The sequence below is a fragment of the Sorangium sp. So ce119 genome, assembly GCF_051524405.1.
Lineage (GTDB): Bacteria > Myxococcota_A > Polyangia > Polyangiales > Polyangiaceae > Sorangium > Sorangium cellulosum_G.
The window spans coordinates 9,673,864-9,904,549 of sequence record NZ_CP150310.1 but is presented as its reverse complement, the minus strand read 5'-3'; the positions used below and the strand labels follow the sequence as shown (position 1 = coordinate 9,904,549).

Here is a 230,686-nt window from a genome sequence, read left to right as displayed (position 1 = left end):
ATCGATCGGCTTCGAGAGGTCGACCTTCGTGGGGCGCGGGCTGAACCCGGGATCCCCCGAGACGTAGGCGTCGCCGACCGGCCACGCCGAGAGCTGCACGTACCAGCCGAGCCCCTTCACCTGCCCGAGCCGCTCGGTGTTGGTGAGCTGATAGCCCTCCACGGCCTCGCGGGTGTTGTTCGCGACGTAGTACGCTTCCGCCCGCAGCTCGACCATCTTGATGGGCAGCCGGAGCTCGCCGCCGATCGCGTTCTGCGCGCCCGACGGGATGACGTGGATGTTCCGGCGCAGCGAGTCGCGGTAGCCGCCGCCCCACAGCGTGTAGCCCTGCCCCGTCCTGATGGGCGCGTAGTCGTAGCCCACGTACGCCTGATCGCGCTCGCCGTGGCGCGCGCTGATGCCGATCTGCGCCTTGGCGAGCAGCGCCTTCTTGTCGCCGCCGAACGGCCGGGCGAACACGCGGGCGACGAGATCGGGCGAGGCGTCGACGCCCGGCCGGTTCTGCCCGTCGCCGCTGATCACGCCGACGCCGTAGCCGAGCTGCCTGTCGCCGATGTCGCCCCAGATCGTCAGGCCGATGTCCTTGCCCTCGGGGAGCGCGAAGCCCCGGATCGCGATGTTGCGCTCCATGAACGTGGTGCTGATGTCGCTCGTCTGGTTCTCCAGCGAGAACGCCGGCGAGTACTGCCCGAACATGAAGTTCAGCGCCGGCATGACCGAGTAGTTGATCCAGACGTCGACGAGCGCGGCGGTCGGCGCCGCGGCCTCGATCGGGGCGAAGCGCGCGCTATCAGCCGTCGGCGCCTGGCCCACCGGCGCCGCGGCGTTCTGCGTCCGGCCGTTCGTGTTCGAGAGCCCCTGGCCGCCGAACTCGAGGTCCATATCGAACGACCACTTCTTCAGGAACTCGCCGGCCAGCTCGAACCGCGCGCGGCGGATGAAGAAGCGCGGCTTCAGCGCGCCGCCGTTGTCCGTCGCCGGCACGTCCGACGCCCCGCTGCCGAAGGTGCTGTAGAAGTCGAGGCCCATCCGCCCCTTCGGGTAGAGCCGGAAGGTGTCGTTGGCGTCGCGGAGGAAGAAGCCGCCGTGCCATCCCGCGAGCGGCTGCTGCTCCGTGACGACGGCTGCATCGGCCGTTGGCGCGAACACCGGCGGCGGCGGCGGCGGGGGTGCCGGGGCCGCCGCCGCTCCAGGAGGAGGCGGCGGCGGGACCTGGACCGCGGGCGGCTGCGCCAGCTCCGGCGCTTGAGGCGCAGCGGTGGCGGGCGGCGCCGGCGGCACCGCGCCTGCGGGCGGGGCCGCGGCCGGGGGCGGCGTCGGGGCGGCCGGGGGCGGCGTCGGGGCCGCGGCGGGGGGCGGCGTCGGGGCCGGTTGCGCCGGGCCCTGGGGCGCAGGCTGTGCTAGCGCCGAAAGGCCCGACAGCGTAACGGTCATGCCCAGCAGCGCCGATGTAGCTAACCTCATGCAGTTCTCCCTTGTGCGGCTCGCCCGCACGCCTGAATCGACCATGGACCCCGCAGCAGGATTATGACCTGGACGTTACGATTCTGTGTAGTCCAGAAGACGCGCGGGCATGACAATCACGTAGAGGGTGGGTGGGTCAAGAGCCCGCTCCGGCGGGACGGTCGCGTCGGCGAAGGAGCGCCGGGGCAATTTCCGGGAAGGATCACGCGATGACGACGAGCGTGCGGATTACGGCGGATGTCGAGGTGCTCGACAGCAGCACCTTGGTGGCCCTCGCGGGGCCGGGAAACGAGAACCTGAAGCTCATCGCGCGCACTCTCGGCATCGAGTCGGGCGTTCGAGGCAACACGATCCGGCTCGCCGGGGACGCCGACAAGGTCGCGCTCGCGGAGCGCTGCCTGGCGGAGGCCGCGCAGATGCTGAGGAGCGGCGTGGTGCTCGATCCGCAGGACTATGTGCGCGGGGTGCAGGCCCTCCGGGACGATCCGGCGATGACGCTGCGCGAGCTGTTCGAGGACGTCGTCCTGATCTCGGCGCGTCGCCGGCCGATCTCGGCGAAGGGGCTGGCGCAGAAGCGGTACATCCAGGCGATCCGATCGAACGACATGACGTTCGGCATCGGGCCGGCGGGGACGGGCAAGACCTACCTCGCGATGGCGATGGCGGTTCACGCGCTCCTCGAGCGCCGTGTCAAGCGGATCATCCTGACCCGCCCGGCCGTCGAGGCGGGAGAGCGGCTCGGCTTCCTGCCCGGCGATCTCGCCGAGAAGGTGAATCCCTACCTGCGTCCGTTATATGACGCTCTCCATGACATGATGGACGCGGACAAGGCGCAAGGCCTCGTGACGCGCGGCCAGATCGAGGTCGCCCCGCTGGCCTTCATGCGCGGCCGCACGCTCAACGATTGCTTCGTCATCCTCGACGAGGCGCAGAACGCGACGAGCGACCAGATGCGCATGTTCCTCACCCGCCTCGGCTACGCGTCTCGCGCCGTGGTGACGGGCGACGTCACGCAGGTCGATCTCCCGCACGGCGCGCGCAGCGGCCTGGCCGAGGCGCGCGAGCTGCTCGCGGGGATCGAGGGCATCGCGATCTGCTCGTTCACCGAGGTCGACGTCGTGCGCCACCCGCTCGTGCAGCGGATCATCGTGGCGTACGAGCAGCGCGACGCCGAGGTGGCGCGCCAGCGCGAGGAGCGGCGCGAGGCGGCGCGAGGCGGCCTGCGCGGTGGCGCGCCGGCGGGAGAGACCGGGGCTGCGCCGCAGGGTCGACCGCCGACGGACGAGCCGGGCGGAGCCGGCGCCGCGGGCTGACGCGAGGCGCCGCTGGGCGAGGCGCCGGCGTCGGCGCGCTCGTCCAGCGGTGCGCCTCATTTCTTCTTCAGCTCCACGGGGGACTCGCGCACCAGCATCGCGTCGGGCCCGGTCACGCGCATCTCCGCGTCGATCGCGTTTTCCTTCAGCTTCCCGACCAGGATGCCGGTCATCGCGTTCGGAGCGCGCGGATCGTCGGGGAAGACCGAGGCGCGGACCATGCCGTCCTCGACCTTGCCGACGAGGGTCGCGTCGCCGAGCGCTCCCTTCGCGGTGCCCTTCAGCTCTCCGCTCGGCTCGATGGTCACGGTCACCGTCCCCGCGCCCGTCGCCACCTTCCCGTCGTCCTTCTGGCGCACGGCATCCTTGACCTTGGGGGGCAGCACGACGCTCCCTTTCTTGGCGTCGTAGCGCCCTTCCCACGTGCCCTGCCACGCCGGTGTGCCCTGGGGCTCGCCCGCGTCTGCCGGCGCGCCCGCGCTGGGCTGTTCCGTGGCCGCCGGGCTGGCCGCCGGCGGTGCGGCCGACGCGCTCGGCTGGGATGATGGGGGCGCGGGCCGCTCCGGTTCGCTCGGGCGCGGCGGGCTCTCCTCGCAGGCCGCGAGGAGGGTGAGGGTCAGGAGGAGCGCGCGGGCGACGCCGCGCGCCCGGCGAGCTCGTGTTCCGGTGGGATTCACGCGGACGCTTTTATTACGTGCCGGGCTGGCCGTCGCGCTGATTTGACGGGCCGGCGCGCCGTCCGCGGTCGGCCGCGCGTCACGGCGCCTTGCGAAACGCCAGGGTCCAGTGCCGGTCGCTGGTCATCTGCGCGCATTCCGGGGGAATCTGGAGCGAGCGCAGCATCTCCCGCAGCTCGTCGAGCGAGAGCGCCGCGCGCAGGGACGCGTCGAAGAGGGCTCGCTGGTACGCGGTGTCGTTCGCTGCATACGTGGCGACGAGGGCGGCGAGCGACGCCTCCGTATCCGGACGGACCAGGTCGCGCACGAACAGGAGACCGCCGGGCTGGAGAACGCGGAGCATCTCGCGCAGCACCGCCATCGGCTCGGGGATGTGGTGGACGATGCTGTTCGAGAGGACGGCTGAAAACGTCTCGTCCGGCTCGGGCAGCTCCTTCGCGTCCACCACCGCGAGCGTGATGGCCGCGGTGAGCCCGGCCTGCTCCACGTGGCTGCGCCCGAGCGCGAGCATCGACGTCGAGAGATCGATCGCCTTGAGCCGCGCCGTCGGAACGCGCTTGCAAAGCTCGATGGGCAACAGGCAGGTCCCTGTGCCGACGTCGAGGGCGTAGGCGAGATCGGGACCGTGGGAGAGGAGGGCGTCGCAGAACGCCGTGTTGACGGCGGCGTGGTCCATGCTGTCATAGGCCCGCGCGTCCTCGTCGGTATCCATGACCTCCGGCTCGAGCACACGGACCAGCGACATGCGCGCATCCTTCTCGCGATGGGGGCGCATGTCAACGAGGGGCGGCGGCTGGCCAATCTCGGCCGCCTCCGGGGGGGCGCAGACGCTGGGATCGTCATGGAGGATGCGCGGTCAGCGCTCGAGGATGCCGGATCGGCGCAGATATGGACAGGAAGGCGTTTGAAGAAGCCGAGGTGGAGCGGGCCGGCGCCTCGGCCGTCGTCCTTGCATTGGAGCAGACGACAATGTCGTAGAGGACGTGCGCCCCGGGAGCGGCCCGCGCGCTCGCGAGCGCCGCATCAGGCGCCGAGCTCTCCAGGGAGCGCCGAGCAGGAGACCTGACAATGGCGATGAGCCCGCTTCGGCGCTCTGTTATGTAACGAGAGCAAGCCCTTGCCGTATGGACCACGCGTGCGCGGCCGGTCCGCCGGGCGCGGCCCGCCCCAAATGCGTCCCCCTGCGCCGCCCGCGGCGGCTGCGCGCGTGGATCTCGAGACCGGCGCTGCGCTGTACTGCGCTGTACGAGGAGAGCGCGCCTCGAGCGGGGGCCGGCGGACGCCGGCGCGGGGTCGGCATTCCGAAGAGCCCGGCGGGTCCCTCGTTGAACGGGCGAGGTGGCCGAAGACACGGACGCGCGCGTTCCCGTCCCTCCCAGTCCGATGAGCGGATGTCGCGCGAAGAGCTCGACCAGCGGCTTGCGATGAGCCTGCTGGCGACTTACCTCGTCGTGGTTGTCGCTCGAAGCGGGCGCGCGGCTGTCGCGACGCGGGCGGACGGGGAGGCATGCTCCCAGCGCGAGGCCCTGGCCTGTGCTGGTGGACGAGGCGCCCTCGTCTCGGCGGTGATTGCCGCCCCTCGGCGCGCGTCGTGAAGAGCCCTGCGGCGTCGCTCCGCCGGGCGGCATCGTATCAGGATCCATCACGGGTCAGTCGTGTGCCCGGGGCGTGCAATGTAGCCATGCGCTGGTCGCCTGTGTGGCGTCGCCAGGCGCTCGCACCCTGCGCGGGGCGCTTCAATGGTTGGGGAAGGCGCCAGGCCGGAGGTGGATGCGCCTCTGCGTTGTGCGCGCGCCCGCATTGCCGCCCGCGACGGGCTTGATCCAGGGAGCGGGCCGCCCGGTCTCATACAGCGGTGACCTGACCGGCCGCTAACCCGAGACACGCAATGCCGCAGTGCATCGTGAGCAGGTCTGAGAGGGATTTGGCGCGGCCCGGGCCGTCCTGCGCGGGGGAGGGGTCTCGGCTATCAATTGGCGCTCGCGGCGCGGGCGATGCTCGCGGGGCGCTCATCGCTCGGCGCCTGTCGAGCAAAGCAGCCCAGCCGTTCGTGGCCGTCCAATGAGCTCTCCGATTGAGCCCGCCCGCAGCGCCTAATGAAAGAAAAGACACCCCTGTGTCCTCAATTCGCTTGACCAGGCAAGTGGCAACGGCATAGTCGTATCCAACCGCCGAGCTGGATTCGGCGACGAGGGAGAGCACATGGCAACGGATGCCTTTTCACAGCAGATTGTAAACCTCGTGCGGAAGATGCCGGACGAGGCGATCCTCGCGCTCGTCAAGAATCAGCTGGGCGCCGTGACCGGGGAAGCGCCGTTGGTTCCTCCGCCGGCGCCTCGCCGCAGCCGCGCGCGTGCCCGCGCTGGAGCGGTCCAGTCCAAGACGTCTTCCGTCGCGGCCAAGCGTGGCGCCGCGCCGAAGCGCCGGCCTGGTCGCCCGCGCAACTCACCCGCCGCCTCAGCGGAGCGTCAGGAGACGCTCGATGCGGTCGAGCGCGTCGTCAAAGCGAGCTCTGGCGTCAGCGCGAGCGAGGTCGCGAAGCAGGCGGGGATCCCGCAGACGCGCGCCGCCGCAGCGCTGAAGGAGCTCAAGCTGGAAAAGCGGATCTTCCAGGGGGGCGATCGCCGATTCGCTCGCTATGCAGGCGATGCGAAGACCGCCGAGCAGGCGAGCGCGAACGCAAGAAAGACCGCGGCGGGGCCTGCGCCTGTGAAGAAGCCGAGCGTCAAGGGCCGCAAGCGTGTCGCCCAGGCTGCCGCGCCGGCGAAGTAGGTCGGGCGACCACCGCGCACGCCAACGTCAGAGGGGGATGAAGCTATGCTGACGCGCTGCGTTCAGAATGGCTGTCCCGTTCGAGACGGAGCTCAGGGCGGGCTCCAGGTGAGCCCGCTGTCTTCAGAGGCCGCGACGTACCAGCCGCGTCGCGATGTCCCGGTGACGTCGGCCTGGAGGAGCATCACGAGTCGATTCCCGAAGGAGAGGAGTGCTCCGAGCTCGATACGGCCGCGCTCGCCCGTGCCTTCTCCGATGATCCTCGGGACGTCGTAGATCTTACCTGCTTCCGGCGATTGCGCGATGTAGAGCCCCCATCGCGCTGCGGCGCGGGAGGTCAGGACCGCCGCGACGCCCTCGCGTGTGGGCGCCAGGGCGACAGAGCGTTCATGCGGCTCCAGCCAGGGGCGAAAGGGCGGTTTCTCGGCGAGGATGCAGGCGCCTTCGAGCGTGCACGTCGCGATCGTGAGCTCCTTGGTCGCGGGCGCGACGACCTCGACCATGATGCGATTGGCGGCGCAGCCAACCGCGGCTCCGGGGGCGGCTTTCGCGGGCAGCTTCAGGACGGCTGTCTGCGTCGCGGAGATGGCGACGACGGCGGTCGTGTCGGGCGGCTGAGGCACGAGCTGGATCGACCACCCCGCGAAATCGCACGCGGGTGTCGCGGAGAGCGCGGACGTCGCCGCTGGGCTCATCACGACCCCATCGACGCTCCGGGGCGCGTCGAGCGGAGCCCCCGGCGCAGGGACGGGTCGCACGAGGAGGTTGCGACCGCGCAGGGACAGGAGCGCTGGCGGGCGGCCATACGGCACGGGCAGCGCTTGTTCCTGCGCGGGCAGCGCCACCGGCGCCACCGACGGAGCGCCGGGCGGCCCCGCATAGACGAGCGTCGCGCGCCGGGGCTTCGGCTCGATGAGCAGCGCGGCGATCTCGGCGGAGAGCACCGCAGGCACGGCGTTCACCGGCGACCGCGCTCCGCGGCTCAGCTCGGGCAGCGTGACCGGCGACGGCGCCGACAGATCGGCCGCCTCGAACGGCGCAAAGAAGAGGTTCGGCGGCTCCACCGCGGGCGGCGCCCCGGCACCGCGCGCCTGCTTCGAGAGATCCTGGCTGCGCGGACCGACGGTGAGCACGGTGGCGCCGTCCTCGCCGACGGACCAGGTCGACCACCCCTCGCGCAGGCGCCGCAGAGAGCGCCACGTCCTGCCTGCGTTGTCGGTCACGAGCGCGATCGCCTCGTTCTCGACCTCGCCTGTCACCACGGCGCGCTTGTCGTCCAGCACGAATGCCCGCCGCCAGCGCGTCGACGACGGCGCGAGCGCCGAGTGGATTCCTCGCGCCTGGCCGATGGCCGTGGTGAGCTCGTCCGAGGATGCCGCGCCCGGGGGCGGGACGGTGATCGGCTCTGCCTTTTCCTTCTTCCTGCACCCGAGCGCCAGGAGGGCGGTCACGGCGGCCAGCGCCACCGCCAGTCTTCTCGAGCCGCCGCCCCGGACTCTGCGCCCGCGTCGCGGCCGCTCGGCGTCGGCCGCACCTCGTGCGGCCCGCACTAGTCGACCTGCTCCGGATCCATGCAGCACCGGAAGCCCGTCGAGTAATCGTGGTACCCGAACGAGTGCGCGGTCGTCGAGTACTTGCAGCCCTCGCCGTTGCGCGTGGTGTCCATGAAGTAGCCGCCGCGGAAGGTGCCGTTCGGGTCGTCAACCCACTCGTGCAGGTTGCCGACCATGTCGAACACGCCGTAGGCGTTGGTGCACGCGGAGCGCTCGCCCGTCGAGAGCAGCGCGTGGGAGAGCTGGTTGATGAGCGGGTTGTTCATCGCCGTCGTCCAGAGCTCCTCGGACTTGATCTCGAGGAGCGCCGCGATCTCGGCGACGGGGTGCACCGGGCGCTCGTCGTCGTTGCACACGCCGTGCTGCCGTTGCGCGCCGTAGGGGAAGGTCGTGTCCTCCGGCCCGCGGCAGGCGCTCACCCACTCATCGGAGGTGCACAGGCGCTTGCCCGACGCCGCGCACGCCATCTTGGCTTGCCGCCCGCTGATGTACCCCTGCGGGATGACCCCCGGCCAGGACACGGCGCGTACGCGGCGCTCGTTCCCGTCGACCGGATCGAACGGCGACCAGGGGCGCTCTCCGCTGGGCGTCAGCTCCACGAGGGAGCTTTCCCACCGATCGACGCACACGCGATCTTCGACGAGGGCCATCTCGGCGGGGCAGCGCGTGCTGCCGGTGGAGGAGAACACCTGACCGGCGCCGCTCTCGGGCGCGATCGTGGACTCGAGCGCGGCACCGTCCTTGACGGTGGTGGTCGCGCTCTCCTTCGCCTTCATGGGCCGTTCCGCGAGGACGGCGGCGCTCGCGTCGAGCGAGGCGCGCATCATCACGCGCGGCGTGATCTGCTCCGCTGTCGTCGATCCCGGCGCGCAGCCGGCTGACGCGACCAGCAGACCTAGCAGGGCACCGCCGCGGAATGGACGCGCCCCCGACGAACGGGAAGGGGAGGTCGCTTGGCGCGGTCGGGAGGAGTCCTTGGCCACGGAGGAGCCGAGGATCCCTTCCCGCCATCTTTTTTGCAACCGAATACCGCGCTCAGGGATCGCCCGAAGGCCCGTACATGAGAGGCTGCGTACGTCGCGGCGCTAAGGTGGGCGTGAGCTGGTGAGAGGCTCGAAGGTCACCGGATGTGCGTCGCGTGTCGGGGGAAAAGAACCGCGAGAGCAGAGAGGGCGCCGGTGGCGCTGTGACCTTGGCTCCCCGACGGCGACCTGTTCAGCCCTCGAAGTACAGGGCCTCCATGTAGCACTCGTCGTACGCCTCCTGGCAGGTGACATCGAGGTTGTTGTTCATGCACTCCACGATGGCTTCCTTTGTCGCCGTGTTGAACGGGTTCAGTTGAGCCGAGCACGTCGCGCGGTCGAACGTGTTGGCGTCGCAGGCGTCGAAGATGGTGTCGCAGATCTCCGCCGCCTGGTTGGGGCACGCGTTCGCGTACACGCGGTCCATGCAGTCCTCGACGGGCGACTGATCGCACGCCTCCTGCACGGGGATGTCGCTCAGACAGTCCACGAGGTCCGCGGCGTGCCCTCGGGCGAAGATGACGAAGCCGTGCTTGCACAGCCCGTAGCCGATCGGCGGCTCGTCGCGGCCATCGCCGCACTGGCTCGTCGCGCCCTGCGCCGGCGAGATGTTCAGCTCGTCGCACGCCGCGACCGTGAGGTTGCCGTCCGAGTCGTCGACGCACGCGCCACCCCCCTCGCCGCCGCCACCTCCCTGGCCGCCCTCGCCGCCGTCACCTCCCCAGCCGCCGTCACCTCCCCAGCCGCCGTCACCTCCCCAGCCACCTTCGCCGTCGTCGCCGCCGTCGCCCCCGCCGGTCGACGAGCTGCTGGTGACGCCGGCGCCGGTCGCTTGCTCCACGTCGTTGTCGGTGTCCTCCGACGTCACGACGCAGCCGTAGACGGCGGGCAAGATCAAGGTAAGCGCGAGGAAAGAATGGCGATGACGAGCAAGCATGGTCACGTTGCCTCCTACAGTGTCAGGGAAAAGCTCCTGGGCCTGGTACGTTCGACTGAACCTGGGGCTCTCCTATTCCCCTCGCAATCCTGTTCTTCGCCCTTGCCGCGCCGGACGAGCATGCGCCCGGGGTGGGCGCAGCCGGTCCGTGCGGGCCGGAGCGCCGCTCAGATCGCCTGGTCCGCCTGTTTCCGTCGTGTTTCGTGATTGTCAAGGCCGAGCTCAGGGGGTATGACCGGTCCGTGCGCCGGCCCTGCTTCAGGACGACGCCCCCCGGATCCTCCGGACGCCCGTTCAGGAAAGCCTGAGAATCTGCTCAGGGGGAACCGGCCCGAGCAACGCCCGAGCAACAAACTGAAGGATCGCGCTTGCGTACCGCGCGCCCCGCTGGTAATCACCGCGCTCCGTTTTCCCGGGCGATCGGGTGTCCTCCCGGTCTCCCAGTAGAAGAGCCGTAACGGCGCTTCGATCTCAGCTCCGCCCCTTCGGCCGCCGCGGGCCTCCCCCCGGTGACGCGAAGGGGGTTCGCGTCGGTGGACGTCGGGCTGCGACCGGAAGCGTACGACGGTGCAACCGGTTCGAAGTGAACCGAAACCCGGTACGGAGTCTCTCCGCCCGCCGGTGTCGCGAGGTGTCTCGAATGGTAAGCAAAGCCAGTGCGATGTTTTCGCGGATCGCCCCGCGCAAGGCACGCATGATCGCCGATCTCGTCCGGGGTCGCGACGCGGACGAGGCGATCCAGCTGCTCTCGTTCACGCAGAAGAGCGGCGCCCCTGTGCTGCGGAAGATCATCGAGAGCGCGGTCGCGAACGCCCAGCAGGCGGGCGCCGACATCGACGCGCTCTTCATCAGCAAGGCGACCGTTGACAAGGGGCCGAACAAGTTCAACCGCCGCTGGCGGCCGCGCGCGATGGGCCGTGCGACCCGGATCACCAAGGGCGTGTCGCACATCGTCATCGAAGTCGACGAGAGAAAGTAAGTAGAGGACCTGCCGATATGGGACAGAAGACCCATCCGTATGGCTTCCGCGTCGGTGTCATCAAGACGTGGAGCAGCAAGTGGTACGAGGACGGCGCCGCGTATCAGAAGTGGCTCCACCAGGACATCCGCATCAAGCGCGCGATCAAGCAGTACCTCTACAACGCGAACATCGCCGGCGTTGAGATCGAGCGCGCCGCGAACCGCGCGAAGGTGATCGTCTTCACCGCCCGCCCCGGCATGGTGATCGGCAAGGGCGGCAAGGGGATCGAGACGCTCAAGAGCGGCAATGTCGGCACGGCGTCCAAGGGCGAGACCCTCTTCCCGGGCGTGTCGTCGTTCACGGACAACGAGGTCTTCATCGACGTGCAGGAGGTCCGGAAGGCCGAGACCAACGCGCAGCTCGTCGCCGAGAACATCGCGACGCAGCTCGAGCGCCGGATCGCGTTCCGCCGGGCGATGAAGAAGGCCGTGTCCACCGCCATGAAGTTCGGCGCGAAGGGCATCCGCGTGCGCTGCGCCGGCAGGCTCGGCGGCAGCGAGATGAGCCGCGTCGAGACCTACCGCGAGGGCCGGGTGCCGCTGCACACGCTCCGCGCCGACATCGAGTTCGGCCTCGCCGAGGCGAAGACGAAGGTCGGCATCATCGGCGTGAAGGTCTGGATGTTCAAGGGCGAGGTCCTGCAGCGTAAGGCGCGCCGGATCCAGTAGAGGGATTGCAGAATGCTGTCTCCGAAGCGAACCAAGTTCCGCAAGATGCAGAAGGGGAACAACCGTGGCCTCGCCCTCACGGGCAGCGACGTCTCCTTCGGCGACTTTGCGCTCCAGTGCGTCGAGCCTGCCCGCGTGACCTCGCGGCAGATCGAGGCGGCCCGTATGGCGATCCAGCGGCACGTGAAGCGCGCGGGCAAGCTCTGGATCCGCATCTTCCCGGATCGTCCGGTGACGAAGAAGCCGCTCGAGGTCCGCATGGGTGGGGGCAAGGGCGCGCCCGAGGAGTGGTGCGCGCTCGTGCTGCCCGGCCGCGTGATGTACGAGATCAGCGGCGTGAGCGAGGAGATTGCGAAGGAGGCGTTCCGCCTCGCGTCGCACAAGCTCCCGATGCAGTGCAAGTTCCTCGCCCGCGGGCTGACGTGAGGTAGGCGATGAAGGCGAAGGATTTGCGTGAACGCACCACCGATCACCTGCGCGAGCTCGAGAAGTCGCTTGCGGCGGGCCTGTTCGAGGCGCGCTTCAAGAATTTCACGAACCGGCTGAACGACACGGCGACGATCCGCAAGGCGAAGCGGGATCTCGCGCGGGTGAAGACGATCCTCACGCAGCGCGCGCGTGCCGAGGAGAAGGCGTAGCCATGGCGAAGAAGAAGGCAGAGAACCAGCAGCCGGTCGCTGCGGCGCCCGAGCTGGCAGCCGCCGCGCCTGCGCAGGCCGAGACCGAGGCGAAGGCGCACGGCTTCCGGCGCAAGCTGGTCGGCAAGGTGACCAGCGACAAGATGAACAAGACGGTCACCGTCGAGGTCATCCGGAACGCGCTCGATCCCGTCTACAAGAAGTACGTCCGTCAGCGGGAGCGCTACAAGGCGCACGACGAGACGAACCAGTACAAGGTGGGCGACCGCGTCGAGATCACGGAGCACAGGCCGATCTCCCGCGACAAGCGGTGGCTCGTGACCAAGCTCGTTGCCCGGCCGGTGGAGGAGTAGCGCCATGATCCAGGTGTCGACGCATCTCGAGGTCGCGGACAACTCCGGCGCCCGTGTCGTGAAGTGCATCAAGGTGCTCGGCGGCTCGCGCCGCAAGTACGCCGCGCTCGGCGACGTCATCGTCGTGTCGATCAAGGAGGCGTTGCCGGGGACGAAGGTGAAGAAGGGTGACACGGCGCGCGCCGTCGTCGTCCGCACCGCCCGCGAGTACCAGCGCTCGGACGGCAGCTACATCAAGTTCGACGGCAACAGCGCGGTCCTGATCAACAAGGAGAAGGAGCCGATCGGCACCCGTATCTTCGGGCCGGTCGCTCGCGAGCTCCGCGCGAAGAAGTTCATGAAGATCATCTCGCTCGCCCCGGAGGTCCTCTGATGAAGCGCCTCAAGGTCGGTGACCTGGTGCAGGTCATCAGCGGCAAGGAGCAGGGGAAGCAGGGCCGCATCACCAAGATCCTCGCCGACACGGACCGCGTGGTCGTCGAGGGCCTGAACACGGTGACCCGCCACCAGCGGCCCACGCCGCGCAATCAGGAGGGCGGGAAGATCACCAAGGAGGCGCCGATTCACGCCTCGAATGTCATGCCGGTCGATCCGGCGACGGGCAAGCCGACGCGCGTGAAGATCCGCGTCGGTGAGGACGGCAAGAAGACGCGCGTCGGCAAGAGCGGCAGCGCGATCGGTGTGGGCTAGCCATGGCGGACAAGAAGGACAAGGACAAGGCGGCCAAGGACGGCGGCAAGGGCAAGGACAAGCCCAAGTCGCAGCAGGCCAAGCCGCAGGCGCCCGCCAAGAGCAAGGAAGCCAGGGGCGCGAAGGCCAAGGGCGCCGAGCCCGAGGCCACCGGGCCCGCCGAGGTACGCCCGCGCGACCCGAACTACACCCCGCGGCTGCGCGCGCACTACCAGAAGAGCGTGACGGCCGCGCTGTCGAAGCGGTTCGGCTACAAGAACCCGATGATGGTGCCCCGCCTGCAGAAGGTGGTGATCAACATGGGGCTCGGCGCCGCGGTGCAGAACCCGAAGATCATCGACTCCGCGGTCGAGGACATGCGGGCGATCTCTGGCCAGAAGCCGGTGGTGACCCGCGCCCGGAAGTCGATCGCGACGTTCAAGCTGCGCGAGAACCTGCCCATCGGCGTGATGGTGACCCTGCGTGCCGAGCGGATGTGGGAGTTCGTCGATCGTCTGATCGCCTTCTCCCTGCCGCGCGTCCGTGACTTCAAGGGCGTCAGCCCGAAGGGGTTCGACGGCAAGGGCAACTTCACGATGGGCCTGCGCGAGCAGATCATCTTCCCCGAGATCGACTACGACAAGATCGACGTCGTGAAGGGGCTCAACATCTCGTTCGTGACCACGGCGAAGACGGACGAAGAAGGACGCGCGCTCCTGACCGAGCTTGGCATCCCGTTCCGGCATTGAGGGATTTTCGATGGCCCGTGCAAAAGAGTTTGCGAAGCTGAACCGTCCGCCGAAGTTTTCTGTGCGGCACAAGAACCGTTGCAAGGTGTGCGGGCGCTCGCGCGCTTACTACCGCGACTTCGAGCTCTGCCGTGTCTGCCTTCGGTTGTTCGCGCTCCGTGGTGAGCTCCCTGGTGTGATCAAGGCCAGCTGGTGATTCTATGATGACCGATCCCATCGCCGACATGCTGACCCGCATTCGCAACGCGGCGCTCGCGCGGCACGACCGGACCGAGATTCCTGCCAGCCGCATCAAGGTTGCGGTTGCGGAGATCCTCAAATCCGAGGGCTTCATCGCCGACGTGCGCGAGACCGAGGGCGAGGGTCCCAAGAAGCTCACCATCGTGCTCAAGTACGGGCGCGATCGGCAGAGCGCGATCGACGGCGTGCGCCGCGTCTCCCGCCCGGGGCGCCGCGTGTACGTGCGTCACGACAGGATCCCGCGCGTGTTCAGCGGGCTCGGGATCTCGATCCTGAGCACGTCCCGCGGGCTCATGAGCGACAGGGATGCGCGCCGTCTGAAGGTGGGCGGCGAGCTGCTCTGCGAGGTGTGGTGATGGAAGCTCAGGCGAACGCAGCCCAGCCCGCGAAGGGCAACGCGAACGGTGACAGCCGGCTCGCGCCGAAGACGTCGCGCGTCGGCAAGCGGCCGATCGACCTGCCGAAGGGTGTCACCGCGACCGTCAACGGCCGCCGGATCGACATCAAGGGTCCGAAGGGGCAGCTCTCCCGCGCGATCACCGAGCGGGTGGACATCAAGCTCGACGGCGGCAAGCTCCACGTGAGCTCGCTCGCGCCTGGTCGCGATGGGTCGCGCCTCCAGGGGCTCACCCGGGCGCTCGTCGCCTCGATGGTGAAGGGCGTCGCCGAGGGCTACGAGCGGACGCTCGAGCTCAAGGGCACCGGTTATCGCGTCGAGCTCAAGGGCACGACGCTGAACTTCGCCCTCGGCTTCTCCCATCCGGTGACGTTCGCGGTCCCGGCGGGCCTCACCGCGACGATCCCGGCGGACTCGAAGGGCACTGTCCTCGTCCTGACGGGCGCGGACAAGGAGCTCATCGGGCAGACGGCCGCGACGATCCGCGGCTTCAGGCCGCCGGAGCCGTACGGCGGCAAGGGCGTCCGCTACCGCGGCGAGCGCGTGCGGGAGAAGGCCGGTAAGGCCGGCAAGGGCGGCAAGAAGTAAGGGCGAGCGGCGGCGGGTACGCCGCTGCACCGAGGTACGAGACGGTCATGGGCATGAAAATCGTCGGTCGGGAGCGCCGGAAGCTCCGCATCCGCAAGAAGGTCGAGGGGACGCCGGAGCGCCCGCGCCTCAGCGTCTTCCGCAGCACCAAGCACATCTACGCGCAGGTCATCGACGACGTGAGCGGCAAGACCCTCGCCCACGCCTCGACGCTGTCGAAGGACCTCAAGGGCTCGCTCGACGAGGACAACAAGGTCGAGGCGGCGAAGAAGGTCGGGGCGCTGATCGCGAGGATCTGCAAGGAGAAGCAGATCGACAAGGTCGTCTTCGACCGCAACGGCTATCTGTACCACGGGCGCGTCAGCGCCCTCGCCCAGGCGGCGCGCGAGGCAGGTCTCGATTTCTGACTCCCACAGCCGCTGCCCTGCAGGTGAGGGCGGCGGGCGCGGTCAACTGCCGCGGCGGAGAACGTGATAGAGGACGGATATGGCGTTCGATCATGTCGACGAAGAGAAGCTGAAAGAGCGAGTCATCCACATCAACCGCGTCGCCAAGGTCGTCAAGGGCGGCCGGCGTTTCAGCTTCTCGGCGCTGGTCGTGGTGGGCGACGAAGCGGGGCACGTGGGCGTCGGCCTGGGCAAGGCCAACGAGGTGCCGGAGGCGATTCGCAAGGGGAACGACCAGGCTCGCAAGAACCTGTTCCGCATCCCGCTGGACGGCGTGACCATCCCGCACGACTCGTTCGGGCACGTCGGGGCGGGCAAGGTCCTGCTGAAGCCGGCGAGCCCCGGGACCGGCGTCATCGCCGGCGGCGCGGTGCGCGCCGTCGTCGAGTCCGCGGGGATCCACGACGTGCTGTCGAAGTCGCTCGGCACGAGCAACCCGCACAACGTCGTGCACGCGACGGTCGCGGCGCTCCGTGGGCTCAAGAGCCCGGAGAGCGTCGCCGGGAAGCGGTCGATGCAGCTCGACTCGCTCGACTACCAGCGCCGCGGCGGCACGAACACCGCGGCCCGCCGGCGCGCGAGCGTCGCGCCCCCCGCGCCCGGCGGCGCGCCGCAGGGCGGTGGCGGGGGTGAAGGAGGCTCGCAGTGAAGCTCCGCGTACGTCAGAAGGCCAGCAACATCGGCCAGGTCGAGCACACCCGCAAGGTCATCAAGGGGCTCGGCCTGCGTGGGCCGGGGTCCGAGGTGGTCGTCGCGAACACGCCCTCGTTCCGTGGCATGGTCAAGAAGATCCTCCACCTGGTCGAGGTGGAGGAGGTCGCCGACGAGGCAACCTCCCCGAAGTCCTGAGAAGCGAGATCGTCATTCCAGCGGGTTTGCCGCGTACGGAAGTGTGAAACATGGACATCCTTTCTAAGCTCCAAGCCCCTGAAGGCGCCGTAACCAAGAGGCTCCGCGTCGGCCGCGGCGTGGGATCCGGCGTCGGCAAGACGGCTGGCCGAGGACAAAAAGGGCAGAAGGCTCGGGCGGGCGGCAACATCAACAAGAAGCACTTCCAGGGTGGCCAGACGCCGATCCAGCGTCGCCTCCCGAAGCGCGGCTTCCGCAACCCGCTCGCGGACATCGTGGCCAACGTCAACGTCGGCGCCCTCGAGGCGTTCGACGACGGCGCGCAGGTCGACGTGGTCGCGCTCCACGCGAGCCGCCTGGTGCAGGGCCGGTTCGACGTCCTGAAGATCCTCGGCGGCGGTGAGCTCACGAAGAAGCTCACCGTGACGGCGCATCGCTTCTCCAAGGGAGCGATCGAGAAGATCGAGAAGGCAGGGGGCAAGGCCGTCGTGCTCGAGGCGCCCGCTGCTCAGGGCAACTCGACGGACTCCTCGTCCTCCTAGCCAGCGCGCAGGCGCACCCCCTCAAGCCGGAGTCCAGGAACGCCCATGGCCAGCCTCGCGGGAATCACCAACTTCCACAAGATCCCCGAGCTCCGGCGGCGCGTGATCTTCACGCTGGTGATGCTCGCGGTCTACCGGGTCGGCGTCTTCGTGACGACGCCCGGCGTCGACCGGAACGCGATGCGACAGTACGTCGCGAAGCAGTCGGGCGGGCTCCTGGGCTTCTTCAACATGTTCTCCGGCGGAGCGCTGGAGAACCTGTCGATCTTCGCGCTCGGGATCATGCCGTACATCTCGGCATCGATCATCATGCAGCTCATGGGCATGGTCTACAAGCCCATCGACGAGCTGCGAAAAGAGGGCGAGCAGGGGCGTCGCCGGCTCGATCAGTACACTCGGTACGGTACGGTCGCGCTCTCGCTCTTCCAGGCCTTCTCGATCGCGAAGATGCTCGAGGGCCTGTCGAGCAGCGAGACCGGGGCCGGGATCGTGAACCACCCCGGCATCGGCTTCCAGCTCATGACGGTGATCACGCTGACCACCGGGACCGCGTTCCTGATGTGGATCGGCGAGCAGATCACCGAGCGCGGCGTGTCGAACGGCGTCTCGCTCCTGATCTTCGCGAGCATCATCACGAGGATCCCGGAGGAGATCGGCAACTACTTCGCGCAGAACTCGGGCGATCTCCAGCCGCTGTCGATGGCCGCGATCGCTGCGTTCATCGTGTTCGTCATCGCCGTCATCGCGTTCTTCGAGAACGGCAGGCGGCAGATCCCGATCGTGTACTCGCGCCGGCAGGTCGGGCGGCGCGTCTACGGCGGTCAGACGGCGCACCTGCCGCTCAAGGTGAACACCGCCGGCACCATCCCGCCCATCTTCGCGTCGTCGCTGCTGATGTTCCCGCAGACGCTCGCGAACATGAACGTCCCCGGGGCCGACCAGCTCCAGGCGATCATCAACCGGGGGGACTGGGTCTTCAACACCGGCTACGCGCTGCTCATCATCTTCTTCTGCTTCTTCTACACGAACGTCACGTTTCAGCCGGTGGACGTCGCCGAGAACCTGAAGAAGCAGCAGGCAAACATCCCCGGGATCCGGCCGGGCAAGCAGACGGCGGACTACATCCACCGGGTGATCCAGCGGATCACCGTCGGCGGCGCGCTCTACGTCGCCGCGGTGTGCGTGGTCCCGTCGATCGTCGGCAACCTTCTGCGCATCCCCTTCGGCTTCGGAGGGACGTCGCTCATGATCGTCGTCGGCGTCGCGCTCGACACCGTGAACCAGCTTGAGGCGCACCTGATCACGCGGAGCTACGAGGGCCTTACCGGCCCCGGCGCCAGCCGCATCCGGGGCCGAAGGCTCCCGGAAGCGTGATGGAGGTCAAATGATCTTGGTTCTGGTGGGACCACCTGGCGCTGGGAAGGGTACGCAGGCGAAGCTGCTGTGCGTGCGCTTCGGCATCCCGCAGATCTCGACGGGCGACATGCTGCGCGAGGCGAAGCGGTCAGGCACGCTGGAGAAGCGCTATCTGGACATCATGGACTCGGGCGGTCTCCTGCCGGATGAGGCCGTCATTGGCCTCATCGACCGCAGGACCGCCGAGCCCGACTGCCTTGGCGGCTTCCTTCTGGACGGATTTCCCAGGACGGTGCCCCAGGCGGACGCCCTCGACGGGCTCCTCGCCGGCCAGGGGAGCGGCATCGATGCGGTGATCCAGCTGGACGTTCCGCGCTCCCTGCTCGAGGAACGGTTGATCCATCGCCGCACCGACAAACGCAGTGGACAGATATACCATCTCGTTTATAATCCGCCGCCCCCCGGTGCGGAGCTGGAGCATCGGGCCGACGACCGGCCCGAAGCTGTCGGCAAGCGTCTCGACGCCTACGAGGCGATGACGGCCGCCCTTCTTCCGTTCTACGAACAGAAGGGACTGCTGCGTCGCGTTGACGGAGTCGGGACGCCGGAAGAAGTCACGCAGAGGGTGATGTCGGCCCTCGGCCGACCGGGCTCGGGTGGAGAATGAGGCGATCAAAACAAGCCAGAGCGCCGAAAGAACCGAAGGGCGACAAGCTCGAGTTCGACGGCGTGGTTCAAGAGGCCCTGCCGAACGCCATGTTTCGCGTGAAGGCGGACAACGGCTTGGGTGTCCTCGCCACCATCAGCGGCCGGATGCGGCAGTACTACATCAAGATTCTGCCGGGCGACCGCGTGACCGTCGAGGTCTCGCCGTATGACCCGAGCCGAGGCCGGATCACGTACCGGCACAAGTAACGTATTTTTTGAGGAATCTGGAGGCTCCCCGTGAAGGTGCGCCCGAGCGTCAAGAAGATCTGCGACAAGTGCAAGGTGGTGCGGCGGCGTGGTGTCGTTCGGATCATCTGCGAGAACCCCCGCCACAAGCAGCGCCAGGGGAACTAGCTCTTTCGGCGGAAGCCCGCCCTCGTTTTCGGTTTGGAGTAACCATGGCTCGTATCGCTGGTGTCGATCTCCCGCGTCGGAAGCATGTCGCCTACGCCCTACCGTACCTCTACGGCATCGGGCGGACTCTCGCCTTGCAAATCTGCGAGAGGACCAACATCCCGCAGGACAGGCGGATCGAGGAGCTCAGCGACGCTGAGGTAAAGGCGATCCGCGACCTCCTGGACGCCGAGTACAAGGTCGAGGGCGACCTGCGGCGCGAGGTGCAGCTCAACATCAAGCGGCTCATGGACCTCGGCTGCTACCGGGGGCTCCGCCACCGGCGCGGCCTCCCGGCGAACGGGCAGAGGACGCACACGAACGCGCGCACCCGGAAGGGTCCGCGCAAGGGCATGTTGCAGCGGCGTCCGGCCGCGACGAAGTGACGAGCGGGGATTAGGACGCCATGGCGCAAGCGAAGACGGCTGCCACCACCAGCAAGACGAAGCAGAAGAAGAAGGTCAAGAAGAATGTGTCCGCGGGCATCGCGCACATTCAGTCGACCTTCAACAACACGGTCGTGACGATCACGGACATCAACGGCAACGCGATCGCGTGGTCGTCCGCTGGCGCTCGCGGCTTCAAGGGATCGCGCAAGTCGACGCCGTTCGCCGCGCAGCTCGCGGCGGAAGAGGCCGCGCGGCGCGCGCAGGAGCACGGCATGCGATCGGTCGCCGTGTTCGTGAAGGGGCCGGGGGCCGGGCGCGAGAGCGCGCTCCGCGCGCTCCAGACCGCTGGCTTCAAGGTGACGCTGATCAGGGACGTCACGCCGATCCCCCACAACGGTTGCCGGCCGCCGAAGCGGCGCAGGGTTTGAGGTAATTCACGATGGCTCGCTACATTGGTCCGGTCTGCAAGCTCTGCCGCCGCGAGGGGATGAAGCTCTACCTCAAGGGAGAGCGGTGCTACTCCGAGAAGTGCGCGTACACGCGGCGCCCGTATCCGCCCGGCCAGCACGGCCAGGGGCGCATCAAGCTGAGCGAGTACGCGGTGCGTCTGCGCGAGAAGCAAAAGGTGCGTCGCATCTACGGCGTTCTCGAGCGGCAGTTCAGCGGGTACTTCCAAGAGGCCAACCGGCGCAAGGGCCGGACGGGCGAGGAGATGCTCGCGCTCCTGGAGCGCCGGCTCGACAACGTGGTGCACCGGATGGGCTTCGGCTCGTCCCGCGCCGAGGCGCGCCAGCTCGTCCGGCACGGTCACGTCCACGTGAACGGCAAGCGGCTGGACATCCCGAGCTACGTGGTGCGGACCGGTGACCGGATCGATCTCACCGAGGGGGCGCGGAAGTTCAAGAGCGTCCTCGCGTCCGTTGGCGGCGCGGACAAGCGCCCGATCGCGAGCTGGATCGACGTGGATCGCGCGGCGTTCACCGGCGCGGTCAAGGGCGCTCCGATCCGCGAGGATCTGAACGAGCCGGAGATCCGCGAGCAGCTGGTCGTCGAGTACTACTCGCGCTGATCGCGCGAGGCGGCGCCGAGGAGGCAGCGTCGTGAGCGCACCCAGCGGGGTGCGCTCCGGCGCTGCGGGCTCCCCTCGGCGTCGTTGTCCTGCGCGCAGCGCGCGCAGGCGTATGGAGCCACGAATGCGGGCAGGAGGCGGCGCCGGACCGGTCGAGTGCGGCCGCGGCGTGAGACCTCCGCGCAGACCCATGAAGGAAGGAGAACGTCATGACGATGAACAACCCGAACCTCACGATGATCGCCCGGAACTGGCGCGATCTGATCCGGCCCAAGGGCATCTCGATCGACGCGGAGAGCGGGACCCAGTTCTACGCCAAGTTCACGTGTGAGCCCCTGGAGCGCGGCTTCGGGATCACGATCGGCAACTCGCTGCGGCGGGTGCTGCTCTCCTCCCTCCAGGGCGCGGCCGCGACGGCCATCCGCATCGAGGGGGCGCTCCACGAGTTCACCACGGTGCCGGACGTTGTCGAGGATGTCAGCGACATCATCCTCAACGTGAAGGAGGTCGTCTTCAAGGCGGCGACCCCGAAGACGTACTCGGTGCGGATCGACCGCGAGGGCCCCGGGCCCGTCTACGCGCGCGACATCCAGCTCGTCGAGGGGCTGTCGGTGCTCAACCCCGACCACCTCATCGCCGTGCTCGACAAGAAGGGGCCGCTCTCGATGGAGCTCACGGTCAACGTGGGCCGCGGCTACGTGCCCGCCGAGCGTAACAAGACGCCGACCATGCCCATCGGGACGATCCCGATCGACGCGCTGTTCTCGCCGATCCGCAAGGTGAACTACACCGTGCAGAACGCCCGCGTCGGGCAGGTGACGGATTACGACAAGCTGACGCTCGAGGTCTGGACCAACGGATCCGTCTCGCCGGCGGATGCGGTCGCGTTCGCCGCGAAGATCCTGAAGGAGCAGCTCTCCATCTGGGTGAACTTCGAGGAGAGCGAGGAGACGAGCTACCAGGCGGTGATGAGCGACGACGAGCCGCTCAACGAGAACCTGTTCCGCTCCGTCGAGGAGCTCGAGCTGAGCGTCCGCTCCGCGAACTGCCTGCAGAACGCGAACATCACGCTCATCGGCGAGCTCGTGCAGCGGACCGAGCAGGACATGCTCAAGACCAAGAACTTCGGTCGCAAGTCGCTGAAGGAAATCAAAGAGATCCTCGCGAACATGGGGCTCTCGCTCGGGATGAAGATCGACAACTGGCCGCAGCTCCTCGAGCGCTGGAAGGCGCAGCAGGCGCAGGCGTGAGTCGGTACTGAGGGAACGTCATGCGTCACAAGAAAGCGGGCAGGCAGTTTGGTCGGGATACCTCCAGCCGCAGGGCGATGCTTCGCAACCTGACGGCGAACCTGATCACCCACGAGCGGATCGAGACGACCGACGCCAAGGCGAAGGAGCTGCGCCGGGTGGCCGAGCGGCTCATCACCAAGGCGACGCGGCTCGGCAAGGTCGCGTACACCGCGCACACGGAGCTCAGCCCTGGCGACAGGGCGCGCCGGCTCCACGCCGAGCGGCTCGTCGGCAGCTACATCCCTCGCTGGGGCGTCGCGACCGACGGCAAGAAGATCGACATCATCGCGAAGGTGATGATCGATCTCTCGAAGCGGTTCGAGGGTCGGCCGGGTGGTTACACGCGCATCATCAAGTTGGGACCGCGTCGCGGCGACAACGCGCCGATGAGCCTCATCGAGTTCATCGACGCGCCTGCAGTCGAGGACGCACCCGCGCAGGCGGCTGAGCCGGTTGCGGCGGCGGAGCCGGCCACGCCGGCGACCACCGCGGGCTGAATCGGACCAGGCCGGCGCCCCGCGGGGCCGGCGCAGTCACAGAGGCGCCGGGAGAGCGACGAGCTCACCCGGCGTCTTTGCTTTGTGGGTCCGGCTCCGGGCCGGCCGACGTCGGCTCCTGGTCCGCCTGCGACGGCGGGGGCGCGGCGCTGGCCGGCGGTGCCGTGGGCGACTGCGGGGGAGCGGCGCTGGGCTGTGGCGGAGACGGCGGCTCCGAGGCCGCGTGCGACTGCGGGGGCGCGGCGCTGGGCTGTGGCGGAGGCGGCGGCTCCGGGGCCGCGTGCGGCTGCGGGGGAGCGGCGCTGGCCTGCCGCGGCGCGGGCGCCGGGTCGCTCCGACGGCGGGCGATGAAGAACATCGCCAGCATCGCCACGATGCCCACGGCTCCCGCGGCGATGTAGCGATTTTTCTGGCTCTTTCGCTCGGCGACCTTGTCCCCGAGCGACGCGAGCGCCGCCTTTGCGCCGGCGTGGGCGGGATCGAGCTCCAGCGCCCGCTCGAGCACGAACTTGTCCGGCGTGCTGCGATCGATGAGGAGCGCGCCTTCCAGGTAGGCGATCTCGGCGTCGATCTTCTTCGCGTGCTCGCCGGTCGGATCGAGGCGGAGCGCCTTGCGCAGCATCGCGAGGGCGTCCTCGCGACGTTCGTCGGCGAGCGACCTAGCCCGCTCCACGTAGGCCCCCACCATCTCCTTGCGCCGCTCGAAGAGCGGCGCGCGGGCGAGGACCTTGTCGAACGCGTCGGTCGCCTCGGCCAGCTTGCCCGCGCTCGCCGCGGCGACGCCCCCGTCCATCAGCTTGTACACCTCGGCGAGGCGCGCGCGATCGTACGTCGCGAAGAGCTCGCGCGCGATGCGGTCCCACGACCACTCGCGCGGCGGCTTCTCGCCCGTGAGGTTCAGGTACGCGTCGCGGAGCTGCCAGATGCCCGGCTCGCCGATCGCGGAGATGGCCTCCCGGGCAGCGTCGCGCAGCCGCGCGCGATCGCTGTTGCAGAAGCTCAGGACGGCGCGCATGGCGTCCACGTCGCGGACACGGCCGTACGCGCGCAGGACGTCGGCCAGGATCTGCGTGTCGTTCGACGCGATCGCCTCGCCAGGGATCGCTCGGCCGAGCAGGTCGAGCTGCTTGTTGGCCCACCGCTGGACGATCTTCGCGTCGTGCTGGCGCGCCTCGATCAGCGCGGGGACGGCCTTGTCGCGCAGCTTCGCGATCTGCCGCTGCAGGTCGATGCGGAGCAGCTCGCCGAAGTAGGCGTGGAGCGCGATGAGCTCGCGCACCGCCGGCGTCGTGCCCGCGGCGACGAGCATCCGCTCCATCGCGAGCAGCTTCACGACATCGCGCCACGCGCTGTCGCGCGGCCGCGGCGTGGCCAGCATGAAATCCAGCCAGTCGCCCTCGCTCTCGTCCTTCTCGTCGTCGGCGCCCTTCTTCGCGCCCTGATCGGCCCTGGCGTCCTTCCTGGTGTCGCCCGCGCCCTTCTTCTCGTCGGCAGCGCCCTTCTTCGCGTCCTTCTTGGCGTCGCCCGCGCCCTTCTTGGCGTCGCCGGCGCCCTTCTTCGCGCCCTTGTCGGACTTCCCGTCCTTCGCGTCCGCGCCCTTCTTCTTGGCGTCGCGCCCGTCGTCGTCCTTCTCGGACTTCAGCGCCTTGCGCCCCTCCCGGCGCGCCTCGGCGAGCACGCGCGGCGCCGCGTCCCGATCGAGCGAGCCGCGGATGTCCTGCACGCGCAGCCGCACCGCGTCGACGATGCCCGGGATCGGCTCATCCAGGCCCGCGCGGGCGCTCTCGCGCGAGCGCGGGTCCTGCGACGTGAGCTGGTCGAGCACGCGATCGAGCTCGCGGATCGCGGCGATGTCGGGCTCCGGACGCGCGATCGGCGCGAGGCGCGGGAGCTCCGGTAACGTGGACGAGGCCGCCGCCGCGACGCCCGCGTCGCGGTCCAGCGCGGCGTGCGCCGAACGCAACGCGAGCGGCGCACCCGCGAGCAGGCTGAGCAGCACGAGCCACGCGCCCGCCGGCCTGTAGCGCCGCGACGGCCGCGCACCCGTGTTTCCCAGGTCAGACAGACCGCGTGCCAAGTCCCTCAATCCGTGATGCGGAAGTCGAAGAAGTCGCCCGAGAAGCCGCGCCACCGGACGTCGACGCGCTCGACGCGCGCCGCGCTCGGGCCGCGGTTGGCCCAGGCGATGAGCTCCTTGAGCTCGTCCTCCTCACCCTCGGCGAGGACCTCGACGCTGCCGTCGGCGCGGTTCTTCACCCAGCCGGTGAGACCGAGCCGCTTGGCCTCGCGCTGCGTGGAGGCACGAAAAAAGACGCCCTGGACGCGACCGCGGACGAACAGTTGAACCTGTTTGAGCCCCATGGAACCAGCTTGACTTAGCCGCGCATCCGGAGGGAGGCAACTTCAGGCAGCGCCAGGGCGCTCCGGGCAGCTCGCGGCGGTTCGCCCCCGCCGTTCCGCGCGAGCGTGGCGCGGACGACCCCCATGTCCACGGCCGCCGGCGCGCATTGACAGAGCAAACGCGCTTGATAGAGTCGCCGCCCGATCGGCAAGCGCAGCCCGCCGATCGAGCGACATGAACGTGAGGGGCGCCGGTGACGAGGCGAGCCCTCTTCCCCCTGGCGACCCGCCGACATCGACGACATGCTCGGCCCCGCCTCGGGCCCGACCCGCTAGACCCCCCCAACCAGAAACCATCGACCGACGGCCTCCACGCCCTTGACAGGGAGAGCGCCGTCGCATCCTGGAGCTTTCCGACTCATGCACCTCAGGGAACTGAAGCAGAAACCGATGGCCGAGCTCGTCCAGATGGCGAAGGGGCTCAACATCGAGGGCGCTGCCGGGCTGCGCAAGCAGGAGGTCATCTTCGCGCTCCTGCAGGCCCACGCCGCGCAGGACCAGCCGGTCTACGGCGAGGGCGTCCTCGAATGCCTGCCCGACGGCTTCGGCTTCCTGCGGGCGCCGGACTACAACTACCTGCCGGGCCCGGACGACATCTACGTCTCGCCGTCCCAGATCCGGCGCTTCAACCTCCGCACCGGCGACAGCGTGAGCGGCTCGATCCGGCCGCCCAAGGAGCGCGAGGCGTACTTCGCGCTGCTCAAGGTCGACAAGATCAACGGCGAGCCCCCGGAGGTCGCCCGCGACAAGATCCTCTTCGACAACCTGACGCCGCTCTACCCGCAGCAGAAGTTCAACATCGAGAACGGGACGAAGAGCTTCTCGACCCGCATCATCGACATGCTCTGCCCCATCGGCAAAGGGCAGCGCTGCCTCATCGTCTCGCCGCCCCGCGCCGGCAAGACGGTCCTGCTCCAGCAGATCGCCAACGCGATCTCCGCGAACCACCCGGACACGACCCTCATCGTGCTGCTCATCGACGAGCGCCCGGAAGAGGTCACCGACATGCAGCGCACCGTGAAGGGCGAGGTGATCAGCTCGACCTTCGACGAGCCGCCGACGCGCCACGTGCAGGTCGCCGAGATGGTGATCGAGAAGGCCAAGCGCCTCGTCGAGCACAAGCACGACGTCGTGATCCTCCTCGACTCGATCACCCGCCTGGCGCGCGCCTACAACACCGTCGTCCCGCCGAGCGGGAAGATCCTGTCCGGCGGCGTCGACTCGAACGCGCTCCACAAGCCGAAGCGGTTCTTCGGCGCCGCGCGCAACGTCGAGGAGGGCGGATCGCTGACGATCGTCGCGACCGCGCTCGTCGACACCGGCTCGCGCATGGACGAGGTCATCTTCGAGGAGTTCAAGGGGACGGGTAACAGCGAGATCCACCTCGATCGCAAGCTGATGGAGAAGCGGATCTTCCCCTGCCTCGACATCAACAAGAGCGCGACCCGCAAGGAAGAGCTGCTGCTCCCGGAGTGGATCCTCCAGCGCGTGTGGCTGCTCCGCCAGCTCCTCCATCCCCTCAACGTCATCGACTCGATGGAATTCCTCCTGGACAAGGTGAGCCGCACCGAGACCAATCAGGAGTTCCTCGAGAGCATGAACCAGTAGCCGCTCGTCTCGGGGGCGCTCCCGGCGGACGTCGGGGGCGCTCTCTGCCGAACGGACGCGTCGCGCAGGGCCCGCGCGCGCGCTTCCCCGGGCGAAGTCGTGTTAGCGTCTCCCGGTGACCGCGAAGGCGGAACAACGCACGAAGGCGCTACAAGCTCGTATTCAGGAGCTGGAGGCGCGGCTCGCCCAGGCCGAGAAGACCGTGCAGGCGCTCCGGGACGTCGGGCTCGCGCTCGGCAGCACCCTGGATCTCGATCAGCTCCTCGCGCTCATCCTGAACAAGATCACCGAGCTGCTCGACGCGGACAGGGCGACCCTCTACCTGCTCGACGAGCAGCGCCAGCGGCTGTTCTCGCGGATCGTCATCGGCGAGGAGGCGCGCGCGATCGAGCTGCCCGTCGGCGCCGGGATCGCCGGCCACGTCGCCAAGGTCGGGCGCACCGTCCGCGTGAAGGACGCCTACCGGGATCGCCGGTTCTCGCGCGACTGGGATGACGTGACGGGGTACCGCACCCGCTCGATCCTCGCCGCGCCCATGAAGAACCACGTCGGCCGGACGATCGGGGTCATCCAGGTCCTGAACAAGCACGGCGAAGGGGAGTTCTCGGTCCACGACGAGGAGCTCCTGAGCGCGCTGGCGACGCAGGCGGCCGTCTCGATCGACAACTCGCGGCTGTTCCTGTCGGTCATCCAGAAGAACACGCAGCTCGTCGAGACCAAGGAGCAGCTCGAGCACCGCGTGAGCGACCTCAAGCTGCTCTTCGAGCTCGAGAGCGCGATGGGCCGCGCGACCACGATGGAGGACCTCGCGCGCGCGGTGATCACGTCGGCCGGCAGGGCGTGCGAGGCGCGCGCGGGGGCGATGCTCGTCGACGAGATCGAGGGCGGCCTCGTCCTTTACTTCTTCGACCTCGCCGCCTTCGAGGAGGGCAACCCGCCGCCGCGCTCGCCCGCGTCGGGCGACGAGCCCGAGGGGGTGGTGGACGCGTCTCCGCCGAGGCTCGAGGTCAAGCGCATCGCCATGCGCCGCGGCGAAGGGATCGTCGGCCGCGCCATGGTGCACAACGAGGCCGTGTGGTTCTCGAGCGCGGGCGGCGACGAGGGCGACATGCCGGTGTCGCCCCGGCTCGCCCAGCTCCTCGGCGCGGAGCTGAAGACGGCGATCGCCGTGCCGCTCGAGGGCGAGGACGCGGTGCCGATCGGCGCCATGGCGCTCTACAACTCCAGGAAACCGCACGGTTTTTCGAAGGACGATCGCGCGCTCCTGCGGCTCGTGTCGGCGAACGCGTCGACCGCGCTGCGGCTGTTCCGCTCGCGCCTCGAGCGGGAGCAGAGCGAGCGGCTCACCACGATCGGGCGCCTGCTCTCGGGGGTGATGCACGACGTGCGCACCCCGCTCACGGTGATCAGCGGCTACGTCCAGCTCATGGCCGGCGCGCCGGACGCGGCGACGCGGGAGGATCACGCGAGGCTGATCCTCAAGCAGTTCGACGTGATCAGCGCGATGCAGCGCGAGGTGCTGGAGTTCGCGCGCGGCGAGCGGAGCATCCTCGTCCGCAAGGTGTACCTGACCAAGTTCTTCGGCGACATCGAGAAGCAGCTCGAGCAGGAGCTCGCCGGGACCGGCGTGACGCTGTCGCTCGTGCTCGAGGACCGTGGGACGGCGCGGTTCGACGAGGCGAAGATGACGCGGCTCCTGCACAACCTGGTCCGCAACGCGGTCGACGCGATGCGGCCGGGCGGCGGCAGGGTGACGATCCGCGCTTACCGCGACGGGGGCGACCTCGCGATCAGCGTCGCCGATACGGGCAAGGGGATCCCGAAGGAGATCCAGGGACGGCTCTTCCAGTCGTTCGTCACCGCGGGCAAGCGGGGCGGTACCGGGCTCGGGCTCGCGATCGTGAAGAAGATCGTCGACGAGCACGCCGGGACGATCGAGGTCGAGTCGTCCGACAAGGGCGCGAAGTTCACGATCCGCCTGCCCCAGGAGAGCCCGCCGTCGCGGTCCTCGACGGCCGCGGCCGCGGAGGGCGCGGCGGAGGCGCCGTCGCGGCTGGCATCGACGGACGGCGAGCCAGCGACCCGGCCGAGCGCGGAGGCCGCGCCCGTCGTCCACGAGGGGTCGCCGCGCCGCAGGCCGGCGGGCTCATCATCCCCAGCGAACGAGCGAGGCAGGCGCTCGTCGAGCAGCGGGTCGGACGCGTGACGCGCCCCCGCCGCTTGCACGAGGCGCGTCCGATGGAGAGACTCGAACGGTGCCCCAGCTCCGCCTGAAGCTCCTCGAGCCGCACCGGACGTCGCTCGAGAAGTGCGTCTACTGCCCCAAGCTCTCCCGCGCCGCGTGCCCCGTGTCGAACGTCGAGGCGAACGAGACGGTCACGCCGTGGGGGAAGATGTCGATGGCGTACTTCGCCGGGCGCGGCGACGTGCCGCTCGACGCGCGCCACGCGGACCCGGCCTGGGCGTGCTCGGGCTGTTACGCGTGCCGCGAGCGCTGCGACCACAAGAACGAGGTGGCCACGGTGCTGACCGACGCGCGCGCGGAGTTCTTCGCGCGCGGCCTCGCGCCGGAGGGGGCCAGGCGCGCGGCGGAGCGCTTCTGGGCCCGCGAGGAGCGCGGTGACGGCGAGCCGGACGCGCGCGCCCGCGCGGCCGCGGGCGCGCCGGGGGCGGTCCGCGTGCTGGTCGGCTGCGGCTACGTCCGCCACGCGCCGGACGTCGCAGAGGACGCGCTCGACGCGACCGAGGCGCTGATCGGCGCGCCCGTCCGCCAGGTGCGCGCCTGCTGCGGGTTGCCGCTCCTCTACGCCGGCGATCGGCCGGGCTTCGAGGCCGCGGCGCGGCGGCTCGCCGCCGAGGTGGCGGAGGGAGAGCGGTTCGTCGCTGTCGACCCCGGGTGCGCGCGCGCCGTGCGCGTCGAGTACGCGCGCGTCGGCGTGGACGTGAAGGCGCCGGAGCTGTTCGTCGACCTCGCGGTCGCCTCGCTGGACCGGCTGCAGCGGTCGGCGTCGGAGCGGCGGGTGCGCTACCACGACCCTTGCCAGCTCGGGCGCGGCCTCGATCGCTACGACGCGCCGCGGGAGATCCTCGCCCGCATCACGGGGCGGCCGCCGGAGGAGTTCATCCACCGCCGCGAGCACGCCGACTGCAGCGGGGGCGGCGGCCTCGTGCCCGCCACGCGCCCCGCCTCGTCCGCCGCCATCGCCGACGGGAGGATCGCGGAGCACCGCGCGCTCGGCGGCGGGCTGCTCGTGACCCACTGCGCGCAGAGCCTCCGGCGGTTCAGGTCGCGGGGCGAGCCCGCGGAGGACCTCGCGAGCCTGATCGCGCGGGCCGTCGCGCCGCGATGACCGCGCCGGCGCCGGCCGTGGACGGCGCGCGCGGCGGCGCCGCGGGCCCGGAGGGGCGCGCGCCGCACAAGCGGCGCACGGTCGCGGGCAGGCTCCTCGCGAGCTACCTCGTGGTGCTGGCCGCCTTCGCGCTGACCGTCGGCTGGAGCGTCCAGGCGCTCCGGGCCGCGTCGCGAGACGCCCAGCTCCTGCGCGCCGGGTACGTCCCGCTGCTGCTCCACATCGGCGAGGTGCTGGCGGAGCAGAACGTCTTCAACGCCCAGCTCAACCACATCACCGCCGCGAAGAACCCGGGCGACGTGCGCGAGTGGATCGAGACCGCCCGGCGGACCCGGCCGCTCGCCTTCTCGATCGTCAAGGACGCCGCCCGCGCGCTCGCCGGAGCCGACGAGAAGGCGGCCGGCGGGGACGCGGGCGTCGGGCAGGCGGCCGCCTCGTCGGGCGTGCGGCGGTTCAGCGAGGAGATCGCGGCCGAGGTGGCGGCGATCGAGCGGCTCGTGGGGGCGAGCCCCGAGCGGTTCTCCCAGCTCTTCCAGGCGCTCGCCGTTGGCAACCGCGAGCTCGCCGAGCGCACGCGCGACGAGCTGGTCAAGCGCGAGGTCGAGGGGGCGCAGCGGCTGCGGGCGATCAAGAGCCGCGTCGAGGAGCAGATGGAGACCCTCACCGTCGAGGCGCGGCGGCGCGAGGAGCGCTCGATGCACCTGCTCCTCGGGCTGGGCGTGCTGACGCTGCTCGTCGGCGTGATGATGTCGCTGTACGCGCGGCGCGTGCTCGCCCCGCTCACCGCGGTCACGGAGCGGGCGAACGCGGTCGCGCGCGGCGACCTCACGCCGAAGCAGGTGCTCGCGACAAACGACGAGATCGGCGAGCTCGCGACGACGTTCGAGGACATGGTCGCCGCGATCCGCCGCGCGCGCGCCGAGCTCGTGAACGCCGAGCGGCTGGCGGCGATCGGGAAGATGGCGGCGCACGTCACGCACGAGATCAGGAACCCGCTGTCGTCGATCGGGCTCAACCTCGAGCTGCTCGAGGAAGAGGTGGCGCGCGCCTCCGCCGAGGGCACGCCCGACGCGGAGCTCAGGCCCGTGATGAAGGAGTCGGCCCAGCTCGTCACGGCGATCCGCGCCGAGGTGGATCGCCTGTCGCGCATCGCGGAGCAGTACCTCAGCGTCGCCCGGCGCCCCCGCCCGCGGCTCGTGCCCGAGCGCGTCGACGACCTGGTGCAGGAGCTCGTTGCGTTCGTGCGGCCCGAGCTCGATCGCGCCGGCGTCGCGGTCCGCGTCGAGGTGGACGAGGTGGGGCCGGAGATCCTCCTCGACGAGTCGCAGCTCCGTCAGGCGCTCCTGAACCTGCTCCGCAACGCGCGCGAGGCGATGCCCAAGGGCGGCGAGATCGTGGTGAGCGTCAGCTTCTCGAGCGGCGTCGCGACCATCGCGGTCGACGACACGGGCCCCGGTGTGCCGGAGGAGCTGCGGGCGTCCATCTTCGACCCGTTCTTCACGACCAAGCAGCGCGGGACGGGGCTCGGGCTCGCCGTGACGCGCGACATCATCGAGGCGCACGGCGGCACGATCTCGTGCGAGGCGCGCGCGACGGGGGGCACGCGCTTCCGGATCACGCTGCCCGCCGGCGGCGCGCCGGCCCAGGGCCGCGCCGCGGAGGAGCTCGAGGCGCTCTGAGCCGTGCCGGCTACCTCGGCCCGTCCAGGTACTCGAGGGCGATCCCCATGAGAAGGAAGCCCACGACGGCGAACAGGATCGCCGCCAGCACGTAAACGATGGTCCGGAACGTCCGCGCCGGCGGCTGCGCAGGAGGCCGCTGCTCGATCGGCTCCGGACCGCCGGGGCCAGCCAGCCCCGAGCTCACCGAGCCCATGCTGGGCCGCGTGGGCTTGTAGATGAGCGTGGGCCCCTGGCTGGTCGACCCGGCCGAGCTGTCCTCGGAGAGGTCCAGGATCCTCGGCGGCCCCGCGGGTGGGGGCGCGATCGGGACCGCGAGCTCGCTGGCCGCGTTGTTCAGCACCATGGTGCCGTTCGGGCCGGTCCACTGCATGGGCGGCGCGGTCAGCTGTCCGCCGGCCGCGTTGCCCGCGTGCGACGGGCGCTGGTCCTCGGTCTGCGCGAGCGGCGGCTCCCCGAAGCCGTGGGCCGCCAGATCATGCCCGCTGGCCGGGCGCGCCACGGCCCCGACCGGCGCCTGCGCCCCTGGATCGGTCTGTGTGCGGATCAGGACGTGGTCGACCGGCGGCTGCAGGTTCTTGAGCGCGCCGGAGGACGGGGGCTTGACGGTGTGCGGGGGGAGGGGCGTGACGAGCGCGTTGCCGGCCACGTTGCCGCCGGCCAGGGACGCGCGCGAGCCGCTGATCGGGTGGCTGGAGGGCCTCGCCGGCCGCAGCTCCCGCCACGCGGTGAGCCCCTCGAGCGCGCTCTGGAAGCGGTCGGCAGGCTCGCGCGCCAGGCCCTTCGCGAGGAACGCCTCGAGCCGCGGATCGACCGGGCCGTCCATCGCCTCGGCGAGCTTCCGCGCGTCGGTCTTCTGCTTCATCTCGACCATGATGAGCAGGTTGCGCGCCTGGTAAGGGAGCTGGCCGCTCATCGACTGGTAGATCATCGTGGCGCAGGCGTAGATGTCCGCGCGGTGGTCGACCGTCTTGGCCTTCCCGATCTGCTCGGGCGGCATGAACGAGAAGGTGCCGAGGCTCTGCCCCATCTCGGTGAGCGTCTCCCCGCCCATCTCCTTCGGCAGCTTGGAGATGCCGAAGTCGAGGATCTTGACCCGCGTCGACCCGTCGGGGCGCGCCTCCAGGTACACGTTCGACGGCTTCAGATCGCGGTGGATGATGCCGGCGCGGTGCGCGTCGGCGAGGCCCATCCAGACCTGCTCGATGATCGGGTGCAGCTCATCGAAGGCGATCGGCCCCGTCCGCTTCAGCCGATCGATCAGCGACTCGCCTTCGAGCAGCTCGAACACGAGCACGATGCCGTGCTCGGGGTCCTCCTCGACGTCGAGGATCTCGGTGACGTGGTCGCTGTTGATCGAGCCGGCCGCGCGCGCCTCGCGCCGGAACCGCTCGGCGGCGGACGACTTGGCCTTCGAGTCGGCGCGCAGGAGCTTGATCGCCACCTGGCGGCCGGTGCGGATGTTCTCCGCAGCGAACACCTCACCCATGCCGCCACGGCCGAGCTGGCGGATGATGCGATAGCGGTTCGCAACGACGGTTCCAGCTTCGAGCTCCAAAAGCGCCTCGCCCCAGATTATCCCCCGCGCCGACGCGGCGGATCAAATTCTCCGGCGCGAACGAGGAGATCCGACCGTCGACAGCAGGCCGCCGGCCGTGAGCCGCCGCCGTCCTGCGCTGGTCGGGGACGGCGAAAGAGCCATGGTGCCGAGCTCTTCCATGATTTCTCCGCCCTCTCGCTGGCGATCCAGCGCCTCCCCCATCCCGCGCGATGCCGTCTCGTCGGCCGCAGGGGCACGACCGTGCCCCTGCGCCGAGGCGAGGGTCACTCGTCTTCCTGCTGCTGGAGCTTCGCCACGACGCTCAGATCCTCCAGCGTCGAGGTGTCGCCGGTCATCGCCCGGCCCGCGGCGACGTCCTTCAGCAGCCGGCGCATGATCTTGCCGCTGCGGGTCTTCGGCAGCGCGTCCGCGAAGCGGATCGCGTCGGGGCGCGCGAACTTGCCGATCTCCTTGGCCACGTGCTCGGCGAGCTTGCCCTGGAGCTCCGGCCCGGCCGCGAACCCCGGCCGGAGCGAGACGAAGACCACGAGCGCCTGCCCCTTGAGATCGTCCGGGCGGCCGACCGCGGCCGCCTCCGCGACCGCGGGGTGAGAGACGAGCGCGCTCTCGATCTCGGCCGTGCCGATGCGGTGGCCGGCCACGTTCAGCACGTCGTCGATGCGCCCGACGACCCAGTAATAGCCGTCCTCGTCGCGGCGCGCGCCGTCGCCCGTGAAGTAGCAGCCCTCGATGTCGCTGAAGTACTGCCTGCGGAAGCGATCGTCGTCGCCCCACACGGTGCGCAGCATCGACGGCCACGGCTTCTTCAGGACGAGCAGCCCGCCCTCGCCGGCGGCCACCGGCTTGCCGTCCTTCGTCACGACCTCGGGCACGACGCCGAATATCGGCAGCCCGGTCGACCCCGGCTTCGCGTGGACCGCGCCGGGCAGCGTGGTCATCATGATCGCCCCGGTCTCGGTCTGCCACCAGGTGTCCACGATCGGGCAGCGGCCGCCGCCGATGGTCCGGTGGTACCAGATCCACGCCTCGGGGTTGATCGGCTCGCCGACCGAGCCGAGGAGCCGCAGGCTCGAGAGATCGCTCTTCGCGGGCCACTCGTCCCCCTGCCGCATGAAGGCGCGGATGGCCGTGGGGGCGGTGTAGAGGATGGTCACCCCGTGCTTCTCGATCAGCCGCCAGAAGCGACCCCAGTCGGGGAAGTTCGGCGCGCCCTCGTACATGAGGCACGTCGCGCCGTTCGAGAGCGGGCCGTAGACGATGTAGCTGTGGCCCGTCACCCAGCCGACGTCGGCGGTGCACCAGTAGACGTCGTCGTCGCGCAGGTCGAAGACGTACTTCGTCGTGACGTGCACGTTGACCAGGTAGCCCGCGGTCGTGTGGAGCACCCCCTTGGGTTTCCCCGTCGAGCCACTCGTGTAGAGGATGAACAGCGGGTGCTCGGCGTCGACGACGGTCGGCTCGCAGGAGGGCGAGGCCTGGGCGAGCAGGTCGTGCCAGAAGACGTCGCGACCCTCCGACATCTGCACCTCGCAGCGCTCGCTGCCGATGTGCTGGTACACGATGACGCGCGTCGCGCTCTTCGCCTCCGGCTGCGCGAGCGCCTTGTCGACGGTCGCCTTGAGCGGCACGACCTGCCCGCGCCGGTACGCGCCGTCCTGCGTGATGACGAGCTTGGCCTGGCTGTCGTGGATGCGGTCGCGGAGCGCGTCCGCGGCGAATCCGCCGAAGACCACGGTGTGGACCGCGCCGAGCCGGGCACAGGCGAGCATCGCGACGGCGACCTCGGGGACCATGCCCATGTAGATCGCGACCCGGTCGCCCTTCTCGATGCCGAGCCGCTTGAGCGCGTTCGCGAGCAGCAGCGTCTCGCGGTGGAGCTGGGCGTAGGTGAGCGTGCGCGTGGCGCCGTGCTCCCCCTCCCAGATGATCGCGGCCTTGTTCCTGGTGGCCGTCGTCAGGTGTCGATCGAGGCAGCTCTCGGTGACGTTGAGCGTCGCGCCGAGGAACCACTTCACGTGCGGCAGGGACCAGTCGCTGGTCGTGGTCCACGGCGTGCGGAACACGAGGTCGCCCACCTCGCGGCGCCAGAACGCGTCCGGCTGCTCGATGCTCTCGCGGTAGAGCGCCTCGTAGGTCTCCCGCGCGCCGACGCGCGCACGACGCGAGAACTCGGCCGGCGGCTCGAACCGGCGCGTCTCCTTGAGCAACGACGTGATGGCATCTTGCGACATGGTCACCCCTTGAGGGGACGGCGAAGTCCGATCCCCGGCCTACGTTGGAGGGGACGGCGAAGGCCGATCCCCGACCCATGTTGAAGAGGACGGCGAAGTCCGATCCCCGACCTACGTTGAAGGGGACGGCGAAGTCCGATCCCCGACCTACGTTGAAGGGGACGGCAAAAGCCGATCCCCGGCCCATGTTCCCCGCTGGAAAGCTCGGCGAACCATCTCCGACTCCCCGCGAGGGCGTGCGAGAATACATCCGCCGAGCGGCAGAACAAGGATGGAACGAGCGATCCGCCGGGCTCGGCGCGGCCCGATCACCAGAACGCGTAGCCGGCGTGCAGGCTGCCGCCCAGATGCAGCAGCACGGAGGAGTAGAGCGGAGGGCCGTCCTCGCCCTCCTCGTAGTCGATGCCGCGCGACGACTGGAAGTAGCTGTCCAGCGAGAACCCGAGGAGCACCCCGTCGAGGTCGAGCTCGACCCCTGCCTCGGAGAAGACGAACGCGTTCACCCCCGAGGCGGGGCGGCACCGGCCGCCGCAGATGTCCCCGTCCGTCGTTCCGACGTTGTGGAACCGCACCTCGTCATAGGTGAGGCCGCCGCCGATGGAGCCCACGAACCTCCAGGTCTGCCCGGGGGTCATCAACCGGACATTCAGCCCGAGGCGCGTCGAGCCGAGCGTGTAGCTCGCGTTCTGGTAGGCCGTGTCGTCCGATTCGATGTTGATGTTCGCGTACTGGAGCATCAGGTCGAACGCCGCGGGGGTGTTCACCCGGTAGCCCACCCGGATCGAGCCGGCGCCGCCGCTGTTCGCCTCCGGCTCCGGGAAGGCCCGAGGATGGCCGAGCGGCCAGAGCAGCGACGCCGCGCCGATCACGTAGTAGCCCTGCGGCGCCAGCGAGAGGGGCACCGGCCGCGGCGCTGGCGGGGGCGGCGGCGGCGTGAACGGCTCCGCCTCCGGGGGCGCGGTGGGACGCTCCCGTGCCAGCGACAGCTTCACCCGCTTGCCGCGCTCGCCGCTCACCACCGTGATGCTCTGCTCGGCGCTCACGTGGCCGTCGGCGCGCGCGCCGATGCGGTGCACCCCGGGCCCGAGCTCCACGACCCGCGTCCCGGACGACGAGGGGGGGTGCTCCTGGCCGTCGATGAACAGCGTCGCGCCCTGCGGGCTGAGCTCGATCGTGACCTGGGCGAGCAGCGCGCGCATCTCCTCGATGGCGCTGCGCGCGGTCTTCTCGTCGCTCTCGTCCATCGTGTCGCGGTGCTGCGCGAGCGCGCGCTCGAGCGCCGCGATCGCCCGCGGGTAGTTGAAGAGGGCCTTCTCGGCGAGCGCGATGTTGAACAGCGGGCTGGCCTTCGGCTTCTCCTTGTAGGCCGCCTCGAACTCGACGATCGCCGCCGGGTAGTTCCGGTCCTGGAACAGCTTGATGCCGTTCTCCATGTGCTGCCGGTACGGCTCGACCTGCGCGAGCGCCGGCGAGAGCTGCAGGGCCAGCCCGAGCGTGGCGGCGCAGAGCGCGATCGGGAGTCGTCCGTGCGATCGGCCCAAGCCCGCCTCAGTCCACCTTGAGCTGCAGACCCGCCGCGACCCCCGCCGGCTTCGACGTCACGACCGCCGGGGTGGCCTGGCTCGACGCGGCGGGCTTCGCGCCGGTGCCCGCGCCCCTCGGGCGCGCCGCGAAGGGGAGCGTCGCCGTCTTCTTCGCGCTCGGCGCGGCCCTGGGGGGCGGGGCGGGCGCGGTGGGCGCCGGCTCCGCGGTCGTCTCGATCGCCGCAGGCACCGGCGTGACGGCCAGCGGCAGCGGCTGGAGCAGGACCTCGATCGGGGTGCTGCCGGCCTGGAGCGTCACTTCCTTGTCCACGGGCGTGTAGCCGGAGGCCTCGACCCGGACCCGCTTCATCTCGCCCGTGCGCCCGCGCAGCGTGCGGTCGACCAGGGCCACGCCGTCGACGGTGAAGCGCGCGCCCTCGGCGTTCGTCCGGAGCTCGATCGAGACGTGGGCGGCAGGCGCCGGCGCGATGGCCGCCGTCCCTTCCGCCGGCGAGCGGCGCGCGTGGAGGACCGCGCCGGCGAGCCCGCCGATCAGCGAGAGCAGCGCGATCGCGACGAGCACGAGCCGCCGCGGTCCTCGCGCGCCGGTGCGCCCGTTGCTCACCCAGCCCACCTTCGAGCCGCTGCCGGGCACCTCGAGCGTCGGATCCAGCCCGATGCCCGGGTCGGCCGGCGTCTGCTTCGCCGGCGTGTGCCCGGGCACGCCAGGCGCGATCGCCGCGGGCACGGTCAGCTCGTCGCTCGAGCTGCGCCGCGGCCCGAGGAGCCCGCCGGCCGCCCCGATCAGCGCGTCCAGGAAATCCCTTGCGGAGGAGAACCGCTGGTCCCGGTCCCGCGTGAGCGCCTTCGCGATGACGCGCGCGATCGGCTCGGGGACGGCCGGGTTGCTCATCCGCACGTCCTGCGCGTCCTTCATGCAGATGTTGACGATCACCTGCTCGTACGAGTTGCCGCTGTGCGGCGGGTGCCCGGTGAGGCACTCGTAGAGGATCGCGCCGACGGCCCAGAGGTCCGTCCTGCCGTCCACGTCGGGCAGCGCCTGCGCCTGCTCGGGCGACATGTAGAACGGCGTGCCGAGGACCGTGCCCTCCCGCGTCAGCGTGTGGGCCGGCGCGCCGTCGACGCGGCGCACCTTCGAGATGCCGAAGTCCAGGATCTTGGCGAAGTTCGGGTCGTCGTCGCGGTCGACCAGGAAGATGTTGTCCGGCTTGAGGTCGCGGTGGACGATGCCCGCCTCGTGGGCGCGGTGCAGGCCGCGGAGGATCTGCGCGGTCACGTGGAGCGCCTCGCCGAGCTCGATCCTGCCGCAGCGCCGGATGCGGTGGCCGAGGTCCTCGCCGCGGAGCAGCTCCATGACGAGGAAGGGGATGTCGTCGGCGAAGCCGGCGTCGAAGATCTCGACGATGTGCGCGCTCTCGACGGCGCTCGCCGCCTGCGCCTCGCGGTGGAACCGCGCGACCGAGTCCTTGTTCTGCGCGAGGTCGGCGTCGACGAACTTCATCGCGACGCGCTTGCCGATGGCGGTGTTGACCGCCTCGTAGACCATGCCCATGCCGCCACGGCCGATCACCCGTACGATTTCGTACTTCTGCACCCGCTTTCCGACGAACGACCCCTCGACCGGCTGAGTCGCTGCGGCAGTGGTGTCGGTGCTGCTAGGCATGGCGGTTGCGACTCGGAGGGGGCGGGGTGGGCGGAGCCGATGAAGCCCTATGGACGAACGGTATCAAAGAAAGCTGCGCCCCGTCCCCGCGCGGCAGCTTATCACCTACCCACGCCGGGGTGCACCTTCGCCGGCGGCAGCCCAGGGGCGCCCGGCCGGGGTCTCCGTCGCACCTCGCCTGCCTGCGCCGCTCAGCGCGGCATGGCGGGTGCGTCCGCGCGCGGCGCCTCGGCGAGCCGCGCATCGAGCGCGCCCTGCTTCTCCAGGGCCGAGAGCTCGCTGAATCCGCCGACGCTGTCCCCGTTGATGAAGATCTGCGGGACGGTCCGCTGCCCGGAGGCCTTGACCAGCCAGGCGCGGAGGTCGTCGCGGTCCTCCACGTTGATCTGCGTGAAGCGCACCTGCTTCTGGGTCAGCAGGCGCTTCGCCATGGTGCAGTATCCGCAGTATTCGGTGACGTAGATGGTGACTTCGGCTGCTTGCATGGGCATCTCGTCCTCTTTCCTTTCCCGGGACGGCCAAAGATGCAAGCGCACAGGGCCCTTCCTTGGGGTAGGCTGCGCGCATGGCCGAGAAAGAGGGGACGATTCACCTCGATCGCTATACCGGCGACGCGAAGCAAGTCGTCGCCGGCGCCCAGCAGATCGCGGACGAGCGCCAGCACACCGAGGTCACGCCGCTGCACCTGCTGACGAGGCTGCTGGAGCGTGACCGGGGGGTATCCGAGGTGTTTCGGCGGGCCGGAGCCGACCCGAACGAGGTGCTCCAGCTCGCCGAGAACGCGCTGAAGAAGCTGCCCAGGGCGGGCGGCGGGGTGGCGTACGTGAGCCCGCGCCTGCTCGACCTGCTCGGGCGCGCCGAGCGGGAGGCGACCCGCGACAAGTCGGCGAACGTGGGCATCGAGCACCTGCTCCACGCGCTCGCCCAGGAGATCCGCGGGCCCGCGGGGGAGATCCTGTCCTCCTTCGGCGTCGGCCCCGGGGCGTTCCGGCCGCACCTCGGCGCGCTGGAGGTGGCCTCGCGGGAGCCGTCGCCCACGCCGGCGAGCGCGTCGGAGCCGGGCCAGCCCGCGCCCTACACCCGGGACCTCGTCGCCGACGCCCGCGAGGGGCGGTTCGATCCGGTCATCGGGCGGGACGTCGAGGCGCGTCGCCTGCTGCAGATCCTCGAGCGGCGGTTCAAGAACCACCCGCTCATCGTCGGCGAGCCCGGCGTGGGCAAGACCGCGCTCATCCGGGGCCTCGCCGACCGGATCGCCCACGGGGACGTGCCAACGAACCTGGCCGGGGCCCACCTCTACGAGCTCGACACCGGCGCGCTGGTCGCCGGGGCGAAGCTGCGCGGCGAGATCGAGCAGCGCCTCAAGGTGCTTGTCGATCGCCTGCGCGGCGAGCAGGACGCCGAGAGCATCCTCGTCGTCGAGGACCTCGACGCGCTCTTCGGCCAGGGGGTGCAGGGCGCCGGCGTCGGCGAGCTCCTGAAGCCGCTGCTGTCGCGCGGCGAGATCCGGATCATCGCCACCACGACGCCGGAAGGCGTGCGCAAGATCAACGAGCGCGACCCCGGGATCATCCGCCGGTTCTCGACGATCACGCTGGAGGCGCCGAGCATCGATCAGGCGACGGAGATCCTGCGGGGGATCGCGACGAAGTACGAGGCCCACCACCGCGTCCGCGTGGGGGAGAGCGCCATCGCCTCGGCGGTCGCGCTGGCCAAGCGGTACATCTCGGACCGCGCGCTCCCCGACACGGCGGTGGACCTGCTCGACGAGACGTCCGCCCGCAAGCGGGTGGAGGTCGACGGGGTGCCGGCCGAGCTCGACGCGCTCAGCCGGCGCGTCGACGCGCTGCGCGCCCAGATCGCCGCGCTCGCCGACGACGACGACAAGCTGAGCGTCCAGACCCGCACGCGGCTGGAGGCGGAGCTCGCCGAGATCGAGCCGAAAGCGTCGTCGATGCGGACCCGCAACGCGTCGCGGCGCGGCGTCATCGCGGCGTGCCAGTCCATCCGCCGGGAGCTCGTCGCCGCGACGGACGCCTTGAAGGCGGCCCAGCGCGACAAGGCGTTCGCGAAGATCGGCGAGCTCGAGCACGTCACGATCCCGGAGATCAAGCGGCGGCTGCAGGCGGCCGAGGAGGCGGCGCAGCGGGAGGGGGTCGCGCCGACGTCGAACGTCGTCAGCGAGTCGGACGTGGCGGCGACGCTCAACGACTGGACCGGCATCCCGGTGGCGAAGATGCTCGAGGGCGAGGCCGAGAAGCTCCTCAAGATGGAGGAGCGGCTCGCGCAGCGCGTGGTGGGCCAGGACGAGGCGGTGCGCGCGATCGCGAAGGCGGTGCGGCGCGGGCGCGTGGGGCTGCGCGACCCGGGCAAGCCGATCGGCTCGTTCCTGTTCCTCGGGCCGAGCGGCGTCGGCAAGACGGAGCTCGCGAAGGCGCTCGCCGAGTTCCTGTTCGATGACGAGCAGGCGCTGACGCGCATGGACATGAGCGAGTTCATGGAGCGCCACATGGCCCAGCGCCTGATCGGCGCACCGCCGGGCTACGCGGACAGCGAGCAGGGCGGCTTCCTCACCGAGGCCGCCCGGCGCCGGCCGTACAGCGTGCTCCTGTTCGACGAGGTCGAGAAGGCCCACGCGGACGTGTTCAACCTGCTGCTCCAGATCCTCGACGACGGCCGGCTGACCGACGGCCGCGGGCGGCTCGCCGACTTCTCGAACACGGTCGTGATCATGACCTCGAACATCGGGTCGAAGCGCGTGCTCGACACCGACGCGAAGCTCTGGTCGACGGAGGACGGGCGCGAGGCGATCCGCGACGTGCTGCTCGAGGAGCTGCGCGGGTTCTTCCGCCCCGAGTTCCTGAACCGCATCGACGACATCGTCGTTTTCAAGGCGCTCAGCAAGGAGGACCTCCGGGGCATCGTGGACATCCAGCTCCGCCGCCTCGAGCAGCTCCTCACGGACAAGGACATCCGCCTGGCGCTCACGGACGCCGCGAAGGCGCGGCTCGTCGAGCTCGGCTACGAGCCGAGCCTCGGCGCGCGCCCGCTGAAGCGGGCCATCCTGCGCGAGCTCCAGAACCCGCTCGCCGAGACGATCCTGGCCGGCGGGTACCAGGCCGGCCAGAAGATGCTGGTCGACGTGGTCGACGAGAAGTTCGTCTTCACCAAGGCCGAGGGGTAGCGAGCCGGGCCGTGGTCCGGGTCGCGTCGGACGCGGGGGCTACGCCTGGGGGCCGTCTGCGGGGCCGCCAGCGCGCAGGCGGCGCTGGCAGCGCGCGGGCGGCCGCGGGCTGTTTCCCCGAGCGAAGAACCTGGGCGAGGGCGCTGCGAACCTCTTGCCAAGCCGGAGAAGGTCCGTATACTGCCGCTCCCTCGCTCACCGGGCCCTCCGATCGAGGGCAATTGCGTGACGTAAGGTGAGGGATCGCGGTCCCCAGGTTGAGGAAGACGCACCATGTACGCGGTCATCAAGACGGGCGGCAAGCAGTATCGGGTCGCCGAAGGTCAGAAGCTCCGGGTCGAGAAGCTTGCCGGCAATGCCGGTGACAAGGTCACGTTCAGCGAGGTGCTCCTCGTCGGCGGTGACTCCCCCAAGATTGGCAAGCCCCTCGTGAGCGGCGCCTCCGTCGCGGCCGAGATCACCGGGCAGGACCGCGGCAAGAAGATCGTGGTCTTCAAGTTCAAGCGCCGGAAGAACTTCCGCCGCAAGAACGGCCACCGGCAGCCGTACACCGAGCTCAAGATCACCGGCATCACCGCCTAGCAGGAGAGGTAGACATGGCTCACAAAAAAGGCGGCGGCTCCTCCAGGAACGGCCGCGACTCGAACGCGCAGCGCCGCGGGGTGAAGATCTACGCCGGGGAGCCCGTTCGCGCGGGCAGCATCCTGGTCCGGCAGGTCGGCTCCTCGATCCACGCCGGCCACAACGTCGGCACCGGCCGCGATTTCACGCTCTTCGCCCTCGTCGACGGCGTCGTGAAGTACGAGTGGAAGTCCAACACCAAGAAGCAGGTGTCGGTCTACCCGGGCTCCTGAGCCCGCCTTCCGGATACCGCGCCGAGCGCGGTGCCATCCAGTCCAGCTAGCTCCGCCTGCACACCCCGCGTGTGCGCTCGATCTGCTCAAGGCGCTGCTTGATGAACGTCGCGAGCGGCCCGAGACCGGCAAGAGCAAGCTCGGAAACCTGCGGTACTTCGAGCGAGCTCGACCGCTCAGTCCGAGCGGCGCAGCGGCTCGTCGGACAGAGCGTAGCGCGGTGACCACCTACAAGCTCCTCGCCCTCGATGTCGACGGGACCCTCGTCCGTCGTGATGGATCCATTCACGAGGACGACCTCCTCGCCATCCAGCGGCTCCAGGCGGCCGGCGTCCCGGTCTCGATCGCGACGGGGCGTCTGTACTCGGGGACGCGCGAGGTCGCGCGGCGGGTCGGCATCGTCGGCCCGATCGCGTGCGTCGACGGCAGCCACATCGTGCACACCGAGGGCGACGCGCACCTGTACTCGCGCACGATCTCGGGCGCCGAGGCGGCGCTCCTGCGCTCGATCACCGAGCGGCACGCGACGGCGTCGTTCCTCTTCGCGCAGGACAGCATCGTCCACGACGCGACCGGCGCGCCGCACGTCCACTATGTCCGGGGGTGGTCGACCGCCATCGCCGAGGTCGAGCGGGTCACGTCGCACCCGTACTGGGAGCACGAGCACGGCCTGCTCGGGCTGGTGGCGATCGGGACCGAGTCCCAGGTCACGGCCGCCGTCGAGGAGGTCCGGTCCGAGCTCGGCCAGGCGGCGTTCGTCGTCTCGTTCCCCCTCCTGCACGACGTCTTCGCGATGCTGGTCCGCGCCGCCGGGCCCACCAAGGGGACGGCGATCGCGTGGCTCGCAGAGCACTACCAGTGCTCGCCGTCGGACGTGGTCGTGGTCGGCGACTGGCTCAACGACCTGCCGATGTTCGAGGTCGCCGGGCGCTCCTTCGCGATGGGGCAGGCGCCCGAGAACGTGAAGCAGGCCGCGACGGACCGCCTGGACGCCGACGGCCTGCTGGGCGGTGGCATCGCCGAAGCGATCCGCCGCGCCTTCGGTCGCTGAGCGCCGGTCAGGCTGCTGCGGTCAGCCTCTTCTGCTGGTCGCTGAGCTGAGCGAGGGCGATGGCCCCGCCAGGGCGAGCGGCTGCTGCTCGTTGCTGAGCTGCTGAGCGCCGCTGAGCCGCGGGGAGCGCCGCCTTGGACGCTCCCCGCGCGGGTCTTGCGTGCTCGTCAGGTCTTGCGCTGCGCCGGCTGGGCGGCCGCGGCGAGCTGCTGCTGCTGCTGCTGCAGGTACTGCGCGACGGCGCGCGAGCGCTCGATGGCGAACTGCTTGACCTCCTTGTTCGGAGATCCGGCGAGCGCGTTCAGCAGCTTGGTCACCTTCTCGAGCTGGCGGGACTGGAAGAGCGCCTCGAAGTAGTTGTTGGCCAGGCGCACGTCGCGGCTCATCTTCGCCTCGTGCGGCTGGAGCAGGCGGACCACGGCCTCGAGGTCGTTCTTCTGCCCGTACAGCGCCGACAGGCAGAGCAGCGCCAGCGGGTCGTCCGGGTTCAGCGCGACCGCCTTCTTGGCGTACTCGACGGCCTTGTCCCGCGTCTCCTCGTTGCTCGCGTAGAAGCCCTGGATCGCGATGTACGGCGCGGCCGTCTTCTTGTCCGCCGAGATCTTCTCCATCTCGGCGACCGCGCTCTCCTCGTCCCCGCGCTGCTTCAGGTACTGGAAGAGGTAGGCCCACGCGTCGATACATCCGGCGTCGATCGCGATCGCCTTCTCGATGTACTCGCGCTCCTTCGCGTCCTCCTTGCGCGCCTGGTAGAGCTTCGCGAGGTGCAGCGAGGGGTAGGGGTTGTCCTTCAGCAGGTTCTGCGCCCCCTTGAGCGTCCCCTCGGCCTTGTCGTGCTTGTCCTGCGAGAGCTGCGCGATGCCGAGCGCGAGCCAGTCGTCGCCCGTGCCGCCCTTCGCCACCACCTTCGAGAGCACCTGCTCGGCGCGCTGCAGCCGGTTGTGCTTGAGGAGCTCCTGCGCGTAGATGCGCCCGCGGTTCAGATCGTCGGGCTGCTCGGTCCAGTGCTTCTCGAGGCCGGCGAGGAGGTCCTCCAGGCCGATCGCGATGGGGCGCCCCTGGTCGTCCTGCACCTGCACCGCCGGCCCGTTGAAGCCGAGGAGCTGCCACATCTGATCGAGGGTCACCGCCGTGGGGCCCTGCTCGAGGAGCCCCTTCAGCTCATCGGTCGGCTTGTTCATCGGGATGACGATGAGCGCGTTCCCCGGCACGCCGTTCGGAAACGCGCTCACGGGCGCGACGATCGCCGCCCCCCCGCTGATGTTGAGCCCAGCCGCCTGCTGCTGTCCGTTGGTCGTCATCGTCGATGCTCCGAGATCTCTCCCCCACGCGCGCCGAGGGGCAGGAATCGCCCAGCCTCGCCCCGGTACCCTGCGCGCTGAAGTGATGGGGATCGTAGTTCGTGTAGAGGGGGCGCGAACGCTAGCAGGGAGGGCCGAGCCGGGCAACGGGGGAGCTCCGAGCACGCGGGCCCTGGCCGCGGCGGCTCCGCCGCGGCTTCCACCCGTGATTCCGCTCGTGAATCTCGTCGCGCCCCCCGCGCTCCAGGCCAGCCGCGCTGGGCCCTGCTGCGCCGTCGCCCTGGCCGGTTCGCGCGTCTCGCGCTCGCTCGAGTGATCGTTGTCGTGGTCGCTGTCGCCGTCACGGACGCTCATGTCGCTCGCCCTCTCGGCCGACGTCCTAGTCGAGTCGCGGCCCGGCGGCGAGAGCCGGCTTGGGCTCGAGCGCCGGCCCGGAGCGCGCCGGCGCCGCGCTGCGCAACCGCTCCGCGAGGTGGGTGCGGCGCTCCTCCTTGCGCGTCTCCGCCAGCGCCAGCGACACGGCCCGCGGATCGGCGACGAGCACCACGAGCCGCTTGCCCCGGGTCACCGCCGTGTAGATGAGGTTCCGCGACAGCATGACGAAATGCTGGGTGAGGATCGGCACGATCACGGCCGGATACTCGCTCCCCTGGCTCTTGTGGATGCTCGTCGCGTAAGCGAGCGTCAGCTCGTCGATCTCCCCCTCTTCGTAGTCGACCTCGCGATCGTCGAAGCGGACCTGGAGCTTCCGCTCTTCGGCGTTCACTTCCGTGATGAACCCGACGTCGCCGTTGTAGACCTCGCGGTCGTAGTCGTTGCGGAGCTGCATCACCTTGTCGCCGAGCCGCAGCGTGCGCGCGCCTCGCGTGACGCTCGGGCCCTCGGGGTTCAGCGCCGCCTGGAGCCGCGCGTTCAGGGCGATCGCGCCGGCCTCGCCCTTGTGCATCGGGGTGAGGACCTGCACGTCCCGCCGCGCGTCCAGCCCGAACCCCTTGGCGATGCGCTCCGTGACGAGGTGCAGGATCAGCTCCGCCGCGGCCTCGGCCTCGGTCCGCTCGATCACGTAGAACTCGCCGCCGGGGCCGCGCGCGCCCTCCGGCGGCTCGCCGTCGTGGATGCGGTGCGCGTTGCGGACGATGAGGCTGCCCTCGGCCTGCCGGAAGATCTGCGTGAGGCGCACCGTGGGCACCTCGCCGGAGGCGATCACGTCCCGCAGCACCGCGCCGGGGCCGACCGACGGGAGCTGGTCGACGTCGCCCACCAGGACGAGCCGCGCCGCGTCCGCCGTGGCCTGCAGGAGCGCGTCGGCGAGCGCCAGGTCGAGCATCGACGCCTCGTCGACCACGATCGCCGCCGCCTCGATCGGCCGGCCCCGCTGGCGCCCGAACTTGCGCTGCTTCGGGTCGAACTCGAGCAGCCGGTGGAGGGTGACGGCCTCGCGCCCGGTCGCCTCGCTCATCCGCTTGGCCGCGCGCCCCGTCGGCGCGGCGAGCCGCACCGGGAGCCGGGCGCGATCGAACAGCGCCAGGATCGCCCGGACGATCGTCGTCTTGCCCACGCCGGGACCGCCGGTGATGACCAGCACCTTGTTCCGCGCGGCCTGCTCCACCGCGGCGCGCTGCGCGGCCGCCAGCGAGACCTTCGTCTTCTCCTCGAACGCCGCGATGGCCGCGTCGACGCCCTCCGCGAGGCGCGCGTCGCTCGCCGCGTCGTCCTCGTCGCCCCCCAGCAGGGAGCGCATCCGGCGCGCGAGCCGCACCTCGGCCTCGTAGAGGTCCTTCGGGTAGACGGCGACCTCGCCGGTCGACAGCGCCTCGACGCGGACGTGGCCGCTCGCCACGAGCGCGTCGATCGCGCTGTCGACCTCGGCGGCGTCGCGCTCGAGCATCGTCGCGGCGAGCTCCGCGAGCTCCGGCCGCTCCGCGAGCGTGTGCCCGCGCGTCGACAGGTCGACCAGCGTTTGCAGCACGCCCGCCTGCGCCCGCTCCGGCGAGTCGGCCCGGACGCCGATCGAGCGCGCGATCCGGTCGGCGGTCTTGAAGCCGATGCCCCACACGTCGAGCGCGAGCCGGTACGGGGAGCGGGAGACGATGTCGATCGCGTGGGGGCCGAACCGCTTGTAGATGCGGCTCGCCAGCGCCGGGGACGCGCCGTGCGCCTGGAGGAAGATCATGATGGCCCCGATCGCCCGCTGCGCCGCCCACGCCTTCGCGACGGCCTGCGCCCGCCGCTGGCCGAGCCCGGGGACCTCGGCGAGCCGCTCCGGCGACCGGTCGAGGATCTCGAGCGTCTCGGCGCCGAACGCCTCGACGATCCGCTTCGCGTACGCGGGGCCGATGCCCTGCACCATGCCGGAGCCGAGGTAGCGCTCGAGCCCGTCCAGCGTGGCGGGGGCGATCGGCAGCAGGGTCTCGACCTTGAGCTGCTCGCCGTGCTTCGGATCGCGCTGGTAGCGCCCCGTCGCGCGCACGCGCGTGCCCGGGCCGACCGGCGGGAACACCCCGACCCAGACCTCCGGCGCGGCGCCCGGGGTGACCTCCACCCGCAGCACCCGGAAGCCGCTCGACTCGCTCTCGTAGGTGACGCGGACGACCTCTCCCTCGACCGTCGCGGACCCGTCGCCCGCCACCTCCCTGGCCGAGAAGAGCTTCTGCTGGCCCCCGCCGCCCGGCTGCCGCTCACCCGCCGCGGCCGGTCGCTCACCGGCCCCGGCCGGTCGCTCGCCGCGCTCGTGCGGGCGCGCGCCGTCGGGCGCCGCGGCCGGCCCCGGACGGCGCGCCGTCGCGGCCGCCCCCTGGGCTGCCGGATCGGGGCGGCCGCTCCGCTGGAACCCTTGCACGAGGGCAGCATGTAGCCGCCGCCCAGCCGGCGGCAACGCCCTCGTGCGCCGCGGCGCGTGATAGTCCTCGCGGGTGCCGGAGCTCCCGGAGGTCGAGCACGCCGCCGCCTCGCTGCGCCGCTTCCTCGCGGGCGACCGGATCGTGTCCGCCGAGGGCGATCCGACCCGCGTGTTCCGCCGATCGAGCCGCGACGCTTTCGAGCGCGAGCTCCCGGGCCGCGCGCTCGAGCGCGTCACGCGCTTCGGCAAGTACCTCGTCCTGGAGCTCGAGGGGGGCGTGGTGCTGCTCAGCCACCTCGGGATGTCGGGCAAGTGGGTGCGCCGCGCGCCGGGCGAGCCCGCGCCGGGGCACAGCCGCGCGCGGCTGCGGCTCACCTCGGGGAGCGTGCTCCACTACAACGACCCGCGGCTCCTCGGCCGGCTCGCCGTCCTGCGCGGCGTCTCGCCGCGCGAGATCCCCGAGATCGCCGCGCTCGGCGCCGATCCGCTGCGCGACGGGATCGACGTGGACGCCCTGCTGGAGCGCGCCAGGGCGAGCGCGCGCGCCGTGAAGGTGATCCTGATGGACCAGGCGGTGATCGCCGGCCTCGGCAACATCCAGGCGACCGAGGCGCTCTTCCGGGCTGGCGTGCACCCGGCACGGCCGGGCCGCTCCCTGTCGCGCGAGGAGGTGGTCGCCATCGCCGCGGGCATCGAGGCCTCGCTCGCGCACACGATCACGGCGATCGGCGCCGGGGAGATCGCGTACCTGTCCGAGTCCGGCGCGGCGCCGAACCCGTTCCAGGTCTACGCGCGCGCCGGCGAGCCGTGCCCTCGCTGCGGCGCGGCGCTGGAGACGCGCGCGATCGGCGGGCGCTCCAGCGCCTTCTGCGCCCGGTGCCAGCCCGAGCGCAGCCGCGCGCGGCCGCGCAAGGCGCCCGGGCGCTGAACACGCGTCGCGTGAAGGGCGCTGTGCGACCGCCGGGCCGCGGTTGGCGTGTCTTCCTCGTGCCGGTATAGTGGCGCCGCGATGGGCCGCAGCACCTTGGTTTCCGTCCTCTGCGCCCTCGGCATCGCGGGCTGCGCCGGGAGATCGCCGGAGGCGGCGCGGTCGAAGGACAGCCTGCAGCGCGTCGTCGCCGCCGCCTCGGCGGAGCACGGCGCGGGCACGCAAGGGGCCGCGCCCGGGACAGCGGCGGACCACGCCGCGCTCGCGGCCGCCCACGACCACGACCACGACGACGAGGTGGACGAGGACGGCGGGGAGGTCGACGACGACCTCGAGCTGCCGGCGGAGCCGGGCACCGGCACGCCGGCGCGCTCGCCGCTCGCGGCCATGACCGACGCGCAGATCGAGGAGCTGCTGTCGAAGGACCCGGCGGCGCTCGGGCCGATGTCGGTGGGCGCCACCAACGCGGGCGCGCTGTTCAACGGCCTCCGGATGCCCGAGAGCGACCGGTGGGAGCTCGTCGACCCGGGCCACGCCTGGGGGACGCGCGAGACGGTCGACGCGCTCGACCGGGCGATCGCGGAGGTGCACCGGCAGTTCCCGGGGAGCCCGAAGCTCTACATCGGGCACATCAGCGCGCGGGACGGCGGCCGCCTCTCGCCGCACAAGAGCCACCAGGCCGGGCGCGACGTCGACATCAGCTACTTCCTCGACGCGCGGCACCGCTGGTACCAGCGGGCCACGGCGGCGAACCTCGACCGGGAGCGCACCTGGGCCTTCGTCCGGGCGCTGATCACCGAGACCGACGTGGAGCTCATCCTCATCGACACCAGCGTGCAGAAGCTGCTCAAGGAGCACGCGCTGAAGATCGGGGAGGACAGGGACTGGCTCGACGACGTCTTCCAGTTCGGATCGAGGAAGCCGCGGCCGCTGATCCGTCACGCCCGGGGGCACGCGAACCACATCCACATCAGGTTCTACAGCCCGATCGCGCAGGAGTCGGCCGTGCGCGCGTACCCCATGCTCGTGAAGCGCGGGGCGATCAGGCCGACGGCGCAGTACGTGCGCCACACCGCGAAGAAGGGGCAGACCCTGGGCTCGCTGGCGCGGCGATACGGCACCACCGTGGAGGCGATCAAGCGGGCCAACGGCCTGCGATCCACGGCGATCCAGGCGAAGCGCGTCTACAACATCCCGCGGCCGTCCGGCGGCCCCGCCGCCCCGCCGAAGCACGTCACGGTGCCGCCGCGCCGGCTGCCGCCGCCGCGGGCGGCGGACGCGTCCGCGCCGGCGCGCCACGACGAGCCCGGGCCCGCGCTGGGCGGCTGAGCCGGCGCGCGCGGCCTCAGTGCTTCACGTCGACGACGAGCCGCGCCGGCTTCGTCAGCTCGAGGACGCGGTACCGGTTCGGCGACGAGACCCCGAGCACCCAGGTCACCTCGGCCTCGAAGTCGCACGTGCGCTCGAGCTCCACGGCCACGCCGAGCGCGAGCTTCCGCTCGCGGAACGGGATCGTGGCCTTCCCCGCCTCCGTGTGCGCCGCGGCGGGGGTCATGCGCACGGCGAGCCACCCGTCGCCGGCGATCTCCGTGGCCTCGCCCGAGCCGCACTGCCGCACCGGCTTGTCGATGTAGTCGATGTGGTAGCCCGGCACCGTGTCCCCCTCGAACTCGAACACGATGCGGTCGTAGTGCTCGTGCCGGGCCGCGCGCACGTCGCGCAGGACCGCGACCTTCGCGCCGGCGCGCGGCTTGTCGGTGGCGCCCGCGGTGCCCTCGAACGTGTCCGTGCTCGTGGGGTCAGCCTCCTTCGGGGGCCGCGGCGTGGGCGGCTCGTCGTCCGCTGCCGGATCGGTGGGGGGGCGCGTGTCGATCGGCGTGACGTGCGGGACGGGCTGAGCAGGCTCGCTGCCGCCGCCGCGGCAACCCGCGGCGAGCGTCACGAGCGCGGCTGCGAGCAGCAGGTTCGCGGTCCTCATGGAGGTCCATCCATGGCTCCGCCGCCGCCGCCCGTCCACCGCGACGCGGGCGGCGCGCACGCGGTCACCGGCGCGGGCGGCGCGCGCTCCGCGGATCACCGCGCCGCCGCGCGCGCCCGGGCCAGGATCGCCTCGAGCCGGGGGACGATCTCGTCGACAGCGCGGTCGCCCTTCACCGACCCCTCGACGCGGAGGGGCGTTCCCCGGCCGTCCGCGCCCGGCACGACGAAGAGCGGGATCATCTCGGACGCATAGCCGGCCTCGGCGAGCCGGTCGCGGTCGCGATCGAGGTCGAACTCGAGCAGGCGCAGCGCCGGGAAGCTCACGTCGAGCTGGCCCGCCTTCACGGCGTCGTGGAACCTCGTGCACGGCTCGCACCACGACGCGCCCACGTACACGACGAGCTCGCGCCCCTCCCGCCGGGCGCGGTCCCGCGCATCCTGCACCAGCGCGGGGATCTCGCCGCCCTCCGGCGCCGGCACGACCTCGGCTTTGAGCGCAGCCGGGCGCGCGGCGCCGCTCCCTGCGCCTGGCTGGGAGGTCTCTTCCCGCGAGCAGCCGAGGAGCGCCGCAAAACAGAGGATCAGCCCGGCTCGCGCCGCCCGGTTTCGGCCATGACCGCTCATGTCGTCTTCCTCCCGGCCACCGTCATGCTCGCCCTGTGATGGGGAAGAATTTGAACCACAGAGGACACAGAGGGCACAGAGGGAAGAGAGAGTTTTTTATTCTCTCTTCTCCCCTCTGTGCCCTCTGTGCCTCTGTGGTTCCTTTTCTCATGAACCAGGGATGAGCCCTGACGGCGTGGGACTGGCGTCAGGGCAGCACGAGCTTGATCGAGAACACGTAGTCGACGTTGACGGGCCGTCCCTGGTACGTGACCGGCCTGTAGCGGCTCGCCGCGAGCGCCGAGAGGACCGCGCCGTTCATGTGGGGGACACCCTTGACGATGCGGCAACCGGTGAGATTCCCGGCCGTCGTCACCACGCACCGCGCGAGGACCGTCCCCTCGACGCGGGCCTGCCGCGCTTCCCGCGTGTAGACCACCGCGGGCGCCTCGATCGGCACGGGGCGCGTCATCCCGTCCTGGAAGCGCAGGATCTCGGGGGCGGTCGCCATCGGTGCCGGCGCGGCCGGCACCGCGGCGGGCACGGCCTCTGGAGCCGCCGGCAGGGCGGCCGCGCTGGGCTGGGCGGCGCCGGCCTCGGTCGCAGCGGGCTCGGCCGCGGCGCCCTCCTCGCGCAGCGCCTCGTCGTAGGGAGCCGCCTCCGGGAGCGCGCTCGCCGCGACCTGCAAGACTGGCGGCGGGGGAGGCGCCGGCGCCGCGGCCAGCGCCTCGAGATCGGCCGAGGCGGTCTCGTCCTCGGGGCGCACGACCAGCACGGCCGGCTTGTAACCGGGCCTGGTGAGCCGGAGTCGGTACTCGGCCCGGGTCCCGGCGCCCTCCAGGACGAGCCGGCACGGCGTCGCCAGGCACACCTCCGTCCCGCGGTCGGACACGCGCGCGCCGGGCGGCGCGCTCTCGATCCGCACGATCCTGAAGCCGGCCGCCGCGCCGGGCGCTCTGTCCGCCGAGGCCTCGGCGGGGACGGCGATCGGCACGAAGACGGACTGGACGGCCGCCGGGGTGCTCGCGGCCTGCGGCCCGCGCGCGTGCCCGCCGATCGCCATCACGAGGCCGCCGCCGACGAGCGCCGCGATCGGCGCCACGAGATAGAGAGACAGCGGCCGGTGTCGGGGCGGCGCGACAGAGCCGCTGAACGTCGGGGAGACCTGGGGAGGAGACAGCGAGTCGAGCTGGATCGAGCGAGGCGACGCGCCCGAGTCGGCCGGCGGCGGCGAGATCTCCGAGATGAGCGGCCCCGAGCCCGACGGCGCGGACGGCAGCGCGCCGCCGGGTTGCGACACGGGCACGCGGTCCGGCGTCGAGGCCCGCGCGACGTCGACCGGCTCGCCCGCCGCGCCCTTCAGCGCGAGGAGGCACTCCTTCATCGACTGGAAGCGCCTGTCCGGGCTCTTCTCGAGACACCGCATCACGATCGCCTCCATCCCCGGCGACACGGGCGCGCCCGGCGCGTCGCCGGAGGCGCGCGCGAGCGGCGGCGGCGGCTCGCTGACGTGGGCCATCAGCGTCGCCGTCGGCACCTTCTTGTCGAACGGCGCCTTGCCGCAGAGCATCTCGTAGAGCAGCACGCCGAGCGAGTAGATGTCTGCGCGCGGCGAGAGCTCGTTGCCCAGCGCCTGCTCCGGCGCGGTGTACCGGGGAGAGCCGATGAACAGGCCCTTCTGCGTCAGATCGTCGAGCTGCCCCGAGACGTCCTTCACGAGGCCGAAGTCGAGCACCTTGACGAAATCCTTCTCGTCCCCCTGGTCGACGAGGAGCACATTGCTCGGCTTGAGGTCCCGGTGCACGAGCCCGAGCCCGTGCGCCTCCGCCAGCGCGCGGCAGATCTGCCGCGCGATCCGGCTGGCGCGCGCCTCGGGGAACGGGCCCTCGTCGTGGAGCACGCGGTGGAGCGTGCGCCCGGCGATGTACTCCATGGCGATGAAATAGATCCCGCGCGGATCGTCCTTGCCGTAATCGAAGACGGTGACCGAGTTCGGGTGGGTGAGCCTCGCCGCGGTCGCGGCCTCGCGCGAGAAGCGCCGGAAGAACTCCGGATCTTGCTCGCGCCGCTCATCCGGGACGAGGAGCTTGAGGGCGCAGATCCGACCGAGCGCGAACTGCTCTGCCCTGTAGACCTTGCCCATACCCCCGCGGGCGATGAGCGAGATGATCCGATATCGACCCGCGATCGTCGCGCCGATGAGCGGGTCTTGACCGCTGCTCCTGGCCGCACCCATGGCGTTCATCATACGCACGAGGACGAGCGTCCGGCTACCCCAACGCCCGTGTCATTCTGGTTGCGTGAGCCCCGATCGTCCCTGCGGTTCCGGGTCGACCGTCGGTGTGTCGCGCCCGATACCATGGTGCGATGAAGGGGGTTTTCTGGTCGACGTCTCGGCCGGTGCGTGACGGTGAACCGGAGAGCACCGGAAGGTTGCGCTCCGGTTTCGTGGCGACTCCGCGGCGCGCCGCCGTCCGGACGCGCGGACCGGCGGTCTGGATTTTATTCAACGGCCGAGGCGCGAGGTCGCCGCTGAAAATTGCGTTGCGGGTCCGGAACCTGGGGCAGGGGCCGCTGTCGATCTCGGGCGTGAACGCGGTGCTCCGCGGCGCACGCAGAGCGCGGTGAAGCTCGCCGCGCGCGCGCCGGGAGCGCCGCTCTGGCGGGCTCTCGCGGGCTCGCTCCATTCAGACCGCTCGCTGCGCGGCTCACGCCGCGCGCGCGGGCAGGAAAGGGCTGTCTCCGATGGACACGTTCAAGGTGGCTCCGAGCATGGCATCGTCGAACCCGTTTCTTGGTAATCTGCCCTTCAGCCCGGCTCCGGCCTGCGATGCCGAGGTGCCCGCGGACGCGCCGGAGGGCTCGTATACCTACGCGCTGGTCAAGAGCGCGCCCGAGGTGCCCGCGGACGAGTGCGAGACCGAGGCGCTGTCCGTCGAGGTGGTCATCCGGTGGGGGGACAGCCTGCTTCACATGGCGCACCTGACGCCGCCGCGCGCCTTTCACGTCGGGGAGCAGGACGGCGCCGAGGGCGGGTGCGACTTCTTCGTACCCGCGGCGCGGCTCGGCGCGGTGAGGGCGCCGCTCGTGCTCGTCGGAGACGGCGGCGAGGTGAGCGCCGTGATCCCGCCGGGCGCCACGGGCATGATCGAGCTCGGGAGCTGCACGATGACGGTCGCGCAGGCGATCGCGTCGGGCCGCGCCGTGCCGTGCGCGGCGCTCGACGGCGCGCGGCAGATCGCGCTGCCGCTCGGCGGCCGGGCGAAGCTCGATCTCGGCGACTTCGGGGTCGAGGTCGCGGTGGGCAGGGCGGGCCGCCGCGTGGCGGGCAAGGTGAGCCTCGACCGCCGGAGCCTGCCGTTCACCGCGCTCTCGACGCTGATCCACGTCGGCCTGCTCTCGGCCATGGCCGCGTTCATGCCGCCGCTGGCCATGGCCGACGACGGCGGCGTCAGCGCGGAGCAGGCGTACCTCCTGGCGCAGGCGCTCGCGGCGACCGCCGAGCGGGAGCTTCCCGAGGCGCACGAGAGCGCGGAGGCGAGCCGCCCGAACGAGACGGAAGGCGGCACGGGCGCGGCCGCGATCGGCGAGTCGGGCAAGGCCGGGAGCGCGACGAGCCGGAAGACGAACGGGCGCTTCGACATCGAGGGGCCGAAGGACAACCTCGACGTGCGGATCTCGCGGGCGCAGGCGCTCGACGATGCGGCGCGCTTCGGCATGATCGGCGTGCTCCAGGCGGGCCTCGGCGGCGATCCGAACGCGCTCTCGGCGCCCTGGGGCGGCGTGGACTCGCTCGGGAACGGCGCGCGGAGCGTGATCGCCAACCTGTGGGGCGAGACGATCGACGAGTCGGCAGGCGTGGGCGGCCTCGGGCTCCTCGGCGTCGGCGAGGCCGGCGGCGGGCGCTTCACCGGCATCGGGATGGGGCCCCTCGGCACCATCGGCCACGGCAACGGGCTCGGCGACGGGCAGGGCTTCGGCCCTGGCCACGGCGCGTCGCGCTTCGCCGGCGCCCGCGGTCACAAGCCGGACGCGCCGCGCATGCGGGTCGGGTCGCCCTCGGTGTCGGGCCGGATCCCGCCCGAGGTCATCCAGCGGATCGTGCGGCAGAACTTCGGCCGGTTCCGGCTCTGCTACGAGAACGGGCTGCGCAACAGCCCGAGCCTGGCCGGGCGCGTGTCGGTCGGCTTCACGATCGGCCGCGACGGCGCGGTCTCCAGCGTGCAGAACGGCGGCTCCGATCTGCCGGACGCCGGCGTGGTCGCCTGCGTGGTGCGCTCGTTCTACGGGCTGTCGTTCCCGCCGCCGGACGCGGGCATCGTGACCGTCACCTATCCCCTCCTCTTCAGCCCCTCCGGCGGCTGACTCACCCACTGACCTGGCCGACGGCGCGCTCGGCCTCGGCGATCTCCCGCTCTCGCTGCTGGATCATCACCCCTTGCGGCGGACCCTGGAAGCGGCGGCGCTCCAGCGCGAACCAGATGATGGCCGTCAGCGCGAACACGATGAGCATGATGACAAGGGCCTTGTCGTTCGGCGGCTGGACGCTCACCACGATCAGCATCAGGCACGCGAGGACGCTGATGATCGCGAGCGGCCGGTAGAGGGGGCCGAGGTCCCACGGCCCCATCGTCACCCAGGTGCGGCCGTAGGCGCGCACGCCCATGATCGTGGGCATGACATAGGAGATGTAGAGGAAGATCACGCAGACGGCCGTGATCGTCGAGTAGACCGGCGTGTACACCGTGAAGGCGATCGTCAACCCGCTGACGACCCAGATGGCGGTGGCCGGGGTGCGGAACCTCGGGCTCACCTTGCGGAGCTGCTCCGAGAGCGGGAGGCCCCCGTCGCGGGCGAACGCGAAGGTCATGCGCGAGGCGGACGTCACCGTCGCCAGCCCGCAGAGGTACTGGGCGATCGAGATGCCGGCGTAGAGCGCGATCCGGAGCCTCTCCGGGATGACGCTCTCCATGATCCAGAAGAAGACGCCGCCGCCCTTCGACGCGGCCTCGTCCATGTCCGGGATCGCGAGCACGATCGCGCTCAGCATGAGCCACCCGAAGACGCCGGAGACGAGCACCGCCCGGACGATGCCCCGCGGGACCGTCTGCGCCGCGCCGATCGTCTCCTCCGACGTGTGCGCCGACGCGTCGTAGCCGGTGATCGTGTACGCGGGCAGGAGGAAGCTCAGGAGGAACAGCATCGTCATGCTGTCCGTCTTCGGCCACACGTCGCCGCCCTTCGGACCGCTGTAGTTCGTGAACGTGACGAGCCGCCCGAGATCGATGTGGGGCGCGTGGAAGAGCATGGCGAGCGTGAGGACCACCGAGACGACGAGGATGAGGTATCCGCTGAAGTCGGTGAGCAGGGTGGTGACGCGGATCCCGAGGTGGTTGAAGAGCGCCTGTGTCCCGGTGATGAGCGTGACCCCGACGATCTGCGTCCAGAGGGCCTGATCCGGCGCCATGGTCGCGATGTCGACGCCGAACAGCGGGCCGAGCGAGCTCATGATGAACAGGTAGGCGCCGACGTTGATGGCCGCGAGGACGGTGACGAGGCCGATCAGGTTGAACCACGCGGTGGCCCAGCCGAAGCCCCGGCCGCCGAGGATCGAGGCCCAGTGGTACAGGCCGCCCGCGGTCGGGAACGCGGACGCGACCTGGCCCATCGTGAGCGCGGTGCAGAGCGAGAGCGCGCTGCAGACAGGCCAGCCGATGCCGATCCCGGCCCCGCCGATGCTGCAAAGGCCCATCTGGAACGAGGTGATGCCGCCCGCGATGATGCAGATGATCGAGAACGAGATCGCGAAATTGGAGAAGCCCCCCATCCGGCGCAGGAGCTCCTGCGCGTAGCCCATGCTGTGGAGCGTCTTCACGTCCTCGGCGATCACGCCCTCCACGCTGCGCGGCCGGTCGCCGGCGAGCGGCCCGACGTCCCCCTTCGTCTCACGGCTCATGAGCGATCCCTTTCATCACGGGTCTGGAGCTCGGGACCGACGGAGCCCGTCAAGGCCCCGTCAGGATCGGCGTCATCGCCGATGAGCGCCCCTCCCGGGGATCTCGCCCGTGCAACGCGAGCCTACATGGGGGCACGTGGTACTGCATAGGGCGACAGGACGAGAGATTTGAACCTCCAAGGGCGCCAAGGGCGAGAGAGAATCTCCTCTCTCCTGGCGCTCCTGGCGCTCCTGGCGTCTTGGCGGTTGTTCTCACGATCAGCCCGCTGCGCTGGAGTTCGCCGCGCGCACGGCGGCGGCGTGGACGGCCGTCGAAACCTGCCTGTCGCGAGCGGGATACAGGACCAGCCCGCGCGCCGCCGCCGGCACCCCTCGCTGCTACCCTCGCCGCCGATGGCCGCCACGAAGCTCCCCCCGCTCTCGCGAAGGCGCGCGCTCCTCGGCCTCGCCGCGCTCGCCTCGACCTCGTGCCGTCGCAGCAGCAGCTCGCCGCCGGAGCCGGCCCCGGCGCCCGCGTCGTCCGGAGCGGCCCCTTCAGGCTGGAAGGACCTCGCGTTCGAGCCGGCCGGCGACGAGGGCCCGCAGCGCGCGCTGCTCCTCGCGCCCGGAGGCGCGGCGGCGCTGCCGCTGCTCGTGGCCCTGCACGGGCGCGGCGAGGCGGTGCGGGGCGTCGAGGTCGGCGCGCGCGGGTGGCGCGATGACTACGGCCTCGACGCGACGCTCGAGCGGCTCCGCGCGCCGCCGCTCGAGCCGGAAGATCTCGGGCACATGGCGACGCGCGAGCGGCTCGCGCAGCTCAACGCCTCGCTCGGCGCCCACCCCTACCGCGGGATGTCGATCGCGACGCCGTTCACGCCCGACCTCCGCGATCGCTCCGTCGAGGGGGCCGCGGGCTTCGGGCGGTTCGTCGTCGAGCGGCTCCTGCCGCGGGCGCGCGCCGAGGGCGGCTGCCAGGCCGCCCGGGAGGCGACCGGCATCGACGGCGTGAGCCTCGGCGGCCGCCTCGCGCTGCTCGTCGGCCTGTCGCACCCCGACGTCTTCGGCGCGGTCGGCGCCCTGCAGCCCGCGGTGCGGGCGGGCGAGGCGGAGATGTTCTCGATGCTCGCGCGACGGGCCATGGAGCGCCGCAAGGTCGCGCTGCGGCTCGTGTCGAGCGAGGCCGACCCCTTCCTGCCCGCCATCCAGGCGATCAGCGATCGGCTGCGCCAGGACGGCGTCGCCCACGAGCTGCTCATTGTGCCCGGACCGCACGACTACGCCTGGAATCGCGGGCCCGGCGGCGTGGAAATGGTGCTCTGGCACGAGCGCGTCCTGCGCGGGTTGAGCCCGCCGTGACCGGGCCGGTCCTGGCGTCACAAGCCCCTGACCAGGCCGCCGAACCGTGTTACTTCCTCGGCAACGACGTGGCCGACCCGACACGCATCGCCCGCGCCGACAGCGCGACCGACCCGCCCTCCGTGCGCGAGTGGCTGAAGCCGCTCGAGAGCGCCGGCCAGCGCCGCCACACGAGCGCGAAGCGCGTCGGCGGCAAGGCGGCGTCGCTCGGGCGCCTGCTCCGCGACGGCCTCCCGGTGCCGCGCGGCTGGGTCCTCGACGCGCGGTGCTTCACGGAGCTCGTCGACCGGCAGCTCCCGCCGGGGCACGACCTCGCGACGCTGATCCGGCTCTCGGGCACGAAGGCGGGCGTCGACCGGGCCGCCCGGGCGCGCGACCGCATCCTGAGCGAGCCGCTGCCCGAGGCGCTCTCGACGGCGCTGCGGGCGCTCTGGCAGGCCGTCGAGCCCGACGCGCCCTGGGGGCTCGCCGTGCGATCGAGCGCCACGTGCGAGGACAGCGACGAGACGTCGATGGCGGGGCTCGCCACCACCGTGCTCGGCGCGCGCGGCGAGGCCGAGCTCGACGCGGCGATCCGGCAGGTCTGGGCGAGCGCCTTCCTGCCGCGCGCGCTCGCCTACCTCGCGCACACGGGCGTCCGCGACCTCGCGATGGGGGTGGTCCTGCAGGTCATGGTGCGCGCCGAGGCCGCGGGCGTGCTCTTCACCGCGCCGCCGCCGGGGCTCGAGGGCGAGCACTGGCGCGCGGGCGAGCGGCTCGTGAACGTCACGCTCGGGCTCGGCGCCCCGGTCGTCGACGGCGCCGTGGCGGCCGACACCATCCGGATCGCGCGCGACGGCGGCCGGGTCGTCGCGTCGGCCGTGGCGCAGAAGCGGCGCGCGCTCGTCGTGGGCCTGGCGGGGATCGAGGAGGTCCCGGTGCCCGAGGAGCGCGCCGAGCGCCCGGCGCTCGACGAGGCCGCGCTGCAGCAGCTCGCCGAGCTCGCCGCGCGGCTCGAGCAGGGCGGCAAGGGCCCGTTCGACGTGGAGTTCGCGGTCGAGGGCGGCGACCCCGGCCGCCCGCCGGAGCCGGAGGCGCCCGAGCCGCCGGACGGCGCCGCGCCCGCCGGCGCGCCGCCGCCGGCCGAGCGGCGCGTCTGGCTGCTCCAGGTGCGTCCGGTGAGCGGCGGCGGCTTCCCCGAGGGGGGCGGCCCCGACACGATCTGGTCGCGCGCCAACGTGAGCGAGGCGCTGCCGGGGGCGGCGACGCCGCTCACCTGGTCGGTGGCCCGGGCGTTCTCCGATCGGGGCTTCCGCGAGGCGTTCGCCGCGCTCGGCTGCCGCGTCCCGCGCGGCGCGCGCCTCGTGACGAACGTCTACGGGCGCTTCTACCTGAACCTCACCGCCTTCATGCAGATCGCGGCGCAGGTCCCGGGGCTCTCGCCGCGGGCGCTGCTCGGCATGAGCGGCGGGGCGAGCGAGCAGCTCATCGCGCGGCTCGGCGAGCAGAGCGCGGGCGTCTCGCGGCGCCGCTTCTACGCGCGGCTGCCGCTCACCGGCCCGCGGCTCCTCCTCCGGCAGGCGCGGCTCGAGCGCGAGGTGGCGGCGTACGAGGGCGAGGCGCAGTGGGCGCAGCGCGCGCTCTCCGAGCTCGACATGACGCTGCTTCCGGACGACGCGATCGGCACGACGCTGCGGAGCGTCTTCCTGCTGCTCGAGCGGACCGGCACGCTGATGCTGCACTGCGCGTCGGCGTCGCTCGCGAGCCACCTCGCGCTCTGCAAGGCGCTCGAGCGGGTCACGCGCCGCCGCGCGTCCGCGCGCTCGGCCTCCGGGGAGGCGCCGCTCGACGAGCCGGCCGGCCGCGCGGAGACGAACATCGAGCACCTGGCGCAGGTGCTCGCGGGCGGCGTGCGCGAGCTCGACAGCGCGGGGCCTGGCATCGAGCTCGCCCGGGTGGCCGAGCTCGTCATGCTGGATCGGGTCGCGCGCGAGCGGCTCCTCGCCGGCGAGGTGAGGTGGCCGCGCGATCTGCCCGAGGGCCCGGCGCGCGACGCGCTCGCGCGCTTCCTCGACGCGTACGGCGATCGCGCCGTGCGCGAGGCGGAGCTCGCGACGCCGCGCTGGCGGGAGGACCCGTCGCCGGTCATCGCGATGCTGATGGCGTCGCTGCGCGGCGCGCCCGGCGATCCGGAGCGCGCGCTGGCGCGGGCGCGCGCGCTCGCCGACCGGGAGATGGCGATGCTCGAGACGCGCCTGCCGCGGGTGGAGCTCGCGCTGCTCCGCGCGCTCGTCGGCCGCGCGCAGCGCTACGTGCGCCTGCGCGAGCGCATGCGCACCTGGGTGACGCGGGTGCTCGGCATGCTGCGGAAGGTGGCGCTCGACATCGACCGGCGGCTCCGGCGCATCGAGCCCTCGCTGCTGCCCGGGAGCGTCTTCTTCTGCACCTACGAGGAGCTCGCGACGGCGCTCTCCAGCGGCCGCGCCGACGTGGGCCACGTCGTCCGGCTGCGCCGCGCCGAGCACCTGCGCGACGCCGCGCGCCCCGATCCGCCGCCCACGTTCATCGGCCGGCCGCCGCCGGTCGTGCTGCCGCCGGCGCCCGGGGTCCGCCTCCTCGGGCTGCCCGCGAGCCCCGGGGTCGTCGAGGGTCGGGCGCGCGTGCTCGATCCTGGCACGTCGGCGCTCGACGCTGTCGAGCCGGGCGAGGTGCTCGTCGCGCGGACGACGGACATCGGCCTCTCGCCGCTGTTCCTGGTGGCCGCCGCGGTCGTGACCGAGCTCGGCGGCCCCATGTCGCACGCCTCGATCGTCGCGCGCGAGTACGGCATCCCTGCCGTGGTGAACGTCCCCGGCGTGACGCTGGCGATCAAGACGGGCGATCGGCTGCGGATCGACGGCGATCGCGGCGTGGTCGAGCGCCTGGACGAGCGCGCCGCGCCGCCGTCGCTGGGCGGCGCGCCGCCGTCGCTGGGCGGCGCCGTCGGCGAGGGCGCGGCGCCGCTCGCCGCGCCGGCCGGATGACCGCGGCGCGCTGGCGCGTCGGGCCGGCGGATGGCCCCACGGTGGCCGACGTCCTCGAGCGCATGGGCGGGGCGTCGCGCGGGTTTGCGGGCGCGGCGGCGGAGGGGCGCGCCTTCCTGAACGCGCGGCGCGCGCGGCCTGACGACGCGGTGGCGGTCGGCGACGAGCTCGCCGTGTGGCCGGCGCGGCGCGATGCGCCGGGCGGGCCGCCGGTCGAGGTGCTGGCGCGCTGGGGGGAGATCCTCGTCGCGTCGAAGCCGGCGGCGCTGCCGACGACGCCGGAGCGCCGCGGCACGCGGTCGCTGGTCACGGAGGTCGCGGAGCTGCTCGGCCTGCGCGCGCCGCCGCACGCGGCCTCGCGGCTCGACGTCGGCGTGAGCGGCGCGGTGCTGTGCGCGACGGGCGTGCGGGGCCAGCGCCACCTCGCGGCGGTGCGCGAGGCGGGGCGCGTCGCGCGGGTGTACGTCGGCGTCGCGGCGGGGCGCGTCGAGGGGGCGGGCACGTGGGATGCGCCCATCGGCGCGGCGAGGGCGCGGGGCGGGCGCAGCCTGCCGGCGGTGGGCGGCGCCGGGGCGCGGGACGCGGCGACGCGGTACCGGGCGGTCGCCTGGGCCGGCGGCGGATCGGCCGTGGCCACGCTGCTCCGACTAGATCCGGTGACGGGCCGCATGCATCAGCTCCGGGTGCACGCCGCGCATGCGGGCGCGCCGCTCCTCGGCGATCGCGATCATGGCGGTGCGCGGTCCGTGACCACGGCGCGGGGCCGCGTGCTTGCGCTGCCGCGCATCGCGCTGCACGCCTTGCGCGTCACGGTGCCGGACGAGCGCGGCGACGAGCGCACGGCGCTGGCCCCTGTCCCTGACGAGCTGCGGGATCTCTGGACGGCGCTCGACGGCGACGGCTCCGCGTGGGAAGAGGTGCTGTCTGCGACGCCCGAGGCGGCTCTGCTGCTCGGGGCTCCTTCCGGTACCTGATGACCTCGCCTCGTCCTCTCGTTCGTGTTGCCCTGGCGACCCTCGCTGGCCTCGCGCTCGCCGCTGCTGGCGTGGTCGCGGTCGCCGAGCCTGGCGCTCCGCCGTCCCGCGCCGGGTATGCGCCGGACCCGGCGGTGCGTCCGAGCGACAGGCAGTGGGTCTTCGAGGTGCAGTACGCGAGGGGCAGGGGCTCGATCGCGGGGGTGCGCCCGGTGAAGCTCGACAGGGCCGTGTCGACGGCGCGCGTGATGGGCCGTTTCGCGATCGAGCTCTACGTCGGCCAGGAGCTGCTCGACCGGGTCCGGTTCGACGTGCCGCTGACGGGTGACGCGCCCGAGCGGCAGCCGGACGTCCTGTTCCGCCGGCCGACGTTCGACGAGGGCGTGACGACGCGGCTGCGCGTGCAGATGGCGGACAACCCGCGCGCGAGCTGGGCCAAGCTTGTCGATCGGAAGACGGGCGCGGAGCAGCGTTTCCTGTGGCCTCCGGGGCCGGACGGCCGGCTGGTGTCGCTGGACGCGCAGGGTGCGGCGGCGCTCGACGGCGGCGTGCTGCCGGATGGTGGCAGGCTGCCGGTGGACGGCGGCGTGCCGGTGGATGGTGGCAGGCTGCCGGTGGACGCGGGGCGTCCGGATGCGGGCTGGCCGCCGGTGGATGCGGGGCAGCCGGACGGGGGTTGGCCGCCGGTGGACGCGGGGCGTCCGGACGGGGGTTGGCCGCCGGACGACGCTGGGGTGCCCGATGCGGGCTGGCCGCCGGTGGATGCGGGGCGGCCGCCGGACGCTGGGGTGCCGTCGGACCCGTTCAGGCCGCGGCGAAAGTAGCTCGCCGCGCAGCGTGCCGCGCCACGCCGCGCCGGGGTCGACGGCCACGGCGACGGGGCCCGTCAGGGTTGCCTGGCGTTGTCGGCCTGTGCAGCAAGGTTTCCCCATCGAGGCGTGGCTGCGGTACCTTGGTGGGCATGCAGGACCGCTCGCTTGCTGTCATCGCCTCGTTCGCTTTCGCTGTCGCCGTTGCGGTGCCGGCCGCTGCCCAGCAGACGGCTACGGACTCCGCGGCGCCGCCTGCTGCTGCGGCCACGTCGCCGAAGGATCCCGAGGGGCGGAGCGGCATCAGCCCGTACACGGAGCAGATCCTGAAGGGTCAGGGGTCGTTCGTGGCGCGCGACATCCCCGGCGCGATCGCGGCTTTCCAGGAGGCGATCAAGCTGGATCCCACGAAGATGCTCGGCTTCTACCGTCTCGGCGAGGCGATGCTCGAGTCGGGCAACCAGGCGGAGGCCGAGGCGGCCTGGACGACGGCGCTCGGCAAGAAGGGCACGGACGCGCTGCACGCCAAGGTGCTCTTCTGCCTCGCGGATCTGCGCGAGCGTCAGAAGAACTGGCAGGGGGCGCGGGATGCGTGGGGCGCTTACGGCGCGTTCCTGACCAGCAACCCCAAGGCGGGGGGCTACCCGGCGACCGTGACGGAGCGTCAGAAGCAGATCGACCGGCGGGTGAAGGACGAGAAGGACTACGCCGCGGTCAAGGAGCGCATCGTCCAGCGCGAGGCCGAGCGTCAGAAAGAGGCCGAAGAGAACGCCAAGAAGGACAAGCTGAACCGCTAGCGGCGTGTGCCGGAGCGCGATCGCGCCCTGAACCGCGGGCCTCCTCGGTCGTCGACTCTCCCGCTGCCCGCTGATGCCCGCTGCCTCCTTGACGGCCCCCCTTTCTTCAGGAGCTGGCGTAGGGGGTAGAGAGCGCTCTGCACGCGCGCGGGGACGGGCCGATGTCTGAGCGCCTCTTGCCCGTGCTTGTCCCTCGCGCAGCGAGGGGCAAGCACGGGCCCGCGCGAGTTCGGCGGGCCCCCGCGCGCGTGCAGAGCGCTCTCTACCCCCTACGCCAGCCGTCGCCCTCGCTGGGTTGGGCCCCCGACTCGGTCCACCGGTAGAACCCCTCCCCGGTCTTCTTCCCGAGCCTCCCCGCCCTCACCATCTGCCGCAGGATCACCGGCGGCCTGAACTGCTCCCCGACCTCCCGGTGCAGGTGCTCCAGGATCGCGAGCCGCACGTCGAGCCCCACGAGGTCCGTCAGCTTGAGCGGCCCCATCGGGTGCCGGTACCCGAGCTCCATCGCGCGATCGATGTCGACCGCCGACGCCACCCCGGCCTCCAGCATCCGCATCGCCTCCGCGCCGAGCGCCACCCCGAGCCGGCTCGTCGCGAAGCCGGGCGTGTCGTTCACCACGATCGGCGTCTTGCCGAGGCGCCTCGCCACCGAGAGCGCCGCCGTCACCGTCGCCTCGTGGGTCTCCAGGCCCCGCACCACCTCGAGCAGCTCCATCACCGGCGGCGGGTTGAAGAAGTGCAGGCCCACCGTGCGCGCGCCCGCCCCGAGCCGGCGGCCGAGCTCCGTGATGCTCAGGCTCGACGTGTTCGAGCCGAACAGCGCCCGCTCCGGCGCCGCCGCCTTCACCCGGCCGAGCACCTCGACCTTCAGGTCCATCCGCTCGGGCACCGCCTCGATCACGAGATCGACGTCCGCCGCCGCGCGCTCGAGATCCGGCGACGCGACCAGCATCCCGATCATCTCGCTGCGCGCCTCGTTGAGCATCTTGCCCTTCTGCACGAGGCGATCGGTCGCGCGCTTGATGTCCTCGATCGCAGCGCCGATCCGCGCCGCGTCGACGTCGTGGAGGCGCGTCACGTAGCCGGCGACCGCCGTGACCTGCGCGATCCCCTGGCCCATCGTGCCCGCGCCGAGCACGAGCACCGCGCGCACGCGGGCGCCGGCGGAGACCTCCACCGGCTCGCTCACTTCTTCGGCGCGGCCGGCGGCTGCTGCGCGCCGCTCTTCTGCCGCGCCTCCTGCATCTGCTTGCGCACCCGCTCCACCTCCTCGGGCGTCAGCTTGCGCAGGTTCGCCGAGCCGGGCGCGGCGGGGGCGCCCAGGGCCTCGGCCGCGCGCAGGGTCTCCGCGGCCGCGCCCGCGGTGGGCCCGGTGGGCGCGGCGGGGCGCGCGCCAGGCTGCGCCAGCCGGCGCCCGGAGGGCTGGTCACCCTGAGCCGCCGGGCGGGCGCCGTCCGCGGCCGCCGGACGCGCGCCGGCCGCGCCCGCAGGGCGGGCGTCCGCCGCGGCCGCCGGACGCGCGTCGGCCGGCGCGGCCTGCCCGCTCCCGGCGGCGTCGTCGCCGCTGCCCATCGCGAGGAACGTGACGCCCGCGACAACGAAGATCGCGAGCCCCAGCGCAGGGACCCAGTTCGGGGTGGGCGGCTCGTCGGCCGGCAGCGCGCGGGCGGGCTCGCCGTCGAAGCCGTGGTGGTCGCTCGCGTCGTGCGCCGCGGCCGCGTGAGTTTCTTGATGGGCCGTGCTCATGCGCGCGACAGTTGCCGCACTTCCACAGCGGCGTCGAGGGGGTACCACGCCCCGCCGCGCGAGCGGCCCGGCCCCGCGGCCGGGCGCGCTCAGCCCGCGAGCTTCCGGTGGCTGTCGAGCGCCGCGCGCTGATCCTCGAGGTCGTCGCCGTAGACGGCCTCGAGCGCCTCGGCCGCGAGGCGGTGCTGCCGCTCGGCCGCCGGCTTCGGCTGCATCCCGTACGCGGCGTCGCGGATCAGCACCGTGCAGAACTCGAAGCGGTGCTCTCCCATCCGCGACCAGATCCGCTGCGCCTCCCCGAAGCGCAGGTGATCCACGAGCACCGACGCGTCCGGGATCATCCGCGCGAGCACGCGCGTGTCGAACTCGCGCCCCAGCACCGCCGCGGAGACGACCGTCTGCCGCGTCCGCGGCTCGAGCCGCTCGAGCCGGGCGACGAGCAGGCTGTTCACGGTGCGCGGCGGCATGAACCGGCTCGAGCGCGCGCCCTCGTGGGTCGACCCGTACCGGCCGTCCTCCAGCCAGTACGCGAGGATCTCCTGCGCGAAGAACGGGTTGCCGCCCGCGGTCTGGCCGAGCAGCGACTCGAGCATCGTCGGGAGCGGGCCGCCGAAGAACGGCTCCGCGAGCGCGAGCAGCCGCTCCTTCGGCAGCGGCGCGAGCTCGATCACCTGCGACGGGATGCCGTCGTCGAGCGGGATGCGCACCGCGCCCTCGTCACCTCCGGGCGCCGGCGGCCGCGCCGAGCAGATCACCGCGAGCGGCAGATCCCGGCACGCGGCCGTGATCGCGCGCACCACCTCGAGCGACGTCGGGTCGGCCCACTGCGCGTCGTCGAGGTGCACCACCACCGGCTGGAGCGAGCTCTCCGCGACGAGCAGCGCCGAGAGCGCGGCGAGCGCCTCCTCGCGCCGCTCGGCCTCGGCCTCCGGCGTCGCCGGCTCCTCGCTCCGCAGCCGGAGCAGCCGCGCGAGCGCCTCGCGCGACCGGTCGATCCCCGACCGCACCTCGGTCCAGCTCTCGGGCAGCCGCTCGAGGAGGAGCTGGAGCGCGAGATCGAGCCCGGCCTGCTTCGCGTGCTGGCCGATCTCCGAGGAGATCCCGAGGTACTCCTTCAGCGCGAACTCGAACGCGTAGAGCGGCGTCTTCAGCGTCTGGTCGCAGCGGGCCTCGATCCAGAGGAGCGGGCGCATGTCCATGAGCTGCGCGCGCTGGTGGCGGTAGCTGTGCACGAGGTAGCTCTTGCCGATGCCCGCCTCGCCGAGGATGTACACGACCCCCGCGGAGCGCCCGGCGAAGATCGGCTCGAGCGCGCGCGTGAGCCGCTCGAGCTCGGCCTCGCGGCCGATGGGGCCGAGGTCGTAGAACTCCTCCTGCACGGCGATGCGCCGCCGCTCGAGCGAGTAGACGAGGATCGGCAGGTCGAACCCGTCGAACCGGAAGATGTTCTCGGTCGACCACTGGTGGCTCGCCTCGCCCGCGAGGAACGCCCGCTCGTCCGCCCAGATCGACGACGGCGCGGCCTTGCGCGCGATCTGCGCGGCGAGGTGGACGGCGCGGCCGAGGCAGGCGAACTCGCGGCGGCCCGCGCCGCCGAAGAAGCCGATGAGGCAGCGCGCGCGGGTGATGCCCACCGCGAGCCGCTGCACGCCGAGGCCGTTGCTCTTCAGCTCGAGCGCGAAGTCGAGGGCGCGATCGTGGTCGCTCTCGTGCGAGACCGGCGCGCCGAAGTAGAACAGCGCGCCGTAGCCGCGCTCGGTCACGTTCATGCCGGCGAACGTGGCGCCGTACATCGCCGCGATCTCGTGGAGCTGCTGGATGAGCTCCGTCGGGCTCGCCACCCGGTCGAGCGAGAGCGAGACCGTCGTCACCTCCCGGATCTCGCCCTCCGGCGCGAGATCGCCCGCGCCCGGCGGCAGGAACGCCTCGGCGTCCGCGTCGGCCCGGGTCTCCGCGACGGTCAGCGAGGGAGGCGCGCTCAGGAGATCGGCGTCGTCGAACTCCACCGCGCTCTCGCGCGCGCCGGCGGCGGGGAGCCGCTCGCGGAAGCTGCGATCGAGGTGGAGCTCGCTGTCGTCGCCCCCGCGGTCGGTCGCCTGGCAGGCCTCGAGCGCGGGGCCGTAGAGCAGGAAGTACGCCCGATCCTCGGCGATGCGCACGATCGTCCAGTGGACCGAGCCCCACGCGAGCCCGATCCGGAACGGCATCTGCGCGCCCCCGGCGCCGAGCGCGCGGCGCGCGGCGAGCTCGAGGAGGCTGCGCCGCATCGCGAGGGCCGCGCTGCGGGCGTGCCGGGTGACGTTGCGCCCCGGCCGATCGGGGAAGAGCGCCGTGAACCCGCCGCCCGGCGAGAACGCCGCCACGAACCCGCCCGACTGGTGCACGGCCTCGAAGAGCGGATCGAACAGCGAGCGCAGCGCGTCCGGATCGATCGCCTGACGCGCGATCATCTGCTCGGCGAGTTCGACGACGGCCGGGAGCGAGACGTGCAGGACGGCGGCGTCGACCGCTCCCGCGTACTGCCCTTCGGCATCCTGTTCGAGGATGAAGTCCGGGACGAGCGGATTCATGTCGAAACTGTATCGGGGATCTCCTCCCGACACGAGCGCGGCGGGGGGGCTCTGACGACTCCCCGGGTGAGCGCCCGGAGATGCGCCGGAAAGGCGCTCTCCGGACGAGGGCGCGGCGCGCGCGCCGGCGTCACCACGTCACCAGGGGCGCGCCGGGAGCTCGTCGACGGGCACCAGGCGGGAGGTGAAGAAGACGCGCACCGCGCCGATCTCGCGCCGCGCGCCCTCGAGCGTGAAGGGAATCTTCCGCGTCTCTCCTGCGAGGCGCAGGGTCAGCTCGCCGCGCACGACGCCGGCCGCGCCGGGAGGGGCGGACGGAGAGCCGTCCTCCCCGGCGGAGGCGCGCGCGATCTCGACGATGTAGCTGCCCTTGGGGAGGCCGCGCAGCGCGAGGGACTCGGCGCGTGTGCTGGTCGCGTCGCGCGAGCGCACACCGACCGACCCGAGGGTGGAGCCCATCCAGGAGAGGCGCCGGCCCTGCGCGTCGATGAGCGCGAGGTCGAGATCGGCGCCGCCGCTCCACTCGGCGCTGAGCTGCACGTCGCCCGAGAGGCCGGCGGGCGGCGCGGCGTCCGGCTGAGCGAGGCGCCGGTCGACCTCCGCCCGGATGGCGGAGGTCACGTCGAGGCGGAGCTGGCTCGCGAGCTCGCCCATGCCGCTCTCGCCGGCGCACCGGATCGCCGCGGCGACGAGCCGCGCGTCGGCGGGCGCGAGATCGGCGAGCGCCACCCGGTGCTGGCACGCGAACGCGGGCCGTCCCGCGGCGTCCCAGAGCTCGACGAGGCGCATCTGGACGGCCCTGTCGCCGGGGCGCACATCGGCGAGGCCGCCGAGGATGCGCGCCGCGCGGTCGCGATCGCCCTGGCGGGCCGCGAGATCGGCGCGGGCGATCAGCGCGTCGGGGTCGAGCGCGTCGCGGCCGCTCCAGCGCGCGGTCAGCTCCTGGGCCTCGCCGAGCCGGCCGGTCGTGGCGTAGAGCGCGTAGAGCCCCATCGTCCGGTCGCGGCTGTCGGGGGACGCCGCGAGCGCCGCCTCGGCGGCCGCCGTCTTCGCGGCGCCCTCGGGCGCGAGCGTGTTCGTCGCGTCGAAGCTCACGTGGCGATCGAAGACCCGGCGCATCGGGATCATCCGCCGCGGCGCCGGCAGTTGCCAGGCGGGCTCGGACGGGCGGGCGCTGGTGGCCGCTGGCCTCGGCGCGTCTTGCTCGGCGATCTCCGCCGGCATGTCCCTGTCGAGGGACGGCGATCCAGGCGCGCTCGGGCGCGGGGGGGACATCGGCGCCGGCGGCGGTGCCGGCCTCGCCCGCCGGGGGAGCGCGTCCAGGCTGGACCGGCCGCCTCCGCCGAAGCCCGTGCCCGACACCCCGAGGTCCCCCGCGGCCTGGGACCGCTCCCCCTTCGCCTCCGCCCTCGCCTCCGGCGCGTCGGCCCCGAGGTCGTCGTTGAACGCGTTCCCGCTCTCCGCCGCGTCGTCCGGCTGCTCGCCCGCGGCGCTCGCGCTCACGCGCTCGGCCTGCTCCTCGCCGGTGAAGGCCGAGGCGAGGCCGTCCCGCTCGAGGCCGAACGCCTTGAACATCGCCTCGCTCTCCAGGACGAGCAGCGACGTGAACCGGCTCGCCACGGAGAAGCGCCGCGACAGCTCGATGATCGCGGGCTTCTGCGCGTCGCCGCCCGTCTCCTCGAGCTCCGCGATCTTCGCCGCCGCGTAGAGGCGGGGGACGAAGGCGTTGCCCGCGCCCGTGCCGGCGGCGATGGCGACGGGGTAGGTCTGCTCGAACCGCTCGCCCGAGACGCGGCCGCGGAGGCGGATCTCGCCGGTGACGTCGGCGCCGGAGCTCATCCGCGCCAGGACGAACGCCTCGCCGCCGGCGCGGATCGGGTCGAGCCGCGCCGGCGTGACCTGGGTGAGGCCGGGGGGCAGCTCGATCTCGGGATCGCGCAGCACGAGGCCGTAGGCCGCGCCGAGCACCGACTGCGCCGCGCTCGCGACCCGCTGGCCGGGCACGTAGGGGACCATCACCCCGCCGCCGCCGCGCGCGAGCGCCCGGAGCGACGTCGTGTCCGCGTCGCTCCCGAGCGCGACCGCGACCACGGCGGCGCCGTCCGCGGGGACGGCGCCGCGCACAGCGGCCTCGATGTGCGAGGGGCGCGTCGGCCCGACCGACGGCGTGCCGTCGCCGAGGTAGAGGATCCGCAGCTCCTTGCCCTGGAGCGGGCCGGCGGCCGCGCGCGCCGCGATCATCGCGGCGGCGAGATCGCTGCCGCCATCGGGCTCGATGCGGCCGAGGAACCGCTCGACCTCGTCGGCCGACGCGGCGCCGGGCGCCATGGGCCGCGCGGCGCCGGCCTGGCCGCCCTCGCCGAGCGAGCGGCAGAGCGTGTCGCACGCGAGCACGACGACCTCGTCGCGCCTGTCCATCTCGCGGACGATCGACGAGGCGAGCCGCGTCGCGCGGGCGAAGCGCTCGCCGATCATGGAGCGGCTCGAGTCGACGACGATCGCGTGGAGCCGCGACGTCGACTGTTCCCAGCGGGGGAGCCGCGGCCGGAGCGCGATCGCGACGTAGGGCGAGGTGTCGCCCGCGATGGCGCGCGCCGCGGCGAGCGACGCCTCGTGCTCCGCGCCGCCGCTCCCCGGCGCGCCGGCCGGCCTGCGCGGGGCCGGCGGCGCCGCGGCCGCCTTCGGCTCGAGCGCCGGCGCCGCGGCGGGGGGCATCCGGTAGGCCCACGCCGTGACCGGGCGATCGCGATCGGGGAGCGCGTACTCGACCGTGAGGTCGCCGGCCGGCGTGAACCCCTGCGTGTGCAGCGTGCGCCGGTCGGCGGTGCCCTCGGCGGGCGCCGCGGCGAGCTCGTAGCCGCGCGTCTCGACGCCGAACTCCCGGTCGTGGCCGAGCACCTGGAGGTCGAGCGAGAAGTCGCCGATGGTCGTCGTGCCGCTCTGGTCGTGCGCGAGCGGGTAGGTGAAGCGCCGGACGCCGGCGGCCTGCTCGACGATCTGCGTGTAGGTGAGCACGACGCGGCGCGCGCCGCGCTTCGGGATGGGGAAGATGCGCAGCTCGAACCGGCCGCCGCGCTGCCACTCGAGCAGCGCGGGGTCGCGCCACGGGCCGGGGACCCAGATGATCTCCTCGCGCGGCTTCGGGGCCTTGGGGGCGGCGTTCTGGAGGACGCCGCGCCAGATCGCGGCCCCGCGATCGCGGTCGACGAACGCGCCCTCGATGAGCTTGCCGTCGACCTCGAGCGCGAGCCGCTCGATCTGCGCGCCCGGCGGGAGCGGGAAGCGGAAGATGCCCTCGAGCTCCTCGTCGGTGTCGTTGGCGAAGGTCTCGTCGATCTCGGTCCTGGCGACGACGTCGACGATCCGCACCTTGACCGCGTGCTTCGCGAGCCGCACGGCCCGCTCCTTCTCCTGCGTGGCGCCCGGCTTGCGCGCGCGGAGCTCGCCGAGGCCGCGGAGCGCCGGGGCGTCGGCCTCCTCGGCGGACCTGTCGCTCCACGAGAGCGAGTCGGCGAGCGACGTCGAGCTCGCGACCCGCGGCGCGGCGCCCCTCTCGAGCGTGGCCTCCTCGCCGGCGCGCACCTCGACGGGCTCGCCCTGCTCGCCGGTGACGCGCACGGCGCCGCGCGCGACCTCGACGGAGGCGCGCTCCGCGCTCGCGGTGACCGCGAGCTTCGTCCCGAGCACCTCGATCTCGCCGTGGGGCACCTTGATGCGCGCGGGCGGCGCTCCGGCGGACGGGACGACATCGAGGACGACGGCGCCCTCGTCCACCCGCGCGGCCCGGGCGTCGCCGGCGCCGAGCCACACGCGCGAGCCGCGGTCGATCGCGAGCGCGGAGCCGTCCTTGAGCGCGACGTGCGCGCGCGTCCGCGCGTCGGTGCGCAGGGTCGCGCCCTCGGGGAGCTCGGCGCCCGGGGCGAGCGGCGCGCAGGCGCCGGCGGCGTCGCACGCCTCGAGGCCGCCGGAACGGTCGGCCGAGGCGCGCGACACGGAGGCGACCTTGCCGGACCAGGGCGAGCTGACCGCCGCCGCGCCGGCCGGGACGTCCTTGTCGTCGCGCATCAGGACGACCCCGGCCACCATGGCCGCCGCGGCGGTGAGGGCGGCGGCGGCGATCGCCGGGCGCCGCCCGAAGAGCGCGCCGCGCGGGCGGCGCGGCGCCGGCGCGGCGCGCCCGGCGCTGGAGGAGCGTGGCGCGCCGGTGTGCGCGTCGGCCAGGGCGCCGCCGGTGCGGGCGTCGGCCGTCGCCTCACCGGCGCGCGCCTCGCTGTCGCGCGCGCCGCTCAGGTCGCCGGTGCGGGCGTCTGCCCTCCCTTCACCGGTGCGCGCCTCGCTGGTGCTGGCGTCGGCGAGATCGCCGCCGGTGCGGGCGTCGTCCGTCGCCTCACCAGCGCGCACGTCGCTGCTGCGCGCCTCGTCCGTCGCCTCACCGGCGCGCACGTCGCTGCTGCGCGCGTCGTGCATGGCGTCACCAGCGCGCACGTCGCTGTCGCGCGCGCCGCTCAGATGGCCGCCCTCGCTCGCGTCGGCCCTCGCCTCGCCGTCGCGCGCCTCGCCGTCGCGCGCCCCCGGCACCGCCCTGAGCACGGCGCCGCTCGTCGCGCCCTCCGAGGGGCGCGCCGCCTCGATCCGCCGGAGCAGCGCCTCGGCGAAGTCGTCCGCCGGCCGGAAATCCGCGCCCGCCGCCGCCGCGGCCTCCGCGGCCCGCGCCGCGTCGTGCCGGAGGTCGCGGCACGCGTCGCAGCCGGCGATGTGCTCGTACAGCGACGGCCGCGCCGTCCCGTCGATCACCTCCGCGAGCTGCTCCTCGACCTCGCCGCACAGCCCAGTCGAACCCGTTCCTGTCGCGCTCATCGCCCTCACTCCTCGCCCAGCTCGGCCCTGAGCCGCCCGAGCGCGCGGCTGACCCGCTTCCGCGCCGTCGCCTCGTCGATCCCGCACGCGATGGCCACCTCCTTGAAGGAGAGCCCCGCCTCGAACCGCAGCACCACCGCCTCGCGCTCGCTCGGCTTGAGCCGCGCGAGCGCCGCGCGGGCGCGCTCGGCCCGCTCCCGCTCCAGCGCGATGTCGCTCGCGTCGGGCCGCGGCCGGGTGTCGTGCACCAGGCGCAGCCGCGCCTCCCGCCGCGCCTTGAGCTCCGTGTGACGCCCGCACAGGCGCCGCGCGATCCCGAAGAGCCAGGCCCGCACGCTCCCCTCGGCGCGGTACTGGGGGAACGCGTCGAACGCCGCGAGCAGCGTCTCCTGCACCAGCTCCTCGCTCTCGGCCTGCGATCCCGTGAACGCCATGCACAGCCGGCCCAGCGGCATCGCGTACGCCCTGGCGCACCGCGACAGCGCTTCCCGGAAGTCGCCTGCCCCGATCAGCCCCTCGATCGCCCGCGCCTCGTCGGCCCGCGCGTCTTCCCCCGACCCCACGAGCGCTAACCCAGCTGCCATCGCTGCCTCATCGCCGGCCATGTGTCCGCGTCCCCCGGGTTCGTGACCGGATTTCTTCTTCGCCCCCGCCCCCCGGCGGCATCCGGTGCCCGATCCCACAGTACAGGCGGGTCCGGCCTTTGCCTTTTGCAATACGATCCCAGCCGCAGCAGAATCGGCAGTCGCCTCAGGAGCCGCGCTTATGAATGAGACAAGCCCGTCTGAGCTCGCGAAGGCACTCGCGCCCGGAGATGCCGGACCGAGCGCGCCCGTTGACACCTCGCCTGTGAAGCGATGGAGACGGTCCCTCGCGTTCGCCCTTGCCCTGTCCGTCGCGGGCGCGCTCTCGTCGTCCGCGGCGCGCGCGCAGGAAGCGGGGGAACCGGACGAGGAGGCGCAGGAGGCCGAGGCCGAGGCCCCGCCGCCCGCCCCGAAGGCGCGCAGGAAGGTGATCCCGGCGCGTGCCGACGTGGGCGGGAAGGACCGCAAGGCGGCCCCCCCGGACGCCGAACAGAAGAGGGGCCCGGCCGAGAAGGACAAGGCGGAGCGCCCCGTCGAGGAGCGCGCCGCGCGCGGCGTGGCGATCATCGAGCGAGGCGGGCAGGTGCTCGGCCTCGGCGCGGTGCTCGCGGGCGACGGGCGCATCCTCACGGCGCTCTCGCCGCTCGGCGCGGGCAACGATCTGTCGGCGCGCCTCGCCGACGGGACCACCGTGCGGGTGAAGCTCGGTCACCACGACCGGGTGTGGGACCTCGCGCTGCTCGTGCCGCAGACCGGCCGGTGGACCGAGGGGCTCACCGCCTCGTCGCGCGATCCGGTGCGCGCGGACGCGCAGATCCGCTCGTTCTCGGCCGCCCGCGGCAAGGTCGCGGCCGTCCCGCTCGTGCTGCGATCGCGCAAGACGCTGATCGGCGGCGACGACCGGCAGCTCGACAGCGCGATCGAGCTCGGGTCGCGCGTCTCGCCGATGGATCTCGGCGCGCCGATCGTCGACGAGGACGGCCGGGTCGTCGCGATCCTCGGCCGCGGCTGCGCCCCGAACGAGGGCAAGCCCTGCACGCCGGTCGCTTACGGCGCGCCGATCAGCGCGATCCGGGGCTTCCTTCGCGCGGTGCCGGCGACGGCGGTCCAGCCCGCGGCGTGGCTCGGGATCCAGGGGGTGAGCGAGGCCTCGCCGGTCGCGAAGGGGGTCCGGGTCACCGTCGTCCACCCCGAGAGCCCCGCGGACGAGGCCCGCTTGCAGGGCGGCGATCGCGCCGCGAGCGACATGATCCTCGCCGTCGACGGCGTGCCCGTCACCAGCCCCGAGGCGCTCTCCGACGCGATCCGCACGCACGCGGTCGGCGAGAAGGTGCCGCTGCTGCTGCTCAGCCGCGGCAAGTACCGGCAGGTCACGGTCCTGCTCCGCGCCGCGCCGGATCCGAAGGCCGCCGCGGCGAAGAAGCCCGCGCCCGAGGCCGAGCTCCCGCCGCCGAGCTCGAGCGGCAAAGCCACCGAAGAGTACCGCAAGTAAGCGAAAAATGATGGGGGCCCGCGCGCGGATTCTATAAGCTCGGCCCTCGGGCGCGATCCGGTTGACACTCCGTCAACCAAACCTCCAGGATCGGGCTTGAGCGGCTCGGTCTGGCGCGCTCGCGGTTCTCATTCAGCCTCGCGCCTCGCGCGGGGCCTTCGATCGGGTGATCCGTGTCCCAAACGTTTCGAATCGAGGTGGCCGGCGAGACGAACGTCGGGCGCAAGCGCAACCACAACGAGGACAACTTCGGCATCATGGTGGAGTACGGCCTCTTCATGGTCGCCGATGGGATGGGCGGGCATGCGTCCGGCGAGGTCGCGTCGAAGATGGCTGTCGACGCGATGCAGGATTTCTTCGCGCAGACGCAGGACGACCCCGAGCGCACCTGGCCCTACAAGATGGACCGGTCCAAGGGCTACGAGGAAAACCGCCTGATCACCGGCATCAAGCTCGCGAACCTGCGTATCTACGAGACGGCGCAGCGCGAGGCGAAGAAGCGGGGAATGGGGACGACGTTCGTCGGCATCTTCACGGCGAACGACGGCGTCTACGTCGCCCACGTCGGCGACAGCCGGGTCTACCGCTTCCGCGAGGGCCGGCTCGAGATGCTCACCGAGGACCACTCGCTGCTCAACGACTACATCAAGATGAAGCGGCTCACGCCGGAGGAGATCGCGAACTTCCCGCACAAGAACGTGATTGTGCGCGCGCTCGGCATGAAGGATACGGTCAAGGTCGACACCCGCTTCGAGGTGCCGCAGCTCAACGACCTTTACGTCCTCTGCTCCGACGGCCTCTCCGGCCCGGTGAGCGACCACGAGATGGCCCAGATCCTGTCGGACCACCAGGACATCCAGGTCGCGACCTCGAAGCTCATCGAGCGCGCGAACGAGAACGGCGGCCCCGACAACGTCACGTGCGTCCTCGTCCGCTGGACGCAGTGAGCGACGGGCACCCGCACAGGAGACGGGCCCACCTCGACGTTTTCGGTGCTCGGCGTACCGGAGTACGCCTGCGCGCCGAAAACGCCGATCTGGGCCCGTCTCCTGTGCGGGTGACCGCCGCTCGGCGACCGCCGCTCCGGGGGGAGCGCCGGTCAGGGTAGTGCGCCGCCGCTCCAGGGGACGAGGACGAGGAAGACGAAGGCGATGAGGGCGAGCATGAACAGGCTCGTCATCAGGTAGGTCGAGCGCGGCGAACGCGCGGTGCTCCAGCCGTCGCCGTAGAACTTCCCGCGAGAGCGCGTGCGGATGCGCTGCTGCACGCCGCGGAGCAGGCTCGGCGGGGCCGCGGGGGGCGCGCGCATGGCGCCGCGGACCAGCTCGCGCAGATCGACCTCGTCGACGAGCGGCAGATCGCCGTCGTCGGGCAGATCGCCGTCATCGGGGAGGTCGCCGTCGTCGGGCAGGTCACCGTCGTCGGGCAGGTCGCGCGGCGGAGCAGCGGCGTGCGGCGCGGCGTCGCGCGATCGCTCCAGGGGCGGCGTCGTGGGACGGCTGCCGCTCTCCACGCCGGGAGCGGCCGGATCATCGGCTTGCCCCGTGCGCCTGGGGTCGTCCGATCCGCTCATTTGCCGCCCCTCATCTTCTCGCCCATCACCTTCTCGACCAGCGCGCGGAGCTGCCCGCGCGCGCGATGGATCCGGCTCTTCACCGTCCCGTCCGGCAGCCCCGTCACCGAGGCGATCTCCTCGTAGGACATGTCCTCGACGTCGCGAAGGATGAGCGCCTCCCGGAACTCGGGATCGAGCTGCCCGATGGCGCGCTTCACGACCGCCTCGAGCTGCATCCCCTCCACGAGCTCGTCGGGGCGGCTCACGTCGCCGACGCTCACGCCCTTGGCGGCCGACAGCGGCACCCGCTCGACCATGGCGTCGACGTCGTCCTGGGCGCCCGCGTGGCGCCGCGAGAGGTACTTCGTCCGGTTCTTACAGAGGTTCACGGCGATGCGGTAGATCCAGGTCGAGAGCTTCGACTCGCCGCGGAACTGGTCGATCGCCTTGAAGACCTGCACGAAGACCTCCTGGGACAGGTCCTCGGCCTCGTCACGCCGGCCGAGCATGCGGTAGACGAGCGCGAACACGCGGCGCTCGTACAGGACCACGAGCTCGTTGAACGCGCTCTCGTCGCGCGCGACGAGCCGCGCGATGAACTGGGACTCGGTCGCGTCGAGCGGCGCCGCGAGCTCCCGCTCGGGCTCCACGGCCGCATGGATCGGCGCGCCGCGCCCGCGGTCCACGTCCGCGCGGGCCGGAGCGACGCGCCCGCGGTCCCCGTCTGCGCGGGCCGGTACCGCTCGCCCGCGCTCCACGTCCGCGCGGGCCGGGGCGCCGCGCCGGCGGTCCGCATCTGCATGGGCCGGTACGCCGCGCTCGCGGTCGTCCCCTTCATCGCTCGCCACGCCGTCCGGTCCTCCAGGATGCAGGGCCTCGCCCCCGCCGCGCGGCAGGCGCGGAGCCCTCGGTGAGACCACGGTAAACAACCCCGGCGCGGCCGCGCCAGACAATAGCGAGCAGGCAACGGCGCCCGTGACGCCCGCGACGCGGCGCGACCGCGCCGGAGGCGCTCCCGTGCGCTCGATGGAGACCACCCGCCACGATCCCCCTCAGAGAGCGCGGGCGCTCATTGGTTCCGGCGCGTGGATTCGAACCACGATTAGGGGATTCAAAGTCCCCCGTCCTGCCCTTGAACGACGCCGGAGTGCCGCGGGATCGGAGCTGACCGCCGCGCGGCGCGCACCTTAGCGCGAGTCGCGCTCGATCGCACCCGTCCCGACCCATGAGCCGGGGCCGCGACCCGGATAGCTGATGCCGCGCGCGGTGTCCGCCTCGGATCGACCTCGCCGCAGGCGGACCTGCCCGCGCTCGCGGCGACCCACGGGCGCCGGCTTCGCGCCGGCCGCCGCCGGAGCCTTCCCCGCGCGGTGGACCGGCGGCGCGGGCGCGCCGGGATCCTCGGCCGAGGCTGCGCCCTCGAGCACGGAGGTCGCCTGGGCCGCGGCGGGGAGGGCGGCGGCGGCGGGATGACCCGCAGCGCCGGCCGTCCCGGCGAGCTCCGGGACGGGGAGGACGACCTGGGCGGCGGCCGCCGCGACGCCGTGCGCGACGCCGAGGTGCGCCGCCGGCGGGGCCGCGGCCTTGGCGGGCGCGCGCGCGGGGCCGAGCGCGCTCAGCACGGAGAGGCCCAGCGCGAGCACGACGGCCGCGCTGCCCGCGGCGAGCGAGACCGCGCTGCGGGAAGCGCGGGCCCGCCGCGCGAGCCGCGACCAGGTGCCCGACGCCCGCCCGCGCGCCGCCTGGGCCGCGTCGCGCGCGCCGCGCGCCGGACCGAGGTTCGCGGCGCTGAGCCGCGGGCCCACGGCGCTCGGGAGCGTGTCGGGCGCGGACGAGGGGATCGCCGGAAAGCAGGACGGGATCTCGAGGGAGATCGGCGGCGAGGGCATCTCGCGCTCCGCCGTGGGCTCGGCCAGCGGGAACGGGCCGAGCACGAAGGAGTCCGCGCGCTCGTCGCGGGCCCCGGCGGGGCCGCCCTGGTGGAAGCGGGGCGCGACGGACCTGAGGTCGTCGGGCGTCAGCGCGAAGCTGAGCGGGCCGGTGGACTCGGGGCCGTCGCCCGCGGCGGAGACGGCGGGCGCCTCGTCGCGCGGGGGCGGCCGCGAGATCGTCCAGCCGAGCGCCTTCACCTCGCCGGCGGGCGTCCAGCACTCGAGGCCCTCGCGCCACACGCGCGTGCTGTGCGGGAGCTCTCCCTCCTCGAGCGCGCGCCACAGCGCGACCGTGGTCATCGCCTCGAGGTGGTCGCCGTGGTCGACGCACCAGGGCCTCGACTCCGGCGGTCCCTCCACGCTGCCCGTGTCCGAGCTGAACGGCATCGTGGGGGCGCTGCAGAGGCTGAGCTGCCCCTGCTTGCGCGCCTCCACGCCGCTCGGCGCCGGCACCCCGTCGCAAAGCCCCTCCACCTTGTACGCCGCGCTCGGGCCCATCGGTGTCTCCCTAGCGAGCCGCGGCGACCCATCCGAAACTTCCGGGTGCACCACCGCTGCTCTCGTGCGTCGGTAGCGGATGCTGGCGCGGTGGGCCAAGAAAGTGCGGGACAGCGCCAGGCGCCCGCGCCCGCCGAGCCCGGCCGGCGGTCGATGCGGCGGTGTTTGCTGCGGCGGGAGGCGCGCGCGGCGCGGTGGGCCGCGCCGCTGCGCCTGCGGTGGGCGGCTTCGCTGCGTGTGCAGCGCGGTCGTCCGCGCCTGTCGGCGCCGGCGGTCAGAGGTCCGTGTAGTTGTCGGAGAACATCGCGCGCTGGCCGAGGAAGCTGATCTCGAGCATGCCGCCGACGTCCGTCTCGCCGGTCGAGCGCCGGATCACGCTGAGCGCCGGCATCAGCCGGATGAGCCCGCGGTACTTGGTCCCTTCCGGCGCGCGCGCCAGCGTCACGTAGACCGGGGCGCGCACGTTGACGCCGACGTCGGCGGGCGCCTCGTCGTTGAGCGCGACGGCGACGCGCGCGCCGATCGCCGCGCGGAACGTGGCGTTCGCCACCTTGTCGACGAGGCCGGCGTGCGCCGTGATCGTGAGCTCCTGGCTCCGGGCCGGCGCGCCGAGCACCTCGCGCCGGCAGCGGTTCGCCGGGGCGTACTCGGTGGACTGGGTGACCGGATCGACGCCGCGGACGACGTCGCCCACGGGCTCGCACCAGTCGAGCGTGTCCGTCGACGCGGTCCAGCGCGAGTCGAACGCGATCTGCCCCTCGAGCGTCGGCGCGAGCTTCTTCCCGCCCTGGCCGACGTAGACCGCCGCCGCGCCGACGCTCCAGGGCACGGCGACGAGCTCGCGCGGCACGAAGGTGGGCGGCAGGCTCTCGTCGCGCCGCTCGGGGCCGGGGCCGAGATAGCTGAACCGCGTGCGGCCGACCTTGCCGCCGACGTAGAGGATCAGCGGCGGATACGCCGAGCTGCCCTCGCCCTCGAAGTCGAGGCGCGCGAACGACGCGGACAGGCGCAGGCTGCCGACGGGCGCCTGGGCCGTCTCGCCGGCGCTCGAGAGGCCGATCAGCGTGGCCAGCCCGCTGTCGGTCGCCACCTCGGCCTGGAGGACGGTGCTCACGTCCCACGCCGTCGGATCCGTCACCTCGCCGAACCCGGCCAGCACACCGAAGCCGACGCGCGCGAGCGCCGTGCCGTCGGAGGCGCCCGTTATCTCGGCAGGGACGAGATAGACCAGCTCGCGGCCCGTGGCCGCCGGCGAGATGGGCGCGCCGGCGACGGGGGCGATCGGGGCGATCGGCGCGTTCGAGGCGCCCGGCGCGACCGGCGAGATGGCGCGGCCCGGCTGCGCGGGCGCCGCGGCCGCGCCGGCGTCCGGCGCCGGGGCCACGGGCTGGAGGGGCGCGGCGCCGGGCGGCACGGGCGCCGCCGGGGAGGCGGGCGCGACGGGCGCTGCGGGCGGGGCGGGCGGCGCGCCCGGCGGCGCCGGATCCGACGGCGGCGGCGCGCTCTGGGCGAGGGCGGGCGAGGTCAGCGAGAGCGAGAGCAGCGCCGCGGTGGGCAGGAGCAGCAGCGATCGTTTCATGGCGTCACCGTGAACTTGAACGTGAGGTGCTCGGCGCCGCTCGACGTGTCGTATTCCGCGCGCGTGCTCTGGTTCGTCTTGGGGTCGAAGGCGAAGACCTGGAACTTCCCGCTGCCGTTCCGGACCCTGAAGCGGAATACGTAGTTGCCGGGCTCCAGATCGAACTCGGGAAAGACCGTGTTGCGGATCGAGAACGGCCGCACGCCAGCCGGATCCATGTCCGGTGGGGGGTCCTCGAACAGGTAGCCGACCGCGCTGAGGTGGTACTCGTCGCTGTGGAGCTTGAGCTTGATCCTCTTCATGGGCGATCGCGATCCTCTCACACGCGCGCGGCACGGTACAGCGGCTGAACGGCGCGCGACGTCCTCACCAGGGGATCGGCTGTCGCTGCTGGAACGACCCGCCGGGCCGCCGTGCCGGCGCGCTCGGCCGGCGCCTCGGGGCGGGCGCCGCGCGCGACGTTGACGCCTCCTCCCGCCGCGCGGCGGCCGACTGGGCCGGGCCCGGACCGTGGGGGGCAGAAGGGACGGCGACGTCCCGTCGCGCCCTGCTGATGCAGCGCGGCAGCGCCGGGACGCCGAGGTGCGGGGTTCCTCGAGCTTGTCAGGCGCCGCCGCGGAGCGCCGCGTCCCCGGAGCTCGTCCCTAGCTCCGGGATGGGATGGGAAGAGAAGAGTTTGAACCACAGAGGCACAGAGGGCACAGAGGGGAGAGTGAAGAGAGATTTTTGTTCTCTCTCCTCTGTGCCCTCTGTGCCCTCTGTGCCCTCTGTGGTTCGTTCTCTCATGAACCGGGGACGCGCCTGGGCGAGGCGGTGGTCGCGCCCTTCTACGATGCGAACACCAGAGCGGGGGCGCGAGGTGCGGCGTGTGCGGGATGCCGGTCGTCAGCAGCGGCCGCAGGTCCTGTTGCAGTGCCCTTGCATCCAGGGTTCGTTGCACTTGCCCCAGCTTGCCTGTTGAGCACAGGTGTACTGGCTGTCAGGCGGCGTATCATTGCACGTCCCGCCGCCGGTGGTGGTCGTGGTCCCGCCGCCGGTGGTTGTGCTGCTGCTTCCGCCGCCGAGCTCGCCGTAACCCGCCGAGTCGTCGGTCTCGCACGCGTGCCGCGCCGCGCGCCCAGGTCGCAGTTGCCTTCAACATAAGTGCATGTCCTCCAAGCGAGCATAGCCACCCGACACGGCTGGCTGGTGCTGCCAGCGAGCACGCGGTGGACCATTGCGCTGCGGCGCTCGGTTGGTTGACGAAGTTTGATGAGATTACCGGCGGTTACACGACGACTGGAACCATCTTCGAGGATCTTTGCCCCTGTCGCTGAGCTTAATCGGTTCATCTTGGGGAACGTTGATCCACCAGCCTGCGTTCGCGTTTCGCGCGCAGGACCCGACCTCGGCCGCCGAGCGCATGCAGGAGCGCTCACACGAATCCACGGCAAGCCTCTTGCCCCCTGGCGCGGCGGCCGCCACGCTCGCCGCATGAGCCGCCGCTTCAATACGGCCGGTCCCTGCCGCCCGGACCTGCACTACATGGCGCCTGCGGCGCAGCGCCTGCCCCGCTTCGAGGAGGTGCTCACCCCGTCAGGCCGCCGGGTCACGGTCCTCCGCGCCTGACAAGGCCTGACGGAAAGACGCTTCCAGCCGCGTTGCCAGCCGCCAAGGGCGGCGCAACGCGCGCGCCGTCACCGCCGCACGACGAACATCGCGGCGAAATACCCGTCCGTGCCGTGCACGTGCGGCAGCAGCCGGAACGCGTCGCCGCCGGCCGCGAGCTCCCGCGCGATCTCCGCGTCGAACGGCGCCGGCTCCAGGCGGACGCCGAGGTCGTCCTCCGCCGGGGCCGCGAGCCGCGCGGCCACCGCCTCGCACTCCTCGCGCAGCACGCTGCACACGGCGAACACGAGCCGGCCGCCGTCCCGGGCGCGCGTCGCGGCGCGGCGCGCGATCGCGACCTGCAGGTCGGCGAGGCGCGGGAGGTCGTCCGCCTCGCGCCGGAGCGCGATCTCGGGGCGCCGCCGCAGCGTGCCGACCCCGGAGCAGGGGGCGTCGACGAGCACGCGGTCGTAGCCCTCGGGGACGTCGCCCGCGCCCACCGTCCAGTCCACGGCGTACGTCTCGCGGACGAACGCCGCGGCCCGCGCCAGCCCGCCGCCGCCCGCGCCGGCCAGCGCGTCGCCGCCCTCCGCGCCCGCGCCCTCCGAGCTCGCCGGCGGCGCGCTCAGCGCCGCGCGGAGCTGCGAGAGCTTCGCGGGGTACAGGTCCGCCGCGTCCACCGCGCCGCCGGGGAGCACCGCGCGCGACAGGAGCCACGACTTGTTGCCCCGGCCGGCGCACGCGTCGAGCACCCGCTCGCCGGGCCGCGCGCCGAGCGCGAACGCGAGCGCCTGCGCGCCCTCCTCCTGGCCGATCCACGCGGCGCCGAAGCCGGGCAGCCGCCGGAGATCGCCCGCGCCGCGCGCGACGATCGCGCGCGGCGAGACGCGACCCGCCTCGAAGGACGCGGACGGCGCGGCGGCCCGCAGCGCGTCGAGCCACGCGTCGCGGTCCTCGCCGGGCGCGAGGCACAGGCCGGTCGGCGGCGGCACCGGGCCGGCCGACAGGAAGGCCTCGGCCGCAGCCCGGCCGAGCGAGCGGCGCAGGGCGCCCCGGAGCCACCCCGGCGCGGACGCCACCACCGCGCCCGCGAGCGGCGGGCGACCACCGGCCTCCACCGCGGCCGCAACCTTCCGCAGCACCGCGTTCGCGAACGCGCCGACGCGAGGACCGCCGGCCGCCTGCGCGCCGTCCACCGCCTCCGAGACGGCCGCGAACGGCGGGACCCGATCGAGGAAGCACAGCGAGTACGCGCCCATCAGCACGTGCGCGCGCACCAGCGGATCGGCGGTCCAGCGACCCTTCGCGGCGAGCTCGGCGATGCGCGCCTCGAGCGCCCCCTGCGCGCGCAGGACGCCGTAGACGAGCTCCGTCGCCAGGCCGACGTCCCGCGGGTCCAGCGCCGGCGCCCGGCGCAGCTCGGCGTCGAGGGCCGCCGAGGCGAAGGCGTCCGAGCCCCACACCCGCGCGAGCACCCGCGCCGCCACCGCGCGCGGCGCGCTCTCCCGCTGCCGCGGCGGAGCGCCCGCGTCGGGCCTCGCAGTGCCCGCGTCGCCCCCGGCACCGCCCGCGTCGCCGCCGGCGCCGCCCCTGCCGCCCTTCGCCCGGTCAGCCAACGAGCTCCTTGAATTGCCCCTGGATCACATCCCAGCGGCGCTCGACGTCGTTCTTGAAGGCGATGCCCATCAGGCCGATGAGCACCACCAGCCCGACCAGGCTCGCGATCTCGCGGACGCGCAGCGGCAGCGGGCGCCGCAGCACGGCCTCGAACGTGAAGAACAGGAGGTGACCGCCGTCGAGCACAGGGATGGGCAGCAGGTTGATGAGCCCAAGGTTGATCGAGATCACCGCCATCGCCCAGACGAAATAGCTGACCCCCTTCGCGCCCTCCTCGCCGATCACGTCGTACACCGTGATGGGGCCGCCCAGCGTGGAGATGCTGACCTTGCCCTCCATGATGCGGACGATCCCGACCACGATGAACCGGATGACGTCGTACGTCTCGTCGACCGCGCTCTCCAGGGCGAACTGGAAGGCGGACGGGCTGTCGACGTAAGGCTCGGCCACCATCGGCGACCAGTTCGAGGCGCGCAGGTAGAAGCGCGGGCGGTGCTGGCCGTACTCGTCGATCCAGTCCTCGCGGCGGAGCTCGATCGTGCCGCTCTTGCGCTGGCCCGATCGCTGCCAGGTGATGACGTGCGGCCGGTCGGGCGCCGCGAACAGCCGCTCGACGAACGTCGACCAGGCGGTGACCTCGACGCCATCGACCTCGGTGATGCGATCGCCCGGCCGCAGCTCGGCGTCCCACTCGGCCGAGCCCTCGGGCACCTCCGCCACGTAGAGATCGGCCGGCTCGATGCCGGTCCGCGCGAGCAGGTCGCCGTTGCCCGTCTCCGGGGTCAGCGCGGCGACGCCCGACTCGTAGACCGCCATCTCGGCCAGCCCGCCGAGCGCGCGCGACACAGGGACCGGCCGCAGGTACGTGACCGGCACCGTGGCGCCGCGGCTCTCCTCGAGCGCGATCTCCAGGTCGGCGAAGGTCTTCACGGGCGTGCCGCGCACCTCCGTCACCACGTCGAACGTGCGCAACCCCGCGCGGAACGCGGGCGAGTCGGGCCGCGAGACGCCGACAACGGCGGCAGGGCGGCTCGGCTTGATGCCGATCTCGCCCACCCGGTCGACGATCTCCAGCGGCTTCTGGACGAGCTTCTCCTCCGGGACGACCGTGACCTCGACGTGCTCCTTGTTGCGGAACACCTTGAGCCGGAGCTCCTGGTTGGGGCTCTTGGTCACGATGCGGTGGAGCTCGGCGAAGGTGCTGACCCGCTCGCCGTCCACCTCGAGGATGCGATCGCCCGGGACGAGCCGGCCCTCGGCCGGGTGCCCCGGCAGGACCACGCCGACCGTGGGCGGGACGAAGCGGGTCTCGCCGATGAAGACCGCGAAGTAGAGCAGCACCGGGAAGAGCACGTTCATCGCCGGGCCGGACATGACGATGATCACGCGCTTCCAGAGCGCCTGGGACTCGAAGGTGCGCTTGCGATCCTCGGGGAGCACGGCCTCCTGCCGGTTCTCCTCGAGCATCTTCACGAAGCCGCCGAGGGGCAGGAGGGCGATGCAGTACTCCGTCTCACGGCCCCGAAGGCGCAGCACCCGGGGACCGAAGCCGATCGAGAAGGTGAGGACCTTCACGCCGAAGATCTTCGCGCACACGAAGTGGCCGAGCTCGTGCACGAAGATGAGCACGGAGCAGAGCAGCGCGAAATACAGGAGGTCCACGGCGGGGCCTGTCTTTACGCGAGGCCGGGCGCGGTGGCCACTGGCACGGCGCGGAGGCGCGACGGTCCCGGGCCGGCGGCGCGCTCAGGTGAGCGGCGGCGTCGGCTGGCCGCCGTCCACGCCGCCCGCGCCGTTCGCGCCGCTCGCGCGGGCGCGGGCCCGGATGACCTTGCTCCGGGCGCGGCGGAGCTCCAGCTCGGCGTCCTCCTCGGCGTGGAGGCGGTCCTCGAGCGCCGCCAGGAGATCGTCCGACCAGGGCTTGCCCTCGGACGCCTCCAGCGCCGAAAGGAGCAGGCGCGCCCGCGCGCGCCGCTCGATCTCCGCGCGGTACCGCTTCCGCTGCGCGAGCAGCGTCGTGACCCAGACCGCGAGCGCGACGGCGATCGCGGCGAGGATCCACGGGAGCGCGCTGACGAGCTGCGCCCCCTCGTCCGCCAGGTCGCCGACCCGCGAGAGCATCGACTCGCCCTGCGGCCCGCCGCTCCGCTGCTGGACCTCCGTCAGCGCGTCGTTCGCGCCGGCCACCATCTCGCGGCCGATGACCCGCGCCGTGGCGCCCAGCGCGCGCTGGAAATCCTCGCTGCCGAGCAGCGCGGTCATCCCCGGGCCCAGGTTCTCCGCGATCACCACCTGGAGCGCCGGGCCGAGCTGCTCCCGCAGCGCGGACGACATCGCCGGGCCGAGGTCGGCCTCGTCCAGGCTGTCCCGGAGCTGCCTGACGCTCGCCTCCACCAGCGATCCCGTCATGCGCTGGAGATCGCGCCGGCTGTCCTCGCTCAGCGCGCCGTCCATCGCGCCATCCATCGCGCTCCGCACGACGCCGCGCATGTACTCCGCGGTGAGCTCGTTGACGCGCGCGGCGCGGTCCGCCTCGCCCAGCGAGGCGAGCGTCCCGTCGATCAGCCCGGCGATGAGCTGCCGCTGCGCGGCCCGCACCTCCGGGCTCGCCATCAGGCGCGCGACGCGCCGCTGGGTCTCCGCCTCCTCCAGCTTCCCGAGCCCCTCGTCGATCGCCGCCGGCGTCTGGACCCGGGCCACCTCCTCGTCCACCGAGGTGATCCGGGTCGGCAGGGCGCACCCCACGGCGCCGAGCAGCAGGACCGCTGCGGCCGTGAGCCCCAGGAGATCTCCAGATCGAGCGCCGCGCACACGCATGCGAGGGCGCTTTGCATCCGCGGTGCCTCCCGCCGAGCCCATCGCGCCTCGCCGCGGTCGACCCGGCGCGCCGTGCGGAAGAGCCCACAAAAGGCCGCCATTCCGCCTCGTGGCGAAATGCCACAGAGCGCAGAAGTGGGTCAGTGGCCGTCCCGGGCCGCGTGCTCGGCGTATCCGTGTTATCTCATCGATGGAAATCGGCCTGGCGCCGCGCGCACGTCTCCGGCGTGGACGGTCCTCCGGCCGGTTCTCGCGATGTGCCCTGATACGAACTGCGAGGTCCCATCATGAAGCACACGATTGAGCACGACCTGAACGACGGCGAGGCGAAGCTGGCGACCGAGCGAGCGATCGCGCAGTACCGGGAGCGTTACGCGGAGTACGAGCCATTCCTCGTCTGGCGCGACGAGAAGCGCGCGGAGCTCGGCTTCTCGGTGAAGGGGGTCAAGCTGAAAGGCAGCATGGAGCTCCGCCCCGGCGCCGTGGACGTCGATCTCGACGTGCCGTTCCTCATGCGCCCTTTCAAGGGGATCGCGCTCGCGGCCATCGAGAAGGAGGTTCGCCACTTCATCGAGGAGGCGCACAAGGAGCGGGGCCAGGGCGCGGGCAAAGCCACCTGACGAGCGGGCTGTTCCGGCGTGGACACCTGCGCCGCACCGCGCTATGTTGCTGCAACACAGATTCAACTTCGCCGGCCGAAGCGCGCCCCGCGATACGACTCACCCCAGCGCTCGGCCGGCAGGGGGCTGCCTCCTCGCCGCGCATTGACGTCATCGACGTCATCGACGTCATCGACGTCATCGACGTCATCGACGTCATCGACGTCATCGACGTCATCGACGTTGAGCATCGTTGATGCGTCGTCGACGACCGTCACGGGGCGAGCGGCCTCACGGCCGTCAGCTTCTGCGAGGCGAGCACGGTGTGGATCTCCGTGATGCGCCCGCGCGCGTCGACGTCGCAGCGCAGGACGTACCGCGGCGCCGCGCCGGGCAGGCCGGGCACGCGCTCGATGACGATCGCGGGGAGGCCGTTGATGAGGCGGATCTCGTGGCGGAATTCGCCGTTGCCCTCCCATCTCAGCAGGCCGATGAAGAGCCGCGCGACCCGGTTCGGGCCGACGACGATCCGGCGCGCCGCCTTGTACTCGCCGTTCGCGTCGTTGACGACGCGGACGCCCTCGCCGAGGAGCGCCTCGATCGCGGCGACGTCCTGCGTCGCCAGCGTCTGCAGGAAGCGCATGAGCGCCGCGCCCGAGCGCTCGACGAGCTCGGGCGAGGGGCGGCAACGCTCGCGGTCGTACGGCTCGAGGGCGCGGCGGGCGCGGTGGTGCGTCGTCTTCACGCTGGCCTCGGACAGGCCGAGCGCGTCGGCGGTCTCCTGCACCGAGTAGTCGAAGACGTCGCGGAGCAGGAGCACCGCGCGCTGCTGCGGGGTGAGCGCCTCGAGCGCGATGAGGAAGGCGAACGACGCGCTCTCGAGGAGATCGTAGCGGCCTTCGGTGCCGTCCTTGCCCGGGATCTCGAACGACGGCGGCTCGGGCTCGGCCTCGATGGGCGAGGGGAGCCATGGGCCGTCGTAGGCGCGGCGCTTGCGGCGCCGGAGCGCGTCGCGGCCGAGGTTCATCGCGACGCGGGTGAGCCACGGGCGGACGGGCTCGTCCGTGCGCGCTGGCGGGTGCTCCAGCGCGCGCACGAACGTCTCCTGCACGATGTCGTCCGCGTCGGCGGCGCTGCCGGTGAGCCGGTACGAGACGGCCCAGAGGAAGCGCTCGTGCTCGCGATAGCTCGCGGCGAGGAAGCCGTGCGTCGACGCCGGCGAGGCGGGCGCCGCGCGCGGGGCGGGCGCCGCGCGCGAGGCGGGCGCCGCGCGCGGGGCGGGGGAGGCCGTCGAGCTGCTCATGGAACGCCCGGGTAACCCCGTCACGCCGCGCGGTCGAGCGCCCGGCGCGCGCTTCGCGCGAGGAGGGCGCCGGCGGCGTCGCGCGCGCTGGCGAGGCTCGCGTCGGCCAGCATGCCCGTCGGTCCGACCCAGTCGCCGGCGAGGAAGAGCCCGTCGATCTCCGGGACGCTGACGCCGGGGCGCGCCGCAGTGCCGCCCCCCTCCGCCGTGACCACGGCGTTCGAGACGACGAGCGAGGGCAGGAAGCGGCGCTCGACGATCCCGGCGCGGTATCCGGGCTGCGCGCGGTCGAGCAGGTCCTCGAGCTCGCGCTCGGCGTCGCGGCCGGCGAGCTCGGGGCCGTACTGGACCGCGTGGAGCAAGGCGCCGCCCTCGGGGGCGAGGCGCGCGGACGCCGAGTGGAGCGCCAGGTAGAGGGGGCGGTCGATGCCGAGCACGACGCGGACGCGCGGGCGGGGGAGGCTCGACAGCGCGAGGTCGAGGCACGCGGCGCGGACCGGGACGGCGCGCTCGGCGTGCGCGGCGAGCGCCGGGCTCCCGGGCACGAGCGAGGCCGCGGCGCGCGGGCTCGCGGCGACGACGACGGCGCCGGCGCCGAGGCGGTCGCCGTTCGCGAGCTCGACGGAGGAGACGGCGCCGCCCTCGACGGCGACCTGCGTCGCCCGCACGCCGGTGAGGATCTCGACGCCGGCCGCCGCGGCGGCGTCGCGCAGGCCGTCGACGAGCGTCTGCCAGCCGCCGTCGAGGTAGAGCACGCCCTGGCTGAAGGCGAGCTGCAGCTGGGCGAGCGCCGCGCCGGCGCTCTGGCGGTCGGCATCGGCGCAGTAGGTCGTCAGCCGGACGAGCATGCCGACGAGGCGGCGCACCTCGGGGGTCCGGAACGTGTCGCGGAGCCAGGTCGAGACAGGGACCGACGCGAGCGGCGCGGGGCTCATCGCGGCGAGGCCGCCGAGGACGCGGGCCATCTCGAGCTTGGCGGCGACGCCGAAGAGGCCCGTCGTGAGGAGCGAGAGGGCGCCGGAGGGCAGCGTGTGGAAGGCGCCGCGGTCGAACGCGAGCGCGCCCGACGCGGGCGGCGGGGCGCCGGTGTAGCGGACGCCGAGCTCGCGCAGCACCTCCTCGGCGGCGCTCCCGCGGTAGAGCGCGTGGGCGCCGAGGTTCAGCGAGAAGCCGTGGCTCTGCTGCGTGACGGCGCGGCCGCCCGGCGCGTGCGCCTTCTCGATGAGCGCGACGGACCGCCCCGCCCGGCCGAGGTACGTCGCCGCGGCGAGGCCCGCGAGGCCGCCGCCGATCACCACCGCATCTTTTGTAGTGCGCATTACATGTTCCCTTTCCTGGCGGTACCACGATCGGGGGCCCGGAAAGGTTACGCGTGCCGTGTCGATTGTTCGGGGCGGGCCCGGAGGACCGGACGGGGAAGGGGGGGAGCGGCGCGCGGGCGCTCAGGTGGCGCGGACGAGCGGCGTGTCGACGAGGTGCTCGGACAGGAACCACACCTGCATCTCGTTCGTGCGGAGGACGTCGCTCATGAGCAGGTCGGCGGTGCCGTCGTCGCGGTTCTCGGTCGCGAGCGCCACCGCCTCGCGCGTCTCGGCGAGGATGACCTCGTGCGCGTCGAGCAGGCGCGAGAGCTGGGCGGGCACCTGCTCGCGGCCGCGGGGCGGCCGCTCGATCTTCGTCGCCTCCGCGACGTCGTGGGCCATGGCGATCGCGACGCCGCCCAGCATCTGGATGCGCTCGCCGAGCATGTCGATGAGGGCGGTCTGCTCCTTGAAGTGCTTGTCGAAGAGCAGATGGAGCTGGAAGAACGTCGGACCAGACACCTGCCAGTGGTGCTTCTTGTACATGTCGCGCAGGACGAGCGTGTCCGACAGGATCTGATTGAGCGCCTTGACGCTCTCCGCGCGCGGCTTCGCGGCGAGCGCCAGCGGATATTCCACGAGCGTCCCGAAAGGCTGGATCTCCCTGCCTCGCTGGCGGAGGACGGGCTGGGCCTCCAGCGCCCGCGCTTCTCCGCCCTTGCCACGCCGCTGCTGCTGGCCCCTTGCTGCCATGGTCCCCTCCACGTCGATCGGTTCACTACGTATCTAGAGCCTGAGCCCGCTCCGTCCATGGCCGCAGTGTCCGCGGGCCGCTCTGGGGCGCGCGTCGCTGGAGGGCGCGGCGCCATCGGCCGCTCGCCTCCGGCCGGGATTTCGTGCAAAGTCCAGCCCAGCATGAAACGGCTCCTGCTCACCAGCGCGCTGCCCTACGCCAACGGGCACATCCACATCGGACACCTCGTCGAGTACACGCAGACCGACATCTTCGCCCGTTACTGGCGGATGACCGGGCGGAGGTGCGTTTACCTGTGCGCCGACGACACCCACGGCACGGCGATCATGATCCGCGCGCGGCAGGAGGGGCGGAGCGAGGCCGACGTCATCGCCGACATGAGCGCGGCGCACCAGCGCGATTTCGCGGCGTTCCAGATCCGGTTCGACCACTACGGCAGCACGAACTCCCCCGCGAACCGCGCGCTGTGCGAGGAGATCTGGGCGTCGCTGCGCGAGCGCGGCAGGGTGACCACGAAGGAGGTCACGCAGCTCTTCGATCCGAAGGAGGGGATGTTCCTGGCGGATCGCTTCGTCAAGGGCACCTGCCCGAAGTGCGCCGCGCCGGACCAGTACGGCGACAGCTGCGATCGGTGCGGCTCGACCTACGCCGCGACCGATCTCGTCGAGCCGAGGAGCGCGCTGACGGGCGCGCGGCCCGAGGTGCGGAGCGCGCAGCACCTCATGGTGGCCATCGAGCCGGAGCGGCCGTTCCTGGCGACCTGGACGCAGGGCGAGGGGCGGATGCCGAAGGAGATCGCGAACTACCTCGCGGGCCACTTCCTGTCGGAGCCGCTGCGCGACTGGGACGTGTCGCGCCCTGCGCCCTATTTCGGGTTCGAGATCCCCGACGCGCCCGGGAACTACTGGTATGTCTGGTTCGACGCGCCGATCGGGTACATGGCCGCAAGCAAGGAGTGGTGCGACCGGGAGGGCGAGGCGTTCGACGACTGGTGGCGATCCGAGGAGACCGAGATCGTCCACGTCATCGGCAAGGACATCGTGTATTTCCACACGCTCTTCTGGCCGGCGATGCTGCGGAGCGCGCGGTTCACGCTGCCGTCGCGCGTGCAGGTGCACGGGTTCCTCACGGTGAACGGGGAGAAGATGTCGAAGAGCAAGGGCACGTTCGTGCTCGCCTCGACGTACCTGAAGCACCTCGACCCGGCGTACCTTCGTTATTACTACGCGAGCAAATTGAGCTCGAAGGTCGACGACATCGATCTGAACCTGGAAGAGCTCGTGAACAAGGTGAACGCCGAGCTCGTGAACAAGGTCGTGAACCTGGCGAGCCGGTCGTCGCGCTTCGTGGCGCAGGCGGGGCTGTCGGCGGCCTACCCGGACGACGGGGGGCTGTTCGCGGCGGCGGCGGCGGAGGGGGAGGCGATCGGGGCGGCGTACGCGGCGTTCGATTATGCGCGGGCGACGAGGAGCATCGTGTCGCTGGCGGACCGGGCGAACGAGTATGTCGACCGGATGCAGCCGTGGGCGCTGGCGAAGCAGCCGGAGAAGAAGGCGGAGGTGCAGGCCGTGTGCACGGTGGCGCTCAACCTGTTCCGGCAGCTCGTGATCTACCTGGCGCCGGTGCTGCCGAAGCTGGCCGAGGACGTCGGGCGGCTGCTCGGGTGCGCGATGGACCGGTGGGAGCTCGCGAAGACGCCGCTTGTGGGGACGAAGGTGGCCGCGTATGAGCACCTCATGAAGCGGGTCGATCCGGGAGCGGTGGAGAAGATGGTCGCGGAGAGCCGCCCTGCCGACGAGGCGGCGGTGCAGGGCGGGGCGGCGGCGGCGCCGGGGGCCGCCGCGGGGGCGGCGACCGAGGGCGCGGGGGCGCAAGGGGCGGGGAGCCCCGCGGCGGGCGGGGGCGCGGCCGCCGAGGACGACGGCGCGGCGCTCGCGAAGGAGCCGCTCGCGCCGGAGTGCACGATCGACGACTTCGGCAAGGTCGACCTGCGCGTGGCGCGCATCGTCGCGGCGGAGCACGTGCCCGAGGCGAAGAAGCTGCTCAAGCTGACCGTGTCGCTCGGCGGGGAGGCGCGGAGGACGGTGTTCGCCGGGATCAAGGCGCATTACAAGCCGGAGGACCTCATCGGGAGGCTCGTCATCGTGTGCGCGAACCTGGCGCCGCGGAAGATGAAGTTCGGGCTGAGCGAGGGGATGGTGCTCGCGGCGGGGGATGAGACGGTGCACATCCTGTCGCCGGACTCGGGGGCGAAGCCGGGGATGCGGGTGCACTGAGCCGAGCTTCTCGGGGGCCTTCGGGGGCGGCCGCGCGCCGCCCGGGGGGGGCGCCTCCTGCCCATCAGTCGAGGTCGTCGCGCTGCTCGAGCGACGGGAGCGCCTCGCCCTCGCGGGCGAGGTACATGACGACGACCGTGTTCCCGCGCTCGTCCACGCGCGGCGGCGTCGAGAACACGTCCGCGTTCCAGCCCTTCGACGCCGGGTTCTTGAACGCATCGTCGAAGAGCCTCCCTCCGTCCGTGGGATCGCGATGAGCCGCCTCGACCCGGCAGAGCGACGCGCGGCACTCGACGGCGTGGATGGCCGACGAGCGAGGCAGCGCGGCGGCGAGCCTCTCTTCCAGCGCGCGCTCGGCCTCCCGCGCCCAGCCCGGGTCGGGGGCCTCCCCGAGAAACACACGCTCGACGCGGTCCTGCGCGTCCTCCAGGTTGAGCGGCCTTCGGTGCTCCGCGACGAGCCCCGCGTCGGCGCGCGTCGGCGGCGCGGTCGCGTCCTGCGCCCCGGCGCCGTCGCCGTCGGGCGGCGCCGCGCCGCGGGTGCGCCCCGCGTCGCGGGGGCGCGCCGCGGAGACGGCCGCGACGCGCGCCTGCGCGCACCGCGCGTCGGTCTGCTCGATCGACTCGGCCAGCGCGGAGACGCGCGCGCCGAGGCCGTCGATCTGGTGCTGCTGCGCCCGCACCTTGGCGACGCACAGGCCGAAGCCCGCGGTGACCATGGCCGCGGCGCCGAGTACGTACACGATTCGCATGCGCTCCTCCGGGATGACGGCGGCGCCGCGGCTCGCGCGCGCGGGCTGTGCCCGGCGCGCGAGCCGCGGAGGTGGACCAGCGGACGAGGGCCGCGTCGCGCCGCCGCCGGCGCGCGGCGCGGCCCCCTCTTCCGTGCTCGGACTCGAGTCGTTGACGACGTGGCCCTGGCTGCCTGAAAGGGCAGGCTCAGGGCGCGCGGCAGGTGATCACGGCGTCGTTGCCGCCGCCGTCGGCGCAGTAGGCGGACAACGCATCGCCGCGGGCCGCCGTTCCATACGACGTGCACGTGGCGCCGCCGCCGCAGATCGCTGCCGTACCCGAGCCCGGCGAGGCGGTGTCGTCGCACGCGACCGCGACGGGGATGGATCCCACCACGAACCTGTCGCAGATCTGCCCCAGGTTGACCAAGGTGCAGTCGCCCCAGCACTCGACCTTCACGGCGCCATACGACTCCGCGAGCGCGGGGAGCGAGGCGAGGCCCACGCTGGAGCTGATCATCATCCCCACGGCCCAGCGGTTCAGCACGGAAAAGCGATTCCTCAACATAGGTGTCTCCTTCATGATACGGCTCCTCCGCGCGACGGCCTCCAGTCGACACGATGTCTCCTGTTCTCGTCCGCCGCGCTGCTGGTGAGCCGCGCGCTGAGCTTGATGGCAACGGCCGGGCCAGCCGCGAGGCAGCGCGGTCGCGCGGTCATGCGCCCGCGCCAGGGCCATGTCCCCCAGCCCGAGCACGGGGGCGCGCGCAGCGGGCGGCGCGCGCGCCCGCGGGCGGTCCCATGGGACGCGCCGCGCCCGGCGCGATCGGACCCGGATATCCCGTCCTGCGCGGCGGCACATGGGTTGCTCACCGGTGGAGGAGTCCCGCCGCGGTCGCGAGATGGTCTCGCGAAGGAATGCGGACGCAAACCTCGCCGTCGCGCCGCGGCGGCGAGCGGGATGTGACGAGGAGGAGAACATGGGATTCGGTGTTGGTTCGCGGGGCCCCGGGGTCGCGGTGCTGCAGCGCAAGCTCGACGCGTGGATCAAGAACGCCAACGCGCTCGGCCAGGAGACCGGCCTGATTGGCCTCATCCCCGACGGCGCGTTCGGCCAGAACACCCAGGCGGCCGTGGCTGCATACCAGAAGTTCATCGGCAGCTCGCCCTCGGGCTTCGCCGACGACGATACGCTGAGCTCGCTCCAGCTCGACGGCCTCACCCCGGATATCGAGGTCGTCGACAGCACCGGCGCCGGCGTCTGACTCGGGTTCCGCTCTTGCTGTTTCCCGTCGCCGGGGCGCGCGCGGGCGGCCCGCGGGCGGGGGTGGGACGTCCCGCGGGCCGCCCGCGCGCGGGGCGCACCGGACCCCCTCCGAGGTCCTCCGCGCACCAGGCGAGCCGACAGGGCGCCTGGTGCGCGGATTGCTCTCCATCGCGCGTTCATGAACCCGGAGACGCACCTCTGGAACGGCGGCTTCTTCGCGACCCTGCTCGGCGAGCCCGTGGAGGGCAGGGTGACGACGGTGGCCTACCTGGCCCGTGAGGGAGAGGCGCTGCCCTCGATCCCGGACGCGCCCTGAGCCAGAGACCATGTCTCCTTGACAGCACTCGAGAACTTGAGACACGACTAGATTATGGACCTGCACGACGGCGGCGAACGCCAGAACCACCCCCGCCTCCTCGCCCGTGATGACGTCCTCAGCGAAATCGACGACCTGATCCAGGGAGGCGCGACCAGCGTCCTGGTCACGGGCGTCCCCGGCGTGGGCAAGAGCGCGATCCTCGCCAGCTATGTTCAGCGGGTCTCCTCGACCTCGGACGTGGACCGCGTGCGCGGCAAGATCGCCGGCGCGAGCCGCCACCTCGCCCGCTGGGCCGAGGTGGTCGAGCGCAAGGTCCGGACGAAGGAGCGCTGGGCCGTCGCCTGCCACTTCCTCCGGACCAGCGCGCTCGATGACCCCGAGACGGTCGTGCGCTCCCTCGTGAAGCAGATCGAGGACCGCTTCATCGACGTGCGCGACAAGGACGCGGGCGACGATCGCCGCCTTGGCGAGCTCCTCGCGCGCGTCTCGACGCGCGTGCTCGAGCCCGAGTCCATGCGCCTCCTGCTCGTGATCGACGACCTCGACGAGGCCGAGGACGAGCAGGGCTTCACCGAGCTCGCCCGCATGCTGCCCGTCCCGCTGCCGCCGCGGGTCGTCTTGCTCGCCTCCTCGCGGCCCATCGTCGACCTCTCCGTGATGACGCGGTACTCCCCCGCTCGTATCGACCTCGACTCCCCTCGATGGAGCGCCTCGAACCACGCTGCCTGCCGCGCCTTCTGGGACGGCGTCGCCAGGGAGCTACAGGTCCCGGGCGACGTGGCCGAGAAGGCCGCGGAGCGCGCTCAGGGCAACATGCTGTACTCCGTCGAGCTCGCCGAGTGGCTGAAGCGGCTACCTCCCGAGCGCCGCGCCGCCGAGCCGTTCCCCCGCACCCTGCGCGACGTCTTCGCCAGGCTGTGGCGCCAGGTCACCCACCTTCCTTCCGAGCAGGAGGCGTTGGTCAGGCGCAGCCTCGCCGTCCTCTGCTCCTCCCCGTCGCCCCTGCCGCTCTCGGCCATCGCCGAGCACGCCGGCTGGAGCGACCGCCTCGACGCGACCACCTTCCTGCGCGTCGCCCGCCCTTTCCTTCAGTGCTTCTCGACCAAGGGCGCCGAGGACACCTTCTATCCCTTTCACGACGAGCTCCGGACGCTGATCTCGGAGCAGCTCGCCGGCGAGTCCGCCTCGCCCGCGCCGGGCCCGCACGACGCTGGCGCGGCGACGGCCGCACCCCACCGGGATGCCGCGGCGCCGGCCGCGTCCTCCGGCGCCGCGGCGGCGCCGGCCCCTCAGGCGGCCGCCGGCGGCCTCAGCGCCCAGGAGCAGCTCCTCGCCGCCATCGCCGCGGCGAAGGAGAAGGCGATCGGCCCGGTCGCCGGCCGTTACGCGTTCCTCGTGGGCGTCCGTCGTTACGACGACAAAGACATCGGAAACCTGAACTTCTGCGTCGACGACGTCGTCGCGCTCCGCGCTGCCCTCGAGGAGAAGCTGGGGTATCGCAACGTGATGTCGATGCACGACGACGTCGAGGACGAGAGCCTCCTGCCCATGCGCAACCTCGTCAAGAACAACCTGATCCGCTTCTCTCGCGGGCTCAGGCCGAATGACATGCTCCTTGTTCACTTTTCCTGTCATGGCACCTTGCTCGATGGCAAACCGGTGCTCCTCTTTCGCGACACCGGCCTGGAGGCCCTCGCGGAGTCCTCTCTCTCGGTCGAGGAGGTGAAGAAGATCCTCCTCGAGTCCCCCGCTCGCCGGAAGGTCCTTTTCCTGGACGCCTGCCACGCGGGGGTCGAGCTCGGCCGCGACCTGGGAGGCGCGGCCCTCGATCCTGCCTTCGTCCATAACGTCTTCGAGCTCGCCGAGGGGCTCGCCGTCCTCTCGGGCAGCACGGCCCAGCAGAGGGCGCGGGAGCGCCCCGAAGCCAAGCTCGGCGTCTTCACGTCGTTCGTCATCGAAGGCCTCCTCGGCAAGGCGGACCGCTCCAGCCCCCCCAAGGGGTTCGTCACCGTCGATGACCTGAGCTACTACGTGACCGATGGAGTCCAGCAATGGACCCGCGCAAAATCCATGTCGCTCCAGCTCCCCACCGCGAGGATCGAGGGGACAGGGAGCATGATCCTCGCCGATTTCCGGGATCAGAAGGCCTGACGCGCCGCTCCCCGGCGGGCGAGGCGCTCGCGTCGCCGCGCCTGCGCCGACGAGCCGAGAGGCGGGCCGCGCGCGCCGCATTCGCGCCGCGCGCGGCTCGTGAGCCGGGGCCGGCTCTTCAGTCGGTGGCTGGATACTCCTCCTCGTCTTCCCAGGCGGTCAGGTCATCGGTCATCCTTGTCTCATCCGTCGAGACCTTCACCGGCGGCGCGCGCCCGTCGAGCGCCTCGGCGATCTCGTCGCGGCTGAGGGGGCGCAGCGCGCTGATCACGCGGACCTTTCCGGCCGCCGGTACGGTGAACCATCCCTCGGACGGGACGCGCGTGGTCACGCCGGCCTCGACCCGGAGGGGCTCGCCGCCCTCCGCGTAGACGAAGACCTCCAGGCTGGGCTCGGCCACCACGACGAGGTACACGTAGGCGTCCCGGTCGCTGGCGCCCAGCGCGGCGATCCTCGTGCCTTCCGGCGCCACGAAGTCCTCCGTCGCCTCGCTGGGGAGCGTCGCCACCGCGTCGCCCGACAGGTCGACGGCGATCAGCAGATCCCAGGGCAGGCGGCGGAACCCGCTGTCCGGGGTGGGCTCGGCGCCCTCGTCCACCTCCGCGGAGGCCGTCTCTTCCGGCGCTTCGCTCGGCGGCGCAGCGCTCATGTCCGTCGTGTCAGGACCGTCGGTCGTCATGGAACTTGTCTCCTGGATCGTTGGTGATGAAACGGCGATTATCAGACAGGCACCGCCGGAGAGGCGCGAGCGGGAGCGCCGGGGCCCAGGCGCTCATCGCCTCCGCGCCCCGGCCGGCGGCGGCCGCGTCCGCGGCGATCTCCTGGTCTCCCGCGCGCCCAGGCCTCGAGCGCTTCAGCGAGAGGCGCAGCGAAACCCGACGCCGGCGAGCACGTCGCCTCGCTTCCAGCGGGCCCGCGCCGCGCCGCGAGACGTCGTGTCGGACGACGGCCACGAGCCGCCGCGGCGGACGCGCACGTCGTCCACAAGCGATGTCACGGGACCTTCCACGACGGGATCGAGGCAATCGCCACATGCAGGATAATAGGGTAGCAAGAACCGATCCTGCACCCACTCCTCCACGTTGCCTCCCAGGTCCCAGACGCCTTCCGGTGTCCTGTCCTGCGGGGCAGTGCCCACGTCTCGATCCCTCTCCGGGAGGTCCGGGAGGCCGTGGCACGCGCCCTTGTCGTAACGGCCAAAGACGACCCCGTCACAGCGGGGCGGGGCCTCACCCCAGGGATGCTTGCGCGACGTCGCTCCTCGAGCGGCGAACTCCCACTCGGCCTCGGTGGGGAGGCGCTTGCCTCGCGCCTTGCAGTAGAGCGAGGCGGCGTCCCACGTCACCTGGGCCACGGGCTTGCGCTCGGCACCGGGGCGCGGCGCGAAGTGATTGCCGGGCCGGTAAAGCAGACCCGAGTACTCGGGGAAGAGATCGACCAGCAGGAGGTCCGGCGCAGCGGCGCTCTCGGCGGGATGGTACACGTAACGCACGATGCCGTGCTCCGGGTCCTCCTTCACCTTGAGGGTCGGCCCGAGCAGCTCGAGCCAGGCGGCGAACTCGGCGTTCGTGGTCTCGTGAGCGTCGAGGTAGAAGGGGGACACGGTGACCTGTCGGGTCGGCTGCTCTCGCTCGAGCAGATCCCGCCGGCACCTCGGTCCGAGGCGCTCGCACTCGGCGTCGATCTCGGCGGGCGTGCTCCCCATCCGGAACGGGCCGCCCGCGAGCCGTACCATGTCGGACAGCGTCACGGGCGCGGCGGCGGTGTCGGCGCGGCGCGCGCGGAGCAGGCCATAGGAGCCGCTCGCGAGCAGCGCGATGGCCGCGAGCGCGGAGGCGCTGCGGAGCCGCCGCCGCGCGGGCCGCGCGGCGCGCGAGGGCCCGCCGGCCGGGGCGGCGCGGACGTCCTCCGGCGATGCCGGCGCCCCGGCCTCGGGGGCGACCGACTTTGCGGCCTCGAACGGAGCGACGTCGGCCTCCTCGGCGGCCGGCGCGCCCGCCGGCGGGGGCACCTCGACGCGGGTGGTCCATGCCCGGGCGGCGATCTTCTGCTCGGTCGTCCTGCCGGCGGGCTCCGCCGCCAGCGACGCCCCGGGAGGAGCGGACGCCGCGGCCCGCGTCGCCGGCGCCGCGCCGTCGCGGCGTATGGCGTCGTTCACCTCGGCGATGTCCGGCCGCCGGGACGGCTCCTTCGCCAGCATGCGCTCGATGAGGCGCGCGATCTCGCGCGGGACCTCGGGGGCCACCGACTCCAGCGGCCGCGGATCCCGGAACAGGTGCATGCGCAGGACCTCGACGGGCTCCCCCTTGAACGGCGGCTCCCCGGCGAGCAGCTCGTAGAGGACGACGCCGAGGGAGTAGACGTCCGATCGGCCGTCCACCGACGATTGACCGGCGCATTGCTCGGGCGACATGTACACCGCCGTCCCGAGCACCGAGCCCGGCGCGGTGAGATCGGCCCCGTCGCCGGCGAACCGGGCGATGCCGAAATCGAGCAGCTTCAGCCGCTCGCCGCCGGGCGCCTCGTCGTCGGCGACGAGCATCATGTTCGAGGGCTTCAGGTCGCGGTGGACGATCCCGTGCCTGTGAACCGCCGAGAGCGCGGACGCGCCCTGACGGGCGATGTGGAGCACCTCCGGCAGATCGAGCCGCTCGCGCCGCGCGATGCGGGTCCGGAGCAGCTCGCCCCGGAGGTACTCCATGAGGATGTACGGCTCGCCCCGGGGCGTCTCGCCGAAATCGAAGATCTTCACGAGCCCCGGGTGATCGACGAGGCTCAGCGCCCGCGCCTCGTTGGTGAACCGGCGATGGGAGCTCGCGTCCTGGGCGAGCTGGCTGGAGAGCACCTTGACCGCCGCGACCCGCCCGACACCGCGGTGGACCGCCCGGTAGACGACCCCCATCCCCCCGCGCCCGATCTCCTCGGCGATGAGGTACTGGCCGATGCTCGATCCCACGAGCGACGCCGCGCGGCGCCCCGGCTCGCTCTCGCTGGGCTCCTCGTGCATCGATCGAACTTTACCGCAGCGCATCGCTCCGGAGAACGTCGCGGTCGAGCGGGGCAACGCGCAGTGAAGCGGCCGCGATCACGAGCTGCCGCCCCGGCTGTAGCGCCTCGCTCGCGCCGGGGATGCCGCGGGCGCGGCGCTACAGCCGGGGCGGCACCTCAGCCGCGGAAGCGCTGCACATCGAGGCCGTGATGGGAGATCCAGCGGTAGATCTGCTTGCGCGACCGGCGCACCGCCCGCGCGATGTCCGCCACCACGCCGCGGTGCGCGCGGAGCAGCGCCTCGAGCTGCTCCCGGTCGGGCGGGGGTTCCCGCTCGTCGGTCTCGCCGCGTTCCTCTTCGTCCTCGGCGGGCGCCCTGCGGTCCGGTGGTGGAGCAGGCGGGCCGCTGGACGTCCCTCGCGGCGCCGCGGCCGCTCCGGCGGGCGGCGAGGGCGAGAGCCGGTCGGCCACGAGCTCGAGATCCAGCACGTCTGCCTCGCCGCCGCGGATGCGGAGCTGGGCGGCCAGGGCGAGCAGCTCGCGCACGTTGAACGGCCACGGATGCAGGAGCAGCGCCTCCGCGAGCGGGGCGCTGATCCGCGGGCGCGGCGCGCCGAGCGCGTGCTCGAGCAAGGGCAGGATGTCCTCGCGCCGCGCGCGGAGCGGGGCGATCCCGAGCGGGAACTCCGAGAGGCGCGCGAAGAGGTCGCCGCGAAAGCGGTGCGCCGCGATGTCCGCCGTGAGGTCGCGGTTCGTCGCCGCGACGATGCGCACGTCGCAGGCGACCGGGGCCGTCGCGCCGACGGGGAGCACCATCCGGTCCTGCAGCACGCGGAGGAGCTTCGGCTGCACCGCCTGCGGCAGGTCGCCGACCTCGTCGAGGAAGAGCGTGCCGCCGTCGGCGGCGCGGAACAGCCCCGGGCGGGCCACGGCCCCGCTGAACGCGTTGGCCAGGTGGCCGAAGAGCTGGCTCTCGGCGAGGCCCTCGGGGATGGCGCTGCAGTTCACGGCCACGAACGGCCCTCGCCGCCCGCTGGCGTCGTGCACGGCGCGGGCCACCACCTCCTTGCCGCAGCCGCTCTCGGCGAGGAGCAGCACCGTGACCGCGGCGGGGCCGACGCGGTGGATGGCGGCGCGCAGCGCGCGCATCGACGGGGCGTCGCCGAGGAGCGACGGCACCGGAGCGTCGGGCTGGCGCTCCGGCTCGGCGCGGACCACGAAGTGCGAGTCGCCGATCGAGAGCACGTCGCCGTCCTCCAGCAGCGCCTCGTCGACGCGCTGCCCGTTCACGTGGGTGCCGTTGCGGCTCTTCTCGTCGACGACGCGGAGCCGGCCGAGCGCGTCGCTGTGGAGCGTCGCGTGGAGCCGCGACGCGCGGCCGTCGCGGGGCACGCGGATGCCGCTCTGCACGTCGCGCCCCACGGGCGTCGCGCCGCGCGACGGGGTGAAGAGGGCCGGCGGGCTCAGGATGTCGTCGCTGGAGTAAACCAGCCGCAGGCGGAACACCTGCGCCGGGCCGCGCCGGATCACAGGCGCCCTCTCCTCGGTCGTCGCGTCGACCGCGACGCCGCCTGGCCTGCCGCTCTTGGGGACATCCTGGGGCATGCACAGGACAAATAGCGCATCGGGGAGGTCGCCAGGAACGCGGACGGCTTCGTCGGCGCCGCGCGCCCCGCGGCGGCGCCTGCGGCCACTTTCGTGGCGCTGGAATCGTCGCGCCGGTCCAGGCCTCGGTTCCCTGCGGTGGTCGCGGGCGCGCTCCGCTCCGCTCAGCGAAACGGCCCCGCTGCCGGCGCGCCCGGCAGCTTGCAGGATCCGCCCGCGCACGATGGGTGTCCGAACCAGCCCGCGATCCATTTCCTGTTGCCCGAGAGCGCGTGGAAGAAGCCTTCCGCCACCTTCGAGAGCGTGTCGCCGCTCAGCCGGTACGACCACTCGCGGTAGGGCTCGAGGGCCCATAGAGCGACGATGAAGGCCGCCGGGCCGGCCCAGACCTCGCCGCGGTCGCTGACCACCACGAGGTCCTCGCCGAGCCATGGCACGGCCCCGAACCGCGCCGCCGCCTCGCCCGACCCCGCGGGCAGGAACTCGATCTCGACGAGCGCTGCCTGGCGCTCCATCCACTGGCGGCATCGCACGCACAGCGCGCAGTCCGCGTCATAGAGGACGGTGATCCGCTTGATCATGGCTCTTCTCCTCTGAACGGGGAGCAGGCTCCCGTCTCCCCTCTTCCTTCTCTCCTCTTCGGTCTCTCATCTTCCGTCTTTCGTGCTCGTGCTCGTGCTCGTGTGCGCTCTCTCCGTAACCGCCTCTTCCTCTTCGTGCGCGTGCGCGCTCCCTCCGTGACCCCCCCTCGTCTCCTCCCCGCCTCCCGCCCTCCGCGCTCGCGCACTCCCTCCCTACGCGCGCGCCTCCATCCGCATCTGCGGCGCGACCGGCGGCGGCAGCACCGCGAGCTTCGCGCGCCGGCGAATGCGGTGGAACACGTAGAGGTTCCCGAAGTGCATGACCGCGAGCGAGAGCAGCAAGAGCCCGAGCTTCGACGACAGCACCTCGATCCCGCCCGCCACCGTCGTCGAGGGGTCGGCCTTCAGGATGAGCGACGCATATCCCAGGTTCACCAGGTAGAAGCCCACCACGAGCAGCCGGTTCACCGCCTCTGCCATCCTCGGGTTGTCCGCGAACACGTCCTCCAGGAACACCGCTCCGTTCTTGAACAGCGTCCGCGCGATCCAGATCGTCAGTCCGACGCTGATGATCGCATAGGCCCCGTACACCGCGACGATATAGCCCTCGAAGGCGCCTGCCATTTCCATTTCCATGCTCCGTCTCCTCGACACCCCCCTCAGCAGCCCTCGTGCCACCCCAGGATCCACGCGCAAACGAGGCTCCGGCGCGCCCCGTCGAACCCTCGCGCCCGCCTCGCGCCCGCCCCGGCGCCCAGCGCGTGGACAACCCCCTGTCCACGCCGTGGATACCTCGCACCCCCGCGTCCTCCGGCGCTATCGTGCCGCCTCCCACCCCGCCGACCCACCCCGCCGAGGCCCCGTGAGACCCCTTGTCGCCCTCGCCTATTATCCGCTCTGGGCCGTCGTCGTGACCGTCGCGGTCACCGCGCTGCGCCTCGGCCGCAACGTGGGCCGCGGCCTCGTCGCCCTCTGCTTCTTCCTCGCCTTCTGGATCACGGGGCTCATCCTCCTCGAGACCGACAGCACGCTCCGCCTCGCCGAGCACGTCCTCCCGAGCGGGATGATCCTCGCCGCCGGCCTCGCGCACGCGTACGCCGACGTCGCCGGCACCTCGCGCCGCCCCGTCGCCGTGGCCTACGCCGTGAGCGCCGCGGTCGCGCTGCTCGGGGCCGTCTCCCCGCGCCTTCTCTACGGCCCCGCGGCGCGCTCGCCCGGCCCGCTGTTCTTCCCGCTCGCCGTCGTCATGGGCGTCACCGCGATCGCGATCGGCGTCCGCCTCGGGCGCGCGGTGCTCGGCGCCCGGCGGCTACAGCAGCGGCGCCTCGCCGCGCTCTTCTTCGGCAGCGTGCTCGCGACGCTCGGGGGCGGCTTCGTCGTGATCCTGCGCGTGACCGGCCTCGGCGACGTGATCGTCGCCGCGCCGCTCCTCCTGGCCGCGATCCTGCTTGTCGCCTACGCCGTGCTGAGCAGCGAGCTCGGGCGATCCCGCCGCGTCGTCCTGCAGGGGCTCGCCTACGCCGCCCTCACGGCGCTGCTGTCCACGTTCGGGCTCGCCGCCTTCTTCAAGCTGCTGCCGCACCTCTCGCCCGGCGGCGGCGCGTCGCTCCCCTGGCTCGCCTTCGTCATCTTCCTGGCCGCGCTCCCGCTCGACCCGCTGCGCATGCTCGTCGTCGAGCACCTCGGGCGCCGGCTCTTCGACAGGCCGATCGGCGTCCGCGACCTCGCCGACGAGGTCGAGCGCGTCGAGGTCCGCGCCGACCAGGCCGAGCGCCTCGCCGAGCTCGGGCGGCTCGCGAGCGCCGTGGCCCACGAGATCCGCAATCCGCTCGGCGTCATCGCCGCCCAGGCGAAGCTCCTCGAGCGGCAGGGCGCGAAGGCCGAGACCGTGGCCGCGCTGCGCGCCCAGGTCGACAGGGCGCGGCGCTTCCTCGACGATCTGCTCCGCTACAGCCGCCCGAGGCCGCTCGAGGTGAGCGAGGTCGACGTGCTCTCCACGCTGCGGCTCGCGGCGAGCCACGTGCGGCAGATCGTCGGCGAGGGCGCGCCGACCATCGAGATCGCGTCCGAGGCCGGCGAGGCCGTCTTCGTCGAGGCCGACCGCGGGGCGTTCCTCGACGTCGCCACGGCGCTCCTGCAGAACGCGGCCATCGCGCTCGACGGGAGCCCCGAGGGGCGGATCCGCGTCCGCGTCGCGCGCGGCGAGGGCGGCTCCGTGGTCGTGCGCGTGGAGGACAACGGCCCGGGGGTGCCGGAGGAGATCGAGGCGAGGCTGTTCGAGCCGTTCGTGACGGGGCGCGGGCGCGACGCGAAGCACCCGGGCACCGGCCTCGGGCTGGCCGTCGCGGCGCGCTGGCTGGAGCGGCACGGGGGCGCGCTGCGCCACGAGCGCGCGCCGGCAGGCGGCGCGCGCTTCGAGGCCCGGTGGCCCGGGCGGGGGGCCGAGGCGGGGTGAGGTCGCTCAGCCGGGGGGCATGCTCGCCGGATCCGCCGGATCCGTCCCGGCGTCCTCCTCGTCCCCGTCGAGCGCCCCATCACCGTCGCGGTCGAGCGCCATCCGCACCCCCGCGCCCGGCGGCGCGCAGGTGTAGGTCAGCGCGTGCCCCTCGGCCGCGCGCTGGCGCAGCGCCGCGTCGCCGATCGCGGCGCTCCCCGCCCTGTTCCTGCGGAACTTGCCATCGCTCGGCTGGTAGAGGAACCCCCTCTCCTCGCCGCCCATGCGGCCCTTCACCACGAGATCGCACTCGCCCGCGCTGGCGCGCGCGATCATGAGGTCCACCCGCTGCTCGGCCGCCACATCGCTCGCGCCGGCGAGCGTGGCCTGCTGGCCGACGATCGGCGCGAGGTTGTTGTCGAAGGCGTGCAGATACGAAGTCACCTGCCGGCGCAGCACGTCGCCCGCCTCGCCCGGCGGGAAGCCGGCGATCCCCGGGGCCTCGTTGAAGCCGCGCTGATCGTGGAAGCGGAAGACCGTGTCCACCGTCCCGTCGTGGGCGAAGCCGAACCCGCGGATCTGATCGCCCTGGAACTGGTTGTCTCGATCGTTGAAGCGGGGGTTCTGCACCATGCCGAACATGCCCACCTTCTGATAGAGGCCGCGGAGCTGGGCGACCTTGAAGCTCTGGAAGATGAAGTCGAACGTGTAGCGCCCGTCGGTCCCGAAGAAGCCCGGGAACTGGACCCCGTGCTCGGCGTTGGCCGTTGGATCGAGCACGTGGCATGAAGCGCAGGGGCCGCCCTCGCTGGGCGGCAGGGTGAAGAAGGCCTTGCCCGCCGCCTGATCGGCGGTGAGCGTGTTGTCCAGCCGCCGGATCGGGTTGGGCGGGTACATCACCTGGAGGACGAAGTCGGTGAACGCCTGCATGTCCGTCGCGGGGATGGGCGCGTCGCGCCCGAGCAGGCCGACGAAGGCGACGTTGAACTTCTTGAACGCGGCGTCCTCGTCGAAGGTGCCGCTGTCCGGCTGCGCGCTCGGCGCGTCGTTGCCGCCGGTGCGGTCTCCCCGCCAGTGCATCGGACCGTGGTTGGCCATCCCGCGCAGGGGCTGCGTCGTCATCGGCCCCTTGAGCGCGGCGAACTCGGCGGGCTGGCCGAAGATCGTCGGATCGAGCGCGAAGGGGCCTGGCATCGGCGTGGTCAGCGCGTCCGGGTCGCCGAGGTCCCACGCCAGGCTGTCGCCGTCGCCGAAGACATGGCAGCTCGCGCAGGCCGAGTCGCCGTGGCTGGACGAGAACGAGGCGTCGTAGAGGAAGCGGCGGCCGCGGACCACGCTCTCCGGCTCGGGGCTGTACATGGGCACGTGCGCGACCTCGGCCCGGACGTCGGTGTCGATGACCGCGATGGAGTTGTCGAAGCGCGTGAGGGCGTAGAGCTGGCCGCGCGCCTCGTCGAGCACCACGCCGGTCGGCCCGCCGCCGGAGACGGGGATCTGGCGCGCGAGCCTGGGCACGAAGGTGTCGGCCTCGAGCGCCGCGGTCTGGAAGACGCCGATCTTGTCCGAGCCGAGCGCGGCGACGTAAAGCCTCTTTCCATTCGCCGAGACGGCCATGCCCTGAGGCAGCGCGAGGCTCTTGCGGTTCTCGGCGTTGGGGACCGGCGCGCAGCACGCGCTGTAATCGATGTGCTTGTTCAGGTGCCGCGGGACCACGGCGCCCGTCGCCGGATCGAGCACGGTGATGCGGTTGTGGTTGAAGCGGCCGCGCACGGTGTGGCCCGCGAAGACGCCGGCGCCCTCGAAGCGCTGCTCGTTGAACGCCTCCGTGTTGGCCACGTAGACGCGCCCGCTCACCGGGTTGACCGCCATGTTGTAGAGGATCGTGCCGACGCCCCCGAAGGCGCCCGCGGCGCCCGCGACCGGCGCGGGCGGGTCGGCCAGGGCGTCGAGGACGAAGACGTCCTTGTCCGGCAGCGCGAAGTTCACCTTGTCGTCCCAGGAGCGATTCAGCTCGTCCACCCAGTGCTGGCCGTTGAATCGGACGATGAGCGGCGCCGAGGGCTGCGCGACGCCGGCGATGTTGGTGGTCGGCGGCGGCAGGCCGAGGCCCAGGTTCACCACGTTGGTCTCCACCACCGTGGTGCGGTTGCCCGAGTGGAAGGCCGCCGCGTAGACGCGCGCGCCGTCGGGCGTCGCAGCGAGCGCCCGCGGCGTGTCGCTGAAGAGGGTGATGATGGTCAGCGGCGCCGCGCTCGGGCTCGACGCGGAGAAGACCCAGACGTCGGCGCGGCCCACGCCCGGCGTGGTGAGCGCCGGGTCCACAGGGCTGTTCTGGCCGCGGTGCGCGGTGGTGATGAAGGCGCGGTCCTTGCCGGCGCCCGCGAAGACGATATCGCGAGGCTCGTCGCCGACGAGCAGGGTGCGCACGACGCGGGGCCTCCTGGGCTGCGAGACGTCGACCACGCTCACGCTGTCGGAGAGGTGGTTGACGACCCAGACCTCGTCGTCGCTGCGGGCCGCGACGGCGACGGGCTCCAGGCCGACGGCGACCGAGGCGCGGTGCTCGAGCGTTCCCCTCCTGACGCTGAAGATCTCCAGCCGGTTATCCGGCGTGTTGACGGCGAAGAGCGTCGACCCGTCGGGCGAGAGGGCGAGAGGGCGGACCTGGCCGCTCTCGAAGAGGGTGTAGGACGGGACGGCGGCGAGCGCGCTCGGGGCGCTCCCGGCAGCGCGGGGTTCGTCGAAAGGCGTGCCGGTGTCGCCGCAGGCGGCCAGGGCGAGCGCCGGGAGCGACAGGAGAACGAGCTTCATCATTGGGCACCTCGGAGGCTGGAGGAACATACAATGATGACATAAGAGTATAGTCGCCTGGCAAGAGAGAAGATTCAAATCATGATAGGGTTGTTTGGTAAGACACTTTTCCAGGGCGAGATGCCCTCGTAAGGAGCGCTCTACACTGTGTTACAGGTCTTCCGTCGTGGGCTCCTGGCCCACAACGAGCGCCGCGGCCGGGCGGCGCATCCAGGTGAGCGCCGTATAGACGACGAACGAGATCGAGAAGCCCGAGAACCAGGCGTAATGGTAGAAGTCCATCCACGCGCTGGACACCTCCACGACCTTGAGGGTGCCGAGGAAGCCAGGCAAGTTGGGCAGGACGCCGGCGACGAGGGCGACGATCGCGATCGGATTCCACCCGTTCGCGTACCAGTAGGTGCCTTCCCGCTTGTAGAGCTGGACGAGATCGAGCCTGGTCCTCCGGATCAGGTAGTACTCCGCGATCAGGATCGCGCCCACGGGGCCTAGAAGCGCGGAGTAGCCGACGAGCCAGGTGAAGATGTACCCCGTGGGGTCGCTGACCAGCCGCCAGGGCTGCATCAGGATCCCGAGGATGCCGGTGATGAGGCCGCCGGTCCGGAAGGAGATCCGTGACGGCCAGAGGTTCGAGAAGTCGTTGGCCGGGCTCACCACGTTCGCGGCGATGTTCGTCGCCAGGTTGGCGATGCTGAGCGCCGCGAGCGAGACGATCAGGACGACAGGGCTCTCGAAGCGCGCGAGCAGGACGACGGGATCCCAGATCGTCTCGCCGTAGATGACGACCGTGGCGGAGGTGACGGCGACGCCGATGAACGAGAAGAACGCCATGGTGGGCGGCAGGCCGACGGCCTGGCCGAGGACCTGATCGCGCTGCGAGCGCGCGTAGCGCGTGAAATCAGGGATGTTGAGCGCGAGGGTGGACCAGAAGCCGACCATCCCTGTCAGCGCGGGGAAGAAGAAGCTCCAGAACTGGCCTTCCCGGGGTTGCCCCGGCGCGAACGACGAGGGCTTCTCGAGCATGGGGCCGAACCCGCCGGCGCGGTTGTACGCCCACAGGAGCAGCAGGAGGCCGAGGGCGACCAGGAGGGGCGCCTTGATGTTGAGCAGGATCCGGATCGACTCGATGCCCATGTAGATGATCCAGACGTTGATGCCCCAGAACAGCAGAAAGCAGGCGAGCTGGGGGGCGTTGACGCCGAGCGGCGTCACCGGCATCTGCTCTATCGACGGCATGAAGACAGCGACGATCTTGTAGATGGCCCACCCGCCGAGCCATGTCCCGATCCCGAACCAGCCACAGGCCACGAGGGCTCGCAGCACCGCGGGCACGTTGGCCCCTCGGACGCCGAAGGCGCTCCGGCAGTAGACGGGAAACGGAATGCCGTACTTCGTGCCCGCGTGCGCGTTGAGGATCATGGGGAGCAGCACGATGACGTTGCCGAGGAGTATCGTGAGCTCGGCCTGCACCCAGCTCATGCCCTCGGCGATCAGACCCGAGGCGAGCATGTACGTGGGGGTGCAGGCGCACATGGCGATCCACAGTGCGGCGATGTCTTTCATCCCCCATTTGCGCTGGCTCGAGCGCACGGGCGCGATGTCTTCGTTGATGGTGCGGGGGTCGAACTCGCCTTCTAGCCCGTGGAAGCCGTCGCTGGTTCTGGCGCCTTGATCTGCGGGTTGCACGTCGGGTCGGGCAGTCGTGTCCATGTGCGCCATGATCGATCAGGCTACACGACAGCGCGTGAGATCCAATAGAGGATAGACGCCTCGGCGCGACCCGTCAGCGGGCCGGCGGCCCCGCGCCGGCGGGGCCGCGCCGCAGGGCGAACGCGATACCCTCCTTCAGCGTCCGCAGCGTCACGACGCCGCCTACACCGACGCCCTGGTCGACGAGCGTCTGCGCTATGCGCGGCTGGATGCCGGTGAGCACCACCTGGGCGCCGAGGAGCCTCACCGCCTTGGCCAGCCGGCTCATCGCGTCAGCGGCCTGGGCGTCGATGACGCCGACGCCGGTGATGTCCAGGACCACCGTCGCGGCGTTGTGCGCGATCACCCCGTGGAGGAGGGTCTCGAGCGCCGCCGCGGCGCGGGCGCTGTCGAGAATGCCGATCAGCGGCATCGCGATGACCTGATCCGCCACCGGCATGAGCGGGGCGGACAGCTCGCGGACCATCTGCTCGAGCCTCATCGTCTTCTCCGCGACGCGCAGCTCGAGCTCGGCGTTGAGGCGCCTCACCTCGTCCTCCGCCTGCCGGCGATCGGTGACGTCGACGCCGATCGCCTGGAACTCGGCGTCCGGCCCCCCCTCGCCGAGCGGGGCGCGGTTGGTCCAGTGCATCCAGCGGGTCGATCCGTCCGGGCGCACGACCCGGTGCTCGGTGTGCACGATGGGGTTGTCGGGGCCGAGCTTCGCGAACTGCTGGTCGAGGAGCAGCCGGTCCTCGTCAGGGACGAGCGGCGTGAAGCGGTGACCGACCAGCTCCTCCTGCGTCTTGTCGAAGTAGCGGCAGTACACCTCGTTGACGAAGGTCAGCGTGCCATCCATCCGGAAGCGGCAAATGAGCTCGGTCTGGTCCTCGACGATGCCCCGGTAGCGGGCCTCACTCTCCCGCAGGGCGATCTCCACGCGCCGCTTCTCGGCGAGCTCCCGCTCGAGCTCGGCATTCCGCCGACGGAGCATCTCCAGCTCCGTCTCTGCAGCAGCACCGGTTCTCGCACCGACCTCGTTCATGATCCCGTGGTCCCTCGAAGCGCAGATGGAAGGCGGCGCCCTTCCCAGCCACCGTACCAAAAGCAAGGCTGCCCCGGGCGAACTTCGGACGTCCGCTCGCCGCGCGCAGCGCCTCCGACACCGCACGACCTTCACGTTCGGTCGACGTACGCGAGCGCACCGTCGCCGATCGTGCGCTCCGATACCGTGCGAAGCTCCGGTGAGGATACGCTGCCCGGATGACCCCTCGGACCATCGATATCCTCGATCCAGACCTCTACCTGGCGGGCGCGCCGCACGATCGCTTCGAGATCCTGCGCCGGGAGGCGCCCGTCTACTGGCACCCCGAGCCCGCGGGCAGGGGGTTCTGGGCGATCACGCGGCACGCCGACGTCGCCCGCATCTCGCGCGACCCGGCCGCGTTCTGCTCGGGGCGCGGCCTCTTCATCGAGGATTTCCAGCCGGGGGACATGCGCGACAACCCCGATGTCATGATCATGATGGACCCGCCCCGGCACGCCCGCTTCCGCGCGCTGGTCAACAAGGGGTTCGCGCCCCGTGTCATCCAGCGGCTCGAGCAGCACGTGCGGGAGCTCGTGACGGGGCTCATCGACGAGGCGTGCGCGCGCGGCGGGTGCGACTTCGCCAGCGACATCGCGGGCAAGCTCCCCCTGGCCGTGATCCTCGAGATGCTCGGCGTGCCCCGCGAGGATCAGGAGCAGATGCTCACCTGGACGACGCAGTTCTTCGGGGCCAGCGACCCGGACCACGGCGTCACGCCAGAGGAGCTGAACGCGGCGCTCCACAACATGAACGCCTATGCCCACAGGCTCGCCGAGGAGCGGCGGAGGGCGCCCAGGGACGATATGCTCAGCCTGCTCATGACCGCCGAGGTGGACGGCGAGAAGCTCTCCTACACGGAGTTCGGCGGCTTCTTCAACCTGCTGCTGACGGCCGGCCACGACACCACGAAGAACCTCATCTCCAGCGGGATGCTCGCGCTGATCGAGCACCCCGACCAGCGCCGGCGCCTGCTCGCGGATCCCTCGCTCCTCCCGACCGCCATCGAGGAGATGCTGCGCTTCTCGCCGCCTGTCTATTACTTCCGGCGCTCGGCGGTGCGGGACACCGAGGTGGGCGGGCAGCGGATCGCGGCCGGGGACAAGGTGGTCCTCTGGTACGTCTCGGCGAACCGCGACGAGGCGGTCTTCAGGGATCCGCATCGATTCGATGTCGGCCGGACGCCCAACGAGCACCTCTCCTTCGGCGTCGGCCCCCACGTGTGCCTGGGCCTCGCGCTCGCGCGCCTGGAGGCGCGGGTCGCGTTCGAGGAGCTCCTGCGCAGGCTCCCCGATCTCGAGCTCGCCGGGCCGACCGTGCGGCTCCGCTCGAACTGGGTGAGCGGCGTGAAGTCGATGCCGGTCCGGTGCGCGCGCCCCGCCAGGTAGCGCGCGGAGGCCCCGGACAGGCCTGGATCCGCGCCCCGGCGGCGCGGTACGGTCACCCGTGACCGAGACTGTCCTGCTCATCGACGACGACCCCGGGTTCCGCGACGCCTACCGCGAGCTGCTCGCGCAGGAGGGCTACGCGGTGGCCGAGGCCGGGGTCGCCCCGAAGGCGCTCGCGGAGCTCCGCCGGACGAGCGCGCGCCTCGTCGTGCTCGACCTCATGCTGCCGCCGTCGGGCCGCCCGGAGGAGGGCGCGGCGCTCGCGGAGAAGATCCTCGCCGAGCGGCCCGCGGCCAAGGTGATCGTCGTCTCCGGCGCGGGCGAGACGCCGCTCGCGCTGCACCTCGTCCAGCGCGGCGTGTACGACTTCCTGGCCAAGCCCGTCGACCCCGACGTGCTGCTCGCCGTTGTCGCGCGCGCGGCGGCGCGCCTCGCGCTGGAGGACCGGGTCGCGGAGCTCGAGCGCTCGCTCACCGCCCGCGAGGGCGACGCCTCGGCGCTGCTCGGGCAGTCGGCGGCCTTCTTCGAGGCGAGGACGCTGTGCGAGCGGGCGGCGCCGACCGACGTGCCGGTGCTCATCACGGGCGAGTCGGGGACCGGAAAGGAGGTGTTCGCCCGGTACCTGCACGCGAGGAGCCGGCGCAAGGACAGGGCGTTCATCGCGGTCAACTGCGGGGCGCTCGCGCCGACCCTGCTGGAGTCGACGCTGTTCGGCCACAGGAAGGGCGCCTTCACGAGCGCGATCAAGGACGCTCCCGGCCTGTTCGTCGAGGCGGACGGAGGGACGCTGTTCCTCGACGAGATCGGCGACATGGATCCGGCGCTGCAGGTGAAGCTCTTGCGCGTGCTCGAGACGGGCGAGATCCTGCCCGTGGGCGCGGCGCGCCCGGAGACCGTGGACGTCCGCATCGTGTCGGCCACGCACAGGGCGCTGGAGTCGATGGTCGCGAACAAGACCTTTCGCGACGACCTCTACTGGCGCGTGCGGGGGATCGAGATCGCCTTGCCGCGGCTCGCCGACCGGGTGGGCGATCTGCCGCTGCTCGCGCAGCACTTCCTGAACATGGCGCGGGCGCTCGTGCCGCGCTCGCCCGCGACCGCGATATCGCCCGGCGCGATGCGGCGGCTCGAGGCGTGCGACTGGCCCGGCAACCTGCGCGAGCTCCGCCACGAGATGCAGCGCGCGCTCGTGATGGCCGGGGGAAGGGGAGAGATCCTCGAGGAGGACCTCTCCCCGGCGCGGCGAGGCGGCGCGCCCGCAGCCGCGGCCGCGGGCGGCGACGAGCCGGGCGAGGGGGCGACGCTGGAGGAGAAGATCGCGGCGCTGGAGCGGCGGGAGATCGCCGCCGCGCTCCGGGCGACCCAGGGGAACCGGAGCCAGGCAGCGGCGCGGCTCGGGCTGTCGCGCCAGGGGCTGCTCAACAAGATGGATCGGTACGGGCTGAAGTGATGGGCCGGGCGAGGATGCGGTGGTGAGGTAAAAATCTGCTCACCTGAAAACGCAACCGCAATCGGCGGGCACCCACAAAAACATGAGCCGCGCCGAGCTCGGGCCGGCACTGAAGGGACCGAGAGCGCGGTTCGTCATGATCTGCAGCTCGTACTGCGCCGCCCAGGGTCGTCCCTGGTCTCAGGAGAGAGGGAACCACAGAGGCACAGAGAGCACAGAGGGAAGACAAGTGAGGAGAGAAAAGATTCTATTCTCTCCTCTGTGCCCTCTGTGCCTCTGTGGTTCAATTTCTTCCCCTCTCGGACCAGGGACGAACCTGGGCGACAAGGTACCAGCTCGGACCGATCGGGACGACGCCGGCCGCTCAGCACGTGCGATGTCGCTCGCTCGCTCGCCGCTCGCGCAGCGAACATCACCATTCGAGCAACTTCAGGAGGAGTCATGGCGCTTAGCAGAATGATGCTTGTGGGCTGTCTGTCGCTGGTCGGATCTGCCCTCGTCGGCTGCGGGCTCGCCGGCGCCGATCGCGTCGGCGAGGGGAGCGGCAACGTGGTCGCGACTCCCCCCACGTCCGAGGGCGACGGCTGCACGCTCACGCAGGGCTACTGGAAGAACCACGAGGAGAGCTGGCCTGTGTCGTCGCTCACCATCGGTGGCGTGGCGTATTCGCAGGAGGAGCTGCTGGAGCTCTTCCGGACGCCCCCGAAGGGCGATGCAAGCCTGATCGTGGGCCACCAGCTCATCGCCGCGCTGCTCAACGTGGCGAGCGGCGCGAGCGACGCCGCCCTCGGCGGGGCGCTCGCGGACGCCGAGGCGTGGATGGCCGCCAACAAGGACGCCGACGGCCGGCTCCCGTACGGCGTGAAGCGCGGCAGCGCGGCCGACGCCGCCGTCTCGCTCTCGGGCGCGCTCGCGGACTTCAACGAAGGCGGCATCGGCCCTGGCCATTGCGACGACGGGCCCGGCAGCGGCTCGGGCAGCTCCGGCAGCACGGGCGGCGGTGACGGCGGCGACTGTGATTGCGATGGCGGCACCGGGAGCACCGGCGGCACGGGCGGCAGCGACGGCGGCACGACCAGCACCGGCAGCGGCGCGGGTGGCTGCGGCCACGACGGCGGCACGAGCAGCAGCAGCGGCAGCAGCAGCAGCGGCACGGGCGGGACCGGCGGCAGCAGCGGCGATCCGGACGGCGGGGAAGGTGGGTCCGCCTGGACGTGCGACGCTCCCTGCAGCAACGGGGACGCGTGCTCTGCCGGCTACTCCTGCGTCCTCGGGTGCTGCACGTTCGTCGCCAACTGACCGCCTTCGGGCCGGAGCACCAGTGACGGCCTGAGCCCGCCGGCCATCAGATCACCGCGCCACGGATCCTCGCGTGACGGGAAGCGGGCTACTCCCCCTCTCGTCACGCCGCCGCGCCGGCCAGGCGTGGCAACAGCGATGGCCAGCTCCGCGGCGGCTTGAACAGGTACGCCGGCTCGGGACCATCGACGATGTGCTCGACCTCGTCGAGCTGACTCCCCGGCAAGAGCACCCCACCCAACGACTCCCGCACGAGCGGTATCCGCGCCGGATCGAAGCCCATCCCCTGCGACGCGATCCCGTCGACCACGCTCGGGTCGAACCCGCCGATCAGCAGCCCCGCGCGCACCGGCGTCGCCCCGAGCGGCCCCTCGCCCTCGCCGGCGACGATGCCGTCGACGATCGTCAGGTACCGCCGCTGCGGCTCCCCGCGCAGCGCGCCGCTCCGGTCCGCGAAGAACAGGATGCGGTTGAGATCCAGGATCGTCCGCCAGAGCGTGTTGTTCCCCTCCCAGCTCCCGTCGATGACCTTCGGCGGCGCCGCGAGCCGCGGCGCGCGCGCCACGAGCGAGTGATCGCCCGGGAGCGGGAGCCGGCTCAGCTTGTTCTCCACCGCGTCGCCGAGGCCCTGCGGCCGGTCGAACTCGTCGCCGCCCACCGACGGGTCGCCCTCGGTGAAGTGCGGGAGCCAGTACTTCTCGTTGGTCAATCCGATCACGCTCTTCAGCGAGAGCGTGACACCGGTCTTCTTGTGCGTCTTCAGCTTGGGAAGGTTGATGACGACATCCGCGTCGAGGAGCGTCTGGGGAATGCTGTACTCGTGCCGCTCCCCGCTGTGGTGCGGCACCGGCGTCGCGTAATGGCTGCGGTGGAACCGGAGCGCGCCGGAGCGCGGGGCGCCCGCGGCGGCGAAGAAGCTGTCCCGGCCGAGGTCGACGACCCGGTAGCCCCGGGGATCGCCGGGGAGGCGGCGGCGGAGGAGCAGGCCGAGGTTCCACGAGCGGCCGAGGCGGCGCACGTCGTCGAGGGCGAACACCGGCGCGACCCGGAAATAACGCAGGTCGATGAAATCGATGTCGTGCCCCTGCGCCTTGAGGTGGTCGATCACCTCGAAGATGCCGAGCGGGCCCGCGACCTTCTCGATCTCGCAGCCCTCGACAGGCGAGTCGACGACGCGCACCCGCCCGCGCGGGCCCGCGGCGCGGAGCGCGTAGTCGAGCACGGGGCGGAGGAGCGAGCCGTGCGTGCTCGAGGCCGCGAGCCGCTCGCCCGTGATCTTCTGGTGGAGGTTCTTCGACGAGACGAGGTTCGGCTTGATGATCACGCGGTCGCCCGGCGCGATCAGGTCGCCGAGCGGGTTCCACGCGGGCGTGCCGGCGCGGGCCGCGTCGAGGCCGAGCCGCCGGAAGAGCGCCTCGACGGCCTCGTAGACAGGGTTCGGCGGGTCGAACGGCGCGCGCTCGGCGTAGCTCACGCCCGGCCTCGAGACCGTCACAACGCGGTTCATCGTCGCTGCCATCGGGGGCTCCTCGTCAACCGCCCGCGCCGCTCTCGCCGGGCGAGAGGATCACCGCCGGCGCGGCGCGCTGGAAGTCGACGTTCAGGCGCGAGACGCTCGCGAGGTGCTTGCCCGTGCGGACGAGCGCGATGTCGTCCGCGAACTCGACGGAGATGCGCATCCGCTCGCCGAGGTAATGGCGGAACGTCGCGAGCACCTCGTCCAGCACCTGCTGCGAGAACCGCCCGCCCTTCACGACCCGGAACGTGATCGCGTCGCGCTCCTCCTGCACCACCTGGAAGCGCTTGATCGCGTGATCGAACTCCTTGAGATAGTGCGCGAAGAACGTGCCTGGCAGATACCGCCCGTCCGTCCCCCGGATGATGGACTGGACCCGCCCCTCGATGCGGCCCACGCGCGGCGCCCCCCGGCCGCACGGGCACGGCACGGCCGGATCCATCGCCTCGGCGAGATCGCCGATGCGGTACCGCACGAACGGCATGCAGAAGTTGTTGAGATCGGTGATCACGACCTCTCCGATCTCGCCGGGCTCCGCGGGGCGCCCGTCGCGCAGGACCTCGACGAGGTAGCCCTCGGCCACGACGTGGTGGCCCTCGTGCGCGTCGCACTCGTACGCGATGCCCGAGAACTCGCGGCTCCCGTACTTGTCGAAGACCTTGCAGCCGAACGCCTCCTCGATGAGCCGGCGGCTCGGCAGCGGCAAGGTCTGCGCGCTCGACATGATCGCGCGCGGCCGGGCCGCGACCTTGCCGGTGCTCTTGACGTAATGGGCGAGGAAATCGAGCGCCTCGGCGTAGCCGTCCATGAGCACCGGCTGCACGTCGGCGATGCGCGCGATCATCTGGCTCAGGTTGTCGTCGGACAGCTCGAAGATCGGGATGAACGTCCGGTTCGACAGGATCGCGTCCGCGCGCTCGCGGGCCGCCTGCCACTTCGTCATGCCGATCGTCTGGTGCCACAGCCGCACCGTGGGGTCGCCGAAGCGGTACCCCGTCCACTCCTGCGCGCGCAGCGTGGCCGCCCAGCGGAACTCGAGCTGCGCCCTGTCGGCGTAGCAGACGAACGGCTCGCCGGTGGAGCCGCTGGTCGTGATCTTGAGGACCTGCGACTTGTCGTGGTTCTCCGACATGATGTCGAAGTAGAGGTGGCGCCGGATATCCGCCTTCGTGAGGAACGGCAGCTTGTGGAGGTCGTCCTGGCCGCGGATGTCCTCGGGCCGGAGCCTGAGCTCCTGCATGCGCGCGCGGTAATAAGGCACGTTGCGGTAGCAGTGGCGGATGAGCCGCCGCAGCTTCTCGTCCTGGAGCTCGCGCGTCTGCGCCGGCGCGAGCCACTGCGTCTTGCGCAGCGTCTCGTAATAGTGCTCGACGTCGCGCGTGATCATCCAGTGGGTGTGGTTGAACGCGGCGAGGTACGCGCGCCACTTCGCCGTGGTGAGCGGATCGCGCTCGGGCGAGCGGCTCGTGACCGGGTGCCGGCGGAGGTACTGCGTGGCGATGTCGGCCGGGATCCTGTCGACGCGGTACTCCCACACCGCCTTGCCGAGGTCGTGAAACGACTTGGCGACGGCGCTCACCTCGCGCTGGTCGAGGAAGGAGGTGCCCTGTCGCCGCTGCTCGAAGAGCGTCTCGACCTCCTTGTACGAGTAGCCCTTGGCGTGGGCGGCGACCAGGATGAACGACTGCCAGTAAAAGTAGCTCCCCTCGTACGTGAGCAGGTCCTGGAAGACCTCGCGCGCGCACATCACGAAGCCGCTCTTGTTGTCCTGGAGCGACATGCCGAAGGTCTTGTTGAGGAGGTAGTTGAGCCCGCGGCTCAGGTGATACCGCCTGTCCCGGCGCCGGCCGACGGCGCTCCGCCAGCCCTGGACGACATCGACGCTGTGCTCGTAGAGCTCGCGCCGGAGGCGCAGGAGGTCCTCGGGCTGGTACTGGAGATCGGCGTCGATGATGGCGACGAGCTTGCCGCGGGCGGCGGCCGCGCCGGTGCGCCACGCCGCGGTGATGCCGCGGTTCTGCGGGTGGAAGCACCCCACCACGAGCCCGGCGTGCGCGGCCGCGAGCGCCTCGATCGTGGTCTTCGTACCGTCGGTCGAGCCGTCGTCGACGAGGATGAGCTCGCCGGCGAGGCTCCCCTCGCGGAAGACGCCGAGGACGCGCTCGGCGAGCTCGGGGATGTTCAGCTCCTCGTTCAGACAGGGCACGATGACGGAGAGCTCGATCGACGTTTCGGGCGGCGTCTCGGGCGGCGTCTCGGGCGGCGTCTCGGGCGGCGTCTCGGGCGGCGTCTCCGGAGCGAGCTCAGAGGGGGTTTCGGGCATGGTGGGTTTGCGGGGGGTCACAGGGGGACGCAGCGGAAGCACGCGCGGATCGGCAGCGCGTCGTGCGGCGCGGCGCGGCGCTCGGTCACGCGGAAGTGGCGCGCGAGGAGGCGGCCGAACTCGTCGGGCGTCCACTGGTGCAGGTGGTAGACGTCGCCGCCCCACTGGATGCGGTCGCGCAGGAGGTAGCCGACCGGCGTGCGGCGGACGATGCCCTTCAGCTTCGCGATGAGCGGGTCGTTCGGGACCGTGATGGCGGCGACCCCGGCGGGGCGCAGCAGGCGGGCGATGGCCGCGAGGACGGCGGCCGGGTCGACCGTGTGCTCCAGGACCTCGGTGCAGATGATGCGATCGAAGCTCGCGGCGGGGAGGTCGAGCCTGTCGATCTCGCCCTTGAGGAAGCGCGCGTCGTAGCCCGCGAGGTTCTTGCGGGCGGTGTCGAGGAAGACGTCGGAGACGTCGATCGCCGTGATGCGCGCCCGCGGGAACATCCGCAGCACGTGCCCGCCGCCCGAGCCGACCTCGGCGAGCTCGAGGCCGGCGCAGTCGCCGAGCATGTCGCGGATGATGGCGAGCCGCTCGCGCTCGATGAGCCGGATCGGCAGCGGGGCGCTGTCGTAGTAGTCGTCGATCGGGTGCTCTCGGGCGAGGCGGTCGTTGAGCGCCTCCACGTCGATGTCGCCGGCCACGTTCGGCATGGCCGCCCCATAGCACGGGGGCCGCGGTGCCTCACCCGGGGGGCGGCGCCCCGGGAGGCAGGCGGCTGGCCTGCGGCTCGGGGGTGGCGCTATCCTGTGGCGAGGACTCCGGCAGATGGGCAACGCCGCAATTCGACAGGCCGCCATGACCTTCGAGGCCGCTGCGCGCCTCGATCCAGACGACGCACCGGGAGAGCTCGACGCGGGGAGGTGGGTGCCGGTGACGAAGAACACGTGGCGGCACGGTGAGGTCGCCGGCAATGTCTACCTGCTGCTCCGCCTTTATGCGCGCCAGCATCCGGGCTGGAGCGTCGCCGTGGGCGACCCAGGCACCAAGCTGGGCCATGATCCGGACGTCCTGCGCGGCCCCGACGTGGCCATGGTCCGGGCGGATCGCAGGCCGCAGGGGCGCGGCGCCGACGGCTGGCTCGAAGGGGCGCCGGACGTCGCGGTCGAGGTCGTCGGAGACAGCCAGTCGGCCTCCGAGCTGGCCAAGAAGGCGCTGGAGTACCTCGCGGCCGGCGCGAAGCTCGTCTGGGTGCTGGATCCAGAGCCGGGCCGGCTGATGATCTTCACGCCCCCCAACCAGATCCGCGTGCTGGGGCGCGGCGACGCGCTCGACGGCGGCGACGCCTTGCCCGGCTTCTCCTGCCGGGTGGACGAGCTGTTCGAATAGGTCGAGAGAGCTTCCCGGACCCGTGGAAGCGGGCTCCCGCTGGACACGCCGGCCGGGCGCGGCGCGTGGTGTCTGCGCTGCCGCCTCAGCGCGCGCCGGTCGAGCGCGGGTAGCTCCCCAGCACCTTCACCATCTCGCAGCGGGCGCGCAGCCGCTCGACCGCCTCGGCGACGCGCGGGTCGCTCCGGTGGCCCTCGAGATCGACGAGGAACACGTAGTCCCAGTGCTTCTGCCGGCTCGGCCGCGACTCGATCCGCGTGAGGTTGATCGCCGCGTCGTCGAAGATGGCGAGCACCCGGCGGAGCGCGCCGGGCTCCTCCTGCACGGAGAAGACGAGCGACGTCTTGTCGGTGCCCGTCGGGGGCGCGTCGCCCGGGGCGATGACGATGAAGCGGGTCGCGTTCTCGGGGCGATCGTGGATGCGCTCGCGCAGCAGCGGCAGGCCGTAGAGCTCGCCCGCGCCGCGGCTGCCGATCGCCGCGGCGGCGGGGTCGCCGAGGGCCTCGTGCGCCGCCGCGGCGGCGGAGACCGTCTGGACGATCTGCGCGCCGGGGAGGTGCTTCGCGAGCCAGAGGCGGCACTGCGAGAGCGCGTGCGAGTGCCCGTGCACCCGCGCGACGCCGCTCAGCCCCGCCGCCTGGCTGAACAGGCAGTACGCGACGTCGAGCACGAGCTCCTGCCGGATCTGGAGGTCGCTCTCGATCAGGGCGTCGGCCGTCAGCGTCACCGACCCGTCGGTCGAGCTCTCGACCGGGACGACGCCGCAGGCCGCCTCGCCTGCGCGCACGGCGTCGAAGACGCCCTCGATCGTGCCCGTCTCGCGGTAACGGGCCGCCAGCCCGAACAGGTGCCGCGCCGCGACCTCGGCGAAGGCGCCCTCGGTGCCCGGAAAGGCGACCTTCATGGGCTCCTCGAGCGACAGGCAGGCGCTCATCACCTCGCGGAACACCACCCGGATGGCGTCGCGCGGGAAGCGGCCCGCGCCCTTCGCCTGGAGCCGGGTGAGGACGCGCCGCTCCCGCTCCGGGTCGTGGAACTGCGTGGCGTTCGCGGCGCGCTTCGTGTGCGCGACCTCGACGGCCACCTCGGCCCGCTCGGCGAGGAGCTCGAGGATCCGGTCGTCGATGCTGTCGATGCGCACACGAAGCTCGTCCAGGGTCGCCATGAGCTGCTCCACCTCGGAAGGGGCGGCCATCAAAGCGCAGGGGGCGGCCCTGCGCAAGGCTCGCCTCGGCACGGGGGCGTGCGCGAAACGCGCGCGACGGAGACGGGCGTCAGGGGCGAAGCGGCATCCGTGCGGGCTCGACGCGTGGAGCGGATGGGCGAGAGAGGACCGGTGAGGGCGCAGAGGAAGAGGGAGCTCCTGGCGCGGGCGCGGGAGGATCGGGCGCGGGCGCGGGAGGATCGGGCGCGGACGCGGGAGGATCGGGCGCGGGCGCGGGAGGATCGGGCGCGGGAGACGTTACGCTTCCGGGCCGAGCACCGGGGCGGCGACGGACTCGGTGGCCGTGGCCTTGAGGCGGGAGCGTCGTTTCAAGCTCGTCCGGTAGCGCGACACGAATCTGGCTGTGATCCTGGGCTGGTCGCGAAAGGCGTAGCGGCCGCCCTCGCGGATCTCCTTGGCGAGCTCGTCGGCGGCCCAGAAGCAGCGGTTGCGGAGCTCCAGGGCGTGCGCGGCGCTCGCGTCGGAGGCCTCGTTGGCGGCGGCCTCCGCGAGCTCGTCGGCGAGCGCGATGGCGCGCTCGAGATCCTTTCGGGTGATGTCGGTCACGCCGAGCGCGCTCTCGTGGTCGGACCAGAAGTCGACGAGATCGCGCAGGTCCTGGATGGTGTCCGCGAGGCCGGAGCCGTCGGCGATGCGCGAGAGCTCTGCCTGGGCGGCGGCGTCGTTGCGGCAGCCCCACCGGCCGCCGGCCACGAGCTTCGCGTCGAGCGCCTCGGCCTCGTCGCGGAGCTTTCGCTGCGCGGCCGTGAGCTTCACGGCGCCGCGCGCCCTCTGCCACGCTTTCTCGAGCGCGCCGAGGCGCCGCGCGAAGCGGGCGAGGAGATCCACCTTGTCGGCGGTGATACCGATCCTGGAGAAGCGCGCCTGCTGCGCGTGCGCGAGGCGCGAAAGCGAGGTGAGCTCGCGCTCCGCGACGCTCACGGGCATGTCGGGCGCGGCCGCGTACGTCGGGTCCAGCGCTAGGAGCGCCTCGTCGGTGGTCGCGTCGGCGCGCGGGGGGCCCGGGCGTTTCGTTCGCGGGGTCGGCGTCTTCGTGGACGATCGGAGCTCAGCCTTGCTGGAGACGGGTTTGCTCTTGGCGGTTCGATTCGGGGGCACAGGTTCCCTCCTGGTTCAGCACAACCGGGGGATGGTCGCTCATGAGGAGCCGCTGTCAACAGCGCTCAACGGGGCCAGACGTCGGAATGTTGCTGCAACGATGTTCTTGCGCAGCTTCCGATAGCGGGCGTCCGGCGATCGGAGAGGACGGCGGCGCGACTTCCTGGCTCTCGTTCGTCGCGTATTGACACGGTGCGTCCTGCTGTGGATACGTGGCGTCAACAACAAACCTTGCATCGGGGATCTCGAATGCGACACGCGGGCTGGTTCTATCGTCTCGTGGTGTGCTGTGCTGTGGTGCTGTTGCTCGGGCGGGGGCACGAGGGCCTCGCGCTGGCCGGGCCTTCGGAGCCGCGCCTCTTGCCGCTGTCGCCTCCGGGCGGCGGGGTGGCGCTCTCCACGGTTCCTTTGCGGTTGCCGAGCGACGGCGCAGGGGGTCTGTCGCTGGGGCCTCGTGTCGACGCGCCGCTCATCGAGGACGTGGGGGCGCCTCATGGCGAGATGGTGCTCCCCGACAAGGCCCGGGTGGTGGCGTTCGCGGGGGCCGCGCTGGAGATCCCCGAGGGCGCGGTGGACGAGCCGGTGCGGATCACGATTCGCCCGCTCGACCCAGGCGACGTGCGGCCGATGGGGAGCGCGATGGTCAATGTCACGCCTGGAGGGAAAGCCTACCGCTTCGGGCCGCACGGGCTCAGGTTCAAGAAGCCCGTGCGGCTGACGCTGCCTTACGACGAGCACGCCATTCCGCCGGGGATGACGGCGCAGCACATCACCGGCTTCTATTTCGACGAGGCGCTCGGCGCGTGGCAGCGCGTCGAGCGGGCCGGCGAGGCCGCCAAGGGGACGCTGGCGAGCCTGACCGATCACTTCACCGATTTCATCAACGCCACGCTGGCGATGCCCGACGCGCCCGGGGCGCGCTCGTTCGATCCGAGCAGCATCAAGGGGCTCGCGCTCGGCAGCCCGCTCGCCGGCGTGACGATGATCGCGCCGCCGGAGGCGAACTCGAGCGGCTCGGCGCATCTGAGCCACCCGATCGAGGTCCCGCCGGGGCGCAACGGCATCCAGCCGTCGCTCGCCATCCGCTACGACAGCGAGCATCGCAATGGCTGGCTCGGCGTGGGCTGGGATCTGCGGCTGTCGCGGGTGGAGATCGACACGCGCTTCGGCGTACCGACGTACGCGACGGGTGAGGAGCGGTACGCGCTCGACGGGAGCGAGCTCGTGCGGACCGGCGACGCGTCGGGCGAGCCGCAGGTCTACCGGCAGCGGGTGGAAGGGCGCTTCGCGAGGATCCTGCGCCACGGGACAGGACCCGACAGCTATTCGTGGGAGGTCACGGACAAGGACGGGACGACGTATGTCTACGGGCGCAGCGCGACAGCGCGGCTCGCCGATCCGGACCCGGGCCGTCCGAGCAACGTGTTCCGCTGGTACCTGGAAGAGGTCCGCGATCCGTTCGGCAACCAGATGTTCATCCATCACGCGCGCTGGTCGGACGCCACCGGCCCGGCGCCGCGCGTCGAGGTGCACCCCGAGCGAATCGAGTACACGGCCAACACGTCGCAGGGCGTGGACGCAGCATACGCCGTGGATTTCATCTCGGAGGGCGGGCGCCCGGACGTGATGCTGAGCGGCAGGCCGGGCTTTCTGGAGCAGACCAGCCAGCGGCTCGCGCGCGTGGACGTGCGGTTCGGCGATACCGTCATCCGCAGCATTGCGCTCGAGTACGCGCAGGGCGACTTCGGCAAGAGCGTGCTCCAGGCGATCGCGGTGCGCGGCAAGGGGAGCCGCAGCGCCGACGGCACGCTCACGAGCCAGGAGCTCTATCGGCACACGTTCGAGTACTTCGCCGCGCCGCGCACCGCGACGGGGCAGCCCGCCGCGTTCGCGGCAGACGCCGTGACGTGGGGGCAGGCGTGGTCTCAACGTGGCCTGTCGCGCACGGAGGACTCGACGTTCGGCGGCAGCGTGTCCGTGGGGCTGCTCGGCATCGTCAGCGTGGGCGGCGGCGGTTACAGCGGCAACCAGACGACGCGTGCCAGCCTGCTCGATCTGAACGGCGACGGATTGCCCGACTTCGCCGGCGACGGCGGGGACGCGCTGCGCAACCTGCTGCGCCTTCCCGACGGGAATCACCTCGATCCGTTCCACCTCAGCGGGCTCACCAGCGACGATCTCGGGTTCACGGACACCTCGGGATGGAGCGTTCACGCCGGCATCAATGTGGGCGATGCGCTCAGCGCGTCGGCGGCGTACACGCGGAGCCGGGCGGAAGACGAGCGGGTCGTCTCGGATCTCAACGGCGACGGGCTCCCTGACCTCGTGTCGGTCGGAGCGCTCGGGCAGCTCCAGGTGGCGATCAACGATCGACGCGGCGGGTTCCAGGGCGTGAGGGACTGGGGGACCCTCGACGACAGCGCGCCTTCGGGCAACCCGGACTTCACGCTGGCGTCGCGCGCGGACTTCCATCCGGCCGACCCGATGCTCCGGTGGACCGCGCCGTTCGAGGGGGATGTGCGCATCGAGGGCGTGCTCCAGAAGCAGGAGGCGGGGGGCGACGGGGTGCGGGTGGAGCTGGTTCGCAACGGGGAGCTGCCGCCGCTGTTCAGCCACGTGTTCGGTCCGGACGAGCTCGGGCCGTGCGCGGTGGGCGCGGGCGATTGCGGGGGCGCGGCGCTCTCGGTCCACGTGATCGCGGGCGATCGCCTCTACTTCCGGGTCAGCGCGGCGCCCGAGATCGACCCGGAGCGGGCGGTGAACACGGCGTCCGACCTGCTGTCGTGGAGCCCGTCGATCACCTACGAGGTCGGCGAGGAGCTGCTCGGGCACGTGGGGCCGGACGGCCGGCCCATCCATCGATTCGCGTACGCCGAGGATCACCGCCTCGGAGGGCAGCCCGAGGTGCCGTGGGTGGCGTCGTCGGACGGCCTCGTGAGCATCACGGGCGATCTGGTGAAGGCGTCGACGAGCGATGCGCTGCGGGTCTCGATCGCGCGGGAGAGCGAGGGCACGTTCCGCAGCGTGATGGATGAGGAGGTGGTGAGCGCGGACGCAGGGGTGCTGGCGCTCGCGGGGCGGATCCATGGCGACGCGAACGGCCTTGTCGAGGTGAAGGAGGGCGATCGGCTGTGGTTCCGGGTGAAGTCGGATGTGCCCGACGACCCGGCGCGCGTCGCGTGGACGCCGACGGTCGACTACCGGACCTACTGCCGCGCCGATCGACGGACGGGTGAGCGACGCTGCGGGCCGGTGGCGTGCGCGATCCAGCCGAACGGGCGCGCCGGCTGCAAGCTGGACAGCGACACGGCCGAGGACGCGGCGCTGCCGGTGGCGCTCCTCCAGCAGCAGCCGTACGTGGCGATGCCGGTGCGGCGGTGGAGGCCGGCGCGCCGGGCGCCGTGGATCGCGCCGGAGACGGGGACCGCGCGGCTCGAGGGGACGCTGGTGGTGCCGGGGACGAGCACGCTTGCCCAGCCGCTGACGCTGCTGGTCCAGGGCGTTCACCGGCTGCTGTACAAGCAGTCGTATTCGGCGCCGAGCAGCGCTGGAACCGCGTATCCCGTAACCGTCGACCTGGAGGTCCAGGCCGGCGAGCCGATCTACGTGACGCTCTTCTCGGAGCAGACGCCCGGGGGCTTCGCGGTCCTGAACAGCGCCAGCATCGATGGGGAGCCGGTCCAGGTCGCCTTCCTCGTGCCCGATCCTGCGTCCGAGGCGCTTGTCGACGGGGCGCCGCAGGATCCGACCGCCGGCGGATTCCACGGCTGGTCGGTCGGCTTCATGAACGGAGACCGCGCGTTCTCCGAGGCGGACATCCTGTTCCCGACGCGCGATCCCGAGCGCGGGTTCACGCTCGCGGTGCCGCTCTCGCCGGAGGAAGGCGCGCCGGTCTGGGGCGCGGCGTCGTCGGAGGCGTTCGTGGGCGGCGATCGGGTGCTGCCGTCGGTGGTGGGGCGGCTCTCGGGGCGGCGCCAGCGGGGCAGCGTGCGCTACGCGGAGACGTGGAACGCGGAGCTGACGGCGGGCGCAGGCCCCGTGGGCGGGGGCTACAGCTTCGGCAGCACGACGACGGATCTGGAGCTGATCGATCTGAACGGCGACCGCTATCCGGACAGCGTGACGCGCGAGGGCGCGGCGCTCAACACGGGCGCGGGGTTCGGTGCGAGCGCGTCGTTCTCGCTGCCGGACGCGCTGCGGCGGGTGGAGCACCGGACGGTGCGGCTGAGCGGCGACCTCGCGTCGCTCACGTTCAGCGGGGGAGACGAGGAGGAGCAGACGCTCAACAAGACCGACAGCCGGGGGCGCTCGCAAGGCTACCTGCGCACGAGCTTCAGCGCCGGGACCAGCTACGGGCTATCGGCGGCGCACGTGGAGCTCATCGACATCAACGGCGATGGGCTTGTCGACCAGGTGGCGCAGAACCCCGAGAGCGGGCAGATGACGGTGGCGCTGAACCTCGGGTATCGGTTCACGGCGCCGGTGCCGTGGCAGCGGGGCGGGTTCAACAAGGCCAGCTTCAACGCGGGCGCGCTGAACGATGCGCTGGGCGAGGTGCTGGGCTTCTTCACGGACGCGGCGGGCGTGGAGGCGGTGCGGCTGGAGGACACGGGCGCGCAGAGCGTCGGGTTCGGGGCGAACGCAGGCGGCTCCAGCGGCGCTGTGAGCGCGAGCGTGGGCGCGGGGATCGGGTACACACGCACGACGGCGCGCACGATCGTGGACTTCGCGGACGTGAACGGCGACGGGCTGCCCGACAAGGTGATGAAGGATCCGGCGGAGGCGTCCTTCCGGGTGCAGCTCAACCTCGGCGACCGGTTCGCGGCAGAGGAGGAGTGGCCGGCCGGCGGCTGGGGCGTGAACATCGACCCACCGGAATACGCGTTCATGGGGAGCGGCGATGCGGTGAGCTTCCGGCGCTCGGAGAGCCTCGACGGCAGCGTGTCGCTCCAGGTCTGTTACTTCGTCTGCATCGGCGGGTCGGTCTACTACTCCGAGGGAACCGGCGCGTCGCACCTCGGGTTCGAGGACATCGACGGCGACGGGCTGGCCGATCACGTGCTGAAGCAGGACGGCGACAGCGCGGTGCGGGCGCGGAGGAACACGATCGGCAAGGCGAACCTCCTGTGGCGGGTACACCGCCCGCTGGGAGGGAGCGTGGAGATCGACTACCGGCGCGAGGGCAACCTGGTTGTGCCGAGAGAGGTGCCGGCGGGCGGGCCGGTGGACGAGAATGGCCTGCCGATGGACGACGCGCGCACGGAGGCGGACGATCGCACGGCGGCGGTGGACATGCCGTCGAGCCAGTGGGTGCTGAGCGATGTGGTCGTGCGCGACGGCGTGGAGGGCGTGAGCGGCGCGCACGGGGTGCACACGTACCGGACGCGCATCGAGACGTTCGTGGACGGGGTGTACCACCGGGACGAGCGGGTGGACCTCGGGTACCGGCATGTCACGACGACGACGCTCGACGAGGATGGGGTCTCCGCGATGGCGATCGAGGAGGCCGGCTATTGGAATGAAGACGTTTACCGGCGAGGATTCCTGGCGCGCTCGGCGCTGCGTGACGGCGACGGGATGCTCTACACGGTGGAGGAGATCGACCACCTCTCGCCGGACCTGGCGCACATCGCGGCGAACGGGTGGTTCTTCCCGAGGGAGACGGAGCGAAGGAGCGCGTTCTACGAGGGGACCACGGACGACCCGGAGGCGACCCACAAGAGCACGCGAGAGACGCGGTCCCATGACGAGGAGGGCAACCTCACCGGCGTGTACGTGTACGGCGAGGAGGGGACGACGGCCGACGACGTGCACCACCACGTCGAGTACGAGAAGGACGACGCACCGTACATCAGGAAGCCGAAGCTCGTCCGGACGACGGACACGGAAGGACGCGTCCTGCGCGAGCGCACGGCGACGTACTGGCCCAGCACGGGCGCGCTCGAGACGCTCACGAACGTCATCACCGGGGGCAAGCGTCCGGACGGGTCGCTGTACGCCGGCGACGAGGCGACGTGGCGCTTCGACTACGATGACCTGGGCAACCTCGAGACCTTCACCGACCCGAACAGCTACACGCTGACCTACGGCTACGATGAGCTGACGCGCAGCTACCGGACGTGCGTGGTCGACAGCTTCGGGTACCGCTCGAACAGCGTGCCCAACGTGCTGTACGGCACCGTGGCGCAGGAGACCGATGTCAACGGGCACACGATCGCGCATCGATACGACGACTTCGGCCGGCTGATCGGGGTCTGGGGGCCGAACGACCTCACCGAGGCGCAGGCGCTCCCGGTCGACTGCACGCCGAGCAAGATCTGGAGCGAGGACGAGCTCGATGGGCAGGGCGAGCCGGCGGTCGGGCTCGAGTATGCGCTCCAGCCGGATCAGTCGACGGCGATGCCGGCGTGGGCGAGGACGAGCCACAAGGACGTGGAGCACCCGGACGACCCGATCGTGACGGTGACGTTCGCGGATGGCCTCGGGCGGGTGATCCAGACGAAGAAGGACCTGGAGCGCGACACGGGCACGGGCACCGAGGTCGGGATGACCGTCAGCGGCGCGGTGGTGTTCGACGCGCTCGGTCGGGTGGTGGAGCAGGGACAGCCGGTGTTCAGCGCGGAGCCGGACACGACGTTCACGGCCGTGGAGCTCTTGCGGAGCACGCGCTTCGAGCACGACGTGCTGTCGCGGACGCGGCTTGTCGAGGTGCCGGACCCCAAGGCGACGCTGACGGGCGGGTACGCGCAGACGCGGGTCGAGCGCGACGTTGTGCAGTTCGACGGGCAGCTCCTGTTCCAGGAGACGGTGATCGACGCGAACGGCAAGTCGCGCAACACCTACCGGGACGTGGGCGGGCGGATCGCGGCGGTGGAGGAGTGGAACACGATCGACGAGGTCGAGCAGCAGATCGTGACGCGGTACGCGCACAACCCGCTGAGCGAGCTGGTGCGGGTGACCGACGCGCGGAGCAACGCGACGGAGGCGAGGTACGACACGGTCGGCCGGATGGTGGAGCTGGTGAGCCCCGACGCGGGGCGCACCGAGTGGCGCTACGACCTCGCCGGGAACCTTCGCGGGAAGCAGACGGCGGAGCTCGCGCGGGGCGGGCAGCTCATCCGGTACGAGTACGATTTCAACCGGCTGAGGAAGATCGACTATCCGGTGACGCAGGACGTTGTGTACGCGTACGGCAGCCCCGAGGAGGCCGGCGATGCGCAGGGCAACCGCGCGGGGCGGCTGGAGCAGGAGACGAGCGTGGCGGGGACGCGGAGCTACCGCTATGACCGGTTCGGCAACGTGGCCGAGCTCTCGGCGGAGTTCCCGCGGCTGCGCGAGCCGCACCGGGGGCCGTACCAGGCGGGGCTGAAGTACGTGTTCGACTCGCTGGGTCGGATGCAGGAGCTACACTTCCCCGGCTCGGGCGAGGAGGTCGTGCGCTACGGGTACGACCGCGGCGGCCTCTTGGTGTCGGCGGTCGGGGAGAACCAGCAGGTCAATCCGCAGCACCCGGACGAGCCGAGGACGACGGAGTACCTGAGGCACATCGGGTACGACGAGCACGGTCGGCGGGTGCGGGTGGTGGCGGGCAACGGGGTCGAGACGAAGTACCGATACGACCCGTCGACGCGGCGGCTGTCGGACGTGGACGCGGATCATCAGTCGGCGCAGATGCGGCGGATGGGGCGCGGGCCGAGGGCGTTCCAGCGGCTGCGGTACGACTACGACCTCGTGGGCAACGTGCTCGCGCTGCGCAACGAGGCGCAGTTCGACGAGTCGCTGGGCGGGGCGGTGATGGTCGCGAGGACCGAGCAGCGGTTCGCGTACGACGACCTGAATCAGCTCACCGAGGCATCGGGCACCTACCAGGAGCGGGGGAACGAGCGGCAGGGGTACGCGCTGGAGATCGCGTACGACGTGCTCGGGAACGTGAAGAGGAAGGGGCAGGAGGTGGCCCGGTACGCGCCGAAATGGGGCCCCCCGGCCGGGGAGTGGGAGAAACAGGGCGTCATCCAGGAGAGGACGTACCGCAACGAGTACCGCTACACCGGGTCGCGGCCGCACGCGGCGAATCAGGTGGACGAGTTCGTACATGCCGAGGCGAACCCTCGGCTGCGGGAGCTGTTCTACGACGCGAACGGCAACCACAAGGAGTGGAGATACCGGGATAACCTGCAGCGCACCCTGGGCTGGGACGAGGACAACCGGCTGGTGTCGGTGAGAGAGAACAACCAGGAGGTGTCGCGCGCGCTGTACGACGGCGCCGGGGAGCGACGGGTGCACCGGCACGGGGTGGCCGGCGAGGAGGAGACGGCGTACGTCGACCAGCACCTCGTGGTGCGCAACGGGGTGGTCGCGACGAAGCACATCTTCGCGGGCGAGACGCGACTGGCGAGCAAGATCGACGCGGACTGGTTCCAGAGACCGCCGGTGATGTACTACCACCCCGACCACCTCGGGAGCACGCAGTACGTCACCGACCAGGACCAGGAACTGAGCCAGCACGTCGAGTACCTGCCGAGCGGGGAGCTGTGGGTCGACGAGTCGGACTCGCGGTTCCAGAACCGGCAGCCGTACCTGTTCACCGGCAAGGAGCTCGACCTGTCGACGGGGCTCTACTACTACGGGGCGCGGAGCTATGAGCCGCGGCTCGGGGTCTGGCTGAGCCCGGATCCGATCCTCGATCAGTACATGCAGGGGGCGCCGAACGGCGGGGTGTACGATCCGATCCACCTGGGGGTGTACACGTACACGCGGAACAATCCGCTGAGGTTCGTCGACCCGACCGGGATGAGTGAGACATGCGCCGGCGGTAGCTGCGAATCGTATGCGGGAGCTTTGGACTCCGAGGCTCAGAGCGTCGAACGAGCCGCCACAGAATGTACCTCCGGCGGATGCGTGAGCGTGAGTCCCACTATCGTGCAGCTGCATGAGATAAGGCAAGAGCAGGCGGCGAGGGAGCACGCGGATCGGGTCGCCAGGGAAGATGTACCCGTAGAGACCCCACTGGTCGATCCGATCGACCTGCTGGGCGCTGGAGGCGCACTCAAAGCCCTGTTGACGACCGGAGGCAAGGCGCTGGCCAGGCTGACTGCGCGGAAGGCCATCACGAAGGCGGAAGCTCTTGCCGCAAAGGCTGGATCCGGCATATTCGGAGAGAACACCGTCGGTGCGGCTGCCCTCAGAGCGCTGCAGACAGGCGGAAACAAGATCAACCCTGGAACCGCGCAGGGGCTGAATGAGGCACTCGGGATGAACCTATCCCGGCGAGAGTGGGGCCGCGCACTGGAGGCCCTAAAGACCGAGCGCGGGCTTCCTCCGAACTTTCATGGGAAGATTCTGTCGTCCGGGGATTACGTGGACGAAGTGGGAAATGTAATTGACAACCTATTGGCGTACGTACCATGAGTAACGATGGGCAGGACTTTATGGAGTCTCGAAGAACTCCCTATAATGAGCTGTATCCTACCTGCGAACGAGCAGATGCTACTCTGCGCATATACGCCGAGTGTATTCATCCGCAGGAAATTACTAGGCGGCTCGCCGTGGAACCGGACAGTGTTCAAGTGAAAGGAGAGGTGAGGGTCAACAGCGTCGGTCGTGCCAGGGTCATTGGAGTTAACGGTTGGTTTATTTCTTCCGAAACCAAGGTTTCGTCGAAGGACTTGAGGCATCATCTCGACTGGATTATTGGCGCTATTTACCCGGTTCGAGAGGCGCTGCTCAAGCTTCAACAGACTCGAGGCGTGAAGATGGACGTCAGCTGTGTGTGGTGGTCGGCGCACGGACATGGCGGTCCGACGCTTTGGCCGGAGCAAATGCGTCCATTGAGTGACCTCGGGCTGGAGTGCGGCTTTGACGTGTATTTCTTCGGTGAGGATTGGCAGCAAGTCAGGTAGGTAAATTGCCGATTCACTCCGGCAATCGTTGTGTACCGCGGGTTGCCAATAATGCGGGACCGGCGCAGGTCCACTTGGCGCCGTCCGCCTTGTGTTCGATGGGGGTGGAAGTGGTTTCCCCCCCTCGTCGCGGCCACGACTACGGACCGGGATTTCGGCGCGCGCTGTATGACGGCGCCGAGGAGCGACGGGTACACCGGCACGGAGTGGCGGGCGAGGAGGAGAAGGCGTACGTCGATCAGCACCTCGTGGTGCGCAACGGGGTGATCGCCACGAAGCACATCTTCGCGGGCGAGACGCGGCTGGCGAGCAAGATCGACGCGGACTGGTTCCAGAGACCGCCGGTGATGTACTGCCACTCGAACCACCTCGGGAGCACGCAGTACGTCACCGACCAGGACCAGGAGCTGAGCCAGCGCGTCGAGTACCTGCCGAGCGGGGAGCTGTGGGTCGACGAGTCGGACTTACGGTTCCAGAACCGGCAGCCGTACCTGTTCACCGGCAAGGAACTCGACCTGTCGACGAGACTCTACCACTACGGAGCGCGGAGCTATGAGCCGCGGCTCGGGGGGTGGCTGAGCCCGGATCCGACCCTCGGCGAGTACATGGCCCGCAGGACCAACGGCGGTGTGTACGACCCGATCCACCTGGGAGTGTACACGTATATGCGGAACAACCCGCTCAGGTTGGTGGATCCGACCGGTCTGGCAGAGAAATGTGCCGATGACGTATGTCGATCGTTCGTGGGACCTCTGGACAGTCCAGAACAGAGCATCGACCCGGACGATACGATGTGCGGTTATGGCATTGGCGTAGATGGAGGGTTAGCTTCTGGAGTTGGCCCACGAGATCAGGGCGTCGTTTCGAAAAGAATAGAGAGTCCAAGTGACGGCAATCGAAGAGTCAATCCCGGGCGTAATCTCTGAGAGGATCAACGCTGTGGTAGGGAAGCGTTGCTGGTACGTTGGTGCGGGAGGACTGGGCGGGTCGTCCTTCTCGCTGGCGCTTGGTGCTCGAATTCCTCGTGAGCGGCTCCTGCGAAATGCAGAGGAAGGCGAAGAGATAAGATCATTTCAGGGAGAGTTTCGGTTTCTGATTTGGTGTTCATGGCGATTGGACGGCGACGTGGCGCCTCTCTCAAGCAGTGATCGAGGAACCGATGATATTGCTCGATCTCTTGAGGCTCTGCGAAACCAAACGCTCGTGAGGGCGACATGTTACGCTCCGGCCTGGGACATATGTTTGGTGTTCTCCGGTGGGCTCCGGTTGTCTGTATTCTGCGACCATCTACCCGGAGATGCCAGCATCGAACAGAACTGGGAACTCTGGTGCGGTAATGAAGCTTTGTTGGCCGGTCCAGGTTACTCGTGGAGAGTACACACGGAGAAGCGATAGTTGATGTTTCTCCTGGCTATCATGATTCCACGGAGGCGAGGTACGACACGGTCGGTCGCATGGTGGAGCTGGTGAGCCCGGACGCGGGGCGCGTATTGTCAGTACCTCGGAGCCGCGTCGCCTTGTGTGTGTTAGTGTATTCGACAAGGAGTGCGGCACGTATGATTGTGAGTGTGAGCTGGCGTCCGGGCCTGCGGCGACGGACTACACATCTACAGGAAGGCGTGAGGCGGTAACATGCGACGAGCTGCTCGAAGTGCTGATGAGGCACCTGGGCTGAACAGCGGATGTGCTCGCTAGCCAGTCATCGAACACAACGTCCTCGAGAGCGTGAAGAAAATAGGGTCGGAGGTCGCCTGATAATGCCCAGGCAAATGCCGGATGGCGTGGTCGGAGGGCGGTCGGATCACCTGACCCGGGAGAGGACGTGCCGCTACACGGGGCCGCGGCCGCAGACGGCCAATCAGGTGGACGAGGCCGCGCATGCAGAGATGCAACCTCGGCTGCGGGAGCTGTTCTACGACGCGAACGGCAACCACAAGGAGTGGAAGTACCCGGGAACAAGTCGGTGGTCGATGGTCAGGGGATCGCTGCACCACGCCTGCTGCGCAGCGGCCACGGCAACCACACGACGAGCCGATGAGGCTGGCGATGCGCAGGCGCTCCTCGCCGCGCTCTGCGGATCAGCCGGCCTGGTCAGCCGCGTGGGCGTCGCTGACCAGATCGTCTGTCTCGCCGGGCGCGAACCCGACCAGATCGGGCTCGACCGAGAGCGCCACGCCGAACCGATCGAGCACGCCCCGCCGCACGCGCCGCGCGAGGTCGAGCAGCTCCGCCGCGGTGGCGCCGCCGCGGTTCACCAGCGCGAGCGTGTGCCGCGTCGAGATGCCCGCGGCGCCGTGGCGCGTCCCCCTGGCGAAGCCGGCGCGCTCGATCAGCCAGGCCGCGGACAGCTTCACCCGGCCGCCGCCCGCCGGGTACTGCGGGATCGCCTCGCCCGGCGCGAGAACGCCCGCCGCCTCGATGCGCGCGATCGCGCCCGCGGCGGCGCCGGCCGCGAGCGTCGGGTTCATGAAGAACGACCCCGCGCTCCGCCCGTTCTCGTCCCCCGGGTCGAGCACCATCGACTTGCCGCGGCGGAGCCCGATCACCGCGCCGCGCACCTCGCCGAGCGGCGGCGCCGCCCCGCCCGGCGCCGCCGAGAGCGCCCGCTGGAGCTCGGGGTAACGCACCGTCGCCGCGCCGCCGGGGCGAAGCGCGAAGGTGACCGCCGTGATGACGTACCGCCCGCGCCAGGCCCGCTTGAACAGGCTGTCGCGGTACCCGAAGCCGCAGTCGGCGCCGGCGATGACGGCCACGGCCCCCGTCGCGCGGTCGACCGCCCGCACCTCGGCGATCGTCTCCGCGACCTCCTGGCCGTAGGCGCCCACGTTCTGGATCGGCGTCGCGCCGACGTCGCCCGGGATCCCCGACAGGCACTCGACCCCCGCCCACCCTTCGGCGACCGCGCGTGCCACGAGGTCGTCCCAGCCCTCGCCCGCCCCGGCGCGCACGAGGACGCGCCCGGCCGGATCGAGCCCCTCGCCGCCGACGGCCTCGCCGCCGACGACCTCGACGCCGCGGACCCGCACGCGCAGCACCAGCGCGTCGACGCCGCGGTCCGAGACCACGAGGTTCGAGCCGCCGCCCAGCACGAACAGCGGCACGCCGCGCGCCTCGGCGAAGCGGAACGCCTCGACCACCGCGGCCTCGCCCGCGGCCTCGGCGTAGAAGCGCGCCGGCCCGCCCACGCCGAGCGTCGTCAGCGGGGCCAGCGGGACCGACTCGCGGACCTCGAGGCTCAGGGCTTCTTCTCCGGCTTCTGCGGGCTCGCCGCGCCGCCGCGACCCGCCCCGGGCTTCTGCGCGTCGCCGGGCGGCCGCGCAGTCCCCGCCGCCCCCGCCGCCTTCGCGGTCCCGGCGGCCCCCGCGGGCCGCGCCACCCGGATGCCCGCCATGAAGCCGCTGTCCACCGCCTGCACCCGCTCGACGAACGCCCGGTACGCGTCGGTCGCCACGGTCCCGGTCGGCAGGCTCAGCGCGAAGTCCTCCTCGATCACCGCGCCGTAGCTGCCCTTGCGCGACGCCGTGAGGCCCGCGTCCTCGACGCGCACGCCCTCGGGCGCCCGCGCCACCGCGTGGCCCGCGGGCAGCTCGATCCGGCGGCGCACGTGGTACTGGAGCGCTGTCTCGATCGCGAGCGCGCTCTTGCGGGCGCCGCGCGAGGCGTACGTGGCGCCGAGCGTGCCCGTGAACGCGCGCGGGAACACGAGGTGCACCGGCTCCAGCCCCGGCAGCGTCCACGCCGCGGCGTCCTTGCCCTCCGGCCGCGCGAAGCCGTGGATCGTCACCGCGGCGCGGAGCGCGACCTCCCACGAGCCCTCCGTCGAGGAGACCGTGACGTCCTCGACGTCGGCCCACGGCAGCCAGCCGAGCACCACGCCGCGGAGCATCTCGCGCCGCGCCGTGCCGACCACGGTCTCGAACGCCTCCGACAGCGCCTGCGCCGCCCGCCCGTGCAGCAGAATCGTGAATGTTCCCGCAGCGTTACCCTGCTCGTCGACCGTGAGCCGCAGGTCGACCTCGTCGCCGGTCTCGCCGCTCGTCCCCGCCACGGTGACGAGCTCGCCGCCGGGCAGCATGGCGGCGCGGCCGCGCCGCTCGGGGCTGATGCGCCCGGGCGGCAGCGGCGGGCCCTCGACGTCGGCGTCGATCCACACGTCGCCGCCCGGCAGGCGCGCGATGACGAGCGGGTGCTGGAAGCGGCCCGCGTGCGGCGGGAAGTCCGCCGACGAGCTGAACGGCTCGGTCTCGGCGATCGCGAGGTCGGCGCGCACGCCGAGCTCGCGCAGCGCGCGGTAGATGACCCACGACCGGCTGCCCTGGCCGAGCTCGATCATCGCGCGCGCCGTCGTCCGCTGCGGGCCGCCGCCGAGCAGCGCCGCCATGTCCGAGAGCTCGGCGCCGCCCGCGACCTTCACCGCCTTGCCCGCGGCCGCGACGACGCGCTCGATCAGCGCGGGCGACGGCGCCCGCTCGGGGCCCGCGGCCTCGCGCGCCCAGCGGGTCATGTACGGGTCGCGGTCGAGGAGCGCGCGGAGGTTCTCGTCGATCGCCGCGGCCACGTGGCCCCATGTCTGCGTCCCCAGGCTGACGCCGACGCCCATCTCCACCCGGGGCACGCCGTCCTCCATGCGCCGCGGCGGCTGGTCCTTGAGGCGCCAGACGCTGACCGTGGAGGCGCCCTCGGCCCGCTGCTCCGCGGCGCCGAGCAGCGGGTGCGACCAGACCGCGAGCCGGAGCGACGACGGGCGGCGCACCTCGATCTCGGCCTCGCGCACGCTCGTGCGCTCGGGGAGCAGGTCCCATGTGTCGATGACGAGCTGGCCGCTGTCGCCCGGGAGCGCGTGGCCCTCGGTGACCTGCTCGACGTAGTCGCCCTGCTCGAGCTGCGAGAGGTCGCTGTGCTCCTGCGCGGCGTTCGCGGCCGCGTCCGGCGCGAGGATGCGGCCGTCGCGCTTGTGGATGCGGCGGCGCAGGAGGCGCGCCGCGCCGCGGCCCTCGATGAGCGGGCCGTACGCGACCGCGCCCTGGGCCACGTCCGTGGTGCCCGAGACGCGGCGGAGATCGTACGTCACGTAGTGGACGAGCCCGTCGGGCGAGATCGTGAACCGCTCGACGTGGCGGAGCACCGCGGTCGCGGCGCCGGGGAGGAACGCCTTGGCCTGGTCCTCCAGGACGAGCTTGCGCCCCTCGGCCTCGAGCGCCGGCGCCGGGTCCGGGATGAGGCCGAGCGCGCGGGTGATCGGGCCGATCCCGGCGGGGGTGTCGCGCGCCGTGGTGCGGTCGCGGGCGAGGCGGCCGCGCACCGCGCGCACGTCGCCGCGGCCGGCGGCGAGGCCGAGCGCCTCCAGCATCACCCGGTCGCCCGGCGGCATCGCGTCGTACACCGCGAGCGCGCCGCGCAGGTCGCCGCGGGCGACGCGCTCGCGCAGCTCCACCTCGCGCAGGGCGTCCGGCGCGCGGCGGAGCCGGCGCAGCCGGGTGATCTCGGCGAGGACCGCGGCGCGGTCGCTCGCGTCGAGGAGCGCGCCGAGGCACGCCGTGCTCGAGCGGTCGAGCCCGCCCTCGCAGGCGGCCTTCACCGCGTCGACGCCGACGCGGCCGTGGATGCGGTCGTCGACGGCGGCGAGCAGCGCCGAGCCCGGCGCCGCCGCGGCGAGCTTCGCGTACGCGGCCTCGGCGACGTCGGTGACGGCGGCGCGGCGGGCGGTCACCGCGAGCTCGGCGAGGACCATGCGGTCGGCGTGCGGGACCCCGGGCGCCTTCACGGCGCCGCCCGGCCCCGGCGGCGCGACCTTCACCCCGAGCTCGCGGAGCGCGTCCATGGTGCCCTCGCCCTGGCCGCCGCGGCGCTCCGCGAGCTCTGCCTCGTAGAGGCGCGCCTCCCACGACGCGGGCCACGCGGCGAGCACGCGCTCGAGGGCGGCGCGGATGCGCTCGACGACCTCGGTCTCGGGCAGGTCGCCCACGCGGCGGATGGCCCTCGCGTAGAGAAGGTCGTGCCGCGGCTGGCGCGGCGCGGGGGCCGCGGCGGGGGCCGCGGCGGGCGACGCGGGCGCGGCCTGCCCGCGCGCCGGGGGCGTCGCGGCGTGCCCGCGCGCAGCGCCGTCGCCGGAGGGGCCGTCGCCGGAGGGGCCGTCGCCGGCCGGGTCGAGGAGGTGCTCCGCCGCGCGCGCGTCGCCGAGCGCGAGCAGCGCCGCGGCGGCGACCTCGACGGACGCCGGGCCGCCGCCCGGAGGCGGCGCGAGGCGGACCGCGGACGGCCGCGCCGCGGTCGCGGTCGCGGCGGCGCCGGGGCGCGGCGCGCGGGCGCGGAGCGGCAGGCCGTTCTCGCCCCACGCGCTGAGCTCGATGGAGCTGCCGTCCCCCTTCTGCGCCACGCGCACGACGACGCGCAGCGTGCCCGGCTGGGCCTCGACGGTCGCGAAGCGCGTGACCGGCCCGCCGCCCGCCGCGTAGTCGCGCTCGAGGGCGGGCACGCCGCCCACCTCGAGCGCGGCGGCGGACCCCGAGGCGAGCGCGAGGCTCACCCGCTGGGCGACCGGGTTGTGGAGGTCGACCACGACGGCGCGCGTCCCCTGGAGGGCGCTCACCGCGTCGACGTCGATCGCGCACGCGTCGGCGCGGACGACGATCGGCGAGACGCTCGGCGCGAACGGCGCGATCCCCGGGTAGGACCGCGCGAGCGGGGCGCCCGGCGCGGAGCTCACGGGCGACGGTCGGGCGAGGCTCTGGAGCGGCGCCGCGTCGAGCGGGCCGACGAGGGCGGCCTCGCCCGCGCAGCCGCGGCGCGCGCTCCACGTCGCCGCCGCGGCCTCGTCGCCGACGAAGAGGGCGATGCGGTGGAGCGCGCTCGCGAGCGTGCCGCGCACGAACGGCATCTCCGGGGCGCCGCGGCCGCTGACGTCCGCGAACGCCCAGGCGCGCTGGAGGCGGCGGGCGACCTCGGGGAGCGCCTCGCGCGAGCGGAACGCGATCGCCGAGGCGCCCGGGTCGGGGCCGCCCGCGGTGCCGGCGCCGAAGACGAGCGCGTCGGTGGACGCGATCACGGTCGCGAGCGCGCCCGCGTCGCTCGGCGCGTCGACGGCGCGCTCGAGGGCGTCGAGGTACGGCGCCGCCGCGGCGGAGCTCGCGATCTCGGCCTCCAGGGCGGCGGCGAACGCGGCGGGGAGCGGCGCCTCGACGGCGAGCGGCGACGCCGCGCCCCGGGGGGCGCACCCCGCGGGCGCCGCGCCGGCGAGCGCCGCGGCGAGCGCCAGGGCGGCGCGGCGGCCGCCGACGAGGGCGCGCGCGCCGCGGCGGGGGCTGCGAGGGCCAGCCGCGCGCTGGCCGGCGTTCGTGGTGCTGCGGGGCTCGGTGGTCACGATCGGCGTCTCCCGGCGCCGCGCGCGGCGTCGCCTGTCCGCCGTTCCTTACGGGCCTGGGATTGCCGACGCAAACGCGAACTTCGGCGGGGGAGGGCGGGCTGCCTGACCGCGGGGCCGGTCCTGCGGTCGGGGGACGCAAGGACCGGAGAGGATGCGGCGACGTGGACGAATCGCGACGACGGAGGCATCGCGTCAGGCGGGCCTCGCGGAAGGCAGACAGGACCACCCTCTCCGCTCTCACACACTCTCTCTCGACAATCGCGCCCTCGCGGTCCTCTTCTCTTGCTCTCCGATGCTGCCCGACACGGCGCTTGTGCCGACGACCGCATCGCGCCCGCGGCGCAAGGCCAGATCGTCGCGTCGGGTGCCATCGAGTGGGCGGGGTGGCCGCCCCTCCGCCATGGCGCCGCCACCCCCTGAGCTGGACCTCGCCTCGCGTTCTCCCGTCGTTTCGCGTCGGCACGGGGTGTGCTCAAGGCCGAGCGTCATGCCGACGCTCGAGCACAACGCCCTCGTCGAGATGTTCCGTGAGCACCCGGAGCTCGCGCCCCACTTCCTCGCGACGCTCCTCCACGTCGAGGTGCCGCCGCACGCCTCCGTCGCGGTGGTCGAGTCGTCGCTCGACCAGCTCATCCCGGTGGAGTTCCGCGCGGACCTGGTGCTCGAGCTCCGCGGCGCGACTGGCACGCTCGTGCTGGCGATCGTCGTCGAGGTCCAGCGCGACGTGGACCCGGACAAGAAGTTCTCGTGGCCGACGTACGTCGCGGTCGTGCGCGCCAGGAAGCGCTGCGGCACGGTCGTCCTCGTGGTCGCGCCGGACGCGGGCGTGGCGGCCTGGGCGGCGGAGAACATCGACCTCGGCCTGGGCCTCGGCAACGTCGCGCCGCTGGTGCTCGGTCCGGCCGTCGTCCCCGAGATCACCGACCCGGCCGACGCGGAGAAGGAGGCCGAGCTCGCGGTGCTCTCGGCGGTGGCGCACGGCAACGGGCCGAACGGGCTCACCGTGGTCAAGGCGGCGCTCGTTGCCCTCGGCCGGCTCGACCAGGAGCACGCCATGGTCTACTTTCAGCTCATCTGGAACGGGTTGCGTGAGCCCATGCGGCAAGCTCTGGAGGCGTTGGTCATGGAACGGCAGATCGAAGGCGAGGCGACTTTTCCCCCGTTCGTGCAGAGGCTCATCGATCGCGGCAAGCTCGAGGGCATGCGGGAGGGTATGCGTGAGGGCGAGCTCAAGGGCCTGCGTGAGGGCAAGCTCGAGGGCAAGCTCGAGGGCAAGCTCGAGGGCAAAAGGGACACGCTGCTGCGGCTGCTTGCGCGGGCAGGGCTCGTGCTCACCGAGGACGAGAGAGCGCGACTCCAGGCGTGCACGGATATCGCGACCCTCGACCGCTGGATCGATAACGTCCTCGGGGCGAAGACCGCCGCCGAAGTGCTCTCCTGACGGTGGATGGCTGCGGCCTGAAAGGCCGTGAATCAGACGGGCCTTGCCCGCCGCCCGCCTTGAACCCACCCGGCGGAGCTGGCGTGTCCACGCGGGCGCGCCTCCAGCGTGCCCTCAGCCTCGGCGCGGGCCGCCCCCGGGGAGCCTCGGCGCCGCGCCCTCGGCGGGGGCGCGCGACGCCGCGCCGCTCGCCGCCGCGCGCTGCATGCACAGCTTCAGGCCAGCGCGGAGGTTCCCCACGGTCGCGATGCCCGACATGTCGAGCCCGAGGGAGACCATCGTCTGCGCCACGTTGGACCGGATGCCCGTGATCACCCCCTCGGCGCCCAGGAGCCGGATGGCGCGGACGAGGTCGATGAGGTAACTCGCTGTCTTCGTGTCGACGACCTCGACGCCGGTGAGGTCCAGGATCGCGAACCGGGCCCGTTTGTCCGCGACGGCGGCCAGCAGGTCGTCCATCACGTCGGCGGCCCTCTTGCTGTCGACGACGCCCACCATGGGGAGGGTCAGCACGCCGTCCCAGACCTCGATGATGGGCGTCGACAGGTCGCGGATCACCTTCTGCTGGCGCTCGATGATCTCGAGCCGCGACTTCAGCTCGTCTTCCCTGCGCTTCGCCTCCGTGCCGTCGAGCGTGAAGCTGACAGCGCCCTCGGGCTCCCCGTGCGCGCCGCGGAGCGGGATGACCCACGTCTCCCAGGCCATCCCGAACGCCTCGACGCTGGTGCGGACGAGCTCGCCCCGGACCGCTCTCCGCATCGGCTCCATGTCCATCGGCGCGGGAGGGGGGTCGAACACGTTCATTCCGACGAACTGGCCCGGCCTCAGGCCGAGGGACGGGAGCATCTTGCCCTCGTGGAAGGTGCAGAATCCATCCCGATCCATCCGGGTCACGGACGTGTCCACCGCGCCGAGGATGGCCCGGAGGATGACGTCGCGCTCCCTCAGCTCCTCGACGGCCTTGACCTGCTCCGTGATATCCTGCCCGAAGCAGAGCAGCCGAATCGGCTCGCCGCCGTCGCCCACCACGGGCGCATGTCGCCACTCGCACACGACGGCGCGCGCGTCCTTGCGGGCATGGGTGCACCGGAGCGGGGCGCTCGCCTGCCCGAGCGAGCGCCGCCACGCCTCGGCGTCCGCGCCGCTCAAGATCGTGTCCGTCAGGCGGCGGCCCACCGCTTCGTCAGCGGTATATCCAAAGATGCGCTCCGCCTCGCCATTCCACTCGACGACGACGAGATCGTCGAGATTCCCCGCGCACTCGATCACCGCGAAGGGCGCGCTGCGCACAGCGCTCATGTAGCTCGTGGGGAGCCCCGGGGACCCGAGGGGAGTCGCTGTGCTCGTCATCTTTCGTCCTCAAGGTAACGTGGGCCGGCGGTCGGTGTCGAGGACGACCGACGAGAGGCCAGCAAGGGGCAAGAGGGCTGACCCGAGCGTGTGAGGTGAACTTCAATCGGCCCGAGATGACACCCAAGATGCGGATACCACCGAAGAATCGCCGGTCGTATCAGGCGTCGTGTAGGGAGCTCCCTTCCGCGGGCCCGCGGCGTCCACAGCGAAGAGCGGGGCAGAGCCGCAACGAAGCCGCGGTGGCGCCCGCAAGAAAGTGGACCACCCGACGTGGGTTCTGCTAGGGGGGTGTCATGATCATCGCGCTCACCGGACAGAAGGGTGGGATCGGCAAGAGCACCACGGCCGTGAGCCTCGCCATGGCCGCGCTGGCGAAGGGCCGGCGGGTGCTGCTCGTCGACGCCGATCCCCAGGGCACCGTCCGCACGTGGGGCGACGTGGCCGCCGAGGCAGGGCACGAGATCCCGACCGTCATGGCGATGGGCGCCTCGATGCACAAGCCGGGGCAGCTCCCGGAGGTCGCGGCCGCGTACGACCTCACGGTCATCGACTGCCCGCCGCGCCACGGTGAGATCGCCCGGTCGGCGCTGATGATCGCCGACGTCGCCGTCTATCCTTGCGGCCCCACGGCCGCGGACGCCTGGGCGCTCACCGCCGCGATCGAGGTGTTCCGGGAGGCCGCCGCGCTGCGCAGCGGGCTCAAAGGCTGCATCCTCATCACGCGCAAGCAGGGCCGCACGGCGCTCGGCAAATCGGCGCGCGCCGTGCTCGAGACCTCGGGCCTGCCGGTGCTCGCCACGGAGCTCGGCTATCGCATTGCCTATCAGGAGTCCCTCGCCTGCGGGCAAGGGGTGACGGGCTATGCGCCGCGGGACACCGCGGCCAGAGAGATCACCCACCTTCTCGAAGAACTGGAGACGCTTCACCATGGCGAAAAAACAAGTCGCGGTCTCGCTAAGAAAGCCGCCGTCGCCTGAGAAGGTCGACGCGTTCGTCGCGGGCGGCGCCGACGGCAAGCCGGCGCACGACGACGACCGAACGAGGCGCGCGCCCGACGCCGAGAAGCCGAAGGCCGCCGCCGAGAGGCGCGCGCTCGACGCCGAGAAGCCGGCTGAAGCGAGGCAGGAGCCAGCGCCGCAGCCGAGCGCCGAGCCGCCCGCGGCGGCGCAGCCCGCGGCGGCGAGCGCCATCGCCGGGCCCCAGCCGCTCGCCACCACCTCGCCGGAGCCGCCGGCCGTCCCGCCGGTGCTCGTCGGGAACGACGGCCGCGCGCGGCGCGCGGTCACGGTCTACCTCCCCGATCCGCTCGCGGACCGGCTGCTGCTCCACTGCATCGAGCACGACCGCGACATGAGCAACCTGATCGGCGAGGCGGTCGAGGTGCACCTCGACCGGCGGCTCGGGCCCGCGCCCGCGTCCGCGACGCCTGTCGAAGGCGGCGCCGCCGCCCGCGAGGCGCCGCCCGCCGGCCCGAGCTACCGCGCCGAGCCGTTCCGCGCCGAGCCGTTCCGCGCCGCCGACACGAGCCCGAAGGGGCGGGTCGGCCGCATGGTCCAGGTCGGGCGGGTGCTGATGACGCTGTGGCGCGAGCGGCCCCGGGTGAGCTGACCCGCGAGCGCGCGCGGCGCCGCCGCTCGAACAACGCATGCAGCACCGCCTCTGCGGGGGCGGCCGCATCCGAGCAGGAGGCGAGAGCAGGGAAGATAAGGATCTTCCTGCCTTCCTGCTCCGTATAAACCTCTCCGGGCCCAATCCCCCTTTCCGGGGGCCCGTTGACATCGCCAGGGTGACCGGGCAGTCTCGGAGTCGAGACGCCGCGCAACAGGCTCCGAGCCCGCCGAGTGCGTGATGAGCCGCCGCGTCACGGAGCCGTTCGCCGCGGCGGCGATTGACCACCAGGACGAGCGATGACCCAGCATTTCCGGGACGAGGGGGCGGCCGCGCGCGGACTGAATCCGATGGAGGCGCAGGCCGCGTCGGACGCCAGCCGGTCCATCCACTCCATCCACGCCCTGTTCACGGAGGCGCCCACCGCCATCGCGGTGTTCCGCGGGCCCGACTGGGTGATCGATTTCACGAACCGGCTCGCGCAGCGCCTGTTCCGCGACCGCACCGTGGTCGGCAGGCGCCTGCTCCAGTGCGCCCCGGAGCTCGCCGGCTCCCAGGTGGCCGAGCTGCTCGAGCGGGCCCACGGGTCGGGCCGGGCGGCCGCCGCGTGCGAGCTCCTGATCCTCCTCGACCGCGGCGACGGCGCGCTGGCCGAGGGCTATTTCAACGTGACCCTCGAGCCGATCCCGGCCGCGGCCGGCGGGACGGAGAGCGTGGTGCTCTTCGCGGTCGAGGTCACCGACCAGGTGCTCGCGCGGCGCCGCATCGAGCAGCTCGCCGAGCAGCTCGAGCACGAGCGCCACAAGCTGGAGCAGATCATCCAGCAGATGCCCCACGCGGTGTACATCGCGGAGGCCCCCTCGGGGCAGCTCGTGATGGGCAACGCGCAGGGCGCCGCGCAGCTCGGCCGGCCGTTCGTGGCGTCGACCGACATCGCGGCGTACAGCGCCGGCTACCAGGGCTTCCACGCGGACGGCCGCCCCTACGCGCCGCACGAGTGGCCGCTCGCCCGCGCCGTGGCCAGCGGCGAGCTCGTCCGGGCCGAGCCGGTGGAGATGCAGCGCCCCGACGGCTCGCGCGCCATCATCGAGTACAGCGCCGCGCCCATCCGCGACGCCGCGGGGCAGATCGTCGCCGGCGTCGTGGTCGGCGTCGACGCGACGGAGCAGATCCGCGCCCTGCGCGAGGAGCAGCGCCGCAGCGAGCAGCTCCGGGGGCTCGCCGAGGCCTCGCTCGCCGTCAACTCGGCGCCGTCGCTCGACCGCATGCTCGCCGAGATCACCGAGCGGGCGCGGTCGCTCATCGGAGCGCACCAGTCGGTCATCAGCATGACCCGCGACCAGAACTGGGCGCATGCCATCAACGCGGTCAGCCTCTCGGACAAGTACGCCGCGTACCGCGGCTACGACGCGAAGACGAACGGCAGCGGGATCTACACGCTGGCCTGCCAGCAGAACAGGCCGCTCCGCATGACGCAGGCCGAGCTCGAGGCGCACCCGGCGTGGCGCGGCTTCGGCGGCGAGGCGTCGCGCCACCCGCCCATGCGCGGCTGGCTCGCCGCGCCGCTCGTCGCCCGCGACGGCAGCAACATCGGGCTCATCCAGCTCTCGGACAAGGTCGAGGGGGAGTTCACCGGCGACGACGAGTCGATCCTGATGCAGCTCGCGCAGCTCGCCAGCGTGGCCATCGAGAACGCGCGGCTGCGCGAGGAGGCGCTCGCCGCCGAGAAGCGCTTCCGCTCCATGGTGGAGGCGACCACGGTCGTCGTCTGGCGGACCGGGCCGAACGGTCACGTCGTGGAGGACTCCGCGTCCTGGCGCGACTTCACCGGGCAGCGCTACGAGGAGTGGCTCGGCTACGGGTGGCTCGACGCCGTCCACCCCGACGACCGCGCGCACGCGAACGCCGCGTGGCGCGGGGCGGTCGCGTCGAGGTCCCGCTACGAGGTGGAGTACCGGCTGCGCCGGCGCGACGGCTCCTGGGCCCACACCGTCGCGCGCGGCGTCCCGCTCCTCGCGGACGACGGATCCATCCACGAGTGGGTCGGCTGCAACGTCGACGTGAGCGACATCCGGCGCGCCGAGGAGGCGCTCCGCGTGCAGCACCAGATCGTGCGCACCATCGCCGAGAACGCGACGCTCGGCCTGTTCATGATGGACGCGCACCAGCGCTGCACCTTCATGAACCCGGCGGCCGAGAAGATCACCGGCTTCTCCTTCGACGAGATCAGGGCGCTCGATCGCCCCCTGCACGAGATCATCCACCACAGGCGGCCGGACGGCAGCCATTACCCCGTCGAGGAGTGCCCGATCGACCGGGCGCTGCCGCGCAAGAGCCAGGAGCAGGGGGAGGACGTCTTCGTCCACAAGGACGGCTCGTTTTACCAGGTCGCCTTCACCGCGAGCCCCATCCTCGACGGCGGCGCCCCGGTGGGCACGGTCATCGAGATCCGCGACATCACCGAGCAGAAGCGCGCCGAGGCGGAGCGCGAGCGCCTCATCGCCGCGCTCGAGCGGAGCAACAAGGAGCTCGATCAGTTCGCGTACGTGGCGAGCCACGACCTGAAGGCGCCGCTGCGCGGCATCGCGAACCTGACGCAATGGATCGAGGAGGACCTCGCCGGGACGGTCGAGGGCGAGTCGCGCGAGCACATGAGCCTGCTGCGCGGCCGCGTCCGGCGCATGGAGGCGCTCATCGACGGGATCCTCGATTACAGCCGCGCCGGGCGGATGCGGCACGAGGTGGAGGCGGTCGACGTCGGCCAGGTGCTCGCGGACGTGATCGAGCTGATCGCGCCGGCGCCCGGGGCGAGCGTCGAGGTCGCGCCGGGCCTGCCGGCGCTGCGGACCGAGCGGATCCCGCTGCAGCAGGTGTTCATGAACCTCATCGGCAACGCGCTCAAGCACGCGCGGCGCGCCGACGTGCGCGTCCGCGTCGGGCACCGGGACGCAGGCCCGCACCACGAGTTCTTCGTCGAGGACAACGGCCCCGGCATCGCCCCGGAGTTCCACGATCGCGTCTGGGGCCTCTTCCAGACGCTGGAGGCGCGCGACAAGGTCGAGGGCACGGGAATCGGGCTGTCCGTGGTGAAGAAGATCGTCGAGAGCCGCGGGGGCCACATCTGGATCGACTCCTCCCCGGGCCAGGGCGCCACCTTCCGCTTCACCTGGCAGAAGCGCGATCCGAACGATCACTGAGCTCCCCCGCAGCGGCGCCGGCGAACCGGGTAAGTGGCAAGCTCAGCGGCGGGAGGCGCTCCTCATTGCAGTTGAATCGGGCGAGCCGGTGGTCCAAGCTCGAACAATGAGACACTCCGGGAGAGCTCGCGCGACAACTCGCGCGACAAACTGCGCGCCGGAGTGCGCTCGGGCACAGCGGCGGCCGCGAAACCTCCGCGGCGGTCGCCCTCTTGCCATGATAAGTGCGGCGGCGGCCATCGCGCGGAGGTTGACGTTCACGTCCTTCCCGCCAAGGAGAACAGGGAGACAATGAACGTCGAAGAGAAGCTCCTGAACATCCTCCTCGTCGAGGACGACGAGGTCGACGTGATGAACGTCCGCCGGGCGTTCAAGAGGAACAACATCTCGAACCCTCTGTGGGTCGCCGGCAACGGCGTCGAGGCGCTCGAGATGCTGCGCAGCGGCGTCATCCCGGTCGAGCGCCGGCTGATCCTGCTCGACCTCAACATGCCGAAGATGAACGGGATCGAGTTCCTGCGCGAGCTGCGCGCCGATCCGGAGCTCGTGTCCACGTCGGTTGTCGTGCTGACCACGTCGAACGACGATCGCGACAAGGTGGGGGCCTTCAACCTCAATGTGGCCGGCTATCTCCTCAAGCCCGTCACGTTCCTCAGCTTCGTCGAGCTGATGGCGGCGCTCAACAAGTACTGGAGACTTGTCGAGCTACCTTAGCGAAACTCACCAGCTTTCTGGCAGCCTTCACAGCGCCCGCGGCCATCGTGACCACCGCGGCCATCGCGGCGCTCGCGGCGCTCGTTGCGAGGCGAAGCGCGGCGGAGGCCGATCCGACACGAAGAGCTGATTGCGCCCCTCGCGGATCTGCCGGATAGGTGGGAGCATGCGGCTCCCCAAGCTCCGGACCAGCGTCGCGCTCACGGCGCTCCTCGGCCTGTGCTCGATGGGCACCTTCTGCATCTGGCCCGATCCCGGCGGCAACAACGGCCCGCCCGACCCCTCGACGGCGTGCGCCGACGGCGAGCCGCCCGCGGCCGGCGCAACTGGCCTGTTCTTCAGCGATCCGGAGGGCGGCGCGGCCCCGCTCGCCGAGGACGCCTCGCTCCCGATCGAGTACGGCCCCCAGGGCGGCCAGCACGTGATGGTGGCGATCCGGCACCACACGCGCGGCGAGGGCGTGTGGGCCTACCGCCTGGCGTTCGAGCCGGAAGCGCCCGATCCGGCGGCGCCCGAGCCCGATCCGGCGGCGCCGCGCCGGCCCGTGCTCGAGGGCTCGAACACCGTGCCCGTCAACGCGTGCGCCTCCGGGTGGACCGAGACGATCGCGCCCGTGTTCCTCGACTTCCAGGACAGCGGGCAAGCGGACGCGGCAGGCGAGATCCCGGCGGCCCGCGGCGTGCTCCGCCTCGTCGCGACCCCCAAGGAGGCGGGCGAGAAGCTGTCCGCGGAGATCCCCGTGCAGATCGCGATGTGAGCGGGCGCGCGGCCGCTACTTGCTCCGCTTGACCACGCCGAGCGCCCGCTGCGCCGCCCGGAGCGCGGCCTGCGCGTCCTTGCCCTCGGCGCCCGCGAGCGCCGCCGCGACGGCGCTCGCGACCTCGCGCCGGCTGTGCGGGTGCACGTCCGCGAGCTTCAGGTAGAGCTGCGCCCGCTCGGGGAAATCCGCTTCGCCGCGCCGCGCCTCGACCCGCTCGAGCAGGCACCCCGCCACCGCGGCGTCCTCCATCTTCTTCAGCGCGTCGAGCGCCGCCGCGCGCTTCGCGATCTCCGGCCGCGCCTCGATGAGTTCCACGAGCGGCGCGAGCGCCACCGGGCCGAACGCGCGGATCGCGTCCGCCACGATGCCCGGCTTGTACCCCTCGGCGTAGGCCGCCAGGAGCTCGCTCAGCCCGCGGACGTCGCCGAGGTAGCCGAGCGCGTACGCGGCGATCTTCGCCTCCCGCTCGTCCTCGCCGCGGCTCGCCAGCATCCGCACGAACGTCTCGACCATCTCGACGTCGCCGAGCTGGGCGAGCGCGTAGGCGGCCTCCTCGCGCACGCCGCGGGCGGCGTCGGCGTAGAAGGCGCGGCGGAGCGCCGGCAGCGCGGAGAGGTCGCCCAGCTCGGCGAGCGCCTTGAGCGCCTCGCCCCGCTCCTCCTTGGTGGGCGCCGCGCCGAGCGTCTTCGCGAGCTCCTGCACCCGCTCCATCCGGGCGGCGCGGCGCGCGCGCACCGCGCCGCCGCCCGGCCCGGCCGCGCGTGCGTCGAGCGCGTCGAGCACGTCGAGCGCGTCGCGGGCGAGCGCCCGCAGGCCCGCGTCCTTGGCGTGCTCCGCGACCCGGCCGAGCATCGCCGCGGCGTCGGCCGAGGCCGCGCCGCCGTGCAGGGCGACCGCCTGCAGCACCCGCACCGCGGTCAGCTTCGCCACGCGGCCCGCCTTGACCGTGAGCGCCCGCTCGGCGGCGGCGATCGCCTCGGCCCCGAGCGGCGCGAACGTCCTCGCGATGGTCGGCGTCGCGGTGCCGTCCGCCCAGAGGGGGAAGATGCTCTCGACGAGCTCGCTCGCCGGCAGCGATTCGTAGTGGCGGGCGTAGTGGACCGCGGCGACGTAGCGGCTCATCGCGCCCGCCGCGCGGCGCCGCGCCACCTCGTCCGGGGGGAGCGCCTCGTCGGGCCGCGCGACGGTCACGCTCTCGTACGTCGGCACGCGCTCGGTCGAGGCGCTGTCGATGTGCGTCGCGCCGGCGAGGCGCACGAGCGCCATCTCGAGCACCTGGTAGAGCTTGATGAAGTCGTCGAGCCGGTCCGCCGGCTCGGGCCGCTGCGGGAGCCCCTGGAGCAGCGCGGCCTGCTTCTCCAGGCGCAGGTCGCGGAGCCGCTCGGCCAGCGGGTCGGTCACGCGGGCGCCGAGGCCGGTGAGCCCGGTGGCGAGCGCCTCGGCCAGCTCCTCGCGCACCTCGCCGAGCGCGATGGCCGCGGGCGAGGCGCCGGCCTCGCGGGCGGCGGCGTTCCAGGCGGAGCCCTCCAGCGGGCCGCTCCGCGCCGCGGCGCCCTGCTCCACGACCGGCCGGAGCTCGAGGCCGAGCGGGCCCTCGACGACCGCGGCGAGCGGCCACAGCGTGGGCAGCGCCGCGTCGATGCCGACGTCGCCGAGCAGCGCGCGCAGCCGCGCGTCGCGGAGGGAGCCGGCGAGCCGCTCCTCGAGCGCGGCGTCGTCGGGCAGGTGGAGGGCCTCGCCCTTGTCGTCGACCGCCGAGAGCCGCGCGCCGCGCGCGAAGAGCGTGTCGATGCGCACCGCCACGGGCACGAGGTCGGGCGCGAAGACGTCCTTGCGGTGCTCCTGGAGCGCCGCGAGCGCCGCGCCGACGTCGGGCAGCGCCCGCGCGAGCACCGCTTCCAGGGCGCCGGCCTCGAGCGGGCGCTTGTCGCCGAGGTCGGTGAAGTCGAGGCGGAGCGGCGGGTAGCCGGGGTAGGTCGTCGCGCGCGCCCCGGCGAGCACCTCCCCGGCGAAGCTCCGCTTCGGCTCGGTCCGCTTCGCCATGAAGGCCGGGAGGATCTGCTTCTCGCTGAAGTGCCGGCCTGTCTCGAGGTCGAGGAAGCGGCTCTCCCGGATGACGTAATCGTCGCTCGTCGTCCGCGTCGAGAAGGCGTACTCGACGAGCGTGAGCCCCTCCGCGGGCTTGCGGTCGGACGCCTTCCACGTCTTGCCGACGAGCTCCTCGACGTGGCGGTCGTCGAGCGGCTCGCCCGCGAGGTGCTTCTCGAGCTTGCGGGCGGTGAGCAGGAGATCGGCCATCAGGTTCGCGTACGCGACCGCCGGGAGCGCGCCGCGGCGGGCGCCGGGGGCCTGCGGGCCGCTCGCGGCGGGGCCAGCGCCTGCGGCGGGTCCACGCAGCAGCGCGGCGAGGTCGAGCGTCCGCGCCGAGAGCCGCCGGAGGCGGTTCTCCCGGAGCCCCTCGGCGAGCTTCTCCATCTGCTCGATGCGGTCGGCCCCGATCGCCGCGACGCCGGCCACGGCGAGCTCGCGCACCAGCGTGCCGACCTGCTCGACGCCCGACTTCATCAGGGCCTGCGCGTTCGCGCTGCCCTTCTTCACGCTCTTGCGTGCCGTCTCGGCGCCGGGCGCGCCGGGCGGCGCCGCGTCGCTCACGACGAACGACTCGGGCGCGCGCGCCCAGGCGACGAGCAGCGCCGCCGCGTGCTTGCAGAACGCGGTGTTGAACGTCCGCGCCGGGCAGGTGCAGCGCCCCTTGAAGGCGGGCGCCGGCGAGCCGCTGTAGACGAGCGTGACCTTGTAGGGCGCGGCCCCCGAGCCCCTGGCCTCGCAGAACAGCTTGTTCTCGTGGCGGGCCAGGTTCAGGAGCTGGCCGCCGTCGTAGAGCAGCGTGCCCTTCTTGAGCTCGCCCGCGTCCTGGATGAACGCCCGGAGCTCGCCGGCCCCGATGCGCTGCACCTCGCCCGGCGCCGCGCTCACGGCGCCTCCGCGGGCGAGCGCGCCGCGCCGGGCGCCGGGCGCTCATCGACGCGCGCGCGCAGAACAACGACCGCTCTCGGGAACAGATCCAGGGCCGCCGACATCGGCCCTGGAGCCTACCATGGTCCGCGGCGCGGGAGCCCTCGCCGCGCCTGCGCCGGATGCCGCGCTCAGGCCGACGGCTGCGCGGCGGCCTGCGCGTCGCCGAGGCGCGGATAATCGGTGTAGCCGCGCGGCCCCTCGGAGTAGAACGTCGACACGTCGGGCGGGTTGAGCGGCGCCCGGCGCGACAGGCGCTCGGGCAGGTCGGGGTTGGCCAGGAACGGCGCGCCGAACGAGACGAGGTCCGCCGCGCCCGTCCGCAGCGCCGCCTCCGCGGTCTCGAGCGTGTAGCCGCCGTTTGCCATGAGGACGCCGCGGAACCGCTCGCGGAGCAGGGGCATCACGCGCCCCGCGGCGTCCTCCGCCTGCCCGTCCACCGGCTCCACGACGTGCAGGTAGGCGAGCTTGCGCGCCGAGAGCTCGGCGGCGACGTGGCCGAAGATCGCCTTCGGGTTCGAGTCGCTCATGTCGTTGTAGCCGCCCAGCGGCGAGACCCGCGCGCCGACCCGGTCCGGGTCGAAGACGCCGGTCACCGCGTCGACGATCTCGAGCAGGAACCGCGCCCGGTTCTCGACCGAGCCGCCATACGGGTCCGTCCGCTGGTTCACGCCGTCGCGGAGGAACTGGTCGATGATGTAGCCGTTCGCCGCGTGGAGCTCGATCCCATCGAAGCCGGCCGCCTTCGCCCGGCGCGCGCCGTCCTCGAACTGCGCGACGACGCCGGGGATCTCGCGCGTCTCGAGGGCGCGCGGGGTGCTGTACGGCTGCGGGCCCTCGGGCGTGTGCGCGTGGCCGGTGCGGATGCGGACGGCCGAGGACGAGACCGGCGCCTGCCGGCCCGGCTGGAACGAGACGTGCGACGCCCGCCCGACGTGCCAGAGCTGGGCGAAGATGCGCCCCCCGGCCCGGTGCACCGCGTCCGTGACGAGCCGCCACCCCTCGACCTGCGCGTCGGTGTGGATGCCCGGCGTGCGGAGGTACCCCACGCCCTGCGGGCTGACCTGCGTGGCCTCGGTGACGATGAGGCCGGCGGACGCGCGCTGCTCGTAATACACCGCGTTGAGCTCGGTGGGCACGTTGCCCTCGCCCGCGCGGCAGCGCGTCATCGGCGCCATCACGAGGCGGTTCGGCAGCGACAGGGGGCCGAGCTTGAAGGGGCTGAACAGCAGATCGGCGGCAGTGGTCACGATCGACGCTCCTTGTAAAGAAGATGTTACTTCCGAAAGAGAAGCAGCATCCGTCAGGAAAGCATCATGGGCACGCGCTACCTCGTGTCAAGGGACTTCCTTTTTGGTAGTGAAGGGGTCATCCTGTCCAGGAAGCGGAATGAAGCATTCATGCCAGCACCTCTGCGACGGGTTCCAGGCGGCGATGGACGTGCTCGCGAAGCCGTGGAACGGCCTCATCATCGCGACGCTCGACGAGGGCCCGCTGCGCTTCGGCGAGATCGGCGAGCGGCTCGACGCGATCAGCGACCGGATGCTCTCCAGCCGGCTGAAGGAGCTCGAGGCGCTCGGCCTCGTCGTGCGGCGCGTCCTGCCGGGGCCCCCCGTGCGCGTGGAGTACGAGCTGACCGACACCGGGCGGGGGTTCAGCGAGGTCGCGCAGGCGATCTCGCGGTGGGGGGCGATGCTCGCGGAGAGCGCGGGGCGCCGCGGCGCGGGCGCGGGCGCGGTGAAGAGCGGCGCGCGCGGCGGGCCAGCGGCGTCCGGCGCGCGCGCGGCGACCCGAGGGGCAGCGGCGAAGCGACCGCGGGCGCGCCTGGTCTAGGCGGCGTGACCGACGTCACGAAGACATCGGCCGATGCCCTAGTCCTGTTCAGGCAAAGCCTGATACCGACTCGACGTATGGCGAGGTACCTGGATGAATACTTGTCCTCGTTCCCAGGAAGATCTTGCCGGTCAGGGGAAATGGTGATGTGATTCCAGGGCTTCGCGCGCTCGGCTCCTCCGATGACGCGAAGCGCTGACGCGGTGGCGTCCTGTGGGCGTCGCGGTGGATCGTCGTATGGCAGTGGAGCACCAGCGCCGACCCGCGGGGATGAGGCTCGCACATCAGTTCTTCTTGTCTCTTGTCCTGCCCATCGCGATCGCCACGTTGCTGTACGGCGTATTCGCGTCGGCGCACCGGACACAGGTCTTGCGGGAGGAGGCCACGGCCGAGCTCCGCAATTATGCCACCCTGCTCCAGGCGTTCGTCGAGAGCGCGCTCCAGCGCCGGGACCTCGCGCTCGTCCGGCGGCGGGCGGAGCACTTCGCGAGCGCCGAGCGCATCCTGGGCGTCGCCGCGTTCACCCGGGAGGGTGAGGCGGTCTTCATCACGGAGGGGGTCAAGGGGGAGGCCGAGCGCCTCGGGGAGATCGCCCATCGGGCGTTCCTCGAGGGGGGAGACATCGAGGAGACCTCCAGCCTGGTCGGGCAGTCGGTGCTGCTCCGCACCGTCTCCATCCAGCCGAGCAGCGCCAACCCGCCTCTGGTCGCCATCCTGGTGCGCGATCGTCATTACATCGAGGTGCTCGAGAGTGCGTTGAATCGCGGGCTGGCGGTGACGGGCGTCGTGCTGCTGCTGATCAGCGCGGTCGTGGCCGGGCTCGTGGGGCGCTTCACCGTGGCCGTCCCGGCGCAGGCCATCCTCTCCGGGGCGGAGCGCGTCGCCAGCGGCGATCTGGACGCGGCCGTGCCCGAGAAGGGCGCGGAGGAGCTGTCCCGGCTGGCCCACGCCTTCAACACGATGACCTGGTCTCTCCGGGAGGCGCGGGCGCGCGCCGAGCGGGAGGAGACGGCGCGGGTGAACGTGGAGCGCCGGCTGCAGCAGGCTCAGGCGCTCGCCGCCGCGGGGCAGGTGGCGACCTCGCTCGGCCATGAGATCGGGTCGCCGCTCAACGTGATCCAGGGCCGCGCGCGGCGCGCCGCCGACCTGCCCGGCTGCCCGGAGCACCTGCGCGCCGAGCTGGAGACCATCGCGCGGCAGTCCGAGCGGATCACCCGCGTCGTCTCCCGCCTCGTCTCGCTCGCCCGGCCGTCTCGGCATCAGCAGGAGGACAGCGATCTCCGGCGCGTCATCGAGGACGTGGTCGCGTTCCTGGGCCCGGAGTGCAGGAAGCGCGACATCGAGACGACGATCGTCTGTCCGCGCGATAGCGGGGAGTGGGCGCGCGTCGCCCTCGACTCCGATCGTCTGTTTCAGGTCGTGTTCAATCTCTGCTTGAACGCCATCGAGGCCCAGGAAGGCGGCGGCGCGCTCGCGGTGCGCGTCCTCCCCGCGTGCGACGGTCCGGCGGGCGCTCGCGCCGTGTGCTTCGATGTCGAGGACGCCGGGCCCGGGGTCCGCGTCGAGGACGCGCGCCAGATCTTCGAGCCGTTCTTCACGACGAAGTCGACCCGCGGGGGCAGCGGCCTCGGGCTCGCCATCGTCCATGGCATCGTCCAGGAGGCGGGCGGATCGGTGGAGGTCTCCTCCTCGCCGACAGGCGGGGCACGCTTCCGGGTCACCCTGCCCACGACCGTCTCCGGTCCGGCGTCGAGCGCGGAGGCGAGCTCTGCAGTGAGGCTCGAGGCGTCGCCCCAGGGCGATACGCCCGAAGAGAGGACGGACGCGAGCATGGAGGAGAGCTCCTGAGCACGGAGGCGAGCACCAAGGCACCTGAAGCCAGGGCGCGAGGCGCCGGGGCCGAAGGCGCAGGACAGACAGGGAGAAAAAGCAGGGAGCACAGGAGGCAGGAGGGATGAGTTCGAGCTCACCGACGAAGGTGTTGATTGTTGAGGACGACGACGATCTCGGCCGGTTCGTCGTTGACATCGCGACCGATCACGGCTACCACGCGACGCATGTTGCCGATGCCTTGTCCGGCATCAGGCTGCTTCCCTCGGAGAAATTCGAGCTCCTCATCACGGACATCCGTATGCCGGGGATGGACGGCATCGAGCTGATCGCGCGAGCGAAGGAGCACGACCCGTTCCTCGCGATCATCGCGATCACCGCCTTCGGCTCCGTCGAGACCGGGATGCGGGCCCTCCGCGTCGGCGCCTCCGATTACCTCTCCAAACCTTTCCGGTCCGATGAGCTAAGCTCTCGCATGCGACGCGCGCTCGAGCGGCGCGCCCGCGACATCGAGCACGCTCGCCTCCAGCGACAGGTCGAAGAAGTTCTGCGCCGCGGCAAGTCGTGAGACGGCGGCGCGCCGGGTCCTCGTGATGCCGCCCTCCCCCGGCATCGTCGGGGCCTGATCCCACGAAGCGAGACCGAGATTTCCAGGCGCGCTATCGTCGTCAGGAAGGTATTCATGCAACCGAACAACATCGCGTCGGCGTCGAAGGACAAGAACGGGAGCGCAGCCAGCAAGAAGAAGCCGCCCTCCCGCAGGCGCGGCGCGGACGGGCTCAGCCTCGACGTGCGGGAGATGCAGCTCCAGGCGATCCTGGAGGTGCTCAAGGCCGTGAAGGCCGGCAACTTCTCGGCGCGCGTCGGCATCGGCGAGGTGCCGGGGACGATCGGGCAGATCGCCGACGAGGTGAACGACGTCGTCCAGCAGCTCCAGACCGTCGGCTCGGAGATCACGCGCGTCGCGCGCGAGGTAGGCACGGAAGGCAAGCTCGGCGCGCAGGCCGAGGTGCAGGGCGTCAGCGGGACGTGGAAGGACCTCACGGACAACGTGAACGTCCTCGCGGGCAACCTGACGAACCAGGTGCGCAACATCGCGGTGGTGACGACGGCGGTCGCGAACGGCGACCTGTCGAAGCAGATCACGGTCGAGGCGAAGGGGGAGATCCTCGAGCTGAAGAACACCATCAACAAGATGGTGGAGCAGCTGCGCGCGTTCGCGTCGGAGGTGACGCGCGTCGCGCGCGAGGTAGGCACGGAAGGCAAGCTCGGGGCGCAGGCCGAGGTGCGGGGCGTCAGCGGGACGTGGAAGGACCTCACGGACAACGTGAACGTCCTCGCGGGCAACCTGACGAACCAGGTGCGCAACATCGCGGTGGTGACGACGGCGGTCGCGAACGGCGACCTGTCGAAGCAGATCACGGTCGAGGCGAAGGGGGAGATCCTCGAGCTGAAGAACACCATCAACAAGATGGTGGAGCAGCTGCGCGCGTTCGCGTCGGAGGTGACGCGCGTCGCGCGCGAGGTAGGCACCGAGGGCAAGCTCGGGGCGCAGGCCGAGGTGCGGGGCGTCAGCGGGACGTGGAAGGACCTCACGGACAACGTGAACGTCCTCGCGGGCAACCTGACGAACCAGGTGCGCAACATCGCGGTGGTGACGACGGCGGTCGCGAACGGCGACCTGTCGAAGCAGATCACGGTCGAGGCGAAGGGGGAGATCCTCGAGCTGAAGAACACCATCAACAAGATGGTGGAGCAGCTCCGGACGTTCGCCGCGGAGGTGACGCGCGTCGCGCGCGAGGTAGGCACGGACGGCAAGCTCGGCGGCCAGGCGCAGGTGCCCGGCGTCGCCGGCACGTGGAAGGACCTGACCGACAACGTCAATCAGCTCGCCGGCAACCTGACGAACCAGGTGCGCAACATCGCCCTCGTCACGACGGCCGTCGCCAAGGGCGATCTGTCGCAGAAGATCACCGCCGAGGCGCGGGGCGAGATCCTCGAGCTGAAGGACACCATCAACAAGATGGTGGAGCAGCTGCGCGCGTTCGCGTCGGAGGTGACGCGCGTCGCGCGCGAGGTAGGCACGGAGGGCAAGCTCGGCGCGCAGGCCGAGGTGCGGGGCGTCAGCGGGACGTGGAAGGACCTCACGGACAACGTGAATGTCCTCGCGGGCAACCTGACGAACCAGGTGCGCAACATCGCCCTCGTCACGAAGGCGGTCGCGAGCGGCGACCTGTCCCAGAAGATCGCGGTCGAGGCGAAGGGGGAGATCCTCGAGCTGAAGGACACCATCAACAAGATGGTGGACCAGCTCCGCGCGTTCGCCGCGGAGGTGACGCGCGTCGCGCGCGAGGTAGGCACGGACGGCAAGCTCGGCGGCCAGGCGCAGGTGCCCGGCGTCGCCGGCACGTGGAAGGACCTGACCGACAACGTCAATCAGCTCGCCGGCAACCTGACGAACCAGGTGCGCAACATCGCCCTCGTCACGAAGGCGGTCGCGAGCGGCGACCTGTCCCAGAAGATCACGGTCGAGGCGAAGGGGGAGATCCTCGAGCTGAAGGACACCATCAACAAGATGGTCGATCAGCTGCGCGCGTTCGCCGCGGAGGTGACGCGCGTCGCGCGCGAGGTAGGCACGGAGGGCAAGCTCGGCGGCCAGGCGCAGGTGCCCGGGGTGTCCGGCACGTGGAAGGACCTGACGGAGAACGTCAACGTCATGGCCTCGAACCTCACCTCGCAGGTGCGCGGCATCGCCAAGGTCGTGACCGCGGTCGCGAACGGCGACCTCCGCCAGAAGCTGGCCCTGGAGGCCAAGGGCGAGATCGCGTCGCTCGCGGACACGATCAACGACATGACCTACACGCTCCGGGTGTTCGCCGAGCAGGTGACGACGGTGGCGCGCGAGGTCGGCATCGAGGGCAAGCTCGGCGGCCAGGCCAAGGTGCCCGGCGCGGCGGGCACGTGGAGGGACCTCACCGACAACGTGAACCAGCTCGCCGGCAACCTCACCACGCAGGTGCGCGCGATCGCCGAGGTCGCCACCGCCGTGACCAAGGGCGACCTGACGCGGGCCATCTCCGTCGAGGCGCAGGGCGAGGTCCTTCAGCTGAAGGACAACATCAACCAGATGATCTCGAACCTGCGAGACACGACGCGCGCCAACCAGGAGCAGGACTGGCTGAAGACGAACCTGGCGCGCTTCTCCGGGATGATGGCCGGGCAGCGGACGATCGAGGCGCTCAGCCGCCTCATCATGTCCGAGGTCACGCCGCTCGTCTCGGCGCAGCACGGGGCCTTCTACGTGCTCGAGTCCGAGGACAAGCACCCGACCCTGAAGCTCACGTCGAGCTACGCGTTCCAGAAGCGCAAGGGCATCTCCAACCGGTTCGCGCTGGGCGAGGGGCTCGTCGGGCAGTGCGGCCTCGAGAAGAAGAGCATCGTCGTCACCGACCTGCCGGACGACTACATCCGGGTGAGCTCGGGCCTCGGCGAGGCGCCGCCGCGCAACATCTGCGTCCTGCCGGTGCTGTTCGAGGGCGGCCTCAAGGCGGTCATCGAGCTGGCGAGCTTCCAGAACTTCACGCCCATCCACCTCACGTTCCTCGAGCAGCTCACGCAGTCGATCGGCGTCGTGTTCAACATGATCGGCGCCAGCATGAGGACGGAGGAGCTGCTCCAGGAGCTCCAGAGGTCCAACACCGAGCTCGGCTCGCGCTCGCAGGAGCTGGAGGAGAAGGCGTCGGAGCTCGAGATCAAGAACCGCGAGATCGCGCGCGCCAGCGCCTCCCTGGAGGAGAAAGCCAGGGAGCTGTCGCGCACCTCGAAGTACAAGTCCGAGTTCCTCGCGAACATGTCGCACGAGCTGCGCACGCCGCTCAACAGCCTGCTCATCCTCGCCAGGATCCTCGCGGACAACGAGGAGCACACGCTCACGCCGAAGCAGGTCGAGTACGCGAAGACGATCGCCGCCGCGGGGCAGGACCTCCTGCAGCTCATCAACGAGATCCTCGACCTGTCCAAGATCGAGGCCGGCAAGATCGACGTGAAGACCCAGCGCGTGGCGCTGAGCGAGCTGGCGGAGTACGTCGAGCGGAGCTTCCGGCAGATCGCGGAGCAGAAGGAGCTCGAGTTCTGGGTCCGGGTCGGCACCGGCGTCCCCTCGACGATCATGACGGACCTGCAGCGGCTCCAGCAGATCCTGAAGAACCTGCTGTCCAACGCGTTCAAGTTCACGTCGTCGGGCCGGATCTCGCTGGAGATCGAGGTGGCCAGCCGCGGGATGACGTACAAGCGCGACACGCTCATCAAGGCGAAGGCCGTGGTGGCGTTCGCCGTCACGGACACCGGCATCGGGATCCCGCCGGAGAAGCAGACGCTCATCTTCGACGCGTTCCAGCAGGCCGACGCCTCGACCAGCCGCACCTACGGCGGCACGGGGCTCGGGCTAACGATCAGCCGGGAGCTCGCCAGCCTGCTCGGCGGCGAGATCTCGCTGCACAGCACGCCCGGGCTCGGCAGCAAGTTCACCCTCTACCTGCCGGCGGAGCGGCCGGAGCAGAAGGCCACGAAGGCTTCGCGCGCCGAGCTGCCCGAGCCGATCGCGCCGATGCTCACGAACGGCTCGTCCTCGGTCGCGCTCGCGGGGCGGAACGTGCTCGTCATCGACGACGACGCGCGCAACGTCTTCGCGATCACGAGCCTGCTCGAGCGGCGGGGCGCGCAGGTGCTCCTGGCCGAGAACGCCAGGCACGGCATCGAGATCCTCCGCGACGCCGACGCGACCGTCGACATCGTCCTCATGGACATCATGATGCCCGAGCTCGACGGCTACGAGGCGACCCGCGAGATCCGCAACGATCCCCGCTTCAGCGATCTGCCGATCATCGCGGTCACGGCCAAGGCGATGCCGGAAGACCGGCAGAAGTGCCTGGACGCCGGCCTCAACGACTTCGTGGCCAAGCCGGTGGACGACGCGCGCCTCATGTCGGTCATGCTGCACTGGCTGCGGCCCGACTGAGCGACGGAGCCGATCGTGTCCTCCGCTCCCGCGACGACCAGCATCCTCCTGGTGGATGACCAGCCGGAGAACCTGGCAGCGCTCAAGGCGATCCTCGCCGACGAGAGCTACCGCCTGGTCACCGCGGCGAGCGGGAAGGACGCGCTCCTCAGGATCCTGTCCGAGGACTTCGCCGTCCTCCTGCTCGACGTGCGGCTGCCCGACATCGACGGGTTCGAGGTCGCCTCGCTGGTGAAGCAGCGGGAGCGGTCGCGCCACACGCCGATCATCTTCCTCACCGCGGCGACCGACGATATGTCGGCCATCTACAAGGCGTACGCCGTGGGCGGCGTCGACTACCTGCTGAAGCCGCTCGAGCCGGAGGTCGTCCAGGCGAAGGTCGCCGTCTTCGTCGAGCTCCACCGGCGCGGCGAGCAGATCAAGGAGCAGGCGGAGCTCCTGCGGAAGGCCGAGCAGCGGCGGCGCGACACGGAGGTCGAGGAGCTCCGGCGCGCCGCGCAGGCGAGGTACCAGAACCTCGCGGACGCCATCCCGCAGTGCGTCTTCACGGCGAAGCTCGACGGCGCGATCGACTACGTGAGCTCGCGCTGGCTGGAGTACACGGGGCTCGCGCTCGACGCGCTCCGGGGCTGGGGCTGGCAGGCCGCGGTGCACCCGAACGACCTGAACCAGTTCGTGAACAAGTGGCGTCGCTGCCTCGAGTCCGGCGAGCCGTTCCAGGGCGAGTGCCGCCTCCGGTCGGTCCACGGCGTCTACCGGTGGCACCTCTGCCAGGCGGTGCCGGAGCGGGACGTCTGGAAGCGGGTGGTCGGCTGGCTCGGCAGCTTCACCGACATCGACGACAGCAAGCGCCACGAGCAGGAGCGCATCCACCTCCTGACCCGCGAGCGGGCGGCCCGCGCCGAGGCCGAGGCCGCGGTGCGCCGCTCGGAGCTGCTCGCCGAGGCGTCGAGCTCGTTCTCGGCGTCGCTCGACGAGGACAGCGTCGCCAGGGCGCTGACCCGCCTTGTCGCGGAGCGCATCTGCACCTGGTGCGTGCTCGACCTGCGCAAGGAAGGCGGCGCCCGCCGGGTCGCCGCCGCGCACCGGTCCCGCGAGGCGGCGCGGTTCGCCGAGCGGTTCGTCCCCCGGGAGCTCGCGCTATCCGGGGACGGCATCGCCGCGGTGCTGACGACCGGGCGGCCCGATCTGCGGGTCGAGTGCGCGCCGCGCGACGTCGCCCAGGCGCTCGACCCCGAGGATCCGGCGGTGGTCCACGAGCTCGGCGCGAGCAGCTACCTGTGCGTTCCGCTCGTGACCCGCGGCAGCGTGCTCGGCGCGCTCAGCATGGTCTGGGTGGAGCCTGGCGAGCGCTTCGATCCCCCGGATTTCGCGGTCGCCCTCGACGTCGCGCAGCGCGCGGCGCTCTGCCTCGAGAACGCCCGCCTGCTGCGCATGACGCGGGAGGCGGTGCAGGTGCGCGAGGACTTCGTGGCGGTCGCCTCCCACGAGCTCAGGACGCCGCTCAGCGCGCTGGTCTTGCAGATCCAGGGCCTCACCCGCGCCCTCTCCCGGGCGGGCGTCGCGCTGCCGGTGGACCAGGTGCTCGCGAAGCTGTCCCAGGCCGACGGGCAGATCGAGCGGCTCACGCGCCTCATCGACACGCTGCTCGACGTGGCGCGCATCAACAGCGGTCAGCTCGAGCTCTGCCTCGAGGACGTGGACCTGTGCGACGTGGCGCGCGACGTGGCCTCCCGGCTCGAGTCCGAGCTGGAGCGGGCGGGTTGCACGCTCCAGATCGAGATCCCGGAGCGGGCGGTCGGCCGGTGGGACCGCCTGCGCATCGACCAGGTGATCACCAACCTGCTCATGAACGCCATCAAGTACGGGCGCGGCAAGCCGATCCACCTGCGGATCTCGGTCGACGGGCGGTCCGCGGTGCTCCAGGTGATGGATCAGGGCATCGGGATCGCCCAGGAGTACATCGGCCGGATCTTCGGGCGCTTCGAGCGGGCGGCGCCGACCAGCTCGTACGGGGGGCTGGGCGTCGGGCTGTACATCGTGGATCAGATCCTCCGGGCCCATGGGGGAACGATCCAGGTCGAGAGTGCCCCAGGGATGGGGGCGAGGTTCCAGGTGGCGCTGCCGCTCCCGCCCCGGTCGACCGGCCCGGACGGCGCGCTCGGCGAGCGCTCCGGGTCGCCGTGGACCGGCTCCGCGAGCTGAAAAGCCCTGTTTTCCCGGGTTTGCCCGGTGTTTCCCGGTCGGCGCCGCGCTGCCGTGCTGCCGCCGCGTTGCGCCACGGTTGCAACCGGTGATTTCAACCGTGAAAGGCGCCGCACGGCCAGCGCGGGAAAAAGGGCGATGCCCGACTCAGGCCGTCGTTGGCCTGCATCGTGCAACATCCCCGTGACAGAGCGCCCGGTGCGACACCCGGGGCAATCCCTCGTCGATCACCACGGAGACACGGAGGCACGGAGCAAACCCAGACCCGTGCCTTCGTGCCTCCGTGGTGCATGCGTGTGTGCGTCCGTCGAGAGAGGCGGAAGGCGAGTGGAACTCCCGGGTGGACAAGTTCACGTCCGGACGGGCGCTCCAGGGCTCGTGATCCTGGCGTTGTGACGCTGCGTAAACGATCGAAACAGTTTATAGGTGATGAGTCCTCCGCTGCACGACGTGATTGATCCGCCACCACATCGGTAGTTCAAGTGAAACTTTCAATCAGCCAAGTTGGCTTCTCGATCAGCGCCGTGGGCAGCACTGGTCCTCTTCGGGTCGAGGCGCCCGCGCGGGACGAGGTGGTTCGCTCGGCCGGCACCCGCCGCCGCGCCGCCGCGGGCTCTGCCCGGACCGCCACGCCGCGGAAGCGCGCCGCTGCCCGGCGGACGGAAGAGCGCGCCTCGAAGGCGCTCCGCAGCGCGCGCTGACGAGGGCCGCGCGGCTTCGGTCGTCCAGGGCGCGGTGACGCCCGCGCCGCCAGCCGAAACGCAGCGGAAACGCAGCGGATACAGCGCCGATACGTAGCCGATACGGTGACAGAGCGCGCAGCGGCGCGCCGTCAGCCCCCGAGAGAGGGTCACGGGGGCACAGAGGACGCAGAGGAGGAGAGAGAGCCTCTGCGTCCTCTGTGCTTCTGTGATCCCGGGCCGCGCGGGGCGCTCACCGCGCCTCGGCGCCGAGCAGCGGGCCGAGGTCCTGACCTCGCATGAGCCGCTCCACCACCTTGACGAGGAGCTTTGGCGTGCAGCCGAAGCACGGGGTCCCGAGGGCGGCGAGCTTCTGCGCCATCTCGTGGTCGTACGAGGGCTTTCCGCCGTCCGACAGCGCGAGCAGGCAGATCGACTTCACCTTGCTGTCGGCGAGCTGGCGCATGCGGGCGACGAGCTCCTCGGCGTTGCCGCCCTCGAACAGGTCGGTGATCAGGATGAGCAGCGTCTTCTCGGGTCGCTCGATGAAGTTCGCCTGGGCGTACGCGACGGCGCGGTTGATGTCGGTGCCGCCGCCGAGCTGCGCCGTGAACAGCACGTCGACCGGATCGACGAGCATCGGAGTCACGTCGACGACCTCGGTGTCGAAGAAGAGGAGCCGGGTGCGGAGGACGTCGAGCGACGCGAAGATCGCGGCCATGATGGAGCTGTAGACGACGCTCTCGCCCATCGAGCCCGACTGGTCGACGAGGATGGCGACGTCCCACTCGTGCCTTCGCGTCTGGTTCGCCCAGAAATAGAGCTTGTCCGGGACGAGGCGGCGTCGCTCCGCGTCCCACCCCTTCAGGTTCTTGCGGATGGTGCGCTTCCAGTCGAGGTTCCTGAGGACGCGCAGCGGGCTCGTCGTGTTCCGGCGCAGCGCGCCGAGGACGGCGGTGCGGACCTCGGACTCGAGCGCGCGCCGCACCTCCTCGACGACCTCGCGCACGATCTGCCGGGCGGTCTCCCGCGCGGCGTCGGGGATGAGGCCCTTGGCGCTCATGAGCGTGGCGACGAGCTCGACGTTCTTCTCGAGGAACGGCAGCGTCTCGGGCTCGAAGAGCAGCTGCGTCAGCCCCTTTCGCTCGATGGCGTCCTTCTGGACGAGGGCGACGACCTCGTGGCTGAAGAACTCGCGCACGGCGGAGAGCCACTCGGGCACGTACGGCCGCGAGCCGCCGAGGTTGCCGGCCCGCTCGTCGTAGATGAACGACAGCGCCTTGTCGAGGTCGCCCAGCCGCCGCGGGTCGACGTCGAGCGCGGGCGCCGCGCCGCCGAGCCCGCCCAGGGAGAGGCGCGGGTCGACCCGCTCGGCCTCGGGCCCGAGCGCGAGCCGCCAGCGCAGCAGCGCGTCGCGATCGCTGTCGGTGAGGTCGTCCGGCGCGCCGGCGGGACCAGCGGGCGAGGCGGGCGGCGGGGGCTTGCGGGGGGTGCGCGCGGGCATCGCGCGTAGTGTCGGGGAAACGGGGATCACCGTCCAGAGGACCGAGCCGACCGGGGCGCGAGGCGCCGGTGAGGCCGGCGCGGAGGCGCGGGGAGCGCCGCGGGCGCGCCGCGCGTATCGCTCGCTGTCTCGATGTGCTCTGTGCCTCTGCCATTCGATCTCTCCATCGAGGCGACGTTGCATCCGGCGCGGATCCGAACCAACGCAGGAGGATGGGACGGAGAACTCCGCGGGGCCTGAGCTGGCTCCGTTTTCCGCGGCCCGTGCGCCTGAGCGCGCTCCTCGGGGCCGCCACGCTTCTTCTCACGAGCGTGGCCATCGTGGTCGCCGGCGCGCTGATGGTCGCGTCGACGACCATGCAACAGGCCACCAGGATCCTCGGCGCCACGGTCGAGAGCGTCCGGCTCGTGGAGCGGCTGGAGATCGACCTCCTGCTCGACGCGCACCAGAGCGGCCGCGCGGTCGGCTCCGACCGCGGAGAGCTGGCCCCCTCCGTGGCGGCGTGGGAGCACGGCCTGAGGAGCGGCCTCGCCGCGGCGCGCGGCCACGTGAGCAGCCCGGAGGAGGGCGAGATCCTCGAGCACGCCGAGCGGCGCGTGGAGGACTACCTCGCCCGGCGCCGCGCCGCCGACGCCCGCGAGCTCCCGTCGGCGCCTGGCGCGCGCGATCCCGCCCTGCTCGGCGTGCACGACCCCGCCCTCGACGAGGCGTTCAAGGCGCTCGATCACCTGGTCGAGATCAACCTCCAGCAGGCCCGCGCGTCGGAGGCGCTCGTCGCGCACCTGACCCGGCGCACGACCGGCGCCGGCGTGGCGGCGGTCGTGTTCTTCCTCGCGGGCGCTTCCACGGTCCTCCTCAGCGCGCGGCGGCTCATCTACCGCCCGATCGTCGCGATCCAGGAGGCGATCGGGCGCTATGGCGCGGGCGACCGCGCCGCGCGCGCGCCGCTGATCGGGCCGCGCGAGCTCGGGGAGATCGCGCGCGCCTTCAACGACACGGCGGAGTCGCTGGAGCGCCAGCGCGAGGCGCAGTTCGCGTTCCTCGGCGGCGTGGCCCACGACCTCAGGAACCCGCTCTCGGCGCTCCGGATGTCCGTGCACGTCCTCGACCTCGACAGCCTGCCCCCGGCGTCGAACGTGCGCCGGACCATGGCGCTCGTGGGGCGGCAGGTCGACCGGCTCGAGCGCATGGTCGGGGACCTGCTCGACGCGTCCCAGATCGAGGCCTGCAAGCTCGATCTCCGGGTGGAGGCGCGCGATCTGCGCGACCTCGCGCAGGAGGCGGTGGACCTCTATCGCCCTGTCTCGCCGGAGCACCCCATCGAGCTGTCGCTCCCCGAGACACCGGTGCTCGTCCCCTGCGACGCGACCCGGATCGCGCAGGTGCTGAACAACCTGCTGTCGAACGCGCTCAAGTATTCCCCCGCCGGGGGGCAGATCGACGTGGCGGTCCGCGCGGGCGGCGATGGGGCCGAGATCGCCATTCGCGATCGAGGGCTCGGGATCGAGCCCGCGGAGCTGGCGCACCTCTTCGAGCCGTTCCGTCGACTCAAGTCCTCGTCTGGATCCATCCCGGGCACGGGCCTCGGCCTCGCGGTGGCGAAGCGCATCGTCGACGCGCACGGCGGCCGGCTCCTCGTCGAGAGCCGTCCCGGCGCCGGCTCGGTCTTCCGGATCGAGCTGCCGCGCTCGCCTTCAAGGGAGCAGGCGGACGGCCCGCGCGGCGTCTCCCATGGATGAGTCCGCGGGGATCTGCAGCGCGGAGCGCGCCGCGCGCAGGAACTCCGCGAGCGACGTCAGCGCGTGGAGGTCCTGGGGAGAGAGGCTGTCCGCCGCGGCGTAAAGCTGCTGGCGGGCCGCGTCGGCGGGGCGGGATCTCGGCGGCTCGGAGCGCGCGTCCGGCCGCGCGTGCTCGAGGGCGACGGGCGTCAGGCCGCGGGCGTGAAACCACCGGAGGATGGCGACCCGGATCTGCTCCTGCCGGAAGGCGCGCCAGCGGCGGAGCTGCTCCGGTCTGGACGAGAGCGCGGCCTTGAACCGCCGGAACGACCCTGGGCCCTGCATGCTGTGCAGGAGCGCCAGCCGGAACTCCAGATCGTCGACCGTCGGGATGAACGCCTCCAGCCATCGATACTGGTCCCGAGCGGCGATGGCCTCGATGAGCACGCACCCCGGATCCTCCTCGATGCGCGCGCGCGTGGCGGGATCGACGAGCCGCTCGTTCAGCCGGAGCACGGCGCCCGTGTCGAGGTGAAGGAAATGGCGCACGCCTCGAGCGATGTTGTCGAAGGCGTTCGCGAGCGCGATCCAGTCGACTGGCACTCTCCGGCCCGGAGCGGCGGACTTCGCCGTGGTGTGGCTCATGTTCGCGCCCGGCTTTCAGGCAGCTCTCATGCCACGAGGCAGAGTCGCGGGCGCCCGCGCGCGCCCGCGAGCGGCGCTGCCGATCGCGCGGCGGCGCGGGTGTCGCGTTCTGCAACAGCGCGCGGGACGAGCGGAGTCGCCGCCGTGAGGCGCTCTGGGCATCACCTCCGGCGCGACGCCGGGCGGGTCACGGCTTCGGGTCGCTCGCGCGCCCCGCGCGCAGGCCGTACCGCTCGAGCTTCCGGTACAGGGTCGCTCGATCGAAGCCCAGGATCTGGGCTGCCTGGCTCTTGTTCCCGCCGACCACCTCCAGGACGCGCAGGATGTAGCGCCGCTCGACCTCCTCCATGGGAACGAGCTCGGTCGGGTCGTCGCTGGAGACCAGGACGTGGGAGCTCCGGTAGCTCCGTATCTTCTCGGGGAGATCGTCGACCGTGATCTGATCGTACCGCGCGAGCGCGACCGCCCGCTCGACGCAGTTCTGGAGCTCGCGGACGTTGCCGGGCCACGCGTAGGCGACGAGCTTCTCGGCCGCTGGCGCAGAGAGGCCCTTGATCGGCCGCTCCTTGACGGTCGCGAAGTGCTCGAGGAAGCGCTGCGCGAGCAGGAGCACGTCGGCGCCGCGGGAGCGGAGCGGCGGCAGATCGACGTGGACCACGTTGATCCGGTAATAGAGGTCCTCGCGGAAGCGGCGCTCCTCGATCGCGGTTTCGAGGTCGCGGTTGGTCGCCGCGATGAGCCGCACGTCGACGGGGACCTCCTCGTCCGCGCCGACGGGCCGGACGACGCGCTCCTGGAGGGCGCGCAGGAGCTTCGGCTGGAGCCCGACCGGCAGCTCGCCGATCTCGTCGAGGAACAGGGTGCCGCCGTGGGCCCGCGCGAACAGGCCGCTCCTCGGCCCCTTGGCGTCGGTGAAGGCGCCCCGCGCGTGGCCGAACAGCTCGCTCTCGAGCAGGGCGTCCGGGACCGCCGCGCAGTTCACCGCGACGAACGCGCCCTGGCCGCGCCGGCTGCGCTGGTGCACGGCGCGCGCGACGAGCTCCTTGCCGGTGCCGCTCTCGCCGGTGATGAGGATCGATGTGTCCGAGTCGGCGACCCGGTCGAGCAGATCGAACACGCCCTTCATCGCCGGGCTGCCGCCGAGGATCTGCTCGTAACGGTGGGAGTCGTCCACGGCGCGCCGCAGCCGGCGCACCTCCTCGCGGAGGGCGCGGTGGCGCAGCGCGCGCTCGACGGTGAGCCGGAGCGCGTCGAGCTCGAACGGCTTGGTCACGAAGTCGTAGGCGCCGGCGCGGATGGCCGACGTGGCGGTGTCGAGGCTCCCGAACGCGGTGATGACGATGACCGGCAGATCGGGCCGGTTCTGGGCGATGCGCTCGCAGAGATCGAGGCCGCTCATGCCGCGCATGGTCATGTCGGTGACGACGACGTCGAAGTCCTCCGCGCCGAGGAGCGCGAGCGCCTCGGCGGCCGACGTGCGCCACGCCGCCTGGAAGCCCCGCTTCCTCAGCCCGGCGTCGAGGAGCTCGCAGACGCCCCGCTCATCGTCGACGATCAGGACGCGTCCGCTCATGGCTTCTCCTGCGGCAGGTACATCGTGAACTGGCTCCCCGAGCCGGCGTGGCTGTCGACGTCGATCCAGCCGCCGTGCTCCTTGATGATGCCGTAGGCGACCGACAGGCCGAGCCCGGTGCCCTCGCCGACGGGCTTGGTCGTGAAGAACGGCTCGAAGACGTGCTCGAGGACGTCGGCCTTCATGCCCTGTCCCTCGTCGCGCACCGACAGCGCGATGTAGTCGCCCTCGGCCCCTCCCTGATCGGCCGGGGGCCTGGCGCGGACGGTCTGGGCGCGCACCGCGATCGTGCCGCCGGACGGCATGGCCTGGATCGCGTTGACCACCACGTTCGTGAGCGCCTGCTGGAGCTGGTCGGCGTCGGCGTGCACCAGCCGATCCGGCGTGTCTCCCTCCTCGACGATCGTGACACCCTGCTTGTCCGCCAGCGGCTTCAGCATCGTGAACGTGCCGCGGATGACGCCCCGGAGCGCGGTCTCCTGCTTCTCGGCGCTGCGGCGCCGGGCGAAGTCGAGCAGCTGACGGATGATCTGGGTCATCCGCTGCGACTGCTCGAGGATGATCTGACCATTGCTCGGCACCTCATCGCCCGACACGTCGCCGTCGACGAGCATGCGCGCGCGCCCCGTGACGACCTGGAGGGGCGCGCCCAGCTCGTGCGCGATCCCGGACGCGAGCTTGCCGACGGTCGCGAGCCGCTCGGCGTGACGGAGCTGCTGGAGCGCGGCGATCCGCGCGGCGGCCTCGGACTCGAGCCTCTGGTTCGCCGCGGCGAGGCGGTCGCACATCGCGTTCATCTCGCGCCCGAGCTCGCCGATCTCGTCTTCCTGGCGCAGCGCCAGCCGCCTGGAGAGATCGCCGGCGCCGATCCGCCGCGCCTGGTCGATCAACGTGCGCATGGGGCGTCCCACCAGCCAGACTCCGAGGCCCGTTGTAAGCAACCCACATACCAGCGTCAGCGCGGCTGTGGTGATCGCCGTGCTCAGGATCATGCTCCGGATGTAGCGGCGCGCGCCCGCGAGCGACTCGGAGAGCTCGAGCGCGCCGGCGCGGTCGCCGGGCACGGGCACCGGCACGCAGGTCACGAGCAGATCCGCGTCTTTCTGGGGGATCCGGCGCACGACCGCTTGCCCCCCGGCGACGGGGACGAGCAGCTCCGGGGCCAGCCGGGGGCGATGGGGCTCGTCGGCCTGGCCGTCGAGCCAGACCCAGCGGATGTTCACCTGCTGTTCCCGCTCGTTGGCGTCTTCCACCAGGCGCAGCGCCCGCGCCGCGCCCTCGGAGCGCCACACCTCCATGACGGCGGCCGCGAGCGCGCGCCCCATCGTGTGGTGATCGCGCTGGACGTCGTTCTCGAACACCAGGGCGTCTCTGCGGATCTGGGCGTAGGCGCTCAGCGCGAGCACGAGGAAGACCCCGAACACGAGGGCGAGCGTCAGCTTGCGCGCGAGCTTCATCGCCCGGCGTCGTAGCGCAGGTGGCGCGCGGCGCAGGTGCGCGCGTCCAGCCGCCCGCTCGACGCCGTCGCAAAATGCGACATGCCGCGTTGTGCGGCACCCGTGTCGGCCGTCCTGCCGTGGCGCCGCGCTCGCCCGCTCAGGCGGCGGGGAAGCGAACGCGCAGCGAGCTCGGCCCGCGGTCCTGCAGGTTCGACCCGGCGTAGCTCAACGTCTGTTCGGCGAGCTCCCAGCGCGGCAGTGAGAGCAGGGCGCGCAGCGACTCCTCCACTTCCATCCGGATGAGCGGGGCCCCCGGGCAGTAATGAGCGCCGCTCCCGAAGGTCAGGTGCCGGCTCTGCTGCCGGGTGATATCGAAGCGATCCGGCTCGGAGAACAGCCCGGGATCGCGGTTCGCTGCGGCGATCATCGCGAAGACGAACTGCCCCTCGGACACCCTGGCGCCCCGGATCTCCGTGTCCCTCTTGCACATGCGGCTGAGGGAGAGCACGGACGGCTCGAAGCGCAGGCTCTCCTCGACCGCGCCGCGGACGAGGTCCGGCGCCTCCCGGAGCTTCGCGAGCTCTGCGGGGTGGTTGAGGAGCGCGAGCACGGTGTTCGCGATCTGGTTCACGGAGGTGACGAATCCGGCGGCGACCATCTGGAAGCACTGCATGGCCGCCTCGCCCGCGAGCTCGGTGTCACCGTCCTCCGCCGCGATGAACCTGCTCGCGACGTCCTCGCCCGGCGCCTTCCGGCGCTCCTCGACGAGCCTCGTCATGTAGTCGAGCATGTCGCAGCAGCTCTGCTTCACCTCGCGCTTCTGCTCCTCCGAGCTCACCCCGCCGCCGGCGAGCTTCAAGAGATCCGTCGACCATCTCAGGAACTGCGGGCGATCGGCCTCGGGGATCACGAACATCTCGGCCAGCGTGTTGAGCGCGACCGCCTCGGAGAACGCCGAGACGACATCCATCTCGCCGTCGCGCCGCGCCGTCTCGATGGCCCGCTGCACGAGCCCCGCGACCCGCGGGCGCATCCACTCGACGGCCGAGGGCGAGAACCCTTTCATGATGAGCTGTCGAAGCTGCGTGTGGCGCGGCGGGTCCTGGAAGAAGGCGAGCCGGGACAGGGAGTCGAACGTCTTCCTCGAGAGCTCGTCCTCGCCGAGCATGCCGAGGCCGCCGAGGAGCGCCGTCGCCCGGCGCGCGGTGAAGCTCGAGTCCCTCACGAGCCCCTCGATGTCGGCAGGAGCGGTGATGAGGAAGCACTGTAGCGGCTCGAAGAAGTAGACCGGCGCCTCGGTCCGGAGCCGCTCGAGCGTCGGGAAGGGGTCGGCGAAGAAGCGCTCGCTCGTGAGGTCGAATCCAGAGGGAACGGCCATGAGTCCTTCTTTCCTTGTGGCGCCCCTGGCGCGGCTTGTTGCGCCCGTGGCGGCGGACAGCCACGGCCAGGCTAGGGTATCCCCACGCCGCCGTGAAGCGCGCTGCCTGCGCGTCGATCGCCGCGCGACGGCGCCCGAGATGGGCGCGCGACGCTCCGCAGGGCGCCCTGCGTTCAGCCTGCAGGCGGGGCGTGTGGGACGTTCGCGGCAGGTGTGGCGCACGCGCGCATTGCGGCTGCGCTCCGGACGAGCGGCATGGATGCGCGCGGCGGACGGAGCGGATCAGGGCGAGCCGGTGGAGGCCTTGTCCGGACAGCAGAACAGGTGATCTGGCACCAGCATGGCGCAGCCGTCTTTCCAGGGATCGTCAGGCGCGTAGTCCGTCCGGTTCTCCGCAGGATAGAAGTACGCCCTGGGCTTCGCCGGATCCGTGCAGGCGCTGTCGCGCTCCGGCGCCGCCTCGCGGTGCTTCGGCCCCCCGGTGCTCCTGGAGCAGGCCGCGAGCGCGGCGCCGGCTGCGAGGAGCGCGATGAGGGCGGCGGCGGGCGCGCGCGGGGCGCGGCGGTGGTCTCGGTCGAGCGTCGGCGGCTTTCCCATGGCCCCATCCTGCACCTGCCGGCGGCGCGGCGGAAGCCGCGCTGCAACAGCGAGCGCCTCGGCGGTCTACCCGTCAGCCCGTCGCGGCCGTCCCCGCCTGCCGCGCGGCGACGTCGGTCAAGGCGTAGTGCCTCATCTCCTGGATACGCTCGTAGAACGGCTTCACCTTGGCGAAGAACGACGGGAACGCCGCCGCCTTGCGGAAGCCCTGGAGGTGGCCTTGCAGCGAGTCCCAGCAGATGCGGACGACGAAGCTCGTCGGATCTTCGACGCAGCGGGAGATCTCGTAATCGAGGCAGTGCTCCGAGCCGCGCAGCTCCGCCGCGGCGTCGCGGTAGGCGGCCAGGAACTCCTTCTCTTGCTCCGCGGGGATCGTGTAGCGGATGTACTCGATGATCATGGGGTTGCTCTCCTCGGCCGGGGGGCAGGCGCGCGCCGCGCGGCGGCATGGGCCGTCCGGAGAGGAGAGATAGGCACCCGCGCCCCGGGCGTCGAATCGACAGTCGGCGCGGCGAGCCATAGACAGCGTCGATGGATCGCCGTGCTATCCATCGACCATGCGCCTGCAGTCGGTCGACACCCACCTCGTCGTGGCGTTGCACGCCCTGCTCCAGGAGAAGAGCGTCACGCGCGCCGCGCGCCGCGTGGGCGTGACGCAGCCCTCGATGAGCCACGCGCTCGCGCGGCTGCGCGCCCATTTCGAGGACCCGCTGCTCATCCAGGTCGGTCGGCAGATGACGCTGAGCGAGCGCGCGCGGGACCTGGCCCCGCGGGCGGCCGAGGCGGTCGAGCGGCTCGAGCAGGTCTTCCGCCCGGTCGATCGGTTCGACCCGCGTCGGTCGCAGCGCACGTTCCGGCTTGTCGCGACCGACAACCTCGAGCTGCTCGTGCTCCCGGCGCTGACCGCGCTCCTCGCCGTCGAGGCGCCGCGCGTCAACCTGCGCTGCCGGAACATCCCGGCCGACTTCGCCGAGCTCCTGCGCCGCGGCGAGCTCGACGGCAAGCTCGGGCGCGGCGGACCCGTGCCCGACGGCTGTCGCTCCACGCTGCTCGCGGCCGAGGAGATCGTCTGTGTGATGCGCCGCGGACACCCGGCGTCCCGGGGACCGCTCACCGCGGCGCGCTACGCTGCCTGCGAGCACCTGATGGTCTCGCCGCACGGGGAGGACCATGGCGTCATCGATCGGGCGCTGGCGGAGCAGGGATTGCGCCGGCGGGTGGCGCTGACCGTGTCCCATTTCCTGGTCGCCCCGTTCATCGTCTCCGGCTCCGACCTGCTGCTCACCGTGTCCGCGCGCGTCGCCGCGGCCCTGGCCCGGAGGCTCGATCTCGCGGTGCGGCCGTGCCCGTTCGCGCTCGAGGGCTACACGCTGACGCTCGTCTGGCCGGAGCGCTCCGAGCACGACGAGGGCCACCGGTGGCTCCGCGACGCCATCCAGCGGGCCGTCGCGCTAGATCCGGGATCCCCCGCGCCGGGGGCGGGACCTGACGGCCGAGTTTCCGGCGTCCGGCGCGGTGCGGCGCCGCCCGCGTCGGCGCTCGATCGTCGGGCCTCGAAGCGGTGACGGGGCGCTCGTGCCACGCGGCGTGGGCGCGCGGCTACACCTTCAGCGCGCGCCGCGCGGCTTTCCTGGCCGCGGTCCACGGCACACACCATGCTCTCTCGGCTCCGCATGCTGCGCTCCCGACCTGCTGCGTTGATCGTCTCGCTGGCGCTGATCTCCGGCTGTGCCGCCCGGCCGCGGCCTGCGCCCGCCGCCTCCACCGACATCCAGCTCGCGCCCGCCCCGCGCCCGTCCGAGCCCCAGGCGGCCGGGGACGCCGCGACGGCCGGGGTGGTCCTGATCTGGGGCAGCACGGGCGAGGGGACGCCGAGGACGTGGCACGTCGCCGAGGGCGGCGCGGTGATCCGCGAGGAGCCCGGGATCGTCGTGGCGACCCGGCGCGGGGAGTGGCGCTGGGAGGCGCGCGCGAAGGAGGTCGAGACCACGCCCTGCGAGCTCTGGGACGGGGACACGCGCGAGCCGGGCGAGGGGACGGCGACCGACGCGGAGCTCGTGCTGCGCGGGGACGGCGAGCGCCAGGCGGTGGTCACGGCGCCGGACCAGGACGAGAGCAACGAGTTCCAGCACAGCGCCGCGCTGATCGGCAGCGTGGGGCCGTACCTGTTCATCGAGGAGCGCACGTACAGCGATCTCTGCGGCGCGCACGGCTCCGAGGGCGCCGCGTTCACGGTGTGGGACGCCGAGCGCGGCGCGGCGGTCGACCTGCTCGCCGAGGTGTCCGGCGTGCCGTCGCTGCAGCGCGCGGCCGAGGCGACGCTCGACGACCTCGAGGAGGACCCGGAGGCCGCGCGGCGAGAGAAGGATCTACCGCAGCTCGTGAAGGTCGCGCCGGCCTACGACGCGCGGGGGTCGCTCCGGCTCACCGCGCAGCTCGCGCGCTCCGCCTGCTATGCCTGCGGCGACGGCGCGTGGAGCTCCTACTCGCGCTCGGCGACGGCGCCGATCCCGCGGAGCCCGGGGCGCCTCGCGGCGTGGGCGTCGCCGCCGCCCGCCGTGCAGGCGTTCCTGGCGCAGACGCCGGGCGTCAAGCTCGGCGGCTGGTCGCGGGCCGGCCAGGACGAGTGAGCCTGCGGCTTGGGCCACGACCCGACCCAGGTTGAGGCCTGATGTCGACCCGACCCAGGTTGAGGCCTGATGTCGACCCGACCCAGGTTGAGGTCCGGCGACCCGACCCATGTTGTCGACTCGACCCAGGTTGAGGTCCGGCACGACCACGACCCGACCCAGGTTGAGGCCTGATGTCGACCCGACCCAGGTTGAGGTCCGGGACCCGACCCCAGGTTGAGGTCCGCTGACGCGCGGCGGCCCAGCGTGGCGGAAACTGGCGGAAATCGCGGCCGCCACCCCCCCCAGCGGGGTAAATATTTGAAATCATTCGCATCGCTTGATGGCGCAGCGCTTGTCTACGTGATCCAGCCATGAGCCAGCCTCGCGAGATCGCTCCCGGCGCCACGTACCTGATCACCCGTCGCGTTCTGCGCCGGCATCTCCTGTTTCGCCCCGATGCAGCCATCAACCAGTTCTTGGTCTATGCCCTTGCTGTCGCGGCCCGCCGCTATGGCGTTGAGGTTCATGCCCTTTGCGCGATGTCGACGCATCTGCACCTTGTCGTGACCGATGTGCAGGGCGTCCTGCCGCGCTTCTTGCAATTCTTTCATCGCATCGTCGCGCTTGGCACGAAGGTGCTGCGCAAGTGGGAGGGCCCGGTATGGGACCATGAAGCCACGAGCGTGGTACGGCTGCTGACTCGCGCGGCGGTTGTGGAAAAGATTGCCTATGTCCTTGCAAACCCTGTTGCTGCCGGTCTCGTCCGTCATTCGAGTGAATGGCCCGGCGCCAAGGTAGATGTGGGCGAGATCGGCCACGGCATGATGCACGCAGCTCGTCCCTCGGCGTACCTCGACCCGGAAAATCCACGGTGGCCCCAGGAAGCAACGCTACCGCTCACACTGCCGCCCACCATCGAGCAGGACGCCGCGGAGGCCTTCCGCGGCGAGATCGCAGCCGAGCTCGAGCGACAGGAGGCGCTGGCCCATGCCGAGGTGGAGCGGCATGGCCTCCGCTTCTTTGGTGCCGAGCGAGCCGGCAACGTCTCACCTTACCAGCGTGCCACGAGCTTCGAGGCGCTGCGTGGCCGCAATCCTACGTTTGCGGTGGGCCGCGAGCAGGGAGGAGCGTGGCAAACCGCTGCTGCGTCCGTGCGGGCGTTCCGCGCGTCGTACCGTGCGGCGCTCGAACGCTGGCGTGCCGGTGTACGCAGCGCCGTATTCCCGGTGGGGACATGGTGGATGCGAATGTTTCACGGGGTCAGCGTGAGTGACGTGGTGCTGGTGGTGTAGAACCGCCCGCGGGAGCGGGATAGTGGGATGGCCAGAAGGTTCAAGGGGTGGGCGACGACACCGACACGCCCTCAGGCGAACGTGTGCCTTCAGGAGGTCCAGCAAGTGGTAGATCCTCCATGCGGCATCACGCGCATACGTCACGCCGTGTTGAGCGTGCAAGCAGCGGAACAGAATCCGTGGTGTCGAGGGCTATGCTTGACCGAAGGGAACCGTTCTGTACCGTGAACCTAGAACTCAACCTGGTTCGGGTCGTGTCTTCTCAGAGCAACTCGTCCAGGTCGTCCATCGCCTGCGAGAGGTCCTCGCTCATCTCCTTCAGCTTCTCCCGGTCCTTCTCCAGGAGCACCGCCTGCGCCGCGCGCGCCTTGCCCCCCAGCTTTCGCGCCGCGAGCACGTTCTCGAGCAGGTACCGCCGCTCCGTCGCGCCGAGCCCCGCGAACGCGCGCCGAAGTACCGGCAGCGTGTCCTTGAAGCGCTCCGGCGCGATCCCCCGGAGGAACGTGTCCAGCGCCTCGACCACGGGCCGGCTCTTCACCAGCACCAACGCGTTCACCTCGAGGAACCCGGCCAGGAACGACGCCGCCGCCTCGGGCGCGGCCGCGCCCCCGAGCCGCAGGCCGACGACCCGCGCCACGTCTGCGTCGTCGATCGCCTGCGCCAGGTAGAGCAGCCCGCACGCGAGGCCGGACGCCGTCGGGTTCACCGCCTCGCTCTCCACGAGTCCCCGCGCCGCGTCGAGCCACGCCCCGCGGTCGACGATCGGCTGCGACAGCGCGACGTCGTGCAGTGTGCGCAGCGCCTCCTTGGCGGCGGCGACCGCCTCGTCGCTGCCCGTGCAGCCTCCGTGGACGCGCAGGACCGCGCGCGCGAACGTCTTCTCCAGCATCGGCGCGATCACCCCGTCGCCGAGCGATGACAGCGACCGCGACGATCCGAACGATGCGAGCCCCGCGAACGCGCGGCACGCCCGGGCCAGCGACGGCAGATCGCTGTCGCCCGCGGCGAACTCGTCGCACGCGCGCAGCGCCGCGGCCACGGCGCGTGCGCTCGACGCGAGCACCCCGTTCAGCAGCACGTCCGCGGCCTCGCCGGTCGTGTGGCACGCCGCGAGGTCCTCCTCGAGCAGTCGCGTCGCCACCTGCTCCAGCGTGTCGCCCAGGACGATCTTCTCGACCAACGCAACGTCGGTCGCCGGCGTCCATTGCGCCTCCCATGTCTCGCTGAGCTGTCCAAGCAGCTCGTCCGCCGGCACCTCCTGCGCCGCCTGACCGCGCCGCCGCGCCGCGACTCCAGTCCTTCGTGTGCCAGCGTACGCAGCGTACGGAATCTTGGCGATGCGGAGCCGGTGCAGGAGCACGCTCGTTCCAACCTCAACCTGGTTGGTGAGAGAGAGCCGGAACGACTCGGGCGCGTCCGTTGCAGGGAGCCCTCTTTCTCGCACCTCGCGCCAGAATTCCTCCTGGAGCGAATTCTTCCCGATCCGGCTCCCGACCCGACCGACGTTGCGCCCGATGACCGCCGGCCACAGGAAGCCGTCAACGTGGGTCGCGTCGCCGCGGCACATGGTCGCGATCGTCGCCTCGCGCACCTCGTCGAGGCCCGGCTCTGCTTTGCCGCGGAGCTCGGCGAGCGCGACCGCCAGGCGGAACGCCTCGATGGTGTCCGCGAGCGACGCCATGAACCCGCGCAGTCGGAGGTGCTCGGTGAAATCGATCAGCACCTCGAGCGTTGCGCGCCGGAAGTCGCCCCCCGCGTCGTGCGCGCGCTGGTAGTACTGCGGCGCCCGGTTCCCCGCGCCGTAGCCGAGCTGCTCGGACAGCCGCGGGAAGCTGAACGGGATCAGCGTCACCGCGCACGGCACGGGCGCCGGCAGCCGCGCCTCGAGCGCGGGATCGACGTCGCGCGCCGCGAACGCCGCCGCGTGGGCCGCGCCGAGCACGGCGGCAACCTCGCTCGGGGCGAGGTCCGGCCCCATGCGTTCGAGGATCTGCCGCGCCATGTACGCGTCGCGCGCCCGGTGGACCAGCCGATCGCCGTCGCCGCGCGCGAGGTCCGCGTAGGCGAGGAGCGCCTCCCGGAACGACCTCGGCTCGTAGCGGGGCGCCTCGAACGAGGCCTCCCAGAACTCCTCGAACGAGCGGAACCCTCGCGCCCTCGCGCACGCCTCGTAGATGCTCTCCTGCGCCCCCTCCGCGCCCGCCGCCCCGTCGTCGTCGCCCGCCTCGTCCGCGTCCTCCCCGCGCTCCGCGTCGCCCTCGCGCTCGTCCTCGCGCTCGTGGCCGCCCGGGTCCTCGGCGTCGTCGTGGCCGACCGTGGCGCCCTCGAACGGCGCGAGGGTCATGCCGACGGGCACGTCGATGAGCTCCACGCGCGCGCCGTGCTCGAAGGCCCACTTCACCGCGACGTACTCGGGCGAGTACGCGGCGAACGGCCACAGCGACGACGCGGGCGTCCCGTCGGTGCGGTAGCCGAGGATCGCGACCGGCGGCACGGTCTTCGGATCGACGAGCGCCTCGAGGAGCTCCGTGGCGTCGCTCGGCCCCTCGACGAAGATCGCCTTCGGCCGCACCTCGTCGAGGTATGCGCGCAGCGTCGCGCTCGATCGCGGCGAGTGATGGCGCACCGGGAAGAGGTGGACGGCGGCGAGCCGGTCGAGGTCCATCGGGTCTCCCTCTCTCAGGGCGCGAGCCGCTTCCTGGAGGCAGCGTAGAACTCCTTCCAGAGCCCCGCGCGTCCCTTGGCCACGGTCTCGCAGTACTCGCGCACGGCCTTGAGGTCGTCGCCGCCTTCCTTGCTCACGGCGCCGAGGAGCGAGCGCGACAGGTCGTCGGCCGTGACCTTCCCCGTGCCGAAGTGCTGCGCGAGGATCCCGCTGTTGAACAGCACGCTGATCGCCTCCGCGGTCGACAGGACCGAGCCGGGCGTCTTCACCTTGGTCTTGCCGTCCTTGGTGACGCCGGCGCGGAGCTCCTGGAACAGCGTGACGAGCAGCTTCGCGAGCTCGGCCGGCGGCTCGACGCCGACCTGGTAGTCGCCGCGGAGCTCGGCCTCGCGCTTCTGCACGATGCGGATCTCCTGCTCGAGGTCGTCGACCACCGGCACGGTGATGAAGTTGAAGCGGCGCTTGAGCGCGGCGCTCATCTCGTTGACGCCGCGGTCGCGGGTGTTGGCGGTGGCGATGAGGTTGAACCCGCGCTGCGCGGAGACCACCTGGTCGAGCTCCGGGACAGCGATCTGCTTCTCGGACAGGATGGAGATGAGCGCGTCCTGGATCTCCGACGACGTCCGGGTGATCTCCTCGAACCGCGCGAACCGCCCGTCGCGCATGGCGCGGAGGATGGGCGAGGGCACGAGCGCCTTCTGCGACGGCCCTTCGGCGAGGAGGAGGGCGTAGTTCCAGCCGTATTTGACGTGCTCCTCGCTGGTGCCCGCGGTCCCCTGGACGACGAGGGCGCTCGTCCCGCTGATGGCCGCGGAGAGGTGCTCGGAGAGCCAGCTCTTCGCGGTGCCTGGCTCGCCGACGAGCATGAGCGCGCGGTCGGAGGCGAGCGTCGCGAGGGCGACCTGCACGAGCGAGCGATCGCCGATGTACTTGGGCGTGATCGCGACGCCGCCGACGGGCTTGTCGCTGCCGAGGATGTAGGTCTCCACGGCCCTCGGCGAGAGCCGCCACCCTGGCGGCCTCGGCGCCGTATCCTCGGCGGCGAGGGCCGCGAGCTCGTGTTCGTACTTGGTCTCGGCGGGCTGGCGCAGGTCGCTCATGGGCCGGCAGAGGCTATCGCAGATCGGGGGCGCGGGGAGAGCTCGGCGAGGAGCGCAGGGGCGAGCGCGGCGAGCGATGGGGTCATGGCCGCATGGCGCCCCTTCATGTCCAGCAGGACCTGCGGCGCGCGCCGTGAAGTCGCCATGGGCGCCGAGGAACGAACGAGAGGCGATCCACAGCTCCGGCGCGACCCGGCTTCGTGTCCTGGCGAGATCCTCGTCCTCACAACAGCAAAGGGATGCCGTCCTAGCGGCCTGGGACCGCCGCCGCGATGACAGGCCGACACGGCCCCGGGCGCGTGCACCCGACATCTGCCATGTGTCAAAGTGGGTCAGCCGAGGAGGGGTTCGGGGCTGGCTGAGCTCCGTGCCGCGGGCACGTGCCACATGCGGCGTGTCGGATGGGGAGGGCGAATCGTGCGGCGACGTGGTCGCGATGTCGTGGGCCGACGAGCACGCAGCCTTTGATGTTGGGGACGGCTCTCCAACACCAGGACGCTGCGCCGAGGACACGCAACGAAGGCGCCGGGGAGCGGGCGAGCGCCTCGCCGCGTCCACCTTGGTCGCTGTCACGGTGGAGCGCGCGACAGGCGCTCTCCGCCGTGCTGCGCGCCGCTCGACTCGGTCAATCCATCGCGTCGATGGGCAGGGTGACCGGCTCGGACTCCCAGCACCAGTCGTCCGACGAGTGCGCGACGCAGGCGAACTTGAGCTCCTCGAAGCGCTTTTCGCCCACGAGCTCACCGTCGACGCGGACCTGGACGTCGATCCACGCCGGCTCGTAGTGCGGCGGCGGGCTGTCGACGTAGACGACGAGCGCGGTCGCGACCGCCCCCGACCCGCCGCCACCGGCTCCCCCGCCGCCGCCCTGGTCGACCTCCACCCTGACGCCGAGCGGCTGGTCCTCGCTGGTGCTGGCGACATCGAAGACGTCGCCCTCGCTGGTCTCGACGACGAACGTCAGCGCGGCGACGGGGACCGGCTCGGCGAGCTCGATCGTCGCGGCCGAGCAGCGGAACGCGTTGGCGCCGCCTGCGCCGTCGTAGAAGCAGTCGTCGGCCGACGTGACCTCGGCGGGATCCTTGTCGTCGGGGGCCCCTCCGCCGCCGCTGCCGCCCCCGCCGCCCGATGCGCTGCTCGTGGAGCCCGGCCCCGAGGTGGCGCTGTTGTTCCCGCCCTTATCGTCGCTACATGCGGCCACCAGGAGCGCGGCGGCCACGAACCCGAAGCTGAAGAGCGTGTGTCTTGCCATGCTGGTACACACGCAAAGATCGCGCCTTGTCCTTCGCGACGGGAACCTGCTGGCCGCGGCGCCGCGCGAGCTCTCGAAAGGCTGCGCCCGTCAACGGGCTTTGCGGTTCCTCGGCGCAGGAGGTCAGACGGCGTCGCTCCGGAATGGACTCGAGCGGACGCCGGGCCTCCTGGCGAGATCGCCGCCAGGGACACGAAGGTTGCCGTCAGGGACACGAAGATGGCCGCCAGGGACACGGAAACGTGTCGACGGGACGAGGTAGCGCTGCTGTCAGGGACACGGAGATCGTCGCCCGGGACGAGAGCTGGCGCGTCAGGGACACGGAGATCGCCGTCCGGGACGAGAGGTGACGGGCCAGGGACGTCCTGGCGCTCCTTCGCCTGTCCCTGGACGGCGTGCGCGGCGAGCGGGCGTCGCGCCGGTCACTTCCGCGCGCCGGTCACCTGGATCTCGCGGAGGCGCGCCCGCAGCGCCGCGTAGTACGGCTCGATCTCCTTCGCCGCCGGCGTACCCCAGAGGTTCTTCCGCTCCTCCGCGTCGCTCGCCAGGTCGTACAGCTCGAAACGTGCGCCGCCCGAGATCGTCAGCTTCATGTCGCCGCGGATGAACGACCGCCGCGCGTCGTTGTAGGGCCCGGCCGGCATGTCGATCAGCACGTCGCGCGCCTGCGCCTGCTCGCCGGGAGGGAGGAACACGTCGGGCAGGAGCGACGCGCCGGACAGGAAGTCGGTCGCCGGCGCGCCCTCGCCCGGGCCCGGCACCCGCATGAGCTCGAGGAGCGTCGGCGTGAGATCGATCAGGCTGCGCCGCGCCGAGACCCGCGACGGCGTCGCGCCCGGCACGTGGACGAGCAGCGGCACGCGCACGAGCTCCTCCCAGAGCTCGAAGCCGTGGCGGAACATCTTGTGTTCCCCGAACGCCTCGCCGTGATCACTCGTGACCACGATCGCCGTGCGCGCGGCGAGCGTCGGCGCCGCCGCGATCGCGTCGAGCAGCCGGCCGATGTGCTTGTCCGTGAAGGCCACCTCGCCGTCGTAGAGGTCCCGCTGCGACTTCGCGCCGAAGTCGGGCACGTCGTCGTGCCGGAGGTAGTCGGCGTGCGGATCGAGGTAGTGGACCCACAGGAAGAAGCGCCCGCCCGTGTTCTCGGGCGACGCGAGCAGCCGGAGCGCGGCGTCGGTGAGCGCGGGGCTCGTCGCCTTGTTGTCGACGTCCCACGGCGCGCCCTCGGGCGGCGCCGCCGACATGTCCACCACGTCGAAGCCGCGATCGAGCCCGCCGAAGCTGCCGAAGTACCGGTGCCCGTGCACGCTCATCGTGCGCACCCCGGCGCCCTTCAGCCGCTCCGCGACGAAGGTGTCCTCCTCGCTGAACTTGTTGAAATGACCCCAGTTTCTGTGGGTCTCGCTCCCGTACTTGCCGATGAGCATCGGGCCGATGCTCTTGCCCGTGTAGGACGCGAGCGCGTACGCGCGCTCGAACACGGTCGATCGCGCCGCGAGCGCGTCGAGGTTCGGCGACACCGGCCGCGGGTTGCCCGCGTAGCCGAGGTCCCAGCGGAGCGTGTCGATCGTGATGAGGACGACGTTCAGGTCCGCCGGGAGCCGCGCCGCGGACGACCCGCGCGCGTCGGCGCGCGCCGCCGGCGTGGGGGCGGGGGCGAGCAGGGCGAGCGCCGCGGCGGTCAGGTCGCCGCCGGTGCAGTCGTCGTCGACGCCGTTGTCGAGGATCTCCTCGGCGAGCGGGTGGACGCGCGCGTCGCGGTCGTCGCAGTCGCCGCCGCCGAAGAGCGCGGCCGCGCGGTCGCCGTCGCGGTCGGCGGCGCGGCGCAGGACCGCGAGGCTCTTGCCGCCGACGGGCGCGTCGCGCTCGAGCGCCTGGCCCACCGCGGGCTGGGCGTTGAGCGACGTGGCGGCGCGCGCGGTGAGCGCGAGCGGCAGGAGCGCGAGGACGAGCGCGAGCGGGGCGCGCACCGTCCGGATGGCGGCCGGCGCGAGGAAGGCGGCGAGCGCGACGACGAGCAGGATCGCCGGGGCGCGCAGGTCGAGCTCGGGGCGCTTGAAGACGCCGTAGATGCCGAGGAACCCGCCCTCGCCGGAGACGCCGCCCGTGGCGACGCCGAGCGCGAACAGGGACGCGGCGACGCCGAGCGCGACGCCCCCGGTGACCGCCGGGTCGACGCAGGCCGGGCGCCCGTCGCTGGCGTTGGCGAGCGCGCGCCGGAGCGGCGGCGTCAGGGCGAGGACGGCGAGGCCCGCGATGAGGCCGATGCCGAGCGCGCCCGCGGCGACGGCCGTGCCGACCAGCAGGGGGGCGGCCTCGAGCCCGAGCAGCGCGCGGGCGAGGTGCGCGCACAGGGTCATCCAGAGGAAGGCCGCGAGGACCGCGAGCGGCACGAACGCCGCGATGTCGGCGGGCCGGCCGATCGCGCGCACGCGCAGCGAGGCGACGAGCGTGGCCGGCGACGGCGGGCGCGACGGGTCGACCACGATCGCGGCGGCGCCGCCGAGCAGGCCGACCGCGAGCGCGACCGGCGCGAACACCCCGATGTCGGCGAGGTAGGTCGCGAGCTGGAAGGCGGAGTCGTCGCCGGTGCCGGCCGTGGCCCACCCGGCGTCGAGGGACGCGGCGAGGGCGCCGAAGACGCTGGCCCCGAGCGCGCTCGTGGCGAGCCGCCCCGCCCACGCGCGGGCCAGCGTGGGGACGGCGGGTCCCGGCGAGCTCTGGGCCCGCTTCACGAGGGGCTCCGCTTGCGCGCCATCGGGTGGGCGGCGTCGTAGACCTTGAGCAGGTGGTCGATCGAGACGTGCGTGTACCGCTGCGTGGTGGCGAGCGAGGCGTGCCCGAGCAGCTTCTGGATGGCCCGGAGGTCGGCGCCGCCGTCGAGCAGGTGGGTCGCGCAGGTGTGCCGGAGCGCGTGCGGGTGCAGGTCGGCGCGGCCGGCGCCGAGGGCGCCGTAGCGCTGGACGAGCGCCTGGACGCGGCGCACCCCGATGCGCGCGCCGCGGCGGGACAGGAACAGGGCGCGGGGGTCGCGGGCGCCGGTCGTCGGATCGGCGAGCTCGGCGCGCCGCTCGAGGTAGCGCTCGATGGCGGCGAGGGCGTGGGAGCCCAGCGGGACGATCCGCTCCTTGTCGCCCTTGCCGATGACGCGCACCGACGCCTTGCTGGGCTGTCGGTCGACGTGGGCGAGGTCGAGCCCGCAGAGCTCGGAGACGCGCAGGCCCGCGCCGTAGAGGGTCTCCAGGATGGCGCGGTCGCGGAGCCCCTCGGCCGTCTCGGCGCCGGGGATCTCCATGACCTCGGCGGCGGCGTCGACGTCGAGGAAGGTCGGCAGCGGCCGCCGGACCTTGGGCAGGGCGAGCTGGGCGGCCGCGTTCTTGTCGACCTCGCCGCGCCGCTCCAGGTACCGGAGCAGGGCGCGGGCGGCGCCCACCTTGCGCGCGATCGAGGCGGGCGCGTGGGTCCGCGCGAGCGAGCCCAGCCAGCTCCGCAGGAGGAGCACGTCGAGGCCGTCGACGGCCGGGGCCTCGCCCGCGGCCGCCGCCTCGCCGGCGGCGGGGGCCTCGCCTGGAGCGTGGGCCTTGCTGGCGGCCGGGCCGTTGCCGGCGGCCTGGGCCTTGTCGGCAGCCTGGGTGCCGCCTGCGGCCGGAGCCTTCCCCGCGGTCTTCCCCTTGCCCCGCGCCGGCGCCGGGCGGCCCTCGGCGTTCGCGGCCGCCTTCTCGCGGGCGAAGCGGGCGAGCTGCTCGAGGTCGCGCCGGTAGGCGTCCACCGTGTGGCGCGAGGCCCGGCGCTCGGCCGTGAGGTAGGTGAGGAAGCGCGCGATCGCCTGCTCCAGCGTGGTCCCGCCGGATCGATCGCCGCTCCGCCGCGCGTGCATCACGGGTTTGCCCTACCACCAGGACGCGGCGGCAGGCAAAGACTCGCCGGCGGTCGAGCTGAGGTGCCCCGCGGCAGGCGAGCGCCAGGCCGTGGCGGCCGCAGCGGACCGTGCTGGCGACCGTGAGCCGTGCGCCGCTCGCGGTGGGCCACGACGGCCTGCAGGGGCGCGCGCGCGAGGCGTCTTCCGTCAGGGCAGCGCGATCACGTCAGCGCATCGGCCGCCGTCGCGGCGGTGACGGCGCGCTCGAGCCACCGTTCCAGCACAGCGAGCTCGGCGCAGCCCTCGATGCGCGCGTCCTCCTCGGGCCGCAGCGCGAGTTGCCGCAGCGCGAGCACCCTCCGCAGCGCGCTGCGGGCCTCGGAGACGCGGCCCTTCTCGATGCCCCTCTCGATGCCCCTCTCGACGAGCTTCTGCTGCACGTCCGGGTTCGCGCCGAGCAGCGCCTGAAGGATCTCGCGCTCTCGCGCCTTGACCTCCGGGTCCTCGCCCTTGCCAACCCACCACAGCAGCTCCTCGCGGACGGTCGCTGACATCGCAGTGAATCTTACCATGCCGAGCACCCACGCGAGCGGCATTCGCGGCGCGACCCATCGGGCAAACTCGTCGAGCGCCCGTCCTGAGCGGGCCACCAGGAAGGGCACGAGCTCGTCTCGCAACGGCAGATCGTTCGCTGCGATCCACAGGAAAGGATCGGAGAAGGTGCGTTTGGCGAACTGGTCCGGCTGCCCCACGCGGCGCGCAGTAGCAGAGCGCATTCACGGCAACCAGCGTGTCTTGCCGTGGTGTTGTGCCGCTCCGGAGCTTACGTGCTGATAGGCCGGCGCATCTGGAAATCGTTATATCGGCGCGTCGATCTCTCGAAGCAGCCAGTCCATCGCTGGCTCGCAGCGACGACCTACCCGCACGCCTCGCCGAGGATGTACCCGTGCTTGCAGACGCAGCGGCACTCGACCTCGAACTCGGGCTCGTTGCACGCCGGCCGCACCTGTCTCACCTGCTCCACCTTCCGGCCGTCCCTGTCCGTCACCTGCACGACGATCTCGTAGTCCTCATCGAACATGTTCCGGCCGGACCAGTTGTTCGGGCAGACTCCCACGTTCGCGAACGTCGAGATGTCGGCGTCCACGCTCGCGCCCCAGCCGTCGCCGGTCGGCCTCAGGTTGACCGTCCTCGCCTCGGACATGACCCGCCCGGACTCGGTGTCGCGGAGCGAGCCGGAGAGCTTGACGCCGCAGGCGCTCAGGTTCGTCGCGCGGACACCCAGGAAGATCACCCGCCCTCCCTGCGGCGGCATGATGATGTCGACCCCGTCGCCGTCGCTCACCGGGCGCGCCACGCCGCTCGAGTCGAGCGCGATGACCTCTATCTGGATGTCCGCGCCCTCCTCGCCCAGGTACCCGAGCTTGCACGGGTCCGGCGGGGGCTCGTCGCCGCAGGCGGGCGCCGCGAGCAGCAGCGCGACGAGGGCAGGCCCCGCGAGACGCGGCGCCCCCGGGCGGCCCGGCCAGGCCATCAGCGATCCCGCCTCTCCGACGTCGGAGGGTCGCCCGTGTCCTCGTCCGGCTCCTCCCGCGGGATGGGCGCGCGCGGCGGGCGCCGCGTGGCGCCGAAGGGGCTGGAGCTCATCGGCGGCGTCGCGCGCGAGTCGGGCGCGTGCTGGGACGGCGAGCCGCCGCGCCACCTGCCGTCCACGTCGGCCTCGGTCAGCCCCGGCGCTGCGCCGGACGTCGCGCTCCACTCGTGCAGACCGGCCTCCGGGAAGGGCGTGCGCTCCGCCAGGTAGGCCGCGAGCAGGCGGTCGCGCTCCAGCTCCTCCGTGCTCGGCGGCGGCGGCGGGTCGAGCGTCGGCAGGTCGTCGGTCCAGGTCAGGTCCGCCTCCTCCAGGGTCATCGCGGCCCCGGCGCTGGAGAGCCCCCGCGGCGCGTTCCGCTCGGTGGCGGCAGGCTCCGGCACGTAGCCGAGCGCCCGGTCCAGCGCGTGGCCGGGATCTGGCCCGGCGGCGAAGCTCGGGGTGGTGGGGCGGTCCGGCGGCAGGCCAGGAGCGCGCCCGGGCATGAGGGTGGCGCTGGAGCCGCGGTCCGGCGGGTAACCGGGCGCGAGGCCGGCGCTGGCGCCGCGGTCGGGCAGGTAACCGGGACCTCGGCTGGGCGCGAGGGTGGCGCTGGAGCCGCGGTCGGGCGGGTAACCGGGGCCTCGGCCGGGCGCGAGGCCGGAGCTGGAGCCGCGGTCCGGCGGGTAACTGGGCGCGAGGTTGGAGCTGGACGTGCGGTCCAGCGGTGGAGGCGCGAACGTGGGGCTGGACGCCCGATCCGGCGCGTGGCTCGGGGGCCGGTCCGGCGCATGGCTCGACGGGCGGCCTGGCACGTTGCTCGGGGGACGCTCGGGCGCAAAGGAGGGGCTCCGCGAGGTCGGCGGCGGCGGCGGGGCCGGCGGATCGATGGTGGGCAGCTCGTCGTCCCAGTCCCAACTCTCCGGATCTGCTCGGGAATCCGACCGGCGCGTCGTCGGGCCGAGCCGGGCGTCCCCCGGCCTCCGCGACGCCGGGAACGCCGCGGGCGGGCCGATCGTCGGGAGCTGGCCCACGCCCGGATCCCGCGAGGGCGCGTCGTCCCGCCGCTCGAGGCGCCGCGACGGGCGCGTCGGCTCGGCCGGGGGCGCGGCGTACCTCGTCGACGGGACCTGCCCGAACGGCCGCGAGTCCCGCGGCAGCCGCGGCGGCGGCGGGACCGCGGTCGCCGCGCTCGCCGCCGCCGTCGAGGGGGGCGGCTGCGTCGAGATGAGGTTCTCGTTGCGACCGCGCTCCGCCGGCGGCGGACGATCCGCCGGCGCAGGCTGCCGGGGCTGCACGCTGACCGGGGGCGGCGCGGCGTGCGCGGAGCCGGCGAGCGGCCTGCCGAGCCACGCGGCCTCCTTGCGCGCCTGGGCGGCGCGGGCGCCCTCCTCCGCGGCGCGGATCGCGCGCGGCGCGAGCGTGTCGCCCGGCTCGGTCGGGGGGACCTCGTCGCCGAACAGGACCGGCGCGACGGCGGTGACGCGCGACTCCACGCCCGCCGCGCCCCTGCCGGAGCGGAAGCCGAACGCGGCGCGGATCGCCCGCTCGTGGTGCGGCTCCACCTCGACCGGACGCACGATGAAGCACGGCTCCGCGCCCGGCGCCCGCTGCGCGAGATCCACGTCGAAGGGCGCGCCGAGGAGGTGCCCCTGCTCGTCGAAGAGCACGCGCACCGGCGGCTGCGCGAAGCGCGCGGGCGACGAGGGGGTCGAGAGCACGACGCCCAGCTCCCCGGTGCTGAGCTGGACGAACGTCCCGGTCGGGATGATGCCGAGCGCGCCGATGAGCAGCTTGCCGATCGCCCTGTCGGTCGCGCTCTCGGCGCCCGCGAGCATCCGCTGGAGCACGGCGTCGAGCGACGAGCCGCCGCTCGATCCGCCGCTCGAGCCGCCGTCGAGCGCCGGGAACGGCGCCGCCCGGAGCTCCGTGAACTGCCGGGCCGCGGCGAGGATCCGCGCGAGCACCGTGGGGCTGCGCCGGCCGCCGTAGAGCGCGCCCTGCCGCCCGCCCGGCCGCAGCCCGAGCGCCTCGTAGGCGATCACCGTGCGCGTGATCGACGGCGCGTGCAGCTTGCCGAGCGCCGTCAGCATGACGGCCGCGCTCGCGGGCAGCCGCTCCTTCTCGTCGTCGCTCAGGCTGCGCTCGAGCAGCGAGCGCGCGGCCGGCTCCTCGCCGTCGGCCGGGCCCGCGAGCGCCCCCGTGAGCCGCAGCCGGCTCACGTCGTAGAGCAGCGCCGCGGTGACGAGGCTCCCGAGCATCCGCCGGTCGGTCGTGAGCTGGCGGGCGACGCCCAGCGCGACGATCGCCGTCGAGACGCTGAGCCCCGCCTCGTCCGGGTCGGCGACCTTGCCCGCGGCGACCGCGAGCAAGAGGCGCGCGTCCTCCTCGGCCGCCGCGACGAGCTTCTGCGCGACGCGCTTCACCCGCTGCGGCAGCGCCGGCTCCGCGGCGCGCAGGGCCGCGTAGAACGAGCGCATCACCAGGATCGCCGCCGCGTAGGTGCGGCTGATGCGGCCGATGCGCGTGCCGTCGCCCTCGATGGCCCCGGCGGGGAACGGGTTCGTGAGCTTGCGGACGCGGACGCCGCGCAGGTTCGACTGGAGCAGCCGCGCGGCGATGCTGCGGTCGCGCTGCGCGTCGGCGAGGAGGCGCGCGAAGGCGGCGAGCTCGGCGCGGCGGACCGTCTTCTCGAGCACGAGCTCGGAGACGTCGCACGCCTCGAAGAAGCTGCCGAGCTCCAGGGCGATCTCGTACGTCTCGCGCGAGGCGCGGAGCATCTGGCCGTTGAGGAAGAGGGTGTTGCCCGCGAACACCAGCGTCGCGGCCTCGGTCCCCGAGAGCTCGCAGTACTGGACGATGCTGTCGATCGCCGACGGGACGAGCGAGAGCACGGCCTGGTTCGAGTCGCTGTGCAGCAGGCACGCCTTCGCGAGCCGGTAGATCATCTGCACGAGGCCGAGCGCCGCGCGCCGCCGCACGTCGGCCTTCACGCCCGAGATCGCCGTCTCGCCGGTGATCTCGTGGAGGTTCGCCTTCTCCTCGCTCACGGCTTCCTCCCGCCCCGGGGCGACGGCGACGGCGCGGGCCTCGTCGACGGCACGGCGCTGCCGGGCGCCGGCTCGATCGCCTGGCGGCCAGACGAGCTGAGCGGGAGCGACGCGGGGCCTTGTCGTACGCTGTACGGCGGGGCGCCGGAGGGCGGGGCAGGGGGGGACAACGGCGAGCCCGGGCGGGGCATCGACGGCGGCGGCGCGGCGGTCGGGGTGGACGCCGCGGCCGCGGAGGGCGGCGACATGCGCCGGCTGAACGGCACGGAGGTGGGCGGCGCCGAGGCGGCGCCGATCGAGCCGGGCGCCGGCGACACCATCGGCGGCCGGTAGGCGGGCCGCCCCGCGTCGCCGCCGTGGGGGCCGGCCGAGCCGCCGTGGGGGACGGCCGAGCCCGGGCGCGGGGTGCTCCACGGTTCGAGCTGTTCCGGCAGGCTGAGCGGCCCGGTCGCCGGGCCCACGCGCCGGACCGAGACGGGCGAGTACGAGCGCGCGGCGCGGGAGGGCGGCGCGCTCGCGTCGGGGAACGACGGCGACAGCGACGCGGTCGACGGCGGGCGATCGCTCTGGCGGGTGGGCGCGACGAGCCGCGCGGCGATCGCGACCGCGGCGCGGGCGGCCGCGTCGCGGACCGGCGGGGTGTTCCACCAGCGCGGCTTGGTCGCCTCCTTCACGGCGCGGAGCGCCTCGTAGCTCCGCGCCTGGCAGAGGAAGTGCGCGGCGAGCTCGCGGGTCTGCTCGATCGCCTCGGACGGGATGAGCTGGCGCTTCTCCAGCAGCTCGATCGCGAGCTTCTCGGCCCGGGCGGGGTTCAGCAGCGCGACGGTCTCGATCCACTGCCGCCGCTCGGCGGCCGGCAGCTCATGGAACGAGGGCGCGACGATCCGCCGCACGAGCGTCGGCCCCGCGGCGAGGACGCCGAGCTTGCCGATGAGGCGCAGCGCCTCGCGGCGCACCGGCGGGGCGGGGTCGTCGAGCAGCTTCTGGAGCTCCTCGCGGACGCGCTCGGCCGCGGCGCCGGCGGGGGCGCCCTCGCCGCCCGCGGCGTCCGGGAGCTCGGCGAGCGCGCTGATGCGCACCTCGACGTGCGGGCTCGCGAAGCCCGCCTCCAGCGCGGCGAGCGCCTCGGGGGTCCTGAGCTGCGCGAGGAGCTGGATGAGCGTCAGGGCGAGGGGGGCCGGGGCGCGCGAGAGCAGGTCCCCGAGCTCGGCCTCCCGGCCGGGCGCCCACCGCCGCAGGTACGCGAACAGCACCTCGCGCAGGCGCTCGGACTGCACGGCGCTGTAACACTGGCAGACGGCGCCGAAGAGCGCGCCGTCCCCGAGCGCGTCGAGCGCGTGGGCCAGCCCCTCGACGATCGCCGGGTCGAGCGGCGCCATGCTCCGCCCCGGGCCGGCCTGCGCCGCGCCCCGGCCGGCGCCGGCCTGCGCCGCCGCGCCAGTCTGCGCCGCGCCGGCGTGCGCCGCCGCGCCGGCGTGCGCCGCGGTGCCCACGCTGGCGGCGGCCGCCTCCTCCGGGTGGGCCGTCGCGAGGTCGTCGAGGATCGCCCGCAGCGCCTCCACCGGGAACATCGCGTGCGCGAGCGCCCGGTCGACCGAGCGCAGCGAGAGCGGCGGCATCGCCGCCCCGTGCCTCCCCCCCGCGCCGGGCGCGCTCCGCTGGACGCCGTCGAGGCGCGCGGCGAACGCGCGCCGGAGCATCGTCTGCACCTCGAACGCGATCTCGTAGCTGTGCAGGACGATCTGGTCGGCGGTCCACGCGGTGAGCGCCGTGGTCAGCCGGTCGAGGTCGCCGTGCCGGACGGCGTCGACGTAGCCATCGACGAACGCCTCCATGTAGCGCTCGCTCCACTGCTCCGCCGGCAGCGCGATCTGGGCGCCGAGGGTGCTCCGGGTCAGCGGGTCGATGGCGAGCGCCGACGCGGCCGCCCCCGTCTCGGCGAGCGCGGCCTCGACGTTCCTCTGCAGCGCCCTGCCCGCGAGCGAGCTCTCGTCCCAGAGGCTCTCGATCTGCGCGAGGGCCCGCGCCCCGGTCGCGATCTCGCGGCACTCCTCCTCGAACTCCTCCGGGTCGACGTCGCCCGCGGCGAACTGGTCGATCGCCATGTAGGCGATGTGCTCGAAGCGGCGATCCCAGAGCGCCGTCACCGCGTCGTCGTCCTCGCCGATGCCGAAGCTCTGGTCGCGGAGCAGGATGGCGGCGAAGTCGCGGAGCTCGGCCTCGGTGACGCCGGGCTTGATCTGGATCTTCCGGACGCCGTCGGCGAAGAGCTGGTAGGGGATGCGGTCGAACGGCGGCCGGTCGGGCTGCCAGATCGGCTGGCCGCCGGAGGTGAACGCGCTCGGGGTGACCTCCCAGCGGACGCCGAGCGGGTTCTGCGCCAGCGTGCGCGTGATCTCGTCGAACGCGAAGTGGATGCCCTTGTTCACGTGCGGGTGGTTCCACCCGTACTGACGGATGTTGCTCAGCACGAGCGCGAGCTGCTTCCACACGCCGACGAGCCGCTGGCACGTCTGCTCGACCAGGGCGACCGACGGCGGCTCCTGGTCCTCGTCGATCGCGTCGTTGCCGCGGACGAGCACGCGCGGCGCCTTCTTCTCGCGCGACGGCGTGAGCTGGCCGGCGGCGTGCGCCGCGGTCAGCCGGCGGAGCTCGGCGCGCATCGCGGCGGCGCTCTGGAAGCGGCTCCCGCGCTCGAAGGCGAGCGCCTTGTCGACCAACGCCACGATCTCGACCGGCAGGTCGGGGACCTCGGTCGCGATCGACGGCGCGGTCTGCGTCGCCGCGAGGAAATACGACTCGGACTCGCTCCGCCCGCGGTTGAGCCGCTTGCCCGACAGGAGGGTGAACAGGCTCGCGCCCACCGACCAGAGATCGGAGCGGCCGTCGATGCCCGACACGCCCATGGCCTGCTCGGGCGACATGAACGCCGGGGTGCCGAACGTGAGCCCGGCCCGCGTCGCCTGCCGCTCGGGGTCGCGCATCCGGGCGATGCCGAAATCGAGGACCTTCACGTGGCCGGCGCTCGTGACGAAGATGTTCGCCGGCTTGATGTCGCGGTGGACGATGCCGATCGAGTGGCACTTCTCGAGCAGGTCGAGCACGACGTCGAAGACGGGCAGCACCTGCGCGACGGGGAGGGTGCCGCCGGCGCTGCTCGCGATCCGCTGGAGCGTCGTGCCGGTGAGCAGCTCCATCACGAGGAACGGCTCCCCCCGATCGCTGAGATCGTCCTCGACCACGGCGACGCGCGCGGGGTGATCGACCCGGTTCGCGATCTTGCCCTCGCGCAGGAAACGGTCGCGCAGCTCGGCGTTCCGGGCGAACTCGATGTGGAGGACCTTCACCGCGGCGCGCGAGCCCCTGCGGTGGGTCGCCGCGAACACAGCGCCCATGCCGCCGACCCCGAGCAGGTCGTCGAGCCGCCACTTGGCGTTCAGGGCTGTCCCGATCCGCGCAGCGGCTGTGTCCACGAGGTTCGGCTCCTCGGCGTGCGGATCGAGCGGGGCCATAGACCGGGCGGCGAACGGAGGCCGCGCCGTGCGCGGCAGAAGGCGAATGGAGCAGGGCGAGCATACATGGTTCCCGTTCAAGCGCGAACCATGACAAGGTCGTCCGCCCTCACGGAAGAAAGGTGGGAGAAGCGCTCCGTGCGGTGACCGGAAGGCGTGTGTGGCTCACGCACGCAGCCGAGAACAGACAGCCACCGACGCGCGCCGCTCGCGAGGCTTCAGCGCACGCTGGGCCGCGGCGCCACGCCGGCGTCCTGCTCGGGGGCGCCCGGCCACTCAGGACAGGTGATGCGGTAGGCCATGTCGGGCATGAGCTGCGCCCACTCCTCGCGCGTGAAGTTGCGCCCCACATAGGCGCACGCGCGGGTCACCAGGGGCTCGGCCGCGATCGAGAAGACGCGCGCCGCGCCGTCGTTCGACGCGGCCACCACGCGCGTCGCGTCGGGGGTGAACACGGCGTCCGTGAGCGTGACGCCCTCGGCGCGGAGGGTGAGCGCCTCGCCCTGCCCGTCGACCGGGAGCACCCGCGCGATGCCGTCGCTCGACACGGCCACGACGCGGGCGCTGTCGCTGCTGAACGCGACCGTCCGCACCGCCGTGCCGAGGCCGTTCAGGACGAACGGCTGTCCCTGGCCGTCGGTGCGCAGCAGCCGCACGCCGTCGTCGAGCGCCGCGACGGCAACGTGGTTGCCGTCCGGGCTCACCGCCAGCGCGGCGATCGCGCGGTCGTCGGACCCCGAGGGGATGACGCGCGGGATACCGCGGCCGTCCGCCGGCCACACCTTCACGTTCGGCCCCGAGGTCGCCACGATCTCCTTGCCGTCCGGGCTGAACGCCGCGCGGATCAGCCCCGCGCGCTCATCGCGCAGCACGACGGGCTCCCCCGGAACGCCGACCTCGAACACGCGCAGGATGCCGTTCCACGAGGTCGTGACGATGCGGGTGCCGTCCGGGCTGAAGGCGACGCCGACCACCCGGTTGTCGTGGGCGCCGAGCACGACCGGCGGGCTCTTGCCGTCGGTGCGCCACACCCGCGCGCTCCGGTCGGCCGAGCCGGTGACGAGGCGGCCGCCATCGGGGCTGAAATCGATGCTGAGCAGGTGCTCCTCGTGCCCCCGCAGCACCACGGGCTCGCCCGAGCCGTCGGCCCGGAAGACGCGCGCCGTCCTGTCGGTCCCGGCGGTGGCGATCTTGCTGCCGTCCGGGCTGACGGCGATGCCGGTCAGCGGTCCGGCGTGGCCGTGCAGGAGCAGCGGCTCGCCCGGCGCGTCGAGGCGCCAGACCCGCGCGGTCCCGTCGTCGGACGCGGTGACGACGCTCCGGCCGTCGCGGCTGAAGGCGGCGCTGTTCACGATCCCCTCGTGGCCGTGGAGGAGCGTGGGCGCGCCCTTTCCGTCGGCGCGGAAGATGCTGGCGGTTCCATCGGAGGAGGCCGTGACGATCGCCGCGCCGTCGGCGCTGAAAACGGCGCTGCGCACGGCGCCCAGGTGCCCGCGGAGGACGATGGGCGCGCGATGGCCGGCCGTGAGGACGCGCGCGGTCCCGTCGCCCACCGCGAGGGCGATGCGGTCGTCGACCGGGCTCCAGTCGGCGCTCTCGACCCCGTGCGCGTGCCTGTCCAGCACCGCGGGGGCGCCGTGCCCGTCGACGCGGACCACGTAGACCGTCCCGCTGATCGCCGTGGCGAGGATCCGGGTGCCGTCATGGTTGAAGACCGCGCGCCGGATGTGCCGCTCGCCCAGGCCGACGACGAGCGGCGGCTCGTCGCCCATCTCGGGGCGCCATACATAGATCGCCCCGCTCGTGGTCCCCGCGACAAGGCGGCTGCCGTCCGGGCTGAACGCCACGCTGGCCGGCGCGGTGTCCGGCGTTGTGAGCGTGCCCTCTTCATGGCCGTCCGCGCGCCACAGGCGCACCGTGCCGTCGGTCGAGGCGGTCGCCAGGCGGCTCCCGTCGCGGCTGTAGGCGACCGCGACCACCGCGAGGTCGTGGCCGCGCAGGAGGAGCGGCTCGTCGCGCCCGCCGAGGCGAAACACGCGCGCGAGGCCGTCCGCCGAGGCGGTGGCCACGGAGCGGCCGTCCGGGCTGAAGACCGCGTCGTGGACCGCGCCGCCGTGCCCGGCGAGCACCTCCTGGCCCACGGCGGGGCCCCAGACAACGTCGCCGAGCGCCTGCACCACCGTGGGACCCGCGGGGCGACCGCTCGCCCTGGCCGCGAGGCCGGCCTCCACGGCGAGCAGGCGCGCGCGCTGCAGCCGGCCCTCGGCCAGCTCCTTCGCCGCCTGGGCCGCGAGCCGCCGCGCGTCCTTCTCGCGCGACTCCTGCTGCGCCCGGAGCCGCGCCTGCTCCTCCTTCCCCATCTGCCAGAGGAGCACGAGGATCAGGCTGCCGAGCAGCGTGACGGCGACGGCGAGCACGGTGAGCAGCCGCCGCATCGACCGCTTCTGGCGCTCCGCCCGCGCGCAGGCGGCGAGGAACGCCTGCTCCTCGGTCGAGAGGTCCGCCCGCCCGTCGCACCACGACGTGAGCTCGGCGAGCGCCGCGCCGCCCAGGAGGAAGTCGTCCTTCCGCCCGTTCGCGAGCCAGCGGAGGAGCGGCGCCGAGACGGACCGCTCCGCCTCGCGCGACGCGACCCACGCGCGGTCGAAGACCGCGCCGTAGATGCGGTTGCGGACGGCCAGGCACGGCGCGCCCGCGGGCCCCGCCCGCTCCGCGGAGAGCCCCGAGAGCCGCAGCAGGAGCTGGAGCCGGTCGCCGCTGTCGGCCGCGACCGGGTGGGCGTCGAGGAGCTGCTGGTACAGCCGGAGGAGCTTCGGCGCGTGCGCGCGGTGCGGCCCCTGCGCGTCCAGGCACCGCTCCGCGTGGCGCAGGTTCGGGTCCTCGGTCCGGCCGTGGCCGAGGAACCGCCGCTGCACGGCCTCGTCCACGCTGACGCCGCGCCGCTCCCCGACGAGATCCGCGCAGAGCCGCTGGGTCATGTAGGGGTGCCCCGACGTCCACGCGTAGACCGCGTCGAGCAGCGCGTCGGGATCGGCCACGAGCCCCTCGAGGCCCGCGCGGAACCCCCGCGCCTCGGCGCGGCTGAAGTCGTCGAGCCGGACCGAGCGGCCGATGGTGAACGGCGTCCGGGCCGGATCGGCGACGAGCTCCCACGGCGCCGCCGCCCCGAGCAGGCAGAAGGTGAGCCGGGCGTTGGCCGGGCGCTCGGCCCGCCGGTTCACGAACGACCGGATCACCGCGAAGAAGTCGTCGCGCGAGAACGGCAGAGACAGCGTGGCGTCGATCTCGTCGATGAACAGGACGATCGCGGAGGAGATCTCCACGAGCACGACGTCCTCGAGCCAGCGTAACCAGCAGTGCACCGGCCCGAGGTGCCAGTGCATGTCCCAGAACTCGTCCGGCGGCTCCAGCCCGAGCTGCTCGGCGATCTCGGACGCGATCCCGAGGTACCAGCCGACCGGCGTCGTCGACTCGGCGCCGAGCGCCTCGAGATCGACGCTCGCGCACTCGACCTGCTCGGCGCGGAGCCGCCTCGAGACCCGCAATCGCAGGCTGGACTTCCCGATCTGCCGGGTCGACAGCACATAGCAGAGCTCCCCGTCCCGCAGCGCCTCGAAGAGCTCCGTGTCCGCGGAGCGCTCGATATAGATGGCGCCGTCTCCCACGGTCCCGCCCGCCTCGAACCGGCGCCTCGGATCTCCGGCGCTGGCCTGCGCCTGATCGAGGTCGGGAGGCGCGGAGAAGGTCACGAATCTGACGGTGCCATGCTGCGCCGGGACGGTCAACGGAACGTCACCCAGGGACGTAAGCGTCCCCGGTGAAACACGAGGGCTCGTGACGGCGCGATGACGTCGCAATCATGTCGAACGTCGACAGCGTGGGCCACGCCTCACGCAACGGCCCACGAAAGCCCCGCGCGGCGGCGGCCTCCGGCAGCGCGCGACGGCGAATGAGCCCGTCGCGCGCGCGGAGAAAACCCACTTGCCTCCTGTCGAAAACGTGGACCGCGCGACGGAGGCTGGTGTAGCGTTCGCGCCGTGCGAGGGCCGTTGAGGGTGGGGGAACATCGCGTCGTGGCCGCGCTGGCGGCCATGTCGCTGCTGGGGAGTGCATTGCGCTCCGCGGCTCAGCAGAATCCTGCTGATACTACGGCTTCTCCCGATACGCCGGAAGCTCCTGCCGCAGAGCCCCCGTTATCGCCGCCGCCTCCGGCAGAGACGGCTCCTCCGCCTGCCGATCTGCCGGGCGCGACGCCGCCGCAGCCCGCGGCGGTCCGCCCCGAGCTGCCCGGCGAGGCCGCGGCCGTCTCGTCGCGCGGGCGGCCCGATCCGGGCGCGCCCGCCGCGGCCACGCCGCCGCCCGTCGCGCAATCCAGGCAAGATGGGTTCTCCTTCGGTTCCTATGGTCGCGTTGTCGCCGCGACCGATCTCCGGGGGCGCCCGGGGCGTGACGCTGATATCGTCGCTCACGGCTCCCGCCTCGACGAGTCGAGCTATGTCGAGCTCACGCTCCGCCGCGACGATCACTGGCAGAAGACCGGCGCCTCCACAGGCGTCGTCACCACCCTCGCCCTCGCTCACCCGATCTTCCATCACGACGGGGTCTTCGACGCCTCGATCGCGCTGCGGAACCTCTATCTCGAGGTGGGCGATCTCGGCGCAAAGGGGCTCTCGCTCTGGGCCGGCTCCCGCATGTACCGGGGAGACGACATCTACCTGCTCGACTGGTGGCCGCTCGACAACCTCAACACGCTCGGCGGCGGGGTCCAGTACGCCGTCGACGAACGGACGACCGCGGCGCTCCAGGCGGGCCTCTCGAGGCCGCAGGGGCTGTTCTTCACCCAGTCCGTCGAGCGGCCGAGCCCCTTCAACCAGATGGGCGCCGTGTCGGTCGAGGTGCTGTCGCGCCAGAAGTTCATCGGCAGCGCGCGGGCGGCCCACGTGATCCCGCTCCCGGGACGGGCCGGGCTCAAGGGGGTCGCGTACGGCGAGCTCCACACGCTCGCGCGCGGGCAGCGGCAGACCGAGCCCAACGTCTACGAGCGGCTCCCGGCGGACAGCGGCTATGTGCTCGGCGCCGAGATAGGCGCCTATGCTGGCGAGCGCGACACACACGTGAACCTCTTCGTCCGGTACGCGCGCGGGCTCGCGGCGTACGGCGAGCTCGCGACCCCGGTGCAGCTCGCGGCCGACGGGACGACCTCCGGCGCGCACGAGCTCGTCGTGGCGCTCGGGGGCAACTGGGAGCGCGGCCCGTTCGGGGTCATGGTCGCCGGCTACGTGCGGAGCTTCCGCGACGCGAGCCCCGATCTCGATCTCCACGACGTGGACGAGGGGGTCGTGATGGCCCGCCCGCACGTCTTCTTCGGTGAGCTCGGCGGGCTGGCGGTGGAGGCGTCGTACCAGGCGCAGCAGCGCGGCGTGTTCTCGACCCCGGGGGCGCCGCCGGGCTCGCTCGACGCGCCCGGGGCGCCGCACGCCGCGAGCCTCGTGCGCTTCGGCGTCTCCCCGTTCGTCACGCCCGCCGGCCGCGGGGACCTGAGCCGCCCGGTCGTCCGGCTGATCTGGGCGCTCACGCTGCGCGACGAGGGGGCGCGCGGGCTGTACCCGGAGGACGATGTCTTCGGCCTCCGCGAGACAGAGCACTTCTTCGGTCTCGGGGCGGAGTGGTGGTTCAACACCCCGAGCTGAGGTGATCACGATGTTCCGGCAGCGAACGAGGCACTCTCTCTGGCGAACGGCGCTCAGGCGAGCGGCGCGCGCGTCTGCCTGGCGAACGACGCGCGCGCGCGCGCTGGGCCCGGCGGCCGCCGCCCTCGCGCTCTCCGCGGCGGGGTGCATGTCGTTCGACGACGTCGTCGCGCAGCAGGTCGCGCTCAAGGCGCACGTGAGCGACTGGCGGGAGGAGATCATCTATCAGGTGCTGATAGACCGCTTCGCCGACGGCGACCCGGGCAACAACACCCGGGTCTCCTCGGCGCTCGGCCGCTGGCACGGCGGCGACTGGAGGGGGCTCGAGGACCGGCTGCCCTACCTCGAGGAGCTCGGCGTCACCGCGCTCTGGATCTCGCCGATCGTCAAGAACGTCGACACCGACGCCGGCTTCGACGGATACCACGGCTACTGGACGCAGGACTTCACCGCGCTGAACCCCCATTTCGGCGATCTCGCGTCGCTGCGCCGGCTCGTCGCGTCGGCCCACGAGCGCGGGATGAAGGTGATCCTCGACGTGGTGACGAACCACGTCGGTCAGCTCTTCTATTACGACATCAACCAGAACGGGCAGCCCGACGAGTCGGTGTACGGCAGCGGCAGGCCCGGGCAATCGCCGCTCGAGCGCATGAGCGAGTACGACCCGGATTTCGACCCCCGCGGCGTCCAGGCGCGGACCTCGCTCGGCGAGTCGGGCCCGGCGCCGATCGTCTTCCGCTACGACCCTGCGACCAACCACCTCCCGCCGCTCCCCGAGCTCTTCCAGGACCCCGAGGTCTACAACCGCAAGGGGCGCATCTTCGATTTCGACGACGTCGACCAGCTCGTGCACGGCGATTTCCCGGGCGGCCTCAAGGACATCGACACCTCCCGCTGCGACGTGAAGCGGACCCTGGTCGACGTGTTCGTGCGCTGGGTCGAGCTCACCGACGTCGACGGGTTCCGCATCGACACGTTGAAGCACGTCGAGCACGAGTTCTGGCGCTATTTCACGCAGAACGTCCGGCTGCGGCTCAAGGAGCGGGGCAAGACCAACTTCTTCATGTTCGGCGAGGCGTTCGACGGCAGGGACGACCTCATCGGCAGCTTCACGAAGCACGAGGTCCCGGCCCACCCGCACGACGAGGCGCTCGGCGGCGATCTCGATCGCGAGAACGGCAGCGAGGCGGAGGGTGGCTGTCCGGGCGACGCGCCGATCACGGGCGACATGGTCGACGGCGTCTTCTACTTCTCCCAGTACTATCAGGTCTTCCGCGACGTCTTCCGCGACGCGCTCGGCACCCGGCGGATCGAGGATCTCTGGGCCGCGCGAGAGACCCACTACGGCACCGAGCCGAACGCGAACGGCACGGGCCTGCCGCCGACGAAGACGCTGGTCAACTTCATCGACAATCACGATGTCCCGCGCTTCCTCTACGACGGCGCGGGCGTCTCGCCCTTCAAGGCGGACCCCGAGACGGCGCTGAAGAACGCGCTCCTGTTCCTCTTCACGGAGGACGGCATCCCTTGCCTCTATTACGGGACGGAGCAGGGCTTCAGCGGCGGCAACGACCCGGCCAACCGCGAGCCGCTCTGGATCAGCGGCTATGACACCCAGCACCCGCTCTTCCGGTGGGTCAAGCGGCTCACGGCGCTGCGCAGGGGCTACCGGGCGCTCACGGTCGGCGAGCAGACGGTGCGCTGGTCGACGGACCGGACGGGCGGCTCGGACGAGGACGCCGGCATCTTCGCGTTCGAGCGCGGCGAGGCGGGCGGCGATTACGCGCTCGTCGTCATCAACACCCACCCGAAGAAGCACAGCGCCACGAGCTTCGGCGGGGAGGCGATGACGACGGAGCTCGATCCGGGGACCGTGCTCGTCGACGTGCTCTCGCCCGAGCAGAAGAAATATACCGTGGGCGCGAGCGGCGCCGTCGTGGTCAAGCTGCCTCCGGTGAGCGGCGCGCTGCTCGTCCCGGAAGATCAGGTCGTCCAGGGTCTTTGACCCGCTTCAGCACTCCTGCCCCCGAGAGTCTCCAACATGGCTTCTGTCAAAGTGCGCGGACTCAACAAGCGATTCGGCCAGACCCACGTGCTCCGCGGCGTCTCCGTCGACGTGCCCGACGGCTCGTTCGCCGTCCTCGTCGGCCCGAGCGGCTGCGGCAAGTCGACGCTGCTCCGGCTGCTCGCCGGCCTCGAGGAGGCCGACGACGGCACGATCGCCCTCGGCGACCGCGACGTCACCCGGCTGGAGCCGCGCGATCGCGACATCGCCATGGTGTTCCAGTCGTACGCCCTCTACCCGCACCTCACCGTGCGCGACAACCTCGCCTTCGGCCTGAAGCTCCGGAAGACGCCGCCGGCCGAGATCGAGGCGCGCGTGAAGGAGGCCTCGGAGATGCTCGGCCTCGGCCCCCTCCTCGACCGGTACCCCCGGGCGCTCTCCGGCGGCCAGCGGCAGCGCGTCGCGATGGGCCGGGCGATCGTGCGGCGGGCGCAGCTCTTCCTCTTCGACGAGCCGCTCTCGAACCTCGACGCCGCCCTGCGCGCGCAGGTGCGGGTCGACATCCGCAAGCTGCACGACCGGCTCGGCGCGACCAGCGTCTACGTCACCCACGATCAGGTCGAGGCGATGACGCTCGCCGACGAGATCTTCGTGCTCAACAAGGGCGTCGTCGAGCAGTCCGGGCCGCCGCTCGAGGTGTTCGCCCGGCCGCGCACCCAGTTCGTGGCGAGCTTCCTCGGCAGCCCGGCCATGAACTTCTTCGAGGCGCGGGTGGAGAGCCGGGAAGGCCGGTGGTTCGCGTCCCAGGGCGATCTCGCGATCGAGATCGACGCCGCCGAGTTCCCGGGCGCGCTCTCGTCCGGGCGGCGGGTGACGGTCGGCGTGCGCCCGCACGAGGTCGACCTCGCCTCCGGGGACGAGGGCGCCCGGTTCCAGGTCACGATCGTCGAGGCGCTCGGGGCCGAGTCGTACGCCCACGGCACCGTCGGGGGGGCGCCGTTCGTCGCGCGCCTCGACCCGGCGGCGCCCGTCGCGAAGGGGGACACCGTGAAGATCGCGCTCCAGAAGGTGCACCTGTTCGACGCGGACACGGGGCTGAGCCTCCGGGAAGCGTGAGGCGAACCATGCCAGGCCGCCGCCGCACCCCGCCCGCGCCCGCCCTCACGGCCGCCGCGCTCGCCGCGCTGCTGCTCCTCTTGCCGGCGCTCGCGGCCGCGGCGCCGATCCGGCTCTGGCATGCCTACCGCGACGACGAGGCGAAGGCGCTCGGCGCCATCGTCGCGGCCTTCAAGGGCGAGGAGGTCGAGCTCCTCGCCCTCCCGTTCGACGCCTACGCCTCGAAGCTCCAGGCGGCCGTCCCGATGGGGGAGGGGCCCGACCTGTTCATCGACGCCCACGAGCGGCTCGGCGACTACCGCGCGCGCAAGCTCGTCGCGCCGGTGGGCGACGCGCTCGAGCCGGGCGGCGAGGCGGTGTTCCAGGGGCCGGCGCTCGCGGCGGTGCGGCAGGAAGGCGAGATCTTCGGCCTGCCGATCAGCCAGAAGTGCATGGCGCTCTACATGAACACCGCGCTCGTCCGCGAGGCGCCGGCGTACCTCGAGGACATCGCGGCGCTCGCCGGTACCCTGCCGCAGGGCGTGTACCCGCTCGCCTACGAGGCGTCGAACGCCTACGCGCACATGCCGATCCTCGCCGCGTTCGGCGGCACGATGCTGGACGAGCGCGACCAGTTCGGCTTCGTCGGCCCCGGGCCGGAGCGGTCGCTCGAGCTCGTCCGCTCGCTGATCGCGCGGCGGGTCGTCCCGGAGGACGCGAACGGCGCGCTCGTGACCGACCTCTACAACACGAACCGCGCGGCGTTCGCGATCAGCGGGCCGTGGTTCGTGGGCGGCCTCAAGGACGAGGCGAAGCGGCGCTCGCGCGTCGTGCCGCTCCCGAAGGTGCGCGAGACCGGCCAGCCGATGCGGCCGTTCATGACCGTCGAGGCGGTGATGCTCTCGCCCCAGGGCGCGCAGCGCGCCGAGGCGCGGGCGCTCGCGCGCCACATCGCCGGCGCCGCGGCCGCGGCCACGCGCCTCGAGGTCGCGCGCACGCCGCCGGTCCGCACCGACGTGGCGGTCCCGGCCGACGACGCCTTCATCGCGGCGTTCGCCGAGCAGGCCAAGGTGGCGATCCCCATGCCGACCTCGCCGGCGATGCGCTCCACGTGGGAGCCGGCGGCGCGCGCGATCCGCAAGGTCCTGCGGGGCGACGCGCCCCCCGACGTCGCGCTCTCCGAGGCGAAGCGCCGCTTCGACGACGTGCGCCGGCCGCTCCCGCCGCGCGCCTCGCCGGCGCCGCTGCTCCTCGTGCTCGGCGCGCTCGCGCTCGCCCTCGTGCTCCGGTGGGTCGTCGCCGCGAAGCGCGCGGTGTCTGGCCCGACGCGCCCGACGCTCCAGCGCTCGATTCAGCGCTCGCTCCAGGCCTACAAGTACGTCGCGCACGCCGTCGTCGCGATCGGCGTGCTCGTCATGGTGCCGCTCGTCATCGGCGCGGCCACGTCGCTCTTCGGCGGCAGCGGCGAGAGCCTCCGGTTCGTCGGCCTCGCCAACTTCATCAGCATCCTCACGGCGCGCGGCGGGCCGCTCTTCGCGAGCGGCTCGTTCTACCTCGTGCTCGCGGTGACCGTGCTCTGGACGGCGGTGAACCTCTTCTTCCACGTCCTGCTCGGCGTCTCGCTGGCGCTGCTCCTGCACCGCCCGACGCTGCGCCTCCGCGCGCTCTACCGGGTGCTGCTCATCGTGCCGTGGGCGGTGCCGAGCTACGTCACCGCGCTGTCCTGGAAGGGCATGTTCCACCGGCAGTTCGGGGCGGTGACCGGCCTCATCGAGGCGGTGAACTCCGCGTTCGGCACGAGCATCGAGCCCATCGCCTGGTTCTCGAGCTTCACGACCGCGTTCACGGCCAACGTGACGACGAACGTCTGGCTCGGCTTCCCGTTCATGATGGTTGTCACGCTCGGCGCGCTCACCGCCGTGCCCGAGGACGTGCTCGAGGCGGCCGAGGTCGACGGCGCCACGCGGTGGCAGCGTCTCTGGAATATTACGCTGCCGCTGATCCGGCCGGTGCTCGCGCCGGCGGTGACGCTGGGCGCGATCTGGACGTTCAACATGTTCAACGTGGTGTTCCTTGTCTCGGGCGGCGATCCGGACGGCACCACGGACATCCTCGTGTCCGAGGCGTACCGGTGGGCGTTCACGCGAGAGGCCCAGTACGGCTACGCCGCGGCGTACTCGGTGCTCATCTTCCTGCTGCTCACGTTCGCGACGCGCGCCTCGGGGTGGCGCAGGCGGACGCCCGGCTCCTACATCCCGCAGGGCGGCGGGGCCGCCGACGGGTCGGCGCCCGCCCCGGTGGCGGCGACGGAGGCCGTATGACGCGCAAGCCTTCTCCGGTCGAGTCGATCGCGGTGCACGTCGCGCTGCTCGCGGCGGTCGCCTTCGCGCTGTACCCGGTGCTCTGGGTCATCTCGATCGCCTTCTCCGGGTCGCGCCCGCCGGTGCCCGAGGTCCTGCCGATCCCGAACCAGCCGACGCTCCAGCACCTCGAGGCGGTGGTCACCACGTCGCAGAAGGTCGGCGGCGAGGAGATCTGGCTCTTCCCCCGCCAGCTCGCGAACTCGATCGTCGTGGCGCTCGCGACCGCGGCCGTCGGCGTGACCATCGCGGTCCCGGCGGCGTACGCGCTCGCGCGCTTCCAGTTCATCGGCAAGGACCGCGGCGTGCGCGCGCTGCTCGCGACGCAGATGTTCCCCACGGTGGCGAGCGCGATCCCGCTGTACCTCCTGCTCGACGCGCTGGGCCTGCTCAACTCGCGGACGGGGCTCGTGCTCTGCTACGCGTCGACGGCGGTGCCGTTCTCGATCTTCCAGCTCCGGGCGGCGTTCGAGGCGATCCCGGTCGACCTGGAGGAGGCGGCGATGGTCGACGGGGCGACGCGCTTCGAGGCCTTCCTGCGGGTCGTGCTCCCGGCGGCGCGGCCGGCGATCGCGGTGACGGCGCTGTTCGCGATCATGACGGCGTACAACGAGTTCATCCTCGCGGCGACGCTGCTCGGCAAGGAGGAGATGTTCACGCTGCCGGTGGTGCTGCAGCGGTACATCGGCGAATACGACGCGCAGTGGGAGCGGTTCGCGGCGGGGGCGCTGCTCGTGTCGCTGCCGGTCATGGGCGCGTTCTACCTGGTGCAGCGGCACCTCGTGGCGGGGCTGACCACGGGCGGGGTGAAGGGGTAACACGACGCAGACCCCACGCAGAGCGCACGAGGAGCGCACCGAGATCACACGGCGAACGCACAGTGAACGCGCGGTGAGCGGTCGGGGAACGCGCGATGAGCGCTCGGGGAACGCGCGGCGCCCTCGGCTCGCTCCCGCCGCCCCCTCCTGGCGTCGCCCCCGCGCGGCCGGACCGCCGCATCCCACCCTCGCGGCCATGGACGCCCGATCGCGACCCCGCTATCTCCATGGAGCCATGCCGAAGGCCGAGGCTCCCCCGCCTGCCGCGCGGGGGACCAGCAGCGCGGAGCCGCGCCCCTCGTTGGGGGGTGACGCCCGCCCCTCGTTCGCCGGCGAGCCCCGCCCCTCGCTCGCCGGCGAACCCCGCCTCTCGTTCGTCGGCGACGGCGACGCCCGCGGCACCTTCCTGCCGGCCCCGTCCGCGCCTCAGCCGCGCCTCAGCCGCCCTTCCTGGGAGAAGCGGTGGCTGCCGCTGCTCGGCCCCCTGCTCGCGCTGGTCGTCATCGGCGCGGTCACCTCGCTCGAGGCCGCGTTCGACTGGACCGTCCCGAACCCGCCCGCGATCCTGTCGATGATCATCGTCTTCGCGGCGTTCAGCGGCGGCCTCTGGAGCGGCATCGTCACGTCGCTCATCTCGTGCGTCTACTTCGCGATCTACTTCTCCGAGGACGGCGCGCCGCTCCACTACTCCGGGGAGAACCTGCTGCGGGTCATCGTCTTCGCCGTCACCACGCCCGCGATGGCGGTGATGGCGAGCATCGCCAAGCGGCGCGCCGACGCCATGGGCGAGGCCTCGCTCGAGAACGAGCGCGAGCACTCGGCGAGCCTGCGCGCCCTGCTCATGCAGCGCCAGGCGGTCGAGGCCGAGCTCCAGCAGGCCAAGGAGGCCGCCGAGGCGGCCAGCCGCGCCAAGAGCGAGTTCCTCGCCAGCGTGAGCCACGAGATCCGCACCCCGATGAACGGCATCATCGGCATGACGTCGCTCGCGCTCCAGACCGAGCTCACCCAGGAGCAGCGCGAGTACCTCGAGATGGTCAAGATCTCGGCCGACGCGCTGCTCGCCATCATCAACGACGTCCTCGATTTCTCGAAGATCGAGGCGGGCAAGCTCGAGATCGAGCCCGTCGTCTTCGACCCGAGCGAGATCCTCGGCGACGCCGTGAAGACGCTCGCGCTCCGCGCCCACGAGAAGCGCCTCGAGCTCGCCTACGACGTCGGCCCCGAGGTGCCCGAGGCGCTCGTCGGCGACCCGCTGCGCCTGCGCCAGGTCCTCGTGAACCTCGTGAGCAACGCGGTGAAGTTCACCGACGCCGGCGAGATCCTCGTCCGCGCCGGGGTCGACTCGCGCGCGCCCGTCGCGCCCGAGGAGGCCGCCGCGGACCGCCCGAGCTCGGCCGACCTCTACTCGGGCGAGGCGCTCGGCGACGTCGTGGTGCTCCACGTGCGCGTCATCGACACGGGCATCGGCATCGCCCCCGACAAGCAGCGGCTCGTCTTCGACGCGTTCGCGCAGGCGGACGGGTCGACCACCCGCAAGTACGGCGGCACCGGGCTCGGGCTGACGATCTGCGCCCGCCTCGTCGAGATGATGGGCGGCAAGATCTGGATCGAGAGCGAGGTCGGCAAGGGCAGCACCTTCCACTTCACGCTCCAGCTCCGGGCGCTCGAGGGCGCCGCCCGGTCGCGCCGGCCGCAGCTCCCGAAGGATCTCCAGGGCACGCGGGTCCTCATCGCCGACGACAACGCGACCACGCGGCGCATCCTCACGGAGACGATCGAGGGCTGGGGGATGAAGGCGGTCCCCGTCGACTCCGGGGCGGCGGCGATCGCGGCGCTCTCGGAGGACTCGGGGGTGTGGGCGCTGCCCTGGGGCAAGCCGGGGGGCAACGCGGTCGGGCCGAGCACCTCGTTCGGCCTCGCGATCGTCGACGCCCGCATGCCGAAGGTCGACGGCTTCGCCGTGGTCGAGCACTGCCGCCGCCGCGAGATCCTGAAGGGCCGCACCGTCATGATGCTGAGCTCGACGAGCGCGCAGGCGGACGCCGCGCGCTGCCGCGACCTCGGCGTCTTCGCGATGGTCACGAAGCCCGTGAAGCCGTCGCACCTCCAGGAGGCCGTGTTCCACGCCTTCGGCGTCCCGACGCGGAGCGCGCTCCGGTCGGCCGACGTGCGCCGCGCCGCGCCCGGGCCGCGCGTCCGCGGCCTGCGCGTGCTCGTCGCCGAGGACAACGCGATCAACCAGAAGCTGATGCGCCGCTGGCTGGAGCGGCAGGGCCACCACGTGCACATCGTCGAGAACGGCCGGCTCGCCGTCGAGAAGATCGCGAGCGGGCAGTACGACGTGGCGCTGCTCGACGTCGAGATGCCCGAGATGGACGGCCTCCAGGCGGCGCGCGCCGTCCGCGCCCGCGAGCGGCGCGAGGGCGGGCACATGCCGCTCATCGTCGTGACCGCCTACGCGATGAAGGGCGACCGCGAGCGCTGCCTCCGGGCGGGCTTCGACGGCTACGTGTCGAAGCCGGTGCAGGTGGAGGAGCTCTACGACATGATCGACCGGCTCGCCGCCGGCCCCTCCTCCCTGGAGATCGAGGATCCGGCGAGCCTGTCGCTCGGCGCGCCGAGCTCGTACGCGTCGGTGCCCTCGTCGTCGTTCGAGAGCGGGCCGCCGAGCACCCGATCGGAGCGGCTGGCCGGCTCGCCGTCGTCGATCGCGGCGCGGCCGATGTTCGATCGCACCAAGGCGCTGGAGCGGACGGGCGGCGACGCCGACCTCCTGCGCGAGCTCGCCGAGGTCTTCCTCGAGGAGTGCCCCCGCTGGATGGCCGACATCGACGAGGCGGTGACGGCCGGCGACGCGCGCAAGCTCCAGCGGGCCGCGCACAGCCTGAAGGGCGGGGTGGACAGCTTCGGCGCGCGGGGCGCGTTCGAGGCCGCGTTCGCGCTGGAGAAGATGGCGCGCGCGAACGAGCTCGGCAGCCTCGCGGAGGCGCAGTTCGCGCTCCGCGCGCAGATCGATCGCCTGATCCCCGAGCTCGCCGCGTTCATGCGAGAGGGCTCGCCGGCGGAACCTGCGCCGCCGGTGCAGGGCGAACCACGCTCTGATAACGAGGTGACGCGATGGTGAGGGTGCTCGTGGTGGACGACTCCCCGATGGATCGGCGCCTCTCCGGCAGCTTGCTCAAGAAGCGCGCCGGCATGGAGCCGATGTACGCCGAGAACGGCGTCGAGGCGCTGCAGACGATCGCGCGGGCGATGCCGGAGATCGTGCTGACCGATCTCCAGATGCCGGAGATGGACGGTTTGGAGCTGGTCGAGGCGATCCGCCGCGACCACCCGTACCTGCCGGTGATCCTGATGACGGCGCACGGCAGCGAGGAGATCGCGGTGCAGGCGCTCCGGCGCGGCGCGGCGAGCTACGTCGCGAAGCGGAACCTCGCGGCGGAGCTCGTGAGCACGGTCGAGAACGTCCTCGCGGTGGCGCGGCTCGATCGCCGGGAGCAGCAGCTCCTCTCGTGCCTGACGGCGACCGAGTCCCATTTCGAGCTCGACAACGACGTGGCGAAGGTGCCCGCGCTCGTGGGCCACATCGAGCAGAGCCTGGGCCGGATGCGGCTGTGCGACGAGACGGGCCGCATCCAGGTGGCGGTGGCGCTGCGCGAGGCGCTCGTGAACGCGATCGTGCACGGCAACCTCGAGGTGAGCTCGACGCTGCTCGACGAGGATCCGGGCGCGTTCCAGGCGCTGGTCGAGCGTCGCCGGCGGGAGGGCCCGTACCGGGACCGCCGCGTGTACGTGACCGCGCGGGAGACGCGGACCGAGGCGACCTACGTCGTGCGCGACGAGGGCCCCGGCTTCGACCCGCGCGACCTGCCGGACCCGACCGACCTCGCCAACCTGGAGAAGCCGAGCGGCCGCGGCCTGATGCTGATCCGCACCTTCATGGACGAGGTGCGGCACAACGAGAAGGGCAACGAGATCTGCATGGTGATGCGGTGTCGCTCGCCGGACGCGGACGGCGAGCAGGGCGGGTACGACGGCTGACGGGGTGTCGAGCCGCGCGGCGTGCCCTTCGAGGGGGGCGCCCCTCCCGGCACCGACGAGCAGGCCGGGGCGAGAGGGGCATCGCCGGGATGCGCAGCGCAGACGAGCGGCGGGACGCGCCGACGAACGGCGCGCGGGCTACGGCTTGGTCACCTCGAAGGAAGCGACGTTCACCGAGCCGCCCAGGGACTGCGTGGCATAGTTGAAGATGCCGAAGCGGTAGCCGAGGAAGTACTGCCAGTCCTTGTTCATGTTGAGCGTGTTGCCCAGGCTGGTGAACCGGGTGCCGTCGGTGCTGTAGGAGAAGCGCGCTTGCGCGCCGCCGGCATCGGTGCGGACGTTGGCTTCCACGCGCAGCCAGATCTTGTTGCCGGACACGTCGGCGCCGGCCACCTCGGTGCCCTTGCCCGTCGTGGTCCAGGAGGTGTTCATGTTGACCCCGTTGGTCATCACGACGCGCGTCGCCCCGTTGGCCTTCTTGACCCCGATCCACGCCGACGCGTCGCGCAGGGCGGCGAGGCCGGCGACATCGCCGTTCTGCATCTTGCTGTAGTCGAGCTCGATCGTCGCGATCGAGACGGGGCCCTCGATACGACGGGTCAGCGTGTTTCGGGCAGCATAAAGATCGTCGGTCACCGTCGCCGTTTGCAGGGTCAGCCCGGCCCCGGAGGACCATTTGGTGTTGTCGGGGTTGTGGTTCCACTCCCACTCGGGGCTCAGGGTCTCTTTCGCGAAGGTCTCCCTGCTCGCGGGCGGCTTCACCCGGTTCGATCCGCACGGCAGGTCCGGGAAGGGGTACGTCCCTCCCCATTTGCCGTCCACCAGGGTGACCGAGGGCCAGCCGTCGGACCACGTCACCGGGGCCATGACCGGCATGCGGCCGGCCGGGAACGCGTCATTGAACGCGATGTAGTACCAGTCGCCGTTCTGCGTCTGGACGATGCCGCCTTGGTGGGGGCTCCCGCCGGAGCCCGCGGCGCCGGCGTAGGGCAGCTTGACCGCGAAGGGCCGCAGCTCGTAGGGACCGAAGGGGCCGTTCGTCGATCGCAGCACGTACTCGCCGTTCGCGTATTGCGTGGTGAGGATGTAGTAGTTCCCCTCGATCTTGTAGAAGCGAGAGCCCTCCAGCGGCCCGGAGATGTTGCCGGGCGTCTGGAACACGGCCTGACTCTTGACCTGGCTGAAGCCGTCTGCGCTGAGCTGAGCCACGCTGATCGTGCCGTTCCCGTACGCCACGTACATGGTGTCGTCGTCGTCGACCAACAGACCCATGTCGTAATAGCAGCCGCCTCTGTGCTTCTCCCACGGACCTTCGGGGGACTTGGCAGTGAAGACCCAGCCGCCGCCGACGTTGTGCATGCAGCCCATCCAGTAGAAGGTCTCGTTGCTCTTTCGATACTGGAGCGTGGAGGCCCAGATGCCGTTGACATAGGATCTGCCCCCGCTCAGGTCGTACTTCGCGTCGAAGTCCAGCCGGGGGACGGAGTGTGATAGATATTCCCAGTGGACCAGATCGTAGGAGCGGAGGACCGGCGCTCCAGGCGAATGGTGGAACGAGGACGCGGTATAGTAGTAGGTGTCGTCGACGCGAATGACCTCTGTATCGGGGAGGTCTGCCCAGATGAGAGGATTGGAGTAGGTCTCGGGGCAGACGGCAGGGGCGCCGCCGCCCGAGCCGCCGTCACCGCCGCCGGTGCCAGGGTCACCGCCGCCTCCGGACGTCGCCGATCCTCCGCTGGCGCTCGTCGAGCCGCCGCTCGTCGTCTGCCCATCGCTCCCGCCCGAGCCGCTGCTGGTCGAGCCGCTCGTTCCAGGGCCGGTCGTCGTGCTCGTGGCATCGCCGTCGTCCACCGGCGACTCCCCGCTGCAACCTGCAAGGAGCGCGAGAAGGACGGCTGCAGACGCCGCTCCGCCAGTACGTTGGATGCGAGAGCGGGTGTTGGTGCATCGAGAAGCGAAGTGCATGGTGATCTCCTGATGAGAGGTGTCAGCGAGAGCGCTCAGCACGCGGCTCGCAGAGAAATGGTCGCGTCAAGGCGAGCTACTTCCTGGTCGGGGCGGCCTGCCCGGCGCCTCCCCGAGGCTGCCCGGGGGGCATGATTCCTGAGGCATCCCCTCGAATTTCTTCGGAAATCGAACAGGGAGGCGGGGAGACGGGGAGGGAAAGCTTCGAAATACTCCCTGTCTCCCCGCCTCCCTGTTCAATTTCCCCGCTGAAAAGGGCTACAGAACGAGCATTCCTCGGGCTTGATTCACCTCCGCCTGCGTCGCCCGGCCTCGTGTGGTTCGAGGGATCAGGAGCAGATTGTGAACGTTCACACGGCGGCGTCAATCAAAATGACCGGCGCGCGGCGCTCCTCGACCTGCGCCGGGGGGCGCCGCGGCGGTCGGTCGCCGCGCCCGTGTGAGCCGCCGCACGAGCTCCGCCTGGCGCCCTGTTGGTCGAGCTTGCCAGCGCCTGAGCCGCGCTGCCGCCCCTGGGAACGACATGGCGACCCCGGGGCATGCACGAGGTGCTCGATCGGCGAAGGCGGGGATGAAGGAGAATGTGAGCGTTCACATGGTGCGCCGCGCGCCGTGCAGAAACTGGAGCTGCTCCTCGAGGGCGCTCCACACGGCGGCGATGCGCGGCACGTGGCGCAGGCTGCGGGGCGTGACGAGCCAGAGCTCGAGCACGGGACCTGCGGGTAGCCCCAGATCGAGCTCCACCAGGTCGGCGTCCAGATCGAGCGTGCTGCACGGCAAGACGGCGGCGCCGAGGCCCGCGCGCACGGCCTCGATCTGGGCGATGTAGCTGCTCACGACGACCCTGGGAGCCTTCTTCACGTGGCGCCTCTGGTAGTCCTCCTCGACGGTGGGGATGCGGCCCAGATCGACGCCGATCCAGTCGAGCTCGTCGCGGCTCTTCTTCGAGAGCTTGCGGTGGGCGACTGGCACCGTGGGCAGGGTGGCGATGCGCGCGGCCACCAGATCCCCGCTCCTCGGCCGGAAGAAGCGCACGGCGATCTCGGCCTCACGATGGCCCAGATCCGCCGCTTCGTAGCTGGTCAGCAGGTGGACCGACACGCGCGGGTGTCTCTCGGCCAGCACCGGGAGCACGCGCGGAATCACGCCGTGCACGGCGATCGACTCGGTGAGCGCCAGGCGAACCAGGCCCTCGACCTCCCTCTCGTGGCCGCTCGCTTCGCGCACGAGCTGGTCGGCGCCGGCCTCCATCGCCTCGACGTGGCGGCGGAGCCGCTCGCCGAGCGGCGTGAGCATGGAGCCTCCCGGTCGCCGCTCGAACACGGCCCCCCGGAGCGCCCGTTCGAAGGCGGCCATGCGCCGGCTCACCGTCGATTGCTCGACGCCGAGCTTGCGGGCGGCGGCCGAGAAGCTGCCGGTGCGCGCCACCTCGAGGAACAGGCGCAGATCGGCCCAGTCCACGTCGGCGGGCGGCGCGCCGGCGCGCGGGGAGGCGGGAGAGCGAGCCATGCACCCACGCATGGCACGCCTGCTCGGATCGGTCTACCCGGATGCTGATGCATGGCCAAGATCGACGCATGCACCTCATCATCCAAGGTCACCCGGCTCCCGACAGCCTGAGCGACTCGCTCGCTCGGGCCTACGCCATCGGCCTCGAGAGAGGCGGAGCCCGCGTCGAGCACCTGGCCCTGCGCTCGCTCTCCTTCGATCCCCACCTGCGCGCCGGCTTCAGCGGTCGACAGGAGCTCGAGCCGGATCTCCTCCAGGCCCGCACCGCCATCGAGCGTTCGACCCACGTCGCCTGGTTCTTTCCCACCTGGTGGGCGGGGCCGCCCGCGCTCATCAAGGGCTTCATCGACCGCACCTTCTTGCCTGGCTGGTCGTTCGCCTATCGAAAGCGGAGCCCGTTGCCCGACGGGTTGCTCGCCGGTCGCAGCGCGCGCGTCGTGACGACGATGGATAGCCCGAGCTGGTGGTACCGCTTCTGGCACCGGCGCTCGGTTCATGCCTCCTTCGTCAACGCGACGTTGCGCTTCGTCGGCTTCGGGCCCGTCCGCGAAACCACCTATTTCAACCAGAACACCCGGACCCCCGTGCAACGAGAGACCTGGCTCCGGGAGATGGAGCGCATCGGCGAGCGGGACGCGCGGCGGTTTCGCGCCGGATCCGGCTGATCAGGCGGTGAAGCCGCCGTCGATCTTCAGGTTGGCGCCCGTGACGAAGGCGCCGTCGGGGCCGGCCAGGTACGCCACCATGCCGGCGATCTCGTCGCCTTGCCCGTAGCGCTGCACGGGGATCTGGTGTTTGAACTGGGCGGCGAGCGGGCCGTCGGCCGGGTTCATGTCGGTGTCCACGGGGCCGGGCTGGACGTTGTTGACCGTGATGCCGCGCGCACCGAGATCCCGGGCCCAGCCGCGGGTCAGGCCGGCGACCGCTGCCTTGGTCGCGGAGTAGACGGCCATCCCGGGGATGAGCGCGCCGTCGCCGCTGATGCTCCCGATGTTGATGATGCGCCCGCCCTCGCCCATGTGGCGGACAGCCTCCTGCGCCGCGACGAAGAGGCCCCTGACGTTCACCGCCATGAGCCGATCGAACTCCTCCAGCGAGAACTGATCGAGCGGCGCCATGGCGGCGACGCCCGCGTTGTTCACCAGCACGTCGATCCGCCCGAAGGTCTTCACCGTGTAGGCGACGGCGCCCCTCACCGCGTCGGCGTCCGCGCTGTCCGCCCGGACGGCGATCGCCCTGCCGCCCGCCGCCTCGATGCCGTGCACCACCTCGGCCGCCTTCGCGGGCGACGCGGCATAGGTGATGGCGACGGCGGCGCCCTCGTGCGCCAGGCGCCTTGCGATCGCCGCCCCGATACCCCGCGAACCCCCGGTGACCAGCGCAACCTTGCCCTTCAGCGTACTCATCGACAGGTCTCCTTTTTTCTGGAACGATCGTTCCTAAAAAGGAAGCTACGTAGGCTGTTGCTGTCCGTCAAGAGATTTATGGAACGATCGTTATGAAAAAAGCGGCGGGGCAGGTCCAGCGGGGGCGAGGGCGGCCGCGCAGCTTCGATCAGGAGGCGGCGCTGGAGCGGGCCATGGTCCTGTTCTGGGAGCGGGGGTACGAGACGACGTCGCTCGACGAGCTGAGCGCGGCGATGGGCATCAGCCCGTCGAGCCTGTACGCGACGTTCGGGGGCAAGGAGCAGCTCTTCCGGGCGGCGGTCGACCGGTACCTCGCGCGGGGGGGCGGGAACCTGGGCTGCATCCTCGCCGGGGAGCCGACGGCCCGGGGCGCGGTGCGGCGGCTGCTCGAGACGGCGGCCGACGAGCTCACGCGATCCGATCATCCGTCCGGCTGCATGATCGCGCTGGCCGGGACCCAGTGCTCCCCCGGCGCCCGGCCCGTACAGGACCTGATGCGGGGGCACCGCGAGGCCTGGCACGCCTCGCTTCAGGCGCGGATCCAGCGGGGCATCGAGGACGGCGAGCTCGCGTCCGACACGGACGCCGCCGCGCTGGCCACGTTCTACTCGACCGTCTTGCTGGGGATGTCGGTCCAGGCGCGGGACGGCGCGTCACGGGAGAGCCTCCGCGCGGCCGTGGATGCCTCGATGCGGGCATGGCCCGGCGCCCCGCGCGATCCGTAGGCTGCCGCGCCGCCCCGTGGAGAGATCGGAGCCGGGGGGCTCGATCTCCTGTCCTCGCGGAGGCTCCGGCAGCCGTAGGCAGCGGTGGTATCCTCCCAGGATGCCGACTCACCACCTCGCCCAGGTCAACATCGCCTTGCCCCTGGAGCCGCTCGGCTCGGCGCGGCTGGCCGACTTCGTGTCCGCGCTCGACCCGGTGAACGCGCTGGCCGAGGCCGCGCCGGGGTTCGTGTGGCGGCTGAAGACCGACGACGGCGACGCCACCGGGGTGCGCGCGTTCGGCGACGACCGGCTCATCGTGAACATGTCGGTGTGGGAGTCGCCAGAGGCCCTGTCCGACTTCGTCTTCCGCAACCCCGGCCACGCCGCCGTGATGCGCCGGCGCCGGGAGTGGTTCGTCCCGATGAAGGAGGCCATCTCCGTGCTGTGGTGGATCCCGGCCGGGCACATCCCGACCGTGGCCGAGGCCGAGGAGCGGCTCGAGGAGCTCCGCCGCCACGGGCCGACGCCCGGAGCGTTCACCTTCCGCCACCAGTTCCCCGCGCCCGACGCGGAGGCCGCCCCCGCGGGCGAGGCGCCGCGCTGCCCGGCCGGCTGAGCGCTCAGCGCCGGACGACGCGGGCGGCGGCGCCCGCGGCGGGGCGCCTCACGCCGCGCGCCCCGGCGCGATCCGGAGCAGCTCGAACTCCGCCGCGAAGCCCTCGCCGATCGGGCTGCAAGCGTAGAGTCCGCACTCGACCTCGCGCGCCCCGTCGTCCTCGTGCAGGTGCGCGATGCGGAGCTGCGTCCACGCCGCGCCGTCGTCCGAGCCATCGACGATGTAGTCCGGGCCCTCCCGCCGGATGCGCAGCCAGATCTCACGCCGATCCGAGGGGAACGGCTGGGTCGACCAGTCGCTGTAGCCCCCGTTCGTCACCACCGCGCCCAGCCGGCTCGGGCCGTTCGGCTCGAACTCCACGGACGTCTTCAACCAGCACGACGCCGAGAGCCTCACCATGAGCCCCGCCTGGTCGTACTGGTGCGCGGGCCGGAACCGCACATGCGTTGTCATCACGAAATCGCCGCCGGTGCGCGTGAACAGGAAAGGACCGTTGTCGTTCTGGAAGCCGTAGTGTGTCCGCTGCCAGTAGTCCGTCTTCGCGGCGGGCTCGACCACGAGCACGCTCCGCTCCGGCGCCACGACCCAGCGCGCCGGCGGGTGGCGCCACTCGAGCCGCGGATCGACACCGAGCTTGGCAAAATCCTCTTCCAGGAGCATTCCTGTCATGACAACCGGCCTCCCCACATCGCGGGTGGTGCGACCCGCGGTGCGCGGACGCGGCCGGAGCCTACCACGGGCGCCCGCGTCGCCCGCCGCGCTATTGAGGGCGCCCCTGCGCGATCCAGCTCTCGACGAGCTGGATCTCCTCCGCGCCGAGCGCCGGCAGGCCGAGCGGCATCCCGCGCACCGCCGGATCGGCCCGCCCCGCCTCCTCCGCTTGCCGCGACAGCAGCGCGGCCAGCAGGCGCGGAACGCCGCCCGGACCGCGCGCGAACACGCTCCGCCGCTCGCCCTGATCGTCGACGTACCCCGCGGCGATCCCCTCGTACGTCGCGAGGTTCAGCCCGCGCGCCTTGAACCCGAACCCGCCCGTGTTCCCGGGCCCGCCGTCGCCGAGCGCGTAGTCGGGCTCGGAATGGCAGTGCCGGCAGGTGACGCGAAACACCCTGCGATCCACCTCGTCGTAGGTCACCCGCCGCGACAGGACAGGCAGCCTCTCCGGCGCGCTCGCCGGCGCCCGCGGCGCGAGCGGCGTGGTCATGACGAACGCCGCGATGTCGCGCGCCTCGGCGGGCGACATCGGCACCTGCGGCATCGGCGTCCCCGGCTTGATCGCCCCCGGATCGAGCACCCACGCCACGAGATCGGCCGGCTCGATCCGGTCGCGCGCGACCCGCAGATCCGGCGCCAGCGCGACCGCCGCGCGCGTCTCCTTCTCCATCGCCTTGACCGGCGCGACCGCCGTCACGCCGGTCACCCCCGTGAAGGCGTGGCACGTCCCGCACCCCTTGGCCTCGTAGAGCTCGCGCCCCCGGGCCGCGCTCGCGCCCTCCAGCGACGCGATCGGACGTTCGCGCCGCTCGCGCCGCTCGCGCCGCTCGCGGGTGAGGTACGCCGCGATGTCGCTCGCCTGCTCCGGGCCGAGCGCGAGCCGCGGCATCGTCGCATGCAGCCGCGGGCGGAGGTCGCGCGGCTCCAGCAGGAACCCGCGGATCCAGTCGCGCCGCAGCCTGTCGCCGGCCGCCGCCAGCGACGGGACGTCGCGCAGCGACACCAGGTTCTCGTTCCACCGCTTCATCGCCGCGGCTGGCGCCTGGAACCGCCCGGCCGCGATGTCCTGGTGACACTGCACGCAATGCGCGTCGCGCGGCGCGGGCGCGTGCCCGGTCCCGTCGTGGCAGCGGTTGCACTGGTACTCGGCGACGAGCCGCTCCCCGCGCTCCGGATCGCCGGCCGACGCCGCGGCGATCGCGGCCGGCGCCGCGGCGATCGCGGCCGCCGCGCCGCCGTCCTCCGCGGGCGGCGTCGCGGCGGGGCCGGTCCCCCGCGGATCCTCCGAGGTGCACGCGGCGGCGCCCGAGGCGAGCGCCACCAGCGCGGCGAGCAGCGGGCGGGCGCGCATCGGCGTCAGCTCTGCGAGCGCGCGTCGATCGCGCGGCTGCTCCTGCAGAGGGCCGTGTTCTTCGCCATCGCCTCGCACCGGCTGGCCGCGGCGTCGTGCCCCGCGCCGTCCCCCGAGAGCGCGCGCAGCTGCGCGAGCGTCGCGTACCCCTCCGGGCTCGCGAGCAGGTCCTTCTCCGCCAGGTCGCCCAGCAGCTTGAGCGCCTCGCCGCGGTGCTCCGGCGCCCTGGCGAGCGCCTCGCCGAGGTCGGTCTGGAGCGCAGGGTCGTTCTTGCGCTGCTCGTTCAGCCGGCGCAGCGCGCGGATCGACCAGTCGACGTTCGTCTTGCGGTCCTCGGCGGACGCCCCGCCCCACGTCTCGAGCAGCTCGCGCGGCAGCTCCGGGGCGACCTGGAGCGCCCCGCCCGCGCGCGCGGTGGCCACGGCGAGGACGCGGAATGCCCGGTTGAGCAGCGGATCCCTGTCATGGGAGAGCCGCCGGATCTCGGGGAACATCCGGATCACGCTCCCCGCGGCCGCGGTGATCCGGCCGTCGCGCAGCGCCTGCTCGGCCTGCGCGACGCCCATCACGCGGTGATCGATGGCGGGCATGATCTCCACACCACCGCAGGCCGACGCGTCCCCGGAAGGGACGAGGGCAGTCGCGATGAGAGCACCACAAAGCATGAGTCGAACGGCAGGACCCGTCATGAAAGACCTCCTGGGGCAGGCTGAGCCGGCGCGCCCCGTCGCTCATCGGGCGCCACCGTGCGACTGTGACAACGCCGCTCGAGAAAAAGTTGCTCCCGATCGCGCCGCAGCGCTCGAGCGCCCGGCGCGCCGCGGCCTGCACGCAGCCGTGTGGGCAAATGTGCGCAAATGCAATCGCCGGGTTGCCTTGGTGCGCTGGCCGGTGTCCAATGCGACTTCCAAAGGAGATCCGGCATGTTGAAGAAGCGGCGCCTCGCGCTCGCGGTCCTTCTGGCGCTGGCCAGCGCGCTCCCGGCGTGCAGCAGGGACAAGAAGGCCGACTGCGCGACCCCCGAGGTGTTCTGCGTGGGCCTCGTGACCGACATGGGCAAGATCGACGACAAGTCGTTCAACCAGTCGGCGTGGGAGGCGCTCCAGCGGGCGCAGAAGGAGCTCGGCGCCACGACGCAGTACATCGAGACCACCGATCCGAAGGACTACCCCAAGAACATCGCGACCTTCGCCGAGGAGAAGTACGACGTCGTCGTGACGAGCGGCTTCGGGCTCACCGAGGCGACGCACGCCGCGGCCGCGCAGTTCACGGGCGTGAAGTTCATCGGGATCGACCAGTTCCAGGGGCCCGGCGCCGAGAAGCCGAACGTGGTCGGCCTCATCTTCCCGGAGGACCACGGCGGCTTCCTCGTCGGCGCGCTCGCCGCGATGATGACCAGGTCGGGGAAGGTCGGCGCCGTGCTGGCCACCGACGCCGTGCCGCCCGTCTGGCGCTTCGGCGAGGGGTTCCGCGCGGGCGCGCGCCACGTGAAGCCCGACGTCGAGCTCAGCGTCGTCTATCACAACGACGTCGGGTTCGATAAGACGTTCACCGATCCCGAGTGGGGGAAGACGACCGCCGTCTCGATGATCGACAAGGGCGTCGATATCGTCTTCGGCGGCGGCGGCAAGACGGGCAACGGCGCGCTGCTCGGCGCGGCCACGAAGAACGCCTACGCCATCGGCGTCGACACCGACCAGTACTACACGGTGCCAGAGGCCCAGAAGGTCCTGCTCTCCAGCGCCGTCAAGCTCATCAGCGACGGCGCCTTCGACCTCATCAAGATGGCCAAGGACGGCAAGCTCCCGAGCGGGAACTTCACGGGCAAATCGGGGTACGCGCCGTATCACGATCTCGACGGCAAGGTGCCGGCCGAGGTGAAGGCGAAGATGGAGGAGCTCAGGAAGGCCCTCCTCGACGGGACCCTCAAGACCGGGGTGCCGCCGACCAAGCCGGGGCAGTGAGCGCCCGGGGAGCTCGGGCATGCGAGAGAGGCTGATCCGGCTCCTCCGTCCGCTGCTGCTGCCGGCCCTCTCGGTGTTCACCGCGATGGTCCTCGGCGGCGTCCTCATCGCCCTGGCCGGCGGCAATCCGATCGACGCCTATGCGGGCATGCTCGAGGGCGCGTTCGGGTCGCCGCGGGCGGTCAGCGAGACGCTCGTGTGGGCGACGCCGTACATCCTCGCCGGCCTGTCGGTCTCGCTGGCGTTCAAGGGCGGGCTGTTCAACATCGGGGCCGAGGGGCAGCTCGCGCTCGGGGCGCTCTCGGCGGCCTGGGCGGGCCACTGGCTGCCGCGGCTCGCCGGCGTGGCGTTGCCCGCGGCGCTGCACGTGCCCGTGACGCTGCTGCTCGGCGCGCTCGCCGGCGGGCTGTGGGCCGCGATCCCCGGGTGGATCAAGGCGCGCGCCGGCGGACACGAGGTGATCAGCACGATCATGCTCAACTACGTCGCGCTCAACGCGGTGAGCTTCCTGCTGAACGGCCCGATGAAGGACCCCACCCCGGGCAACGTGCTCTCCCGCACGCCCCTCATCGACGAGAGCGCGCGCCTCCCGGCGCTCGTCGACGGCTTCCGGCTGCACTGGGGCTTCCCGCTGGCCCTGCTCGCGGCGGCGCTCGTCGGGTGGGTCTTGCAGCGGACGGTCTTCGGCTTCGAGGTCCGCACCGCGGGGCAGAGCCCGGACGCGGCGCGCTACGCCGGGGTCCGCGTGGGCCGCACCGTGGTCGTGACGATGGCGCTCTCGGGCGCCCTCGCCGGGGCGGCCGGCGCCATCGAGGTGAGCGCGCTGCACCACCGGCACGAGCTCGGGTTCTCGCAGGGGTACGGCTTCGACGCGATCGCGATCGCGCTCCTCGGCAAGGCGCACCCGGGCGGGACGGTGCTCGCCGCGCTGCTGTTCAGCGCCATGCGCAGCGGCGCGACCCGGATGCAGTACCTCACGCAGGTGCCGATCGACGTGATCTCCGTGATCCAGGCGCTGATCCTGCTCTTCGTCGCGGCGGACACCCTGGTCCGGCGCATCTACCGCGTGCGGGGCGAGCGCGAGCGGCTCGTGCTCACGCGCGGCTGGGGTGGCTGAGCGCGAGGGTGAAGATGGCCTATCGACGGTACGGGTTCATCGCCGCGGTCGTGTGCTTGCTGGTCCTCGTCGTCGCGCTGGTCGGCGCGTCGCGGGTGCCGCCGCTCACGATCGTGGCCAGCATGGCGGCCACGACGCTCGCCGTGGCCACGCCGCTCACGCTCGGCGCGCTCTCGGGCGTGTTCTGCGAGCGCTCCGGGGTCGTCAACCTCGGCATCGAGGGGATGATGCTCGCGGCGGCGTTCTCGGGCTGGTTCGGGTCGATCTACGCGAGCGCCGTCCTGCACCTCCCGCCGCTGCCGAGCCTGCTGCTCGGCGTCGTCATCGCGATCCTCACGGGCGCGGCGCTGGGCCTCTTGCTCGCGGTGCTTGCGGTGACCTTCGCGGTGGACCAGATCCTCGCGGGGACGGTGATCAACTTGCTGGCCGTCGGGCTCACCGGCTTCTTCAACCGACAGCTCTTCTTCGGGCCGGGCAGCTCGTTCGGCGGCCAGGTCCCGCACGCGCCCGGCGTCCTGCCGCGCCTCCACGTCCCGCTCCTCGCGGACATCCCCGTCGTGGGCCCCGTGTTCGAGCAGCAGCCGATCGCCCTGGCGGCCATCGCGCTGGTCGTCGTCACGCACCTCGTGCTGTTCCGCACGCGCTGGGGGCTGCGCGCGCGCGCCGTGGGCGAGCACCCGCGCGCCGCGGCCACGGTGGGGATCGACGTGGCGCGCGTGCGCTACGTGAACGTCGTGATCGGCGGCGCGATCGCGGGGCTCGGCGGGGCGTACTTCACGCTGGAGTCGGTGCCGTCGTTCGAGCCGATGATGACGAACGGCCGCGGCTTCATCGCCCTCGCGGCGATGATCTTCGGCGACTGGACCCCGTTCGGCGCGTGGGCCGCGGCGCTCGTCTTCGGCGCCGCGCAGGCGTTCCAGATCAACCTCCAGCTCTTCCGCGACCTCATCCCGCCGTCGTGGTCGTTCCTGCAGCAATCGTCGGTCGTGGGGCTCGTGCCGTACCTGCTGACCCTGCTCATCCTCACCGGCGTCATCGGCAAGACCACGCCGCCGGCCGCCGACGGCCAGCCCTACGAGCGGGAGGGGCACCGGTGACGGCCGTCCTCGAGGCCCGGGGGATCACCAAGCGGTTCGGCGGCGTCCTGGCGAACGACAGGGTCGATCTCGACCTCCGCGAGGGCGAGATCCACGCCCTGCTCGGGGAGAACGGCGCCGGCAAGTCGACCCTGATGAACGTCCTCTACGGGCTGGTGCGCCCGGACGAGGGGGAGCTCCGCCGCAGCGGGCGCCCGGTCGCGCTGCGCTCGCCGAGCGACGCGATCGCGCTCGGGATCGGCATGGTGCACCAGCACTTCATGCTGATCCCGGTGTTCACGGTCGCCGAGAACATCGTGCTCGGCGCGGAGCCCGCGCGGCGCGGCGGCGTGATCGACAGGCGGCGCGCGAGCGACGAGGTGCGCGCCCTGTCGACGCGCCACGGGCTCGGCGTCGACCCCGACGCACGCGTCGAGGACCTCCCGGTCGGCGTGCAGCAGCGCGTGGAGATCATCAAGGCGCTGTACCGCAAGGCGGAGATCCTGATCCTCGACGAGCCCACGGCCGTGCTCACGCCGCAGGAGGCGGACGACCTGTTCCGCGTGCTGCGGGGGCTGACGGCGCAGGGGGTCTCGGTGCTGTTCATCACGCACAAGCTCAGGGAGGTGCTCGCGGTCGCCGATCGGGTGACGGTGATGCGCGCGGGCCGGGTGGTGGGCGCCGCGGTCCCGGCCGAGACCGACGAGCGCGGCCTGGCGGCGACGATGGTGGGCCGCGAGGTCGCGCTCCAGGTGACGAAGGCGCCGGCGAGCCCCGGGGCGGTCGTGCTCGAGGTGGAGCGCGTCAGCGTCGCGGGCCGGCGCGGGGCCGGCGGCGACGCGGTCCGCGAGGTGAGCTTCTCGGTGCGCGCGGGCGAGATCCTCGGCATCGCCGGCGTGCAGGGCAACGGCCAGACCGAGCTCGTCGAGGCGATCACCGGCCTGTCGGCGGCGCGCGGCGGGCGCGTGCTCCTCCGCGGCCGCGACGTCACCGGCGCGCTGCCCCGCGCGCTGATCGAGCGGGGCGTCTCGCACGTGCCCGAGGACCGGCAGCGCCACGGGCTCGTGCTCTCGTACTCGATCGCGGACAACCTCGCCCTCTGCACCTACCACAAGGCGCCGTTCTCCTCGCGCGGCGTGCTCCGCGACGACGCCCGCGAGGAGAACGCGCGGCGCCTGGTAAAGAGCTTTGACATTCGCGCGCCGGGCCCCGATACGCCCGTCTCGGCGCTGTCGGGCGGCAACCAGCAGAAGGTGATCCTCGCGCGCGAGCTGAGCCGCCCGGTGGAGCTGCTCGTGGCGAGCCAGCCGACGCGGGGCGTGGACGTGGGGTCGATCGAGCACATCCACCGCGAGATCGTGGCCGCGCGCGACGCGGGGGCGGCGGTGCTGCTGGTGTCGGCGGAGCTCGACGAGGTGCTGTCGCTGTCGGACCGGATCGCGGTGATGTACCGGGGCGCGATCGTGGCGACGCGGGACGCGGGCGCCGTGTCGCGGACCGAGCTCGGGATGCTGATGGCCGGGGCCGTCCCCGGCGAGGCCGCCCCGGAGGGCGAGGCGGGCGGGGTGGCGCCGTGAGCGGCTCGCGCGCGCTGCGCGCGCTGACCGCGCCGGCGCTGCTCGCGGCGGCGGTCGCGGCCTCCGTCGCGCCGCCGTCCGCCGCCGCGCCGACGCTGGAGCAGTACCGGTATTTCCGCGCGCTCTCCCTCGATCTGGAGGGCCGGCTCCCGACGCGCGAGGAGCTCGCCGAGCTCGAGGCGCCGGGCTTCGATCTCGACGCCTGGATCGAGCGCCGCCTCGACGGCCCGGCGTACGTCGAGCGGCTCACGCGCATCTACATGGATGTCCTGCGGCTGGAGCTCGGCCCCGTGGGGCTGTTCACGCCGTCGGAGACGACGCTCCGCCGGGCGCAGGTGCTCGGCCCGGACGGCAAGCCGCTCTACGTCTATTACCGCCAGAACCAGCGCCGCCTGCTCCCGGTGATCGACGGAGAGTTCTGCTTCGCCGAGGCCGAGAGCGGCCTCCGGGTGGCGAACTTCGCTCAGGTCACGGGGACGCCGAGGCCCATCCCCCAGCGGCTGCTCGACGAGCGGACCACGGTCGTGCGCCCGTTCTGGCTCTACCGCGATTACCTCTCGGTCGTGCCGACGCAGCGTTACGGCGCCGGGTGGAAGGACCCGGACAGCGCCTATGTCCCGCTGCCGCAGCTCCTGGTCGAGCCCGACGGCGCGACGCCCACGGTCGAGGTCCGGGTCTGCAAGGAAGAGGCGCAGACCGCCGACGTCGGCCGCATCTACGCGAGCGACATTCCCCCGTTGCCGAAGGGGGCTCCGCTGCCGGCGGGCCGCGCGCGCCCGCCGATGCCCGAGGATCGTTATGCCAGGGAGCACCGCGGCGAGCCGATCTCGTGCCGGAGCGCGCTCGCCTCGGTGATGAGCGTCGACTGCGGCTGCGGCATCGGCCTCGAGCATTGCCTGCCCGGCGACAGCTCCGGCAGGGATCCGCGCGTCTTCTCGCTGCCGGCGCACGTCCCGCTCGGCATCGAGGCGCCGATCGGCGCCGCGCCCCGCACGATCTCCGGCTGGCACAAGTTCTGGTGGTCGCAGGAGGCGATTCATTTCATGAGTCACGTCTTCGGGGCCGACCGCGATTTCCGGGAGATCCTCACCGGGCGTTACACGTTCATCAACGGGCCGCTCGCGCAGTTCTATCGGTCGAGCGCGCCCGCGGCGTGCTGCTCGCTGCACAGGTCGTTCGGGATGCGCGAGGACGAGGCGCCCCTGTTCTTGCCGGGCGCGGTGCCGCCGGTCGTCGCTCCGCACGACGTCTCGCAGTGGACGTTCATCCCCGATCGCGGGCCGCGCGCGGCGGGGATCATCACGACGCCCGTGTTCCTCACGAAATATGCCTCCCGCCGCGCGCGCGCGGCGGCGCTCTACAGCGCTTTCCTGTGCAAGAGCTTCACGGCCGAGCACGCGGATCTCCCGCCCTCGGACGAGCCCGACCTGATGGTCCGGCCGGGCTGCTCGAGCTGTCACGCGAGGCTGGAGCCGCTCGCGGCGTACTTCACGCGGGTCGAGGAGACGACGTGGACCTATCTGCCCGCCTCCAGGTTCCCGGTCGAGAACCCGGTGTGCAAGCTGAACGCGGAGGGCAAGACGGGCGGGTCGTGCCAGCGCTTCTACGATCCTGCGTTCTCGAGCCGGGAGCGCGGCGTGCTCCGGGGCGCCTATGCGTCACCGGACCACGCCGAGCGCGGCCCGGCCGGCGTCGCGGCCGATCTCACGCGCATGCCCGAGTTCGCGTCGTGCGCGGTCGAGCGCGTGACCGAGTCGTTCCTCGGGCGGCCGCTGCGCGACGAGGACGAGGCCCTGCTCCGCGCGCTCCGCGAGCGGTTCGTTTCGCGCGGCTACCGGATGCGGTCTCTGGTCGAGGCGATCGTCCGCTCGCCGGCCTACGCGCGCGCGAGCAACGATCGCCCCGCGCTCCCGCGCGGCGGCGGGGGCGCGCGGTGATGCGCGGCCGGGTGGGGGCCTTCGCCCTTGCCGGGATGGCCGCGCTGGCCGGCGCCTGCGCCCCGCCGGAGGCGATCGCGCCGCAGCCTGCCGCGCCGCTCCGGGAGACGGGGCGCGTCGCCCAGCGCCGCGACCCGATGCGGGACGTGCGGCTCGTCCCGGCCGAGGCGTACCTGAGGACGTACCTCCGGCTCTTCGGCGGCCTCTCGCCCGCCGAGGTCGAGCGACGCGCGCGGGGGGACGACAAATCGGCGCTCTTCGATACGTGGGGAGACTACCTCGCGGCGCTCGGGCTCCCCGATCACGGCATCGATCTCCCGCGCGGCACGCAGACCAACGCGCTCATGATGGCGGCGTTCGAGCGGCTCGGCATCGCGCTCTGCGATCGCGCCCTGGAGCACGACCTCAAGGCGAGCGTGCCAGTCCCGATCGAGCGCCGGCTCATCTTCGCCTTCGACCTGCCCGCGGAGGATCTCGACGAGCCCGCCTTCGCTCCGCGCTTCGACGTGCTGCACCGGACCTTCCTGAGCTACCCCGCGCGCCTCGCGCCGCCGGACCGGCAGGGGAGGTTCTTCGCGCTCTACCGGGGCACGGTGGCGCGGCACCGCGCGAAGGGCGCGCCGAAGTCGCGGTTCTCGCCGGCCGAGGCGGGGTGGGCCGCGGTGTGTTACGGGCTCGTGCGACACCCGGAGTTCGTGCTGTATTGAGGTTTGCGCTTCCGTCCCGAGCCTCCAAGATCTGCAGAAGGACGGGCTCGCTCACCTGTCCGTGCGCTCGGGCTCCTGCCGCAGCAGGTCGCGTGGCGTCGATCCGGGCGGATGGCGCCGGATGCAGCGCCGGCGTATGCTCCAAGCGTAACGCCATGCACGCGCACAAAATCACTGTCCACGTTCCCAAGTCGCGACGCGTCGAGATCAACCTTCCAGAGGATGTGCCGGAAGGAGAAGCCGAGGTCATCGTACTGGTTCAGAACCAGCGAGAGCCGCGCATGGTGGAAGCTGGGAGCAACGAGAGGCTCCTTGCCGCTTGTCGGGCCGTCGATGGGTGGCGCGAGAACAACCCCGATCGACTTCTGTCGAAGGACCAGATCGATGCCGCGCTCGCCGCGGAGCGCGATAGCTGGGGAGCGCCGTGAGTCGAGTCTATCTTGATTCGTGTGTTCTCATCTATCGAGTCGAGGGCGCGGAGCCCCACAAGGGTTCATCGGATCGCGCGCTGATGTCGCTCGGTTCAAGCAGGGTCTGCATATCCCCTCTTGTCCGCATGGAGTGTCTTGTGAAGCCCATTCGGCTGAATGACAGCAGTCTGCGAGCGACGTACGAAGGATTGCTCTCGGCCTTCGACCTCTTGCCGCTCTCTGCAGAGGTCTTCGACCTCGCGACCGAGCTTCGGGCGCTGCATGGCCTGAAGACCCCGGACGCTCTTCATTCCGCGTGCGCCATTCACCACGGATGTGATCAGATCTGGACGAACGACGATCGGCTGCGACATGTGAGCGGCAGGATCGCCGTGAGGATCATCGGCTGAGCAACATCGAACCGCTGCTCGAACGCGCCCCTGAGGAGGGCAGTCACCCTCGACGTCCAGCGCCTGAACGCCCGCAATCGCCGATGAGCTCGTTCGTGCAGCGCCGGTTCACGCGCTGGCCGCCGCGTTCGACGGCAAGATCGTGCGGGCGCCGCCGGCGTCAGAAGGTACCCTGAGGACCACCCGCGATGCCTCGTCCTGACCCCTGTCCTCGCTGCCACGCGCTCCCGCGCCGCGCGCTGCTCCAGGCCGCCGCAGGCGCGGCGCTCGGCCTGTCAGCGGGCGCGCTCGGCCTGCCGGCGCGCGCGCTCGCCGCGCAGACCAGGGCGGCGGGGGACGAGTTCTTCGTCTTCATCCACGCGTCCGGCGGCTGGGACGTCACGCTCTGGGCCGACCCGCGGAACGAGGCCAGGGGGCTCGTCGACCCGGCGACGACCGACAACACCGACGCCGCGCCGCTCCGCCTCTGGGTCGACGCGCCCGGGCCCGGCGGCGCGAAGACCTTCGCCCCGGTGAGGCCGAAGGGCTCGAACCTCGCGTTCGGCCCCGGCATCGGCGCCCTCGCGGAGCTCTACGACCGGCTGTGCATCGTCAACGGGCTGGCGATGAACACCGTCAGCCACCCCGACGGCATCGCCTTCGCCACCACCGGGAGGCACCTCAGCGGCGGCCGCTCCACGTCGTCCAGCGTCGACACGATCTGCGCGAGCGAGCTCGGCGCGGGCCAGACCTTCCCCGTCGTCTCCGTGCAGTTCCCCTCGGCGTTCGTGGGCGACCGCCTCGACCGCCGCGCCGCCCCGCTCATGGTGGCGGATATCGGCACGATCAGCCGCTCCCTCACCCGCGCGAGGCTCTACGACACCGCCGAGGACCGCGACGCCGTGACCGCGCTCCTCTCCGAGGAGGCCAGGTCGCTCGCCGCGCGCGCCAGCACCACCGGCACCCTGGACGGCTTCGCGCTCCAGTCAGAAGGGCTCGCCAGGATGCTCAGAGCGGGGCTCCAGGACGTGTTCTCCAGGGGCAAGCTCGTCCAGGCGCACCCGGAGTTCAACCATACGGCGCGCTTCGCCAGGCAGGCGGCGGTCAACGCCGCGTTCGCGCTCGAGGCGATGCGGCGGAACGTGGTCCGCTGCGTGAGCTTCTCGAGCACCGGGTTCGACACGCACACGAGCAACTACCGCCAGCACGCGGCCACGCAGCAGGAGCTGTTCGATCTGATCGCCGCCCTCGTCCGCTCGCTCGACGCGACCCCGCACCCGACCCGGGCCGGCAAGAAGCTCTCGGATCACACCCACATCCTCGTGACGAGCGACTTCGCCCGCACGCCGCAGATCAACACGGCGATGGGCCGCGACCACTACCCCAACAACTCCGCGATGGTGATCTCCCCCCGCTTCCGCGGGAACTTCTCGTTCGGCAAGACCGACCCGGAGCAGCTCCTCCCGGCCGCCGCGAAGACGTTCCAGGGCGGCCCGCGCCCGATCGCCCCGCCGGACCTGCTCGCCACCTTCCTGTTCGCCTTCGGCATCGCGCCGCGCGAGCACCTGCGCGACGGCGAGGTCGTGCCGGAGCTGCTCCGGAGCCCGTGACGCTCCTCCGCAGCGCGGCCTCGCGCGCCCTTCTCGCGCTCTCCCTCGCGCTCGCCGGCTGCGCCGGGCAGGCCGCGGCGCCGCCGCAGCCGCTCGCCGTGCAGCCGGTCGCGTTGCCCCTCTCGGCCGAGCTCGGCCCCGTCCGCGCGGTCGCCGACGATGGCCGCCGCGTCGTGCTGTTCCACGACGGCGCCGCGGCCGTCTTCGTGGACGGCGCGCTCGCCCGGGTCGAGCGCGCGCCCCACCGCTGGGTCGGCGCCGCGGCGCTCCCCGCGCCCGACGGCCACGGCACGTGGATCGTCGGCGTCGACGCCGAGGGGCGCCTCCTCAGGCTGCCGGGCCAGGGCGCGCTCGAGCCCGTCTCCGATCGCTACGGCCTCGAGCGCGCCCCGGTGCGGGCCGCGCTCGGCCTCGGCGGAGGCGGCGCCGCCTTCGCGCTGGACGGCGAGCTCGCGGTGGCGGACGGCGCGACGGTCACGCGCTACGCGACCGGGCCGCTCGCGACGTTCGCGGCGGGCGGCGGGCGCGTGGCCTTCGCGCTCGGCGATGGGCTCCGCGCCCTCGACGTCGCCACGCGGGCGCTGCGGTCGTACCCGCTGCCGGACGGCCCCGCGCCGCTCCTCGCCGTCACCGGCGCCGGCAGGCTGCTCGCGGCGACGCCCGCGGCGCTCTACGAGGAGGACGCCGCCGGCGTGCTGCGCCTCCGGCTGCGGGCGAGCGCCGCGCTCCACGGGCTCGCCGTCTCCGGCGATCGCGTGTGGTTCGCCGACGGCGACGAGCTCGGCGTGCTCGACGGGACGGGCGCGCGCGAGACCCGCGGCGCGCGCCTCCCGCGCGGCGGGGAGCTCATCGGCTCGCCGAGCGGCGACGTGTGGCTGCTCGCGTCGGGCGCCCTCCGGCGCTTCTCGGCGGGCGACGGCGACGCCGCGCCCGCCTGGGACGACCTCGCGCCGGTCGTCGCCCGCGCGTGCGCGCCCTGCCACCTCCCGGGCGGCGAGGGCGGGGTCGACCTCTCCACGCCCGCGGCGTGGACGACGACGACGACGACGACCTCGCTGCGGGAGTCCATCGCGCGCCGGGTCCTCGAGGAGCGGACCATGCCGCCCCCGGGGCGCGCGCTGTCCGAGGCTGATCGCGCGCGGATCCGCGCGTTCCTCGGCCGCATGAGGCCGGCCAAACCGTGAGGCGCGCGGCCGTCGCCGCGGCGCGCCCGTCTTGCGCTACCCTGGGGCACCACCGCGAGAGGAGAGCTGCCTGATGATGTCGTTCAGCCCTGATCCACACGTCGCTGAGCAGCAGATGCAAGCCATCATCTACTATCTCACGGGGTTCGGTTACATCGACGGCCAGCTCGACGCGACGGAGAAATCGTTCATCCGCGGCTACATCCAGGAGCTCGTGTCGCAGCGCGCGCGCGACGCCCTCGGCCAGGAGGCCCCGGCGAACCAGGACGTCATCGCGCGGTGGACCGCCCACTTCCACGAGGTGTTCGCCGAGGTCGACCACCAGATCCAGACCCTCTTCACCGAGAGCGTCGCCGACGGAGAGGACCCGAGGGACTTCGTCCTCGCGAAGATCAAGCTCCGCTGCTTCGAGCTCCTCGACGGCTTCGACGACGACAGCCGCGAGGCGCTGCTCGCGATCGTCGACGGGCTCATGCTGGCCGACGGCGTCGTCCACCCGAACGAGCAGCGGTTCCGCGACGAGCTGTTCGCCCTGCTCGCGGCCCCGACCGAGATCGAGGACGTGGACATCGAGCCGGTCGAGCAGGGCGCGATCGTGATCGATCCTGCCACGCGCAAGAAGGCGCGCGAGGTCGATCACCCCTTCTTCAAGGCGTTCGAGTGGGACTACGCGAGCGACCCCGCCACGTTCGCGGAGCAGGCCAAGGTCGACCTCGACCTGATGCGCAGGTTCGAGGAGAAGCTCGAGGAGCAGCGCGCGCGCGGCGCGGGCCGGCTCGACGGCGCGACGGACTTCTCGGGCTTCGCCGGGCAGCCGCCCTTCCTCGACGGCCACATCTACGTCGCCTCGCCCGACCCCGCGGAGGAGGTCGAGCTCCTCGTCATCGGCGACCTGCACGGCTGCTACTCGTGCCTCAAGGCGGCGCTGATGCAGGCCGACTTCTTCGCCAAGGTGCAGGCGCACCGCGAGGACCCGGCGCATAACCCCCGGATGATGCTCGTGTTTCTGGGCGACTACATCGACCGCGGCAGGTTCAGCTACAACGGCATCCTGCGCACGGTGATGCAGCTCTTCCTCGCCGCGCCCGACAATGTCTTCGTGCTG

At 72.2% G+C, this 230,686-nt stretch carries 174 protein-coding genes and 1 tRNA gene (2 of these 175 running past the window's edge); 95 read left to right on the top strand and 80 right to left on the bottom strand.

Features of this window, described 5'->3' with window-relative positions; translation table 11 throughout:
* On the bottom strand, positions 1–1,434 hold the 5' portion of the coding sequence (locus tag WME76_RS37455; RefSeq protein WP_437956956.1) for a porin. The gene continues 333 nt to the left of window position 1, outside the view; 1,434 of the gene's 1,767 nt are visible here — the first part of the coding sequence; the start codon lies at positions 1,432–1,434; its stop codon lies off the left edge, out of view.
* Positions 1,435–1,673: 239 nt separating this feature from the next.
* Here WME76_RS37455 and WME76_RS37450 point away from each other — a divergent pair, with 239 nt between their 5' ends.
* A complete protein-coding gene (locus WME76_RS37450; RefSeq protein WP_433930600.1) occupies positions 1,674–2,777 on the top strand; it encodes a PhoH family protein in 1,104 nt (367 codons plus the stop codon).
* Between the two features lie 56 nt (positions 2,778–2,833).
* On the opposite strand, the gene WME76_RS37445 is transcribed toward WME76_RS37450, so the two are convergent.
* Positions 2,834–3,454 (bottom strand): hypothetical protein, encoded by a 621-nt coding sequence (locus WME76_RS37445; RefSeq protein WP_437956955.1) that lies wholly within the window; start codon positions 3,452–3,454, stop codon positions 2,834–2,836.
* A gap of 79 nt (positions 3,455–3,533) precedes the next feature.
* Entirely contained in the window at positions 3,534–4,199 is a 666-nt protein-coding gene (locus WME76_RS37440; RefSeq protein WP_437956954.1) for a class I SAM-dependent methyltransferase, read from the bottom strand.
* 1,457 nt (positions 4,200–5,656) lie between these two features.
* On the opposite strand from WME76_RS37440, the gene WME76_RS37435 reads away from it, so the two are divergent.
* Complete coding sequence (locus WME76_RS37435) at positions 5,657–6,226, top strand: hypothetical protein (RefSeq protein WP_061614907.1); 570 nt, start codon at positions 5,657–5,659, stop codon at positions 6,224–6,226.
* Positions 6,227–6,318: 92 nt separating this feature from the next.
* Here the strand turns inward: WME76_RS37435 and WME76_RS37430 are convergent, their stop codons facing one another.
* The 3 genes from WME76_RS37430 to WME76_RS37420 all read right to left on the bottom strand — a co-directional run bounded on the left by WME76_RS37430 (position 6,319) and on the right by WME76_RS37420 (position 9,738).
* On the bottom strand, positions 6,319–7,806 hold the full coding sequence (locus WME76_RS37430; RefSeq protein WP_437956953.1) for a hypothetical protein: 1,488 nt from the start codon (positions 7,804–7,806) through the stop codon (positions 6,319–6,321).
* Entirely contained in the window at positions 7,776–8,606 is an 831-nt protein-coding gene (locus WME76_RS37425) for an SUMF1/EgtB/PvdO family nonheme iron enzyme (RefSeq protein ID WP_437962197.1), read from the bottom strand. The genes WME76_RS37430 and WME76_RS37425 overlap by 31 nt, the downstream gene beginning before the upstream one ends.
* Positions 8,607–8,994: 388 nt before the next feature.
* Complete coding sequence (locus WME76_RS37420) at positions 8,995–9,738, bottom strand: hypothetical protein (protein WP_437956952.1); 744 nt, start codon at positions 9,736–9,738, stop codon at positions 8,995–8,997.
* Between the two features lie 640 nt (positions 9,739–10,378).
* Here WME76_RS37420 and rplV point away from each other — a divergent pair.
* The 24 genes from rplV to rplQ all read left to right on the top strand — a co-directional run bounded on the left by rplV (position 10,379) and on the right by rplQ (position 22,602).
* Positions 10,379–10,717, top strand: a complete 339-nt coding sequence (gene rplV / locus WME76_RS37415; RefSeq protein WP_012240567.1) for a 50S ribosomal protein L22 — start codon at positions 10,379–10,381, stop codon at positions 10,715–10,717.
* A gap of 17 nt (positions 10,718–10,734) precedes the next feature.
* Positions 10,735–11,427: a 30S ribosomal protein S3 gene (rpsC, locus tag WME76_RS37410; protein ID WP_020740980.1), complete on the top strand. Its 693-nt coding sequence runs from the start codon at positions 10,735–10,737 to the stop codon at positions 11,425–11,427.
* A 12-nt stretch (positions 11,428–11,439) separates the two neighbouring features.
* Entirely contained in the window at positions 11,440–11,853 is a 414-nt protein-coding gene (rplP, locus tag WME76_RS37405) for a 50S ribosomal protein L16 (RefSeq protein ID WP_061609598.1), read from the top strand.
* Positions 11,854–11,861: 8 nt separating this feature from the next.
* On the top strand, positions 11,862–12,065 hold the full coding sequence (gene rpmC / locus WME76_RS37400; protein WP_061609599.1) for a 50S ribosomal protein L29: 204 nt from the start codon (positions 11,862–11,864) through the stop codon (positions 12,063–12,065).
* 53 nt (positions 12,066–12,118) lie between these two features.
* A complete protein-coding gene (gene rpsQ, locus WME76_RS37395; RefSeq protein ID WP_272102908.1) occupies positions 12,119–12,418 on the top strand; it encodes a 30S ribosomal protein S17 in 300 nt (99 codons plus the stop codon).
* Positions 12,419–12,422: 4 nt separating this feature from the next.
* On the top strand, positions 12,423–12,791 hold the full coding sequence (gene rplN / locus WME76_RS37390) for a 50S ribosomal protein L14 (RefSeq protein ID WP_061614904.1): 369 nt from the start codon (positions 12,423–12,425) through the stop codon (positions 12,789–12,791).
* On the top strand, positions 12,791–13,108 hold the full coding sequence (gene rplX, locus WME76_RS37385; RefSeq protein ID WP_061614903.1) for a 50S ribosomal protein L24: 318 nt from the start codon (positions 12,791–12,793) through the stop codon (positions 13,106–13,108). Before rplN ends, rplX begins: the two co-directional genes overlap by 1 nt.
* Before the next feature lie 2 nt (positions 13,109–13,110).
* Positions 13,111–13,836, top strand: a complete 726-nt coding sequence (rplE, locus tag WME76_RS37380) for a 50S ribosomal protein L5 (protein WP_437956951.1) — start codon at positions 13,111–13,113, stop codon at positions 13,834–13,836.
* Positions 13,837–13,846: 10 nt separating this feature from the next.
* Positions 13,847–14,032 (top strand): type Z 30S ribosomal protein S14, encoded by a 186-nt coding sequence (locus WME76_RS37375; protein ID WP_061614902.1) that lies wholly within the window; start codon positions 13,847–13,849, stop codon positions 14,030–14,032.
* 4 nt (positions 14,033–14,036) lie between these two features.
* The gene (gene rpsH / locus WME76_RS37370; protein ID WP_020740974.1) at positions 14,037–14,432 is read left to right on the top strand and encodes a 30S ribosomal protein S8; all 396 of its coding nucleotides are present in this window, start codon (positions 14,037–14,039) and stop codon (positions 14,430–14,432) included.
* Positions 14,432–15,061 (top strand): 50S ribosomal protein L6, encoded by a 630-nt coding sequence (gene rplF, locus WME76_RS37365; protein ID WP_437956950.1) that lies wholly within the window; start codon positions 14,432–14,434, stop codon positions 15,059–15,061. The genes rpsH and rplF overlap by 1 nt, the downstream gene beginning before the upstream one ends.
* Positions 15,062–15,108: 47 nt before the next feature.
* On the top strand, positions 15,109–15,468 hold the full coding sequence (gene rplR, locus WME76_RS37360) for a 50S ribosomal protein L18 (protein ID WP_061614901.1): 360 nt from the start codon (positions 15,109–15,111) through the stop codon (positions 15,466–15,468).
* Positions 15,469–15,547: 79 nt separating this feature from the next.
* On the top strand, positions 15,548–16,156 hold the full coding sequence (gene rpsE / locus WME76_RS37355; protein WP_433930587.1) for a 30S ribosomal protein S5: 609 nt from the start codon (positions 15,548–15,550) through the stop codon (positions 16,154–16,156).
* On the top strand, positions 16,153–16,356 hold the full coding sequence (gene rpmD, locus WME76_RS37350) for a 50S ribosomal protein L30 (protein WP_061609605.1): 204 nt from the start codon (positions 16,153–16,155) through the stop codon (positions 16,354–16,356). The genes rpsE and rpmD overlap by 4 nt, the downstream gene beginning before the upstream one ends.
* 50 nt (positions 16,357–16,406) lie before the next feature.
* Positions 16,407–16,898, top strand: a complete 492-nt coding sequence (gene rplO / locus WME76_RS37345) for a 50S ribosomal protein L15 (RefSeq protein WP_437956949.1) — start codon at positions 16,407–16,409, stop codon at positions 16,896–16,898.
* 45 nt (positions 16,899–16,943) lie between these two features.
* On the top strand, positions 16,944–18,272 hold the full coding sequence (secY, locus tag WME76_RS37340) for a preprotein translocase subunit SecY (protein ID WP_061614898.1): 1,329 nt from the start codon (positions 16,944–16,946) through the stop codon (positions 18,270–18,272).
* 10 nt (positions 18,273–18,282) lie between these two features.
* Positions 18,283–18,921, top strand: a complete 639-nt coding sequence (locus WME76_RS37335) for an adenylate kinase (protein ID WP_437956948.1) — start codon at positions 18,283–18,285, stop codon at positions 18,919–18,921.
* On the top strand, positions 18,918–19,169 hold the full coding sequence (gene infA, locus WME76_RS37330; RefSeq protein ID WP_061609609.1) for a translation initiation factor IF-1: 252 nt from the start codon (positions 18,918–18,920) through the stop codon (positions 19,167–19,169). The genes WME76_RS37335 and infA overlap by 4 nt, the downstream gene beginning before the upstream one ends.
* A 30-nt stretch (positions 19,170–19,199) precedes the next feature.
* The gene (gene rpmJ / locus WME76_RS37325; protein WP_012240549.1) at positions 19,200–19,316 is read left to right on the top strand and encodes a 50S ribosomal protein L36; all 117 of its coding nucleotides are present in this window, start codon (positions 19,200–19,202) and stop codon (positions 19,314–19,316) included.
* Positions 19,317–19,360: 44 nt separating this feature from the next.
* Positions 19,361–19,741 (top strand): 30S ribosomal protein S13, encoded by a 381-nt coding sequence (gene rpsM, locus WME76_RS37320; protein ID WP_437956947.1) that lies wholly within the window; start codon positions 19,361–19,363, stop codon positions 19,739–19,741.
* A gap of 20 nt (positions 19,742–19,761) precedes the next feature.
* On the top strand, positions 19,762–20,172 hold the full coding sequence (rpsK, locus tag WME76_RS37315; protein WP_061609611.1) for a 30S ribosomal protein S11: 411 nt from the start codon (positions 19,762–19,764) through the stop codon (positions 20,170–20,172).
* 11 nt (positions 20,173–20,183) lie between these two features.
* Positions 20,184–20,813: a 30S ribosomal protein S4 gene (gene rpsD, locus WME76_RS37310; protein WP_433930579.1), complete on the top strand. Its 630-nt coding sequence runs from the start codon at positions 20,184–20,186 to the stop codon at positions 20,811–20,813.
* Positions 20,814–21,022: 209 nt separating this feature from the next.
* Positions 21,023–22,063: a DNA-directed RNA polymerase subunit alpha gene (locus WME76_RS37305; RefSeq protein WP_012240545.1), complete on the top strand. Its 1,041-nt coding sequence runs from the start codon at positions 21,023–21,025 to the stop codon at positions 22,061–22,063.
* Positions 22,064–22,083: 20 nt separating this feature from the next.
* Entirely contained in the window at positions 22,084–22,602 is a 519-nt protein-coding gene (gene rplQ / locus WME76_RS37300; RefSeq protein WP_061614893.1) for a 50S ribosomal protein L17, read from the top strand.
* 64 nt (positions 22,603–22,666) lie between these two features.
* On the opposite strand, the gene WME76_RS37295 is transcribed toward rplQ, so the two are convergent.
* Positions 22,667–24,679 carry a hypothetical protein gene (locus WME76_RS37295; RefSeq protein ID WP_437956946.1) on the bottom strand — a complete coding sequence of 671 codons (2,013 nt, stop codon included), beginning with the start codon at positions 24,677–24,679 and terminating at the stop codon, positions 22,667–22,669.
* 5 nt (positions 24,680–24,684) lie between these two features.
* Positions 24,685–24,963: an acylphosphatase gene (gene yccX, locus WME76_RS37290; RefSeq protein ID WP_061609615.1), complete on the bottom strand. Its 279-nt coding sequence runs from the start codon at positions 24,961–24,963 to the stop codon at positions 24,685–24,687.
* Between the two features lie 399 nt (positions 24,964–25,362).
* On the opposite strand from yccX, the gene rho reads away from it, so the two are divergent.
* The 4 genes from rho (at position 25,363) to WME76_RS37270 (ending at position 31,639) form a co-directional block, all read left to right on the top strand.
* Positions 25,363–26,610, top strand: coding sequence for a transcription termination factor Rho (rho, locus tag WME76_RS37285; RefSeq protein ID WP_012240541.1), 1,248 nt, complete (start codon positions 25,363–25,365; stop codon positions 26,608–26,610).
* Between the two features lie 115 nt (positions 26,611–26,725).
* Positions 26,726–28,816 (top strand): GAF domain-containing protein, encoded by a 2,091-nt coding sequence (locus WME76_RS37280; RefSeq protein WP_437956945.1) that lies wholly within the window; start codon positions 26,726–26,728, stop codon positions 28,814–28,816.
* Positions 28,817–28,865: 49 nt separating this feature from the next.
* Entirely contained in the window at positions 28,866–29,960 is a 1,095-nt protein-coding gene (locus WME76_RS37275; protein ID WP_437956944.1) for a (Fe-S)-binding protein, read from the top strand.
* A complete protein-coding gene (locus WME76_RS37270) occupies positions 29,957–31,639 on the top strand; it encodes an ATP-binding protein (RefSeq protein ID WP_437956943.1) in 1,683 nt (560 codons plus the stop codon). Before WME76_RS37275 ends, WME76_RS37270 begins: the two co-directional genes overlap by 4 nt.
* Before the next feature lie 10 nt (positions 31,640–31,649).
* On the opposite strand, the gene WME76_RS37265 is transcribed toward WME76_RS37270, so the two are convergent.
* From WME76_RS37265 to grxC, 5 genes are all read right to left on the bottom strand, one after another.
* On the bottom strand, positions 31,650–33,197 hold the full coding sequence (locus WME76_RS37265; RefSeq protein ID WP_437956942.1) for a protein kinase domain-containing protein: 1,548 nt from the start codon (positions 33,195–33,197) through the stop codon (positions 31,650–31,652).
* A gap of 266 nt (positions 33,198–33,463) precedes the next feature.
* On the bottom strand, positions 33,464–35,431 hold the full coding sequence (gene acs, locus WME76_RS37260; RefSeq protein WP_437956941.1) for an acetate--CoA ligase: 1,968 nt from the start codon (positions 35,429–35,431) through the stop codon (positions 33,464–33,466).
* 308 nt (positions 35,432–35,739) lie between these two features.
* Complete coding sequence (locus WME76_RS37255; RefSeq protein WP_437956940.1) at positions 35,740–36,972, bottom strand: hypothetical protein; 1,233 nt, start codon at positions 36,970–36,972, stop codon at positions 35,740–35,742.
* Positions 36,973–36,979: 7 nt separating this feature from the next.
* Positions 36,980–38,569 carry a serine/threonine-protein kinase gene (locus WME76_RS37250; RefSeq protein ID WP_437956939.1) on the bottom strand — a complete coding sequence of 530 codons (1,590 nt, stop codon included), beginning with the start codon at positions 38,567–38,569 and terminating at the stop codon, positions 36,980–36,982.
* A 260-nt stretch (positions 38,570–38,829) separates the two neighbouring features.
* Entirely contained in the window at positions 38,830–39,123 is a 294-nt protein-coding gene (grxC, locus tag WME76_RS37245; protein ID WP_437286932.1) for a glutaredoxin 3, read from the bottom strand.
* Positions 39,124–39,203: 80 nt separating this feature from the next.
* On the opposite strand from grxC, the gene WME76_RS37240 reads away from it, so the two are divergent.
* From WME76_RS37240 to WME76_RS37225, 4 genes are all read left to right on the top strand, one after another.
* Positions 39,204–41,822 (top strand): ATP-dependent Clp protease ATP-binding subunit, encoded by a 2,619-nt coding sequence (locus WME76_RS37240; protein WP_437956938.1) that lies wholly within the window; start codon positions 39,204–39,206, stop codon positions 41,820–41,822.
* Positions 41,823–42,095: 273 nt separating this feature from the next.
* Positions 42,096–42,404 carry a 50S ribosomal protein L21 gene (rplU, locus tag WME76_RS37235; protein ID WP_437286930.1) on the top strand — a complete coding sequence of 103 codons (309 nt, stop codon included), beginning with the start codon at positions 42,096–42,098 and terminating at the stop codon, positions 42,402–42,404.
* A gap of 14 nt (positions 42,405–42,418) precedes the next feature.
* Entirely contained in the window at positions 42,419–42,676 is a 258-nt protein-coding gene (gene rpmA, locus WME76_RS37230; protein WP_061616234.1) for a 50S ribosomal protein L27, read from the top strand.
* 220 nt (positions 42,677–42,896) lie between these two features.
* On the top strand, positions 42,897–43,727 hold the full coding sequence (locus WME76_RS37225) for an HAD family hydrolase (protein WP_437956937.1): 831 nt from the start codon (positions 42,897–42,899) through the stop codon (positions 43,725–43,727).
* A gap of 167 nt (positions 43,728–43,894) precedes the next feature.
* Here WME76_RS37225 and WME76_RS37220 read toward each other — a convergent pair whose 3' ends face one another.
* Together WME76_RS37220 and recD2 are read right to left on the bottom strand one after the other, a co-directional pair.
* Positions 43,895–45,028 carry a tetratricopeptide repeat protein gene (locus WME76_RS37220; protein WP_437956936.1) on the bottom strand — a complete coding sequence of 378 codons (1,134 nt, stop codon included), beginning with the start codon at positions 45,026–45,028 and terminating at the stop codon, positions 43,895–43,897.
* A 379-nt stretch (positions 45,029–45,407) separates the two neighbouring features.
* A complete protein-coding gene (gene recD2, locus WME76_RS37215) occupies positions 45,408–47,867 on the bottom strand; it encodes an SF1B family DNA helicase RecD2 (RefSeq protein ID WP_437956935.1) in 2,460 nt (819 codons plus the stop codon).
* A gap of 73 nt (positions 47,868–47,940) precedes the next feature.
* Here recD2 and mutM point away from each other — a divergent pair, with 73 nt between their 5' ends.
* The gene (mutM, locus tag WME76_RS37210) at positions 47,941–48,795 is read left to right on the top strand and encodes a bifunctional DNA-formamidopyrimidine glycosylase/DNA-(apurinic or apyrimidinic site) lyase (RefSeq protein WP_437956934.1); all 855 of its coding nucleotides are present in this window, start codon (positions 47,941–47,943) and stop codon (positions 48,793–48,795) included.
* Between the two features lie 96 nt (positions 48,796–48,891).
* The gene (locus tag WME76_RS37205) at positions 48,892–50,124 is read left to right on the top strand and encodes a LysM peptidoglycan-binding domain-containing protein (protein ID WP_437956933.1); all 1,233 of its coding nucleotides are present in this window, start codon (positions 48,892–48,894) and stop codon (positions 50,122–50,124) included.
* A 16-nt stretch (positions 50,125–50,140) separates the two neighbouring features.
* On the opposite strand, the gene WME76_RS37200 is transcribed toward WME76_RS37205, so the two are convergent.
* From WME76_RS37200 to WME76_RS37190, 3 genes are all read right to left on the bottom strand, one after another.
* Positions 50,141–50,773, bottom strand: a complete 633-nt coding sequence (locus WME76_RS37200) for an AMIN-like domain-containing (lipo)protein (RefSeq protein ID WP_437956932.1) — start codon at positions 50,771–50,773, stop codon at positions 50,141–50,143.
* A gap of 95 nt (positions 50,774–50,868) precedes the next feature.
* Positions 50,869–51,399, bottom strand: coding sequence for a thioredoxin (locus tag WME76_RS37195; protein ID WP_437956931.1), 531 nt, complete (start codon positions 51,397–51,399; stop codon positions 50,869–50,871).
* A gap of 187 nt (positions 51,400–51,586) precedes the next feature.
* Positions 51,587–53,614, bottom strand: a complete 2,028-nt coding sequence (locus WME76_RS37190) for a TonB family protein (RefSeq protein WP_437956930.1) — start codon at positions 53,612–53,614, stop codon at positions 51,587–51,589.
* Between the two features lie 536 nt (positions 53,615–54,150).
* Here WME76_RS37190 and WME76_RS37185 point away from each other — a divergent pair.
* The gene (locus tag WME76_RS37185) at positions 54,151–55,743 is read left to right on the top strand and encodes an AgmX/PglI C-terminal domain-containing protein (protein WP_437956929.1); all 1,593 of its coding nucleotides are present in this window, start codon (positions 54,151–54,153) and stop codon (positions 55,741–55,743) included.
* 1 nt (position 55,744) lies between these two features.
* Here WME76_RS37185 and WME76_RS37180 read toward each other — a convergent pair whose 3' ends face one another.
* Entirely contained in the window at positions 55,745–57,334 is a 1,590-nt protein-coding gene (locus WME76_RS37180) for an amino acid permease (protein WP_437956928.1), read from the bottom strand.
* A 393-nt stretch (positions 57,335–57,727) separates the two neighbouring features.
* Here WME76_RS37180 and WME76_RS37175 point away from each other — a divergent pair, with 393 nt between their 5' ends.
* The 5 genes from WME76_RS37175 (at position 57,728) to WME76_RS37155 (ending at position 64,251) form a co-directional block, all read left to right on the top strand.
* A complete protein-coding gene (locus WME76_RS37175; protein WP_437956927.1) occupies positions 57,728–58,669 on the top strand; it encodes an alpha/beta hydrolase in 942 nt (313 codons plus the stop codon).
* Positions 58,666–61,671: a PEP/pyruvate-binding domain-containing protein gene (locus WME76_RS37170; protein ID WP_437956926.1), complete on the top strand. Its 3,006-nt coding sequence runs from the start codon at positions 58,666–58,668 to the stop codon at positions 61,669–61,671. The genes WME76_RS37175 and WME76_RS37170 overlap by 4 nt, the downstream gene beginning before the upstream one ends.
* Before the next feature lie 41 nt (positions 61,672–61,712).
* On the top strand, positions 61,713–62,645 hold the full coding sequence (locus WME76_RS37165) for an RluA family pseudouridine synthase (protein WP_437956925.1): 933 nt from the start codon (positions 61,713–61,715) through the stop codon (positions 62,643–62,645).
* The gene (locus tag WME76_RS37160; protein WP_437956924.1) at positions 62,645–63,469 is read left to right on the top strand and encodes a hypothetical protein; all 825 of its coding nucleotides are present in this window, start codon (positions 62,645–62,647) and stop codon (positions 63,467–63,469) included. The genes WME76_RS37165 and WME76_RS37160 overlap by 1 nt, the downstream gene beginning before the upstream one ends.
* A gap of 137 nt (positions 63,470–63,606) precedes the next feature.
* On the top strand, positions 63,607–64,251 hold the full coding sequence (locus tag WME76_RS37155) for a hypothetical protein (protein ID WP_437956923.1): 645 nt from the start codon (positions 63,607–63,609) through the stop codon (positions 64,249–64,251).
* A 262-nt stretch (positions 64,252–64,513) separates the two neighbouring features.
* Here the strand turns inward: WME76_RS37155 and WME76_RS37150 are convergent, their stop codons facing one another.
* The 5 genes from WME76_RS37150 to WME76_RS37130 form a co-directional block, all read right to left on the bottom strand.
* Positions 64,514–65,428, bottom strand: coding sequence for a 3-hydroxyacyl-CoA dehydrogenase family protein (locus tag WME76_RS37150; RefSeq protein ID WP_437956922.1), 915 nt, complete (start codon positions 65,426–65,428; stop codon positions 64,514–64,516).
* Positions 65,429–65,436: 8 nt separating this feature from the next.
* Positions 65,437–65,997, bottom strand: a complete 561-nt coding sequence (locus WME76_RS37145; RefSeq protein ID WP_437956921.1) for a hypothetical protein — start codon at positions 65,995–65,997, stop codon at positions 65,437–65,439.
* 89 nt (positions 65,998–66,086) lie between these two features.
* Positions 66,087–68,567 carry an AAA family ATPase gene (locus WME76_RS37140; protein ID WP_437956920.1) on the bottom strand — a complete coding sequence of 827 codons (2,481 nt, stop codon included), beginning with the start codon at positions 68,565–68,567 and terminating at the stop codon, positions 66,087–66,089.
* A gap of 138 nt (positions 68,568–68,705) precedes the next feature.
* A complete protein-coding gene (locus tag WME76_RS37135) occupies positions 68,706–73,424 on the bottom strand; it encodes a VIT domain-containing protein (RefSeq protein ID WP_437956919.1) in 4,719 nt (1,572 codons plus the stop codon).
* A 5-nt stretch (positions 73,425–73,429) separates the two neighbouring features.
* The gene (locus WME76_RS37130) at positions 73,430–74,008 is read right to left on the bottom strand and encodes an RNA polymerase sigma factor (RefSeq protein WP_061618155.1); all 579 of its coding nucleotides are present in this window, start codon (positions 74,006–74,008) and stop codon (positions 73,430–73,432) included.
* 265 nt (positions 74,009–74,273) lie between these two features.
* On the opposite strand from WME76_RS37130, the gene WME76_RS37125 reads away from it, so the two are divergent.
* Positions 74,274–75,500, top strand: a complete 1,227-nt coding sequence (locus WME76_RS37125; RefSeq protein WP_437956918.1) for a S1C family serine protease — start codon at positions 74,274–74,276, stop codon at positions 75,498–75,500.
* A gap of 173 nt (positions 75,501–75,673) precedes the next feature.
* The gene (locus WME76_RS37120; protein ID WP_061612734.1) at positions 75,674–76,447 is read left to right on the top strand and encodes a Stp1/IreP family PP2C-type Ser/Thr phosphatase; all 774 of its coding nucleotides are present in this window, start codon (positions 75,674–75,676) and stop codon (positions 76,445–76,447) included.
* A 152-nt stretch (positions 76,448–76,599) separates the two neighbouring features.
* On the opposite strand, the gene WME76_RS37115 is transcribed toward WME76_RS37120, so the two are convergent.
* Together WME76_RS37115 and WME76_RS37110 are read right to left on the bottom strand one after the other, a co-directional pair.
* A complete protein-coding gene (locus tag WME76_RS37115) occupies positions 76,600–77,073 on the bottom strand; it encodes a hypothetical protein (protein ID WP_437956917.1) in 474 nt (157 codons plus the stop codon).
* Complete coding sequence (locus tag WME76_RS37110) at positions 77,070–77,705, bottom strand: sigma-70 family RNA polymerase sigma factor (RefSeq protein WP_437956916.1); 636 nt, start codon at positions 77,703–77,705, stop codon at positions 77,070–77,072. The genes WME76_RS37115 and WME76_RS37110 overlap by 4 nt, the downstream gene beginning before the upstream one ends.
* A gap of 6 nt (positions 77,706–77,711) precedes the next feature.
* Between WME76_RS37110 and WME76_RS37105 the strand changes: the two genes are divergently transcribed.
* Complete coding sequence (locus WME76_RS37105) at positions 77,712–77,969, top strand: hypothetical protein (protein ID WP_437956915.1); 258 nt, start codon at positions 77,712–77,714, stop codon at positions 77,967–77,969.
* Between the two features lie 159 nt (positions 77,970–78,128).
* Here the strand turns inward: WME76_RS37105 and WME76_RS37100 are convergent.
* The 4 genes from WME76_RS37100 to WME76_RS37085 form a co-directional block, all read right to left on the bottom strand.
* Positions 78,129–78,202: transfer RNA gene (locus WME76_RS37100), tRNA-Gln, on the bottom strand.
* A gap of 40 nt (positions 78,203–78,242) precedes the next feature.
* Complete coding sequence (locus tag WME76_RS37095) at positions 78,243–79,484, bottom strand: DUF4339 domain-containing protein (protein ID WP_437956914.1); 1,242 nt, start codon at positions 79,482–79,484, stop codon at positions 78,243–78,245.
* A 274-nt stretch (positions 79,485–79,758) separates the two neighbouring features.
* Positions 79,759–81,063 (bottom strand): hypothetical protein, encoded by a 1,305-nt coding sequence (locus WME76_RS37090; protein WP_437956913.1) that lies wholly within the window; start codon positions 81,061–81,063, stop codon positions 79,759–79,761.
* Positions 81,060–81,365 carry a hypothetical protein gene (locus WME76_RS37085; protein ID WP_437956912.1) on the bottom strand — a complete coding sequence of 102 codons (306 nt, stop codon included), beginning with the start codon at positions 81,363–81,365 and terminating at the stop codon, positions 81,060–81,062. The genes WME76_RS37090 and WME76_RS37085 overlap by 4 nt, the downstream gene beginning before the upstream one ends.
* Positions 81,366–82,536: 1,171 nt before the next feature.
* Here WME76_RS37085 and WME76_RS37080 point away from each other — a divergent pair.
* Positions 82,537–82,671: a hypothetical protein gene (locus tag WME76_RS37080; RefSeq protein ID WP_437956911.1), complete on the top strand. Its 135-nt coding sequence runs from the start codon at positions 82,537–82,539 to the stop codon at positions 82,669–82,671.
* Positions 82,672–82,739: 68 nt separating this feature from the next.
* On the opposite strand, the gene WME76_RS37075 is transcribed toward WME76_RS37080, so the two are convergent.
* The 3 genes from WME76_RS37075 to WME76_RS37065 form a co-directional block, all read right to left on the bottom strand.
* Positions 82,740–84,266, bottom strand: a complete 1,527-nt coding sequence (locus WME76_RS37075; RefSeq protein WP_437956910.1) for an RsmB/NOP family class I SAM-dependent RNA methyltransferase — start codon at positions 84,264–84,266, stop codon at positions 82,740–82,742.
* Positions 84,259–85,929 carry an RIP metalloprotease RseP gene (gene rseP / locus WME76_RS37070; protein WP_437956909.1) on the bottom strand — a complete coding sequence of 557 codons (1,671 nt, stop codon included), beginning with the start codon at positions 85,927–85,929 and terminating at the stop codon, positions 84,259–84,261. The genes WME76_RS37075 and rseP overlap by 8 nt, the downstream gene beginning before the upstream one ends.
* 84 nt (positions 85,930–86,013) lie before the next feature.
* Complete coding sequence (locus WME76_RS37065; protein ID WP_437956908.1) at positions 86,014–87,084, bottom strand: hypothetical protein; 1,071 nt, start codon at positions 87,082–87,084, stop codon at positions 86,014–86,016.
* A 287-nt stretch (positions 87,085–87,371) separates the two neighbouring features.
* Here WME76_RS37065 and WME76_RS37060 point away from each other — a divergent pair, with 287 nt between their 5' ends.
* Positions 87,372–87,704, top strand: a complete 333-nt coding sequence (locus WME76_RS37060; protein WP_437956907.1) for a polyhydroxyalkanoic acid system family protein — start codon at positions 87,372–87,374, stop codon at positions 87,702–87,704.
* 62 nt (positions 87,705–87,766) lie between these two features.
* Here WME76_RS37060 and WME76_RS37055 read toward each other — a convergent pair whose 3' ends face one another.
* The 4 genes from WME76_RS37055 to WME76_RS37040 form a co-directional block, all read right to left on the bottom strand.
* Positions 87,767–87,961, bottom strand: a complete 195-nt coding sequence (locus WME76_RS37055; RefSeq protein WP_437956906.1) for a hypothetical protein — start codon at positions 87,959–87,961, stop codon at positions 87,767–87,769.
* Entirely contained in the window at positions 87,958–88,986 is a 1,029-nt protein-coding gene (locus WME76_RS37050) for a sigma-70 family RNA polymerase sigma factor (RefSeq protein WP_437956905.1), read from the bottom strand. The genes WME76_RS37055 and WME76_RS37050 overlap by 4 nt, the downstream gene beginning before the upstream one ends.
* A 20-nt stretch (positions 88,987–89,006) precedes the next feature.
* A complete protein-coding gene (locus WME76_RS37045) occupies positions 89,007–90,305 on the bottom strand; it encodes a phytoene desaturase family protein (protein ID WP_437956904.1) in 1,299 nt (432 codons plus the stop codon).
* A gap of 123 nt (positions 90,306–90,428) precedes the next feature.
* Positions 90,429–91,040 carry a Dps family protein gene (locus tag WME76_RS37040; RefSeq protein WP_437956903.1) on the bottom strand — a complete coding sequence of 204 codons (612 nt, stop codon included), beginning with the start codon at positions 91,038–91,040 and terminating at the stop codon, positions 90,429–90,431.
* 162 nt (positions 91,041–91,202) lie between these two features.
* Here WME76_RS37040 and metG point away from each other — a divergent pair, with 162 nt between their 5' ends.
* Positions 91,203–93,317: a methionine--tRNA ligase gene (metG, locus tag WME76_RS37035; RefSeq protein ID WP_437956902.1), complete on the top strand. Its 2,115-nt coding sequence runs from the start codon at positions 91,203–91,205 to the stop codon at positions 93,315–93,317.
* A gap of 64 nt (positions 93,318–93,381) precedes the next feature.
* Here metG and WME76_RS37030 read toward each other — a convergent pair whose 3' ends face one another.
* Both WME76_RS37030 and WME76_RS37025 read right to left on the bottom strand, forming a co-directional pair.
* The gene (locus WME76_RS37030; protein WP_437956901.1) at positions 93,382–94,068 is read right to left on the bottom strand and encodes a hypothetical protein; all 687 of its coding nucleotides are present in this window, start codon (positions 94,066–94,068) and stop codon (positions 93,382–93,384) included.
* Between the two features lie 187 nt (positions 94,069–94,255).
* The gene (locus WME76_RS37025; RefSeq protein WP_437956900.1) at positions 94,256–94,630 is read right to left on the bottom strand and encodes a hypothetical protein; all 375 of its coding nucleotides are present in this window, start codon (positions 94,628–94,630) and stop codon (positions 94,256–94,258) included.
* Between the two features lie 397 nt (positions 94,631–95,027).
* On the opposite strand from WME76_RS37025, the gene WME76_RS37020 reads away from it, so the two are divergent.
* The 3 genes from WME76_RS37020 to WME76_RS37010 all read left to right on the top strand — a co-directional run bounded on the left by WME76_RS37020 (position 95,028) and on the right by WME76_RS37010 (position 97,784).
* Entirely contained in the window at positions 95,028–95,312 is a 285-nt protein-coding gene (locus WME76_RS37020; protein WP_437956899.1) for a peptidoglycan-binding domain-containing protein, read from the top strand.
* Positions 95,313–95,492: 180 nt separating this feature from the next.
* Positions 95,493–95,630 carry a hypothetical protein gene (locus tag WME76_RS37015; RefSeq protein ID WP_437956898.1) on the top strand — a complete coding sequence of 46 codons (138 nt, stop codon included), beginning with the start codon at positions 95,493–95,495 and terminating at the stop codon, positions 95,628–95,630.
* 54 nt (positions 95,631–95,684) lie between these two features.
* Entirely contained in the window at positions 95,685–97,784 is a 2,100-nt protein-coding gene (locus WME76_RS37010; RefSeq protein ID WP_437956897.1) for a caspase family protein, read from the top strand.
* Between the two features lie 118 nt (positions 97,785–97,902).
* On the opposite strand, the gene WME76_RS37005 is transcribed toward WME76_RS37010, so the two are convergent.
* The 5 genes from WME76_RS37005 to WME76_RS36985 form a co-directional block, all read right to left on the bottom strand.
* Complete coding sequence (locus tag WME76_RS37005; protein WP_437956896.1) at positions 97,903–98,463, bottom strand: hypothetical protein; 561 nt, start codon at positions 98,461–98,463, stop codon at positions 97,903–97,905.
* 174 nt (positions 98,464–98,637) lie between these two features.
* Positions 98,638–100,791 (bottom strand): bifunctional serine/threonine-protein kinase/formylglycine-generating enzyme family protein, encoded by a 2,154-nt coding sequence (locus WME76_RS37000; RefSeq protein ID WP_437956895.1) that lies wholly within the window; start codon positions 100,789–100,791, stop codon positions 98,638–98,640.
* Between the two features lie 158 nt (positions 100,792–100,949).
* Positions 100,950–102,377 carry a sigma 54-interacting transcriptional regulator gene (locus tag WME76_RS36995; RefSeq protein ID WP_437956894.1) on the bottom strand — a complete coding sequence of 476 codons (1,428 nt, stop codon included), beginning with the start codon at positions 102,375–102,377 and terminating at the stop codon, positions 100,950–100,952.
* 164 nt (positions 102,378–102,541) lie between these two features.
* Entirely contained in the window at positions 102,542–102,958 is a 417-nt protein-coding gene (locus WME76_RS36990; protein WP_437956893.1) for a thiol-disulfide oxidoreductase DCC family protein, read from the bottom strand.
* Positions 102,959–103,171: 213 nt separating this feature from the next.
* Positions 103,172–103,594: a hypothetical protein gene (locus WME76_RS36985; RefSeq protein WP_437956892.1), complete on the bottom strand. Its 423-nt coding sequence runs from the start codon at positions 103,592–103,594 to the stop codon at positions 103,172–103,174.
* A 226-nt stretch (positions 103,595–103,820) separates the two neighbouring features.
* On the opposite strand from WME76_RS36985, the gene WME76_RS36980 reads away from it, so the two are divergent.
* Positions 103,821–105,413 (top strand): sensor histidine kinase, encoded by a 1,593-nt coding sequence (locus WME76_RS36980; RefSeq protein WP_437956891.1) that lies wholly within the window; start codon positions 103,821–103,823, stop codon positions 105,411–105,413.
* 6 nt (positions 105,414–105,419) lie between these two features.
* Here WME76_RS36980 and WME76_RS36975 read toward each other — a convergent pair whose 3' ends face one another.
* The 3 genes from WME76_RS36975 to WME76_RS36965 all read right to left on the bottom strand — a co-directional run bounded on the left by WME76_RS36975 (position 105,420) and on the right by WME76_RS36965 (position 110,886).
* The gene (locus WME76_RS36975; RefSeq protein WP_437956890.1) at positions 105,420–108,206 is read right to left on the bottom strand and encodes a hypothetical protein; all 2,787 of its coding nucleotides are present in this window, start codon (positions 108,204–108,206) and stop codon (positions 105,420–105,422) included.
* 147 nt (positions 108,207–108,353) lie between these two features.
* Complete coding sequence (locus WME76_RS36970) at positions 108,354–109,913, bottom strand: NCS1 family nucleobase:cation symporter-1 (protein ID WP_437956889.1); 1,560 nt, start codon at positions 109,911–109,913, stop codon at positions 108,354–108,356.
* 73 nt (positions 109,914–109,986) lie between these two features.
* Complete coding sequence (locus tag WME76_RS36965; RefSeq protein ID WP_437956888.1) at positions 109,987–110,886, bottom strand: PAS domain S-box protein; 900 nt, start codon at positions 110,884–110,886, stop codon at positions 109,987–109,989.
* A 269-nt stretch (positions 110,887–111,155) separates the two neighbouring features.
* Here WME76_RS36965 and WME76_RS36960 point away from each other — a divergent pair, with 269 nt between their 5' ends.
* The 3 genes from WME76_RS36960 to WME76_RS36950 all read left to right on the top strand — a co-directional run bounded on the left by WME76_RS36960 (position 111,156) and on the right by WME76_RS36950 (position 115,113).
* Positions 111,156–112,364 (top strand): cytochrome P450, encoded by a 1,209-nt coding sequence (locus WME76_RS36960; protein ID WP_437956887.1) that lies wholly within the window; start codon positions 111,156–111,158, stop codon positions 112,362–112,364.
* Positions 112,365–112,422: 58 nt separating this feature from the next.
* Positions 112,423–113,814, top strand: a complete 1,392-nt coding sequence (locus WME76_RS36955; protein ID WP_437956886.1) for a sigma-54-dependent transcriptional regulator — start codon at positions 112,423–112,425, stop codon at positions 113,812–113,814.
* Positions 113,815–114,255: 441 nt separating this feature from the next.
* Entirely contained in the window at positions 114,256–115,113 is an 858-nt protein-coding gene (locus WME76_RS36950) for a hypothetical protein (protein ID WP_437956885.1), read from the top strand.
* 103 nt (positions 115,114–115,216) lie between these two features.
* Here the strand turns inward: WME76_RS36950 and WME76_RS36945 are convergent, their stop codons facing one another.
* The 3 genes from WME76_RS36945 to WME76_RS36935 are packed head-to-tail and all read right to left on the bottom strand — an operon-like array spanning position 115,217 to position 119,650.
* Positions 115,217–116,632, bottom strand: coding sequence for a DUF362 domain-containing protein (locus WME76_RS36945; protein ID WP_437956884.1), 1,416 nt, complete (start codon positions 116,630–116,632; stop codon positions 115,217–115,219).
* Positions 116,633–116,645: 13 nt separating this feature from the next.
* Entirely contained in the window at positions 116,646–118,952 is a 2,307-nt protein-coding gene (locus tag WME76_RS36940) for a glycosyltransferase (protein WP_437956883.1), read from the bottom strand.
* 17 nt (positions 118,953–118,969) lie between these two features.
* A complete protein-coding gene (locus WME76_RS36935) occupies positions 118,970–119,650 on the bottom strand; it encodes a methyltransferase domain-containing protein (protein WP_437956882.1) in 681 nt (226 codons plus the stop codon).
* Between the two features lie 115 nt (positions 119,651–119,765).
* Here WME76_RS36935 and WME76_RS36930 point away from each other — a divergent pair, with 115 nt between their 5' ends.
* Positions 119,766–120,326 (top strand): Uma2 family endonuclease, encoded by a 561-nt coding sequence (locus WME76_RS36930; RefSeq protein ID WP_437956881.1) that lies wholly within the window; start codon positions 119,766–119,768, stop codon positions 120,324–120,326.
* Between the two features lie 85 nt (positions 120,327–120,411).
* Here WME76_RS36930 and pheA read toward each other — a convergent pair whose 3' ends face one another.
* Together pheA and WME76_RS36920 are read right to left on the bottom strand one after the other, a co-directional pair.
* Complete coding sequence (gene pheA / locus WME76_RS36925) at positions 120,412–121,491, bottom strand: prephenate dehydratase (protein ID WP_437956880.1); 1,080 nt, start codon at positions 121,489–121,491, stop codon at positions 120,412–120,414.
* Between the two features lie 297 nt (positions 121,492–121,788).
* Positions 121,789–122,649, bottom strand: a complete 861-nt coding sequence (locus WME76_RS36920) for a hypothetical protein (RefSeq protein WP_437956879.1) — start codon at positions 122,647–122,649, stop codon at positions 121,789–121,791.
* Between the two features lie 249 nt (positions 122,650–122,898).
* Between WME76_RS36920 and WME76_RS36915 the strand changes: the two genes are divergently transcribed.
* The 3 genes from WME76_RS36915 (at position 122,899) to WME76_RS36905 (ending at position 133,474) form a co-directional block, all read left to right on the top strand.
* On the top strand, positions 122,899–132,057 hold the full coding sequence (locus WME76_RS36915; protein ID WP_437956878.1) for a SpvB/TcaC N-terminal domain-containing protein: 9,159 nt from the start codon (positions 122,899–122,901) through the stop codon (positions 132,055–132,057).
* Entirely contained in the window at positions 132,054–132,548 is a 495-nt protein-coding gene (locus WME76_RS36910) for a DUF4279 domain-containing protein (protein ID WP_437956877.1), read from the top strand. Before WME76_RS36915 ends, WME76_RS36910 begins: the two co-directional genes overlap by 4 nt.
* Before the next feature lie 104 nt (positions 132,549–132,652).
* On the top strand, positions 132,653–133,474 hold the full coding sequence (locus tag WME76_RS36905) for an RHS repeat domain-containing protein (RefSeq protein ID WP_437956876.1): 822 nt from the start codon (positions 132,653–132,655) through the stop codon (positions 133,472–133,474).
* A 1,152-nt stretch (positions 133,475–134,626) separates the two neighbouring features.
* On the opposite strand, the gene WME76_RS36900 is transcribed toward WME76_RS36905, so the two are convergent.
* Together WME76_RS36900 and WME76_RS36895 are read right to left on the bottom strand one after the other, a co-directional pair.
* Positions 134,627–135,787, bottom strand: a complete 1,161-nt coding sequence (locus WME76_RS36900; RefSeq protein WP_437962196.1) for a UDP-N-acetylmuramate dehydrogenase — start codon at positions 135,785–135,787, stop codon at positions 134,627–134,629.
* Complete coding sequence (locus tag WME76_RS36895) at positions 135,784–139,908, bottom strand: hypothetical protein (RefSeq protein WP_437956875.1); 4,125 nt, start codon at positions 139,906–139,908, stop codon at positions 135,784–135,786. The genes WME76_RS36900 and WME76_RS36895 overlap by 4 nt, the downstream gene beginning before the upstream one ends.
* A gap of 490 nt (positions 139,909–140,398) precedes the next feature.
* Between WME76_RS36895 and WME76_RS36890 the strand changes: the two genes are divergently transcribed.
* Complete coding sequence (locus WME76_RS36890) at positions 140,399–141,352, top strand: hypothetical protein (RefSeq protein ID WP_437956874.1); 954 nt, start codon at positions 140,399–140,401, stop codon at positions 141,350–141,352.
* 114 nt (positions 141,353–141,466) lie between these two features.
* On the opposite strand, the gene WME76_RS36885 is transcribed toward WME76_RS36890, so the two are convergent.
* Positions 141,467–142,702 (bottom strand): PAS domain-containing protein, encoded by a 1,236-nt coding sequence (locus tag WME76_RS36885; protein ID WP_437956873.1) that lies wholly within the window; start codon positions 142,700–142,702, stop codon positions 141,467–141,469.
* A 296-nt stretch (positions 142,703–142,998) separates the two neighbouring features.
* Between WME76_RS36885 and parA the strand changes: the two genes are divergently transcribed.
* The 5 genes from parA to WME76_RS36860 all read left to right on the top strand — a co-directional run bounded on the left by parA (position 142,999) and on the right by WME76_RS36860 (position 148,981).
* Positions 142,999–143,682, top strand: a complete 684-nt coding sequence (parA, locus tag WME76_RS36880) for a ParA family partition ATPase (RefSeq protein WP_437956872.1) — start codon at positions 142,999–143,001, stop codon at positions 143,680–143,682.
* Positions 143,633–144,313, top strand: coding sequence for a hypothetical protein (locus WME76_RS36875; RefSeq protein WP_437956871.1), 681 nt, complete (start codon positions 143,633–143,635; stop codon positions 144,311–144,313). The genes parA and WME76_RS36875 overlap by 50 nt, the downstream gene beginning before the upstream one ends.
* A gap of 299 nt (positions 144,314–144,612) precedes the next feature.
* On the top strand, positions 144,613–147,510 hold the full coding sequence (locus WME76_RS36870) for a PAS domain S-box protein (protein WP_437956870.1): 2,898 nt from the start codon (positions 144,613–144,615) through the stop codon (positions 147,508–147,510).
* Between the two features lie 291 nt (positions 147,511–147,801).
* A complete protein-coding gene (locus WME76_RS36865) occupies positions 147,802–148,224 on the top strand; it encodes a response regulator (RefSeq protein WP_061617258.1) in 423 nt (140 codons plus the stop codon).
* Between the two features lie 166 nt (positions 148,225–148,390).
* Positions 148,391–148,981 carry a hypothetical protein gene (locus tag WME76_RS36860; RefSeq protein WP_437956869.1) on the top strand — a complete coding sequence of 197 codons (591 nt, stop codon included), beginning with the start codon at positions 148,391–148,393 and terminating at the stop codon, positions 148,979–148,981.
* Positions 148,982–148,996: 15 nt separating this feature from the next.
* Here the strand turns inward: WME76_RS36860 and WME76_RS36855 are convergent, their stop codons facing one another.
* Together WME76_RS36855 and WME76_RS36850 are read right to left on the bottom strand one after the other, a co-directional pair.
* Positions 148,997–151,960, bottom strand: coding sequence for a HEAT repeat domain-containing protein (locus WME76_RS36855; RefSeq protein ID WP_437956868.1), 2,964 nt, complete (start codon positions 151,958–151,960; stop codon positions 148,997–148,999).
* A gap of 170 nt (positions 151,961–152,130) precedes the next feature.
* Complete coding sequence (locus WME76_RS36850) at positions 152,131–153,249, bottom strand: alkene reductase (protein ID WP_437956867.1); 1,119 nt, start codon at positions 153,247–153,249, stop codon at positions 152,131–152,133.
* A 139-nt stretch (positions 153,250–153,388) separates the two neighbouring features.
* Between WME76_RS36850 and WME76_RS36845 the strand changes: the two genes are divergently transcribed.
* The 5 genes from WME76_RS36845 to WME76_RS36825 all read left to right on the top strand — a co-directional run bounded on the left by WME76_RS36845 (position 153,389) and on the right by WME76_RS36825 (position 162,884).
* On the top strand, positions 153,389–153,832 hold the full coding sequence (locus WME76_RS36845) for a winged helix-turn-helix transcriptional regulator (protein WP_437956866.1): 444 nt from the start codon (positions 153,389–153,391) through the stop codon (positions 153,830–153,832).
* Between the two features lie 294 nt (positions 153,833–154,126).
* Complete coding sequence (locus tag WME76_RS36840) at positions 154,127–155,680, top strand: ATP-binding protein (RefSeq protein ID WP_437956865.1); 1,554 nt, start codon at positions 154,127–154,129, stop codon at positions 155,678–155,680.
* Positions 155,681–155,786: 106 nt separating this feature from the next.
* On the top strand, positions 155,787–156,230 hold the full coding sequence (locus WME76_RS36835) for a response regulator (protein ID WP_061619276.1): 444 nt from the start codon (positions 155,787–155,789) through the stop codon (positions 156,228–156,230).
* Between the two features lie 114 nt (positions 156,231–156,344).
* Complete coding sequence (locus tag WME76_RS36830; protein ID WP_437956864.1) at positions 156,345–160,679, top strand: HAMP domain-containing protein; 4,335 nt, start codon at positions 156,345–156,347, stop codon at positions 160,677–160,679.
* A gap of 15 nt (positions 160,680–160,694) precedes the next feature.
* Positions 160,695–162,884, top strand: a complete 2,190-nt coding sequence (locus WME76_RS36825) for an ATP-binding protein (protein WP_437956863.1) — start codon at positions 160,695–160,697, stop codon at positions 162,882–162,884.
* Between the two features lie 933 nt (positions 162,885–163,817).
* On the opposite strand, the gene WME76_RS36820 is transcribed toward WME76_RS36825, so the two are convergent.
* Positions 163,818–165,068 carry a VWA domain-containing protein gene (locus tag WME76_RS36820; protein ID WP_437286865.1) on the bottom strand — a complete coding sequence of 417 codons (1,251 nt, stop codon included), beginning with the start codon at positions 165,066–165,068 and terminating at the stop codon, positions 163,818–163,820.
* 212 nt (positions 165,069–165,280) lie between these two features.
* Here WME76_RS36820 and WME76_RS36815 point away from each other — a divergent pair, with 212 nt between their 5' ends.
* A complete protein-coding gene (locus tag WME76_RS36815; RefSeq protein WP_437956862.1) occupies positions 165,281–166,807 on the top strand; it encodes an ATP-binding protein in 1,527 nt (508 codons plus the stop codon).
* On the opposite strand, the gene WME76_RS36810 is transcribed toward WME76_RS36815, so the two are convergent.
* The 6 genes from WME76_RS36810 to WME76_RS36785 all read right to left on the bottom strand — a co-directional run bounded on the left by WME76_RS36810 (position 166,763) and on the right by WME76_RS36785 (position 172,818).
* Positions 166,763–167,431, bottom strand: a complete 669-nt coding sequence (locus tag WME76_RS36810; RefSeq protein ID WP_437956861.1) for a UPF0158 family protein — start codon at positions 167,429–167,431, stop codon at positions 166,763–166,765. The genes WME76_RS36815 and WME76_RS36810 overlap by 45 nt on opposite strands.
* A gap of 187 nt (positions 167,432–167,618) precedes the next feature.
* Positions 167,619–169,004, bottom strand: coding sequence for a sigma-54-dependent transcriptional regulator (locus WME76_RS36805; protein WP_437956860.1), 1,386 nt, complete (start codon positions 169,002–169,004; stop codon positions 167,619–167,621).
* On the bottom strand, positions 169,001–170,461 hold the full coding sequence (locus WME76_RS36800) for a sensor histidine kinase (RefSeq protein WP_437956859.1): 1,461 nt from the start codon (positions 170,459–170,461) through the stop codon (positions 169,001–169,003). Before WME76_RS36800 ends, WME76_RS36805 begins: the two co-directional genes overlap by 4 nt.
* Positions 170,462–170,600: 139 nt before the next feature.
* Positions 170,601–171,821, bottom strand: a complete 1,221-nt coding sequence (locus tag WME76_RS36795; protein ID WP_437956858.1) for a cytochrome P450 — start codon at positions 171,819–171,821, stop codon at positions 170,601–170,603.
* Between the two features lie 282 nt (positions 171,822–172,103).
* Positions 172,104–172,418, bottom strand: a complete 315-nt coding sequence (locus WME76_RS36790; RefSeq protein WP_437956857.1) for a hypothetical protein — start codon at positions 172,416–172,418, stop codon at positions 172,104–172,106.
* 73 nt (positions 172,419–172,491) lie between these two features.
* Positions 172,492–172,818, bottom strand: a complete 327-nt coding sequence (locus WME76_RS36785) for a putative quinol monooxygenase (RefSeq protein WP_437956856.1) — start codon at positions 172,816–172,818, stop codon at positions 172,492–172,494.
* Between the two features lie 157 nt (positions 172,819–172,975).
* On the opposite strand from WME76_RS36785, the gene WME76_RS36780 reads away from it, so the two are divergent.
* The 3 genes from WME76_RS36780 to WME76_RS36770 all read left to right on the top strand — a co-directional run bounded on the left by WME76_RS36780 (position 172,976) and on the right by WME76_RS36770 (position 176,322).
* Complete coding sequence (locus WME76_RS36780; RefSeq protein WP_437956855.1) at positions 172,976–173,983, top strand: LysR family transcriptional regulator; 1,008 nt, start codon at positions 172,976–172,978, stop codon at positions 173,981–173,983.
* A gap of 90 nt (positions 173,984–174,073) precedes the next feature.
* A complete protein-coding gene (locus tag WME76_RS36775; protein ID WP_437956854.1) occupies positions 174,074–175,048 on the top strand; it encodes a hypothetical protein in 975 nt (324 codons plus the stop codon).
* Between the two features lie 353 nt (positions 175,049–175,401).
* Complete coding sequence (locus tag WME76_RS36770; RefSeq protein WP_437286854.1) at positions 175,402–176,322, top strand: transposase; 921 nt, start codon at positions 175,402–175,404, stop codon at positions 176,320–176,322.
* A gap of 262 nt (positions 176,323–176,584) precedes the next feature.
* On the opposite strand, the gene WME76_RS36765 is transcribed toward WME76_RS36770, so the two are convergent.
* The 10 genes from WME76_RS36765 to WME76_RS36720 all read right to left on the bottom strand — a co-directional run bounded on the left by WME76_RS36765 (position 176,585) and on the right by WME76_RS36720 (position 197,082).
* Complete coding sequence (locus WME76_RS36765; protein WP_437956853.1) at positions 176,585–178,987, bottom strand: DUF5682 family protein; 2,403 nt, start codon at positions 178,985–178,987, stop codon at positions 176,585–176,587.
* 14 nt (positions 178,988–179,001) lie between these two features.
* Positions 179,002–180,087 carry an ATP-binding protein gene (locus WME76_RS36760; RefSeq protein WP_437956852.1) on the bottom strand — a complete coding sequence of 362 codons (1,086 nt, stop codon included), beginning with the start codon at positions 180,085–180,087 and terminating at the stop codon, positions 179,002–179,004.
* 625 nt (positions 180,088–180,712) lie between these two features.
* Positions 180,713–181,339: a hypothetical protein gene (locus tag WME76_RS36755; protein ID WP_437956851.1), complete on the bottom strand. Its 627-nt coding sequence runs from the start codon at positions 181,337–181,339 to the stop codon at positions 180,713–180,715.
* A gap of 422 nt (positions 181,340–181,761) precedes the next feature.
* Complete coding sequence (locus WME76_RS36750; protein WP_437956850.1) at positions 181,762–184,077, bottom strand: sulfatase-like hydrolase/transferase; 2,316 nt, start codon at positions 184,075–184,077, stop codon at positions 181,762–181,764.
* Positions 184,074–185,219, bottom strand: a complete 1,146-nt coding sequence (locus tag WME76_RS36745; RefSeq protein ID WP_437962195.1) for a tyrosine recombinase XerC — start codon at positions 185,217–185,219, stop codon at positions 184,074–184,076. The genes WME76_RS36750 and WME76_RS36745 overlap by 4 nt, the downstream gene beginning before the upstream one ends.
* Before the next feature lie 203 nt (positions 185,220–185,422).
* Positions 185,423–185,953 (bottom strand): hypothetical protein, encoded by a 531-nt coding sequence (locus WME76_RS36740; protein ID WP_437956849.1) that lies wholly within the window; start codon positions 185,951–185,953, stop codon positions 185,423–185,425.
* 164 nt (positions 185,954–186,117) lie between these two features.
* Entirely contained in the window at positions 186,118–186,735 is a 618-nt protein-coding gene (locus tag WME76_RS36735; RefSeq protein WP_437956848.1) for a hypothetical protein, read from the bottom strand.
* Positions 186,735–189,821: a hypothetical protein gene (locus WME76_RS36730; RefSeq protein WP_437956847.1), complete on the bottom strand. Its 3,087-nt coding sequence runs from the start codon at positions 189,819–189,821 to the stop codon at positions 186,735–186,737. The genes WME76_RS36735 and WME76_RS36730 overlap by 1 nt, the downstream gene beginning before the upstream one ends.
* Entirely contained in the window at positions 189,818–193,294 is a 3,477-nt protein-coding gene (locus tag WME76_RS36725) for a protein kinase domain-containing protein (protein ID WP_437956846.1), read from the bottom strand. Before WME76_RS36725 ends, WME76_RS36730 begins: the two co-directional genes overlap by 4 nt.
* A 257-nt stretch (positions 193,295–193,551) precedes the next feature.
* Positions 193,552–197,082 carry an AAA-like domain-containing protein gene (locus WME76_RS36720; protein WP_437956845.1) on the bottom strand — a complete coding sequence of 1,177 codons (3,531 nt, stop codon included), beginning with the start codon at positions 197,080–197,082 and terminating at the stop codon, positions 193,552–193,554.
* A 306-nt stretch (positions 197,083–197,388) separates the two neighbouring features.
* On the opposite strand from WME76_RS36720, the gene WME76_RS36715 reads away from it, so the two are divergent.
* From WME76_RS36715 to WME76_RS36685, 7 genes are all read left to right on the top strand, one after another.
* Positions 197,389–199,023 (top strand): carbohydrate porin, encoded by a 1,635-nt coding sequence (locus WME76_RS36715; protein WP_437956844.1) that lies wholly within the window; start codon positions 197,389–197,391, stop codon positions 199,021–199,023.
* Between the two features lie 148 nt (positions 199,024–199,171).
* Positions 199,172–201,028 carry an alpha-amylase family glycosyl hydrolase gene (locus WME76_RS36710; protein WP_437956843.1) on the top strand — a complete coding sequence of 619 codons (1,857 nt, stop codon included), beginning with the start codon at positions 199,172–199,174 and terminating at the stop codon, positions 201,026–201,028.
* A gap of 36 nt (positions 201,029–201,064) precedes the next feature.
* Positions 201,065–202,144, top strand: a complete 1,080-nt coding sequence (locus WME76_RS36705) for an ABC transporter ATP-binding protein (RefSeq protein ID WP_437956842.1) — start codon at positions 201,065–201,067, stop codon at positions 202,142–202,144.
* 8 nt (positions 202,145–202,152) lie between these two features.
* Positions 202,153–204,444 carry an extracellular solute-binding protein gene (locus tag WME76_RS36700; RefSeq protein WP_437956841.1) on the top strand — a complete coding sequence of 764 codons (2,292 nt, stop codon included), beginning with the start codon at positions 202,153–202,155 and terminating at the stop codon, positions 204,442–204,444.
* A complete protein-coding gene (locus WME76_RS36695; protein WP_437956840.1) occupies positions 204,441–205,301 on the top strand; it encodes a sugar ABC transporter permease in 861 nt (286 codons plus the stop codon). The genes WME76_RS36700 and WME76_RS36695 overlap by 4 nt, the downstream gene beginning before the upstream one ends.
* 235 nt (positions 205,302–205,536) lie before the next feature.
* On the top strand, positions 205,537–208,425 hold the full coding sequence (locus tag WME76_RS36690; protein WP_437956839.1) for a response regulator: 2,889 nt from the start codon (positions 205,537–205,539) through the stop codon (positions 208,423–208,425).
* Positions 208,419–209,342 carry a response regulator gene (locus tag WME76_RS36685; RefSeq protein ID WP_437956838.1) on the top strand — a complete coding sequence of 308 codons (924 nt, stop codon included), beginning with the start codon at positions 208,419–208,421 and terminating at the stop codon, positions 209,340–209,342. Before WME76_RS36690 ends, WME76_RS36685 begins: the two co-directional genes overlap by 7 nt.
* A gap of 138 nt (positions 209,343–209,480) precedes the next feature.
* Here WME76_RS36685 and WME76_RS36680 read toward each other — a convergent pair whose 3' ends face one another.
* The gene (locus WME76_RS36680; RefSeq protein WP_437956837.1) at positions 209,481–211,307 is read right to left on the bottom strand and encodes a glycoside hydrolase family 43 protein; all 1,827 of its coding nucleotides are present in this window, start codon (positions 211,305–211,307) and stop codon (positions 209,481–209,483) included.
* 591 nt (positions 211,308–211,898) lie between these two features.
* Positions 211,899–212,816, bottom strand: coding sequence for a LysR family transcriptional regulator (locus WME76_RS36675; RefSeq protein WP_437956836.1), 918 nt, complete (start codon positions 212,814–212,816; stop codon positions 211,899–211,901).
* 68 nt (positions 212,817–212,884) lie between these two features.
* On the opposite strand from WME76_RS36675, the gene WME76_RS36670 reads away from it, so the two are divergent.
* A complete protein-coding gene (locus WME76_RS36670) occupies positions 212,885–213,481 on the top strand; it encodes an NAD(P)H-dependent oxidoreductase (RefSeq protein ID WP_437956835.1) in 597 nt (198 codons plus the stop codon).
* On the opposite strand, the gene WME76_RS36665 is transcribed toward WME76_RS36670, so the two are convergent.
* Positions 213,482–214,222: a 3-oxoacyl-ACP reductase family protein gene (locus WME76_RS36665; RefSeq protein WP_437956834.1), complete on the bottom strand. Its 741-nt coding sequence runs from the start codon at positions 214,220–214,222 to the stop codon at positions 213,482–213,484.
* Positions 214,223–214,314: 92 nt separating this feature from the next.
* Here WME76_RS36665 and WME76_RS36660 point away from each other — a divergent pair, with 92 nt between their 5' ends.
* Both WME76_RS36660 and WME76_RS36655 read left to right on the top strand, forming a co-directional pair.
* The gene (locus tag WME76_RS36660) at positions 214,315–214,947 is read left to right on the top strand and encodes a TetR/AcrR family transcriptional regulator (protein WP_437956833.1); all 633 of its coding nucleotides are present in this window, start codon (positions 214,315–214,317) and stop codon (positions 214,945–214,947) included.
* Positions 214,948–215,047: 100 nt separating this feature from the next.
* Positions 215,048–215,545: a DUF3291 domain-containing protein gene (locus WME76_RS36655; RefSeq protein ID WP_437956832.1), complete on the top strand. Its 498-nt coding sequence runs from the start codon at positions 215,048–215,050 to the stop codon at positions 215,543–215,545.
* A gap of 48 nt (positions 215,546–215,593) precedes the next feature.
* On the opposite strand, the gene WME76_RS36650 is transcribed toward WME76_RS36655, so the two are convergent.
* From WME76_RS36650 to WME76_RS36640, 3 genes are all read right to left on the bottom strand, one after another.
* Complete coding sequence (locus tag WME76_RS36650; RefSeq protein ID WP_437956831.1) at positions 215,594–216,214, bottom strand: DUF1349 domain-containing protein; 621 nt, start codon at positions 216,212–216,214, stop codon at positions 215,594–215,596.
* A 91-nt stretch (positions 216,215–216,305) separates the two neighbouring features.
* Positions 216,306–217,610 (bottom strand): c-type cytochrome, encoded by a 1,305-nt coding sequence (locus WME76_RS36645; protein ID WP_437956830.1) that lies wholly within the window; start codon positions 217,608–217,610, stop codon positions 216,306–216,308.
* Positions 217,611–217,615: 5 nt separating this feature from the next.
* Positions 217,616–218,200 (bottom strand): hypothetical protein, encoded by a 585-nt coding sequence (locus WME76_RS36640; RefSeq protein ID WP_437956829.1) that lies wholly within the window; start codon positions 218,198–218,200, stop codon positions 217,616–217,618.
* A gap of 333 nt (positions 218,201–218,533) precedes the next feature.
* On the opposite strand from WME76_RS36640, the gene WME76_RS36635 reads away from it, so the two are divergent.
* From WME76_RS36635 to WME76_RS36585, 11 genes are all read left to right on the top strand, one after another.
* Positions 218,534–219,574: a BMP family lipoprotein gene (locus tag WME76_RS36635; RefSeq protein WP_437956828.1), complete on the top strand. Its 1,041-nt coding sequence runs from the start codon at positions 218,534–218,536 to the stop codon at positions 219,572–219,574.
* Positions 219,575–219,593: 19 nt separating this feature from the next.
* Entirely contained in the window at positions 219,594–220,691 is a 1,098-nt protein-coding gene (locus tag WME76_RS36630) for an ABC transporter permease (protein WP_437956827.1), read from the top strand.
* 14 nt (positions 220,692–220,705) lie between these two features.
* Complete coding sequence (locus tag WME76_RS36625; RefSeq protein ID WP_437286823.1) at positions 220,706–221,788, top strand: ABC transporter permease; 1,083 nt, start codon at positions 220,706–220,708, stop codon at positions 221,786–221,788.
* A complete protein-coding gene (locus WME76_RS36620; RefSeq protein ID WP_437956826.1) occupies positions 221,785–223,344 on the top strand; it encodes an ABC transporter ATP-binding protein in 1,560 nt (519 codons plus the stop codon). Before WME76_RS36625 ends, WME76_RS36620 begins: the two co-directional genes overlap by 4 nt.
* Positions 223,341–225,281 (top strand): DUF1585 domain-containing protein, encoded by a 1,941-nt coding sequence (locus tag WME76_RS36615; RefSeq protein ID WP_437956825.1) that lies wholly within the window; start codon positions 223,341–223,343, stop codon positions 225,279–225,281. The genes WME76_RS36620 and WME76_RS36615 overlap by 4 nt, the downstream gene beginning before the upstream one ends.
* 11 nt (positions 225,282–225,292) lie before the next feature.
* Positions 225,293–225,988, top strand: a complete 696-nt coding sequence (locus WME76_RS36610) for a hypothetical protein (protein ID WP_437956824.1) — start codon at positions 225,293–225,295, stop codon at positions 225,986–225,988.
* A gap of 155 nt (positions 225,989–226,143) precedes the next feature.
* Positions 226,144–226,416, top strand: a complete 273-nt coding sequence (locus tag WME76_RS36605) for a hypothetical protein (RefSeq protein WP_437956823.1) — start codon at positions 226,144–226,146, stop codon at positions 226,414–226,416.
* The gene (locus WME76_RS36600; protein WP_437956822.1) at positions 226,413–226,808 is read left to right on the top strand and encodes a type II toxin-antitoxin system VapC family toxin; all 396 of its coding nucleotides are present in this window, start codon (positions 226,413–226,415) and stop codon (positions 226,806–226,808) included. The genes WME76_RS36605 and WME76_RS36600 overlap by 4 nt, the downstream gene beginning before the upstream one ends.
* A gap of 188 nt (positions 226,809–226,996) precedes the next feature.
* Positions 226,997–228,397, top strand: a complete 1,401-nt coding sequence (locus tag WME76_RS36595; RefSeq protein ID WP_437956821.1) for a DUF1501 domain-containing protein — start codon at positions 226,997–226,999, stop codon at positions 228,395–228,397.
* The gene (locus WME76_RS36590) at positions 228,394–229,581 is read left to right on the top strand and encodes a c-type cytochrome (RefSeq protein WP_437956820.1); all 1,188 of its coding nucleotides are present in this window, start codon (positions 228,394–228,396) and stop codon (positions 229,579–229,581) included. The genes WME76_RS36595 and WME76_RS36590 overlap by 4 nt, the downstream gene beginning before the upstream one ends.
* A 115-nt stretch (positions 229,582–229,696) precedes the next feature.
* A protein-coding gene (locus WME76_RS36585) for a metallophosphoesterase family protein (protein ID WP_437956819.1) crosses the window boundary here: on the top strand, positions 229,697–230,686 show its 5' portion. The gene runs 660 nt beyond the window's last position; 990 of the gene's 1,650 nt are visible here — the first part of the coding sequence; the start codon lies at positions 229,697–229,699; its stop codon lies off the right edge, out of view.

Coding starts and splice junctions, on each gene's coding strand:
- WME76_RS37450 (WP_433930600.1), top strand. CDS start 1,674: ATGACGACGAGCGTGCGGATTACGGCGGATGTCGAGGTGCTCGACAGC.
- WME76_RS37440 (WP_437956954.1), bottom strand. CDS start 4,199: ATGTCGCTGGTCCGTGTGCTCGAGCCGGAGGTCATGGATACCGACGAG.
- WME76_RS37435 (WP_061614907.1), top strand. CDS start 5,657: ATGGCAACGGATGCCTTTTCACAGCAGATTGTAAACCTCGTGCGGAAG.
- WME76_RS37425 (WP_437962197.1), bottom strand. CDS start 8,606: ATGATGCGCGCCTCGCTCGACGCGAGCGCCGCCGTCCTCGCGGAACGG.
- WME76_RS37420 (WP_437956952.1), bottom strand. CDS start 9,738: ATGCTTGCTCGTCATCGCCATTCTTTCCTCGCGCTTACCTTGATCTTG.
- rplV (WP_012240567.1), top strand. CDS start 10,379: ATGGTAAGCAAAGCCAGTGCGATGTTTTCGCGGATCGCCCCGCGCAAG.
- rpsC (WP_020740980.1), top strand. CDS start 10,735: ATGGGACAGAAGACCCATCCGTATGGCTTCCGCGTCGGTGTCATCAAG.
- rplP (WP_061609598.1), top strand. CDS start 11,440: ATGCTGTCTCCGAAGCGAACCAAGTTCCGCAAGATGCAGAAGGGGAAC.
- rpmC (WP_061609599.1), top strand. CDS start 11,862: ATGAAGGCGAAGGATTTGCGTGAACGCACCACCGATCACCTGCGCGAG.
- rplN (WP_061614904.1), top strand. CDS start 12,423: ATGATCCAGGTGTCGACGCATCTCGAGGTCGCGGACAACTCCGGCGCC.
- rplX (WP_061614903.1), top strand. CDS start 12,791: ATGAAGCGCCTCAAGGTCGGTGACCTGGTGCAGGTCATCAGCGGCAAG.
- rplE (WP_437956951.1), top strand. CDS start 13,111: ATGGCGGACAAGAAGGACAAGGACAAGGCGGCCAAGGACGGCGGCAAG.
- WME76_RS37375 (WP_061614902.1), top strand. CDS start 13,847: ATGGCCCGTGCAAAAGAGTTTGCGAAGCTGAACCGTCCGCCGAAGTTT.
- rpsH (WP_020740974.1), top strand. CDS start 14,037: ATGATGACCGATCCCATCGCCGACATGCTGACCCGCATTCGCAACGCG.
- rplF (WP_437956950.1), top strand. CDS start 14,432: ATGGAAGCTCAGGCGAACGCAGCCCAGCCCGCGAAGGGCAACGCGAAC.
- rplR (WP_061614901.1), top strand. CDS start 15,109: ATGGGCATGAAAATCGTCGGTCGGGAGCGCCGGAAGCTCCGCATCCGC.
- rpsE (WP_433930587.1), top strand. CDS start 15,548: ATGGCGTTCGATCATGTCGACGAAGAGAAGCTGAAAGAGCGAGTCATC.
- rplO (WP_437956949.1), top strand. CDS start 16,407: ATGGACATCCTTTCTAAGCTCCAAGCCCCTGAAGGCGCCGTAACCAAG.
- secY (WP_061614898.1), top strand. CDS start 16,944: ATGGCCAGCCTCGCGGGAATCACCAACTTCCACAAGATCCCCGAGCTC.
- WME76_RS37335 (WP_437956948.1), top strand. CDS start 18,283: ATGATCTTGGTTCTGGTGGGACCACCTGGCGCTGGGAAGGGTACGCAG.
- infA (WP_061609609.1), top strand. CDS start 18,918: ATGAGGCGATCAAAACAAGCCAGAGCGCCGAAAGAACCGAAGGGCGAC.
- rpsM (WP_437956947.1), top strand. CDS start 19,361: ATGGCTCGTATCGCTGGTGTCGATCTCCCGCGTCGGAAGCATGTCGCC.
- rpsK (WP_061609611.1), top strand. CDS start 19,762: ATGGCGCAAGCGAAGACGGCTGCCACCACCAGCAAGACGAAGCAGAAG.
- rpsD (WP_433930579.1), top strand. CDS start 20,184: ATGGCTCGCTACATTGGTCCGGTCTGCAAGCTCTGCCGCCGCGAGGGG.
- WME76_RS37305 (WP_012240545.1), top strand. CDS start 21,023: ATGACGATGAACAACCCGAACCTCACGATGATCGCCCGGAACTGGCGC.
- rplQ (WP_061614893.1), top strand. CDS start 22,084: ATGCGTCACAAGAAAGCGGGCAGGCAGTTTGGTCGGGATACCTCCAGC.
- yccX (WP_061609615.1), bottom strand. CDS start 24,963: ATGGGGCTCAAACAGGTTCAACTGTTCGTCCGCGGTCGCGTCCAGGGC.
- rho (WP_012240541.1), top strand. CDS start 25,363: ATGCACCTCAGGGAACTGAAGCAGAAACCGATGGCCGAGCTCGTCCAG.
- WME76_RS37270 (WP_437956943.1), top strand. CDS start 29,957: ATGACCGCGCCGGCGCCGGCCGTGGACGGCGCGCGCGGCGGCGCCGCG.
- acs (WP_437956941.1), bottom strand. CDS start 35,431: ATGTCGCAAGATGCCATCACGTCGTTGCTCAAGGAGACGCGCCGGTTC.
- grxC (WP_437286932.1), bottom strand. CDS start 39,123: ATGCAAGCAGCCGAAGTCACCATCTACGTCACCGAATACTGCGGATAC.
- WME76_RS37240 (WP_437956938.1), top strand. CDS start 39,204: ATGGCCGAGAAAGAGGGGACGATTCACCTCGATCGCTATACCGGCGAC.
- rplU (WP_437286930.1), top strand. CDS start 42,096: ATGTACGCGGTCATCAAGACGGGCGGCAAGCAGTATCGGGTCGCCGAA.
- rpmA (WP_061616234.1), top strand. CDS start 42,419: ATGGCTCACAAAAAAGGCGGCGGCTCCTCCAGGAACGGCCGCGACTCG.
- WME76_RS37220 (WP_437956936.1), bottom strand. CDS start 45,028: ATGACGACCAACGGACAGCAGCAGGCGGCTGGGCTCAACATCAGCGGG.
- WME76_RS37200 (WP_437956932.1), bottom strand. CDS start 50,773: ATGAGGACCGCGAACCTGCTGCTCGCAGCCGCGCTCGTGACGCTCGCC.
- WME76_RS37195 (WP_437956931.1), bottom strand. CDS start 51,399: ATGAGCGGTCATGGCCGAAACCGGGCGGCGCGAGCCGGGCTGATCCTC.
- WME76_RS37190 (WP_437956930.1), bottom strand. CDS start 53,614: ATGGGTGCGGCCAGGAGCAGCGGTCAAGACCCGCTCATCGGCGCGACG.
- WME76_RS37185 (WP_437956929.1), top strand. CDS start 54,151: ATGGCATCGTCGAACCCGTTTCTTGGTAATCTGCCCTTCAGCCCGGCT.
- WME76_RS37180 (WP_437956928.1), bottom strand. CDS start 57,334: ATGAGCCGTGAGACGAAGGGGGACGTCGGGCCGCTCGCCGGCGACCGG.
- WME76_RS37175 (WP_437956927.1), top strand. CDS start 57,728: ATGGCCGCCACGAAGCTCCCCCCGCTCTCGCGAAGGCGCGCGCTCCTC.
- WME76_RS37160 (WP_437956924.1), top strand. CDS start 62,645: ATGACCTCGCCTCGTCCTCTCGTTCGTGTTGCCCTGGCGACCCTCGCT.
- WME76_RS37155 (WP_437956923.1), top strand. CDS start 63,607: ATGCAGGACCGCTCGCTTGCTGTCATCGCCTCGTTCGCTTTCGCTGTC.
- WME76_RS37145 (WP_437956921.1), bottom strand. CDS start 65,997: ATGAGCACGGCCCATCAAGAAACTCACGCGGCCGCGGCGCACGACGCG.
- WME76_RS37140 (WP_437956920.1), bottom strand. CDS start 68,567: ATGAATCCGCTCGTCCCGGACTTCATCCTCGAACAGGATGCCGAAGGG.
- WME76_RS37135 (WP_437956919.1), bottom strand. CDS start 73,424: ATGAGCGCGACAGGAACGGGTTCGACTGGGCTGTGCGGCGAGGTCGAG.
- WME76_RS37130 (WP_061618155.1), bottom strand. CDS start 74,008: ATGGCAGCTGGGTTAGCGCTCGTGGGGTCGGGGGAAGACGCGCGGGCC.
- WME76_RS37115 (WP_437956917.1), bottom strand. CDS start 77,073: ATGAGCGGATCGGACGACCCCAGGCGCACGGGGCAAGCCGATGATCCG.
- WME76_RS37105 (WP_437956915.1), top strand. CDS start 77,712: ATGGATCGGCGCGCCGCGCCCGCGGTCCACGTCCGCGCGGGCCGGAGC.
- WME76_RS37095 (WP_437956914.1), bottom strand. CDS start 79,484: ATGGGCCCGAGCGCGGCGTACAAGGTGGAGGGGCTTTGCGACGGGGTG.
- WME76_RS37090 (WP_437956913.1), bottom strand. CDS start 81,063: ATGAAACGATCGCTGCTGCTCCTGCCCACCGCGGCGCTGCTCTCGCTC.
- WME76_RS37085 (WP_437956912.1), bottom strand. CDS start 81,365: ATGAAGAGGATCAAGCTCAAGCTCCACAGCGACGAGTACCACCTCAGC.
- WME76_RS37080 (WP_437956911.1), top strand. CDS start 82,537: ATGAGCCGCCGCTTCAATACGGCCGGTCCCTGCCGCCCGGACCTGCAC.
- WME76_RS37065 (WP_437956908.1), bottom strand. CDS start 87,084: ATGCGTGTGCGCGGCGCTCGATCTGGAGATCTCCTGGGGCTCACGGCC.
- WME76_RS37060 (WP_437956907.1), top strand. CDS start 87,372: ATGAAGCACACGATTGAGCACGACCTGAACGACGGCGAGGCGAAGCTG.
- WME76_RS37050 (WP_437956905.1), bottom strand. CDS start 88,986: ATGAGCAGCTCGACGGCCTCCCCCGCCCCGCGCGCGGCGCCCGCCTCG.
- WME76_RS37045 (WP_437956904.1), bottom strand. CDS start 90,305: ATGCGCACTACAAAAGATGCGGTGGTGATCGGCGGCGGCCTCGCGGGC.
- WME76_RS37040 (WP_437956903.1), bottom strand. CDS start 91,040: ATGGCAGCAAGGGGCCAGCAGCAGCGGCGTGGCAAGGGCGGAGAAGCG.
- metG (WP_437956902.1), top strand. CDS start 91,203: ATGAAACGGCTCCTGCTCACCAGCGCGCTGCCCTACGCCAACGGGCAC.
- WME76_RS37030 (WP_437956901.1), bottom strand. CDS start 94,068: ATGCGAATCGTGTACGTACTCGGCGCCGCGGCCATGGTCACCGCGGGC.
- WME76_RS37025 (WP_437956900.1), bottom strand. CDS start 94,630: ATGAAGGAGACACCTATGTTGAGGAATCGCTTTTCCGTGCTGAACCGC.
- WME76_RS37020 (WP_437956899.1), top strand. CDS start 95,028: ATGGGATTCGGTGTTGGTTCGCGGGGCCCCGGGGTCGCGGTGCTGCAG.
- WME76_RS37015 (WP_437956898.1), top strand. CDS start 95,493: ATGAACCCGGAGACGCACCTCTGGAACGGCGGCTTCTTCGCGACCCTG.
- WME76_RS37010 (WP_437956897.1), top strand. CDS start 95,685: ATGGACCTGCACGACGGCGGCGAACGCCAGAACCACCCCCGCCTCCTC.
- WME76_RS37005 (WP_437956896.1), bottom strand. CDS start 98,463: ATGACGACCGACGGTCCTGACACGACGGACATGAGCGCTGCGCCGCCG.
- WME76_RS37000 (WP_437956895.1), bottom strand. CDS start 100,791: ATGCACGAGGAGCCCAGCGAGAGCGAGCCGGGGCGCCGCGCGGCGTCG.
- WME76_RS36995 (WP_437956894.1), bottom strand. CDS start 102,377: ATGCCCCAGGATGTCCCCAAGAGCGGCAGGCCAGGCGGCGTCGCGGTC.
- WME76_RS36990 (WP_437956893.1), bottom strand. CDS start 102,958: ATGATCAAGCGGATCACCGTCCTCTATGACGCGGACTGCGCGCTGTGC.
- WME76_RS36985 (WP_437956892.1), bottom strand. CDS start 103,594: ATGGAAATGGAAATGGCAGGCGCCTTCGAGGGCTATATCGTCGCGGTG.
- WME76_RS36975 (WP_437956890.1), bottom strand. CDS start 108,206: ATGATGAAGCTCGTTCTCCTGTCGCTCCCGGCGCTCGCCCTGGCCGCC.
- WME76_RS36970 (WP_437956889.1), bottom strand. CDS start 109,913: ATGGACACGACTGCCCGACCCGACGTGCAACCCGCAGATCAAGGCGCC.
- WME76_RS36965 (WP_437956888.1), bottom strand. CDS start 110,886: ATGCTCCGTCGGCGGAATGCCGAGCTCGAGCGGGAGCTCGCCGAGAAG.
- WME76_RS36960 (WP_437956887.1), top strand. CDS start 111,156: ATGACCCCTCGGACCATCGATATCCTCGATCCAGACCTCTACCTGGCG.
- WME76_RS36950 (WP_437956885.1), top strand. CDS start 114,256: ATGGCGCTTAGCAGAATGATGCTTGTGGGCTGTCTGTCGCTGGTCGGA.
- WME76_RS36945 (WP_437956884.1), bottom strand. CDS start 116,632: ATGGCAGCGACGATGAACCGCGTTGTGACGGTCTCGAGGCCGGGCGTG.
- WME76_RS36940 (WP_437956883.1), bottom strand. CDS start 118,952: ATGCCCGAAACCCCCTCTGAGCTCGCTCCGGAGACGCCGCCCGAGACG.
- WME76_RS36935 (WP_437956882.1), bottom strand. CDS start 119,650: ATGCCGAACGTGGCCGGCGACATCGACGTGGAGGCGCTCAACGACCGC.
- WME76_RS36930 (WP_437956881.1), top strand. CDS start 119,766: ATGGGCAACGCCGCAATTCGACAGGCCGCCATGACCTTCGAGGCCGCT.
- pheA (WP_437956880.1), bottom strand. CDS start 121,491: ATGGCGACCCTGGACGAGCTTCGTGTGCGCATCGACAGCATCGACGAC.
- WME76_RS36915 (WP_437956878.1), top strand. CDS start 122,899: ATGCGACACGCGGGCTGGTTCTATCGTCTCGTGGTGTGCTGTGCTGTG.
- WME76_RS36910 (WP_437956877.1), top strand. CDS start 132,054: ATGAGTAACGATGGGCAGGACTTTATGGAGTCTCGAAGAACTCCCTAT.
- WME76_RS36890 (WP_437956874.1), top strand. CDS start 140,399: ATGCCGACGCTCGAGCACAACGCCCTCGTCGAGATGTTCCGTGAGCAC.
- WME76_RS36885 (WP_437956873.1), bottom strand. CDS start 142,702: ATGACGAGCACAGCGACTCCCCTCGGGTCCCCGGGGCTCCCCACGAGC.
- parA (WP_437956872.1), top strand. CDS start 142,999: ATGATCATCGCGCTCACCGGACAGAAGGGTGGGATCGGCAAGAGCACC.
- WME76_RS36875 (WP_437956871.1), top strand. CDS start 143,633: ATGGCGAAAAAACAAGTCGCGGTCTCGCTAAGAAAGCCGCCGTCGCCT.
- WME76_RS36870 (WP_437956870.1), top strand. CDS start 144,613: ATGACCCAGCATTTCCGGGACGAGGGGGCGGCCGCGCGCGGACTGAAT.
- WME76_RS36865 (WP_061617258.1), top strand. CDS start 147,802: ATGAACGTCGAAGAGAAGCTCCTGAACATCCTCCTCGTCGAGGACGAC.
- WME76_RS36860 (WP_437956869.1), top strand. CDS start 148,391: ATGCGGCTCCCCAAGCTCCGGACCAGCGTCGCGCTCACGGCGCTCCTC.
- WME76_RS36845 (WP_437956866.1), top strand. CDS start 153,389: ATGAAGCATTCATGCCAGCACCTCTGCGACGGGTTCCAGGCGGCGATG.
- WME76_RS36835 (WP_061619276.1), top strand. CDS start 155,787: ATGAGTTCGAGCTCACCGACGAAGGTGTTGATTGTTGAGGACGACGAC.
- WME76_RS36830 (WP_437956864.1), top strand. CDS start 156,345: ATGCAACCGAACAACATCGCGTCGGCGTCGAAGGACAAGAACGGGAGC.
- WME76_RS36820 (WP_437286865.1), bottom strand. CDS start 165,068: ATGCCCGCGCGCACCCCCCGCAAGCCCCCGCCGCCCGCCTCGCCCGCT.
- WME76_RS36815 (WP_437956862.1), top strand. CDS start 165,281: ATGGGACGGAGAACTCCGCGGGGCCTGAGCTGGCTCCGTTTTCCGCGG.
- WME76_RS36810 (WP_437956861.1), bottom strand. CDS start 167,431: ATGAGCCACACCACGGCGAAGTCCGCCGCTCCGGGCCGGAGAGTGCCA.
- WME76_RS36805 (WP_437956860.1), bottom strand. CDS start 169,004: ATGAGCGGACGCGTCCTGATCGTCGACGATGAGCGGGGCGTCTGCGAG.
- WME76_RS36800 (WP_437956859.1), bottom strand. CDS start 170,461: ATGAAGCTCGCGCGCAAGCTGACGCTCGCCCTCGTGTTCGGGGTCTTC.
- WME76_RS36795 (WP_437956858.1), bottom strand. CDS start 171,821: ATGGCCGTTCCCTCTGGATTCGACCTCACGAGCGAGCGCTTCTTCGCC.
- WME76_RS36790 (WP_437956857.1), bottom strand. CDS start 172,418: ATGGGAAAGCCGCCGACGCTCGACCGAGACCACCGCCGCGCCCCGCGC.
- WME76_RS36785 (WP_437956856.1), bottom strand. CDS start 172,818: ATGATCATCGAGTACATCCGCTACACGATCCCCGCGGAGCAAGAGAAG.
- WME76_RS36780 (WP_437956855.1), top strand. CDS start 172,976: ATGCGCCTGCAGTCGGTCGACACCCACCTCGTCGTGGCGTTGCACGCC.
- WME76_RS36775 (WP_437956854.1), top strand. CDS start 174,074: ATGCTCTCTCGGCTCCGCATGCTGCGCTCCCGACCTGCTGCGTTGATC.
- WME76_RS36770 (WP_437286854.1), top strand. CDS start 175,402: ATGAGCCAGCCTCGCGAGATCGCTCCCGGCGCCACGTACCTGATCACC.
- WME76_RS36765 (WP_437956853.1), bottom strand. CDS start 178,987: ATGGACCTCGACCGGCTCGCCGCCGTCCACCTCTTCCCGGTGCGCCAT.
- WME76_RS36760 (WP_437956852.1), bottom strand. CDS start 180,087: ATGAGCGACCTGCGCCAGCCCGCCGAGACCAAGTACGAACACGAGCTC.
- WME76_RS36755 (WP_437956851.1), bottom strand. CDS start 181,339: ATGGCAAGACACACGCTCTTCAGCTTCGGGTTCGTGGCCGCCGCGCTC.
- WME76_RS36745 (WP_437962195.1), bottom strand. CDS start 185,219: ATGCACGCGCGGCGGAGCGGCGATCGATCCGGCGGGACCACGCTGGAG.
- WME76_RS36735 (WP_437956848.1), bottom strand. CDS start 186,735: ATGGCCTGGCCGGGCCGCCCGGGGGCGCCGCGTCTCGCGGGGCCTGCC.
- WME76_RS36710 (WP_437956843.1), top strand. CDS start 199,172: ATGTCGTTCGACGACGTCGTCGCGCAGCAGGTCGCGCTCAAGGCGCAC.
- WME76_RS36705 (WP_437956842.1), top strand. CDS start 201,065: ATGGCTTCTGTCAAAGTGCGCGGACTCAACAAGCGATTCGGCCAGACC.
- WME76_RS36700 (WP_437956841.1), top strand. CDS start 202,153: ATGCCAGGCCGCCGCCGCACCCCGCCCGCGCCCGCCCTCACGGCCGCC.
- WME76_RS36695 (WP_437956840.1), top strand. CDS start 204,441: ATGACGCGCAAGCCTTCTCCGGTCGAGTCGATCGCGGTGCACGTCGCG.
- WME76_RS36690 (WP_437956839.1), top strand. CDS start 205,537: ATGCCGAAGGCCGAGGCTCCCCCGCCTGCCGCGCGGGGGACCAGCAGC.
- WME76_RS36685 (WP_437956838.1), top strand. CDS start 208,419: ATGGTGAGGGTGCTCGTGGTGGACGACTCCCCGATGGATCGGCGCCTC.
- WME76_RS36680 (WP_437956837.1), bottom strand. CDS start 211,307: ATGCACTTCGCTTCTCGATGCACCAACACCCGCTCTCGCATCCAACGT.
- WME76_RS36675 (WP_437956836.1), bottom strand. CDS start 212,816: ATGGCTCGCTCTCCCGCCTCCCCGCGCGCCGGCGCGCCGCCCGCCGAC.
- WME76_RS36670 (WP_437956835.1), top strand. CDS start 212,885: ATGCACCTCATCATCCAAGGTCACCCGGCTCCCGACAGCCTGAGCGAC.
- WME76_RS36665 (WP_437956834.1), bottom strand. CDS start 214,222: ATGAGTACGCTGAAGGGCAAGGTTGCGCTGGTCACCGGGGGTTCGCGG.
- WME76_RS36660 (WP_437956833.1), top strand. CDS start 214,315: ATGAAAAAAGCGGCGGGGCAGGTCCAGCGGGGGCGAGGGCGGCCGCGC.
- WME76_RS36655 (WP_437956832.1), top strand. CDS start 215,048: ATGCCGACTCACCACCTCGCCCAGGTCAACATCGCCTTGCCCCTGGAG.
- WME76_RS36650 (WP_437956831.1), bottom strand. CDS start 216,214: ATGACAGGAATGCTCCTGGAAGAGGATTTTGCCAAGCTCGGTGTCGAT.
- WME76_RS36645 (WP_437956830.1), bottom strand. CDS start 217,610: ATGCGCGCCCGCCCGCTGCTCGCCGCGCTGGTGGCGCTCGCCTCGGGC.
- WME76_RS36640 (WP_437956829.1), bottom strand. CDS start 218,200: ATGCCCGCCATCGATCACCGCGTGATGGGCGTCGCGCAGGCCGAGCAG.
- WME76_RS36635 (WP_437956828.1), top strand. CDS start 218,534: ATGTTGAAGAAGCGGCGCCTCGCGCTCGCGGTCCTTCTGGCGCTGGCC.
- WME76_RS36630 (WP_437956827.1), top strand. CDS start 219,594: ATGCGAGAGAGGCTGATCCGGCTCCTCCGTCCGCTGCTGCTGCCGGCC.
- WME76_RS36625 (WP_437286823.1), top strand. CDS start 220,706: ATGGCCTATCGACGGTACGGGTTCATCGCCGCGGTCGTGTGCTTGCTG.
- WME76_RS36605 (WP_437956823.1), top strand. CDS start 226,144: ATGCACGCGCACAAAATCACTGTCCACGTTCCCAAGTCGCGACGCGTC.
- WME76_RS36595 (WP_437956821.1), top strand. CDS start 226,997: ATGCCTCGTCCTGACCCCTGTCCTCGCTGCCACGCGCTCCCGCGCCGC.